This is a genomic window from Streptomyces sp. NPDC000134 (genome assembly GCF_042899225.1).
In the GTDB taxonomy this organism is placed as follows: domain Bacteria; phylum Actinomycetota; class Actinomycetes; order Streptomycetales; family Streptomycetaceae; genus Streptomyces.
Genome location: NZ_JBIAZN010000007.1, coordinates 162,926 through 351,318, shown reverse-complemented (window position 1 = coordinate 351,318; position 188,393 = coordinate 162,926). Strand labels below are relative to the sequence as shown.

100 protein-coding genes and 4 pseudogenes (1 of these 104 cut by a window edge) are annotated in these 188,393 nt (G+C 73.9%); 38 read left to right on the top strand and 66 right to left on the bottom strand.

Annotated features, from left to right (window positions below; genetic code table 11):
- The 7 genes from ACFY32_RS13400 to ACFY32_RS13370 all read right to left on the bottom strand — a co-directional run.
- Nucleotides 1-5,427: type I polyketide synthase (locus tag ACFY32_RS13400; protein WP_390674264.1), on the bottom strand; the 5,427-nt coding region annotated here is incomplete at its 3' end.
- 88 nt (nucleotides 5,428-5,515) lie between these two features.
- Nucleotides 5,516-26,158 carry an SDR family NAD(P)-dependent oxidoreductase gene (locus ACFY32_RS13395; RefSeq protein WP_390674249.1) on the bottom strand — a complete coding sequence of 6,881 codons (20,643 nt, stop codon included), beginning with the start codon at nucleotides 26,156-26,158 and terminating at the stop codon, nucleotides 5,516-5,518.
- A gap of 9 nt (nucleotides 26,159-26,167) precedes the next feature.
- On the bottom strand, nucleotides 26,168-45,754 hold the full coding sequence (locus ACFY32_RS13390; protein ID WP_390674248.1) for a type I polyketide synthase: 19,587 nt from the start codon (nucleotides 45,752-45,754) through the stop codon (nucleotides 26,168-26,170).
- 52 nt (nucleotides 45,755-45,806) lie between these two features.
- Nucleotides 45,807-65,030 (bottom strand): type I polyketide synthase, encoded by a 19,224-nt coding sequence (locus ACFY32_RS13385; protein ID WP_390674247.1) that lies wholly within the window; start codon nucleotides 65,028-65,030, stop codon nucleotides 45,807-45,809.
- 53 nt (nucleotides 65,031-65,083) lie between these two features.
- A complete protein-coding gene (locus ACFY32_RS13380) occupies nucleotides 65,084-77,224 on the bottom strand; it encodes a type I polyketide synthase (RefSeq protein WP_390674246.1) in 12,141 nt (4,046 codons plus the stop codon).
- A 1,378-nt stretch (nucleotides 77,225-78,602) separates the two neighbouring features.
- On the bottom strand, nucleotides 78,603-79,049 hold the full coding sequence (locus tag ACFY32_RS13375; protein WP_390674245.1) for a DUF4383 domain-containing protein: 447 nt from the start codon (nucleotides 79,047-79,049) through the stop codon (nucleotides 78,603-78,605).
- Nucleotides 79,050-79,077: 28 nt separating this feature from the next.
- Complete coding sequence (locus ACFY32_RS13370; RefSeq protein ID WP_390674244.1) at nucleotides 79,078-81,156, bottom strand: MMPL family transporter; 2,079 nt, start codon at nucleotides 81,154-81,156, stop codon at nucleotides 79,078-79,080.
- Between the two features lie 326 nt (nucleotides 81,157-81,482).
- On the opposite strand from ACFY32_RS13370, the pseudogene ACFY32_RS13365 reads away from it, so the two are divergent.
- Nucleotides 81,483-82,567: pseudogene (locus ACFY32_RS13365) on the top strand (sensor histidine kinase).
- Between the two features lie 52 nt (nucleotides 82,568-82,619).
- Here the strand turns inward: ACFY32_RS13365 and ACFY32_RS13360 are convergent.
- A pseudogene (locus ACFY32_RS13360) lies at nucleotides 82,620-83,147 on the bottom strand (sensor histidine kinase); the annotation flags it as partial.
- Nucleotides 83,148-83,151: 4 nt separating this feature from the next.
- A pseudogene (locus tag ACFY32_RS13355) lies at nucleotides 83,152-83,970 on the bottom strand (universal stress protein); the annotation flags it as partial.
- Nucleotides 83,971-84,096: 126 nt separating this feature from the next.
- Here ACFY32_RS13355 and ACFY32_RS13350 point away from each other — a divergent pair.
- Nucleotides 84,097-84,507, top strand: a complete 411-nt coding sequence (locus tag ACFY32_RS13350) for an STAS domain-containing protein (protein WP_390674243.1) — start codon at nucleotides 84,097-84,099, stop codon at nucleotides 84,505-84,507.
- A gap of 15 nt (nucleotides 84,508-84,522) precedes the next feature.
- On the opposite strand, the gene ACFY32_RS13345 is transcribed toward ACFY32_RS13350, so the two are convergent.
- Entirely contained in the window at nucleotides 84,523-85,638 is a 1,116-nt protein-coding gene (locus ACFY32_RS13345; protein ID WP_390674242.1) for a serine hydrolase domain-containing protein, read from the bottom strand.
- Nucleotides 85,639-85,946: 308 nt separating this feature from the next.
- On the opposite strand from ACFY32_RS13345, the gene ACFY32_RS13340 reads away from it, so the two are divergent.
- Complete coding sequence (locus ACFY32_RS13340; protein ID WP_390674263.1) at nucleotides 85,947-86,759, top strand: class I SAM-dependent methyltransferase; 813 nt, start codon at nucleotides 85,947-85,949, stop codon at nucleotides 86,757-86,759.
- A gap of 35 nt (nucleotides 86,760-86,794) precedes the next feature.
- On the opposite strand, the gene ACFY32_RS13335 is transcribed toward ACFY32_RS13340, so the two are convergent.
- A complete protein-coding gene (locus ACFY32_RS13335; RefSeq protein ID WP_390674241.1) occupies nucleotides 86,795-88,201 on the bottom strand; it encodes an FAD-dependent oxidoreductase in 1,407 nt (468 codons plus the stop codon).
- A gap of 572 nt (nucleotides 88,202-88,773) precedes the next feature.
- Here ACFY32_RS13335 and ACFY32_RS13330 point away from each other — a divergent pair.
- The 6 genes from ACFY32_RS13330 to ACFY32_RS13305 all read left to right on the top strand — a co-directional run bounded on the left by ACFY32_RS13330 (nucleotide 88,774) and on the right by ACFY32_RS13305 (nucleotide 95,832).
- Nucleotides 88,774-89,235 carry a hypothetical protein gene (locus ACFY32_RS13330; RefSeq protein WP_390674240.1) on the top strand — a complete coding sequence of 154 codons (462 nt, stop codon included), beginning with the start codon at nucleotides 88,774-88,776 and terminating at the stop codon, nucleotides 89,233-89,235.
- A gap of 753 nt (nucleotides 89,236-89,988) precedes the next feature.
- On the top strand, nucleotides 89,989-91,191 hold the full coding sequence (locus tag ACFY32_RS13325) for an IS110 family transposase (RefSeq protein WP_390674239.1): 1,203 nt from the start codon (nucleotides 89,989-89,991) through the stop codon (nucleotides 91,189-91,191).
- 201 nt (nucleotides 91,192-91,392) lie between these two features.
- Complete coding sequence (locus ACFY32_RS13320; protein WP_390674238.1) at nucleotides 91,393-92,844, top strand: mannitol dehydrogenase family protein; 1,452 nt, start codon at nucleotides 91,393-91,395, stop codon at nucleotides 92,842-92,844.
- A 32-nt stretch (nucleotides 92,845-92,876) separates the two neighbouring features.
- A complete protein-coding gene (locus ACFY32_RS13315) occupies nucleotides 92,877-93,626 on the top strand; it encodes an HAD family hydrolase (protein ID WP_390674237.1) in 750 nt (249 codons plus the stop codon).
- Complete coding sequence (locus tag ACFY32_RS13310; protein ID WP_390674236.1) at nucleotides 93,623-94,951, top strand: hypothetical protein; 1,329 nt, start codon at nucleotides 93,623-93,625, stop codon at nucleotides 94,949-94,951. The genes ACFY32_RS13315 and ACFY32_RS13310 overlap by 4 nt, the downstream gene beginning before the upstream one ends.
- Nucleotides 94,948-95,832, top strand: coding sequence for an inositol monophosphatase family protein (locus tag ACFY32_RS13305; protein ID WP_390674235.1), 885 nt, complete (start codon nucleotides 94,948-94,950; stop codon nucleotides 95,830-95,832). The genes ACFY32_RS13310 and ACFY32_RS13305 overlap by 4 nt, the downstream gene beginning before the upstream one ends.
- Before the next feature lie 53 nt (nucleotides 95,833-95,885).
- On the opposite strand, the gene ACFY32_RS13300 is transcribed toward ACFY32_RS13305, so the two are convergent.
- The 5 genes and pseudogenes from ACFY32_RS13300 to ACFY32_RS13280 all read right to left on the bottom strand — a co-directional run bounded on the left by ACFY32_RS13300 (nucleotide 95,886) and on the right by ACFY32_RS13280 (nucleotide 100,173).
- Entirely contained in the window at nucleotides 95,886-96,374 is a 489-nt protein-coding gene (locus ACFY32_RS13300) for a GNAT family N-acetyltransferase (protein WP_390674234.1), read from the bottom strand.
- 129 nt (nucleotides 96,375-96,503) lie between these two features.
- Nucleotides 96,504-96,782 (bottom strand): annotated as a pseudogene (locus ACFY32_RS13295) (family 1 glycosylhydrolase); the annotation flags it as partial.
- Nucleotides 96,783-96,843: 61 nt separating this feature from the next.
- Entirely contained in the window at nucleotides 96,844-97,770 is a 927-nt protein-coding gene (locus tag ACFY32_RS13290) for a carbohydrate ABC transporter permease (protein ID WP_390674233.1), read from the bottom strand.
- 12 nt (nucleotides 97,771-97,782) lie between these two features.
- Nucleotides 97,783-98,781, bottom strand: a complete 999-nt coding sequence (locus tag ACFY32_RS13285; RefSeq protein WP_390674232.1) for a carbohydrate ABC transporter permease — start codon at nucleotides 98,779-98,781, stop codon at nucleotides 97,783-97,785.
- A gap of 87 nt (nucleotides 98,782-98,868) precedes the next feature.
- Nucleotides 98,869-100,173, bottom strand: coding sequence for an ABC transporter substrate-binding protein (locus ACFY32_RS13280; RefSeq protein ID WP_390674231.1), 1,305 nt, complete (start codon nucleotides 100,171-100,173; stop codon nucleotides 98,869-98,871).
- A 299-nt stretch (nucleotides 100,174-100,472) separates the two neighbouring features.
- On the opposite strand from ACFY32_RS13280, the gene ACFY32_RS13275 reads away from it, so the two are divergent.
- Nucleotides 100,473-101,486 carry a LacI family DNA-binding transcriptional regulator gene (locus tag ACFY32_RS13275; protein ID WP_390674230.1) on the top strand — a complete coding sequence of 338 codons (1,014 nt, stop codon included), beginning with the start codon at nucleotides 100,473-100,475 and terminating at the stop codon, nucleotides 101,484-101,486.
- 291 nt (nucleotides 101,487-101,777) lie between these two features.
- The gene (locus tag ACFY32_RS13270; RefSeq protein ID WP_390674229.1) at nucleotides 101,778-102,353 is read left to right on the top strand and encodes a hypothetical protein; all 576 of its coding nucleotides are present in this window, start codon (nucleotides 101,778-101,780) and stop codon (nucleotides 102,351-102,353) included.
- Between the two features lie 156 nt (nucleotides 102,354-102,509).
- Here ACFY32_RS13270 and ACFY32_RS13265 read toward each other — a convergent pair whose 3' ends face one another.
- Nucleotides 102,510-103,103, bottom strand: coding sequence for a sigma-70 family RNA polymerase sigma factor (locus ACFY32_RS13265; protein ID WP_390674228.1), 594 nt, complete (start codon nucleotides 103,101-103,103; stop codon nucleotides 102,510-102,512).
- 387 nt (nucleotides 103,104-103,490) lie between these two features.
- On the opposite strand from ACFY32_RS13265, the gene ACFY32_RS13260 reads away from it, so the two are divergent.
- Nucleotides 103,491-106,412: a BTAD domain-containing putative transcriptional regulator gene (locus ACFY32_RS13260; protein WP_390674227.1), complete on the top strand. Its 2,922-nt coding sequence runs from the start codon at nucleotides 103,491-103,493 to the stop codon at nucleotides 106,410-106,412.
- Between the two features lie 9 nt (nucleotides 106,413-106,421).
- Here the strand turns inward: ACFY32_RS13260 and ACFY32_RS13255 are convergent, their stop codons facing one another.
- Nucleotides 106,422-107,018: a hypothetical protein gene (locus ACFY32_RS13255; RefSeq protein WP_390674226.1), complete on the bottom strand. Its 597-nt coding sequence runs from the start codon at nucleotides 107,016-107,018 to the stop codon at nucleotides 106,422-106,424.
- 54 nt (nucleotides 107,019-107,072) lie between these two features.
- Complete coding sequence (locus tag ACFY32_RS13250) at nucleotides 107,073-107,513, bottom strand: nuclear transport factor 2 family protein (RefSeq protein WP_390674225.1); 441 nt, start codon at nucleotides 107,511-107,513, stop codon at nucleotides 107,073-107,075.
- A 223-nt stretch (nucleotides 107,514-107,736) separates the two neighbouring features.
- Here ACFY32_RS13250 and ACFY32_RS13245 point away from each other — a divergent pair, with 223 nt between their 5' ends.
- The 3 genes from ACFY32_RS13245 (at nucleotide 107,737) to ACFY32_RS13235 (ending at nucleotide 110,181) form a co-directional block, all read left to right on the top strand.
- Nucleotides 107,737-108,468 carry a 3-keto-5-aminohexanoate cleavage protein gene (locus ACFY32_RS13245; RefSeq protein WP_390674224.1) on the top strand — a complete coding sequence of 244 codons (732 nt, stop codon included), beginning with the start codon at nucleotides 107,737-107,739 and terminating at the stop codon, nucleotides 108,466-108,468.
- Nucleotides 108,469-108,557: 89 nt separating this feature from the next.
- Entirely contained in the window at nucleotides 108,558-109,154 is a 597-nt protein-coding gene (locus tag ACFY32_RS13240; RefSeq protein WP_390674223.1) for a helix-turn-helix domain-containing protein, read from the top strand.
- Between the two features lie 121 nt (nucleotides 109,155-109,275).
- Nucleotides 109,276-110,181, top strand: coding sequence for a class I SAM-dependent methyltransferase (locus ACFY32_RS13235; protein ID WP_390674222.1), 906 nt, complete (start codon nucleotides 109,276-109,278; stop codon nucleotides 110,179-110,181).
- Between the two features lie 164 nt (nucleotides 110,182-110,345).
- Here ACFY32_RS13235 and ACFY32_RS13230 read toward each other — a convergent pair whose 3' ends face one another.
- The 3 genes from ACFY32_RS13230 to ACFY32_RS13220 form a co-directional block, all read right to left on the bottom strand.
- A complete protein-coding gene (locus ACFY32_RS13230) occupies nucleotides 110,346-111,683 on the bottom strand; it encodes a vanadium-dependent haloperoxidase (protein ID WP_390674221.1) in 1,338 nt (445 codons plus the stop codon).
- Nucleotides 111,684-111,917: 234 nt separating this feature from the next.
- Nucleotides 111,918-112,616, bottom strand: a complete 699-nt coding sequence (locus ACFY32_RS13225; RefSeq protein WP_390674220.1) for a B3/4 domain-containing protein — start codon at nucleotides 112,614-112,616, stop codon at nucleotides 111,918-111,920.
- A gap of 238 nt (nucleotides 112,617-112,854) precedes the next feature.
- Nucleotides 112,855-113,691 carry an EamA family transporter gene (locus ACFY32_RS13220; RefSeq protein ID WP_390674219.1) on the bottom strand — a complete coding sequence of 279 codons (837 nt, stop codon included), beginning with the start codon at nucleotides 113,689-113,691 and terminating at the stop codon, nucleotides 112,855-112,857.
- Between the two features lie 148 nt (nucleotides 113,692-113,839).
- Here ACFY32_RS13220 and ACFY32_RS13215 point away from each other — a divergent pair, with 148 nt between their 5' ends.
- A complete protein-coding gene (locus ACFY32_RS13215) occupies nucleotides 113,840-114,415 on the top strand; it encodes a helix-turn-helix domain-containing protein (protein ID WP_390674218.1) in 576 nt (191 codons plus the stop codon).
- Between the two features lie 42 nt (nucleotides 114,416-114,457).
- On the opposite strand, the gene ACFY32_RS13210 is transcribed toward ACFY32_RS13215, so the two are convergent.
- Nucleotides 114,458-115,330 (bottom strand): aldo/keto reductase family oxidoreductase, encoded by an 873-nt coding sequence (locus tag ACFY32_RS13210; RefSeq protein ID WP_390674217.1) that lies wholly within the window; start codon nucleotides 115,328-115,330, stop codon nucleotides 114,458-114,460.
- 132 nt (nucleotides 115,331-115,462) lie between these two features.
- On the opposite strand from ACFY32_RS13210, the gene ACFY32_RS13205 reads away from it, so the two are divergent.
- Nucleotides 115,463-115,900, top strand: coding sequence for a winged helix-turn-helix transcriptional regulator (locus ACFY32_RS13205; RefSeq protein WP_390674216.1), 438 nt, complete (start codon nucleotides 115,463-115,465; stop codon nucleotides 115,898-115,900).
- Between the two features lie 174 nt (nucleotides 115,901-116,074).
- On the opposite strand, the gene ACFY32_RS13200 is transcribed toward ACFY32_RS13205, so the two are convergent.
- The 5 genes from ACFY32_RS13200 to ACFY32_RS13180 all read right to left on the bottom strand — a co-directional run bounded on the left by ACFY32_RS13200 (nucleotide 116,075) and on the right by ACFY32_RS13180 (nucleotide 121,636).
- Nucleotides 116,075-116,812 carry a formylglycine-generating enzyme family protein gene (locus ACFY32_RS13200; protein WP_390674215.1) on the bottom strand — a complete coding sequence of 246 codons (738 nt, stop codon included), beginning with the start codon at nucleotides 116,810-116,812 and terminating at the stop codon, nucleotides 116,075-116,077.
- 178 nt (nucleotides 116,813-116,990) lie between these two features.
- Nucleotides 116,991-117,968, bottom strand: coding sequence for an NAD(P)H-dependent flavin oxidoreductase (locus tag ACFY32_RS13195; protein ID WP_390674214.1), 978 nt, complete (start codon nucleotides 117,966-117,968; stop codon nucleotides 116,991-116,993).
- A 9-nt stretch (nucleotides 117,969-117,977) separates the two neighbouring features.
- Complete coding sequence (locus tag ACFY32_RS13190) at nucleotides 117,978-119,120, bottom strand: acyl-CoA dehydrogenase family protein (protein WP_390674213.1); 1,143 nt, start codon at nucleotides 119,118-119,120, stop codon at nucleotides 117,978-117,980.
- 39 nt (nucleotides 119,121-119,159) lie between these two features.
- Nucleotides 119,160-119,780 (bottom strand): TetR/AcrR family transcriptional regulator, encoded by a 621-nt coding sequence (locus ACFY32_RS13185; protein ID WP_390674212.1) that lies wholly within the window; start codon nucleotides 119,778-119,780, stop codon nucleotides 119,160-119,162.
- 38 nt (nucleotides 119,781-119,818) lie between these two features.
- Entirely contained in the window at nucleotides 119,819-121,636 is a 1,818-nt protein-coding gene (locus tag ACFY32_RS13180) for an AMP-dependent synthetase/ligase (protein ID WP_390674211.1), read from the bottom strand.
- A 223-nt stretch (nucleotides 121,637-121,859) separates the two neighbouring features.
- On the opposite strand from ACFY32_RS13180, the gene ACFY32_RS13175 reads away from it, so the two are divergent.
- Both ACFY32_RS13175 and ACFY32_RS13170 read left to right on the top strand, forming a co-directional pair.
- Nucleotides 121,860-123,068 (top strand): acetyl-CoA C-acetyltransferase, encoded by a 1,209-nt coding sequence (locus tag ACFY32_RS13175; RefSeq protein WP_390674210.1) that lies wholly within the window; start codon nucleotides 121,860-121,862, stop codon nucleotides 123,066-123,068.
- Between the two features lie 49 nt (nucleotides 123,069-123,117).
- Complete coding sequence (locus tag ACFY32_RS13170; protein ID WP_390674209.1) at nucleotides 123,118-125,283, top strand: 3-hydroxyacyl-CoA dehydrogenase NAD-binding domain-containing protein; 2,166 nt, start codon at nucleotides 123,118-123,120, stop codon at nucleotides 125,281-125,283.
- Here ACFY32_RS13170 and ACFY32_RS13165 read toward each other — a convergent pair.
- Nucleotides 125,274-125,933 (bottom strand): TetR/AcrR family transcriptional regulator, encoded by a 660-nt coding sequence (locus ACFY32_RS13165; protein WP_390674208.1) that lies wholly within the window; start codon nucleotides 125,931-125,933, stop codon nucleotides 125,274-125,276. The genes ACFY32_RS13170 and ACFY32_RS13165 overlap by 10 nt on opposite strands.
- Before the next feature lie 162 nt (nucleotides 125,934-126,095).
- Between ACFY32_RS13165 and ACFY32_RS13160 the strand changes: the two genes are divergently transcribed.
- The 9 genes from ACFY32_RS13160 to ACFY32_RS13120 all read left to right on the top strand — a co-directional run bounded on the left by ACFY32_RS13160 (nucleotide 126,096) and on the right by ACFY32_RS13120 (nucleotide 139,085).
- Nucleotides 126,096-127,325, top strand: coding sequence for an oxygenase MpaB family protein (locus ACFY32_RS13160; protein ID WP_390674262.1), 1,230 nt, complete (start codon nucleotides 126,096-126,098; stop codon nucleotides 127,323-127,325).
- Between the two features lie 67 nt (nucleotides 127,326-127,392).
- Nucleotides 127,393-128,616, top strand: coding sequence for an oxygenase MpaB family protein (locus ACFY32_RS13155; RefSeq protein ID WP_390674207.1), 1,224 nt, complete (start codon nucleotides 127,393-127,395; stop codon nucleotides 128,614-128,616).
- Between the two features lie 71 nt (nucleotides 128,617-128,687).
- Nucleotides 128,688-131,024 carry a molybdopterin cofactor-binding domain-containing protein gene (locus ACFY32_RS13150; protein WP_390674206.1) on the top strand — a complete coding sequence of 779 codons (2,337 nt, stop codon included), beginning with the start codon at nucleotides 128,688-128,690 and terminating at the stop codon, nucleotides 131,022-131,024.
- Between the two features lie 26 nt (nucleotides 131,025-131,050).
- On the top strand, nucleotides 131,051-131,527 hold the full coding sequence (locus tag ACFY32_RS13145) for a (2Fe-2S)-binding protein (protein ID WP_390674205.1): 477 nt from the start codon (nucleotides 131,051-131,053) through the stop codon (nucleotides 131,525-131,527).
- A gap of 409 nt (nucleotides 131,528-131,936) precedes the next feature.
- A complete protein-coding gene (locus tag ACFY32_RS13140) occupies nucleotides 131,937-133,178 on the top strand; it encodes an SGNH/GDSL hydrolase family protein (protein WP_390674261.1) in 1,242 nt (413 codons plus the stop codon).
- A 56-nt stretch (nucleotides 133,179-133,234) separates the two neighbouring features.
- Nucleotides 133,235-136,474, top strand: coding sequence for a glycosyl hydrolase 115 family protein (locus ACFY32_RS13135; protein ID WP_390674204.1), 3,240 nt, complete (start codon nucleotides 133,235-133,237; stop codon nucleotides 136,472-136,474).
- 25 nt (nucleotides 136,475-136,499) lie between these two features.
- On the top strand, nucleotides 136,500-137,627 hold the full coding sequence (locus ACFY32_RS13130; protein ID WP_390674203.1) for an FAD-dependent oxidoreductase: 1,128 nt from the start codon (nucleotides 136,500-136,502) through the stop codon (nucleotides 137,625-137,627).
- Nucleotides 137,628-137,752: 125 nt separating this feature from the next.
- Nucleotides 137,753-138,409 (top strand): histidine phosphatase family protein, encoded by a 657-nt coding sequence (locus tag ACFY32_RS13125; RefSeq protein ID WP_390674202.1) that lies wholly within the window; start codon nucleotides 137,753-137,755, stop codon nucleotides 138,407-138,409.
- Between the two features lie 67 nt (nucleotides 138,410-138,476).
- Nucleotides 138,477-139,085, top strand: a complete 609-nt coding sequence (locus tag ACFY32_RS13120) for a dihydrofolate reductase family protein (protein ID WP_390674201.1) — start codon at nucleotides 138,477-138,479, stop codon at nucleotides 139,083-139,085.
- A gap of 109 nt (nucleotides 139,086-139,194) precedes the next feature.
- On the opposite strand, the gene ACFY32_RS13115 is transcribed toward ACFY32_RS13120, so the two are convergent.
- Nucleotides 139,195-139,512 carry a hypothetical protein gene (locus tag ACFY32_RS13115; protein ID WP_390674200.1) on the bottom strand — a complete coding sequence of 106 codons (318 nt, stop codon included), beginning with the start codon at nucleotides 139,510-139,512 and terminating at the stop codon, nucleotides 139,195-139,197.
- A 101-nt stretch (nucleotides 139,513-139,613) separates the two neighbouring features.
- Between ACFY32_RS13115 and ACFY32_RS13110 the strand changes: the two genes are divergently transcribed.
- The 3 genes from ACFY32_RS13110 to ACFY32_RS13100 all read left to right on the top strand — a co-directional run bounded on the left by ACFY32_RS13110 (nucleotide 139,614) and on the right by ACFY32_RS13100 (nucleotide 141,481).
- The gene (locus tag ACFY32_RS13110) at nucleotides 139,614-139,901 is read left to right on the top strand and encodes a hypothetical protein (RefSeq protein ID WP_390674199.1); all 288 of its coding nucleotides are present in this window, start codon (nucleotides 139,614-139,616) and stop codon (nucleotides 139,899-139,901) included.
- Complete coding sequence (locus ACFY32_RS13105; protein WP_390674198.1) at nucleotides 139,837-140,154, top strand: hypothetical protein; 318 nt, start codon at nucleotides 139,837-139,839, stop codon at nucleotides 140,152-140,154. Before ACFY32_RS13110 ends, ACFY32_RS13105 begins: the two co-directional genes overlap by 65 nt.
- Nucleotides 140,155-140,305: 151 nt before the next feature.
- Nucleotides 140,306-141,481 (top strand): right-handed parallel beta-helix repeat-containing protein, encoded by a 1,176-nt coding sequence (locus ACFY32_RS13100; RefSeq protein WP_390674197.1) that lies wholly within the window; start codon nucleotides 140,306-140,308, stop codon nucleotides 141,479-141,481.
- On the opposite strand, the gene ACFY32_RS13095 is transcribed toward ACFY32_RS13100, so the two are convergent.
- The 13 genes from ACFY32_RS13095 to ACFY32_RS13035 form a co-directional block, all read right to left on the bottom strand.
- Entirely contained in the window at nucleotides 141,471-142,781 is a 1,311-nt protein-coding gene (locus ACFY32_RS13095) for an MFS transporter (RefSeq protein WP_390674196.1), read from the bottom strand. The two genes, ACFY32_RS13100 and ACFY32_RS13095, sit on opposite strands and share 11 nt — an antisense overlap.
- Nucleotides 142,782-142,886: 105 nt before the next feature.
- Nucleotides 142,887-143,744 carry an ABC transporter permease gene (locus tag ACFY32_RS13090; RefSeq protein ID WP_390674195.1) on the bottom strand — a complete coding sequence of 286 codons (858 nt, stop codon included), beginning with the start codon at nucleotides 143,742-143,744 and terminating at the stop codon, nucleotides 142,887-142,889.
- 11 nt (nucleotides 143,745-143,755) lie between these two features.
- The gene (locus ACFY32_RS13085) at nucleotides 143,756-144,652 is read right to left on the bottom strand and encodes an ABC transporter ATP-binding protein (RefSeq protein ID WP_390674194.1); all 897 of its coding nucleotides are present in this window, start codon (nucleotides 144,650-144,652) and stop codon (nucleotides 143,756-143,758) included.
- A complete protein-coding gene (locus ACFY32_RS13080) occupies nucleotides 144,649-145,005 on the bottom strand; it encodes a transcriptional regulator (RefSeq protein WP_390674193.1) in 357 nt (118 codons plus the stop codon). Before ACFY32_RS13080 ends, ACFY32_RS13085 begins: the two co-directional genes overlap by 4 nt.
- Nucleotides 145,002-145,478: a hypothetical protein gene (locus tag ACFY32_RS13075; RefSeq protein WP_390674260.1), complete on the bottom strand. Its 477-nt coding sequence runs from the start codon at nucleotides 145,476-145,478 to the stop codon at nucleotides 145,002-145,004. The genes ACFY32_RS13080 and ACFY32_RS13075 overlap by 4 nt, the downstream gene beginning before the upstream one ends.
- 56 nt (nucleotides 145,479-145,534) lie before the next feature.
- A complete protein-coding gene (locus ACFY32_RS13070) occupies nucleotides 145,535-146,725 on the bottom strand; it encodes an FAD-dependent monooxygenase (protein WP_390674192.1) in 1,191 nt (396 codons plus the stop codon).
- Entirely contained in the window at nucleotides 146,722-148,119 is a 1,398-nt protein-coding gene (locus ACFY32_RS13065; protein ID WP_390674191.1) for an MFS transporter, read from the bottom strand. Before ACFY32_RS13065 ends, ACFY32_RS13070 begins: the two co-directional genes overlap by 4 nt.
- A 66-nt stretch (nucleotides 148,120-148,185) precedes the next feature.
- The gene (locus tag ACFY32_RS13060; protein ID WP_390674190.1) at nucleotides 148,186-150,747 is read right to left on the bottom strand and encodes an FtsX-like permease family protein; all 2,562 of its coding nucleotides are present in this window, start codon (nucleotides 150,745-150,747) and stop codon (nucleotides 148,186-148,188) included.
- Nucleotides 150,744-151,577, bottom strand: coding sequence for an ABC transporter ATP-binding protein (locus ACFY32_RS13055; protein WP_390674189.1), 834 nt, complete (start codon nucleotides 151,575-151,577; stop codon nucleotides 150,744-150,746). Before ACFY32_RS13055 ends, ACFY32_RS13060 begins: the two co-directional genes overlap by 4 nt.
- A gap of 118 nt (nucleotides 151,578-151,695) precedes the next feature.
- Nucleotides 151,696-152,370 (bottom strand): response regulator, encoded by a 675-nt coding sequence (locus ACFY32_RS13050; protein WP_390674188.1) that lies wholly within the window; start codon nucleotides 152,368-152,370, stop codon nucleotides 151,696-151,698.
- Complete coding sequence (locus ACFY32_RS13045) at nucleotides 152,367-153,593, bottom strand: sensor histidine kinase (RefSeq protein ID WP_390674187.1); 1,227 nt, start codon at nucleotides 153,591-153,593, stop codon at nucleotides 152,367-152,369. The genes ACFY32_RS13050 and ACFY32_RS13045 overlap by 4 nt, the downstream gene beginning before the upstream one ends.
- A gap of 105 nt (nucleotides 153,594-153,698) precedes the next feature.
- Nucleotides 153,699-154,931: an MFS transporter gene (locus ACFY32_RS13040; RefSeq protein WP_390674186.1), complete on the bottom strand. Its 1,233-nt coding sequence runs from the start codon at nucleotides 154,929-154,931 to the stop codon at nucleotides 153,699-153,701.
- A 5-nt stretch (nucleotides 154,932-154,936) separates the two neighbouring features.
- A complete protein-coding gene (locus tag ACFY32_RS13035; protein ID WP_390674185.1) occupies nucleotides 154,937-156,280 on the bottom strand; it encodes a peptide ligase PGM1-related protein in 1,344 nt (447 codons plus the stop codon).
- Between the two features lie 253 nt (nucleotides 156,281-156,533).
- On the opposite strand from ACFY32_RS13035, the gene ACFY32_RS13030 reads away from it, so the two are divergent.
- The 5 genes from ACFY32_RS13030 (at nucleotide 156,534) to ACFY32_RS13010 (ending at nucleotide 164,231) form a co-directional block, all read left to right on the top strand.
- Nucleotides 156,534-157,739, top strand: a complete 1,206-nt coding sequence (locus tag ACFY32_RS13030) for an NADP-dependent malic enzyme (protein WP_390674184.1) — start codon at nucleotides 156,534-156,536, stop codon at nucleotides 157,737-157,739.
- Nucleotides 157,740-157,798: 59 nt separating this feature from the next.
- On the top strand, nucleotides 157,799-158,971 hold the full coding sequence (locus ACFY32_RS13025; protein WP_390674183.1) for a 3-deoxy-7-phosphoheptulonate synthase: 1,173 nt from the start codon (nucleotides 157,799-157,801) through the stop codon (nucleotides 158,969-158,971).
- Nucleotides 158,972-159,009: 38 nt separating this feature from the next.
- The gene (locus ACFY32_RS13020) at nucleotides 159,010-159,678 is read left to right on the top strand and encodes an isochorismatase family protein (RefSeq protein ID WP_390674182.1); all 669 of its coding nucleotides are present in this window, start codon (nucleotides 159,010-159,012) and stop codon (nucleotides 159,676-159,678) included.
- Nucleotides 159,675-161,546, top strand: coding sequence for an anthranilate synthase family protein (locus ACFY32_RS13015; protein ID WP_390674181.1), 1,872 nt, complete (start codon nucleotides 159,675-159,677; stop codon nucleotides 161,544-161,546). Before ACFY32_RS13020 ends, ACFY32_RS13015 begins: the two co-directional genes overlap by 4 nt.
- Nucleotides 161,547-161,723: 177 nt before the next feature.
- Complete coding sequence (locus ACFY32_RS13010) at nucleotides 161,724-164,231, top strand: LuxR C-terminal-related transcriptional regulator (protein ID WP_390674180.1); 2,508 nt, start codon at nucleotides 161,724-161,726, stop codon at nucleotides 164,229-164,231.
- A gap of 37 nt (nucleotides 164,232-164,268) precedes the next feature.
- On the opposite strand, the gene ACFY32_RS13005 is transcribed toward ACFY32_RS13010, so the two are convergent.
- From ACFY32_RS13005 to ACFY32_RS12995, 3 genes are all read right to left on the bottom strand, one after another.
- Nucleotides 164,269-165,204: a LysR family transcriptional regulator gene (locus ACFY32_RS13005; protein WP_390674179.1), complete on the bottom strand. Its 936-nt coding sequence runs from the start codon at nucleotides 165,202-165,204 to the stop codon at nucleotides 164,269-164,271.
- 67 nt (nucleotides 165,205-165,271) lie between these two features.
- Nucleotides 165,272-166,636 (bottom strand): DEAD/DEAH box helicase, encoded by a 1,365-nt coding sequence (locus ACFY32_RS13000; RefSeq protein WP_390674178.1) that lies wholly within the window; start codon nucleotides 166,634-166,636, stop codon nucleotides 165,272-165,274.
- Between the two features lie 127 nt (nucleotides 166,637-166,763).
- Nucleotides 166,764-167,411, bottom strand: a complete 648-nt coding sequence (locus ACFY32_RS12995; protein ID WP_390674177.1) for a TetR/AcrR family transcriptional regulator — start codon at nucleotides 167,409-167,411, stop codon at nucleotides 166,764-166,766.
- 152 nt (nucleotides 167,412-167,563) lie between these two features.
- On the opposite strand from ACFY32_RS12995, the gene ACFY32_RS12990 reads away from it, so the two are divergent.
- Both ACFY32_RS12990 and ACFY32_RS12985 read left to right on the top strand, forming a co-directional pair.
- Nucleotides 167,564-169,060 (top strand): DHA2 family efflux MFS transporter permease subunit, encoded by a 1,497-nt coding sequence (locus ACFY32_RS12990; protein ID WP_390674176.1) that lies wholly within the window; start codon nucleotides 167,564-167,566, stop codon nucleotides 169,058-169,060.
- A 31-nt stretch (nucleotides 169,061-169,091) separates the two neighbouring features.
- A complete protein-coding gene (locus ACFY32_RS12985) occupies nucleotides 169,092-169,739 on the top strand; it encodes a helix-turn-helix domain-containing protein (RefSeq protein WP_390674175.1) in 648 nt (215 codons plus the stop codon).
- Between the two features lie 56 nt (nucleotides 169,740-169,795).
- On the opposite strand, the gene ACFY32_RS12980 is transcribed toward ACFY32_RS12985, so the two are convergent.
- The 20 genes from ACFY32_RS12980 to ACFY32_RS12885 form a co-directional block, all read right to left on the bottom strand.
- Entirely contained in the window at nucleotides 169,796-170,992 is a 1,197-nt protein-coding gene (locus ACFY32_RS12980; protein WP_390674174.1) for a cytochrome P450, read from the bottom strand.
- Nucleotides 170,989-172,239: an NAD(P)/FAD-dependent oxidoreductase gene (locus ACFY32_RS12975; protein ID WP_390674173.1), complete on the bottom strand. Its 1,251-nt coding sequence runs from the start codon at nucleotides 172,237-172,239 to the stop codon at nucleotides 170,989-170,991. The genes ACFY32_RS12980 and ACFY32_RS12975 overlap by 4 nt, the downstream gene beginning before the upstream one ends.
- Nucleotides 172,236-172,439, bottom strand: a complete 204-nt coding sequence (locus tag ACFY32_RS12970) for a ferredoxin (protein WP_390674259.1) — start codon at nucleotides 172,437-172,439, stop codon at nucleotides 172,236-172,238. The genes ACFY32_RS12975 and ACFY32_RS12970 overlap by 4 nt, the downstream gene beginning before the upstream one ends.
- Nucleotides 172,440-172,477: 38 nt before the next feature.
- Entirely contained in the window at nucleotides 172,478-173,368 is an 891-nt protein-coding gene (locus ACFY32_RS12965) for a TIGR03621 family F420-dependent LLM class oxidoreductase (protein ID WP_390674172.1), read from the bottom strand.
- A 36-nt stretch (nucleotides 173,369-173,404) separates the two neighbouring features.
- A complete protein-coding gene (locus ACFY32_RS12960) occupies nucleotides 173,405-174,016 on the bottom strand; it encodes an NADPH-dependent FMN reductase (protein ID WP_390674171.1) in 612 nt (203 codons plus the stop codon).
- On the bottom strand, nucleotides 174,013-175,221 hold the full coding sequence (locus ACFY32_RS12955) for an MFS transporter (protein WP_390674170.1): 1,209 nt from the start codon (nucleotides 175,219-175,221) through the stop codon (nucleotides 174,013-174,015). The genes ACFY32_RS12960 and ACFY32_RS12955 overlap by 4 nt, the downstream gene beginning before the upstream one ends.
- A complete protein-coding gene (locus ACFY32_RS12950; protein ID WP_390674169.1) occupies nucleotides 175,214-176,230 on the bottom strand; it encodes an LLM class flavin-dependent oxidoreductase in 1,017 nt (338 codons plus the stop codon). Before ACFY32_RS12950 ends, ACFY32_RS12955 begins: the two co-directional genes overlap by 8 nt.
- A 2-nt stretch (nucleotides 176,231-176,232) precedes the next feature.
- Nucleotides 176,233-176,394, bottom strand: a complete 162-nt coding sequence (locus tag ACFY32_RS12945) for a hypothetical protein (protein WP_390674168.1) — start codon at nucleotides 176,392-176,394, stop codon at nucleotides 176,233-176,235.
- A gap of 38 nt (nucleotides 176,395-176,432) precedes the next feature.
- Nucleotides 176,433-178,370 carry an SDR family oxidoreductase gene (locus ACFY32_RS12940; protein WP_390674167.1) on the bottom strand — a complete coding sequence of 646 codons (1,938 nt, stop codon included), beginning with the start codon at nucleotides 178,368-178,370 and terminating at the stop codon, nucleotides 176,433-176,435.
- Nucleotides 178,367-179,305, bottom strand: a complete 939-nt coding sequence (locus ACFY32_RS12935; RefSeq protein WP_390674166.1) for an aromatase/cyclase — start codon at nucleotides 179,303-179,305, stop codon at nucleotides 178,367-178,369. The genes ACFY32_RS12940 and ACFY32_RS12935 overlap by 4 nt, the downstream gene beginning before the upstream one ends.
- A 36-nt stretch (nucleotides 179,306-179,341) precedes the next feature.
- Nucleotides 179,342-180,124: a 3-oxoacyl-ACP reductase FabG gene (fabG, locus tag ACFY32_RS12930; protein WP_390674165.1), complete on the bottom strand. Its 783-nt coding sequence runs from the start codon at nucleotides 180,122-180,124 to the stop codon at nucleotides 179,342-179,344.
- 29 nt (nucleotides 180,125-180,153) lie between these two features.
- A complete protein-coding gene (locus tag ACFY32_RS12925) occupies nucleotides 180,154-180,429 on the bottom strand; it encodes an acyl carrier protein (protein ID WP_390674164.1) in 276 nt (91 codons plus the stop codon).
- 14 nt (nucleotides 180,430-180,443) lie between these two features.
- Complete coding sequence (locus tag ACFY32_RS12920) at nucleotides 180,444-181,667, bottom strand: ketosynthase chain-length factor (RefSeq protein WP_390674163.1); 1,224 nt, start codon at nucleotides 181,665-181,667, stop codon at nucleotides 180,444-180,446.
- A complete protein-coding gene (locus ACFY32_RS12915) occupies nucleotides 181,664-182,944 on the bottom strand; it encodes a beta-ketoacyl-[acyl-carrier-protein] synthase family protein (RefSeq protein ID WP_390674162.1) in 1,281 nt (426 codons plus the stop codon). The genes ACFY32_RS12920 and ACFY32_RS12915 overlap by 4 nt, the downstream gene beginning before the upstream one ends.
- Complete coding sequence (locus ACFY32_RS12910) at nucleotides 182,941-183,267, bottom strand: TcmI family type II polyketide cyclase (protein ID WP_390674161.1); 327 nt, start codon at nucleotides 183,265-183,267, stop codon at nucleotides 182,941-182,943. The genes ACFY32_RS12915 and ACFY32_RS12910 overlap by 4 nt, the downstream gene beginning before the upstream one ends.
- A 30-nt stretch (nucleotides 183,268-183,297) precedes the next feature.
- On the bottom strand, nucleotides 183,298-184,761 hold the full coding sequence (locus ACFY32_RS12905) for an FAD-dependent monooxygenase (RefSeq protein ID WP_390674160.1): 1,464 nt from the start codon (nucleotides 184,759-184,761) through the stop codon (nucleotides 183,298-183,300).
- A gap of 23 nt (nucleotides 184,762-184,784) precedes the next feature.
- Complete coding sequence (locus tag ACFY32_RS12900) at nucleotides 184,785-185,969, bottom strand: acyl-CoA dehydrogenase family protein (protein ID WP_390674159.1); 1,185 nt, start codon at nucleotides 185,967-185,969, stop codon at nucleotides 184,785-184,787.
- A 50-nt stretch (nucleotides 185,970-186,019) separates the two neighbouring features.
- Complete coding sequence (locus ACFY32_RS12895) at nucleotides 186,020-186,445, bottom strand: MarR family winged helix-turn-helix transcriptional regulator (RefSeq protein WP_390674158.1); 426 nt, start codon at nucleotides 186,443-186,445, stop codon at nucleotides 186,020-186,022.
- 11 nt (nucleotides 186,446-186,456) lie between these two features.
- Nucleotides 186,457-186,969: a nuclear transport factor 2 family protein gene (locus tag ACFY32_RS12890; protein ID WP_390674157.1), complete on the bottom strand. Its 513-nt coding sequence runs from the start codon at nucleotides 186,967-186,969 to the stop codon at nucleotides 186,457-186,459.
- A 213-nt stretch (nucleotides 186,970-187,182) separates the two neighbouring features.
- Nucleotides 187,183-188,393, bottom strand: partial view of a LuxR C-terminal-related transcriptional regulator gene (locus ACFY32_RS12885; protein WP_390674156.1) — the 3' portion only. Its footprint extends 64 nt past the window's final position; only the last 1,211 of its 1,275 coding nucleotides appear in the window; its start codon lies beyond the right edge, outside the window — the gene reads right to left on this strand; its stop codon occupies nucleotides 187,183-187,185.

Genomic DNA, 188,393 nt, shown 5'->3' with positions numbered 1-188,393 from the left:
CTCCGGCGAACCCACCCCACCCGGATACCGGCAACCCATCCCCACGATCGCGATCGGCTCATCCGACACCACCGCCGCCCGCACCCGCTCCCGCGCCCGGTCACCGCCGAGGAGGGTGGAGCGCAGGTGGTTCGCGAGGACCAGGGGTGTCGGGTAGTCGAAGACGAGGGTGGCCGGCAGGCGCAGGCCGGTGGCCGTGCCCAGCAGGTTGCGCAGTTCCACCGCCATCAGCGAGTCGAAGCCGAGTTCGTCGAAGGCGCGCTCGGGTTCGACCTGGGCGGCGGACGCGTGGCCGAGTACACCGGCGACGTGGGTGCGTACGAGGTCGAGCAGCAGCGGGAGGCGTTCGTCCTCCGGCAGCGCCGAGAGCCGTGCCGCCAGTCCGCCGTCGGTGGCCGGGGCCGCCTCGGGGCGTGCCGTGCGCACCAGGGAGCGCAGCAGCGCGGGGACGGTCTCGGGACGGGCTCGTAGCGGTGCCAGGTCCAGCCGCATGGGCACGGCCACGGCGAAGGGCAGCGTGACGGCGGCGTCGAACAGTCGCAGTCCCTCGTCGGCGGAGAGCGCGGCGGCACCGGAGCGCGTGAGGCGGTCCCGGTCGGTGCCGGCCAGTTCGTCGGTCATGCCGCTCGCGTCGGCCCACAGCCCCCATGCGAGGGAGGTCGCGGGCAGCCCGGCCGCCCGGCGGTGCTGGGCCAGCGCGTCCAGGAACGCGTTGGCCGCCGCGTAATTGCCCTGTCCGGGGTTGCCGAACGTGCCCGCCGCCGAGGAGAACAGCACGAACGCCGACAGGTCCAGGTCACGGGTCAGCTCGTGCAGGTTCCACGCCGCGTCCACCTTCGGCCGGAACACCGTATCGATCCGCTCCGGCGTCAGCGAACCGATCGTCCCGTCGTCCAGCACACCCGCCACATGGACGACGGCGGTGACGGGGTGCTCGGCCAGCAGCGCCGCCACGGCGTCCCGGTCACCCACATCGCAGGCGACGGTGGTGACCTCGGCTCCCAGTTCGGTCAACTCGTCGCGGACCGGCCCTGCTTCCCCGCGTCTGCTCGCCAGCACCAGGCGTCGTACCCCGTGCCGTTCCACCAGGTGGCGGGCCACCAGTCCGCCGAGCGTCCCGCTCGCGCCCGTCACCAGCACCGAGCCGTCCGGGCCGAACACCGGCTCCGTGCCGGCCTCCGGCCGCTGTTCCGCGGGACGCACCCGCACGAGCCTCGGTACGCGGATCTCGCCGGAGCGCAGGGCCAGTTGCGGTTCGCCGGTCGCGGCGGCGCCGGGCAGTACGTGGGCGGAGGCGGCCTCCCCGTCGGTGTCGATGAGCACGAACCGGTCGGGGTGTTCGGCCTGTGCCGCGCGGACGAGGCCCCACACCGGCGCGCCGGTCAGGTCGGGGACGTCCTCGCCGGGGCCCGCCGCCACCGCGCCGGTGGTGACCAGGGCCAGCCGGGCCGAGCCGAACCGGTCGTCGGCGAGCCAGGTCTGGAGCAGTGTCAGGGCCCAGTACGTGGCCTCGGCGGGGTTCGTGGCCGGGGGGACGGGGGCGAGGACGAGGTCGGGCACCTCGTCCTGGCCCAGGGCTGCCAGGTCGGGGTAGGTGCGGACCGGTCCGGAGGTGTCCGTCCGGCCGAGCCCGTCGCCCAGGACCGCCCAGCGGGCGGAGACGGAGGCGGCGGGGCGTACGCGGGTCCAGTCGACCCGGAACAGCGAGTCCGTCCGGTCGCCGCCCAGCCCGTCCGCCGGCAGCGTCCGCAGCGTCAGTGCCTCGACCGAGGCGACGGGGGCGCCCGTGCCGTCGGTCAGGTCGATGGCGACGCCCGAGGCGCCCGCCGGGGAGAGCCGGGCCCGCAGGGCGGAGGCGCCGCCGCGGTGCAGTCGTATCCCGCGCCAGGAGTACGGCAGGTGCAACTGTTCCGCGTCGGTGACGAAATCGCCCAGTCCGACGGCGTGCAGGGCGGAGTCGAGCAGCGCGGGGTGCAGGCCGAAGGAGCCCGCGGTGTCCCGGTCGGGGAGTTCCACCTCGGCGAACACCTCGTCGCCCCGGCGCCAGGCGGCGCGCAGGCCGCGGAAGGCGGGCCCGTAGCCGAGGCCCGAGGCGGCGAGGTCGTCGTAGCGGCCGTCGATGGCGAGCCGTTCGGCTCCCTCGGGCGGCCAGGCGGCCGTGGTGGAGGCGGGGGCCGGTTCGTCCGCGGTGAGGGTGCCGAAGGCGTGGCGTGTCCACGGCTGGTCGTCGGGCGCGTCGTCGGGCCGGGAGTAGGCGCCCAGCGTGCGGCGCCCCGACGCGTCCGGCGTGCCGACGGAGACCTGGAGCCACACCGCGCCGTCCTGCGGCAGGACCAGCGGTGCCGCCAGCGTCAGTTCCTCGACGTGGCCGAGTCCGACCTGGTCGCCCGCCCGGATCGCCAGTTCCACGAAGGCGGAGCCCGGGACGAGGACCACGCCGCCGACGGTGTGGTCGGCGAGCCAGGGGTGGGTGGTCAGGGAGAGCCTGCCGGTGAGCAGGGCGCCTTCTTCGGCGGCCAGGGTGACCGCGGCGCCCAGCAGCGGGTGGTCGGCGGCCCGCAGGCCGGCCGAGGTCACGTCCGTCACGTACGCCCCGGCGTCCAGCCAGAACCTGCTGCGCTGGAACGGGTACGTGGGCAGGTCGACGCGCCGTGCGCCGCGTCCCGCGAAGGCCGCCCGCCAGTCGAGGGCGACGCCCCGCACGTGCAGTGCCGCGACGGCCGAGGTGAGGGTGGCGCCCTCGCCCCGGTTCGCGCGGGCGGCGGGCACCAGCAGCGCGTCCTCGTCGACGCAGTCGCGGCCCATCGCGGTCAGCACCGCGTCGGGACCCAGTTCCAGGAAGTGTGTGACGCCCTGGTCGCGCAGGCACCGCACGCCGTCGAGGAAGCGGACCGCCTCGCGGGCGTGGCGTACCCAGTGCTCCGGGTCGCGGGCCTGCTCCGGGGAGAGGACGGCGCCGGTCAGGGTGGAGACGATCGGGATCGCGGGCGTGCCGTAGGAGACGGTGCGGGCGACGGCGCGGAAGTCGTCCAGTACGGCGTCCACGTGCGGGGAGTGGAAGGCGTGGCTGACCCGCAGGTACCGGGTCTTTCCGCCGCGCTCGCGCCAGGCGCCGTCGATGGCGGCCACCGCGTCGGCGTCGCCCGCGATGACCGTGGAGGCGGGGCCGTTGACCGCCGCGACGTCCACCGCGCCGCCGTGCTCGGCGATCAGGCGGCGGACGGTCTCCTCGTCGGCGCGCAGCGACAGCATCGCGCCGCCCTCGGGCAGCGCCCCCATCAGCGCGCCGCGGGCGGCGACCAGCGCGCACGCGTCGGCGAGGGAGAACACGCCCGACACGTGGGCGGCGGCCAGTTCACCGATGGAGTGGCCGGCCAGGAACTGCGGGGCCAGGCCCCAGGCCGTGACGAGGCGGAACAGCGCCACCTCGATCGCGAACAGCGCGGGCTGGGTGTAGGTGGTCAGGTCGAGCAGGGCGGCGGTCCCGGTGCCGGGCTCGGCGAAGAGCACCTCCCGCAGCGGCCGGTCCAGGTGCGGGTCCAGGGCGGCGCAGACCTCGTCCAGCGCGTCCGCGAACACGGGGAACTCCCGGTACAGTTCGCGGCCCGTGCCGGCCCGCTGGCTGCCCTGCCCGCTGAACAGGAACGCGAGCTTGCCGCGGCTGCCCACCGTGCCGCGGACCAGGTTCGGGGCCTCGTCGCCGGCGGCCAGGGCGCGCAGTCCGCTCAGCAGTTCCGCGCGGTCCGTGCCGACGACGGCGGCCCGGTGTTCCAGGGCGGTCCTGCTCACGGCGAGCGAGTAGCCGATGTCCACCGCCGGCGCGTTCTGGCCGTCCAGGTGGGACAGGAGGTCGGCGGCGCGCTCGCGCAGCGCGCCGGGGTCGTTGCCGGACAGCACCCACGGCACCGCGTCGGTCAGGACGGGGGCGGCGGCTTCGGGGGCACCGCCCTGTTCGCCGCCGCGTCCCTCCCGCTCGTCGGCGCTTGCGCCCTGCTCGGCGGTGCCTGCGCCCTGCTCGTCGGCGGTTGCGCCCTGCTCGGCGGCGGGGCCGTCCTGCCCGGCGGCGGGCTCGGCGTTCTCGGCCGGGGCCTGTTCGAGGACGACGTGGGCGTTGGTGCCGCTGATGCCGAACGACGACACCGCCGCCCTGCGAAGCTGCCCCGTCTCCGGCCAGGGCCGGGCCCTGGTCAGCAGTTCCACGGCGCCCGCCGACCAGTCGACGTGCCGGGAGGGCTCGCCGACGTGCAGGGTCGGCGGCAGCACGCCGTGCCGCATCGCCATCACCATCTTGATGACGCCCGCGACACCGGCCGCGCCCTGGGTGTGCCCGATGTTGGACTTCACCGAGCCCAGCCACAGCGGCTCCCCGACCCGCTCCTGGCCGTAGGTGGCCAGCAGCGCCTGGGCCTCGATCGGGTCGCCCAGCGTGGTGCCGGTGCCGTGCGCCTCGACCGCGTCGACCTGGGCCGCGGTGAGCCCGGCGCTGTCCAGGGCCTGCCGGATCACCCGCTGCTGCGAGGGACCGTTGGGTGCGGTCAGGCCGTTGGACGCGCCGTCCTGGTTCACCGCCGAGCCGCGCACGATGCCCAGCACGGGGTGGCCGTTGCGGCGGGCGTCGGACAGCTTCTCCAGCAGCAGCATGCCGACGCCCTCGCCCCAGCCGGTGCCGTCGGCGCTGTCGGAGAAGGACTTGCAGCGGCCGTCCGCGGCGAGGCCGCGCTGCTTGCTGAAGCCGATGAACGTGTTCGGGGTCGCCATGACGGTGACTCCGCCCGCGAGGGCGAGCCCGCACTCGCCCGTCCGCAGCGCCTGGGCCGCCAGGTGCAGGGTGACCAGGGAGGACGAGCAGGCGGTGTCCACCGTGACGGCGGGCCCCTCCAGCGCGAACGTGTAGGACACCCGGCCGGAGGCGACGCTGCCGAAGCCGCCGGTGCCGAGCAGGCCCTCCAGTTCCTCCGGCACCGACCGCAGCCGCGAGGTGTAGTCGTGGTACATCACGCCCGCGAAGACACCCGTCCGGCTGCCGCGCAGTGTCGACGCGTCGATGCCGGCCCGTTCGAACGCCTCCCAGGAGGTCTCCAGCAGCAGCCGCTGCTGGGGGTCCATCGCCAGCGCCTCGCGGGGCGAGATGCCGAACACGCCGGGGTCGAACTCGGCGGCGTCGTGCAGGAACCCGCCCTCGGTGCGGAACTCCCGGTCGGGGTCCTCGGGGTCGGACAGCGCGACCTCGCCCCAGCCCCGGTCGTCGGGGAACGCCGTCACTCCGTCGCGGCCGTTCGCGACCAGCTCCCACAGGTCCTCGGGGGAGCGCACGCCGCCGGGGTAGCGGCAGCCCATGCCGATGATCGCGATCGGTTCCTGCTCGCCCTCCTCGACCTCGCGCAGCTTACGACGGGTCTCACGCAGGTCGGCGGTGACCCGCTTCAGGTAGTACCGGAGCTTGTCCTCGTTGTCCATGCCGTCTCTACTCCAGGAAAAGGTCGAGCCAGTCGAGCAAGTGGGGTGGGCGGGCGGGTCAGGAGATGCCGAACTCCTTGCCGAGCATTTCGAACACCTCGTCGTCCGTCGCCTCGTCGAGGTCCTCGGTCGTCCGCGCGGTGGCGTCGGCCCGGCTGTCGCGCCACAGGGCCAGCAGCGCCGACAGCCGGGCGCCGACCCGGTCGTCCTCGTCGTCGCCGGGCTTGATCGAGGCGAGGCTCGCCTCGATGCGGCTCAGTTCGGCGAGCAGCGGTGCCACTGCGCCGGGTTCGTCGACGACGAGCGCTTCCGTGAGGTGGCCGACCATGTCGAGCGGGGTCGGGTAGTCGAATATCAAGGTGGCGGGCAGGCGCAGTCCGGTGGCGGTGTTCAGCCGGTTGCGCAGGTCGATGGCGGTCAGGGAGTCGAAGCCGAGTTCGGTGAAGGCACGCCGTTCGTCGACCGCCTCGGGGCCGGGCAGCTCCAGCACGGTCGCGATGTGCGTGCACACCAGGTCCACCAGGGCGGACGTCCGCTCGGTCGTCGGCAACCCGGCCAGCCTCTCCCGCAGCGCGGCGGCGGGGTCGGTCCCGGTCTCCGCGACCCTGCGGGCCGTCGTCCGCACCAGGCCGCTGAACACCGGCGGCACCACGGCCGCGCCGCGCACCGCCCGCAGGTCCAGCCGCATCGGTACGACGACGGGGTCCGGTCCTCCGACGGCGGCGTCGAACAGGTCGAGTCCTTCCTCGGCGGACAGGCCTGTGGCACCGGTCCCGGCCATCCGGGCACCCATGCCGTCCTCACCGGACCACAGGCCCCACGCCAGTGACGTGGCGGGCAGCCCGGCCGCCCGGCGGTGCTGGGCCAGCGCGTCCAGGAACGCGTTGGCCGCCGCGTAATTGCCCTGCCCAGGATTGCCGAACGTGCCCGCCGCCGAGGAGAACAGCACGAACGCCGACAGGTCCAGGTCACGGGTCAGCTCGTGCAGGTTCCACGCCGCGTCCACCTTCGGCCGGAACACCGTATCGATCCGCTCCGGCGTCAGCGAACCGATCGTCCCGTCGTCCAGCACACCCGCCACATGGACGACCGCCGACACCGGGTGCTCGGCCAGCAGCGCCGCCACCGCATCCCGGTCCGCCACATCACAGGCGACGACCGCGACCTCGGCGCCCAGACCGGTCAACTCCTCGTCCAGCGCGCCCACCTGGCCACGACGACTCGCCAGCACCAATCGCCGTACCCCGTGCCGCACCACCAAGTGGCGCGCCACCAGCCCGCCGAGCATCCCGCTCGCGCCCGTCACCAGCACCGCACCGTCCGCACCGAACACCGGCTCCGTGCCGGCCTCCGGCCGCAACCGGGCCAGCCGCGGCACGAACGTCTCACCGGCGCGCACGGCCAGTTCAGGTTCCGCGCCGGTGACGGCCGGTTTCCAGGCGTCCTCGTCGTCGATGTCGACCAGCACGAAGCGGTCGGGGTTCTCCGACCGGGCCGACCGCACCAGACCCCATACGGCGGCCGCCGTCGGGTCGGGCACGTCCTGCCCGGCGTCGACCGCCACCGCGCCACGGGTCACCAGCACCAGCCGCGAGGCGGCGCAGCGCTCGTCGGCCAGCCAGCCCTGGACCAGTTCCAGGGCGGTGTGCACCCGCCGGTGCGCCGCCCGCGCGTCCACGTCACCGGGGGCCGTGCAGCGCACCACCACGTTCTCGGGCAGCGGTTCTCCCGCGTCCAGCGCCGACCGGATCGCGGCCCAGTCCGCGTACTCCGCCGCCGGGTCCACGGCACCCGTCGGCGCGGGAGCGGGCACCCAGTCCAGTCGGAACAGCGATTCGAGCCCGCGCGCCGTGCCCAGCGCGTCCGGTGTCACCGCGCGCAGCACCAGGGAGTCCACGGTCGCCACCGGGGCCCCGGAGCCGTCGGCGACGGCCAGGGCCACCGCGTCCGGTCCGGCCGGGGTGAGCCGTACCCGCAGGGCCCTCGCTCCGGAGGCGTGCAGCTTCACACCGGACCACGCGAACGGCAGCCGTCCGTGCTCGACCGGGGGCAGCGCCCCGAACGCCACCGCGTGCAGCACCGCGTCCAGCAGCGCCGGGTGCAGGCCGAAGCCGTCGACGCCGGTCTCCTCCGGCAGCGCGACCTCGGCGAACACCTCGTCGCCCTGGCGCCATACCGCCCGCAGGCCCTGGAACACCGGCCCGTAGGCGAAGCCGCCGTCGGCCATGCCGTCGTAGAAGCCGGCCAGGTCCACGGCCCGCGCGCCCACGGGCGGCCAGGTGCCGAGACCGGCGGGAGCGTCGCCGTCGCCGTCGCCGGCCAGGACGCCGCCGGCGTGCCGGACCCACGGCAGGTCGCCGTCCTCGTCCCGCGCGTGGACCGTGAGGGGACGCCGGCCGGACTCGTCCGGCGCGCCGACCCGTACCTGGACCTGTACGCCGCCGTGTTCGGGCAGCACCAGCGGGGCCTCCAGCGTCAGCTCCTCCACCGAGGCACAGCCGACCTGGTCACCGGCGCGCACGGCCAGTTCGACGAAGGCCGTGCCGGGCAGCAGCGCCGAGCCCATGATCTCGTGCTCGGCGAGCCAGGGGTGGGTGCTCAGCGACAGCCGGCCCGTGAACAGGACGGTGTCCTCGTCCGCGAGCGGGACCGCCGCGCCCAGCAGCGGGTGGTCGGTGGAGCCGAGGCCGAGGCCGGTGGCGTCGGTGCCCGCGCGAAGGCTCGTGTCCGGCCAGAACCGCTGGTACTGGAACGCGTACGTGGGCAGGTCGACGTGCGCGCCGGGGCCGGGGAAGTAGGCGGCCCAGTCGACGGGCACGCCCCGGACGTGGAGTTCGGCGAGGGCGGTCATGACGGCGCCGTCCTCCGCCCGGTCGCCGCGCAGCAGCGGCACGAAGGCCGCGTCCGGCGCGGTCTGCGGGCCCAGGGCCGACAGCACCCCGCCGGGCCCGATCTCGACGAGGACGTCGGCGCCCGTCTCGGCCACGGCGTCCGCGAACCGCACGGGCTCCCGCACATGGCGCACCCAGTACTCCGGTGAGGCGAGTTCCCCGGCGGTCGCCGGCCGGCCGGTCAGCGTGGACACGATCGGGATGGCGGGTTCCGCGTACGACACGCCCTCCAGCACCCGGCGGAAGTCGTCGAGCATCGGGTCCATCAGCGGTGAGTGGAAGGCGTGGCTGACCCGCAGGCGGGTCACCTTCCGCCCGGCCGTGCGCCAGCGCTCCGCGACGGCGTCGACGTCGGCGGCGGCACCGGAGACGACCACCGACGCGGGGCCGTTCACCGCCGCGATGCCCACGGTGTCCGGCAGGCCGGGTGCGACCTCGGCCTCGGCGGCCGCGATCGCCACCATCGCGCCGCCCTCGGGCAGCGCCTGCATCAGGGTGGCGCGGGCCGTCACCACGGTGACGGCGTCGGCCAGTGACCAGACGCCCGCCACGTGCGCGGCGGCCAGTTCGCCGATCGAGTGGCCCGCCAGGACGTCGGGCCGCACGCCCCACGACTCCAGCAGGCGGAACAGGGCGACCTCGACCGCGAACAGCGCGGGCTGCGCCGTCCCCGTCCGGTTCAGGGCGTCGGCGTCGTCCCCCGACAGCACCTCGCGCACCCTCGGGTCGAACGCGCCCAGCACCTCCTCCAGCGCCTCGGCGAACACCGGGGACCAGCGGGCCAGTTCGCGGCCCATGCCGAGCCGCTGCGAGCCCTGGCCGGAGAACAGGTAGCCGGTCTTGCGCTGCTGGGCGACGCCCTGGACGACTCCGCTTCCCGGCCGGCCCTCGGCGGCGTCGGTGAGCCCGGCCAGCAGGTCGGCCCGGTCGCGTCCGACGACGGCGAGCCGGTGTTCGAAACCGGCCCGTGAGGTCGCGAGCGCGCGGGCGACGGCCGCCGGGTCGAGGTCGGGCCGGGCGGTCAGGACGTCCCGCAGCCGTGCCGTCTGCTCCCGCAGGGCACTCTCGGTGCGGCCGGACACCAGCCAGGGACCGGCCGGCGTGTCGGGGGTCCGCGGCGTGTCGGTGTCCGACGCGGACTCGATGATGACGTGCGCGTTGGTGCCGCTGAAGCCGAAGGACGACACGCCGGCCCGCCGGGGCCGGTCCGCGACCGGCCACTCTCGCGCCTCGGTCAGCAGCTCCACCGCGCCGGCCGACCAGTCGATGTGCGGCGAGGGCTCGCCGACGTGCAGCGTCTTCGGCAGCAGGCGGTGCCGCAGCGCCATGACCATCTTGATGACGCCGCCGACACCGGCGGCGGCCTGGGTGTGCCCGATGTTGGACTTCAGCGAGCCCAGCCACAGCGGGTCACCGGCACGGTCCTGGCCGTAGGTGGCCAGCAGCGCCTGCGCCTCGATCGGGTCGCCCAGCGTGGTGCCGGTGCCGTGCGCCTCGACCGCGTCCACGTCGGACGGCGCGAGTCCGGAACTGGCGAGCGCCTGCCGGATGACCCGCTGCTGCGACGGGCCGTTGGGCGCGGTCAGGCCGTTGGACGCGCCGTCCTGGTTGACCGCCGTGCCGCGGATCACCGCCAGCACCCGGTGGCCGTTGCGCTGGGCGTCGGACAGCTTCTCCAGTACGAGGATGCCGACGCCCTCGCCCCAGCCGGTGCCGTCGGCATCGGCGGAGAACGACTTGCACCGGCCGTCCGGGGCCAGGCCCTGCTGGCGGCTGAAGTCGATGAACGCGGCGGGCGTCGCCATGACGGTGGCGCCGCCCGCGAGCGCCAGCGAGCACTCGCCCGACCGCAGTGCCTGCGCCGCCAGGTGCAGGGCGACCAGCGACGACGAGCACGCCGTGTCCACGGTCATCGCGGGGCCCTCCAGTCCGAAGGTGTAGGACACCCGGCCGGAGGCGACGCTGCCCGCGTTGCCGGTGCCGAGGTAGCCCTCGACGTTCTTCGGGACACCGTGCAGCCGGGAGGCGTAGTCGTGGTACATCACGCCGGTGAACACGCCGGTCGCGCTGCCCCGCAGCGACCTGGGGTCGATGCCCGCCCGTTCGAACGCCTCCCAGGAGGTCTCCAGGAGCAGCCGGTGCTGCGGGTCCATGGCGAGTGCCTCGCGGGGCGGGATGCCGAAGAAGGCCGGGTCGAACAGGTCGGCGTCGTGCAGGAAGCCGCCCTCGCGGGTGTAGGAGCTGCCGGCCCGTTCGCCCGAGGGGTCGTAGAGGGCGTCCACGTCCCAGCCGCGCCCGTCGGGGAACGGCGTGATGCCTTCGGCGCCGTCGACGACCAGCCGCCACAGGTCCTCCGGCGAGCGGACGCCGCCGGGGTAGCGGCAGCTCATGCCGACGATCGCGATCGGCTCGTCGGCCACGGCGGCCACCGCGCGGGGGCTCGCCGCGACGGCCGGGGCGCCCGCGAGTTCGGTGCCGAGGAACGCGGCCACCGCCTCGGGGGACGGGTGGTCGAAGACCAGTGTCGCCGGCAGGCGCAGTCCGGTGGCGGTGTTCAGCCGGTTGCGCAGGTCGATCGCGGTCAGCGAGTCGAAGCCCAGCTCGGTGAACGCCTGGCCGGACGCGACCTCCTCGGGTCCGGCGTGGCCGAGTACGGCGGCGGCCTGGGTGCGGACGAGGTCCAGCAGGACCCGGCCGCGTTCCTCCGCGGCCATCCGCGTCAGCCGGTCCCGCAGCGCGGCGGCCGGATCGGTTCCGCCGCCCGCCGCCCGGCGGCCGGTGGTCCGTACCAGGCCGCTGAACACCGGCGGCAGCGCGTCCGCGGCACGCAGCGCCCGCAGGTCGAGCCGCATCGGTACGACGACCGGGTCGGTGCCGGAGGTCGCCGCGTCGAACAGTGCGACGCCTTCCGCCGCGGACAGCCCGGCGGTGGCGGCCCCGGCGACCCGCGCGCCCATGCCGTCGGCCCACAGGCCCCAGGCCAGGGAGGTCGCGGGCAGTCCGGCCGCCCTGCGGTGCCGGGCGAGCGCGTCCAGGAACGCGTTGGCCGCCGCGTAGTTGCCCTGTCCGGGGCCGCCGAGGGTGCCCGCCACGGAGGAGAACAGCACGAACGCCGTCAGATCCAGGTCGCGGGTGAGTTCGTGCAGGTTCCGGGCCGCGTCCACCTTCGGTCGGAACACCGTGTCGACCTGTTCGGCGGTCAGTGAGCCGATCGTGCCGTCGTCCAGGACGCCGGCGGTGTGTACGACGGCGGTGACGGGGTGTTCGGCGAGCAGCGCCGCCACCGCGTCCCGGTCGGCCACGTCACAGGCGACCACGGTGGTCTCGGCGCCGAGCGCGGTCAGCTCCGCGCGCAGCGCCTCGGCGCCCTCCGCCGCCATGCCCCGCCTGCTGGCCAGCACCAGCCGCCGCACCCCGTGCCGTTCGGCCAGGTGCCGGGCGGTCAGGCCGCCCAGCGCGCCGGACGCGCCGGTGACCAGCACCGAGCTGTCCGGTCCGAACACCGGCTCCGCGCCGGCCTCCGGTCGTACCCGGGCCAGCCGGGCCACGAAGGTCCGCCCGTCCCGTACGGCGAGCTGGGGCTCGCCGGTCGCGAGCGCCGGTGTCCAACCGTCCTCGGCATCGGTGTCCAGCAGCACCAGCCGGTCGGGGTGCTCCGACTGCGCCGAGCGCAGCAGGCCCCACACCGCGGCCGAGGCGGGCGCGGGCACGTCGTCCTCGGTGCCGACCGCCACCGCGCCACGGGTGACCAGCACCAGTGTCGACTCGGTGGTGCGCTCGTCGGCCAGCCAGCCCTGTACGAGTTCCAGCGCGGTCAGCACGTCCGGGCGCACCGCGCTCACGTCACCGGGGCCCGCGGCCCGCACCACGACGTGTTCCGGCAGCGTCTCCCCCGCGTCGAGGGCGGACCGCACCGAGGCCCAGTCCGCGAACTCCGCCACGGTCACCGCACCGGCGTTCGTGGCCGGGGCGGGCACCCAGTCCAGGCGGAACAGCGACTCCCAGCCCTTGCCGGGCAGCGTCGCCGACAGCGGGCGGAGCACCAGCGCGTCGACCGTGGCCACCGGGGCGCCCGCCCCGTCCGCCACGGCCAGCGCCACCGCGTCCGCCCCCGCGGGCGACAGCCTCACCCGCAGCACGGTCGCGCCGACGGCGTGCAGCCGCACTCCCGACCAGGTGAACGGCAACCCGCCGGGAGCGTCACCGCCGCCCATCAGTCCGACGCCGTGCAGTGCCGCGTCCAGCAGCGCCGGGTGCAGGCCGAAGCCGCCCGCGTCCACGTCCTCGGGCAGCGCGACCTCGGCGAACACCTCGTCGCCCTTGCGCCAGGCCGAGCGCAGCCCCTGGAACACCGGCCCGTAGCCGAAACCGCCGTCGGCCATCCGGTCGTACAGCCCGTCCAGGTCCACGGCCTCCGCCCCGGCGGGCGGCCACACCGCGAGGTCGGCCGCCGGCCCGTCGGGGCCGGTGGCGAGCACGCCGCTCGCGTGCCGTACCCACAGGTCGTCCTCGTCCGCGCGGGCGTGCACCGTCAGCGGGCGCCGCCCGGACCCGTCCGGCACCCCGACCCGCACCTGCACCCGCACGCCGCCGCGCTCGGGCACCGTCAGCGGCACCTCCAGCGTCAGCTCCTCGATCCGGTCGCAGCCGAGCTGGTCGCCCGCCCGGACCGCCAGTTCGACGAAGGCCGTGCCGGGCACCAGGACCGTGCCCTGGATCGCGTGATCGGCCAGCCAGGGGTGGGTCTCCAGGGACAGCTTGCCGGTGAGCAGCCGCCCGTCCGAGTCGGCGGTGTCGAGGACCGCGCCGAGCAGCGGGTGGTCCGCCGGGCCGAGGCCCGCCGCGTCCAGGTCGCCCGCCGACACACCGGCGTCCAGCCAGTAGCGCCGGTGCTGGAAGGCGTACGTCGGCAGGTCGACCCGCCGGGCGCCCCGGCCGGCGAAGAACGCCTCCCAGTCCACCGTCACGCCCCGCGCGCACATCCGTGCCACCGCCGAGACCGACGCGGACTCCTCCGGGCGGTCCCCGCGCAGCACCGGTACGAACGCGGCTTCGGGCGCGGTCTCCTGGCCCAGCGCGGACAGCGTGCCGCCCGGACCGACCTCGACGAACGTCACCACGTCCTGGTCCACGAGGGTGCGGACGGCGTCGGCGAACCGCACCGACTCCCGCACATGCCGCACCCAGTACTCGGGCGAGGTGAGCTGCTCCGCGCCGGCCGCCGCGCCGGTCAGCGTGGACACGATCGGCACCCTCGGCGTCTCGTAGGACACCTCTTCCAGGACGCGGCGGAAGTCGTCCAGCATCGGGTCCATCAGGGGCGAGTGGAACGCGTGGCTGACCTTGAGACGGGTCACCTTGCGGCCCGCCTCGCGCCACTTCCCGGCCACTGCCTCCACATCGGCGGCGGCACCGGAGACGACCACCGAGGTGGGGCCGTTGACCGCCGCGATGCCCACGGTGTCCGGCAGCTCCGGTGCGACCTCGGCCTCGGACGCCTGGATCGCCACCATGGCACCGCCGGTCGGCAGCGCCTGCATCAGCCTGCCGCGAGCGGAGACCACCTTCGCGGCGTCCGCCAGCGACCACACGCCCGCCACGTGCGCGGCGGCCAGCTCGCCGATTGAGTGCCCCGCCAGTACGTCGGGACGGATGCCCCAGGACTCAAGGAGACGGAACAGCGCCACCTCCACCGCGAACAACGCGGGCTGCGTCACGCCCGTTTCGTTCAGCGCGTCGGCGTCCTCGCCGAAGAGGGTCTCGCGCACCTGGGGGTCGAACGCGTTCAGCGCCTCGTCGAGAGCCTCGGCGAACACCGGGAAACGAGCCGCCAGTTCGCGGCCCATACCCAGCCGCTGCGAGCCCTGACCCGAGAACAGGAAGCCCACACCACCCGCGGCGACGGTGTCCGCGACCAGACCGGCGGACGTCCGCCCCTCGGCCAGCGCGGTCAGCCCGTCCAGCAGACCCGTGAGATCGTCGCCCACGACCACCGCCCGGTGGGCGAACGCCGACCGGGTCGTCGCCAGCGAGCAGGCGACGTCCGCCTCGGTGATACCCGGCGTCACCACGACGTGCTCGCGCAGCCGGAGTGCCTGGTCCCGCAGTGCCTCCGCGCTCCGCGCGGACAGCACCCACGGCACGACGCCGCCGGCCGGGACCGGAGGCTGTTCCTCGCTCGGGACCTGCTCGATGATGGTGTGCGCGTTGGTGCCGCTGACGCCGAACGACGACACGCCGGCCCGCCGCGGGCGACCGGTCTCCGGCCACGGCCGCGGCTCCGTCAGCAGCTCGACGTCACCGGCGGACCAGTCCACCTGGGTCGTGGGCTGCTCGGCGTGCAGGGTCGGCGGCAGCACTCCGTGCCGCATCGCCATGACCATCTTGATGACACCCGCGACACCGGCCGCCGCCTGCGTGTGGCCGATGTTGGACTTCAGCGACCCGAGCCACAGCGGGTCACCGGCGCGGTCCTGGCCGTAGGTGGCCAGCAGCGCCTGCGCCTCGATGGGGTCGCCGAGCGTGGTGCCGGTGCCGTGCGCCTCGACCGTGTCCACGTCGGACGGCGCGAGTCCCGCGCTCGCGAGCGCCTGGCGGATGACGCGCTGCTGGGACGGGCCGTTCGGGGCGGTGAGCCCGTTGGAGGCGCCGTCCTGGTTGATCGCCGAGCCGCGCACGACCGCCAGCACCTGGTGGCCGTTGCGGCGGGCGTCCGACAGCCGTTCCACCAGCAGCATCCCGACGCCCTCGCCCCAGCCCGTGCCGTCCGCGCCGTCGGCGAACGACTTGCACCGGCCGTCGGCGGCCAGGCCCCGCTGGCGGCTGAAGTCCACGAAGGTGCTCGCGGTGGCCATCACGGCGACACCGCCCGCCAGGGCCAGCTCGCACTCCCCGGACCGCAGCGCCTGCACCGCCATGTGCAGGGCGACCAGCGACGAGGAGCACGCCGTGTCGACCGTGACCGCGGGGCCCTCCAGCCCCAGTACGTAGGCGACGCGGCCGGAGGCGACGCTGCCGGACGCGCCGGTGCCGAGGTAGCCCTCCACGTCGTCCGGGACGGAACGCAGCCGCGCCGCGTAGTCGTGGTACATCAGGCCCGCGAACACCCCCGTCGCGCTGCCCCGCACCGACTCCGGCGCGATCCCGGCCCGCTCGAACGCCTCCCAGGAAGCCTCCAGCAGCAGCCGCTGCTGCGGGTCCATCGCCAGCGCCTCGCGGGGGCTGATGCCGAAGAACGCCGGGTCGAACTGGTCGGCGTCGTACAGGAAGCCGCCTTCGCGGGCGTACGAGGTGCCCGGGTGCTCCGGGTCCGGGTGGTAGAGCCGCTCCAGGTCCCATCCCCGGTTGCCGGGGAACTCGCCGATGGCGTCGACGCCGTTGAGCACCAGGCGCCACAGGTCCTCGGGCGAGTTCACCCCGCCGGGGTAGCGGCAGCTCATGCCGACGATGGCGATCGGCTCGTCGATCGCGGCGGCCACCGCGCGGGTGGTCGCCGTGGCGACCGGGGCACCCGCGAGTTCGGTGCCCAGGTAACCGGCCACCGCCTCCGGGGTCGGGTAGTCGAAGACCAGTGTCGCGGGCAGGCGCAGTTCGGTGACCGCGGTGAGCCGGTTGCGCAGCTCGACCGCGCTGAGCGAGTCGAAGCCCAGTTCCCTGAACGCCCGGTCGGGCGCGATGGCGTGCGCCGAGCTGTGGCCGAGCACCACGGCCACGTGGCCGAGCACGAGGTCCAGCAGCACCTTCTCGCGTTCCGGCTCGGTCAGTTCGACCAGCGTCCGGGCCAGCTCGGTGCCGGCGACGGCGGCGCGCTCGACGGTCCGGCGTGCCGTACCGCGTACCAGGCCGCGCAGGACGGGGGCCACGGGGTGGGAGCGCGCCTGCTGGTGCAGGGCGGGCAGGTCGAGGGGGACCGGTGCCAGGACGGCACGCCCGGTCGAGCCCGCCGCGTCGAACAGCGCCAGCCCCTCGGCCGTACGCAGGGGTATCAGGCCGCCCCGGCTCATCCGCTGCACGTCGGAGTCGTCGAGCGCTCCCGCCATGCCGCCGCCCGCGTCCGCCCACAGGCCCCAGGCCAGCGAGGTGGCGGGCAGGCCGCCGGCCCGGCGGTGCTGGGCGAGTGCGTCCAGGAAGGTGTTGGCCGCCGCGTAGTTGCCCTGCCCGGGACCGCCGAACACACCGGAGGCGGACGAGAACAGGACGAACGCCGACAGGTCCAGGTCGCGGGTGAGTTCGTGCAGGTGCCAGGCGGCGTCCACCTTCGGCCGGAACACCGTGTCGATGCGCTCCGGGGTCAGCGAGCCGATCGTCCCGTCGTCCAGGACGCCCGCGGTGTGGACGACGGCGGTGACGGGGTGTTCGGCGAGCAGCGCCGCCACCGCGTCCCGGTCCGCCACGTCACAGGCGGCGAACGTCACCTCGGCGCCCAGCGCGACGAGATCGCCGCGCAGCGCCTCGGCCCCCTCGGCCGCCGCACCGCGCCTGCTGACCAGCAGCAGGTTCCGTACGCCGCGCTCCGCGACGAGATGCCGGGCCATGAGCCCGCCCAGCGTGCCCGTCGCACCCGTGACCAGCACCGCGCCCGAACCGAAACCGGGGTCCTCCACCACGGAGTGCCGGGCCCTGACCAGTCGCGGCACGTAGAGGGCGCCGGACCGCAGCGCGAACTGCGGCTCGCCCGTCGCCAGCGCCGCGGGCAGGGCCTCCAGCGAGCCCGCCTCGTCGTCGAGGTCGACCAGCACGAACCGGTCCGGGTTCTCCGACTGCGCCGACCGCACCAGGCCCCACACCGCCGCCTGCGCCACGTCCCGCACGTCCTCGTCGGCCGCGGCGGCGACCGCGCCCCCGGTCACCACGACCAGGCGTGCCGTGCCGGACCGCTCGTCCGACAGCCAGGTCTGTACCGCGTTCAGCGCCCAGTGCGCCGCCTCGTGCGCCGCGAACACCGGGTCGGAGCCGGACGTGACCGGCCGGGTCAGGACGACGTGATCGGGCAGCTCCGCCGACGACGCCGACGTCTCCAGCGCGTCCAGGTCGGTCCACTCGACGGCCGGGGCATCACCCTCGGACAGGGACGCCGGCACCCAGTCCACGCCGAACAGCGCGTCGCCGAGGTCGTCCCCGGCCAACTGCTCCTGCGAGACCGGCCGCAGCACCAGGGAGTCGACCGTGGCCACCGGAGCACCCGCCCCGTCCGCGACGGTCAACGCCACCCGGTCCGCGCCCGAGGGCGTCAACCGCACCCGCAGCGTCTCGGCACCGGAGGCGTGCAGCCGCACCCCCGACCAGGCGAACGGCAGCCGCCCGACCCCGTCCGCGTCACCGGCCAGGCCGATCGCGTGCAGCGCCGCGTCCAGCAGCGCCGGATGCAGACCGAAACCGTCCGCGCCCACGCCCTCGGGCAGCGCGACCTCGGCGAACACCTCGTCCCCGAGCCGCCACGCCGCCCGCAGCCCCTGGAAGACCGGCCCGTAACCGAAACCGCCGTCGACCATGTGCTCGTAGAAGCCGTCCAGGTCCACGGTCTCCGCCCCGACGGGCGGCCACTCGGCCAAGGACACCCCGCCGGAACGCCCGGCGGCGCGGAGCACGCCGGTGGCGTTGCGGGTCCACGACACGCCGTCGTCGCCCGCGCTGGAGTGCAGGGTCAGCTCGCGCCGGCCCGACTCGTCCTCGACGCCGACCCACACCTGGACCTGCACCGCACCGTTCTGCGGCAGGATCAGCGGCGCTTCCAGGGTGAGTTCCTCCACCAGGTCGCACCTGACCTGGTCACCCGCGCGGATCGCCAGTTCCAGGAACGCCGTGCCGGGCAGCAGGATCGTGTCCAGTACGGCGTGATCGGCCAGCCACGGATGGGTCTGGGCGGACAGTCGCCCGGTGAGCAGCGCACCGTCCGTGCCGCCGAGGGTGACGGCCGCGCCCAGCAGCGGGTGATCGGCCGCGCCCAGTCCGGCGGCCGTCACATCGCCGACCGAGGGCACTACGTTGGGCCAGAAGCGCTCGCGCTGGAAGGCGTAGGTCGGCAGGTCGACCCGTCGGGCGCCGCTGCCGTCGAAGAACGCCGCCCACTCCACCGGAACACCTCGTACGTGCAGGTGCCCGGCGGCCAGGGTGGCGGCCACCGCTTCCGGCCGGTCCCCGCGCAGCACCGGCACGAACGCGGCTTCGGGCGCGGTCTCCTGGCCCAGCGCGGACAGCGTGCCGCCCGGACCGACCTCGACGAACGTGCTCACGCCCTCGGCCGTGAGCGTGTTGATGGCGTCGGCGAAACGGACCGCCTCGCGTACGTGCCGTACCCAGTACTCCGGGGAGGTCAGCTCCTCGGGGGTGGCGCGGACGCCGGTGAGCGTGGACACGATCGGGATCACGGGCGTCCCGTAGGACACCTCTCCCAGGACGCGGCGGAACTCGTCCAGCATCGGGTCCATCGAGGGTGAGTGGAAGGCGTGGCTGACCTTGAGGCGGGATACCTTCCGGCCCGCCTCGCGCCAGCGCTCCGCGACTGCTTCCACCTCGGCGGCGACGCCTGAAATGACGACCGACGACGGGCCGTTGACCGCCGCGATGCCCACGGTGTCCGGCAGCTCCGGTGCGACCTCGGCCTCGGACGCCTGGATGGCCACCATGGCGCCGCCGGTCGGCAGCGCCTGCATCAGCGTGCCGCGAGCGGCGACCACCTTCGCGGCATCGGCCAGTGACCACAGGCCCGCCACGTGCGCGGCGGCCAGTTCGCCGATCGAGTGCCCGGCCAGTACGTCGGGACGGATGCCCCAGGACTCAAGGAGACGGAACAGCGCCACCTCCACCGCGAACAACGCGGGCTGCGTCACCCCCGTCTCGTTCAGCGCGTCGGCGTCCTCACCGAACAGCGTCTCGCGCACCTTCGGATCGAACGCGGCCAGCACCTCGTCCAGGGCCTCGGCGAACACCGGGTAGCGGGCGGCCAGTTCGCGGCCCATGCCCAGCCGCTGGGAGCCCTGGCCCGAGAACAGGAAGCCCAGCGGACCGGCGTCGTTGACAGCCCCGATGACCACGGCGCCGGCCGGCCGGCCTTCGGCCATGGCTGTCAGGGCTTCGAGGAACTCGGACCGCTCGGTGGCGACGACCACCGCGCGGTGTTCCAGCGCCGCCCGGGAGGTCGCCAGCGAGTAGCCGATGTCGGCCGGGGACTGGTCGTCCACGAAGGACGCCAGCCGGGCGGCCTGTTCCCGCAACGCCTCGGGGCCGCGGGCCGACAGCACCCACGGCACCAGGCCGTCGCGTACCGGCTCGGGGGTCTCCTCCCGCTCCGTCGCGGGGGCCTGCTCGACGATGACGTGCGCGTTCGTGCCGCTCACGCCGAACGACGACACACCCGCCCGCCAGGGGCGGTCCACCTCCGGCCACGCACGCTGCTCGGTCAGCAGCTCCACCGCACCCGCCGACCAGTCCACGTGCGACGACGGCTCGGTCACGTGCAACGTCTGCGGCAGCACACCCTGCCGCAGCGCCATCACCATTTTGATCACACCCGCGACACCGGCCGCCGCCTGGGTGTGCCCGATGTTGGACTTGATCGAACCGAGCCACAGCGGTTCACCGGACCGGTCCCGGCCGTAGGTGGCGAGCAGCGCCTGGGCCTCGATCGGGTCGCCCAGCGTCGTCCCCGTGCCGTGCGCCTCCACGGCGTCCACGTCGGTCGGGGCCAGCCCCGCGCTCGCCAGGGCCTGGCGGATCACCCGCTGCTGCGACGGGCCGTTCGGCGCGGTCAGGCCGTTGGAGGCGCCGTCCTGGTTCACCGCCGAGCCACGGACCACCGCCAGCACCTGGTGGCCGTTGCGCTGCGCGTCCGACAGGCGCTCCACCAGCAGCACGCCGACGCCCTCGCCCCAGCCGGTGCCGTCCGCGCTGTCGGAGAACGCCTTGCAGCGGCCGTCCTCCGCGAGCCCGCGCTGGCGGCTGAAGTCGATGAACACACCCGGCGTGGACATCACCGTCACGCCGCCGACCAGCGCCAGCTCGCATTCACCCTGGCGCAGCGCCTGAGCGGCCCAGTGCAGCGCGACCAGCGACGAGGAGCACGCGGTGTCCACCGTGACGGCGGGGCCTTCGAGACCGAAGGTGTAGGACAGCCGGCCGGAGATGACACTGGCCGCGCTGCCCGTGCCGACGTACCCCTCCACCCCTTCCAGGCTGTCCGGGGCGGCCATCAGCAACGTCGGATAGTCCTGGCCGTTGGTGCCGACGAACACGCCCGACCGGCTGCCCCGCAAGGAGTCCGGGTCGATGCCCGCTCGCTCGAACGCCTCCCAGGAGGTTTCCAGGAGGAGCCGCTGCTGCGGGTCCATCGCCAGCGCCTCGCGCGGCGAGATCCCGAAGAACGCCGGGTCGAACTCCGCCACGCGGTCGAGGAACGCACCCATGCGGGTGTAGCTCGTCCCCCGCTGGTCGGGGTCGTCGTCGAACAGGGTGTTCAGGTCCCAGCCACGGTCGGCCGGGAACTCCACCACGGCGTCCTCGCCGCCGGCCAGCAGCTTCCAGAGGTCTTCCGGTGAGTCCACCCCGCCGGGGAAGCGGCAGCTCATGCCGACGATGGCGATCGGTTCGTCGGTGACGGCCGTGGTGCGGGCGGTCGCCGTCAGGACGGGTGCGCCCGCGAGTTCCGCACCGAGGAACGCCGCCAGCGCCGCGGGCGTCGGGTAGTCGAAGACCAGCGTCGCCGGCAGGCGCAGCTCGGTGACCGCGCCCAGCCGGTTGCGCAGTTCGACGGCGGTCAGCGAGTCGAAGCCGAGTTCCTTGAAGGCGCGGTCGGGCGCGACGGCCTGTGCCGAGTTGTGGCCGAGGACGACGGCCACGTGGCCGAGTACGAGGTCCAGCAGCACCTTGTCGCGCTCCGCGGCGGTCATGCCCGCCAGTGACTGCGCGAACGCGGACCCGACGACGGAGCCGGCTTCGGCGGTCCTGCGTACCGTGCCACGCACCAGGCCGCGCAGGATGGGGGCCACGGGGTGGGAGCGCGCCTGCTGGTGCAGGGCGGGCAGGTCCAGGGGTGCCGGCGCCAGGACGGCCTGCCCGGTCGTGCCCGCCGCGTCGAACAGCGCCAGCCCTTCGGCCGTACGGAGCGGGAGCAGGCCGCCCCGGCTCATGCGTCGCAGGTCGGCGTCGTCGAGCTGGCCGGTCATGCCGCTGGCCTCGGCCCACAGGCCCCAGGCCAGCGAGGTGGCGGGCAGTCCGGCGGCCCGGCGGTGCTGGGCGAGCGCGTCCAGGAAGGTGTTCGCCGCCGCGTAGTTCGCCTGGCCGGGGGCCCCGAGGACGCCGGCCACCGAGGAGAACAGCACGAACGCCGACAGGTCCAGGTCGCGGGTCAGCTCGTGCAGGTTCCAGGCCGCGTCCACCTTCGCCCGGAACACCGTGTCGATCCGCTCCGGCGTCAGCGAGCCGATCACACCGTCGTCCAGCACACCCGCCGTGTGCACGACGGCGGTCACGGGGTGTTCGGCGAGCAGCGCCGCCAGCGCGTCCCGGTCGGCCACGTCGCAGGCCGCCAGGACGGCCTCGGCGCCCAGCCCGACCAGTTCGTCACGCAGTTCCTCGGCACCTTCGGCCGCCGCGCCGCGCCGGCTGACCAGCAGCAGGTTCCGTACACCGCGCTCCGCGACCAGGTGCCGGGCCACGAGCCCGCCCAGCGTGCCCGTCGCACCGGTGACCAGCACCGCGCCCGAGCCGAACCCGGGGTCCTCCGCCACGGAGTGCCGGGCCCTGGCCAGTCGGGGCGCGTGCAGGGCGCCGGACCGCAGCGCGAACTGCGGCTCGCCGGTGGCCAGCGCGGCGGGCAGCGCGTCTCTCGACGCGGCGTCGTCGAGGTCGACCAGCACGAACCGGTCCGGGTTCTCCAACTGGGCCGACCGGATCAGGCCCCATACCGCCGCCTGTGCCACATCCCGTACCCGCTCGTCGGACGAGGCGGCGACCGCTCCGGTCGTCACCACGACCAGACGTGCCGCGTCGGACCGCTCCTCCGACAGCCACCGCTGCACCACGTCCAGCGCCCAGTGCGCCGCCTCGTGCGCGGCCGGCACCGGGTCGGAGCCGGACGTGACCGGGCACGGCACGACCACGTAATCGGACCGTGGGTCGCCCAGTGCCTCCAGGGTCGTCCAACCGGTCGTCGGAGCGTCGCCGTCGGCCGGCGCGACCGGCACCCAGTCGATGCCGAACAGCGCGTTGGCGTGGTCGTCGCCGGTGAACCGGTCCGGCGACACCGGGCGCAGCGCCAGCGAGTCCACGGTCGCGACCGGGGCGCCCGCCCCGTCCGCCACCACCAAGGACACCTCGTCCGGCCCCGTGGGCGCCAGGCGCACCCGCAGCACCGTCGCGCCCGAGGCGTGCAGCCGTACACCCGACCACGCGGCCGGGAGTCGGCCGGTCCCGTCGTCACCGGTCAGGCCGGCGGCGTGCAGTGCCGCGTCCAGCAGCGCGGGGTGCAGACCGAAGCCGTCCGCGTCGACGCCGTCCGGCAGCACGACCTCGGCGAACACCTCGTCTCCGCGCCGCCACGCCGCCCGCAGCCCCTGGAACACCGGCCCGTAGCCGAAGCCGGCGTCGGCCGCCCGGTCGTAGAACCCGTCGAGGTCCACGACCTTGGCGCTCGCGGGCGGCCATTCCGTCAGGGAGGTGCCGCCGGGTCGTCCGGCGGCGCGCAGCACACCGGTGGCGTGCCGCGTGTACGGCCGGTCGTCGTCGGTGTCGCCCGTGCTGGAGTAGAGGGTCAGCTCGCGTCTGCCCGACTCGTCCGGGGAGCCGACCCACACCTGTACCCGGACGCCACCGCGTTCGGGCACCAGCAGCGGCGTCTCCAGCGTCAGTTCCTCCACCAGGTCGCAGCCGACCTGGTCGCCCGCGCGGATCGCCAGCTCGACGAAGGCCGTGCCGGGCAGCAGGACCGCGCCCTGGACCGCGTAGTCGGCCAGCCACGGGTGGGTCTGGACCGACAGCCGGCCGGTGAGCAGTACGCCGTCCGTGCCGCCCACCGTGACGGCCGCGCCCAGCAGCGGGTGGTCGGCCGTGCCGAGTCCGGCAGCCGTCACATCGCCGATCGCGGGCAGCGCGTCCAGCCAGTAACGGTCGTGCTGGAACGGGTAGGTCGGCAGGTCGACCCGTCGGGCGCCGCGGCCGTCGAAGAACGCCGCCCACTCCACCGGGACACCTCGTACGTGCAGGTGCCCGGCGGCCAGGGTGGCGGCCACCGCTTCCGGCCGGTCCCCGCGCAGCACCGGCACGAAGGCCGCCTCGGGGGCCGACTCCTGGCCCAGCGCGGACAGCGTGCCGCCCGGACCGACCTCGACGAACGTCTCCACGTCCTCGCTCACGAGCGTGCGGACGGCGTCGGCGAACCGCACCGCCTCCCGCACGTGCCGCACCCAGTACTCCGGGGAGGCCAGTTCCTCGGCCGTGGCCCGGACGCCGGTCAGCGTCGACACGATCGGGATCACGGGCGCCGCGTACGCCACGTCCTCCAGCACCCGGCGGAAGTCGTCCAGCATCGGGTCCATCAAGGGTGAGTGGAACGCGTGGCTGACCTTGAGACGGGATACCTTCCGGCCCGCCTCGCGCCACTTCTCCGCGACCGCCTCGACATCGGCGGCGACGCCCGAGACCACCACCGACGACGGGCCGTTCACCGCCGCCACGCCCACGGTGTCCGTCAGATCCGGCGCGACCTCGGTCTCCGACGCCTGGATCGCGACCATGGCGCCGCCGGTCGGCAGCGCCTGCATCAGCGTGCCGCGTGCGGAGACCACCTTCGCCGCGTCGGCCAATGACCACACGCCGGCCACGTGCGCGGCGGCCAGCTCACCGATCGAGTGTCCCGCCAGTACGTCGGGGCGTACGCCCCACGACTCCAGCAGCCGGAACAGCGCCACCTCGACCGCGAACAGCGCCGGCTGCGTCACGCCGGTCTCGTTCAGCGCGTCGGCGTCCTCGCCGAACAGCGCCTCGCGCACCCGCGGATCGAACTCCGCCAGCGCCTCGTCCAGGGCCTGGGCGAACACCGGGAAGCGTGCCGCCAGTTCGCGGCCCATGCCCAGCCGCTGCGACCCCTGGCCCGAGAACAGGAAGCCCACCTGGCCGGGTTCGTCGGCGACACCCGTCACCACGGCACCGGCCGGCCGGCCGTCCGCCACCGCCGCCAGGGCGTCGAGGAACTCAGCTCGATCAGTGGCGACGACCACGGCACGGTGCTCCAGCGCCGCTCGGGAGGTCGCCAGCGAGTACCCCACGTCGACCGGGGACTGTCCGTCCACGAAGGACACCAGCCGGGCGGCCTGCTCCCGCAACGCCTCCGCGCCGCGCGCCGACAGCACCCACGGCACCAGACCCTCGCGTACCGGCTCGGAGGTCTCCTCCCGCTCCACCACGGGGGCCTGCTCGACGATCACGTGCGCGTTCGTCCCGCTCACACCGAACGACGACACACCCGCCCGCCACGGCCGGCCGACCTCCGGCCACGGCCGGGCCTCGGTCAGCAGTTCCACGGCGCCGGCCGACCAGTCCACGTGGGTCGACGGCCGGTCGACGTGCAGGGTCTTCGGCAGCTTTCCGTGCCGCATGGCCAGGATCATCTTCATCACACCCGCCACGCCGGAGACGGCCTGGGTGTGACCGATGTTCGACTTCAGTGCCCCCAGCCACAGCGGCCGGTCGGCGGGCCTGTTCTGGCCGTAGGTGGCCAGCAGGGCCTGCGCCTCGATCGGGTCGCCCAGCGTGGTGCCGGTGCCGTGCGCCTCCACCGCGTCCACGTCGGTCGGGGCGAGCCCGGAGGCGGTCAGGGCCTGGCGGATCACCCGCTGCTGCGACGGGCCGTTCGGTGCGGTCAGGCCGTTGGACGCGCCGTCCTGGTTGACGGCCGAGCCCCGTATCACCGCCAGTACCGGGTGGCCGTTGCGCTGTGCGTCCGACAGCTTCTCCAGGAGCAGCAGGCCGGCGCCCTCGCCCCAGCCGGTGCCGTCCGCGGCGTCGGCGAAGGGCTTGCAGCGGCCGTCCGTGGCCAGTCCGCGCTGGCGGCTGAACTCGATGAAGGTGTCCGGCGTCGACATCACGGTGACGCCGCCCGCGACGGCCAGCCCGCACTCGCTGTGCCGCAGCGCGTGCACCGCGAGGTGCAGGGCGACCAGGGACGACGAGCAGGCGGTGTCGATGGTCAGGGCGGGGCCTTCGAGGCCGAGCACGTAGGAGATGCGGCCGGAGACGACGCTCGCCGCGTTGCCGGTGAGGAAGTACCCCTCGTAGCCGTCGGGCACGCCGTTGGCCAGGCGGGCGAGGTAGCCCTGGCCGTTGGTGCCGATGAAGACGCCGGTTCTGCTGCCCCGTACCGAGTGCGGGTCGATGCCCGCCCGCTCGAAGGCCTCCCAGGACGTCTCCAGCAGCAGCCGCTGCTGCGGGTCCATCGCCGCGGCCTCGCGCGGGGAGATACCGAAGAACGCCGGGTCGAACTGGTCGGCGTCGTACAGGAAGCCGCCCTCGCGGGTGTAGCTGGTCCCCTGCTGGTCGGGGTCGTCGCTGTAGAGGGCCTCCAGGTCCCACCCGCGGTTGGTGGGGAACCCGGAGATGGCGTCCCGGCCCTCCGCGAGCAGTTCCCACAGGTCTTCCGGTGACCGTACGCCACCGGGGAACCGGCAGCTCATACCGACGATCGCGATGGGCTCGACCTCGCGCTCCTCGACCTCGCGCAGCTTGCCACGCGCCTCCTGGAGGTCAACCGTGGCTCGCCGGAGGTAGTCGAGGTACTTCTCCTCGTTGGACATCTGTTGCGACCTTTCAGGCGAGTTCATCGGCTCGGCTCAGGAGTTGCCGAGCTGCTGGTCGAGCAGGGCGAGCAGTTCGTCCGCCGACGCGGTGCGCGCGTCCGGTCCGGAGGCTGCGGGTTCGGTGCGGGTGTGCGCCTCGTCCCACCGGGACAGCAGCGCGCGGAGGCGGGCGCCGACGGCGGCGCTCTGCTGGTCGTCGCCCGGTGCCAGGGCGGACAGCGCGGCCTCCAGCCGGTCCAGTTCGGCGTCGATGGTCGGCGTTCCCATGCCCGGCATCCGGTCGAGCACGTGGGCGGCGAGCGCGGCCGGGGTGGGGTGGTCGAAGACGAGCGTGGAGGGCAGGCTCAGTCCGGTGGCCGTGTTGAACACGTTGCGGAACTCGACCGCGGTGAGCGAGTCGAAGCCCAGTTCCTTGAACGCCCGGCCGGGCTCCACCATCTTGGGGCTCTCGTAGCCGAGGACGGCGGCCACGTGCTCCCGTACCAGTTCGAGTACGGCGCGCTCGCGCTCCGGGGCGGGCAGTGCGGTGAGCCGGGCCGTCAGGTCCTGCGGTGCCGCCGCCTGTGCGGGTGCCGGGGCGCGGCGCGCGGCGGGCAGTTCCCGCAGCAGGGTGGCCGGCAGCGACGGCGCGTACACGTCCCAGTCGATGTCCGCGACGACCAGCACGGTCGGATCGTCCTCGCGGACGGCCCGGTCCAGTGCGGCGATGGCCAGTTCGGGGTCGAACGGTGCCGTGCCGCGGCTGCGCAGGATCTCGCCGAGCTGCTCCCCCACCATGCCGCCGCCGCCCCACGGTCCCCAGGCGACGGAGCCGGCCGGCAGGCCGGCCGCCACGCGCCGTTCGGCGAACGCGTCGAGGTAGGCGTTGGCGGCGGCGTAGCTGCCCTGGGCCAGCGCGCCGAACGTGCCGGAGATCGAGGAGAACATCACGAACGCCGACAGGTCCAGGTCGCGGGTCAGCTCGTCCAGGTTGACGGCGGCGTCGACCTTCGGCCGCAGCACGGCGGCGAGCCGGTCCGGGGTGAGCGCGCTCAGCACGCCGTCGTCCAGGACGCCGGCCGTGTGCATGATCGCGGTGAGCGGATACTCCTGCGGTACCGAGGCCAGCAGCTTGGCCACCGACTCCCGGTCGGCGACGTCGCAGGCGGCGATGGTGACCCGCGCGCCCAGTCCGGTCAGTTCCGCGCGCAGTTCGTCCGCGCCGTCGGCGTCGGGGCCGCGCCTGCTGGTCAGCAGCAGGTGGTCCGCGCCCTTGGCGGCCAGCCACCTGGCCACGTGGGCGCCGATCCCGCCGGTGCCGCCGGTGATCAGGACGGTGCCGGTGGGCTCCCAGTCGCCGGTCCGGCCCGAGGGGGCCCGCACCAGCCGGCGGGCGTACACGCCGCCGGTCCGCAGCGCGACCTGGTCCTCGTCCCCGGTGCCGGCGAGGATGCCCGCGAGGCGGGCGGCGGCGCGGTCGTCCAGGGTGTCGGGCAGGTCGACGAGGCCGCCCCAGCGTTCGGGCTGTTCCCGTCCGACGCACCGGGCGAGGCCCCACACCATCGCCTGTTCGGGGCGGACGGGGGTGTCGGAGCGGCCGACCGTGACCCCGCCCCGCGTCGCGTACCACAGCGGTGCGGTGAGACCGGTGTCGCCGAGTGCCTGGACGAGGGCGAGGGTGGCGTACACGCCGCCCGAGGGCAGTGCGGGGTCGAGCGCGAGCAGGGACAGCACGCCCGCGACGGGTTCGTCGACCGCCGTGAGCAGGGCGGTCAGCGCGTCCCGGTCCTGGGCCGCGTCGCCGGCCCGGACCGGCAGCACCCGCGCGCCGTACCGGGTCAGCGCGTCGGCGACGGATTCCTCGCCGGCGCCGTCCCGGCTGACCACGAGCCAGGTGCCGGTGAGGGCGGCGGTGGGTTCGGGCACCGGCAGCCAGGCGATGCGGTAACGCCAGCCGTCGATCTCGGAGTGGGCGTTCTGCGCCTGCCGCCACGACGAGAGCCGGGGCAGTACGGCGCCGATCGGGTCGTCGGGCGACACGTCCAGTTCGGCCGCCAGCTCGCCGAGGTCGCCGTCCGCCACGGCCGCCCAGAACTTGGCGTCGATGGAGCCGGTGGCGTCGGCCGCGGGGGCCGCGGCCATGCTGGGCCAGAACCGCTGGTGCTGGAAGGCGTAGGTGGGCAGGTCCACGTGCCGCGCCCCGGGCAGCATCTGACGCCAGTCGAAGGGCAGCCCCCGCACGTACGCCTCGGCGACCGAGAACAGGAACCGGTCCAGGTCCCCGTCGTCGCGGCGCAGCGTGCCGCCGACCACGGCCTCGGCGCCGGTGGCCTCCAGCGTCTCGCGCACGCCGATGGTCAGTACGGGGTGCGGGCTGCACTCGACGAACACGCCGACGCCCCGGTCGAGCAGGCCGCGCGTCGCCTCCTCGAACCGTACGGGCTGCCGCAGGTTGCGGTACCAGTACTCGGCGCCCACCTCGGTCCCGGTCAGCCACTCCCCGGTCACCGTCGACAGCATCGGCACCCGTGCCCGGGTCGGTTCCACTCCGGCCAGCGCGGTGGCCAGGGTCTCGCGGATGCGCTCGACGTGCGGCGAGTGCGAGGCGTAGTCCACCGGGACCCGGCGCGCCCGCACACCGTCGGTGGCGCAGGACTCCACCAGCTCGTCCAGCGCGTCGGCGTCACCCGCCACGACCACCGAGCCGGGACCGTTCACCGCGGCGACCGAGATCCGTCCCGCCCAGCGTTCGATCCGCTCCCGGGCCTGCTCGACCGGCACCGCCAGCGACACCATGCCGCCCTGGCCCGACAGTTCCACGATGGCCCGGCTCCGCAGTGTCACCACCTTCGCCGCGTCGGCCAGCGACAGGGCCCCCGCCACATGAGCGGCGGCGATCTCGCCCTGGCTGTGCCCCACCACCGCGTCCGGCTCCACGCCGTACGAGCGCCACAGCGCGGCCAGCGACACCATCACCGCGAACAGCGCGGGCTGCACCACGTCGACCCGTTCCAGCGCGTCGGCGTCGGCCAGCACGTCCCACAACGACCAGTCCACGTACGGGGCGAGGGCCTCGGCGCACGCCTCCAGCGAAGCCCGGAACACCGGCGACGACTCCGCCAGCGCGGCGCCCATGCCCAGCCACTGCGAGCCCTGGCCCGGGAAGACGAACGCCACCTTGCCGGCGGGCCGGGCCGTACCGGTCACCACCCGGGCCGACTCCACGCCCCGGGTCACCGCCGTCGGCCCCTCCGCGATCGCGGCCAGGCCCGCGAGCAGGCCGTCGCGGTCCCGGCCGACGACGACCGCCCGGCCGTCGAAGGCCGACCGCGCCACCGCGAGCGTGCCGGCGACATCGCGCGGTCGCAGCTCGGGGTGGGCCACCAGGTGGGCGCGCAGCCGCTGGGCCTGCGCCCGCAACGCGTCCTGGTCCTTGGCCGACAGCAGCAGCGGCAGCGGGGACTGTTCGGGCGCGGTCGTCGGCTCGGTGGCTGGTGCGTCTTCGCCGGATACCGGCCCGGTGGCCGGTGTCTGCTCGATGATGACGGGCTCGGTCGCCGGTGCCTGTTCGATGATGGCGTGCGCGTTGGTGCCGCTGAAGCCGAACGACGACACCCCGAAGCGGCGCGGTCGGCCGGTGTCCGGCCAGTCGCGGGCCTCGGTGAGGAGCGCCACGTCACCGGCCGACCAGTCGACCTGCGGGGTGGGCTCGGCGACGTGCAGCGTCTTCGGCAGTACGCCGTGCCGCATCGCCATGACCATCTTGATGATGCCGGCCACACCGGCCGCGCCCTGAGTGTGCCCGATGTTGGACTTCAGCGAGCCCAGCCACAGCGGCCGGCCGGCGGGCCGGTCCTGGCCGTAGGTGGCCAGCAGCGCCTGCGCCTCGATCGGGTCGCCCAGCTTCGTACCGGTACCGTGCGCCTCGACCGCGTCCACGTCGGACGGGGCGAGCCCGGCGGCGGCCAGCGCCTGCCGGATCACCCGCTGCTGCGACGGCCCGTTCGGCGCGGTCAGACCGTTGGACGCGCCGTCCTGGTTGATCGCGGAACCGCGCACCACCGCCAGCACCCGGTGACCGTTGCGCTCCGCGTCGGACAGCTTCTCCAGTACGACCATGCCGACGCCCTCGCCCCAGCCGGTGCCGTCCGCGTCCGACGAGAACGGCCGGCAGCGGCCGTCGGTGGACAGTCCGCGCTGGCGGCTGAACTCGATGAACGAGCCCGGCGTCGACATCACCGTCACACCGCCCGCCAGCGCGGTCGAGCAGTCACCCGCCCGCAGCGCCCGCACCGCCAGGTGCAGCGCCACCAGCGACGACGAGCACGCCGTGTCGACCGTCACCGCCGGGCCCTCCAGCCCGAACGCGTAGGCGACCCGGCCGGACACGACGCTCGCCGCGTTGCCCGTGCCGATGAACCCCTCGACGCTCTCCTCGCTCGCCGACAGCAGGGTGGTGTAGTCCTGCACGTTCGAGCCGGTGAAGACGCCGATGTCCTGTCCCCGCACCGAGTTCGGGTCGATCCCGGCCCGCTCGAACGCCTCCCAGGACGTCTCCAGCAGCAGCCGCTGCTGCGGGTCCATCGCCAGCGCCTCACGCGGCGAGATACCGAAGAACGTCGGATCGAACTGGTCGGCGTCGTACAGGAAACCGCCTTCACGGGCGTACGAGGTGCCCAGGTGCTCCGGGTCGGGGTCGTACAGGTTCGCCAGGTCCCACCCTCGGTTGCCGGGGAACTCCCCGATGGCGTCGACACCGTCCAGCACCAGGCGCCACAGGTCCTCGGGCGAGTTCACCCCGCCGGGGAAGCGGCAGCTCATGCCGACGATGGCGATCGGCTCGTCGGTGACGGCGGCGGTGGTGCGGGTGGTGGTCACGGCAGCGGGTGCGCCCGCGAGTTCCGCGCCGAGGTGGGCCGCGAGCGTCGCGGGGGTCGGGTAGTCGAAGACCAGCGTCGCGGGCAGGCGCAGTTCGGTGGCCGCGGTGAGCCGGTTGCGCAGTTCCACGGCGGTCAGTGAGTCGAAGCCCAGTTCCTTGAACGCGCGGTCGGGCGCGATGGTGTGTGCCGAGCCGTGGCCGAGTACCACGGCCACGTGGCCGAGCACGAGGTCCAGCAGCGCTTCCACCCGTTCGGTCTCGGTCAGTCCGGCCAGCGACCGGGCCAGCTCCGTACCGGCGACGGCGGCGCGCTCGACGCTCCGGCGTGCCGTACCGCGCACCAGCCCGCGCAGCATGTGCGGCACGGGGTGGGAGCGCGCCTGCCGGTGCAGGGCTGGCAAATCCAGGGACACCGGCGCCAGGACGGCACGCCCGGTCGAGCCCGCCGCGTCGAACAGTGCCAGCCCTTCGGCCGTACGCAGGGGTATCAGGCCGCCCCGGCTCAGCCGTTTCACGTCGGCGTCGTCGAGCCGGCCGGTCATGCCGCTGGCCTCGGCCCACAGGCCCCAGGCCAGCGAGGTGGCGGGCAGGCCGGCGGCCCGGCGGTGCTGGGCCAGCGCGTCCAGGAAGGTGTTGGCCGCCGCGTAGTTGCCCTGTCCGGGACCGCCGAGGGTGCCCGCCACGGAGGAGAACAGCACGAACGCCGTCAGATCCAGGTCGCGGGTGAGTTCGTGCAGGTGCCAGGCGGCGTCCACCTTCGGCCGGAACACCGTGTCGATGCGCTCGGGCGTCAGCGAGCCGATCGTCCCGTCGTCCAGGACACCGGCGGTGTGGACGACGGCGGTGACGGGGTGTTCGGCGAGCAGCGCCGCCACCGCGTCCCGGTCCGCCACGTCACAGGCGGCGAACGTCACCTCGGCGCCCAGCGCGACGAGATCGCCGCGCAGCGCCTCGGCGCCCTCGGCCGCCGCGCCGCGCCGACTGACCAGCAGCAGGCTCCGTACGCCCCGCTCCGCGACGAGATGCCGGGCCACGAGTCCGCCCAGCGTGCCCGTCGCACCCGTGACCAGCACCGCGCCCGAACCGAAACCGGGGTCCTCCGTCAGCGACTCCTCCACCCTGGCGAGGCGGGGCGCCCGTATCTCACCGGCGCGGACCACTAGTTGCGGTTCCCCGGTGGTCAGCGCGACGGGCAGCGCGTCCCTCGACGCGGCGTCGTCGTCGAGGTCGACCAGCACGAACCGGTCCGGGTTCTCCGACTGCGCCGACCGCACCAGGCCCCACACCGCCGCCTGCGCCACATCGAGGACGCCCTCATCGGCCGACGCGGCCAGTGCGCCCTGGGTCACCACGGCCAGCCGTGCCGTGCCGGACCGCTCGTCCGACAGCCAGGTCTGTACCGCGTTCAGCGCCCAGTGCGCCGCCTCGTGCGCGGCCGGCACCGGGTCGGAGCCGGACGTGACCGGGCAGGCCACGGCCACGAAGTCGGACCGCGAGTCGGCCACAGCGTCCAGCTCGGCCCACTCGACGGTCGGGACATCACCGTCGGTCGGCGGAACCGGCACCCAGTCCACGCCGAACAGCGACTTCCGGTCCTTGTGCGACGCCAGCGTCTCCGGCACCGGCCGCAGCACCAGGGAGTCGATCCCGGCGACCGGAGCACCGGTGCCGTCCGCGACGGTCAACGCCACCCGGTCCGGGCCCGAGGGCGTCAACCGCACCCGCAGCGTCTCGGCACCGGAGGCGTGCAGCCGCACCCCCGACCAGGCGAACGGCAGCCGCCCGACCCCGTCCGCGTCACCGGCCAGGCCGATCGCGTGCAGCGCCGCGTCCAGCAGCGCCGGATGCAGACCGAAACCGTCCGCACCCACGCCCTCGGGCAGCGCGACCTCGGCGAACACCTCGTCCCCGAGCCGCCACGCCGCCCGCAGGCCCTGGAAGACCGGCCCGTAACCGAAGCCCGCCCCAGCCGCTTCGTCGTAGAACCCGTCCAGGTCGACGGTGCCGGCCCCTGCCGGCGGCCACTCGGCGAGAGGGACCCCCTCACCGAGCCCGCCGGTACGGAGGGTGCCGGTCGCGTGTCGGGTCCACGACACGCCGTCGTCACCCGCGCTGGAGTGCAGGGTCAGCTCACGCCGGCCCGACTCGTCCTCGGCACCGGCCCACACCTGGACCTGCACCGAGCCGTTCTCGGGCAGGACGAGCGGCGCCTCCAAGGTCAGTTCCTCGACCACGTCGCAGCCGACCTGGTCGCCCGCGCGGATCGCCAGTTCCACGACCGCCGTCCCGGGCAGCAGCGTGGAGTCCTGGACCACGTAGTCCGCCAGCCACGGGTGGGTCCGGATCGACAGCCGGCCGGTGAGCAGCACGCCGTCCGTGCCGCCCACCGCCACGGCCGCACCGAGCAGCGGGTGTTCGGCCGCGCCGAGCCCGGCCGCCGTGACATCACCGGTCAGTGCCGCCATGTCGATCCAGTAGCGCTGGTGCTGGAAGGCGTACGTCGGCAGGTCGACCCGGCGGGCGCCGCTGCCGTCGAAGAACGCCGCCCACTCCACCGGGACACCGCGCACGTGCAGGTGCCCGGCAGCCAGGGTGGCGGCCACCGCTTCCGGCCGGTCCCCACGCAGCACCTGTACGAAGGCCGCCTCGGGCGCGGACTCCTGGCCCAGCGCGGACAGCGTGCCGCCCGGACCGACCTCGACGAACGTGCTCACGCCCTCGGCCGTGAGCGTGTTGATGGCGTCGGCGAAACGGACCGCCTCGCGTACGTGCCGTACCCAGTACTCCGGGGAGGTCAGCTCCTCGGCCGTGGCCCGGACGCCGGTCAGCGTCGACACGATCGGCACCGAAGGCGCCTCGTAGGACACGTCCTCCAACACCCGGCGGAAGTCGTCCAGCATCGGGTCCATCAGAGGCGAGTGGAACGCGTGGCTGACCTTGAGGCGGGACACCTTCCGGCCCGCCTCACGCCAGCGCTCCGCGACCGCCTCGACGTCGGTGGCGGCACCGGAGACGACCACCGAGGTGGGACCGTTCACCGCCGCTATGCCCACGGTGTCCGGCAGTTCCGTGGCGACTTCAGCCTCCGACGCCTGGATCGCGACCATGGCACCGCCCGACGGCAGCGCCTGCATCAGCGCACCCCGCGCCGACACCACCTTCACCGCGTCCGCCAGCGACCACACCCCCGCCACATGCGCGGCGGCCAGTTCGCCGATCGAGTGCCCGGCCAGTACGTCGGGACGGATGCCCCAGGACTCAAGGAGACGGAACAGCGCCACCTCGACCGCGAACAGCGCGGGCTGCGTCACCCCCGTCTCGTTCAGCGCATCGGCATCCTCACCGAACAGCGCCTCGCGCACCTTCGGATCGAACGCGGCCAGCGCCTCGTCCAGGGCTTCGGCGAACACCGGGTAGCGGGCGGCCAGTTCGCGGCCCATGCCCAGCCGCTGCGAGCCCTGGCCCGAGAACAGGAAACTCACCTGGCCGGGTTCGTCGGCGACACCCGTCACCACAGCACCGGCCGGCTGACCGTCCGCCACCGCCACCAGGGCGTCGAGGAACTCGGCTCGATCAGTGGCGACGACCACGGCACGGTGCTCCAGCGCCGCCCGCGACGTCGCCAGCGAGTACCCCACATCGACCGGGGACTGTCCGTCCACGAAGGACACCAGCCGGGCGGCCTGCTCCCGCAACGCCTCCGCGCTGCGCGCCGACAGCACCCACGGCACCAGACCCTCGCGTACCGGCTCGGAGATCTCCTCCCGCTCCACCACGGGGGCCTGCTCGACGATCACGTGCGCGTTCGTGCCGCTCACACCGAACGACGACACACCCGCCCGCCACGGCCGGCCGACCTCCGGCCACGCCCGCTGCTCGGTCAGCAGCTCCACCGCACCCGCCGACCAGTCCACGTGCGACGACGGCTCGGTCACGTGCAACGTCTGCGGCAGCACACCCTGCCGCAACGCCATCACCATCTTGATCACACCCGCGACACCGGCCGCCGCCTGCGTGTGCCCGATGTTCGACTTCACCGAACCCAGCAGCAGCGGCTCGCCGGTACGGCCCTGCCCGTACGTCGCCAGCAGCGCCTGCGCCTCGATCGGGTCGCCCAATGCCGTGCCCGTACCGTGCGCCTCCACCGCGTCCACCTCGGACGGAGCCAGCCCCGCGCTCGCCAGGGCCTGGCGGATCACCCGCTGCTGCGACGGACCGTTCGGCGCGGTCAGGCCGTTCGAGGCGCCGTCCTGGTTCACCGCCGAACCACGGACCACCGCCAGCACCTGGTGGCCGTTGCGCTGCGCGTCCGACAGGCGCTCCACCAGCAGCATGCCGACGCCCTCGCCCCAGCCCGTGCCGTCCGCGCTGTCGGAGAACGCCTTGCACCGGCCGTCCACCGCCAGCCCACGCTGACGGCTGAACTCGATAAAAGCGCCCGGCGTCGACATCACCGTCACACCGCCGACCAACGCCAGCTCGCACTCCCCCTGGCGCAGCGCCTGGGCGGCCAGGTGAAGGGCCACCAGCGACGACGAGCACGCCGTGTCCACCGTGACGGCGGGGCCTTCGAGACCGAACGTGTAGGACAGCCGGCCGGAGATCACGCTCGCCGCGCTGCCCGTGCCGGCATACCCCTCGACGTCCTCCGGCGCGGCCATCAGCAGTGCCGCGTAGTCCTGGCCGTTGGTGCCGACGAAGACACCGGAGCGGCTGCCGCGCACCGCGTGCGGGTCGATGCCGGCCCGCTCGAATGCCTCCCACGAGGTCTCCAGGAGGAGCCGCTGCTGCGGGTCCATCGCCAGCGCCTCGCGCGGCGAGATGCCGAAGAACGCCGGGTCGAACTCGGCCGCGCCGCGCAGGAACCCGCCCTCACGGGTGTAGCTCGTCCCCCGCTGGTCGGGGTCGTCGTCGAACAGCGCGTCCAGGTCCCAGCCCCGGTCGTCGGGGAAGCCGGTCAGCACGTCAGCGCCGGACCCGACGAGCCGCCACAGGTCCTCGGGCGAGTTCACCCCGCCGGGGAAGCGGCAGCTCATGCCGACGATGGCGATCGGCTCGTCGGTGACGGCCGTGGTGCGGACGGGCGTCGTCAGGACGGGTGCGCCCGCGAGTTCCGCACCGAGGAACGCCGCCAGCGCCGCGGGCGTCGGGTAGTCGAAGACCAGCGTCGCCGGCAGGCGCAGCTCGGTGACCGCGGTGAGCCGGTTGCGCAGCTCCACCGCGCTGAGCGAGTCGAAACCCAGCTCCTTGAACGGACGCCCAGGTGCCACGGCCTGTGCCGAGCTGTGCCCCAGCACCACGGCCACGTGGCCGAGTACGAGGTCCAGCAGCGCCTTTTCGCGCTCCGCGGCGGTCAGCCCCGCCAGCGACCGGGCCAGCGCCGACCCGGAGGCCGAGCCCGCCTCAGCCGTCCCACGCGCCGTACCGCGCACCAGTCCGCGCAGCATGTGCGGCACGGGCTGGGAGCGCGCCTGCCGGCGCAACGCGGGCAGGTCCAGGGGAACCGGCGCCAGGGCGGCACGCCCGGTCGTGCCCGCCGCGTCGAACAACGCCAGCCCCTCGGCCGTACGCAGGGGTATCAGGCCGCCCCGGCTCATGCGTCGCAGGTCGGCGTCGTCGAGCCGGCCGGTCATGCCGCTGGCCTCGGCCCACAGGCCCCAGGCCAGCGAGGTGGCGGGCAGTCCGGCGGCCCGGCGGTGCTGGGCGAGCGCGTCCAGGAAGGTGTTCGCCGCCGCGTAGTTCGCCTGGCCGGGGGCTCCGAGGACGCCGGCCACCGACGAGAACAGCACGAACGCCGACAGGTCCAGGTCGCGGGTCAGCTCGTGCAGGTTCCAGGCCGCGTCCACCTTCGGCCGGAACACCGTGTCGATGCGCTCGGGGTTCAGCGAGCCGATCACACCGTCGTCCAGCACACCCGCCGTGTGCACGACCGCGGAGACCTCGTGCTCGGCCAGCAAGGCCGCCAGCGCGTCCCGGTCGGCCACGTCGCACGCCGCGAACGTCACCTCGGCGCCCAGCGCGAGGAGGTCGCCGCGCAGTTCCTCGGCGCCCTCGGCCGCCGCGCCGCGCCGGCTGACCAGCAGCAGGTTCCGTACACCGCGCTCCGCGACCAGGTGCCGGGCCACGAGCCCGCCCAGCGTGCCCGTCGCACCGGTGACCAGCACCGCGCCCGAACCGAAGCCGGGGTCCTCCGTCAGGGACTGCTCCGCTCTGGACAGGCGGGGCGCCCGTACGTCACCGGAACGCACCGCGAGCTGCGGCTCCCCCGTCGTCACCGCCACGGGCAGCGCCTCCAGCGAGGCCGCCTCGCCATCGAGGTCGACCAGCACGAACCGGTCCGGATGCTCCGACTGCGCCGACCGCATCAGGCCCCATACCGCCGCCTGCGCCACATCCCGTACCCGCTCGTCGGACGAGGCAGCGACCGCTCCGGTCGTCACCACGACCAGACGCGCCGCGTCGGACCGCTCCTCCGACAGCCACCGCTGCACCACGTCCAGCGCCCAGTGCGCCGCCTCGTGCGCGGCCGGCACCGGGTCGGAGCCGGACGTGACCGGGCAGGCCACGGCCACGAAGTCGGACAGCGGACCCGCCGAAGCGTCCGGCTCGGCCCACTCGACGGTCGGGACATCACCATCGGCCGGCGCAACCGGCACCCAGTCCACGGCGAACAGCGCGTCGCCGTGTCCGTCACCACGGGCGAGCTGGTCCAGCGACACCGGGCGCAGCGCCAGCGAGTCCACGGTCGCGACCGGAGCGCCCGCCCCGTCCGCCACCACCAGCGAGACCTCGTCCGGCCCCGAGGGCGCCAGGCGCACCCGCAGCACCGTCGCACCCGAGGCGTGCAGCCGTACACCCGACCACGCGAACGGAAGCCGGTCCGAGTCGCCGGGCCGCTCCACCGCGTGCAGCGCCGCGTCCAGCAGCGCCGGGTGCAGGCCGAAACCGTCCGTGTCCACTCCCTCGGGCAGCGCGACCTCGGCGAACACCTCGTCCCCACGGCGCCACGCCGCCCGCAGCCCCTGGAAGGCCGGTCCGCGGCCGGTACCCCCCTCGGTCGCCTCGTCGTCGTAGAACCCGTCCAGGTCCACGGTCTCGGCCCCGGTGGGCGGCCACTGCGCCAGGGCGACCCCGGTGGCACGCGTGCCCGTGCGCAGCACAGCGGTGGCGTTACGGGTCCACGGCCGGTCGTCGTCGGTGTCACCCGCGCTGGAGAAGAACGTCAGCTCGCGTCCGCCGGCCCCGTCCTCGGCACCGATCCACGCCTGCACCCGGACGCCACCGTGCTCGGGCACCACCAGCGGTGCCTCCAGCGTCAGTTCCTCCACCAGGTCGCAGCCGACCTGGTCGCCCGCGCGGATCGCCAGCTCGACGAAGGCCGTGCCGGGCAGCAGGACCGCGCCCTGCACCACGTAGTCGGCCAGCCACGGGTGGGTCTGGACCGACAGCCGGCCCGTCAGCAGCACACCGTCCGTGTCGCCCAGTTCGATGGTCGCGCCCAGCAGCGGATGCTCGGTCGCGCCGAGTCCGACCGCCGTGACGTCACCCGTGTGCGGCCGTGCGTCGACCCAGTAGCGCCGGCGCTGGAAGGCGTAGGTCGGCAGGTCCACCCGCCGCGCCCCGCGACCGGCGAAGAACGCCTCCCAGTCCACCGTCACGCCCCGCGCGCACACCCGCGCCACCGCCGAGACCAACGCGGACTCCTCCGGGCGGCCACCACGCAGCACCGGTACGAAGGCCGCCTCCGGCGCGGACTCCTGTCCCGACGCGGACAGCGTGCCCCCGGGGCCGATCTCGACGAACGTGCTCACGCCCTCGCCCGCGAGCGTGCCGACGGCGTCGGCGAACCGCACCGACTCCCGCACATGCCGCACCCAGTACTCCGGAGAGGTCAGCTCCTGTGTCGTGGCCCGAACACCGGTCAGCGTCGACACGACCGGCAGCATCGGCGCCTCGTAGGACACCTCTTCCAGGACCTGGCGGAAGTCGTCCAGCATCGGGTCCATCAGGGGCGAGTGGAACGCGTGGCTGACCTTGAGACGGGACACCTTGCGGCCCGCCTCGCGCCACTTCTCCGCGACCGCCTGCACATCGGCCTCGACGCCCGAGATCACCACCGACGACGGGCCGTTCACCGCCGCCACGCCCACGGTGTCCGGCAGGTCCGGTACGACCTCGGCCTCCGACGCCTGGACGGCCACCATGGCGCCACCGGCCGGCAGCCCCTGCATCAGCGCACCCCGCGCCGACACCACCTTCACCGCGTCCGCCAGCGACCACACACCCGCCACATGGGCGGCGGCCAGCTCACCGATCGAATGCCCCGCCACCACATCTGGGCGGATGTCCCACGACTCAAGGAGACGGAACAGCGCCACCTCCACCGCGAACAACGCCGGCTGCGTCACCCCGGTCTCGTTCAACGCCTCGGCGTCCTGGCCGAACAGCGCCTCGCGCACCGCCGGGCCGAACGCGCCCAGCACCTCCTCCAGCGCCTCGGCGAACACCGGGAAGCGTGCCGCCAGTTCACGGCCCATGCCCAGCCGCTGCGACCCCTGGCCCGAGAACAGGAAACCCACTCGACCCGGCTCGTCGGCGACCCCGGTCACCACGGCACCGGCCGGCCGGCCGTCCGCCACCGCCGCCAGGGCGTCGAGGAACTCGGACCGGTCGGCGGCGACGATCACCGCGCGGTGGTCCAGCGCCGCCCGCGACGTCGCCAGCGAGTAACCGATGTCGACGGGAGCGTGTTCGTCCACGATCGCCGTCAGCCGCTCGGCCTGGCCGCGCAGGGCGTTCTCGTCGCGTGCCGACAGCACCCACGGCACCAGGCCGTCGCGTACCGGCTCGGGGGTCTCCTCGAGGGCCTCCTCCTGCTCCGTCGCGGGGGCCTGCTCGATGACCGCGTGCGCGTTGGTGCCGCTGAACCCGAACGACGAGACACCCGCCCTGCGCGGCCGGTCCACCGCGGGCCACTCGCGGTGGTCGGTGACCAGTTCCACGGTCCCCGCAGACCAGTCCACGTGCGGGGACGGTTCGGTCACGTGCAGGGTCTTCGGCAGTACGCCGTGCCGCATCGCCAGGACCATCTTGATCACCCCGGCCACACCGGCGGCGGCCTGCGTGTGCCCGATGTTCGACTTCACCGAACCCAGCAGCAGCGGCTCGCCGGTACGGTCCTGCCCGTAGGTGGCCAGCAGCGCCTGCGCCTCGATGGGGTCGCCCAGCGTCGTGCCCGTGCCGTGCGCCTCCACCGCGTCCACCTCGGACGGGGTCAGCCCGGCGCCGGCGAGCGCCTGGCGGATCACCCGCTGCTGCGACGGACCGTTCGGCGCGGTCAGACCATTGGACGCACCGTCCTGGTTCACCGCCGAGCCACGGACGACGGCCAGCACCGGATGCCCGTTGCGCCGGGCGTCCGACAGCTTCTCGACGAGCAGCATGCCGACGCCCTCGCCCCAGCCCGTGCCGTCCGCGCCGGCGGAGAACGCCTTGCACCGGCCGTCCTCCGCCAGCCCGCGCTGGCGGCTGAACTCGATGAACGAGCCCGGTGTCGACATCACCGTCACACCGCCGACCAGCGCCGTCGAGCACTCGCCCGAGCGCAGCGCCTGCACCGCCAGGTGCAGGGCGACCAGGGACGAGGAGCACGCGGTGTCCACGGTGACGGCGGGGCCTTCGAGACCGAAGGTGTAGGACAGCCGGCCGGAGACCACACTCGCCGCGCTGCCGGTCGCCGCGTACCCGCTCACGTCCTCGGCGGCGGTGCGCAGCAGCACGCTGTAGTCCTGCATGTTCGAGCCCACGAAGACGCCGACGGGCTCGCCGCGCAGCGCTTCGGGGTCGATGCCGGCCCGTTCGAACGTCTCCCAGGAGGTTTCGAGGAGCAGTCGCTGCTGGGGGTCCATCGCGAGCGCCTCGCGGGGCGATATCCCGAAGAAGTCCGCGTCGAACTCCCCCGCCTGTTCGAGGAAGGCGCCCATGCGGGTGTAGGAGGTGCCGGGAGCGGTGCCGGCGGGGTCGTACAACGCCTGGAGGTCCCAGCCACGGTCGGCCGGGAACTCCGTCACCGCGTCGCCGCCCGACATGAGCACCCGCCACAGGTCCTCGGGGCTCGACACTCCGCCGGGGTACCGGCACGCCATCGCGACGATCGCGATCTGCTCGTCGGTCGTCCCGGGCACGGCGTCCGGGGTGGGGAGGGCGGGGGCGGCGTCCTCGCCGAACAGCACGACACGCAGGTGCGCCGCCAGCGTGGCCGCGTTCGGGTAGTCGAAGACCAGGGTCGCGGGCAGGGCCGCACCGGTCACCTCGCCGAGCCGGGTGCGCAGCTCCATCGCGGTCAGCGAGTCGAAGCCCAGGTCCTTGAAGGCGCGGGTCGCGGAGAAGGCGTCACCGGAGACGTGACCGAGGACGGTGGCCGCCTCGTAGCGCACCAGTTCGGTCAGTTGCCGTTCCTGCTCGGCCGCGTCCAGGCCCGCCAAGCGCCGCGCGAGCGGCGAGGTGCCCCGTTCCGCCGGGGTGTCCTCGGTGGCCGTGCGCAGGTCGGGCAGTTCGTCCAGGAGCGGGCTCGGCCGGCGCATCGTGAAGGTGGCCGCGAACGGCTCCCAGCGGACGTCCGCCACCACCGTGCTCGCCAGGCCGGCGCCGATCGCGTCGGCGAGGGCGTCCACCGCGAGGTCGGGCGGCAGCACCACGAGTCCGCGCCGGGCGAGTTGCCGCTCGGCCTCGTCGCCGACCATGCCGCCACCGGCCCAGGGGCCCCATGCGACCGCCGTGGCGGGCAGGCCCGCCGCCCTGCGGTGCTCGGCCAGCGCGTCCAGACAGGCGTTCGCCGCCGCGTACGCGCCCTGTCCTCCGCTGCCCCACACACCGGCGATGGAGGAGAACAGCACGAACGCGTCCAGCGGTGTCCCGGCCAGCAGTTCGTGCAGGTGCCGGGCGCCGGCCGCCTTGACCGCCAGCACCTCCGCCAGCTCGTCCGCCCCGAGGTCGGTGAGAGCGGCCGACCGCTCGATGCCCGCCGCGTGCACCACCGCCGTCAGCGACGGGACGCTCTCCAGCAACGCGGCCACCGCGTCCCGGTCGGCCATGTCACAGGCGGCGAACGTCACCCGCGCCCCGAGCCCGGCCAGTTCGGCCTCCAGCTCCTGCGCTCCTCGCGCCGTCCGGCCGCGACGGCTCACCAGGACCACGTGCTCGGCTCCGCGCGCAGCCGCCCAGCGCGCCACGTGACCGCCCAGGGCACCGGTGCCGCCGGTCACCAGCACGGTCCCGCGCGGTGACCAGCCCTGCGCGTAGGCGCCGTTCAGGGGTGCGGGCGCCAGTCTGCGGGCCAGGACGCGGTCGCCCCGCAGGGCGATCTGGTCCTCGCCGGAGGTCCCGGCGAGGACGGAGGCGAGCAGGTCACCGGTCGCGTCGTCCGGCGCCTCGGGCAGGTCGACCAGGCCACCCCAGCGCTCAGGGTGCTCCAGTGCGGCCACCCGGCCCAGACCCCACACCACCGACTGCGCGTACCCGGTGACCGCGTCCTCCGCGACCGCCGACACCGCTCCCGTCGTCACACACCACAGCGGTGCTCGCACACCCGCGTCGCCGAGCGCCCGCAACAGGCCGACGGTGGCGGCGGCACCCGTGTCGGCGTCCGCCGCCGCCAGCAGTGAGACCACACCGCGCAGTTCGGGCAGTGCGGTCAGCGGCTCCGCCAGGTCGACCGCCTCCGGGTCGACGCCCAGCACCTGCGCCTCGGCACCGGCGCGGACCAAGGCCTCACGGACCCACTCGGCGCGGTCCTCACCGGCCGGCGCCACCACCAGCCAGGCCCCGTCCAGCGACCGGGGCCCCGCGGGCACCGGACGCCAGACGACCTGGTAGCGCCAGCCGTCCACCGTGGACCGTTCGCGCTGTACCCTGCGCCACGCGGACAGCCGGGGCAGCACCGCGCTCAGCGGGTCGTCCGCCGACACCCCCAGCGTGCCGGCGAGATCGGCGGCATCGCCTTCCTCCACGACCTCCCAGAACCGCGCCTCCACCGGCGACATCCGTCCGCCGTCCTCGGTGGCGGGCGGGGCGTCCAGCCAGTACCGCTCACGCTGGAAGGCGTACGTCGGCAGCTCCACCCGCCGCGCGCCCCGGCCCGCGAAGAACGCCTCCCAGTCCGCCGTCACGCCGCGGGCGTGCAGCGCGACGACCGTGGTGACGAGCGCCGTCTCCTCCGGCCTGTCACCCCGTAGGGCGGGCAGGAAGACCGCGTCGGAGACGCTGTCCCGGCCGAGGGCGGACAGCGTTCCGCCCGGACCGATCTCCAGGAACACGTCCACGCCCTGCTCGCGCAGCGCGACGACCGCGTCGTGGAAGCGCACGGACTCACGGACATGCCGCACCCAGTACTCCGGCGAGGCCAGCTCCTCGGCCGTCACCTGGGCACCGGTCAGCGTGGACACGATCGGCACCACGGGCTCGCCGAACTCGACCTCTTCCAGCACCGCGCGGAAGCCGTCCAGCATCGGGTTCATCAGCGGCGAGTGGAACGCGTGACTGACCTTCAGGCGCGACACCTTCCGGCCCGCCGCGCGCCACTTCTCCGCGACCGCCTCGACATCGGCCTCGACGCCCGAGACCACCACCGACGACGGGCCGTTCACCGCCGCCACGCCCACGGTGTCCGTCAGATCCGGTACGACCTCGGTCTCCGACGCCTGGATCGCGACCATGGCACCGCCCGACGGCAGCGCCTGCATCAGCGCACCCCGCGCCGACACCACCTTCACCGCGTCCGCCAGCGACCACACCCCCGCCACATGGGCGGCGGCCAGCTCACCGATCGAGTGCCCGGCGAGCATGTCCGGCCGGATGCCCCACGACTCCAGCAGCCGGAACAGCGCCACCTCGACCGCGAACAGCGCCGGCTGCGTCACGCCGGTCTCGTTCAGCGCATCGGCGTCCTCGCCGTACAGCACCTCCCGTACGCGCGGCTCGCACGCGTCCAGTACGGCATCCAGCGCCTCGCGGAACACCGGGTGGCGCGCGGCCAGTTCGCGGCCCATCCCGAGCCGCTGCGAGCCCTGGCCCGAGAACAGGAAGCCCAGCAGGTGCGGTGCCGTTTCGCCCACCACGGCGCCGGGTCCGTCCCGGCCCTCGGCGAGAGCGGCCAGCACCGACCGGAAGGTGGCGCTCTCCTCGGCGACGACCACGGCACGGTGCTCCAGCGCCGCCCGGGAGGTCGCCAGCGAGTACCCCACGTCGACCGGGGACTGTCCGTCCACGAAGGACACCAGCCGGGCGGCCTGCTCCCGCAACGCCTCCGCGCTGCGCGCCGACAGCACCCACGGCACCAGACCCTCGCGTACCGGCTCGGAGGTCTCCTCCCGCTCCGTCACGGGGGCCTGCTCGACGATGACGTGCGCGTTCGTGCCGCTCACGCCGAACGACGACACACCCGCCCGCCACGGCCGGCCGACCTCCGGCCAGGCCCGCTGCTCGGTCAGCAGCTCCACCGCACCCGCCGACCAGTCCACGTGCGACGACGGTTCGGTGACGTGCAGGGTCTTCGGCAGCTTCCCGTGCCGCATCGACATGACCATCTTGATCAAACCGGCCACGCCGGCGGCGGCCTGGGTGTGCCCGATGTTGGACTTCACCGAGCCCAGCAGCAGGGGTTCACCGGTTCGGCCCTGGCCGTAGGTGGCGAGCAGCGCCTGGGCCTCGATCGGGTCGCCCAGCGTGGTGCCCGTGCCGTGCGCCTCGACCACGTCCACGTCGGACGAGGTGAGCCCGGCGGCGGTCAGGGCCTGGCGGATCACCCGCTGCTGCGACGGGCCGTTCGGCGCGGTCAGGCCGTTCGAGGCGCCGTCCTGGTTCACCGCCGAACCACGGACCACCGCCAGCACCTGGTGGCCGTTGCGCTGCGCGTCCGACAGCTTCTCCACCAGCAGCAGGCCGACGCCCTCGCCCCAGCCGGTGCCGTCCGCGCTGTCGGAGAACGCCTTGCAGCGGCCGTCCTCCGCGAGCCCGCGCTGGCGGCTGAACTCGATGAAGGAGTTCGGGGTCGACATCACCGTCACGCCGCCGACCAGGGCCAGCTCGCATTCGCCCTGGCGCAGCGCCTGGGCGGCCAGGTGAAGGGCCACCAGCGACGACGAGCACGCCGTGTCCACCGTGACGGCGGGGCCTTCGAGGCCGAAGGTGTAGGACAGCCGGCCGGAGATGATGCTGGCCGCGTTGCCGGTGGCCAGGTGTCCGCCCAGGTCTTCGGCGGCGCCGTGCAGGGCCAGCAGCCCGTGGTCCTGGCCGTTGGTGCCGATGAACACGCCGGAGCGGCTGCCCCGTACCGCATGGGGGTCGATGCCCGCGCGTTCGAACAGCTCCCAGGAGGTTTCCAGGAGCAGGCGCTGCTGGGGGTCCATCGCCAGCGCCTCGCGCGGCGATATCCCGAAGAACGCCGGGTCGAACTCCGCGACGCGGTCGAGGAACGCTCCCATGCGGGTGTACGACGTGCCGGTGCTCGCGGGGTCCGGGTCGAACAGGGCCTTCAGGTCCCAACCGCGGTCCGTGGGGAATCCGGTGACGGCGTCCGCCTCGGATTCGAGGAGGTGCCACAGGTCTTCCGGCGAGTTGACTCCGCCGGGGAAGCGGCAGCTCATGCCGACGATCGCGATCGGCTCGCCGGCCTTCTCCTCGACCTCGCGGAGCCGTTGCCTGGTCTGCCGCAGGTCCGCGGTCAAGCGCTTCAAGTAGTCGAGGACCTTGTCGTCGTTCGACATGTGCTTGCTACCCCTCATTGATGAGCCATGGTGAAAGTCCGTACCTGCGGGATCAGGAGTTGCCGAGCTCTTCGTCGATGATGCTGAAGACGTCGTCCAGCGTCGCCGAGTCCAGGTCGTCCGCCGTGGCCTCGGGTTCCTTGTCGTCCCAGGTGGACAGAAGCGAGCGGAGCCTGAGCCGGATGTCGCCGACGAGGGCGTCGTCCGGATCGAGCCGGGAGATGGTGGCCGTGAGCCTGTTCAGCTCGCTGAGCACCGCGGCGGCGGGGGTGCCGTGCCCGGCGAGTACCGTCGTGCGCAGGTGGGCCGCGAGGGCCGCCGGGGTCGGGTGGTCGAACACCAGGGTGGCGGGCAGCTTGGTGCCGACCTCGGCGTCGAGCCGGTTGCGCAGTTCGACGGCGGTGAGCGAGTCGAAGCCGAGTTCCTTGAACGCCCGGTCCGCCGAGACGGCCTCCGGTCCGGTGAAGCCGAGCACGGCCGCGGTGTGGGTGCGGACGAGGTGGGCCAGCGCCCGGTCCTGCTCGCCCTCGGTGAGGCCGGCCAGCCGCTGGGTCAGCGGGACCGCGCCGTCGGAGCCGTTGTCCGCCGCCCGTGCGGTGCGTCGGGCGGGGGTGGGCACCAGGGCGCGCAGCAGGGGCCGTACCTGCTCGGGGTTGGCCCGCAGGATGGCGAGGTCCAGCGCGGCGGGCACCGCCGTCGTGGCGCCGGCCGCGCAGGCGGTGTCGAACAGGGCCATGCCGTCGTCGGAGGCGAGCGGGACCATGCCGCCCCGCGCCAGCCGTCGTACGTCGGCGTCGTCGAGGTGGCCGGTGATGCCGCTGGCCTCGGCCCACAGGCCCCAGGCCAGTGAGGTGGCGGGCAGTCCGGCGGCCCTGCGGTGCCGGGCGAGCGCGTCCAGGAAGGCGTTGGCGGCCGCGTAGTTGCCCTGGCCGGGGCCGCCGAAGACCCCGGCGGCGGCGGAGAACAGGACGAACGCGGTCAGGTCGTGCTCCCTGGTCAGCTCGTGCAGGTGGAGTGCGCCATCGGCCTTGGGCGCGAACACCGTGTCGAGGTGCTCCGGGGTCAGGGACTCGATGACGCTGTCGTCCAGGGCGCCGGCCGTGTGGACGATCGCGGTCACGGGGTGGGCGGCGAGGAGGGCGGCGACCGCGGCCCGGTCGCCGACGTCGCAGGCGGCGACGGTGACGCGGGCGCCCAGTGCGGTCAGTTCTTCGCGGAGTTCCTCGGCGCCCGGGGTGGCCGGGCCGCGCCTGCCGGTCAGGACGAGGTGCCGTACGCCGTGGCGGGTGACGAGGTGGCGTGCGGTGATGCCGCCGAGGACGCCGAGGCCGCCGGTGATCAGCACGGTGCTGTCGGGGGTGAAGGCCGGCTGTCCGGGGGCGTCGGCCGGGGTGGTGAGCCGCGCCAGTCGGGCCACCGTGGCGGTGCCGTTCCTGATGACCACCTGCGGTTCGCCGGTCGCCACGACGGCGGGCAGCATCCGCAGCGACTTCTCGTCGCCGTCCACGTCGGCCAGGACGAAGCGCCGCGGGTGTTCCGACTGCGCCGAGCGCACCAGGCCCCACGCGGGGGCGCGGACCAGGTCCGGTACGGCGTCGTCGGGTGCCCCGGCCACCGCGCCGGTGGTGACCAGGACGAGCCGTGACGCGGTGAACCGGTCGTCGGCGAGCCACTTCTGGAGCAGGTCCAGGGTGTGGTGCGTGGCCTCGCGGGGGGTCGTCGCGTGCTCCGCGGGTGTCATGGCGACCCACGTCGGTACGGGCAGGCCCGCGTCGACGGCGGCGATGAGCGCTTCCAGGTCGGTGTGCTCGTCCACCGGTTCGCCCGCGGCGGTGAGCGCGTGGGCCAGCGGGGCGGTGTCGCCGCCGATGACCGCCCAGGTGCCGGGTTCGGCGCCGGCGTCCGGCATCGGTGCCCAGGTGACCTCGTAGAGCGAGTCGCGGTGGGTGGAGCGCGCGGCGTCGAGCCGGTCGGCGGTCAGGGGGCGCAGGGTCAGCCCGTCGACGGCGGCGACCGGTTCTCCGGAGCCGTCGGCGGCGAGCACCGCCACGGCGTCCGTGCCGACCGGGGTCAGGCGGACGCGCAGCGATGTCGCCCCGGTCGCCAGGAGGCGCACCCCGGTCCAGGACAGCGGCAGCCCCTGCGGGCCCGTCCCGTCCCCGGTGAGGTGCAGCGCGGCGGCCAGGAGCGCCGGGTGCAGGCCGAAGCCCGGGTCGGCGAGGCCGTCCGGCAGGGTCACCTCGGCGAACACCTCGTCGCCCGTGCGCCAGGCGGCGCGCAGGCCCTGGAAGGCGGGGCCGTGGTCGAGGCCGGACGCGGCGGTGGCGGCGTGGTGGGCGTCCAGGTCGACCGGTTCGGCGCCGGTGGGCGGCCAGGCCACCAGGTCGTCGGTGACGGGGGCCGCCTGGGGGGTGAGGGTGCCGGTGGCGTGGCGGGTCCAGTCGCCGCCCTCGTCCCCGCGGGAGTCCACGGTGAACGCCCGCCCGCCCGAGGGGTCGGGTCCGTCGACGCTGAGCCGTATCTGGACGCCGTGGCGTTCGGGCAGCACCAGGGGCGCTTCGAGGACCAGGTCGTCCAGGAAGGCGCAGCCGACGTGGTCGCCGGCGCGCAGCGCGAGGTCCACGTAGGCCGTGCCGGGCAGGACGGGGGTGTCCAGGACGCGGTAGTCGGTGAGCCAGGGGTGGGTGCGCGCGGAGAGCCGGCCGCTGAACACCAGGCGTTCGGAGTCCGGGAGTTCGGTGACGGCGGCGAGCAGGGGGTGGTCCACCCGGTCCAGGCCGGCCGAGGTCACGTCGCCGGGGGTGGTGGGTGTGGTGGTGGGCCAGAAGCGTTGGCGCTGGAAGGGGTAGGTGGGGAGGTCGACGTGCCGGGCCGCGGGCAGCGGCCAGTCCACCCGGGCGCCGCGCACGAACAGCGCGCCCGCCGACTTCAGCAGCCGGTCCCGGCCGCCGTCGCCGCGCCGCAGCGATCCGACGACCAGTCCGTCGGCGCCGCTCAGCTCGCCGAGTCCGGCGGCCAGGACGGGGTGCGGGCTGACCTCGACGAAGGTGGTGAAGCCCTCCGCCACGAGGGTGGAGACGGAGTCGGCGAACTCCACCGTCCGCCGCAGGCTGCGGTACCAGTACGCGGCGTCCAGGTCGCGGGTGTCCAGCCAGTCGCCGGTCAGCGGTGAGTAGTACGGGATGTCGCCGGAGCGCGGTGTCACGTCGGCGAGCCCTTCGAGGAGGTCCGCCTCGACGCGTTCGACGTGGTGGGAGTGCGGGGCGTAGTCGGCCTTGACGCGTCGCGCCCACACGCCTTGTCCGGCGCAGACGTCCAGCAGTTCGTCCAGGGCGGCGTTGTCACCGGAGACGACGACCGAGGCGGGCCCGTTGACCACTCCGACGCCGAGTTGCCCGTCCCACCGGGTGAGGAGCTGCCGTACGTCGTCCACGCCGAGCGCGAGCGAGACCATGCCGCCCCGGCCGGCCAGCGCGGTCAGCGCCTTGCTCCGCAGGACGGCCAGCTTGGCGGCGTCCGGCAGGGACAGTGCGCCCGCGACGCACGCCGCGGCGATCTCGCCCTGGGAGTGTCCCAGTACGGCGGTCGGTTCGACGCCCCAGGCCCGCCAGGTGGCGGCCAGGGACACCATCACCGCGAAGAGGGCGGGCTGGACGATGTCGAGGCGTTCCATCAGGCCGGGGTCCTCGATCGCGTCGAGCAGCGACCAGTCGACGTACTCGCCCAGGGCTTCGGCGCACTCCTCCATCCGGGTGCGGAACTCCGGTGAGGAGTCCAGGAGTTCGAGGGCCATGCCGGCCCACTGGGTGCCGTGGCCGGGGAAGACGAACACCGTGCCGGTGCCGCGGTGGCCGGCCGTGCCGGTCACGACGTTCGGTGCCTCGCGGCCTTCGGCCAGGGCGGTGAGGCCGGTGCGGAAGTCAGCCCGGTCCAGGCCCACCACCACGGCCCGGTGGTCGAACAGCGCGCGGGAGCGCAGCGAGTGGGCGATGTCGGCGACGGTCGCGGCGGTGTCGTCGCGCTCGATGTCCTCGCGGAGGCGGGCCGCCTGTTCCCGCAGCGCGTCGGCGGACCGCGCGGAGAGCACCCACGGTACGGCACCCGGGGCGGTCGTCCCGCTGTCGGGGGACGCCGTCTCGGGGGCTTGCTCGATGATGGTGTGCGCGTTGGTGCCGCTGAAGCCGAACGACGACACCCCGGCCCGCCGGGGGCGGTCGACGGCGGGCCACGTCCGCTGGTCGGTGAGCAGTTCCACCGCTCCCGTGGACCAGTCGACGTGCGAGGACGGCTCCGTGACATGCAGGGTGCGCGGCAGTACGCCGTGCCGCATCGCCAGCACCATCTTGATCACGCCCGCCACACCGGCCGCCGCCTGGGTGTGCCCGATGTTGGACTTCACCGAGCCCAGCAGCAGGGGCCGTTCGGCGGGGCGGTCCTGGCCGTAGGTGGCGAGCAGGGCCTGGGCCTCGATCGGGTCGCCGAGGGTGGTGCCGGTGCCGTGCGCCTCGACGGCGTCCACGTCGGCCGGGGCGAGGCCCGCGCCGGCGAGTGCCTGGCGGATGACGCGCTGCTGGGAGGGCCCGTTGGGGGCGGTCAGGCCGTTGGAGGCGCCGTCCTGGTTGACGGCGGAGCCCCGTACGACCGCGAGGATCTGGTGGCCGTTGCGCCGGGCGTCCGACAGGCGCTCCACGAGCAGCATGCCGATGCCCTCGCCCCAGCCGGTGCCGTCGGCGCTGTCGGAGAACGCCTTGCAGCGGCCGTCCACGGACAGTCCGCGCTGGCGGCTGAACTCGATGAACGCGCCCGGCGTCGACATCACCGTCACCCCGCCGGTGAGGGCCATCTCGCACTCGCCCGAGCGCAGTGCCTGCACCGCCAGGTGCAGCGCGACCAGCGACGAGGAGCACGCGGTGTCCACGGTCACCGCCGGGCCTTCGAGGCCGAAGGTGTACGACAGGCGGCCGGACATGACGCTCGCCGCGCTGCCCGTGGCCACGTGACCGCCCACGTCCTCGCGGGCGCCGTCGAGGACCAGGCCGTAGTCCTGCACGTTGGAGCCGACGAACACGCCGACGCGCTCGCCGCGGACCGTGCCGGGGTCGATGCCGGCCCGTTCGAAGACCTCCCAGGAGGTTTCGAGGAGCAGCCGCTGCTGCGGGTCCATGGCCAGCGCCTCACGTGGTGAGGTGCCGAAGAAGGCCGCGTCGAAGTCCGCCACGTGGTCGAGGAAGGCTCCTCGGCGCGAGTACGTCGTGCCGATGCCCGCGGGGTCGGGGTCGTACAGGGCCTCGATGTCCCAGCCCCGGTCGGCCGGGAACTCGCTCACCGCGTCCCCGCCCGACATGAGCACCCGCCACAGGTCCTCGGGACTGGTCACGCCGCCGGGATACCGGCAGGCCATCGCGACGATCGCGATCGGCTCGTCGGCCACCGCCCCGGGGGCGGCGGCGGCCGGTGTCCGGGGGGTCTCGCCGCGCGGTGCCACGACGGCCGACAGCAGGTGGTCGGCGAGCGCCCCGGGGGTGGGGTAGTCGAAGACCACGGTCGCGGGCAGGGTCAGGCCGGTCTCGGCCGTCAGCGCGTTGCGCAGTTCCACGGCGGTCAGCGAGTCGAAGCCCAGGTCGCGGAAGGCCAGGTCGGCGTCGACGGCACCGGCCGTGGTGTGCCCGAGGACGGCGGCCGCCCGTGCCACCACCAGGTCACGCACCAGTTCGCCCCGTTCGGCCGCGTCGAGGCCGGTGAGCCGGTCGCGCAGTTCCGCCCCGTCCCTGCCGGGGCCGTCCGCCGCCGCGGGTCCGTCGGCGCCGGTGTTCCGGTCCGCGACGGCTTCCCGTGCCTCGGGCAGGTCGGCGAGGAGCGGGCTGGACCGGCCGATGGTGAACGCGGGCGCGAACCTGGTCCAGTCGACGTCCGCGACGACGGTGCTCGCCGTGCCGCCGCCGACCGCGCCGGCGAGGGCGCCCACCGCGACCTCGGGCGGCAGCGACCGGAGCCCGCGTCGGGAGAGCTGCCGCTGGGCCTCGTCGTCGGCCATCCCGCCGCCGCCCCAGGGGCCCCAGGCCACGGCTGTGCCGGGCAGGCCGTGGGCCGTGCGGTGCTCGGCGAGCGCGTCGAGGTAGGCGTTGGCCGCGCTGTAGCCGACCTGGCCGCCGCTGCCCCAGACGCCGGCGATGGAGGAGTAGACGAGGAAGGCGTCGAGCGGTGTGTCCGCGAGCAGTTCGTGCAGGTGCGCGGCGCCCGCGACCTTGGCGCCCACCACGTCCGCGAACCGGGCGAGGCCGGTGTCCGCCGCGGGGGCGCTGTCGTTGAGCCCGGCGGTGTGCACGACGGCACAGACCCGGTCCCCGGCGGCGGCCAGGCCGTCGAGAAGCGCGGCGAGCGCCTCCCGGTCGGCGATGTCGACGGCGGCGACGGTGACGCGGGCGCCCAGCCCGGCGAGTTCGGCCGCCAGCTCATCGGCGCCGTCGGCCGCGCTGCCCCGCCGGCTCACCAGCACGAGGTGTTCGGCGCCGTGCGCGGCGGACCAGCGCGCGGCCCTCGCGCCCAGGGCGCCGAGCCCGCCGGTCACCAGGACCGTGCCGCGCGGCGTCCAGTCGGCGCCGGGGGCGGTCCGGCCGGCCCGGCGGAGCCGGCGCGTGAACACACCGGTCCCGCGCACGGCGACCTGGTCCTCCGCCCCGCCGAGGACCCCGCACAGCCGGGCGGCCACCCGTTCGTCCACGGTGTCCGGCAGGTCGGCCAGGCCGCCCCACCTGTCGGGGTGTTCGAGCGCGGCGGCCCGGCCGAGCCCCCACACCATCGACTGCGCGAAGCCGTCGACCGGGTCGCCCGCGACCGCGGCCACCGCGCCCGAGGTGACGCACCACAGCGGCGCCCGCACCTCGGCGTCGCCGAGCGCCTGCACCAGCGCGAGGGTGGCCGCCGCCCCGTTCGGCACCGCCGGGTGGTCGGCGTGCGGCGACTGGTCGAACGCCAGCAGCGACAGGACTCCGCCGATCTCCTCACCCCGCGCGAGGACTTCCTCGACGGTCGTGCGCAGCGCGTCGGCGAGCTGTGCGCGGTCCGCCCGGCCGACCTCGACCACGGCGAGCGCCAGGCCGCCGCCGGCGAGCAGTTCGCCCAGCGCGCGGGCCCGCTCGTCCCCGGCGAACACCACGACCGGCCAGGTGCCCGCGGGAGGGGTCGTCGCCGGCACGCCGACGGGCTTCCAGCGCACGGTGTAACGCCACTGGTCCAGCGTGGACTTCTGGTGGCTGCGGCGCCGCCACGACGTCAGGAAGGGCAGGACGGCGCGGAGCGAGTCGGCCGCCCCGTCCTCGGTGATGCCCAGCGACGACGCGAGCGCGGTCGCCTCCTCGCTCTCCACCGCGGCCCAGAACCGGGCCTCGTCGGCGTTCGGCGCGGCCTCGCCGGTGGTGGCGGGCGGGGCGTCCATCCAGTAACGCCGGTGCTGGAAGGCGTACGTCGGCAGGTCGATCCGCCGGGCGCCGCTGCCCGCGAAGTACCCGGTCCAGTCGACCGGCACGCCCCGCGTGTGCAGGGCGGCCACGGTCGTGAGGAGGGCGGCCTCCTCGGGCCGGTCCGTGCGCAGCGCGGGCAGGAACACCGCGTCGGGCGCGCTGCCCAGTCCCAGCGCGGACAGCGTGCCCCCGGGTCCGACCTCGACGAACGTGCCCACGCCCTCGTCCGTGAGCGTGCCCACGGCGTCGGCGAAGCGGACGGACTCGCGGACGTGCCGCACCCAGTACTCCGGCGACGCCAACTCCTCGGCGGAGGCACGGGCGCCGGTCAGCGTCGACACGATCGGGATGGCGGGCGCCTCGTAGGACACCTCTCCCAACACCCGGCGGAAGTCGTCCAGCATCGGGTCCATCAGCGGTGAGTGGAACGCATGGCTGACCTTCAGCCGGGACACCTTCCGGCCCGCCGCACGCCACCGCTCCGCGACCGCCTCCACATCGGCGGCGACACCCGAAACCACCACCGACGACGGGCCGTTGACGGCGGCGACACCCACGGTCCCCGGCAGGTCCGGGGCGACCTCGGCCTCGGACGCCTGGACCGCCACCATCGCACCACCGGACGGCAGCGCCTGCATCAGCGCACCCCGCGCCGACACCACCTTCACCGCATCCGCCAGCGACCACACACCCGCCACATGCGCGGCGGCCAGCTCACCGATCGAATGCCCCGCCACCACATCTGGGCGGATGTCCCACGACTCAAGGAGACGGAACAGCGCCACCTCCACCGCGAACAACGCCGGCTGCGTCACCCCCGTCTCGTTCAACGCATCGGCATCCGCGCCATACAGCACCTCCCGTACGCGCGGCTCACACGCGTCCAGTACGGCATCCAGCGCCTCGCCGAACACCGGGTACACCGCGGCCAGTTCGCGGCCCATGCCCAGCCGCTGCGAACCCTGGCCCGAGAACAGGAAGCCGATCCGGCCGGGTTCGCCGGCGACCGAGCCGACCACGGCGCCGTCCGTCCGGCCGTCGGCCACCGCCCTGAGGGCCGCGAGGAACTCGGACCGGTCGGCGGCCACGATCACCGCGCGGTGGTCGAGCATCGTCCGTGAGGTGGCGAGCGAGTAGCCGACGTCGAGGGGCTCCTGCTCGGCCGCCAGGGGCAACAGGCGCTCGGCCTGGCCACGCAGGGCGTCCTCGTCGCCCGCCGACAGCACCCACGGCACCCAGCTTCCGCGCACCCGCTCCGCAGGTGCCTCCGGCTCCGTGGCGGGGGTGTCGGGGGCCTGCTCGATGATGGCGTGGGCGTTGGTGCCGCTGAAGCCGAACGACGACACACCGGCCCGCCACGGCCGGTCCGCCATCGGCCACTCACGCTCCCGCGTCAGCAACTCCACCGCACCCGCCGACCAGTCCACATGCGGGGACGGCTCATCGGCGTGCAGCGTGCGCGGCAGCACACCGTGCCGCATCGCCATGACCATCTTGATCACACCCGCCACACCGGCCGCCGCCTGCGTGTGCCCGATGTTCGACTTCACCGAACCCAGCAGCAACGGCCGATCGGCCGGACGGTCCTGACCATAGGTGGCCAGCAGCGCCTGCGCCTCGATCGGATCACCCAGCTTCGTACCCGTACCGTGCGCCTCCACCGCGTCCACATCGGCCGGGGTGAGGCCCGCCCCGGCGAGTGCCTGGCGGATGACGCGCTGCTGCGCGGGGCCGTTGGGCGCGGTCAGGCCGTTGGACGCGCCGTCCTGGTTCACGGCGGAACCCCGTACGACCGCGAGGACCTGGTGGCCGTTGCGCCGGGCGTCCGACAGGCGCTCCACGAGCAGCATGCCGACGCCCTCGCCCCAGCTCGTGCCGTCGGCGTCCGCTCCGAACGCCTTGCAGCGGCCGTCCTGCGACAGCCCGCGCTGGCGGCTGAACTCGATGAACGCGCCCGGCGTCGACATCACCGTCACACCACCGGCCAGCGCCATCTCGCACTCGCCCGAGCGCAGCGACTGCACCGCGAGGTGCAGGGCGACCAGGGACGACGAGCACGCCGTGTCGACGGTCACCGCCGGGCCCTCGAAACCGAAGGTGTACGACAGGCGGCCGGAGGCCACGCTGGCCGCGTTGCCGGTGGCCACGTGACCGCCCACGTCCTCGCGGGCGCCGCCGAGGACCAGGCTGTAGTCCTGGGCGTTCGAGCCGACGAACACGCCGACGCGCTCACCGCGCAGCGACGCCGAGTCGACCCCGGCGCGCTCCAGGAGTTCCCAGGAGGTCTCCAGGAGCAGGCGCTGCTGGGGGTCCATCGCCAGCGCCTCGCGCGGCGAGATCCCGAAGAATCCGGCGTCGAAGCCGCTGACGTCCGACAGGAACGCGCCGGACCGCAGGTAGGTGGTCCCCACCGAGTCCGGGTCGGGGTCGTACAGCGCCTCGATGTCCCAGCCGCGGTCGGCCGGGAACTCCGTGACCGCGTCCCCGCCGGCCTTGAGGAACTCCCACAGGTCCTCGGGTCCGGCGACGCCGCCGGGGAACCGGCAGGCCATCGCCACGATCGCGATCGGCTCGTCGGTCACGCCCCGCGGGGCGGCCGGTGCGGCGGGGGCGGGGGTGGCGTCCGCGCCGCCCAGTTCGACGCGCAGGTAGGCGGCCAGGGCGGCGGCCGTCGGGTAGTCGAAGACCAGGGTCGCGGGCAGGGCGATGCCGGTGGCCTCACGGAGCCTGGCGCGCAGTTCGACGGCGGTCAGGGAGTCGAAGCCGAGTTCCTTGAACGCGCGGGTCGCGGGGAGGGCGTCGGTGGAGGTGTGGCCGAGCACGGCGGCGGCCTCGGCGCGGACCAGTTCGGTCAGGTGCCGTTCCCGCGCGGCCTCGTCCAGTCCGGCCAGTTGCCGCGCGAGCGCCGACGTGCTGTCCTGCTCCGCCGGGTCGGCGTCGAACAGCTCGCGTACGCCGGGCAGTTCGCCGAGGAGGGCGCTCGGGCGCTGCGCCATGAACGTGCCCGCGAACCGGGGCCAGTCGACGTCGGCGACGACGACGGTGTCGTCACCGCGTTCCAGGGCCGTGGCGAGACCGGCGACCGCGGCGTCCGGGGCCATCGTCCCGAGGCCCCAGCGGCGCAACCGGGCGGCCTGCGCGTCGGTGGCGACCATGCCGCCACCGCCCCACGGCCCCCACGCGACGGCGGTGGCGGGCAGGTCCGCCGCCCGGCGGTGCTCGGCGAGGCCGTCCAGGTAGGCGTTGGCCGCCGCGTACGCGCCCTGCCCGCTGCTGCCCCAGACGCCGGCGATGGAGGAGAACAGGACGAACGCGTCCAGGGGCGTGCCGGCGAGCAGCTCGTGCAGGTTGCGCGCGCCGTCGACCTTGGCCCTCAGTACGTCGGCGAACTCGCCGAGGTCGTCCGGGTCGACGTCGGCGAGGACGGCCGAGCGTTCGATGCCGGCGGCGTGGACGACCGCGGTGAGCGGGAACTCGGCGGGCACGGCGGCGAGTACGCCGGCCAGGGCGTCGCGGTCGGCCGCGTCGCAGGCCGCGAGGGTGACCCGGGCGCCGAGCGCGGTCAGCTCCGCGCACAGCTCGTCCGCGCCCTCGGCCGCCGGCCCGCGCCTGCTGGTCAGCAGCAGATGACCGGCGCCCTTGCCGGCCAGCCAGCGTGCGACGTGCGCGCCCAGGGCTCCGGTGCCGCCGGTGACGAGGACCGTGCCGCGCGGTGTCCAGCCCGGCCCGGCCGCCGCGCCCGCCGGGGCGGGCACCAGTCTGCGGCCCAGCGCCCGGCCGCCGCGCAGTGCGACCTGGTCCTCGCCACCGGTTCCGGCGGCGAGGACGGCGGCCAGCAGATCACCGGCCGCGCGGTCCCAGGCCGCCCCGTCCGGGGCTTCCTGTGACTCGGGCAGGTCGATGAGACCGCCCCAGCGGGAGGGCTGCTCCAGGGCGGCCACCCGGCCCAGGCCCCACAGCATCGCCTGTTCGAACCCGGCGGCGGTGTCACCGTCGGCCGCCGACACCGCACCCGACGTCACGCACCACAGCGGTACGTCCGCCTCGCCGAGGGCCCGTCGCAGGGCGAGCGTGGCGGCGACGCCCGTGGGCACGGTCGAGGCGCCCGCGTCGGCGAGGCCCAGCAGCGAGACCACGCCGTCCAGCGCCGTCAGGTCGGTGACCCGACCGGTCCAGTCGCCCTCCCGCGGGTCCCCGTGCAGGACACGTACGTCCGCGCCGTTGCGGGTCAGCGCGTCCCCGACCCACTCGGCGCGGTCCTCACCGGTCGCCGCGACGACCAGCCAGGCACCGTCGAGCCGCCGGTCCGCGAGGGCCACCGGACGCCAGTCGACGCGGTAGCGCCAGCCGTCGGCCGTGGACCGGTCGCGCTGCTTCCTGCGCCACGCGGACAGGCTCGGGAGCACGGCACTGAGCGGATCATCGGCCGACACGCCCAGCGTACGGGCGAGGTCCGCGATGTCCCCCTCTTCCACGACCTCCCAGAACCGCGCCTCCACCGGCGGCGTGCGCTCGGTGTCCCGGGCGGCGGCCGGGGTGTCCAGCCAGAAACGCTCACGCTGGAAGGCGTAGGTCGGCAGGTCCACCCGCCGCGCGCCCCGACCGGCGAGGAACGCCTCCCAGTCCACGTCGACCCCGCGTACGTGCAGTCGGCCGACAGCTCCCGTGGCGGCCACCGCCTCGGGGCGCTCGCTCCGCAGCACCGGTACGAAGACGGCGTCCGGCGCGGTCTCCTGCCCCAGCGCGGACAGCGTGCCCCCGGGTCCGACCTCGACGAACGTGCCCACGCCCTCGTCCGTGAGCGTGCCGACGGCGTCGGCGAAGCGGACGGACTCGCGGACGTGCCGCACCCAGTACTCCGGCGACGCCAACTCCTCGGCGGTGGCACGGGCGCCGGTCAGCGTCGACACGATCGGGATGGCGGGCGCCTCGTAGGACACCTCTCCCAGGACCCGGCGGAAGTCGTCCAGCATCGGGTCCATCAGCGGTGAGTGGAACGCGTGGCTGACCTTCAGCCGGGACACCTTCCGGCCCGCCGCACGCCACCGCTCCGCGACCGCCTCCACATCGGCGGCGACACCCGAAACCACCACCGACGAGGGGCCGTTGACGGCGGCAAGCCCCACCGTCTCCGACAGATCCGCCACGATCTCGGCCTCGGACGCCTGCACCGCCACCATCGCCCCACCGGACGGCAGCGCCTGCATCAGCGCACCCCGCGCCGACACCACCTTCACCGCGTCCGCCAGCGACCACACACCCGCCACGTGCGCGGCGGCCAGCTCACCGATCGAATGCCCGGCCAGCACATCGGGCCGTACACCCCAGGACTCAAGGAGACGGAACAGCGCCACCTCGACCGCGAACAACGCCGGCTGCGTCACCCCCGTCTCGTTCAACGCATCGGCATCCTCGCCGTACAGCACCTCCCGTACGCGCGGCTCGCACGCGTCCAGTACAGCGTCCAGGGCGTCGGCGAACACCGGGTACACCGCGGCCAGTTCGCGGCCCATGCCCAGCCGCTGCGAACCCTGGCCCGAGAACAGGAAACCGAGCTTCCGCGGCGCGGCCTCGCCGGTCACGGTGCCGGGGGCGCCGCGTCCCTCGGCCAGCGCGGTCAGCGCCGACCGGAATTCGGCGGGTTCCGTGGCGACCACCACCGCGCGGTGCTCGAAGGCCGCCCGCGAGAACGCCAGCGTCCGGGCCGTGGCCGCGAGGTCCGGGTCCGGTGACCGGTCCATGAAGGACGCCAGTCGTGCGGCCTGCTCCCGCAGCGCCTCGGGGCTCCTGGCCGACAGGAGCCAGGGGACGGCCGTGCCGGCCGGCAGCGGCGACGGGGTCTCTTCCGGTTCGGTCCCGGGTTCCCGCGGGGCCTGCTCGATGATGGCGTGGGCGTTGGTGCCGCTGAAGCCGAACGACGACACACCGGCCCGCCACGGCCGGTCCGCCACCGGCCACTCCCGCTCCCGCGTCAGCAACTCCACCGCACCCGCCGACCAGTCCACATGCGGGGACGGCTCATCGGCGTGCAGCGTGCGCGGCAGCACACCGTGCCGCATCGCCATCACCATCTTGATCACACCCGCCACACCGGCCGCCGCCTGCGTGTGCCCGATGTTCGACTTCACCGAACCCAGCAGCAACGGCCGATCGGCCGGGCGGTCCTGGCCGTAGGTGGCCAGCAGCGCCTGCGCCTCGATCGGATCACCCAGCTTCGTACCCGTACCGTGCGCCTCCACCGCGTCCACATCGGCCGGGGTGAGGCCGGTGGCGTCCAGGGCGGCCCGGATGACGCGCTGCTGCGCGGGGCCGTTGGGCGCGGTCAGGCCGTTGGACGCGCCGTCCTGGTTCACGGCGGAACCCCGTACGACCGCCAGGACTTCGTGGCCGTTGCGCCGGGCGTCCGACAGGCGCTCCACGAGCAGCATGCCGACGCCCTCGCCCCAGCCCGTGCCGTCCGCCTCGGCCCCGAACGCCTTGCACCGGCCGTCGGCCGCCAGTCCGCGCTGGCGGCTGAACTCCACGAAGGCGGCGGGGGTGGACATCACCGTCACACCGCCGGCGAGGGCCAGTTCGCACTCGCCCTTGCGCAGGGCCTGGACGGCCAGGTGGAGGGCGACCAGCGACGACGAGCACGCCGTGTCCACGCTCACCGCCGGACCTTCGAGGCCGAACGTGTACGACAGCCGGCCGGAGATCACGCTCGCCGCGCTGCCGGTGCCGAAGTATCCGTCGACGCTGTCGGGCGCCGCCATCATCAGCGTGGTGTAGTCCTGGCCGTTGGTGCCGACGAACACGCCGGACCGGCTGCCGCGCAGTGAGGTCGGGTCGATGCCCGCGCGTTCGAACAGTTCCCAGGAGGTTTCCAGGAGCAGGCGCTGCTGGGGGTCCATCGCCAGCGCCTCGCGCGGCGAGATCCCGAAGAACGCCGGGTCGAAGTCGGCCACGCCGTCGAGGAAGGCGCCCCTGCGGGAGTACGTTGTGCCGACTCCCGCCGTCTCCGGGTCGGGGTGGTACAGCGCCTCGACGTCCCAGTCGCGGTCGGCCGGGAACTCCGTCACGGTGTCGCGGCCCGACAGCAGGACCTGCCACAGGTCCTCGGGGCTGGTGACGCCCCCGGGATAGCGGCAGGCCATCGCCACGATGGCGATCGGCTCGTCGGACACGGCGGAGGCGGTGCGCGCGCCGGGGGCGGCGGGCGCGGTGCCCGACAGCGCCACCCGCAGGTGGGCGGCGAGGTCGGCGGAGGTCGGGTAGTCGAAGACGACGGCCGCGGGCAGGGCGATGCCGGTGGCCTCGCTGAGCCGGGCGCGCAGTTCGACGGCGGTCAGGGAGTCGAAGCCGAGTTCCCGGAAGGCGCGGGTCGCGGGGAGGGCGTCGGCGGAGGCGTGGCCGAGCACGGCGGCGGCCTCGGCGCGGACCAGCTCGGTCAGGAGCCGTTCCTGCGCGCCCTGGTCCAGGTCGGCCAGTTGCCGCGCCAGCGCCGACGTGCCGCCCTGCTCCGCCGGGTCGGCGTCGAACAGCTCGCGTACGCCGGGCAGTTCGCCGAGGAGGGCGCTGGACCGCTGTGCCGTGAAGGTGCCGGCGAACCGGGGCCAGTCGACGTCGGCGACGGTGACCGTGGTGTCGCCGTGCGCGAGGGCGGAGCCGAGGCCCGCGAGCGCCGCGCCGGGGGCCATCGCGAGCAGGCCGAGGCGCTTGAGGTGCGCGGCCTGCCCGGAGTCCTCGACCATGCCGCCGCCGTCCCACGGCCCCCACGCGACGGCCGTGGCGGGCAGGCCCGCCGCCCGGCGGTGCTCGGCCAGCGCGTCCAGATAGGCGTTGGCGGCTCCGTAGGCGGCCTGGCCGCCGCTGCCCCAGACGCCGGCGATGGAGGAGAACAGGACGAACGCGTCCAGGGGCGTGCCGGCGAGCAGCTCGTGCAGGTTCCGCGCGCCGCCGGCCTTGGCGGCCAGTACGTCGGCGAAGTCGGTGAGGTCGTGCGGGTCGAGGTCGGCGAGGGCAGCGGGGCGTTCCACGCCCGCCGTGTGGAAGACGGCGGTGAGCTGCGGGAGGCCGGCCAGCAGCGCCGCGACGGCGTCCCGGTCGGCCACGTCGCAGGCGGTGAAGGTGACGCGTGCGCCGAGGCCGACGAGCTCCGCCTCCAGGTCCTCGGCGCCGTGCGCGTCCCGGCCGCGGCGGGCGGCCAGCACGATGTGCTCGGCTCCGTGCGCCGCGAGCCAGCGTGCCACGTGCCCGCCGAGGGCGCCGGTGCCGCCGGTGACCAGGACGGTGCCGTGCGGGGACCAGCCCTCCTCGGGGGCCTCGCCCAGCGGGGCGGGCAGCAGCCTGCGGCCGAGTACGGTGTCGCCGCGCAGGGCGAGCTGGTCCTCGCCGGGGGTGGCGACGGCGGCGGCGAGGAGGTCCCCGGTCCGTTCGTCGTACGCCCCGGGCAGGTCGATCAGGCCGCCCCAGCGGCCGGGGTGTTCCAGCGCGGCGGCCCGGCCCAGGCCCCACAGCATCGCCTGCTCGGGCCCGGTGACCGCGTCGTCGGCGCCGGTGGAGACGGCGCCGGAGGTGAGGCACCACAGGGGGGCGTCGAGGTCGTCGAGCGCCCGCAGCAGACCGATCGTGGCCGCGAGACGCGCGGGTACGGTCGCCTGCGCGGCGTCGGCGAGGCCCAGCAGCGAGACCACGCCGCTCAGCGGCGGCAGGCCCGTCAGCAGCTCCGCCCAGTCGGCCGTCTCCGGGTCCACGGGCAGGACGTGCGTGTCGTCCGCGCCGTTGCGCCGCAGCGCCGTTCGTGCCCACTCGGCCCGCTCGTCACCGGGCGGCGCCACGACCAGCCAGGCACCGGTGGGCCGGTGCGGCCCGGCGGGCACCGCACGCCAGTCGACCCGGTAGCGCCAGTTGTCGGCCGTCAGCCGGTCCCGCTGCTTCCTGCGCCACGCGGAGAGCCGGGGCAGCACCGCGCTCAACGGGTCCTCGGCCGACACCCCCAGCGTACGGGCGAGGTCGGCGGGGTCACCCTCTTCGACCGCCGCCCAGAACCGCGCCTCCTCCGGCGACGACGTCCGTCCGGTGCCCTCCTCGGCCGCCGGGGCGTCCAGCCAGTACCGCGCACGCTGGAAGGCGTACGTCGGCAGGTCGACCCGCCGGGCCCCGGTGCCGTCGAAGAGGGCGGCCAGGTCCACCGGGACGCCGTCGACGTGCAGTCGGCCGACGGCGGTGAGCAGAGCGGTCGGCTCGGGGCGGTCGCCGCGCAGGGCGGGTACGAAGGCGGCTTCCGGAGCGCCGAGCTGCCCCAGGCCCGAGAGCACACCGCCGGGGCCGACTTCCAGGAAGACGTCGGTGCCCTGTTCGCGCAGATGCGCGACCGCGTCGTGGAAGCGGACGGACTCGCGGACGTGCCGCACCCAGTACTCGGGTGAACCGAGTTCCTCGGCGGTGGCGCGGGCGCCGGTCAGCGTCGACACGATCGGGATGGCGGGCGCCTCGTAGGACACCTCTTCCAGGACCCGGCGGAAGTCGTCCAGCATCGGGTCCATCAGCGGTGAGTGGAACGCGTGACTGACCTTCAGCCGGAACACCTTCCGGCCCGCCGCACGCCACCGCTCCGCGACCGCCTCCACATCGGCGGCGACACCCGAAACCACCACCGACGAGGGGCCGTTGACGGCGGCAAGCCCCACCGTCTCCGACAGATCCGCCACGATCTCGGCCTCGGACGCCTGGACCGCCACCATCGCGCCACCGGACGGCAGTGCCTGCATCAGCGCACCCCGCGCCGACACCACCTTCACCGCGTCCGCCAGCGACCACACCCCCGCCACATGGGCGGCGGCCAGCTCACCGATCGAGTGCCCGGCGAGCACGTCCGGCCGGATGCCCCACGACTCCAGCAGCCGGAACAGCGCCACCTCGACCGCGAACAACGCCGGCTGCGTCACCCCCGTCTCGTTCAGCGCATCGGCATCCTCGCCGTACAGCACCTCCCGTACGCGCGGCTCGCACGCGTCCAGTACGGCATCCAGCGCCTCGCCGAACACCGGGTACACCGCGGCCAGTTCGCGGCCCATGCCCAGCCGCTGCGAACCCTGGCCCGAGAACAGGAAGCCCAGTCTGTGCGGCGTCGCCTCGCCCTGGACGAGTCCGGGGCCGCCGTGGCCCTCGGTGAGGGCGGTGAGCCGGTCGGTGGTGGTGTCGCGGTCCTCGGCGAGCACCACGGCACGGTGTTCGAAGAGGGAGCGGGTGGTGGCCAGCGAGAAGCCGACGCCCTCGGGGTCGTAGTCGGCGGAGGACGTCACGGTGGACAGCAGGCGGCCGGCCTGCGCGCGCAGTGCGTCGGGGGTCCGGGCGGACAGCACCCACGGGGTGACGGCGGGGGCCGGCCGGTCGGCGGTCCGCGCGGACGCCGGGGTGTCGTCGTCCGTCGTGGTGTCCGGGTCGGGCGCGGGTGCCTCTTCCAGGATGACGTGGGCGTTGGTGCCGCTCACGCCGAAGGAGGACACACCGGCGCGGCGGGGTTCGCCGGTCTCCGGCCACGGCCGGCCCTCGGTCAGCAGGGCCACGGTGCCCGCCGACCAGTCGACGTGGCTGCTGGGCTCGTCGACGTGCAGGGTCTTGGGCAGTGTGCCGTGGCGCATCGCCATGACCATCTTGATGATGCCGCCGGCTCCGGCCGCCGCCTGGGAGTGGCCGATGTTCGACTTCAGCGAGCCCAGCCACAGAGGGCGGTCCGGTGTCCGTTCCGCGCCGTAGGTGGCGATGAGGGCCTGGGCCTCGATGGGGTCGCCGAGGGTGGTGCCGGTGCCGTGCGCCTCGACCGCGTCGACCTGCGCGGGGGTGAGCCGCGCGCCGGCCAGGGCCTGGTTGATCACCGCCTGCTGCGCGGGACCGTTGGGCGCGGTCAGGCCGTGGGAGGCGCCGTCCTGGTTCACGGCGGAGCCGCGGATGACGGCGAGGACGGGGTGGCCGTTGCGCTGGGCGTCGGAGAGGCGCTCCACGAGGAGCATGCCGACGCCCTCGCCCCAGCCGGTGCCGTCGGCGCTGTCGGAGAACGCCTTGCAGCGGCCGTCCACCGACAGGGCGCGCTGCCTGCTGTACTCGACGAAGGTGCGCGGGGTCGCCATGAACGTGGCGCCGCCCGCGAGGGCGAGCGAGCACTCGTCGCGGCGCAGCGCCACCATCGCCAGGTGCAGGGCGACCAGGGAGGACGAGCACGCCGTGTCGACGGTGACGGCGGGGCCGACGAGGCCGAGCGTGTAGGCGATCCGGCCGGAGGCGATGCTGCCCGCGCTGCCGTTGGCGAGGAAGCCTTCGAAGCCCTCGGGGGCCTGCGGCAGCCGCGTGGCGTAGTCGTTGTACATGATGCCGGCGAACACGCCGGTCTTGGTGTCCCTGGCCTGCGCCGGGTCGATGCCCGCGCGTTCGAACGCCTCCCAGGACGTCTCCAGCAGCAGCCGCTGCTGGGGGTCCATGGCGAGTGCCTCGCGCGGGCTGATCCCGAAGAAGGCCGGGTCGAAGTCGGTGGCGTCCCGCAGGAAGCCGCCGTGCCGGGTGATCGAGGTGCCCGCGTGGTCCGGGTCGGGGTCGTAGAGGGATTCGACGTCCCAGCCTCGGTCGGAGGGGAACTCGACCACCGCGTCGCGGCCCTCGGTCACCAACTGCCAGAGGTCTTCCGGTGAGGTGACACCGCCGGGGTAGCGGCAGCTCATCCCGATGATGGCGATGGGCTCGTTCTCCCGCTCCTCGACCTCGCGCAGGCGCCGGCGTGCGGTGCGCAGATCGGTGGTGGCCCGCTTGAGGTAATCGCGGAGCTTGTCCTCGTTCTGCATCTGGCGCGTGCTCCTTACGGCGATGCGGGGCAGATCGTTGCGTTCCGTACCGGTCACGAGGTTTCGAGTTCGTTGTCGAGGTAGTCGAAGAGTTCGTCGTCGGTGGCCGCGGAGAGGTCGTCGGACCCGGGGTCCTCGTCGGCGGCGTCGGCCCGGGTGTCGGTCCACTTGGCGAGCAGGGCCCGCAGCCGCAGGTCGACCTTGGTGGCGGTGCCGTCGTCGGCGAGGGCGAACAGCGCGCTCTCCAGGCGGTCGAGCTGGTCCAGCACCCCGGCCCCGGGTTCGGTCTCGGTGCGCGGGAGCAGCGTGAGTACGTGCCGGGTGATCGCGGCGGCCGACGGGTGGTCGAAGACGAGCGTCGAGGGCAGCCGGATGCCGGTGGCCGCGGTGAGCCGGTTGCGCAGCTCCACCGAGGTCAGTGAGTCGAAGCCGAGGTCCTGCAGGGACCTGCCCGGGTCGATCTGGGTGCCGGCGGTGTGGCCGAGGACGGCGGCGACCTGGGCGCGGACCAGGTCCAGGACCGTCTGTTCGCGGTCCGCCGGGGACTGCCCGGCGAGGGTCTCGGTGAACGTCGGGCCCTCGGCGGGGGTTGCCGTCGCGGCACGGCGGACGGGGGCGCGGACCAGGCCGCGCAGCACCGGGGGCAGGGTGCCGTCCGCCGCCAGGCCGCGCAGCGTCGCGGTGTCGAGGCGGACCGGTACGAGGACGGCGTGGTCGTCCCGGGTGGCGGCGTCGAACAGCGCGAGGGCGTCCGGTGTGGGCAGTTCCAGGACGCCGGAGCGGCCGAGGCGGGCCCGGTCGTCGGCGTCGAGACCGGCCGTCATGCCGCTCGCCGCCGCCCACATCCCCCAGGCCAGGGAGGTGCCGGGCAGGCCGAGCGCGTGGCGGCGCCGCACCAGGGCGTCGAGCGCCGCGTTGGCGGCGGCGTACCCCGCCTGGCCGGCGCTGCCGAGGACGCCGGCCGCGGAGGAGAACACGACGAACGCGGAGAGGCCCAAGTCCCGGGTCAGTTCGTCCAGGTGGAGCAGGCCGTCGACCTTGGGTCCGAGGACGCGGTCGACCCGTTCGGGGGTCAGTGACTCGACCACGCCGTCGTCGACGACGCCCGCGGCGTGCACGACCGCGCCGAGCGGCCGGTCGAGGGAGGCGAGGAGCGCGGCCACCGCGTCCCGGTCGGCCACGTCGCACTCCGCCACGGTCACCTCGGCGCCCGATGCCGTGAGGTCGTCACGCAGTTCCGGGGCGCCCTCGGTGGCGAGGCCGTTGCGTCCGGCGAGGACGAGGCGGCGTACGCCCCGGTCGGTGACCAGGTGCCGGGCGACCAGCGCGCCGAGGGTGCCGAGGCCGCCGGTGACGAGCACCGGACGGTCGGGGTCGAACGGGGCGCAGGCGTCGGGGGCCTGGTGGCCGGCGGGCGCGGTGCGCGGGCCGTCGGCGCTGGCCCGGGTGAGCCGGGGCACGGTCAGCAGGCCGCCGCGTACCGCCGACTGGGGTTCGCCGCAGGCCAGCGCGGCCGGTACGGCGCGGGCGGACTCCTCGGTGTCGTCCAGGTCGAGCAGGACGAACCGCCCCGGGTTCTCGGTCTGGGCCGACCGTACGAATCCCCATACGGCGGCCTGCGCCGGGTCCGGCGCCGGGGTGTGGACCGCGCCACGGGTCACGAACACCAGGCGGGTGCCGGCGGTGCGCTCGTCGGCGAGCCAGTCCTGAGCCAGCGTCAGCGCCCAGGACACCGCCGCACGCACCGCCGCCTTCTCGTCCGGGACGTACGGCTCGGTCGCGGACGGTCGGGGGCAGGGCGCGAGCAGGTCGCTCACGCCGTCGAGGGCGTCGAACCCGGGCACGGCCGGCACGCCGAGGCCGAGGTCGTCGGCGCCGGTCCGGCCGGCGTCGAGCACGGCGAGTCCGGTCGCCGCCGTGCCCTCCGCCGCCAGGTCGAGGCCCGTCCACTCCAGGCGGAACAGGGCGTCGGTGGCGGGCGGCGCGGTCCTGTGCAGCTCGACCGGCCGCATGACCAGCGACTCGACGCTCGCGACGGGCCGGCCGGACGGGTCGGCGACGGCCAGTGACATCTGGTCCGGCCCGGTGGGCGACCAGCGCACCCGCAGCGTCGAGGCGCCGGCCGCGTGCAGCCGTACGCCGGAGAAGCTGAACGGCAGCCGGGGGCCGCCGCCGGTCTCCTCCAGGGCGCGCAGCACCGGGGCGTGCAGGGCGGCGTCGAGGAGGGCCGGGTGGACGCCGAAGCCCTCGCCGCCGGTCCCCTCGGGCAGGGACACCTCGACGTAGACGTCGGAGCCGAGGCGCCAGGCGGCGCGCAGGGCGCGGAAGACGGGGCCGTAGTCGTAGCCGAGTTCGGTGAGGCGGTCGTAGACGTCGTCGACGTCCATCGGTGCCGCGTCGCGCGGCGGCCACGCGGACAGTTCGGTCGCGGGGGCGTCGCCGGCGGTGAGCGTGCCGGTCGCGTGTTCGGTCCAGGGTGCGTCCCGGTCGGCGTCCTCGGCCCGCGAGTGCACCCGGATGCTGCGCCGGTCGTCGCTCTCGGCGCCGACGGTCACGCGCAGGGCGCGGCCGCCGCGCTCGGGCAGGACCAGGGGGGCGTGCAGGGTCAGCTCCTCGACGGTGTCGAGGCCGCAGTGGCCCGCGGCGTGCAGGGCGAGGTCGAGGAAGCCGGTGCCGGGGAACAGGACGCGGTCGCCGACGCCGTGGTCGGCGAGCCAGGGCTGGGCCCGGGTGGAGAGCCTGCCGGTGAGGACGACGCCCTCGGCGTCGGGCAGCGGGACCGCGGCGCGCAGCAGCGGGTGGTCGCCGGTGGTGAGGCCGAGGGCGGCGGTCGCGCCGTCGCCCGCGGGCGCCACCGCGGCGGTCAGCCAGTAGCGGTCGTGCTGGAAGGCGTAGGTGGGCAGGTCGACGCGGGTGCCGTGGCCGCCGAGCACGGCCGCCAGGTCGAGGTGCGCGCCCCGCACGTGCAGTCGCGCGGCGGCGAGGAGGGCGGCGTGCGGTTCGGGCCGGTCGGCACGGAGCGTCGGCACGAACACGGCGTCGGGGGCGTTGTCCGGGCCCATGGTGGTGAGGGCGCTGCCGGGTCCGACCTCCACCATGGTCGTCACGCCCTGGGCGGCCAGGCTCGTGACGCCGTCGGCGAACCGGACCGGCCTGCGCACGTGCTGGACCCAGTGGTCCGGCGACATCAGTTCCTCCGCGCCGACGGGTGCGCCGGTCAGGGTGGAGACGATCGGCAGCGTGGGCGGGTGGGCGGTGGCGCCCGCCACGACGCGGCGGAACGCGTCGAGCATCGGCTCCATCAGCGGCGAGTGGAAGGCGTGGCTGACCCGCAGCGCGGTGACCTTGCGGCCCTGTGCCTTGAGCCGGTCGGCGAGGCCGAGCACCTCGAGTTCGCTGCCGGACAGGACGAGCGAGTCGGGGCCGTTGATGGCGGCGATGCCGACGTTGTCGGAGCACTCCGGTGCGATCTCCTCCTCGGTGGCCCGTACGGCGACCATGACGCCGCCCTCGGGCAGGGCCTGCATGAGCGCGCCGCGGGCGGCGACGATCGCGCAGGCGTCGGCCAGCGAGAAGACGCCCGCGACGTGCGCGGCGGCCAGTTCACCGATCGAGTGGCCCGCGAGCGCGTCGGGCCGCAGCCCCCAGGACTCCCACAGGCGGTACAGGGCGACCTCGACGGCGAACAGCGCGGGCTGGGCGTACTCGGTGCGGTCCAGGACGCCCTGGTCGTCGCCGAAGGCCACCTCGCGCAGCGGCCGGTCCAGCAGCGGGTCGAAGTGGGCGCACGCCTCGTCGAAGGCGTCGGCGAACGCGGGGTGGGCGCGGTACAGGTCCCGGCCCATGCCGGCGCGCTGGGAGCCCTGGCCGGAGAAGAGCACGGCGAGCCGGCCGCCGTCGGGGGTGCCGCGGACCACGTCGGGGGCGTGGGCGTCCTGGGCCAGCGCGTCGAGTCCCGCGCGCAGTTCGGGCCTGCCGGTGCCGAGGACGACCGCGCGGTGGTCGAGCGCGGCCCGCCCGGTGGCGAGGGTGGCGGCGATGTCCAGCGGTCGCAGGTCCGGCCGGGTGTCCACGGTGGCCGCCAGGCGGGCGGCCTGCTCGCGCAGCGCGGCGGTGTCGCGGGCGGACAGCGCCCACGCCAGCGGGCGGCCGTCGGGCACGTCGGCCGGGGCGGGGGCCGCGGGGGCGGGGGCGGCCTGTTCGAGGATGACGTGGCCGTTGGTGCCGCTGACGCCGAACGCGGAGACGGCGGCGCGCCGGGGCCGGCCGGTCTCGGGCCACGGCCGCTGCTCGGGGAGCAGTTCCACGGTGCCCGTCGTCCAGTCCACGTGCCCGGACGGGCGGTCCAGGTGCAGGGTGCGGGGCAGTACGCCGTGCCGCATGGCCTGCACCATCTTGATGACGCCCGCGATGCCCGAGGCGGCCTGGGTGTGGCCGATGTTGGACTTCAGGGCGCCGAGGAGCAGCGGCCGGTCGGCGGGGCGGTCCTGGCCGTAGGTGGCGAGCAGGGCCTGGGCCTCGATGGGGTCGCCGAGCCGGGTGCCGGTGCCGTGGCCCTCGACGGCGTCCACGTCCGCGGCGGACAGGCCCGCGTTCGCGAGGGCCGCGCGGATGACCCGCTGCTGCGCGGGGCCGCTGGGCGCGGACAGGCCGTTGGAGGCGCCGTCCTGGTTGGTGGCGGACCCCCGGACGACGGCGAGGACCTCGTGGCCGTTGGCCTGGGCGTCGGAGAGCCGTTCGAGGAGGATCAGGCCCGCGCCCTCGCCCCAGCCGACGCCGTCGGCGGCGTCGGCGAAGGGCTTGCACCGGCCGTCGGGGGCCAGGCCGCCCTGGAGGCTGAACTCGGCGAAGGGCGTCGGCGTCACCATGATCGCCGTGCCGCCGGCCAGGGCCATCGAGCACTCCCCCGAGCGCAGCGCCTGTACCGCGAGGTGCAGGGCGACCAGCGAGGACGAGCAGGCGGTGTCCACGGTCACGGCGGGCCCGCGCAGGCCGAGGGTGTAGGCGATCCGGCCGGAGACCACGCTGAGCGCGTCGCCGGTGAGCCGGTAGCCGTCCATCTCGGGTGCGGCCTGCTCCAGGGTGCCCGCGTAGCTCTGCGGGGAGGCGCCGACGTACACGCCGGTGAGGCTGTCGCGGACGGAGGTCGGGTCGATGCCGGCCCGTTCGAAGAGCTCCCAGGCCAGTTCCAGCACCTGCCGCTGCTGGGGGTCCATCGCCAGGGCCTCGCGGGGGGCGATGCCGAAGAAGTCCGCGTCGAAGCCGCCCGCGTCGTCGACGAAGGCGCCCTCCAGGGTGCGGCTGCGGCCCTGCTCCGCGGCGCCGGCCGGGTAGAGCCGGTCGGTGTCCCAGCCCCGGTCGTCGGGGAACGGCCCGATGGCGTCGCGTCCGTCGAGGACGAGCGACCACAGGTCCTCGGGTCCCCGTACGCCGCCGGGGTAGCGGCAGCTCATGGCGACCACGGCGATCGGCTCGTCGGTGCCGCGGGGAGCGCTCTCGGCGGGCCCGGCGGTGCGCCGCTCGCCGAGCACCACGGTGTGCAGGTGGCGGGTGAGCGCCTCGGGCGTCGGGTGGTCGAAGACGACGGTGGCGGGCAGCTTGACGCCGGTGGCGGTGTTGAGCCGTTTGCGCAGCTCGATGGCGGTGAGGGAGTCGAAGCCCAGTTCACGGAAGGCCCGGTCGGCGGTGATGGAGCCGGGTCCGTCGTGGCCGAGGACCGCCGCCGCGTGGCCGCGTACCAGGTCGAGCAGGAGGCGGTGCTGGTCGGTGTCGTTGAGCCCGGTGAGCCGGTCGGCCAGGGCACCGCCCGCGGCCGGCTGCTCGGGCGCGTCCTGGGCGGCGAGCGCGACGACGTCGGGGATCTCGCTGATCAGCGGCCTGCTGCGGGCCGCCGTGAAGCCGGGCACGAAGCGGGGCCAGTCGATGTCCGCGACCGTCAGGGTCGTCTCGCCGGCCGCCAGCGCGGTGGCGAGCGCGGCGACCGCGAGGTCCGGGCGCATGGGGCGCAGGCCCCGGCGGCGCAGATGGTCGTCCAGGTCGTCGGTCACCATGCCGCCGCCCGCCCACATGCCCCAGGAGACCGAGGTGGCGGGCAGTCCGTCGGCCCGGCGGCGCTGCGCGAGGGCGTCGAGGAAGGCGTTGGCCGCGCCGTACGCGCCCAGTTCGCCGCTGCCCCACACGGCGGACCCGGAGGAGAACAGTACGAAGGCGTCCAGGTCGCGGCCGGCGCACAGCTCGTCCAGGTGGGCCGCGCCGGCGGCCTTGGCGGCCAGGGCGTACGCGAGGTCGGAGGTGCCGGTCTCGGCCAGCGGCAGGGTGGGGACGGTGCCCGCCGCGTGGAAGACAGAGCGGACCGGGGTGCCCTCGGCGTCGAGCCGGTCGAACAGGTCTGCGAGGGCGGTGCGGTCGGCGGCGTCGCAGGCGGCGACGGTGACGCGGACGCCGAGTCCGCTCAGCTCGTCGCGCAGTTCGGCCGCGCCGGGCGCGTCCGGGCCGCGGCGGCTGGTCAGCACGATGTGCTCGGCTCCGTTGCCGGCCAGCCAGCGGGCGACGTGGCCGCCGATGGCGCCGGTGCCGCCGGTGATCAGTACGGTGCCGGCGGCGCGCCAGGCGGGCACTCCGGCCGGTGCCGGGGCGGGCGTCATCCGGCGTACGCAGACGCCGGAGGCGCGGACGGCGAGCTGGTCCTCGTCCGTCCGCCCGGCGAGGACGGCGGCGAGGCGGGTGGCGGTCCTCGGGTCGGGGACCACGGGCAGGTCGACGAGGCCGCCCCAGCGCTCGGGGTGCTCCAGGCCGACGGCCAGGCCGAGGCCCCAGGTCTGGCTCTGTACCGGGTGCGTCGGCGGATCGGACCGGCCCACGGAGACCGCGCCGGTCGTCGCCAGCCACAGCGGGGCGCCGATCCCGGCCTCGCCGAGTGCCCGCACCAGGGCCAGGGTGGCGGCCAGGCCCCGGGGCACGCCGGGCGCGCCGGGTTCGGGGCGTTCGTCGAGGGCGAGCAGGGACAGTACGCCGCTGGGTACGACGCCGGTGTCGCGCAGGTAGCCGGCCGAGCCGTCGGTCTCCAGGACGTCGGCGCCGTGGGCGCGCAGCGCGTCGACGGCCGCCGCCCGCCAGGGGTGGTCCGCCTGGGCCGCCGAGCGCACCACGAGCCAGGTGCCGTGCAGGGCGGGCGGGGCGGTGGCGCCGAGGGGGCGCCAGGTGATCCGGTGGCGCCAGGAGTCGACGGCGGTCCGCTCGCCGCTGCGGCGCCGCCAGTCGGCCAGGCTGGTCAGGACGTCGGTGAGCGGCGCGTCGGCGGGCACGTCCAGGGTGGTGGCGAGGTCGCCGCGCTCCACCGCGGCCCAGAACTCCTCGAAGGCGGGGTCGGCGGCCGCGGCCGGGCGGGCGGTGCCGTCGAGCCAGAACCGCCGGCGCTGGAAGGGGTAGGTGGGCAGGTCGACGGGCCGCCCGGGGGGCACCACGCGGCGCCAGTCGAACGGCAGGCCCTCCACGTACGCCTCGGCGGCGGAGAGCAGGAACCGGTCCAGGTCCCCGTCGGTGCGGCGCAGCGTGCCGACCACGACGGCCTCGCGCTCGGCGGCTTCCACCGTCTCGCGCACGCCGATGGTGAGCACGGGGTGCGGGCTGCACTCCACGAACACGCCGATGCCGTGGTCGAGCAGTCCGCGGGTCGCCTCCTCGAACCGCACGGTGTTGCGCAGGTTGCGGTACCAGTACTCCGCGCCGACCTCGGTCCCGGTCAGCCACTCCCCCGTGACCGTGGACAGCATCGGCACGTCGGCGGGCCGTGGCGCGATGCCGGCCAGTGCCCCGGCCAGCGCCTCCTGGATGTGCTCCACGTGCGGCGAGTGCGAGGCGTAGTCCACCGGCACCCGCCGGGCGCGCACCCCGTCGGCCGCGCAGGACTGCATCAGCTCGTCCAGGGCGTCGGCGTCACCCGCCACGACCACCGAGCCGGGGCCGTTGACGGCGGCGACGGAGATCCGTCCGTCCCAGCGCGTCAGCAGCTCGCGGGCCTGGTCGACGGTGACGGCCAGCGACACCATGCCGCCCCGGCCGGACAGCGCCAGGATGGCCTTGCTGCGCAGCGCGACGACGCGGGCGGCGTCCTCCAGGGAGAGTGCTCCCGCGACGCAGGCGGCGGCGATCTCGCCCTGACTGTGGCCCACCACCGCGTCCGGTTCGACGCCGTGGGAACGCCACAGCGCGGCCAGCGACACCATCACCGCGAACAGGGCGGGCTGGACGACGTCCACCCGTTCCAGCTCGGCGGCGTCGGCGAGCGCCTCGTGCAGGGACCAGTCGACATACGGGGCCAGCGCCTCGGCGCAGGCGTCGAGGGAGGCGCGGAAGACCGGTGAGGACCGCGCCAGTTCCGCCCCCATGCCCAGCCACTGCGAGCCCTGGCCGGGGAAGACGAACGCCACCTGGCCCGCCGGACGCGCCACGCCCACCGCCACGCGCGCCGACTCGGTGCCGGCGGCCACCGCCGACAGCGCGTGCGCGCCGCCGGCCACCACCACGGCCCGGTGCTCGAACACCGTCCGCGTCAGCAGGGCGTCCGCCATGTCGGCGGGCGCGGTCCGCTCCGCGGCGGTGGCGAGCCGGGCGGCGTGGGCGCGCAGCGCCTCTTCCGTCCGCGCGGAGAACACCAGCGGCACCGGCCCCGAGGGCACGGGCGGCTCGGCCGGGCTCTCCTCGGGTGCCTGTTCGAGGATGGCGTGGGCGTTGGTGCCGCTGATGCCGAAGGAGGACACGCCGGCCCGGCGGGGGCGCCCGGTCTCGGGCCACGGCGTGGTCTCGGTGACGAGCGCCACCGCGCCGGACGTCCAGTCCACGTGCGGGGTGGGTTCCGTGATGTGCAGGCTCGGGGGCAGTACGCCGTGCCGCAGCGCGAGCACCATCTTGATCAGACCGGCGACGCCGGAGGCCGCCTGGGTGTGGCCGATGTTGGACTTCACCGAGCCCAGCAGCAGCGGCCGGTCGGCGGGGTGTTCGCGGCCGTAGGTGGCGAGGAGGGCGTCCGCCTCGATCGGGTCACCGAGGCGGGTGCCGGTGCCGTGCGCCTCGACGGCGTCGACCTCGGCGGCCGGGACGCCCGCGTCGGCGAGCGCCTGCCGGATCACCTTGCGCTGGGCGGGGCCGCTGGGCGCGGTGAGGCCGTTGGACGCGCCGTCCTGGTTGATGGCGGTGCCCTTGATCAGGGCGAGGACGGGGTGGCCGTTGCGGCGCGCGTCGGACAGTCGTTCGAGGAGCACCATGGTGGCGCCCTCGGCGAGGCCGAAGCCGTCGGCGCTCGCCGAGAACGCCTTGCAGCGTCCGTCGGGGGCGAGCGCGCGCTGCCTGCTGAACTCGACGAACATGCCCTGCGACGGCATGACGGTGACGCCGCCCGCGAGCGCGAGCGGGCACTCGCCGCGCCGCAGCGACCGCACGGCCAGGTGCAGGGCGGCCAGCGAGGAGGAGCACGCCGTGTCGAGGGTGACGGCGGGTCCGGCGAAGCCGAACGAGTACGAGAGCCTGCCGGAGGCGACGCTCGCGGTGTTGCCGGTGAGCAGGTGGCCCTCCAGCTCCGCGGGCGCCTCGTACAGCCGTGGCCCGTAGTCCATCGTCATGGCGCCGACGAACACGCCCGTCGAGCTGCCGCGCAGGTCGGCGGGGTCGATGCCGGCGCGTTCGACGGCCTCCCAGCCGATCTCCAGGAGCAGTCGCTGCTGCGGGTCCATCGCCAGTGCCTCGCGGGGCGATATCCCGAAGAACTCGGGGTCGAACTGGCCGGCGTCGTGCAGGAACCCGGCTTCGCGCTGGTAGTAGCGGCCGGGCCGCTCGGCGTCCTCGTCGTAGCGTCCCTCCAGGTCCCAGCCCCGGTCGGTGGGGAAGGCGGTGACGCCGTCGCCGCCCGTGGAGAGCAGCTCCCACAGGTCCTCGGGGCTGTGCACGCCGCCGGGCAGCCGGCAGCTCATCGCCACGATCGCGATCGGCTCGTCGTCGCCGCCGGCCGCCCCGGTCACGGGTTCGTCGTCCTCGGCGGGGACGCCGAGCAGGACCCGGTCGAGGTGCCGGGCGAGACCGTGGCAGGTCGGGTGGTCGAAGATCGCCGAGACGGGCAGCTTCAGGCCGGTGGCCGCGTTCAGGAGGTTGCGCAGGCGCACCGCGCCCGCCGAGTCGACGCCGAGTTCGAGCAGCGGCGCGTCCGGGTCGGCCGCGTCCACGACGTCCTGGGCGCTGTCGGTGACGGCGGCCACCTGCGCACGGACCAGGTCGAGCAGGTACGCCGTGCGGTCGGGGACGTCGGCGAGCCGGTCGGCGAGGGTCGGGGCGGGGACGGTCCCGGGTGCCAGGTGCAGCGGGTAGGGGGGCAGCGGCACCGGGCGCGCGTCGCGGCCGGCGAACACCGCCCGCCAGTCGGGGAGCACACCGCCGGCGTGCAGTTCGCCGAGGGCGGCGGTCACCTCGTCGGCGCCGCCCCGGCCCCGGCGCAGCGTGCCGACGACCGCGGCCTCCACGGCGGCTTCCTCGGCGGTCTCCTGCACGGCCCTGGTCAGTACGGGGTGCGGGCTCGGTTCCAGCAGCAGCCGGTGTCCCGCCGCCAGGGCGGCGCGCGTGGCGCTCTGGAAGTCGGCGGTGTGGCGCACGTTGCGGCACCAGTGGTCCGCGGTGAGCGTGCGCGGGTCGACGCGCCCGCCCGTGGTGGCCGTGTAGACCGGCACCTCCGTCGGGCGGGGCGTGATCGGGGCGAGGCCCTCGCGCACCATGCCGAGCACCGAGTCGACCTGGCGGCCGTGGGCGGCGACGCGGATCGCGATGCCCTTGGCCCGGACACCGTCGGCGGTCAGTTCGGCGAGGAACGCGTCGGCCTGGTCCTCGGTTCCCGAGACGAGCACCGAGGTGGGGGCGTGTACGGCGGCCAGGTCGAGCCCGTCGTAGCGGGTCAGCCGCTCGCGCACCTCGTCGGCCGGCGCCAGGACGGAGAGCATCACGCCCTGTTCGAGGAGGTGCACCTGGGCCTGGCTGAACAGGGCCACGGCACGGGCGCCGTCCTCGACGGTCAGCGCGCCCGCGACGGTCGCCGCCGGGATCTCGCCGACGCTGGAGCCGACCACGGCAGCGGGCGGCACGCCCCAGGACCGCCACAGCGCGGACAGGGACACCATCATCGCCCAGAGCGCGGGCTGCCCCACGTCCGGCCGGTCCAGGGAGTACGCGTCCGTCGTGCCGCGCAGCACGTCGAGCACGGGCCACTCCACGTACGGGGTGAGGGCATCGGCGCAGGCGTGCAGTTGCTCGGCGAACACCGGTGAGGCGTCGAGGAGTTCACCGGCCATGCCCGGCCACTGCGGTCCGTGGCCGGGGAACACGAAGGCGACGCCGTCCGCCGCGGGTCTGCCGTCCGCTCGCACCGGCAGGCGCCCCTCGCTGAGGGCGAGCAGTTCCTCGCTGAGCTGTGCGCGGTCCCGGCCGACCAGCACGGCGCGCCGGGAGAGGGCGGGCCGGGTCGTGGCGAGGGAGAAGGCGAGGTCGACGAGCGGCAGGGCGGGCTCGGCCGTCAGCATCGCGCGCAGGTCGGCGGCCCGTGCCCGCAGCGCCTCCTCGCTGTGCGCCGACAGGACGACCGGGACGGCGGGCCCGTCCGCCGCGTCGCGGCCCGGCGCGGGGCGTCCCGCGGCGAGCGCGGCCTCGACCAGCGCGGGGACGTCGTCGGGCCGCGCCTGGTCGGTGTCGAGGCGGTAGGCGAAGGTCTCGGCCCGTGCGTCGTCCTGACGGGTGAGCACGGCGAAGGCACCGTCCGTGCCGACGAGCGCCAGGCGGCACTCGCCGGAGAGTACGGCGGCGGTGGCATCAGCGAGGGGGTCCCGCCCGGCCCGGCAGGGCCCGCCCAGCCCGAGCACGCGGGCCAACTCAGCCGCCCTGACCGGGAGTTCAGCCGGATCATCCGCTTCCGTCCCGGGCCCGGCACCCGCTTCGGTCCCGGCGGACAGATAGACTCCGGCACCCGCCCGGTCGTCCGTGCCGAGGCCGGCGTCCTCGCAGGCCGTCCACGCCGACTCCAGTTCGCCCGTCCGGTCCGCGGGCAGCGGCACACCGGTCAGCTCGGCCAGTGCACCGTGGTCGCGCCGCGCCCGCACCGGTACCGCGGACGCGACCCCGATGACGGCGACAGTGCCGGTGTGCACCCCTTGTGATAAGCGCATGGCAGCCTCTGCCTTCGTCAGTCATCCACTGGGAACCGGATACGCGCATGGCTGGCCGGAATCGCCTCGTTGCTTTCTCGGCCACTTCCACGACGGCAATCGCCAGTCAAAACTAGCTATCCAGGAATTGTCAACCGTGAACTATTTTCGGTCCCCAGCAGGCGGAAAACGATCGCGAGACGCGCATAAACACAGGTCAGCGTCGCTCCAACCCGCACGATTAACCGCACGGACTTCCATGATTAACCTGAGCCATTGGCGCGAACATGAGGAGAACAAGCCGACCCACCGCCCCGCCCCGGCAGCCCTTGCTCGATCGCGCAGCCATTCCTGCCCCATCGTGCAGCGCCTTCTGCCCGATCGCGCAGCCGGGGCACGCAGCCCATAGCGGGTATGCAGGCGATGCCCATAGGGCGCCCGTCGGCCACGATCCGACACGTTCCGGCCACGCGGGTTCGGATTCCAGCCATACGAATTCCGTCAACCATTCGCCTCGTACGCATGGCCATTCCGCAACATGGAATTAACAGTGGGCTGGAAGCGGTTCGCCGGCCGCGCGGCTCTGGTACGAAGGCGGCGGGCCAGAAGGTACGGGGGGGCGCTCGGCCCAGGCAGCCCGCCGGGAGCGGCGCCGGTCCCCGGCCCGAGGGCGCGTCGCACGAACAGCGAGGTACGGCGACGAGAGGCCGGCGCGGATACCGCCGACAGGGCGCGCGGAAAGGCGCCTCGCGCCCGACCCGTTCACCACGCGAGGCCGACAGGGATCGCCTATCGCAAGGGCCGGATTTCGTGACGCGTCGGCTAACGGATTGCCGGAGAGCGAAACAAGCCGTTCAGGAGTACGGCGACTCACGTTCGATACGGAGACAGCTTGGTCCGTTCTCCATACCGCAGCCGACGCTTACCCGTCCCCTACATATCCCCAAGCGGACAACGGGCTCTATACGGGGGGCCTGGCTCGCCTCGGGCCCAACAGTATCGGAACGGGAGCAGCCCGCGCCAGACGCCTTTCCTGTGGTTCACACAGCGGAAACACACATTCCCCACCGCTCCCCCGACCGCGTCATCCGGCGCCGAGAACACGCTCTCCCCTATGCCGCCGTAAATACCTGAAGCCCCCGCCACCTGCCATCGCGGCCGGCAATTCGCGACCGCGACATCTGACCCTTGAGTAACCGGTACCCGGCGGTCCGCGTCGGGGGCGCGCACACCACAGGACGGTCGTGCCCGTTCGGCCCCGTGCGCGCTCCGTTTCCTGCCCGTTCCGGGCCCGCGGGCGGAGGCTGTGGCTCACCTCACACGGAAAAGGCCGTCCGCCGGTCAGCCGTGACTGACCAGGCGGGCGGCCCGGAAGACCACCGCACGCGAACCGCTGTGCTCAGCGCGAGGCGGCGGGGGCGGTGCGGCGGGTGAGGAGGACGCCGAGGGCGATCATGCCGACGCCGAGGAGGAAGTGGAGCCAGTTGTCGGCGGTGTTGACGGGGACGAAGTTGGCGGCGCTGTCGTGGTCGATGATCAGGCCGTAGATCCACAGGACCAGGTAGATGACGCCGCCGCCGATGAGGTAGTTGCGGGCGGCGGGGGCGGTGCGGGCCATCAGGACGCCGGCGATGCCGAACAGCAGGTGGACGATGTTGTGCAGGATCGACACCTGGAAGACGCCCAGCAGTTGGGCGTCGGAGTGGTGGGCGGCGAACTCCATGGTGTCGTAGTCGGTGGTGACGCCGGGGATGAACCCGAGGACGCCGACCAGCAGGAACACGGCGCCGACGGCGAGGGCGGCCTGCTGGACGCTGCTGCGGGCGGTACGGGCGGGGGTGGTCATGGTCGTCGGTCCTCTTTTCCGGAGAGCTTCAGGGTCGGATGGTGCGGTCGGGCCACCACACGGTGGGGCCGATGTGGCGGACGAGGGCGGGGACGAGCAGGGAGCGCACCACGAGGGTGTCGAGCAGGACGCCGAAGGCGACGATGAAGGCGATCTGCGCCATGAAGGCCAGCGGGATGACGACCAGGGCGGCGAAGGTGGCGGCCAGCACGACGCCGGCGGAGGTGATGACACCGCCGGTCGCGGTGAGCCCGGTCATGACGCCGGCCCGGTTGCCGTCGCGGCGGGCCTCCTCGCGGACCCGGGTCATGAGGAAGATGTTGTAGTCCACGCCGAGCGCGACGAGGAAGACGAACCCGTACAGCGGCACGGAGGCGTCGGTGCCGGAGAAGCCGAAGCCGTGGGTGAAGACCAGGGCGGTCACCCCGAGGGTGGCGAGGTAGTTCAGGGCGACGGTGGCGACCAGCAGCACCGGCAGGAGCAGGCTGCGCAGCAGGGCGATCAGGATGAGCAGGATGATGGCCAGCACGATGGGGATGATCAGGGTGCGGTCATGGGCGGAGGTCTGCTGGGTGTCGTACTGCTCGGCGGTGTAGCCGCCCACGTGCGCGTCGGCGCCGTCCACGGCGTGCACGGCCTCGCGCAGGCGCGGGATCGTCCGCTTGGCCGCGTCGCTGTCCGCCGCCGCGGTGAGCGTGGCGTCGATCCGTACCAGGCCGTCGACGACGGCCGGGTCGCCCGGGTCGGGCCGGCCGCCTTCGCCGACCGGAACGGCCTGGGCGACGCCGTCGACCCGGCCGGCGGCGTCGATCACCTGCTGCGTACGGTCGGCGCGGGCGATGACGACCGCCGGGTTGCCGGCACCGGCGGGGAAGTGCGCGGTCAGTGCCTCCTGTCCGGCGACGGAGCGGGCGTCGTTGATGAAGATCTCGTTCAGCGGCACGCCGCTCGCCTTGAGCAAGGGGGAGAACGCGGCGCACGCCGCCAGCGCGAGGAGGGTGGCGGCCCAGATGCGGCGCGGACGCTGGTCGACCAGGGCGGCGACGCGCTCCCACAGCCCCCGGCGCCCCGGCCGGCCGCGAACGGCGGTCGGTCCGGGGCGGGCGGGCCAGTAGGCGGCGCGGCCCAGCAGTACCAGCACCGCGGGAAGGAAGGTGAGGGTGGCGACCACGGCGCAGACCACACCGATGGCGCCGACCGGGCCGAGGGCGCGGTTGTTGGTCAGGTCGCTGACGAGCAGGGCGAGCAGCCCGAGCGCGACGGTGGCGGCGCTGGCGGTGACCGCTCCGACCGACCGCCGCCACGCCACCCTCATCGCCGCCCACCGCTCATGGCCCGCGCCGAGTTCCTCGCGGAAGCGGGCGGTCAGCAGCAGCGCGTAGTCGGTGGCCGCGCCGATGACCAGGATGAACAGGATGCCCTGCACCTGGCCGTCGACCCGGACGACGTCCCGGTCGGCGAGGGCGTAGACGACGGCGGAGGCCAGCGCCAGCGCGAAGACGGCCGTCACGATCACGATCAGCGGCAGCAGCACACTGCGGTACACCACCAGCAGGATCACCAGTACGACGCTCAGCGCCACGGCGAGCAGGACCCCGTCGATCCCCGCGAACGCCTCCGACAGATCCGCCTGCGTCGCGGCCGGCCCGGTGACGTGCGCGCGGGTGCCCGGCACCTGCCCGGCGGCCGCACGGATGGCGTCGACCGCCGGACCCACCTCGTCGTCCAGGTCGGCGCGCAGAGGCACCACGGCCTGCAGGGCCCGCCCGTCCGCGGAGCCGACAGGAGGACTGCCCGGCCCCGCCACCCCCTCGACCCGTCCCGCCGCCCGCACGGCCTCGGCCGCCCGCTCCCGCTGCCCGGCGGTGATCTTCCCGGAATCGGCGACCCACACGAGAATCGCGGGAACGGTCTCGTCCTTCTGGAACGCCCGCCGCAACTCGTTCACCCGGGTGGACTCGGCCGTCTCCGGGAGGAAGGCGGCCTGGTCGTTGCTGGCGACCTGGCCCAGCTTCCCCGCGAACGGCCCCATCGCCCCACCGGCCAGCAGCCATACCACCACGGCCAACGCGGGGAACAGCCAGCGCCACCGACCAGGTCTCGACATCCCGAAGTCCTCCATCCCCGCGAACAGGCCAGCATCGCGTACCCCGCCCCCGCGAACCCAAAGCCCACGACACCCATAGGCAGTAGCGCCGTCGGCTCGGCACGGCCGGCGCCTCGCCTCAGGAAGGCGTTCGGCGCCGAGTCGGGGTCCTGCGATCTGTCCGGCCGGCCTGCTCGGTGGACCAAAGGACGTACGCGGTTGTCGATACGCCGACGACATGTACCGGCTCGTAGTCTCGGTACATGTGTGTGCTGATTCCCGGGGACGGGCCGTGTCCGGCCGAGGCGGTCCCCGGCGACCGTCACCCGGGCCCGGGGGCAGTGGCGGTGGAGAGACGGTCCGGCCTGAGCGTGCGCCTCAAGCTCACCCTGAGCTACGCCGGATTCCTCATGCTCACGGGTGCCCTGCTGCTCGTCGCCGTGGGCGTGTTCCTGCTGCGGCAGGGGTGGTGGCAGACCAACGAATCAGGGGCGGTGAGACTGACCCCGGGCACCCTCTTCGTGCGCAGTTTCGCCCCGACGGCAGGTGTGGTGATGGTGTTCCTCCTGGTGTTCGGCCTGCTGGGGGGTGGGTCCTCGCCGGACGCATGCTCGCCCCGCTGGACCGCATCACCCACGCCACCCGCATGGCCGCGGCCGGATCGCTGTCCCACCGGATCGGGCTGCCGGGCCGCAAGGACGAGTTCCGCGAACTCGCCGACGCCTTCGACATGATGCTCGCGCGGCTCGAAGCGCACATCGCGGAGCAGCGGAGGTTCGCCGCCAACGCCTCCCACGAACTGCGCACCCCGCTGGCCGTCTCCAAGGCGCTCCTCGACGTGGCCCGCGCCGATCCGCAGCACGACACCCGGGAACTCGTCGACCGGCTGCACACCGTCAACACCCGGGCCATCGGCCTCACCGAGGCACTGCTGCTGCTCAGCCGCGCCGAACAGCGGTCCTTCACCCGCGAGCAGGTCGACCTGTCCCTCGTCGCGGAGGAAGCGGCGGAGACGCTCCACCCGCTCGCGGAGGCGCACGGCATCACCCTGGAGACCAGCGGCGACCTCGCTCCCGCGCACGGTTCGCCCGCGCTTCTGCTGCAACTCACCATGAACCTGGTGCACAACGCGATCGTGCACAACGTCCCGGAACAGGGCACCGTCCGGGTCCGCACCGGCGTCCACGCCGGGACCGCGGTACTCGCCGTCGAGAACACCGGCGAGCGGCTCGCCCCCCACCTGGTCGCGACCCTCACCGAACCCTTCCAGCGCGGCACCGAGCGCGTCCACACCGGGCAGGCGGGCGTCGGCCTCGGCCTGGCCATCGTCAGGACGATCACCGAGGCACACGACGGCACCCTCACGCTCATCCCCCGCCCGGCCGGCGGACTCCGCGTCACCGTGGAACTGCCCGCGGCACCACAAGGGTGACCCGTCCCGCTGAAGGACGGTCATCGCGCCCCGGCTCTGGCCCTGTCGCGCCTCAGCCCTGACCCTGTCCGACCGGGACCTGCCACACCACCCGCGTTCCGCCGCCCTCCACGGTCCCTGTCTCCAGGTCGCCGCCGAGCTTGCGGGCCCGTGCCGCCATGTTCTCCAGTCCGCTGCGGCGGCCCCCCGGCGGGATGCCGACGCCGTTGTCCGTGACCGTCAGGCGCAGCCTCCTGCCGTCGGTCTCCAGCACCACGTCGGCACGGTCCGCACGGGCGTGCCGGGCGACATTGGTGAGGGACTCGGTCAGGACCGCCATCACATGATCGGCGGTCTCCCTCGGCACATGCGTGTCGAGCAGCCCCTCCATCCGGACGCCGGGCGCGAAGCCCAGGACCGGCGCCGCCTCGCCGACCGCCCGCACCGCGCGGGCCCGCAGCCCGGATGCCGTCTCGTCGTCCCGGCTGCGCAGCCCGAAGATCGTCGAACGGATGATCTTGATGGTTTCGTCCAGGTCGCCCACCGCGCAGCAGCGCCTGGACCACCGGCCCGATGTGCGCGCCCAACGCCGACCTGCGGACCCGCCGGCCCACGACCACCAGCGCCGCGTCGCGGGAGGCGTCGACCAGGTGGCGGCCCGCGCCGCCGATCGTGGCCTGGGCGTCGACCCGCACGGCGGGGTGCTTCTCCTGCCACGGCCGCAGTACGTCGGTGAGTTCGCGCCGCACCTGTGTGACCGTCTCGTCGTTCGGCTCGGGCATGAGCGCGCCGTCGTAGTAGTACGGCGGCGGAGTCCAGCCGTGGACGACCCGCAGTCGCGCCGCGCGCCGCGAAGCCGCGTCGAACGCGAAGTCGAGCACCGCGCCGCTGGGCTCGTGCAGGTCGAGACCCAGTACGACATCACGGTGGCCGGCGGCGGGCAGTACGGCCGCCGGGCTCTGCGGCACCGGCTCCCGGACGCCCCGCTCGACGGACCGCACGAGGACCACCGGGCGTTCGCACGAGGCGACGACGGCGAGGGAGACGGAACCGACGAGGAACCCGGCGACCTTGCCCAGCCCCCGGGAGCCCAGGACCAGCAGTTCGGCGTCCTCGGATGCCTTCAGCAGGGCCGGCACGGTGAGCCCCGAGATGGTGTCCGCGTCGATCCGCAGCCCGGGGCGGTCGCGGGTGACCCGGACCCATGCCTCGTCCAGGAGGCGTTGGGCCGTCGCGCGCTGGAGGTCGCTCGGCGGCACCGGCACAGCGAGTCCGGTGGCCGGCGCGTAGGCGGGCGGCTGCCACTCCCAGGCGTTCACCAGCCGCAGGGGCAGGTCCCGGAGCCGCGCCTCGTGCGCGGCCCAGTCGGCGGCGGCCAGGCTCTCCGGCGAGCCGTCCAGTCCGACGGTGATGGTGCGGGTCATGGGGAACCTCCTTCAGGCTGCGTCCAGTCTTCGTCCCGCACGGCCGGTACCGGCAGGGCCCGCTGGTCCCGGCGCAAGGGCCGTCGGGCCCTACTGTCCGCCGCGCGCCCGGTCTTGGCTGTCCGTATGACACATGAGCACGTAGGCACCGGTCCTGTCCGCGCTCAGTTCAGCGTCGACGGCACGACCGTTCTGGTACTGCGCGGAGACATCGACATCGCCACGGCACCGCTCGTCACGGCCTGCCTGGACGCCCTCACCGCCGTCCCGCACCCCGATCTGGTGGTGGACCTGTCCCCGGTGTCCTTCCTGGACTGTTCGGGCCTGAACGTGCTGTGCAGGGCACGCCGGCGGACCCGTGAGCGGCACGGCAGGCTGCGCCTGGTCTCCGGCGGCGAGCGGCTGCGCGTCGTCCTGCGCCACACGGGTCTGGCGGACGCCTTCGAGATCCACCCGTCCCTGCCGGACGCCCTGCGCCCCGCGTGTCCCACGCCCCGCACCGACGGCTTCGTACCCGCGGCGGCACCTTCCTCGTGATCCGCCGGGTGGGCCTCAGTCGCACAACGCCTTGTCCACGAGCGCGTCGACGGTGTCGTCGGGGTCACCGCGGAAGTCGGGCGTGAGCGCGATGGTGACCTGGCGGCGCCGGTCCTCCGTGGTGAACGACCAGGACTGATAGGCCAGCGCGTCACCGTCGTTGCCGTATCCGCGCACCCCGCACGAGGTGTCCCGCCACCGCAGCCCCAGCCCGTACGTCCCGTTCTCGACACCCGGTGTCTTCATCGCGTCGAGCAGGCGGTCCGGCAGGAGGCGCCCGCCGAGCAGGGCGGCCATGAAGCGGTCGAGATCCCTCGTCGTGGAGATCATCTCGCCGCTCGCGCCCATCACCGACGGATTCATCTCGGTGAAGTCCACCAGCCGCGTCCCGGAGTCCTGCCGCACCGGTACGTATCCGTGCGGGTGCGGCCCCTGGATGCGCGGGGACGTCCCCGGCAGCGAGGTGCCGCGCAACCCCAGGGGCCGGATGATCCGGCGCTCGATCTCCTCGCCGTACGACCGGCCGGTCACCTTCTCGACGATCTGGCCGAGCAGGGCGTACCCGGTGTTGGAGTACGCGTACTCGGAACCCGGCGGTTCGAACGTGGGCGGGCCGGCCACCGCCCGCCGCGTGAGTTCGGCCGCCGTCCAGGTCCGCAGGCGGTCGGCCAGGAACTCCTGCGTCGGCGGCATCGGCAGCGTGCGACGGTAGTCGGGCACTCCGCTCGTGTGGTTGAGCAGATGCCGTACGGTCGTCCGGTGGCCGCCGGGGACGGCACCGGGCAGCCACGTCTCCACCGTGTCGTCGAGCTTCAGCCTGCCGTCGGCCACGAGTTGCAGGGCGACGGTGGCGACGAACGTCTTGGTGATGCTGCCCATCCGGAACCGGTCGTGCGCCGACACCTTCCGCGTGGTGCCCAGTTCGGCGACCCCGCTGGTGCCCCGCCACACACCGTCCTCGTCACGCACCTCCATCAGTGCCCCCACGGCGCTCGTGGCCGTGAGGTCGTCCAGTCCTTCCTGCAGTCCGGCGCGCTGCGCTCGCTCCGGCGCGGCGAGCGCGGCGGTCGGCGCGGCGAGCAGGGTCAACGCGGTCGTCACCGTCACCAGCACCCGGTGTACGCGCTTCATCCCGACCTCCCGATACGTCGTTCGGCCGACTCGCATCCGTCCCCCGCAACCAGGTCCGCAGTACAGTCCGCCCCGTTGGCACAGAGCTTGCCGGAGCGGCCGGTCGACCACGATGGGGCCAGCACCGCATCCGGCCGGGGGGTATCCCCACCGACCGGCGGCGCTTCCGGCGCGTGAAAGCGCTCGGCGACTCCTGGCCTTTGCCTGATGCCGGCTCCGGTGGCCGCAGCGGCTCGGTGCGTGCCTGACCGGTCGGCCGTTAGGCTGGTCTCGTGACTGGTGGGCGGGAGTGGGTGCGGCCGTCGGGGGTGTGGGCCACGGCGGTGGGTGTGGCCCGGGTGCGGGCGCTGGAGTCCGAGCGGGAGGACGCGCTGTTCCGCGACCCGCTGGCGCATGCCTTCGCCGCCGCCGGTGGCCTGTGGCCGTCCTCGCCGCCGCCCGACGGCGAAGCCGCGCGACGCCGTCGGCTCGCGGTGTCGCACTCGATCGTCATCAGGACGAAGTTCCTCGACGACCTGCTGCGCGAGGCCGCCGCGTCCGGTGTACGGCAGGTCGTGCTGCTCGGCGCGGGCATGGACAGCCGGGCCTTCCGCATGGACTGGCCCGAGGGCACCCGGCTGTTCGAGGTCGACACCGCCGAACCACTGGACTTCAAGGCGTCGGTGCTGTGCCGGGAGCGGGCCGTCGCACGCTGCGAGCGGATCACCGTCGCGGTGGATCTGCGGGAGGACTGGCCGGGCGCGCTGGCCGCCGCGGGGCACGACCCGGCGGCGCCGACCGTGTGGATCGCCGAAGGGCTGCTGATCTATCTGCCCGAGGACGCGGTGGACCTGCTGCTGGCCCGGATCGGCGCGCGGTCGGCGGCGGGCAGCTTGCTGGGGCTGACGCTGGGTTCGCGCGGTGTGATCGAGCGCTTCGGCGCGGACGCCGCGCCGGGATCGGCGGCGTCCATGTGGGTCTCCGAGATGCCCGACGACCCGGTCGGCTGGCTGGCCGGGCACGGCTGGGAGGCCACCGGTCACACCCTGCGCCGACGCGCCGCCGCCTACGGCCGTCCCTTCAGCACCTCGCCGCGGCACGAGGAGCGGGCGGGCGGACTGATCTCGGCGGTCCGCCGGTGAAGCGTCTTTCCGGCCCGTCCGGTCGGTACGCGTGATCACCGCCCCAGTCGGGCGATCGTGCGTTCCGTGTCGGTGAGCGGTGGTTCCCGAAGGTGCTGCCGTCTCGGACCGAGGAGCATCGGGACGAGCATGTCGGGTGAGAACAGCCGCGTGGCAGGCTTCTCCAGGCTCATGACGTCCAGCAGCGCCTCCAGTGCGCGGGGGTTGCGGGCCCCGGTGGCCACCGCGTGGTCGACGAACCGGGCCAGGAGGCGCTCCACCACGGTGGGCGGCGTGTCGGTGGCGCCGGGATAGTGGGCGTCCTGGCCGACAGCGAGGTCCCAGGCGGCCGCGACCGGGCGGGCGGCGGCGCGCTGGAGGCGGCGCGCCGTGCCAGGTGGTGTGAGGCCGGTCGAGCGAAGGACGTGCCGTATCGCGAGGGCGCACTGGGCGGCGACCGTCAGACCGTGCCCGTAGACGGGGTTGTACCCGGCTGTGGCGTCGCCGAGCACGGTGAAACCGTCCGGCCAGTTCCTCATCTTCTCGTAGTAGCGGCGGTGGTTCCTGGTGCCGCGGGTGGTGGTGACCCCGCCCAGCGGTTCGGCGCCGCGCAGCAGTTCTCCGATGACGGGGTGGCCGAGTCCGAGGGCGAAGTCCACGAAGGCGTCCGGATCGCCCGTCGGTTCGCCGCCCCGGGTGCCGGCGAGCGTGACGATCCAGCGGCCGTCCTCTATGGGCAGGACGATGCCGCCCCGGCCCGGCGCCTTGGCGGGGTTGGCCTGGACGTTGACCACGGGGAAGCCGGCCGTCGTGGTGCTGTCGGGGGCGCGGTAGAGGCGGGTGGCGTAGGTGACTCCGGCGTCGACTGCTCGCTCGGTGACCTCGGGCAGGCCCAGGCCGGTCAGCCACCGCGGTGCGCGGGAGCCCCGGCCGGAGGCGTCGACGACGAGATCGGCGGTCAAGGCGGCCTCGCCCTCGTCTGTGCGGACCCGTACGCCGGTGACCCGTTCGGCGTCTCCTTCCAGACGGACGGCCGTCGTGGCCTGTGCGACCGTGACCCGTTCGTCGGCGAGGACCCGGTCGCGCAGTACGGAGTCGAGCAGATCGCGTGAGCAGACGAGGTTGCGGTGCCGGGTGGTCGTGAAGCGCCGGAACCAGACCTCGTTGGGGGCCCGGGAGACCATGTCGCCCATGATGTGGACGAGACGGCCGCCCCTGGCCACGATGTCGTCGACCACACCGGGGAGCAGCTCACCGAAGGCGGCGACGCCTCCGCTCCACACGAGGTGGGCGTGGCGGGCCTGCGGGACCCCGCGCCGGGGCCCGGCACCCTCCGGAAGGGTGTCGCGTTCGATGATCGTGACGTCGGCGAACTCGGTGAGCGCGGCCGCGGCGAAGAGCCCTGCCGCGCTCGCACCGATCACGACGGCAGTGGGCCGGCCGGCGCCGACATGGTCGGACATGTGCGTCCACGCTTCCTGTACGGGTCACCCGCTGCCGAAGGCCGACGGCGGTCCGGGGGCGCATGATCCCCGGAAAGGCGTCGAGATGGTACGACGCCATAGCCGGCCCGGGGTACCCCGCCGTTCACCGCCCGTAAGCGCCATGACGGTTTTCCGGGCGTCCTGACGTGGCCTGCAATTGCACTCCCGCACGTATGGACAGTCCGTGAATACCCGAATACATTGCGTCCAGGGCCTGCGGGAGCAGGAAGCGACAAGGGGGCGGAAGCGTGAATTACGGTTACGTCGCTGCCGGAGCCTTACGGAATATCAGGCTCCTCGCGGCCTGAAGCCGAGCCCTGGTCCGGCAGTTGCCGTACGGTCCTGACCTGAGCACTGAACTGGTCGGTTCCGTCCTGCCGCGCCTGCGAGGAATCGTCGGCTCAGTATGCGGCGTCGAAGTATTGTCACGCCGCGGCGTGCTTTTATCGCGGTGTGCGGAGAGGTCTCATCCGTTAATTCGTGAACCGAAAAGAGGGAATGGTCTCATGCCGTTATCGGCAACTGATCTCGCGAAGACCGGCGATACACCGGTGACGATCCGTTCGACATTCTTCGAGAACATCTACCTGCGCCTGGACGGCACCGGAGTGACGGCCCCCGCCGACAAGGGGTCCGGAAAGGTCAACTGCCAGTACGGCACCGGTACCTGGACGACGTTCAAGATCCGGCCCCAGTCCGACGGTTCGTACGCCTTCGAGTCGGCGGCCTTCCCGAACGTGTTCCTGCGCATGGACGGCACCGGTGTGCCCTCCACCATGGCCGGCGGGGGGACGGTCAACTGCCAGGTCGGCATCGGTCCGTACGAGAAGTTCCACGCCCGGCCCCAGTCCGACGGCTCCTTCTCCTTCGAGTCGGCGACCTTCCCGGACACCTATCTGCGTCTGGTCACCGACAGCGGGGTCACCGCCGCCACCGGTCCCGGGGGCACGGTGAACTGCCAGCTCAAGGCCAACGGCGGCGAGCACGAGAAGTTCTTCGTCGAACGCGCCTGAACACCGTCCCCGCGCCGCGGGCCCCGGAGACGTCTCCGGGGCCCGCTCAGGCTGTGCCACACCCCCGGACCGCCGGCGGTTGACGGCCTCGCGGATGCGTGCCGCGCGGTGCAGCGCGGCATCGAGCAGGCCGTGCCCGTGCTGGACCATGTGGCGCCGCCGGCCGTCGAGGTCCGTGTTCCACCTCCAGGGCGACCGGGTCTCCTCCGAGGTGCTGAAGCAGCGCGAGGACCTGCTCGGCACCACCAGCTCGTCCTCCCTCGTGTACGCCACTCTGCTCGATGGCACCGCCCATCTTGTGGACGCTGGTGACCACGAGGTCCGCGTCGGCGTCCATGCCCCAGGCGGGCAGGTCGGGATGGAAGGGCAGGTGGGCCCCCAGGCTTCGTCCACGATCAGCGGGACGTCGTGGTGTCCTCCTTCAGAGCCGTCCCGGCGGTGGGCGGCTCAGCCGGCCGGGCGAAGGGCGGAAGGTGCGGTCGGCGGCCACCCCCGTTATCTTCTTCGCGGTCCTGCAAGAGGGCCGCTGGCCTCCGGGCCCGGCATGGCTGGTCCCCCCTGTCGAACCGATGACCTGGGGGGTGGTGCCACCGGGCCCGCGAGGCGCCGTTGGAGACGCTGATGAGAGGTCCGACTACCGCCCGGCCTGGTGTAACGCCCGGCCGCTCGCGGGCGGCAGGTCTGCATAACGTGGATGCGCGCACGACGCCAACGCCCAGGCCAGCACACCCGACATGCGTCCGGGAGGACAGCGTGACCGACAGCGACGAGACAGGCGTCTTCCTCGGACTGGACGTCGGCAAGAGCGCCCACCACGGCCACGGCCTCACCCCGGCCGGCAAGAAGGTCTTCGACAAGCATCTGCCCAATACCGAGCCGAAGCTGCGGGATGTCTTCGAGAAGCTGAAGACCAAGTTCGGCACCGTGCTGGTGATCGTGGACCAGCCCGCCTCGATCGGCGCCCTCCCGCTGACGGTGGCCCGGGACGCCGGCTGCAAGGTCGCCTATCTGCCCGGCCTGTCGATGCGGCGGATCGCCGACCTCTACCCAGGTGAGGCGAAAACCGACGCCCGCGACGCGGCCGTCATCGCCGACGCGGCCCGCACCATGCCGCACACCCTGCGCTCGCTGGAACTCACCGACGAGATCACCGCTGAGCTGACCGTGCTGGTGGGCTTCGACCAGGATCTCGCGGCCGAGGCCACCCGCACCTCCAACCGGATCCGCGGCCTGCTCACCCAGTTCCACCCCAGCCTCGAGCGGGTCCTGGGCCCGCGCCTGGACCACCAGGCCGTGACCTGGCTGCTGGAACGCTACGGATCCCCGGCCGCGCTGCGGAAGGCCGGACGCCGCAGGCTGGTCGAGGCAGTCCGCCCAAGAGCCCCACGCATGGCGACACGGCTGATCGATGACGTCTTCGATGCACTCGATGAGCAGACCGTCGTGGTCCCGGGCACCGGCACCCTCGACATCGTGATCCCCTCCCTGGCCCGCTCGCTCGGCGCCGTCCACGAACAACGCCGGGCCACAGAAGCCCAGATCAGCGCCCTGCTGGACGCACACCCTCTTTCCAAGGTCCTGACCTCGATGCCGGGGATCGCGGTCAGGACCGCCGCCACACTGCTGGTCACCGTCGGCGACGGCACCAGCTTCCCCACCGCCGCCCACCTCGCCTCCTACGCCGGTCTCGCCCCCGCCACGAAGTCCTCCGGGACCTCGATCCACGGCGAACACGCGCCCAGAGGCGGCAACCGGCAACTCAAGCGCGCGATGTTCCTCTCCGCGTTCGCCGCCCTGCACGACCCCGCCTCCCGCACCTACTACGACCGATGCCGAGCCCGCGGCAAGACCCACACACAAGCCCTCCTCCGCCTGGCCCGACAACGGATCAACGTCCTGTTCGCGATGCTCCGCGACGGCACCTTCTACGAACCCAGAACCCCACGCCTCGCTTGACGAAAGACATAGAGGCACCCCCCCTTGCGCACAATTCGGACAAGCATCGTCGTTTCGGACGTGCATGGGGGCGGTACTCCGACAGCAACGACCGCCGCTCTTCCTCTCACGGCGTGACCTGTTCCCCGCCCGGCCTTCGGCAGACCCGTTGCGCCGGCCCGCCGGAATGCCGGCGTACGCACCATTCCACCGAGGCTCTCCATGCCAGATTCACCCCCGCCCGTTCCCGCCCTGAACAACCGCACTGTCGACGCCTCGACCGGCGGCCAGTTGGAGACACCCGGTTACGACCGGTCACGGATCGAACCGGCCGTCGTGCATTTCGGTGTCGGCGGCTTCCACCGGGCACACCAGGAGGTCTACTTCGACCACCTGGCGGAGCTGGGCTTCACCGGCTGGGGAGTGATCGGTGTCGGGATGCGGCGGCCGGAGATGGGCGAGGTCCTGGACGCGCAGGACAACCTCTTCACGGTCGTCCAGCGCGACGGCGACGACAGTACGGCCAAGGTCATCGGGAGCATGGTCGAGTACCTCCTGCTGGCCGAGGACAGGGCGGAGGTGGAGCGGCGCCTGGCCGACCCCCGCATCCGCCTGGTGACACTGACGATCACCGCCGACGGCTACGTCCTCCCCGACGATCCGGAGACGGACACCGACTCGGTGTTCGCCGTGCTCGCCGACGCCCTGGACCGGCGCCGGCGCGCCCACCTGGCCCCGTTCACGCTGCTGTCCTGCGACAACCTGCCGGACAGCGCCGCCGCCACCCGCGAAGCGATCACCGCCCTGGCCGCGCGCCGCGACCCCGCGCTGGTCCGGTGGATCGAGGAACGGGTCTCCTTCCCCGGCAGCATGGTCGACCGCATCACGCCGGCGACCTCCCCCGGCGATCGCGACGAGGTCGAGGAGGACTTCCACGTCGGCGACCGCTGGCCGGTGATCACCGAGCCGTTCACCCAATGGGTCATCGAGGACGACTTCTGCAACGACCGGCCGCCGCTGGACCGCGTCGGAGCCCTCTTCGTGGACGATGTCGCACCGTACAAACTCATCAAGAGCCGGCTCCTCAACGGTGCGCACTGCGCCCTGGGCTACGTCGGCTGCCTGGCCGGTCACCGCACGACCGACCGGGCCATGGCCGACCCGGCCGTGGCCCGGTTCGTCGAGCGGCTGATGCGCGAGGAGATCGCCCCGCTGCTGCCCGCCGACGTGCCGGGCATGGATGTGCCCGCCTACTGCGACACGGTGCTGGAACGCCTGCGCAACCCCAGCATCGGGGACCGGCTGGCGCGGTTGTGCCGCCGCGGCTCGACCAAGATGCCGGACTACCTGCTGCCCTCCCTGCACGCCGCGCACGCCCGGGGCCGGCCGCGCGCCCGGCTCGCCCTCGCCGTCGCCGCGTGGATGCGCTACCTGCGCGGGACCGACCTCGACGGCGCCGCCATCGACGTACAGGACGCCCGTGCCGCGGAGCTGCGGGAAGCCGCGCTGCGCGGGGGTGACGACCCGGGGCCGCTGCTCGCGATGCGGGACGTCTTCGGCGATCTGGCCGACGACGCCGACGCCGTGGCCGTCATCCGCGAGGCCCTGGCCGGGGCGTTCGGCAGCGGCGGGAGCCTGCGCACCGCACTGGCCTCGCCGGACCGACTCGCCTAGCGCGCCCCTCAGCCCTCGATCGTAGGAGCCCCATGAGCATCCCCGACCTGACCGGCGTCACCACCCTGCTGCTCGACGCGGACGGCACCCTGTTCCCCTCCGAGGAACCCGCGTTCGTCGCCTCGGCGGCCGTCACCCAGGACTTCGCCGACCGCTACGGGCTCACCGGGGACTTCTCCCCCGAGCATCTGCGGCTCACCACCACGGGCAGGAACTTCCGCACCACGGCCCAGCACCTCGCCGACCGCCAGGGCGTCCACCTGGACCCCGCCGAACTGGAGGCGTGGGTGGAGCGCGAGAAGCAGGAGGTGACGGCGTACCTGGGGCAGGCGCTGACGGTCCAGCCGGACGTGGTGGCCGCCGTGTCGGCGCTGCGCCGCCGCTACCGGCTGGCCGTGGTGAGTTCCAGCGCCCTCGCGCGCCTCGCCGCGTGCTTCACCGCGAGCGGCCTGGAGGGGCTGCTGCCGGCGGAGAGCCGCTTCAGCGCCGAGGACAGCCTGCCGGAACCGACCAGCAAACCGGACCCGGCCGTCTACCGGCACGCGCTGGCGGGGCTCGGGATCGCCCCGCGGCAGGCGCTCGCCGTCGAGGACTCCGCCACCGGAGCGGCGTCCGCGGTGGCCGCGGGCATCGCCACCGCCGGGCTGGTGCAGTTCGTCCCCGAAGCGGAGCAGCCCGGCCGGACCGAGCAGTTGCGCGCGGCCGGGGCCGCCTGGGTGCGGTCCGCCTGGGGCGAGCTGGCCCTGGACCTCACCGGTGACACGGTGCGGGTCGCCACGTGAGCGGCGTGGAGCGGACGGACGGCTTCACGGTGTCCACCTCGGCCTTCCGGGCACCGCCGGCCGTCGGCGACCAGCGGGACGGAGACGGGCACCGCCCCATCACGGCGCGGCCGGCCGCGTCCCGGCCCCGCTCGATGCCGGGGTACCTGGTGATGCCCCGGCCCAAGGACGCCGTCAAGGGACTGCTGATGCCGTTCACGTTCCTGCTGGCCGTGGCCGCGGGCGCGGATGTGACGTGGCGGACGGTGGTACGGGCGCTGATCGTCTGGGGGGTTCTGGAACTGCTCGTCTATCCCGCCCGCTACCAGTGGAACGACATCCGCGGGTTCGTCGCCGACCAGAGCCATCCCGGGCACGACCGCGGACGCCTGCCGGGGCCGCTCGAACGCGTCCGGGACCGGGTCACCGCGAGCTGCGCGGTCGCGCTGGCGAAGCTGGCGGCCGTGGCGGCCCTGGCCCTGGCCCTGCCGTCGCTGTCCGGGGTGCTGTGGGCGGTGACCGGGGCGGTGTTCGGCGTGGCCGTCGTCTACGAAGGGCTGCGCGCCCGGGGCACGGGCCGGACCGCGACGGTCCCGCCGCCCGCCCGCCCGGCCGTCGTCGCCCTGTGGATCGTGGTGGGCGCGGGCTACGTCGTCCGCGGGACGGCCGGACTGGCCCTCGCGGTCGACCTGGGCCGCCGCCCGGCGCTCGCGGTGTCCGCGGCCGTGGCGCTGTGGGCGTTCGGGATCGCGTTCGTCACCAGTCGGTGGGCCCTGGAGAGCCTTGCCTTCGCCACCGCCGACCACGGCCGGCTGACCTGGACGGCGCGGGCCGAGCAGGCCCGTGAGCACCTGCTGGCGCTGGTGCGCTGGCTGCCGCCCGGTATCGACGCCGACCCGGCCGACTGGGTGCCGCTGCGCCGTCGTACCCCGTGGGCCGCCCCGTGGAATCTGGCGCTGCTGGTCGCGGGCACGGCGGCCGCGGTGACGGGCTCCCTGCTGGTGACGCCCTCGTCGCCGGGGCACTCCCTCGTCGCCGCGCTGCTGGGCGCGGCGACGACCGCGGCGGTGATCCGCCTCCCGGGACGGCGTCCTGCGGTGGTGCTCGCGGGCGCCGTCCTGCAACTGCTGGTTCTGGTCCTCACCGGGCAGCCGCGCCCCCTGGCGGCCCTGCTGCCGTGGCTGGCCGTCATGGCCGCCCATCTCGTCTTCAGCGGCCGCTCGCTCCGTACGACGGGCCGCCCGTCCGGCCGTCTGCGTTCCCTGGCGGCGGTCCCCTGCGCCGCTCTCGCCAGGGCGGTGGTCGGACCGGCCACCTGGGAGGCCCTGCGGAAGGAGCCCCGGTGAACCGCGCTGAGCCGGCCGCCCCGGACGATCTGCTGGAGGTCGCCCGCGAGGCCGCTCGGGCGGGCGCCCGTACCGCCGCCGCCTGGCGCGGCAGCGCCCGCGAGCTGCTGATCGAGGAGAAGGCGGGCCCCGACGATCTGGTCAGCCAGGCCGACCGGGACACCGAGCGTGCCGTCCGGGCCGTGCTGACCGAGCACCGGCCGTACGACACGGTGCTGGGCGAGGAAGAGGGGACCACCGCGGGCCGCAGCGGGGTGCGGTGGATCATCGATCCGATCGACGGGACGACCAACTATCTCTACGGACGACCCGACTGGGCGGTCAGCGTGGCCGCGAGCGACGCGGACAGCGGCCGGTTGCTCGCCGGCGTGGTCGCCGAGCCTGCCGTCGGTCTGCTGACCGAGGCCCGGACGGGCGCCCGTACGACCGTCGACGGTGCGCCGGTCGCCCCGCTGCGCCGGCACGACCTCTCCCGTGCCCTGGTGGAACTCAACTTCGGCCGGCCCGAGCAGCGCCACCTGGCCGGCCCGGCGGTCGGCGCTCTCCTGCCCCGGGTACGCGACCTGCGCCGAGGGGGCAGCGCGGCGGCCGCGCTCGCCCAGGTCGCCACCGGCCGCGCGGACGCCCTGTGGGCGCCCGGACTGCACCCGTGGGACTGCGCGGCGGGAGCCCTGCTGGTGCACCAGGCCGACGGCACGGTCGGTGCCCTGACCGGCCCCACCCCCGGCACCTGGCCCCGCGACGGCGATGTCCTGGCAGCCTCACCGGCCCTCTGGACGCAACTGCGGGCCCTGCTCGTCCAGGTCTACCCGGCGGCCGGAGCGGGCGGGAGTCCCGCACCGGACGACGCGGACGGGACGGGACCGGCGCGAGGGCGGTGACGTCCCGGCGACCGGCGTCGCCGTGCCCACGCGGCCCCCGGTTCCCGCGTACGTCATTCCGACGGGATACGGAATTCCAGTTCGGGGCGGTCCCAGGGCACGGCGGGCGGGTTCGCGGGCACGGTGCCGGTCCGCACCGCACCGGCGCGGTGGTAGAAGTCCTCGGCGGAAGGATGCGACACGACCTTGACACGGTCCAGCCCGGCGGCGCGGGCCTCGGCCCGCATGTGGGCGACGAGCAGCCGCCCGATGCCCCGCCGCTGCGCTTCGTCGGCGACGAACAGCAGGTCCAGCTCCGGTGGGTCGAGGACGAGCGAGTAGAACCCGAGCACCCGGCCGCCGTCCTCCCCGGCGCCGACGGCCACGAAAACGCGGTGGGCCTCCAGGTAGTCCGGCCCCACCCGGTAGCCCGCGACCGCGGCCGCGTACTTCCCCCGGTAGGCACCTGAGCCGCGCACGAGCCGCGTGAGCCGCTTGGCGTCCCCCGCGACGGCCCTCCGTATGGTGATCGGCTGGCTGCCCGGGGACCTGCGTGAACTCATCCGGAGAGTATGCCGCACCGGCAGGCGCCCCTCGTACCGCGGGTGCGCCGCACCGGAAGCCACCGGCCTGGACCGATGCGAGCCCCTCCCCGTCCCCGGCCCGGGTGGGGCCGGGGACGGGCCGGGTCAGGCGAGGGAGAAGCGGTAGGCGCCCAGGCCGAGCCCGGCCGTCAGGGCGACGTCCTCGCGCCAGCGGTGGTAGTGGCCGGTGGCGATGTCACCGGTGTCGCCGTTGCGGACCCGGCCCGGGGTGCGGGCGCAGGTGTCCCAGACGGACGGCCCACGACCGTCCTCGGCGGCGGCTCCCTCGATCTGGTACGAGGCGGTCGCTGAGCCCCAGAGGAAGCCCTCGGGAAAGACGCGGGCGCCGTCCGGGCGGGGCCCGCTCCGCTGTGCTGCGGTGACCACATGAGTCCTTTCGGAGAGGGAGCGGTGGGCCGTACGACCGTCTCCGGGTGGCGGCGGTGGCTCAGCCCTTGACCGCGCCGGCCATGATCCCGCTGACGATCTGGCGGCCGAAGACGACGAACATCGCCAGCAGTGGCAGCGTGCCGAGCAGCGCGCCCGCCATGATCAGCGACTGGTCCCGGACATAGCCGGCGCTGAGCTGGGTGAGGGCGACGGGAACGGTCGGGTTGGTCATGTCGAGGACCACGAACGGCCAGAAGAAGTCGTTCCACGCGTGCACGAACGTGATCATGAACAGCACGGCCATCGCGGGCCGGGCGATGGGCAGCACGATGCTCCAGAAGATCCGCAGCGAGTGCGCGCCGTCCACGCGTCCGGCCTCGACGAGTTCGTCCGGCAGCGCCTCGGCCAGGTACTGCCGCATGAAGAACACCCCGACCGCGCTCACCAGGGTGGGGAAGATGACGGCGGGCAGTTGCTGTGCCAGGCCCAGCTCCGACATCATCATGAACAGCGGTACGACGCCCAACTGGGGCGGCACCATCATGGTGCCGATCACCAGCATGAGCAGGACGTTGCGTCCCTTGAACCGCAGTTTGGCGAAGGCGAACCCGGCCAGCGTCGCGAACATCACCGTGGACAGGGCGATCACCCCGGCCACGATCAGGCTGTTGACCATGGCCTTGCCCATGGCCGCCTCGTCCCAGGCGCGGGCGAGGTTGCTGAACAGGTTCGGGCCGGGCACGAACGGCGGCGGGGTCTGGCTGATGCGGCTGTTGTCGGTGGAGGCCGCCACCATCGTCCAGTACAGCGGGAAGATCGACAGCACCGCCATGACGACGAGCAGGACGTAGGCGAGCGGGCCGGCGTGGTGCTGGCGGCCGGCGCCCGGGTGCAGCAGCTTGCGGCGTCGGGCCGGGCCGGCCGGCCCGGCCGCGGGGGTCCGGACCGGGGTGTCCGTCCGGACCGGGAGGCTGTTGGTGGTCATGTCGACTCCAGGTCAGGACGGACGCGAGCGCAGGCGCTTGACCAGGCGCTGCGCGGCGAAGGCGAGCACGAGCAGCAGGAACATCGCCCAGGCGACGGTCGCCGAGCGGCCCATCTGGTAGTTCTTCCAGCCCTCCTCGTACAGCAGCAGGCCCAGCGTCTGGTACTGGTTGTCCGCGCCGCCGGTGACTCCGTTGGGTCCCTGGCCGAAGATCAGCGGCTCACCGAAGAGCTGGGTGGCGCCGATCGTGGAGAGCACGATGGTGAAGACGATGGTGGAGCGGATTCCGGGCACGGTGACATGGGTGAACTGCTTCCACCGCGAGGCGCCGTCGATGGCGGCCGCCTCGTACCGCTCGGCCGGGACGGCCTGCATGGCGGCCAGGTAGAGCAGCGCGTTGTAGCCGGTCCAGCGCCAGATGACGATGGTGGAGATCGCCACCTGCGCGGGCCACTTGTCGGCTTCCCAGTCCACCGGGTCGACACCGACCGAGCCCAGCGCCCAGTTGATCATGCCGAAGTCGCGCTCGAAGATCATGGTGAAGACCAGCGCGGCGGCGGCGACCGAGGTGGCGTACGGAACCAGCGAGGCCACGCGGAAGAACAGCGAGGCCCGCATGCGGTAGTTGAGCAGGTGCGCCAGGCCGAGGGCCATCAGCAACTGCGGCACCGTGGAGATGACGCCGATGGTGATGGTGTTGGACAGCGCGTTCCAGAAGCGTGAGTCGCCCCAGAGTTCGACGTAGTTGTCGAACGCCACCCATTCCATGACGTCGAGGGTGGCGAGTTCGACGCGGTGCAGGGAGATCCAGGAGGTGTAGACGAGGGGGTAGAAGCTGAAGGCGGCGAAGACGACGAAGAACGGCGCGACGAACGCGTACGGTGCGCCCTTGAGGTCCAGCCGGTGCAGCAGAGCACTTCGCCGCCGCCGGCCGGGGCTCCCGCTGCCCGTGTCCGAAGACGGGCCTGGGCGCTCCTCGCCGGCCAAGGCGTTCGAGGTGGAGGTGGCCACCGGAAAATCCTTCCTACAGCGGATGTCCGAGCCGGGCCCCGGGCGCGCCCGCACGGGGCGGGCCCGGGGCGGCGGAAGCTACGACGGTCAGCCGACGGCCTTCTCGATCCGCTCCATCGTGGTGTCCCAGGCCTTGTCACGCGCGGTGCCCTCCGCGACCAGTGCGAGCCCCTGGGAGAAGGTGTCCTTGATCGTGCCGTCCTTGCGGCCGAGGACCTGCTTGTCCGGGATCTCCTGCGCGGCGGCACCGAAGATCTGGCCGATCGGCGCGTCGCTGAAGTAGTCCGAGGTGACCTGCTTGGCCTCCTTGGTCTCCAGCGCCTCGCGCGAGGAGGGGAAGTTGCCGATCTTCTCGAAGATGTACGCCTGCTGCTCCGGGGCGGTCAGCCAGGCGACGAGTTCCTTCGCCTCCTTCTTCACCGGGCTCTTGTCGATCACGCCGAGGAAGGAACCGCCCCAGTTGGCGCCCTTGGGGGCCCTGGCGACGTCCCACTTGCCCTTGTTCTTCGGGCCGGCCGACTCACTGATGTTGCTCAGCATCCACGCCGGGCAGACGGCGGTGGCGAAGGTGCCGTTGGCCAGTCCCGGGTCCCAACCCGGCTGGAACTGGCGGAGCTTGGCCGTCAGCCCCTCCTCGGCGGCGTCGGAGGCGAGGTCCCATGCCTGCTGGACGGCCGGGTTCTTGTCGTAGATGAGTTCGCCGTCTTCGTCGTAGTACTGCTGGGGGTAGCCGTAGACCATGGCGTTGAACAGGCCGCTGGCCGAGTCCATGTAGGCGACCTCGTCGCCCTTGAAACCCTCCTTGAAGGTGCGGCCGACCTCGACGTACTTCTGCCAGTCGCCCTCCCACAGCTTGCCGACCTCGTCGCGGTCGGTGGGCAGGCCGGCCTTCTCGAAATAGTCCCTGCGGTAGCAGACGGCCATGGGACCGCTGTCGGTGCCCAGGCCCAGCACCTCGCCGTCCTTGGTGGTGATCTGGGACTGCTTCCAGGGCAGGAAGTGATCGGTGCCCGCCACGTCGGAGAAGTCCGCGAACTTGTCCGACTGGGTCTCGGTGATCTCCTTGGCCCGGCCGATCTCGATGCCCTGGACGTCCTTCAGGCCCTTGCCCGCGGCGAGGTGGGTCTGCAGGGCGGTGTAGTACGTCTGCTCGTCACCGGCCACCTCGGCCTCGATGTCGATGTCGGGGTGTTCCTTCTCGTACCGCTCCAGCAGGCCCGTCTCCTTCATCCCCATCACGCCGAACAGGCCCATGGTGATGACGGTCTTGCCGTTCTTCTTCCCGCCGTCGGTGACCGAGTCGTTGCTGCTGCAGCCGACGACGAGTGACAGTGCGGCGGCGGTCGCGCCCGCCGCCACCACCTTCGTGCGAAATGAACCGGGAGTGCCCACGAATCTCCTCCTAGCGGCGTCGCTGACACATCAGGAGTGATCAGATCTGCAATGACTACAGCGGCTCTGATGATCGGTGGTAACGTGCCCACCGGGTGGTGGGAACGTTCCCACCAATGCATGGAAGACTCACCGCAGCGGAGTGCCATGTCAATGACGTGAACGCGATATCTGTTCGGTTCAATCGCCGCCGAAGTCATATCCCCAGATGAGCGGCTACTTTCCGAAAACTTTACCTGCAATAATTGTTACCGGTCGCCCTCGCGGCCGCGCCGTCGCGGCCGCCGGGAAGGGAGCACATGAGCGGCAGCCGACACCCCACGATCAAGACGGTCGCCGCCCTCGCCGGCGTGGGCCGCACCACGGTCTCCCGCGTGGTCAACGACTCCGGACCGGTCAGTGCCGACGCCCGCGCGAGGGTGCTGGCGGCGATCAAGGAACTGAACTACGTCCCCAACTCGGTCGCCCGCGGCCTGGTGACCAACCGGACCAACGCCGTGGCCCTGGTGATCCCGGAGTCGGAGAGCCGCCTGGGCTCCGAGCCCTTCTTCGCCGCGCTGATCCGGGGGGTCAGCGGAGCCCTCGCCGAGACGCAGACCCAGTTGCAGCTCATGCTCGTCCGCGACCGGGCCGAACGCGACCATCTGACCGAGTCGGTGGCGACGCGCCGCGTGGACGGGGTCCTGCTGGTCTCCGTGCACGCCGAGGACCGCCTGCCGGGCATGCTGGAGGAGATGGGCCTGCCCACCGTGCTGGCCGGCCGCCGTGGCGCGGGCGAGCGGCTGAGTTACGTGAACGCCGACAACGTCGGGGGTGCCGCCGCGGCGGTCCGGCACCTGCTGGACCGCGGCCGGACCCGGATCGCCACGATCACCGGCCCCCTGGACATGGACGTCGGCCGCAACCGGCTGGCCGGCTGGCGCACCGCGCACGAGGCGGCCGGTGTGCCCGTGGACGAACTCCTGGTCGGGACCGGCGACTTCACGGAGGAAGGCGCTGTCCGCGCCATGCGTTCACTTCTCGAACGCGCCCCGGACCTGGACGCCGTGTTCGCCGCCTCCGACCTCATGGCGGTCGGCGCGCTGGCCGAACTGCGCCGTCAGAAACGACGGACACCCGGTGAGGTCGCGGTCGTGGGCTTCGAGGACTCCATCCTCGCCCGCCACACCAATCCGCCGCTGACGACGGTGCGCCAGCCGGTGGAGGAGATAGGCCGCACCATGGTCCGCATCCTCACCGCCATCACCCAGCACGGCGCGGCCCGGCAGCAGGTGACGCTGCCCACGGAACTGGTGGTGCGCGAGTCGTCGTAGCCGGGGCGGGTCCGGACGGACCGCCACGCGCCACGCGCGTCTGCCGGCCCGTCGAACGGGCGATGAACCGTTTCCCGCCGCCGGACGTCACTCAAGTGACGGCAACCACCCCCGCCCCCGGTGCCGCCCTCGCGGTCGGCCCTCCGGTGATCCGGTGGAACCACGCCGCGGTGAGCCGGCGACGGGTCCAGGGGTGGCGCCTCGCACATCGACATGTCCACGGGAAGGCCGCGGAGAACAGTGCCACACAGAAGCCGTACCAGGACCGCCGGTCGGAGCACCGGAGTCGCGTTGGCAGCAGTGCTGACCGCTCTCGCCGGATGCTCGGACGACGGGGGGTCCGCCACCAGCAAGCCGACCGGGCGCGCGTCCGACGCGGCCGGGTCGCCGAAGGCGGGTGAGTCCGCGGCGGCCGCCTCCCCGTCGCCGGCCGGTGCCCGGTCCACCCCCGAAGAGGCGGTCGGCACCCTGGTCACCGCGGTCATCGAAGGGGACACGGAGCAGGCGTGCCTGATCATGGGGCCGTCGGTCACCGGATCGGCACCCTCCACGGCGGACGCCGAGTCGGCGTGTGCCGACGGCTCCCCCGCCTCGAAACAGGTGAAGACCGTCACCGACAGGCTGCGTACGGCCTTCACGCCCCAGCAGGCCGGCGGTCACCCGGCCGTCGAGGTGAAGCAGGTCCCGGCGACGGGGGGCAAGGCCGAGGTCCCGGCCGATCGGATCAGCGTCGACGGGCAGACGCTGGAGGAGGTCGTACTGTCCAACTCCACGGGTCTGGAGCCCGGGGATCTGGACATCGCGTTCGAGGCCACCGAGACCGGCGGCCGCTGGTACGTGACCGACATGGACATGAACATCGGGTGAGCCGAGCCCACCGGGCTCATGGGCGGCCGGCTCCGAGCAGACCCCCGTGCCGGCAGGCGCCGGCCGCTGATCCGGGCCGGGCCGCCGGCCGCTCACCCGAGGCTGTCGGCGGCTTCCGGGCCGAGGGCGCTCGACCCCCGTGCTCCCGGCGGCGGTTCACGCCGCTGACGCGGACGCGTACGACCAGTCCGGTCTCCCGACGACCTCCTGGTCGGCGCGCTCGACGACCCCCAGGGCGAGGCGCAGGGCCCGCACCGCGTGGTGCACCCGTGACTTGACGGTCCCCGGCGGGACCCCGAGCACCAGGCCGGCCTCGCGCATCGACCGGCCCGCGTAGTACGTCTCGTACAGCGCCTCCCGGTGCTTGGGCGACAACTGCTGGAACGCCTTCTCGAGGACCACGGCGGACAGCAGCGTGTCCACACCGGCGGACGTGGCCGGCAGGTCCTCCAGCCAGACGTTGCCGTCGACTTCCCGCGGCCGGGTGGTGCGCAGGCGGTACTCGTCCACGACGAGGTTCCGGGCCACCGTGAACAGCCAGGCCCGTACCGGTCCGCCGTCGTCGATGTCCTGTGTACGCCAGCAGCGCAGCAGCGTCTCCTGCACGACGTCCTCGGCCTTGTGCCGGTCACCTCCCAGGAGTCTGACGACGTAGGCGTACAGCCCGCCCACCTCTTCGTCGTAGAGCGCCCGTATCGCGCGTTCGCGTGGGCTGGGCACGCCGCAGGAACCCATCACGACCCAGTTCACGTCATCTCCCCTTGGCTGCGTGACGCCGTGGCCGACCGTCGTCGAGGCGGCCCGGACCCACGGCCCCGTTCCGCCGGAAGTCTTGCGAGTGGCGCTCTACGTCACGTTGACGATCGATTGACGGCGGCGGGATGCCCCCAGCAGGCGGGGTGCGGCAGACCCGGGACACCTCCGGCTCCTCAGGACGCCACCGGTCAGTCACGTGTCCGGGCCCGGGACGGTTCACTCGCTCGCTCCGACGCGGCCCGCGCGTCCGCACCGTCGCGCGGCAGAGCGAGGCGGCTCTCCGCGACCTGCCGGTCACTGACAGCACGTCACCATCCACGGCATCGGCGCTACCGACGAGTACACCGCACCTTCCGGGACGCATCGCCTAGGGTGCCAAGAGTGGACGGAGTTCATGACACGCCCTTGCGATTCGCCGTGTTGGGACCGGTCCGGGCCTGGCGCGGGGACGAGGAACTGGACCTTGGCTCTCCCCAGCAGCGAGCGGTGCTGGCGGCGCTGCTGCTGCGGCGCGGCCGTCTTGTCACAGTGGGTGAGCTGGCCGATGCCGTATGGGGTGAGGCGCCACCGGCGACCGCGGTGCCCGTGCTGCGCACCTATGTGTCGCGGTTGCGCAAGGCTCTGGAGCCGGAACGGCGGGCCGGCCGGACCCCCGGGGTGATCGCCTCGCTCGCGGACGGGTACGTGGCCCATGTCGCCGACGTCGCCGTGGACGTGGGCGTGTTCGAGGAGCGGGTCGCGGAGGCGAGGGAGCGGCGGGCGGCCGGCGAGTGGTCCGCCGCGGCCGAGTCGCTGCGGGCAGCGCTCGACGACTGGGGAGGGACACCGCTGGCCGGGCTCCCGGGTCCCTTCGCGGAGGTGGAACGCACCCGGCTCACCGAGAAGTGGCGGAGCACACAGGAGGCGCGGTGGGAGATCGACATCCGGCTCGGCCGGCACGAGACCGCGATCGGCCGGCTGACGTCGCTGGCCGGCGAGTACCCGCTGCGGGAACGGCTGTGTCTGCTGCTGATGCAGGCCCTGGCCCGGTCCGGGCAGCGGGCCGAAGCCCTGGCGTGCTACCGCAGGACACGGCGTCTCCTGGTCGACGAGCTGGGAATCGAACCGGGGGCGGAGCTGCGGGAGTTGCACCACCGCATCCTGGCGGGCGAGGTGCCGGTGGACCCCGCCCCGTTCGCGGAGCCCGCGCACGCGCCGACCGACGCGGCCCCGCCGGCCTCGGGGCACGGCTCCGGACATACCTCCGGGCCTGACGTCAGGCCCGCGCAACTCCCCGCCGACCTTCCCCTGTTCACCGGCAGGGAGGCGGAACTCAAGCAGGTACGCGCCCTGCTGCCCGAGTACGGAAGCCGTCCGGCCGCGGTGGTGATCTCTGTCGGCAAGACCGCTCTGGCGGTGCACTGGGCCCATGAGATCGCCGAACGCTTCCCCGACGGACAGCTCTTCCTCAACCTGCGGGGGTTCGATCCGTCCGGTTCCGCCATGCCGCCCGCGGAAGCGATCCGTGTCTTCCTCGACGCGCTCGGGGTCCCCGCGCAGCGCGTTCCCGCGCAACTCGACGCCCAGGCCGCGCTGTACCGCAGCCTGCTCGCGCACCGGCGGATGCTGATCGTGCTCGACAACGCCCGCGACACCGACCAGGTGCGTCCGCTGCTGCCCGGCTCGCCCGGCTGCCTGGTCATCGTCACCAGCCGCGACCAGCTCACCGGCCTCATCGCCGGCCACGCGGCGCAGCCGCTGACCCTGCACCAGTTGACACCGTCCGAGGCCCGGGAGTTCCTCGTCCGGCGCCTCGGTGCCGAACGCCTCGCCGCGCAGTCGTCCGCCGTGGACGACATCATCGCGCGCTGCGGCCGCCTGCCGCTGGCACTGGCCGTCGTCGCCGCCCGCGCGGTGACCCGGCCCGACTTCCCGCTCAGCGCCATCGCCGACGAGCTGAGCGACAGCCACGACAGCCTGGACGCCTTCGGGAGCGGCGAGCTGGGCATGGACGTGCGGCCCGTCTTCTCCTGGTCCTACACGGCCCTGTCGGCGTCGGCGGCACGGCTGTTCCGTCTGCTGGGTCTGCATCCGGGCACCGACGACTTCTCCGCTCCCGCGACAGCGGCTCTGGCCGGGCTTCCCCTGCGGGAGACCCAGAGCCTGCTGGCCGAACTGCTCCGCGCCCATCTGCTCACCGAGCCCAGGCCCGGCCGTTACGCGCTGCACGACCTGCTGCGGGTGTACGCCGCCGAGCAGGTGCTGGCCGAGGAGTCGCCGAGCGGGCGGGACGGCGCGCTGGAGCGCTTGCTGTCCTGGTATCTGCACACCGCGGACGCCACCTGCCCGTTCCTCACCCCGGGCCGGACACGCGTCCCTCTCGACCCGCCGCCACCGGGGTGCCGGCCCCTGGAGTTCGCGGGCCACGACGAGGCCCTGGAGTGGTGCGAGACCGAACGGGCCAACCTCGTCTCGGCGGTTCACCGGGCCGCCGAGGCCGGACGTACCGGCATCGCCTGGCGGCTCCCGGCGGCCCTGTGGGGGTTCTTCTACCTCCGCAGCCACCTGCACGACTGGCTGGACGCGGTACGGACGGGGATCACGGCCGCAGGCGGTGTCCAGGACCGCCGGGGCCTGGCCCGGCTGACCCAGGAACGGGCCAACGTGCTGGGGCTGCTGGGCCGGTACGAGGAGGCCATCGCCGACCTCCGGGAGGCCGTGGTCCTCTACCGCGAACTCGGGGACGCGGTCGGGAGGTCGCAGGCGGTGGGCAACCTGGGCAACACCCTTCTGCAGTCCGGACGGCCCGACGAGGCCGTCGTCCACGTGCGCCGAGCCCTGGCCGTGGACCGGCGTCTGGGCCGTCCGTGGGGTGTGGGCATCTCGCTGGCCAATCTGGGCGACGCCTACCAGCGACTCGGCCGGTTCGACGAGGCCACGGCGTGTCTGGAGGAGGCGCTGGGCGTCCTTCGCGCGAGCGGCAATCGCTGGGTGGAGGGGGTGGCGCTGGACCTCCTGGGCACGGTCGGCCACCGGCTGCACCGTCTGGACGACGCGCTGGACCACTACCGCCAAGCCCTGGCCGTGCACCGGGAGATCGGCAACAGGGAGGGAGAGGGCCGTACCCTGGGGCATCTCGGTGATGTGTACGCGGACGCCGGTGACCGGGAGGCGGCCCGGACCAGTTGGCGCAAGGCACTGGCGGTCTTCGACGAGGTCGGGCATCAGAACGCCGGGGAGATCCGGGAGAAGCTGCGCCGTCTCGAACAGGGCGCCCCCGGCACCGCGCGGCTCACCTCACCTGGGCCGCCGTCCCCGTCATGACCGGCCGGCTCACTCGGCGACCACGGTCTGCGGCATCTGCGGCGGCTCCTTGCCCCTGACTTCGAACACTCGCGCCCCGTACTCTTCCTTGACCCTCTCGACAGCTTCCCGGAACTCCTTGAAGCGCAGCCGCATGTCCCAGTCGCCGCGAGCCGTGGACGTGTCGAAGCTGAAATCCCTGCGCAGTCTCTGAAGCCTGCACGATTGCTCATGATGCAGCAAGTACAGTTTCTGATCATGGCTGGCCATCTGCACGAACACGCAAAGGCCCTGGATGGTGCTCAAGGCGACGTAGGCCCACTTGGGCGCGTCCAGCGCCACGGCAGGAGGCAAGGCCAGCGCCGCGAAACCGGCCGTGAAGAGCACTGTCCGATGACGCAGCATGCGACTCCGGGCTTCCGAGACCAGCCACTGGACGTAGCCGTCCAGCCAGGCCAGATACTCCTTCTCTCTCTTCAGCAGGGAGGGCGGCGGAGCAACCCGGGGATACATGCTGGGCGTAGGTCTCGCCTCCTCCAGCGCAAGAGTACGGAATAACAGTGCCGCCCCCGCGAGGATCATCGGAGAGGGCATGAGCAGCGCGGCCAAGCGGTTCCGGAGCGTCATGCGCCGAGCCTACGACGCGGTGCGACTTGATCACTGGTGGATCGGGCACGGCTCTTACGGAGTGCAGGCTTCGGCTATCGACAGGCTGTTCTCGTAGAGCCGGTGCCCGGTGATCCTGCCGCCCTCGACGGTGAGGTGCAGTGCGAACGGGCCCTCGAAGGACTTCCCCGTCGCGCGTACGGTCCCCGACACGTGCCCCGTCAGGACGGCGTCGGTGCCGTCGACGAGGAAGGTGTCGACGCAGGCCCGAGCGTCCTCGGGCACGGTGTGTTCCATCAGCTCCGTGAACTGGGCGGCGCACTCGGCGGCGGTGGAACGCGGGCGTATCCACGGCACGGCGGGGTTCTCGGCGAGCTGCCAGTCGACCTCGTCCGCGAAGACCGCGGTGAGCCGTTCGGTGTCCCCGGCCAGTCGCGCGGCGAGGAACTCCCGCACGACCGCCCGGGTGGCCTCGGACGTGGAAGGTGCGGCGGTGGCGCTGGACTCGGCGGTCATGACACTCCTCGTGACTGCGGTGGGCCCCCGGCGGGATTCCGTCGATGTGCCAGATCCTGCCGGTGGGAGGGGAATCGGTCGATGACTTCCGAGGTAATGGGCGAGCGGTGGGGAGGAGGGGCGCGCCTCCTCCCCCGCCGCTGGCCCGCGCGGTGGCCACCTTTCCCCTCGGGTCCCCTCACCCACCGGCTCCCCCAGGGGCGCGACCTGCGAGGATGGCGTCATGCTGCAGGTCTGTCCCAACGGTGCGCGAAGCCGCGCCGAGTGCGCCCATCTGCCGGTGACCGCCGACGAGTTGGCGTCGGCGGCCCTCGCGGCCGTCGCCGCCGGCGCCGAGGACGTCCATCTGCACCCCAAGGACCGCGACGGACACGACACCCTGGAGGCCGCCGCCGTCGCCGCCGCGGTCGGCGCGGTACGGGCCGCGGTCCCGGGTGTGCCCGTCGGGGTCACCACCGGTGCCTGGGCCACGCCGGACCCCGAGGTCCGGGCCGCGCAGGTGCGGGCCTGGACCGTGCTGCCCGACCACGCCTCCGTCAACTGGCACGAGGAGGGCGCCGCCCAGGTCGCCGCCGCTCTGCTGGAGAGGGGCGTCGGCATCGAGGCCGGGGTGTACTCCGGCACTCCCGCGGCACGGCGGTTCCTGGACTGGCCCGCGTCCCACCGGGTCCTGCGCGTCCTGGCCGAGGTCACCGAGACCGACCCGCAGGACGCCGTCCACGCCGCGACCCGCCTGCTGGACGCGCTCCGGCCGGCCGCCACGCCGATCCTCCTGCACGGCGAGGACGACGCCGCCTGGCCGGTGCTGCGGCTGGCGGCCTCCCGCGGCCTGGACACGCGGATCGGCCTGGAGGACGTACTCCACCTGCCCTGCGGCACCCCCGCACCGAGCAACGCCGCCCTCGTGCGCGCGGCACGCGGGATCATCCGGGGCACACCACCGGTGACGCCGTAACGCCTGGTGACGGCGTTGGGACCGTCGTGGTTACGGCGGTCGGGTCGCGGCGACCGAGGGGATTGCACGGCAGGCATACGATGTTGCTCATGACGCAAGATGACGGCGACCTGGACAGCCTCGTACGCAAACGGGTCCGCGCCCTGCGAGTGGCGCAGGGCTGGTCTCTGGAGGAACTGGCCACCCGGGCCCACCTCAGCCAGTCCTCACTGAGCCGCATCGAGAACGGTCAGCGCCGCCTCGCGCTGGATCAACTGGTCACGCTCGCCCGCGCCTTGGACACCACGCTCGACCAGCTCGTGGAGACCGCCGACGACGACGTGATCACCAGCCCGGTGATCGACGGCGCCCATGGCGCGATGCGCTGGCTGGTGAAGGGCGACCCCGGGATGAGCGTGGTGCGCCGGCGCATGACCGAACCACCGCCTGAGAACCTGGCCCGCATGCGCGCCCACCCGGGCCGCGAATGGCTCGTCGTCCTGTCCGGCACCGCGATCCTCATGCTCGGCCACCGCCGCTACCGCGTCGAGACCAACCAGGCCGCCGAGTTCCCGACGATGATGCCGCACGCGATCGGGGCCGACGGCGGGCCGTGCGAGATCCTGGGCATCTTCGACCGCGACGCGCGCCGCGGACACCAGCGCGAGGGCAACGACGGCGGCGGCACGCAGGACGCCGGTGACTGACGGCCGGGGTGAGAGCGGCGCGGCGGCGGTCCTTTGCGCGTCGGGCAACACGCACGCCCATCTTCTTGCGTAGACCGGGAGCCGCCATGCTGCTCACGCATGTCGGCCCTACCGTGGAAGCATGCCCCCAACCCAGCCGCACAGCCCGCACCACACCGACAGCCACAGCCACGGACACAGCCACAGCCACAGCCACGGACACAGTCACCAAGAGCAGGACCCCGAAGGTCTGGCCGAGATCCTCGACCTGGACGCCGAGGTGCTCGCCGAGCACATCGCCTCCATCACCGCGCGGCTGCCCCTGCGGACCGCCCCGCGCCAGATCGTGGACCTGGGCTGCGGCACGGGCACCGGCACCTTCGCCCTCCTCGACCGCTTCCCCGAAGCGCATGTCACCGCCGTCGACACATCCGCCGGACACCTCGCGCACCTGCGCACGAAGGCCTGCGCCCGGGGTCTTGAACAGCGCGTACGCACCGTGCGGGCCGACCTGGACGACCCCGTCTGGCCCGACCTCGGCGCACCCGACCTGGTGTGGGCGTCGGCCTCGATGCACCACATGGCCGACCCCGACCGCGCGTTGCGCGCCGTCCGTGACGTGCTCGCGCCCGGTGGTCTGTTCGCCGTCGTGGAGCTGGCCGGCCAGCCCCGCTTCCTGCCCGAGGACGCTCCCGGGGACCGGCCCGGCCTGGAGGAGCGCGTCCACGCCGCGGCCGACCGCCTCCAGGCCGGGCACCTGCCCCACCGCGGCGCCGACTGGGGCCCGATGCTGACCGCCGCCGGCTTCACCGTCGAGGACGAGCACACCGTCGCCGTGCGCATCGAGGGCGCACGCGACGAAGCGATCGGGCGCTACGCCCTCGGCGTCCTGCGACGCGTCCGCGGCGCCGTCGCCGACGGTCTGGCCCCCGAGGACCTCGGCGCCCTCGACCGGCTCCTCGACACCGACGGCCCGCACAGCGTCCTGCGCCGCGACGACCTGACCGTACGTACCGAACGCACCGTCTGGGCCGCCCGCCGCGTCTGATCCGACCGGGCCCCCGCGTTCCGGCCGGGACGCGCCCGGGTCGGGCCCCGGCGGGCTTTCGCCCTGGTCGAGGCCCGGCCCGGTCGGCCGCGTGAGTCACACCGCCGGCTCCGTCACCCGGTCCCGGGCGCGGGGCGCGTGCGGTGGCTCAGCACGTCACGGTCTCAGAGCGGCCGCAGCTCGTTCTGTACGACGTACGTTCCGACGTTGCGCCCGAGTTGGAGCCCGTCGACGGCGTCCCAGCGGTAGTGCACGCCGAGCCAGAGGCGGCTGTTGGCGTCCTCCTCGGCGGCCTGCCTGAAGCTGCTGAACGCGCGGTTCTTGACCGGCGACTTGGGGTCGTCGGTGGACGCGGTGAACGGGATCTGACCCGTGTCGAAGACGTCCGTCAGCACCGCCTCCCAGGCACCGGCGAAGGTCGCGTGGCCGGACGCCCAGGCGGGGAAGCACGGTGTGCTGCCCAGGGGCTGCCAGGCCGGGTCGTTCAGGCCCACCTGGACGGCCGAGACCGGGCGCCACAGGTCGATCGGCGTCTCGTACTTCACGTCCCACTCGGCGATGGCCCCGTCCGCCATCGCCAGCGAGACGAGCGCGAACAGCCGGGCGGTCGGGTACTCGTCGAGGTTCCGCTGGGTGGCGATGGTCCGGGTCATGTCGAGGATCTGTCCCGGGGGCTTGTAGGTGCCGTCCGCGTCGTTGGCCCAGAACCAGGCCGCCGCGGTCTGGTCGGTGGTGCGTTCGGTGGAGTTCACCGATCCGAGCCTGCGCACCTCGTCGACCTGGGCCCGGTAGGCGGGGCTCGCCAGCAGGGCTTCGTACGTGCCGTAGGTCTCCGGCGTCGAGGGCCGGAACTGCGTGGCGGAGGTGAGGGAGAAGGGGCGTACCAGTCCCCACTTCGGGTCGACGGCGTCACCGTCGGCCGTGCAACCGGCACCGCCGGTGGGCCGCCAGGCGCCGGGCTTGTTCTCCGAGGTGTACGACCCGCCCTCGTTCGAGCGGTCGGAGTACCGGTTGTTCCACATCCGCTCGGCGATCGGCTCGGCCACCAGCGGTTTCAGGATGTCGAAGTCGGTCCACTCGTGGCCGAACCGCTCCTTGAAGCGGGTGTTGATGAGCGTCTGCTGGCCGGGGAAGAGCCGTACCAGGAGGTTGCGCGCGGTGTGCCCGATGACCCGCTCTTCCTCCTGGGGCCCTTCCAGCAGGGGCGCGCCGGAGTACTTCGGCGCCTCCAGGTACGGCTCGTACTGCAGGGTGTGCCAGGTGCGCTGGTAGGCGCTCTCCGCGTCGTAGATCGCGGCGTTCATCATCGCGGCGGCTCGGGCGAGCGGGCCCGGACCCACCCTCACCTGCCGTTTGAAGACGTCCATCAGCACCGCGTTCCAGTACTGCACGGGACGGCCGTCGAAGGTGTCGGCCCGCGCGGCCGAGGCCGCGGCGGCGGCGGCGGAGGGGGCGGTCACGGACAGCGGGGCGAGGAGCGCGGCCAGCACGACGGACAGCACCAGCCCCGATCTTCGGCTCCGGCGCCTTCCTCTTCCTCGTAACGCTTTCCAGGTTCCCACAGACATGCGTCACCCCTTGGTGTCAGGTCCGGCACGGAGTGTGCGGGACGGCCCCAAAGTATGTGGGGCTCCGGGCCCCGGCGACCTACGGAAAGCGGACTTCTCGGTAAACCCCTGCGGTACGCGGAGGTTGTACTGCAACTTGCGCGGTACCGCTGTTGCCGCCGGGTGGCGTCAGGCAGGAGTGCCGGGGCCGAGGTGACGCACGGCGGTGTCGTCGGCGTGCGGGGCGAGCAGGTCCCGCAGTTCGGCCGCCGCGGTCCGCAGGAGCCGGCCGTCGCGGGCGGCGTGGAGGGTCTCCAGGACGAAGGCGACGTGGGTGGAGTCCTCGGTGACGCGGGTGCGGTGGGCGTCGCGGTGGTTCCAGTGCCGGGTCAGCACGTCGGTGGTGTCGACGTAGACGACCTCGCCGGGCTTCGGGTGTTCGACGGTGTCGGGTTCGCCGAGCGGGGTGAAGGTCTCGCCGCCGTCGGCGTACCGGATCTCCACGTCACCGGTGACCCGGTCGAGGTCGAAGGCGCCGGCGGGCAGGCCGTGGCGGACGGAGACGCAGTTGTACGAGTCCACGGCCGGGTTGATGCGGGGCAGCGTGCCCTTCTTGGCGAGGCGGCGGCCGAGGGCGTCGACGCTGGGCCGGGTGCGGCGCGGGTTGGTGCCGAAGGACCGGTAGGCGGTGTGCCACGCCTCGATGCGCGGGTCGTTCTCGTCGGCGGGCTGCCAGGTGCCGTCGGCGAGTCGCCGTTCCAGGTCCTCCAAGGCGGCGGCGGTGGCGGGCCAGGGTTCGCGGCCACGCAGACCGGTGGCGGTGACGACGGCGATGAGGGTGCCGGGGAAGGCGTCGGCGACGGCGGGGCCGATACGGAAGGTGGTCATCGGGGAGGGTCCGTTCCGGGTGGGTCGAGCGGGGCGGGTGGGGCAGGCGGGAGGGCGGGGTCGGGTCAGGGCTTCCAGGGGCCGGGGCGGGATGCGGGACGGGGTGCGGGGCGGGCGCGGGGGCGGACGGCGATCGCGGGGGCGTCCTCGCCTGTCGGCGCGGGCGTCGAGGCCGACGGCGTCACCGCGGTGTCCGGACCACGAGGGGAGGGCGAGCAGGCCGGCGGCGTCCACGTCGTCAGGTGACGGCGAGGAGGCCGACGGCGACCGCGGCGGTGCCCAGGCCGATGAGCTGGCCGCGGGCGACGCGTTCGGCGAGGACGCCGCGGGCGAGCAGGACGGTGCCCGCCGGGTACAGGGCGGTGATGACGGCGACGACGGCCAGGTCACCGCTGCGGGCGGCGAGCAGGAACAGCAGGTTGGCCACCGAGTCCAGCACACCGGCCGCCGCCGACACCGCGTACGCGGGCCGCTCCGGGCCCAGCCTCCGGTACATCAGGCCGGCCGCGGCCAGCGTGACCGCCGAGGAGACGGCACGGCCGATGATCAGCGGGCCGACGCCGCTGTCGGCGGGCGCCTGGTGCAGGAAGACCAGTTGCAGGGCGATGGCGGCCCCGGCGCCGAGGGCCAGCAGCAGCGCGGTGCGCGACGGGCGGGCGCCGCCGGCGCCGTGTCCGGCGCTGACCAGCACCACGGCGACCAGGGCCAGCGGCAGGCCGATCGTCCCGGTCAGGCCCAGGTGCTCGCCCTGCAGCAGCCCGACGGCGACCGGCAGCATCGCCGAGACGAGCGCGGTGACCGGGGAGAGGACGTTCATCGGGCCGATCGCGAGCGTGCGGTAGAGCAGGGCGAACGCGGCGGCCGAGGCGACGCCCGAGGCGGCGCCCCAGCCGAGCGTGGCGGGGGCGAAGGAGGCGCCGAGGACGGGCCACAGCAGCAGCTCGACGGTGAGCGAGGCCGGGGCGGCGACCAGGACGGTCCGCAGGACATGGGCCCGGCGGGCGCCCAGACCGCCGAGGAAGTCGGCGCAGCCGTAGGCCAGTGAGCTGCCCAGGGCCAGCAGCAGAGCGATCACGGGGTCATCCCTTACGTTCAATGGAACGACCACACCGTACAACGCATCGACCGAAGGACGTCAACCGAACGACCGCGCGGTGCAGTGCGGTGACTCAATGCGTGAAACGGTGTGGTGCGGTGACCCATTGCGTGAAGAGGTGACAGCGATGACCGGGACCGAGGCGGCGCTGCGGACGCTCGCCCACAACGTCCGCTCGGCCCGGACCCGCGCCGGGCTGTCCCTGGACGAACTCGGCCGCCGCGCCGGGGTCAGCAAGGGCGCCCTCGTGGGACTGGAGAAGGCCCAGGGCAACCCGAACTTCGCCACCCTGGTCCGCCTCGCCGACACCCTCGGCGTCTCCGTCTCCGCCCTGCTGGAAGGCCGCCCCGAGGAACGCGTCCGGGTGGTGAGCGCCGACGCCGTGCTGCCGCTGTGGAAGGGAAAGCGCGGCAGCGAGGCCCGGCTGATGCTGACCACCAGCGGGCCCGCCGCCACCGAGGTCTGGCGCTGGACGCTGGAGCCGGGCGAGGAGTACCCCAGCCACCCCCACCAGGCCGGGGTGACCGAGACCGTCAGCGTCACCGCCGGACGGATGGTGCTCGTCGTCGACGGCACCGAGTACCCGCTGGAGGCCGGGCAGACGGCCACCTTCGACGGCGACACCTCCCACACCTACCGGGGCTCGGGCACCGGGACCTGCCACCTCATCATGACCGTCCATCTGCCGCCGGGGCCCGCGTAAGGGCGCCGGGCGGCGCGGAGCCGGTCCTTCCCCGCTCGTCGTTCAGCGGCCGATGCCGTCCAGTTCGGCCACGTCCTCCTCGGAGAGGGCGAGCCCGGCGCCCGCGATGTTCTCGCGCAGGTGGGCGACGGACGACGTACCGGGGATGAGCAGGATGTTCGGTGAACGCCGCAGCAGCCAGGCCAGCGCGACCGACATCGGCGTCGCCTCCAGCCTCTCCGCGACCCGCGAGAGGGCCGCCGACTGCAGCGGCGTGAAGCCGCCCAGGGGGAAGAACGGGACGTAGGCGATGCCGTCGGCGGCGAGCCGGTCCACGAGGTCGTCGTCGTGGCGGTGGGCCAGGTTGTACAAGTTCTGCACGCACACGACCGGGGCGACGGCGCGCGCCTCGGCGACCTGCTCCTCGGTGACGTTGCTGACGCCGAGGTGCCGGATCAGGCCCTCGCGCCGGAGGCCGGCGAGCGTCTCGAACGCCTCGGCGATCGAGCCGGGCCGGGGGCCCTGGGCGTCACCCATGCGCATGTTGACCAGGTCGAGGGTCTCGACGCCGAGGGATTCGAGGTTCTCGTGCACCTGCTTGCGCAGGTCTTCCGGGCGCCGGGCCGTGGGCCAGTTGCCCTGCGCGTCGCGGGTGGCGCCGACCTTGGTGGCGATGAACAGCGACTCCGGGTAGGGGTGCAGCGCCTCGCGGATCAGCTCGTTCGTGATCCGCGGTCCGTAGGCGTCGCTGGTGTCGATGTGGGTGATCCCGCGGTCGACCGCCTCCCGCAGCACGGCCAGGGCGCCGTCGCGGTCGGCGGGCGGTCCCATCACCCACGGGCCCGCGAGCTGCATCGCGCCGTAGCCGAACCGGGTGACCGTCGAGTCGCCCAGCGTCCAGGTGCCGCCGGGAAGAGGCGTGGAGGACGTGCTCATCACAGTGCCTTTCACTTCTTTTCGGGGGGTGGTGTCTCCGCCCCCCACGCACCAGTGTTGGTGGCTTACTCTCTATCGGGAAGTAGGCACTCTGAAGTGCGTAACGAACCCGGAGAGCGAGAGGCGTGATCCATGGCGACGACGGCGAAGGCCGACGAGAAGGCGCGGGCCAAGGCGGAGTACGACGCGTTCCTCGCGATGTGCCCCAGCCGCCAGCTCCTCGACCGGGTCTCGAACAAGTGGGTCGTCCTGATCCTGTGCGCGCTGGGCGGGGACGCGTCCGCGCAGCCCGGCGCCTCCCCCGCCCCGAGGGCGATGCGGTACTCCGAACTCGCCCGGCTGCTGTCCGGCGTCAGCCAGAAGATGCTGACCCAGACCCTGCGCGCCCTGGAACGCGACGGCCTGCTCACCCGCACGGTGACTCCCACCGTCCCGGTCACCGTCACCTACGAACCGACCGACCTGGGCCTCTCGCTGTACCACCTGACACGCGGGCTCAGGCAGTGGGCGCAGACCCACATGGACGAGGTCCTCGCCCACCGCGAGACGCACGACGCGCGGGCTTCCTGAGAGGGAGAAGTCCGTTCCGCGGTCATTGCGATCACCGGCGTGATGGCGGCGGGCAACTCCACCGTGGCCGGACTGCCGGCCGGACCGGACGGTCGCGGCCATCCTCGACGCCCTCCCCGCCGCCCGCGCAGGGGAGGACTGCCCCGGGCCCGCTCCGGGAGACGGTGTCCGGTGCTACGCGGCCGGTGCCGCCAGGCGGAAGCCCACGCCGATCGCTGACAGGTCCCGCTCGTACGCCCCGTGCCGGCGGGCGCACCGGGCCAGGTCGCGGTCGTGGCGGAACGCGCCGCCGCGGGTGATGTGCCGGTCGAAGGCCCAGTCCTCGGCGGCCGGCACCTCGGCGGGCGCGCCCGGGTAGGGGGCGTAGAGGGTAGCGGTCCACTCGTCGGCGTTGCCCGCCATGTCGAGCACCCCGAACGGGCTGGCGCCCCCGGGGAAGGAGCCGACCGGCGTGGTGGTGCCGATGCCGAGGTCGACCAGGTTGGCCAGGCCGGTGCGGTACTCGTCGCCCCACGGGAACTCCCGGTCGTCGTCGCCCCGCGCCGCGCGCTCCCACTCGTCCTCCGTGGGCAGCCGGACCTCGACACCGCCGAGCCGCTCGCCGAGCCATCGGCAGTAGCCGGTCGCCGCCTCCCAGGTGACCCCGGTGACCGGGTGGTCCGCCGGTGCCTGCGGGGCCTGCCGTCCGGTGGCGGCCGCGAAGCGGGCCCACTGGCCGGCCGTGACCGGGGTACGGGCGATCCGGAACGCCGGGACGTGCACTTCCGTACGCGGCGCTTCCTTCAGGTACCACTCCACCGGCACGCCGGTGTCCGCGTAGCGGCGGGCCACCTCGGCCACCTCCTCGACCGGCGTCCCCCGACGCAGCGTCCCGGCCGGGATCTCCACCCAGTCCACCTGCTCCACCACCATCGACTCCTCCTCGGTTCGTGCGGACGAGTCGAATGATCACCACTGCGGGCGGCCCTCGCATCGGTCCAGGGACCCGTCTCCACAGCGACCTTGGAACCAGGACGCCGGATCACGGTGCGGCTGTGGCCGGGTGGGGCGAGCGGTATGCGCCGATGGGCGCCCGGGGTGCGGCGCCGTGTCACTCACGCCGGCAGGCCGGAAGCAGGTGTTCGGTGATCAGGGTTTCGGCCTGGGTGACGACGCGCTGGACGACCTCGTGGACGGTCGGGATGTCGTCGATGAGGCCCTGGGCCATGCCGACGCTCCAGATGCCGGCGTCCAGGTCGCCGTCCTCGAACACCTTCCGTCCCCGTCTGCCTGCGACCAGTTCGCGGACGTCGGTGAAGTCGCCTCCGTCGGCGAGGACGCCGACGACCTCGCGGCTGACGGAGTTGCTCGCCACCCGGGCGGTGTTGCGCAGCGGGCGGAAGATCAGCTCGGTGTCGAGTTCGGTGTGGGCGACGATGCGTTCCTTGACGCGCCGGTGCACGGGGGCTTCCTCGGTGCACAGGAAGCGGGTGCCCATGCTGATGCCGTCGGCGCCCAGCGCGAGGGCGGCGACCAGGCCGCGGCCGTCGGTGAAGCCGCCGGAGGCGATCACCGGGACGGACAGCCGCCGGGTGGTCGCGGGGATGAGGACCAGGCCGGGGATGTCGTCCTCGCCGGGGTGGCCGGCGCATTCGAAGCCGTCGATGCTCACCGCGTCCACGCCGATCCTCTCGGCCTTCACCGCGTGCCGGACGCTGGTGCACTTGTGCAGCACCTTCACGCCGTGCGCGCGGAATTCAGGCAGGTGCTCCTCGGGGTCGGAGCCGGCCGTCTCGACGATTCCCACGCCGGACTCGATGATCGCCCGCCGGTACTCGTCGTACGGGGGCGGGGTGATCGACGGGAGGATGGTCAGGTTGACGCCGAAGGGGCGGTCGGTCATCTCCCGGCAGCGGGCGATCTCCTTGACCAGTGCTTCGGGGGTCGGCTGGGTGAGGGCCGTCAGGAAGCCGAGGGCGCCCGCCTCGGCGACGGCGGAGACGAGTTCGGCCCGGCCCACCCACTGCATGCCGCCCTGGACGATGGGGTGGCGCACGCCGAACGTCTCGCAGAACCGTGTGGTGGGCATCGCGCCGCCCTACAGTCCGTAGGTCTTGCCGATGATCTCCCGCTGGATCTCGCTGGTGCCGCCGTACACCGTGGAGACGACGGTCGAGCGGAGCAGTGCCTCCATGCCGTACTCGGTGGCGTACCCGTAGCCGCCCATCATCTGCATGCCCTCCAGGGTGATGTGCTTGGCGAGTTCGGTGCACTTGAGCTTGGCCATGGACGCCTCTCGGGCGAACACCCGGCCGGGCTCGGCGTCGATCGCGGCGGCCACGTCGTCCAGCAGCAGTCCGGCGCAGGCGAGTTCGGTGGCCATGTCCGCGATCCGGTGCTTGAGGGCCTGGAAGGAGCCGATGGGCCGCCCGAACTGCTCGCGCTGGCGTACATAGGCCACGGTGTCGTCGAACGCCCGCCGGGCCACGCCCAGCATCAGCCCGGCGAGGATCATGCGTTCCAGGTTCAGTCCGGCCATGAGCTGCGTCCAGCCCTGCCCCGGGGTGCCGACGACCGCGGAGTCGGGGACGAAGCAGTCGGTGAAGTAGAGGTCGTTGACGTCCTTGCCGCCCATGGTGTCGATGCCCCGGATGCGCAGGCCGTCGGCGTCCGTCGGCAGCATGAACTGGGTGAGGCCGTCGTGCTTGGACTCCCCCCGCCCCGTACGGGCGGTGAGCAGGATGTGGTCGGCGAAGTGCGCGTTGGAGCACCAGGTCTTCTGTCCGTTGACGAGGTAGCCGCCGTCCACGCGCTCCGCCCGGCAGGTGAGGGCGCCCACGTCGGAGCCGGCGCCCGGCTCCGACATGGAGACGGCCTCGACCCGGCCGGCCGTCACGCCTTGCAGCACCTCGCGTTTCTGCTCCTCGGTGCCGAACCTCTCGTACGCGGCGGCCGCGATGACGGTGGTGCCGAAGCCGCTGATGGGGGCCAGGCCGTAGGAGGTCTCCCGGAGGAACAGGCAGAGGTCCGTCATGCCCCGGCCCGCGCCGCCGTACTCCTCGGGGACGGCGATGCCGAGCCAGCCCAGGCCCGCCATCTTCTCGTACAGCTTCTGGTTGTGCTGTTCCTGGCCGTCGGCGGTCAGCTTGTCGCGCTGCTCCTTGGTTCCGCACTCGCGGCGGCAGAAGTCCGCGATCGCCTTGACCAGGTCGCGGCGTTCGTCCGACAGGGCTCGGGGCATGGCGTTCTCTCTCCTCGGCGAAGGCCGTGCGCGGCGCTCTCAGTCGTCGCGCAGGGCGGGGAAGACACTGTGCACCAGGTGGAGCACGGTGCGGGTCAGCATCACGTGCAGGTCGCTCCGGCTGAGGGTGCCGCGCACCAGCCATTCGCGGGAGGCCGCCTTCAGCATGCCGCCGTGCGCGCGGATCACCGCCCGGAGCTTCTGCCGGCCCTCGGTGACGTCGGTCATCATCACCGCTTCGAGGACGCGGTCGGTGGCGATCTCGTCGGCCTCCAGCATGATCCGGTCGATCTCCGGGTCGTTGCCCAGAGCCTCCAGGCCGATCGCGGAGAGCCACATCTCCCGGTTGCGTTCGACGACTTCCAGCCACCGGTCGACGCAGATCGACACCCGCTCCTCGGCGGTGGTCGGGGGCAGCCGGGCGGAGACGGAGGCCGGGACGACCATCATCTGCCGGACCACTTCCAGGTAGAGCTGCCGCTTGCTGCCGAAGTAGTGGCTGACGAGGGCGCGGGCCACGCCGGCCTCGGCGGCGATGTCCGACAGGGAGACGGTGGTGTAGCCGTCGGCTCCGAAGAGCCTGCGGGCGACGCCGAGGATCTCGGCCCGCCGGGCGTCGGGCTCCATCCGGCGTCGCTGGACCTGGCGTCGAGCGCCCATGCGGTGGTCTTCCTTTCCGTGGCGGCGATGTGCGGAACCTACGCGTACATCGACTCGATCGTGTCGGCGTGCAGGGTGTGCACGGCTCGGCGGCGCACGCTCAGCTTGGGGGTCAGCTCTCCGGACTCCGGGGTCCAGGGGCCGGCCAGGACGCGGTACTTCTTCACCTGTTCCGCGCGGGAGAGCACCGCGTTGGCCTCGGCGACGCACTGTCCCAGGGCCTCGGTCACCGCCGGGTGCCGGGCCAGCGCGTCGAGGCCGGCCCCGGTGATGCCGTGGGCCCTGGCCCAGAGCGGGGCCGTCTCCTCGTCGAGCACCAGCAGCGCGGTGACATAGCGCCGCCGGTCGCCGATGGCCACGGCGTGCGCGACCAGGGGGTGGGCCCGGAGCAGGGACTCGATGCGGGTGGGGGCGATGTTCTTGCCCCCGTCGGTGATGATGATCTCCTTCTTGCGGTCGGTGATGGTGACGAGTCCCCGCGCGTCCACCGTTCCGACGTCACCGGTGGGCAGCCAGCCCTCGGCGTCGGTGGCGGGCTCGACGCGGCCGTCGGCCTGGAGGTAGCCGGCGAGGACGACCGGGCCCCGGACGAGGAGTTCGCCGTCGGCGGCCTCCTTCACCTCGATGCCCGGACCGGGCCGGCCCACCGAGCCGAGCGCGAACGCCTCGGGGGTGCTGACGGTCGCCGCGCCGGTGGTCTCGCTCAGTCCCCACACCTCGTACACCGGCAGTCCCAGGCTCGCCCAGAACTCCAGGACGGCGGTGGGGATCGGGGCCGCGCCGCTGAAGGCCCTGCGGCAGTCGTCCAGTCCGATGGCCGCGCGCAGGGGGCGCAGCACCTCCGCGTCCGACTCCGCCAGTGGGCCGGTGAGTTCCGCGGGGAGGTCCTTGCCCGCGGAGCGCAGGCGGTACGCCTCCAGGGCCGTCTCGCGGGCCCGCGCCACCGCCTCGGCCCGCTCGGGCGGGAGGGCCGCGAGGTGCGCCTGGAGTCCGGCCGCGAGTTTCTCCCAGACCCGGGGTACGCCGAAGAAGCCGTGCGGGCGCACCGAGAGCAGGGTGGGCAGCAGGCGGTCGGGCGACGGGCAGATGGTGACGTGGCCGGCGTGGCAGATCGGCAGGTAGATCCCGAGCACCCGCTCGGCGATGTGCGCCAGCGGCAGGTACGCCACCGACCTCGGGTGGTCGGGGACCGGCACGAGGTGGTCCTGCATCAGGGACTCGTGGACGACGTTGCGGTGGGAGAGGACGACCCCCTTGGGGTCGCCGGTCGTGCCGGACGTGTAGACGAGGGCCAGCGGCTGGTCGGGGGTGGCGCTGTCAGTGAGCGCCTCGAAGGCGGCGTCGTCGGGCGGCGCGGCGCCGCGCACGGCGGAGTAGCTCACGAAGCGCGGGTCGTCGGCCGGGGCGGCGTCCCAGTCGAGGACGACGACGGCACGCAGCGCCGGCAGGTCCCGCAGCACCGGCTGCCAGCGCCGCATCTGTTCCGCGCCCTCCAGGACGAGGACGGTGGCCGCGCTGTGCCGGGCGACGGCCGCGATCTGGTCGGTGCTGAGGGTGTCGTAGGTGCTGCACGGCAGGGCGCCGACGTGGAGGGCGGCCAGGTCGGCGATCCAGTGTTCGGCCCGCTTGGACATCGCGATCAGCATGCGGTCGCCCCGGCGCAGGCCGAGCACGGTGAGGCCGCGGGTGAGGGCGGCGACCTCGGCGCGCAGTTGGGACCACGTCAGGGTGCCGGCGTCCGGTCCGATGCCGGTGGTCAGCGCGGGGCGCTCGGCGAACCGCCGGGCGTTGCGCCGCAGCAGGGCGGTGATCGTCTGTCCCTCGACGGACTGGTGCAGTTGCTCTGCTGTGGCCACGGCGGGCTCCCTCCATCGCGAACCGTGAGCGGGTTGCTGGGCGGTCCCACAGTGGGCCCGTTCTTGGCGGTCAGTCAATAGCTGGTGCAGAAGGAAGCCCGAGTATCGCCGTACAGCCTTATGCGGCAAGGCAATTGATGTTTGAGCAACCCTATTGACGCTGGGCCAATAGCGGTTCTTACTTGTCCCCACCGGAAACCGGCGGAGAGGACGTGCGAGGACAGTGGCCGAAGCATTCATCTACGACGCGATCCGCACCCCGCGCGGCCGGGGCCGGCGCGGTTCCCTGTACCACGTCAAACCGGTCTCCCTGGTGACGGGCCTGATCCGTGAGCTGCTCGGCCGCCACCCGGGCCTGGACCCCGCGCGACTGGACGACTTGCTGCTCGGTGTCGTCACCCCGGTCGGCGACCAGGGCATGAACATCGCCAAGACGGCGGCGCTGGCGGCGGGGCTGCCGGACCAGGTGGCCGGCGTCCAGCTCAACCGCTTCTGCGCCTCGGGGCTCGAAGCGGTCAACCTGGCCGCGCAGAAGGTCCGTTCCGGCTGGGAGCACCTGGTGCTCGCCGGTGGGGTCGAGTCCATGTCGCGGGTGCCGATGGGCAGCGACGGCGGCCCGATGGCCGCGGACCCGGAGACCGCCCTCGGTACGTACTTCGTGCCGCAGGGCATCGGCGCCGACCTGATCGCGACCGTCGAGGGCTTCACCCGCGAGGACGTGGACGCCTACGCGGTCCGTTCGCAGCGGCGGGCCGCGCGAGCGTGGTCCGGCGGTCACTTCGCGAAGTCCGTGGTCCCGGTCAGGGACCGCAACGGGGTCGTCGTGCTCGACCGGGACGAACACCTGCGCCCGGAGACCACGGCCGGGGCGCTGGGCGCGCTGAAGCCCTCGTTCGCCGACCTCGGCACCGCGGCCGGCTTCGACGCGGTGGCGCTGCAGAAGTACCACTGGGTGGAGCGCGTCGAGCACGTGCACACCGCGGGGAACTCCTCCGGCGTCGTGGACGGTTCGGCGCTGGTGCTGGTCGGTACGGAGCGGGCCGGGGCGCGGTGCGGGCTGGTGCCCCGGGCGCGCGTGGTGGCGGCCGCGGTCAGCGGCGCCGATCCGACGATCATGCTCACCGGGCCCGCCCCGGCCACCCGCAAGGCCCTGGACCTGGCCGGGCTGACGGTCGACGACATCGATCTGTTCGAGATCAACGAGGCGTTCGCGGCGGTCGTCCTGCGGTACGTCAGGGATCTCGGGCTGCCCTGGGAGAAGGTCAACGTCAACGGCGGCGCGATCGCCCTGGGGCATCCGCTCGGGGCCACCGGCGCGATGCTCGTGGGCACCGTCGTGGACGAACTGGAACGCCGGTCCGCGCGGCGGGCCGTGGTCAGTCTCTGCGCCGGCGGCGGCATGGGCATCGCCACCGTCGTCGAGCGGCTGTGACGCCCCCCCCTTCGGCCGAGCGACTCCCCCGGAAAGGAACGCGGTGACGATGCCGGAGCAGAACATGATCCGCTGGGAGCGGGGGTCCGACGGTGTCGTCCTGCTGACCATGGACGACCCGGACCACCCGGTCAACACGATGAACCAGACGTACGTGGACGCGATGCAGGCCACCGTCGCCCGACTGGAGGCGGAGCGGGAGCACATCAGCGGTGTCGTCCTCGCCTCCGCCAAGAAGAGCTTCTTCGCCGGTGGGGACATCGGGCTCATGAGCGCGGCGCGGCCGGAGGACGCCGCGGAGCTGACCGGGCTGTGCACGGTTCTGAAGTCCCAGTTGCGCCGCCTGGAGACGCTGGGCAGGCCGGTGGCGGCGGCCCTGAACGGCACGGCGCTGGGCGGCGGGTTCGAGATCGCGCTCGCCTGCCACCGGCGGATCGCCCTGGACGACCCCGACAGCCGCTTCGGCCTGCCCGAGGTGACGCTCGGGCTGCTGCCGGGCGCCGGCGGGGTCAGCCGTACCGTCCGTCTCCTGGGCCTCCAGGGCGCGCTGGCCGACGTCCTCCTCACGGGGCAGCGGTACACGCCCCGGCAGGCGCTGGCCAAGGGGCTGGTCCACGAGGTCGCCCGGACGGCCGAGGACACGCTCGCCCGCGCCAGGCAGTGGGTCCTCGCCCACCCCGGCGCCGCCCAGCCCTGGGACACCGAGGGCTTCCGCCTCCCCGGCGGCGATCCCTGCCACCCGGAGGTCGCCGCGCTGCTGCCGGCCCTCTCGGCCCGTCTGCGCGAGCGGCTCAAGGGCGCGGACCTGCCGGCCCCCCGCAACATCCTGGCCGCCGCCGTCGAGAGCGCGCAGGTCGGCATCGAGGCCGGGCAGCGGATCGAGACCGGCTACCTCGTGGAGCTGATGACGGGCCAGATCTCGGCCAACATGATGCGGGCGTTCTTCTCCGACCTGCGGCACGTCGCCTCCGGCGGCGGCCGGCCGCGCGGCTACCCGCGCCACACCGCGCACCGGGTGGGTGTGCTGGGCGCGGGCACGACGGGCGCCGGGATCGCGTACTGCTGCGCCCGCGCCGGCCTGACGGTGGTGCTGGAGGACGTCTCCCCCGGCACGGCGAGGAAGGGCAAGGACCGCTCGGGCAAGCTGCTGGCCGAGGCGGTGGCGGGTGGCCGGCTCTCCCGGGAGGAGGCCGAAGAGATCCTCGCGCGCATCCTGCCGACCGCCGATCCCGCCGACCTCGGCGGCTGCGACCTGGTGATCGAGGCGGTCTCCGAGGACCCCGGCCTGAAGCGGCGGGTGTTCGGCGAGATCGAGGACGCCGTGGCACCGGACGCCGTCCTGGGGTCGAACACCTCCAGCCTGCCGATCACCGGTCTGGCGCGGGGTGTCCGGCGCCCGGAGGACTTCGTCGGGCTGCACTTCTTCTCCCCCGTCGACAGGATGCCGCTGCTGGAGATCGTCGCCGGGGAGAAGACGAGCGAGCACACGGTGGCGAAGGCCGTGGACATCGCCCGGCAGCTCGGCAAGACGCCCGTCGTCGTGGGCGACGGCCGGGGCTTCTTCACCAGCCGGGTGATCTCCCGGTTCACCGACGAGGCCGTGGCGATGATCGGCGAGGGCCTGCCCGCCGCGTCGGTGGAGCAGGCGGGCTCCCAGGCCGGTTATCCCGTGCCGCCCCTGCGGCTGCTGGACGAACTGACCCTGACCCTGCCGCGCCGGATTCGCGAGGAGGCCAGGGCGGCGGCGTTGGCCGAGGGCGGGCGGTGGGTCCCGCACGGTTCGGAACCGGTCGTCGACCGCATGATCGACGAGTTCGGCCGGGGCGGACGCGCCGCGGGCGCCGGGTTCTACGCGTACACCGGGGGCCGGCGGACCGGCCTGTGGCGCGGGCTGCGCGAGCACTTCGCCGTGCCGGGGCGGACGATCCCCTTCGCGGACATGAAGGAACGGATGCTGTTCGCCGAGGCGTTGGAGGCGGTCCGGTGCCTGGACGACCAAGTGCTGCGCTCGGTGCCGGACGCCAACGTCGGCTCGCTGCTGGGCATCGGCTTCCCCGCCTGGACCGGCGGCGTCCTGCAGTACGTCAACGGCTACCCCGGCGGGCTGCGGGGCTTCGTGGCACGGGCCGGGGAGCTGGCCGGGCGGTACGGGGACCGGTTCGCGCCTCCCCCGTCCCTGGTGGAGCGGGCGGAGAGGGGCGAGCCCTACGCGTGAGGCGGGTGCGCCGGCGTGAGCATCGGCACGAGGAACCGGCGGGCCAGGGCACGCACCTGCTCGTCGTCGTCGAGGTCGATCACATGGCTGGGAATGACCAGGAACGACGCCGAGACACGGACCATCATCTCGGCGACCAGGTCCACCTCCACGTCGTCGGCGATGTTGCCCGCGCGCTGCTCCTGGGCGAGCCGCGAGGCGACGAACTGCCGGACCACGGCCAGGGTGCGCCCGCCGTCACTGGTCATGGACGGTACGACCGCGTCCGGCTCGACGGCCATCAGACCGCCGATCAGACGGTTGTGCCGGATGGCCCTGAGCGAACTGGCGAAGCCCACGACCACCCGGTCGGCCACGGTCTCGGCCTCCTGGACGTCCACGATGAACCGGTCGAAGTACCGCCGGAACTCCCGCCGTACGACCTGCTCGACCAACTGGTCCTTGGTGGCGAAGCGGCGGTAGACGGTGATCCGGGAGACACCGGCCAGCCTCGCCACGTCCGCCATGGTCGAGCGTTTGATGCCCATGCGGCAGAACTGCTCGTAGGCGGCGTCGAGCAGCTTGGCCGACGTCTCGTCCGCCAGATCCGCGCCCTCGACGGCCTCGGCGAACGCGCTCTCCAGCACGGACGGGGCTCCGGGCGACCTCATGAGCGACGACAGGACAGGTTCCACGACTGCCTCCGGGATTCGGTGAAGCCCCTGGCGTTCACGGCGCGCATGTGCTCCCCTGATGAAACAACGAAGCACGATGTGTTTCATCGTACCAACCCCTACGGCAGTCCCGGAGAACTCAAGGAGGAGTTCGTGGCGATGGACGGACCCAGCAGGCGCAAGATGTTGCTCGCGAGCGGGGCCCTGGGGGCCTTCGGGGCGCTGAGCCTGGCCTCGCCGGCCCGCGCACGGTCCCTGTGGACGTGGGCACCGAGCGGTTCGGTGGCCGGTCAGGGCGCGGGGATCGACCCGGAGTGGGTCTGGGACGAGGAGGCCGACCGGCTGGCCGCCGCCGTGATCGACCGCGGTGACGTGCCCGGGGTCAACGCGGCGCTGCGCACCTGGACGCGCAACGACCAGGCCCTGCCCGCCGGCCTCCCCGCCGATCTGCGCGACTTCATGGAGAGGGCGCGCGAGCTGCCCTCCTGGGCGGACCGGGACAAGCTGGAGGCCGCGGCCCGGTTCAACAAGTCGAGGGGCCTGTACCTCAACCTGCTCAACGGTGTGGGCGGCGGCATGCTGAGCACCGCCATTCCCCGGGAGGCACGCGCCGTCTACTACTCCAAGGGCGGCGCCGACATGGAGGACCGGGTCGCCAAGACGAGCCTGCTGGGCTTCGCCGTCGGGGACCTGAACGCGTACCGGCCCGACGGCGATGTCATCGTGCAGGCCGTCAAGACCCGGCTCGTGCACGCGGCCGTACGGCACCTGCTGCCGCAGTCGCCGGGCTGGTCCCGCACCAGCGGCGGCCAGACGATCCCCATCAGCCAGCAGGACATGCTGGTCACCTGGCACAGCCTGCCCACGTACGCCATGCGGAAGATGCTCGAATGGAAGGTGCCGGTGCCGGCCGCCGACGCGACGGCCTATCTGCACCTGTGGCAGGTCACCGCGCACCTGCTCGGCATCCGGGACGAGTACATCCCCGCCACCTGGGACGCGGCCAACGCCCAGTCGGAGCAGGTGCTCGACCCGATCCTGGCCCCCACCCGCGAGGGCGTCGAGCTGACCGACATCCTGCTGCGCCAGCTCGCCGAGCAGACCAGCCCCGGCGGCATCGACCGCCCCCTCGTCGACGCGCTGGCCCGCTACCTGGTGGGCGATCAGGTGGCCGACTGGGACGGCATCCCGCGCGAGCCGTTCTGGGAGAAGGCGATCGCGACCGCCTGGCCGAAGCTGGTCGCCTTCCGCGAGAAGCTCATCCCGCTGCCCCTGGTGCCGCCGCTGGCGTGGACGATCGAGGAGGCGGCCCGCCAGTACATCCTCTTCTACCTCACCAAGGGGCGGGGGACGCACATCGAGATCCCCGACACCAACCGTCCCGTCTGAAGGGCGACCGGCCCCGGACGGACCGTGCGGGGTACCGGCGTCCGAACTCAAGGAGGAGTTCAGAGCCATGGAAGATGTCAGCAGGCGCAAGATGCTGGTCATGGGAGGCGCCCTCGGAGCGCTCGGGGCGCTGGGAGCCGCGTCGCCGGCCGGCGCGCGGTCCCTGTGGACCTGGGCGCCCGGCGGCTCGGTGGCGGGCCGGGGCGCGGGCGTCGACCCCGACTGGGTCTGGGACGAGGAGGCCGATCCCGTGCTCGCCGCCGTGATCGAGCGCGGCGACGTGGCCAAGGCCAACGAGGCGCTGCGCAAGTGGACCCGCAACGACCAGCCCTTACCGGCCGGTCTCCCCTCGGACCTGCGCGACTTCATGGAGCACGCGCGCAAGCTGCCGTCCTGGGCGGACCCGGACAAGCTCGCGGCCGCGGCCAGGTTCACCACGAGGAAGGGCATCTACACCGGGGCGCTGTACGGCCTGGGCAGCGGCCTCATGAGCACCGCCATCCCCAGGGAGGCGCGGGCCGTCTACTACTCCAAGGGCGGCGCGGACATGAAAGACCGCATCGCCAAGACGGCCAGGCTCGGCTACGACGTCGGCGACCTGGACGCCTACCAGCCGCGGGGCGGGATGATCGTGACCGCCGTGAAGACCCGGCTGGTGCACGCCGCCGTACGGCACCTGCTGCCGCAGTCGCCGGGCTGGTCCCGTACCAGCGGCGGCCAGACGATCCCCATCAGCCAGGCCGACGTCATGGTCACCTGGCACAGCCTGGCCACGTTTGTCATGCGCAAGCTAAAAGACTGGCGGGTCCCGGTCACCACCGCCGAGTCGGACGGCTATCTGCACGTGTGGCAGGTCACCGCGCACCTGCTCGGTGTCCTGGACGAGTACATCCCCGCCACCTGGGACGCGGCCAACGCCCAGTCCCGGCAGGTCCTCGACCCGATCCTGGCCGCCACGCCCGAGGGCGAGGAACTGACCGACGTGCTCCTCGACATCGTCGCGGAACTCGACGCGGGTCTCACCCGGCCCCTCATCAACGCCTTCGCCCGGTACACGCTGGGCGACCGCACCGGCGACCTGATCGGGCTGGACAGGGAACCGTTCTGGCAGCCGCTGATCAGCGCCGCCTGGCCGCTGCTGGTAGCTTTCCGCGAAGGGCTCATCCCCCTGCCGCTGATCCCCGAGGCGGCCTGGACGGTGGAGGAGGCCCTGCGCAAGTTCGTCCTGCTCTTCCTCTCCGAGGGCCGGGGCATCCACCTGGAGATCCCGGACGCCAACCGCCCCTCCTGAGCCGGTGCGGGGGCGCGCCCACCGGCGGCGTGCCCCCGCGCACCCTCCTGCCGACGACCCGAGTGGGAACGATGACGACTTCGCACAGCAGCGGCACCGACGGCCCGGAGCCGCGGGACCCCGTGTCCCGGCCCTTCGCCAGACGCCGGTTCCTGGGATACGTCCTGGCCGCCCCGGTGCTGACGACCGCGGCCCAGCTCGCCCCCGCGTCCGGGGCGCGGGCCGACGCCGCGTCACCCGGCCTCCCCTCCCCCGACCTCACCGAACTGATCGACCTCAACGACGTGATGACGGCGGCGGCCCTGCCGACGTCCGGCCTGATCACGGTCGAGGTGAACACGGACGGCACCGTCTCCTTCGCGCTGCCGCGGACCGAGGTGGGGCAGGGCATCACCACGTCGACCGCCATGCTGATCGCGGAGGAACTCGGCGTGCCCCTCGCGCGGGTGCGCGTCACGTTGGCCGACGCGCGGCCGGAGCTGCTGTTCAACCAGCTCACCGGCGGATCGAACACGACGTTCGCCACCTACACCCCGATCCGGGTGGCCGCCGCCCTCGCCCGTGAGCGGCTGCTCCGGGCGGCGGCCGCGCGGTGGGACACCCCGGTCACCGCGGTGACCATGAAGGCGGGCGTCGTCACCGGCCCCGGCGGCCGGAGCGCCGGCCTCGGGGAACTCTCCCGGCAGGCGGCGGGCGTACGGACCGAGCGGGCCTCCGTCACGCTCAAGCCGCGCGAGACGTTCACCGTCATCGGCACCCCGCGGGGCCGCGTCGACGCCCTCGCGGCGGTCACCGGACGCAAGCGGTTCACCATGGACCTGGACGTCCCGGACGCCCTGCCGACCATGGTGTGCCGGCCCCCGACGATCAACGGCGAGGTCGGCTCGGTGGCCAACCTGGCCGAGGTCCGCGCCCTGCCCGGGGTCACCGACGTGGTGGTGATCCCGACCGGGGTGGCGGTACGGGCGACCACCTTCGGCCGGTGCGTCGACGCGGTCCGCGCGCTGCGGGTGACCTGGCGGCCCGGCACCGCGGAGGGCAAGTCCGACGCCTCCGTGCTGAGGGAACTGCGCGCCGCCCGACTGCCGCTCGGCCCGCCGCCTCTCACGCCCAGCGTGGAGGAGGAGTTCACCTTCCACTTCCGCGGCAACAGCGCGCTGGAACCCAACTGCGCCATCGCAGACGTACGCGCCGACCGGGCCGAGGTCTGGTCGAGCCTGAAGGCACCGATCGTCGCGCAGCAGGCGATCGCCGCCTCACTCGGCCTGCCCCCGCACGCGGTGACCGTGCATGTCACCGAGGGCGGCGGCTCCTTCGGGCGCAAGCTGTTCTTCGACGCCGCGCTGGAGGCCGTCGAGGTCTCCCGGCGCATCGGCAAGCCGGTGAAGCTCATGTGGCACCGCGCGGACGACGTACGCCAGGGGCGCACCCACCCGATGGCGATCTCCCGGATGCGCATCGCCTACCTGGGCGGCACCGTCCTCGGCTACCAGCAGCGGCACACCAGCGTCGCCACCGACTACGGCCACGGGCTCGGGGAGATCCTCACCGCCATGGCCGCGAGGCTGCCCGTGGGCGACATCGGCTTCTCGGAGACCTTCTTCCAGCTCTCCCAGTCGATGCCCTACGACTTCGGCGTGGGAAGCCGTCTGCTGAGCGAGACCGACAAGGGCTTCAACACCGGCAGCATGCGCAATGTGTACTCCCCCGACGTCACCTGCGCCCGGGAACTCCTCGTCGACCGGCTCGCCGCCAGGATGGGCAAGGACCCCCGCCGCTTCCGGCACGACTTCCTGCGCGACGACCGCTTCCGGGCCGTGCTGGACCGGGCCGCCGAGGCCGGTGACTGGGGCCGGACCATGCCGGCCGGCACCGCGCAGGGCATCGCCTTCCACTCCGAGTACCACTCGGCCTGCGCGGTGCTGGTCGAGCTGGACTGCCGCCCCGAGACGGTCGGCCGCCCCGTCCGCGACGGGGTCGCCGGCCCCCGGGTCACCAAGGCGGTCGTCGCCGTGGACGTCGGCCTCGCCGTCAACCCGCGCGGTGTCGAGGCGCAGATGACGGGCTGTCTGATGGACGGCATCGCCCTCACCCTGACCTCCAGCCTGCACCTGCGCGACGGGTACTTCCTGGAGGCCAGTTGGGACAACTACTTCTACACCCGGCAGTGGAACACCCCGCCCGAGCTGGAGATCATCGTCATGCCGCCCACCACCGGCCGGCCCGGCGGTGCCGGGGAGCTGGGCGTCGCCGCCTCGGCCGCGGCGGTCGCCTGCGCGTACGGCCGGGCCACCGGCACCATGCCCACGGTCTTCCCCGTCAACCACGGCACCCTGTCCTTCGAACCCAAGCCCACCGTGCCGCCGGTCCCCGCCTCCCCCACCGACGGCCTGGACCACGTCCGCTGAAGTCCGCCCGAACCACAGGAGTTACCGTGCCCGAGCACACGTTCCGCCTCAACGGCGAACAGGTCACCGTCGACGCCCCGGACGACGAGCGGCTGCTGTGGGTCCTGCGCGACCTCCTCGGCGTCACCGGGCCGAAGTACGGCTGCGGCATCAACGTCTGCAAGGCGTGTACGAGCCACCTCAACGGCAGGGCCGCCAACCCGTGCGCCATCCCGGTGAAGGACCTGCGCCCGACCGACGAGGTCACCACCATCGAGGGGCTCCCGGCCACCGTGGGCGCCGACCTGCACCCGATGCAGGAGGCGTGGCTCGACCAGGACGTGGCCCAGTGCGGCTACTGCCAGCCCGGCCAGATCATGGCCGCCGTCGCCCTGGTCCGCCGCGTCCGCGAGGAGGGCCGCACCATCACCGAGGCCGACCTGGACGGCATCCGCAACATCTGCCGCTGCGGCACGTATCCCCGCATCCGCGAGGCGATCAAGGCGGGCGCCCGGAACATGTGATCAGGGCAGGGCGGACCCCGTGTCCGCCCGCCGCCCCTCTCACCGGCCCCTCTTACCGCCGCTTCGAAACATTCGAAGCCAACTTCGAAACACCTGGCGCTGACGGAACCTAACGGCCCGTCGGCTTCGGGTCAATACCCTTAGGCCCGGCGGCTGTCTCAGCCGTCGGGCTTTCGGAATGTTTCGGAGTCCGACGCCTTGACGTGTCGAAAGTCGGCTGCCTAACGTCGTCGTCGTTTCGTGAGAGCCCCGTGTGAACGCGCCTTTTCGGAATGCCTCGTCGTCGTGCCCGGCTGTGCGGTTCGCGGAGCTGCCCCGCTGACGGTCGGCGCCATGAAGGGACGGCACCACCGTGCGAAGAACGTCATGGATCAGCACCCCCGCCGCCGTGGGACTCCTCGTGGTCACGCTGCTGACCGCCGCCTCCACCGGCGGCGCGTCGAGCCTGCCGGGAACGGCCCCCGCGGGGCGGCACTGGGTGAACACCTGGGCGGCGATGCCGCAGTCGACGGAGCCCGGCAACATGCCGCCGGCGCCGTTCACGCAGGACAAGGCCGTCCTGGTGGACAGCACCCTGCGCCAGACCGTGCGGGTCACGGTCGGCGGGGAGCGGATCAGGCTGCGCTTCTCCAACGCCTTCGGCGGCGCTCCCCTGCCGCTCACCTCGGTGTCGGTGGCCCGCCCGGCCGGCGGACGGGCCGGGACCGCCGCCATCGAGCCCGGTTCGGCCCGTCCGGTCACCTTCCAGGGCTCCGGATCGACGATCGTGCCGGCGGGCGCGCAGGCGGTGTCCGACCCCCTGCCGTTCCGCGTGCCGGCGGGCAGCAACCTGACGGTGACGACGTATCTGGCCGAGGGCCAGGCGTCGCTCGACATCACCTCGCACCCCGGGTCGCGGACCACGTCCCACCTCCTGGCCGGCCGGCACGTCGACGCCGCGGACCTGCCCGGGGCGACACCCACCGACCACTGGTACTTCCTCAGCGGGATCGAGACCTGGGCACCGGCGCGTACGGACGCGGTCGCGGTCGTCGGTGACTCGCTGACCGACGGGCGGGGCTCGACCACCAACGGCAACGACCGGTGGCCCGACCAGTTCTTCGACCGGCTGCTGTCCCGGCCCGGCGGCGCGGCGGACACCGCCGTCCTCAACCAGGCCGCGGGCGGCAACCGGGTGCTGAACGACGGACTCGGCCCCAATCTGCTGGCCCGCCTCGACCGCGACGTCCTGGCGCAGAGCGGTGTGCGGTGGCTCGTCGTCCTGGAGGGGGTCAACGACATCGGCACGGCACCGGCCACGCCCGCCGCGCAGAAGGAGGTCGCGGCCCGGCTGATCGCCGCGTACGAGCAGATCGTCGTCCGCGCGCACGCCCAGGGCATCAAGGTGTACGGGGCGACCCTGCTGCCGTTCGGCGGCAACGAGATGTACGACGACCCGGCCGGTCTGCGGGAGGAGTCCCGGCGGACGGTGAACGCGTGGGTCCGGGCCGCCGGCCACTTCGACGCGGTGATCGACTTCGACGCCGCGGTGCGGGCCCCCGACGCTCCGGAACGCCTGCTGCCCGCCGCCGACGTGGGCGACCACCTGCACCTGAACCCGTACGGCTACCGGCTGCTGGCCGGCGCGGTGCCCGTCCGGCTGTTCCGGTGACCCCCGCGCCCGCTCCCCCGTCCCGATCGTCCCGCTCCGCTCCGGAGGTCGAGTCCATGAGCAGGTCTTCCGAAGGCGGCACCCCCGCCGCCCCGTCCCCCCGCCGGCGTACGGTGCTGGCGGCGGCCGTGGCCACCGCGGTGACCGCCGGTGCCGTCGCCTCCCCCGCGGCGGCCGCCGTCCCGGCCTCGCCGTTCGGGCCGGGCGCCGCCGGGAGAGCGGGGGCCGCCTCCGGCCCGTACCGCCGGTTCGTGTCCTTCGTCCCCGGCAAGGGCGCCTTCCCGCTGGTGGCGGGCGGACGCGCGGCGCCGCTCGTGGTCGACGGGGGCGACCACCCGGGGGTGCTGCGGGTCGTCGGGGATCTGCGCACCGACATCGGCCGGGTGACCGGCACCGAGCCCGCCGTGGCGCACGGCCCGCGCGAGACGGGGGCGAGGGACCTGGTGCTGGTCGGCACGCTGGGCCGCAGCCCGCTGATCGACGCTCTGGTCGAGGCCGGGAAACTCGACGTGTCCGGTGTCGCGGGGAAGTGGGAGACCTCGCTCCAGCAGGTGGTGCCCGATCCGCTGCCCGGTGTGCGGCGCGCCCTCGTCGTCGCGGGCAGCGACCAGCGCGGGACGATCTACGGGGTGTACGAGGTGTCCCGGCAGATCGGGGTGTCGCCCTGGCACTTCTGGGACGACGTGCCGCCGCACCGCCATGACGAGCTGTACGTGCTGCCCGGCCGCCACACCCAGGGCACCCCGGCGGTGAAGTACCGCGGCTTCTTCGTCAACGACGAGAACCCGGCGCTCGGCACCTGGGCCCCGGCGTACTTCGGTCCCGGCCTCGCGCCCGGCTTCCCGAACGGCTTCAACCGCAAGTTCTGGGAGAAGGTCTTCGAGGTGATGCTGCGGCTGAAGGCCAACTACCTGTGGCCCGCCGTGTGGGGCCGCGCCTTCGCCGAGGACGACCCGGAGAACCACGCCACCGCCAAGCGCTACGGCGTGGTCATGGGCACCTCCCACGAGGCCCCGATGATGCGGGGCATCGAGGAGTGGAACCGCCACGCCGTCGCCGCGCAGCGCGACGCCGCCGGCGACATCACCGTCCCGGGCCACGACCCGTACGGCGGCACCGGCGAGTGGAGCTACCGCCGCAACCGCGCCGCCATCGAGGCGTACTGGCGCGACGGGGTCCGCCGCATGGTGGAGGAGGACTTCGAGGGCGTCGTCACCCTCGGCATGCGCGGCAACGGCGACGTCAGCCTGCCCGACGGCGACGGCATCGAGCTGATGGAGTCCATCCTCGCCGCCCAGCGCCGCATCCTCGCCGAGGAGGCCGGGGCCGACCGGCTCACCGGGATACCGCAGGTGCAGACGCTCTACAAGGAGGTCCAGCGGTACTGGGCCGAGGGCCTGCGCCCGCCCGAGGACGTCACGGTGATCTTCTGCGACGACAACTGGGGCAACCTGCGCAAGCTCCCGGACCGGTCGGCCGAGCCGCGTGCGGGCGGCTACGGGATCTACTACCACTTCGACTACGTCGGCGGCGGCCGCAACTACAAGTGGGTCGACACCGTCAACCTCGTCTCCACCTGGGAACAGCTCCACCTCGCGTACACCTACGGCGTGGACCGGCTGTGGGTGGTCAACGTCGGCGACATGAAGAACCACGAGCTGCCCCTGCAGTTCTTCCTCGACTACGCCTGGGACCCCGACCGCTGGCCGCTGGAACGCCTGCGAGAGTGGGAACGGGCGTACGCGGAGGAGAACTTCGGCCCCCGGTACGCCGCCGCCATCGCCGACGTGCTGCACACGTACGGGGCGCTCCAGGCCCGCCGCAAGCCCGAACTGCTGAACCGCCGGATCACCCTGGACCCGGCGAAGGACCCGGCCACCGACTCCTCCGCGGTGGTCTACGACGACCGGCGCAGCCCGTACCACCTCAACCACTACCGTGAGCTGGAGCGCGTCACCGACGAATGGCGGCGGCTCGCGACGCGCGCCGAGCGGATCGGGGCGAAGCTGCCGGCCGAGCGGCGGGACGCGTACTTCCAGCTCGTGCGCTACCAGGTCGAGGCGACGGCGAACCTGTACGCGCTGCGCGAGGCGGAGTTCACCAACCTCCACTACGCGGCGCAGGGCCGGGCCGGGACGAACGCGCTGGCGGACGCCACCGACGCGCGTTTCGCCGACGACCAGGCACTGTCGGACCACTACAACAACGAGCTGGCCGGGGGGAAGTGGAAGGGCTTCCAGACCCAGCCGAAGATCGGTTACGGGGACGTGGCGCGCTACGGCCCGGACGCGCCCTGGCAGCAGCCGCAGACGCCGAACCATGTGGCGCTGCCCGACGAGGTGTTCCCGGCGGTGCGGCGCGTCGAGGTGCCGGCCGGGGCGGAGATGGGCGTCGGCATCGACGGCTCCGACGCGTGGTGGCCCGCCTCGGACGCCCCGGCGGTGCTGCCCGCGCTGAGCCCGTACCGGACCGCTCCCGACCCGTACGTCGAGGTGTTCAACCGGGGCCGGGAGGCGTTCGCGTACCGGATCGAGTCACCGGTGCCCTGGCTGACGGTCCGGCCCGCGCGGGGCCGGGTGACGGACCAGGTCCGCGCGACGGTACGGGCGGACTGGCGCCGGGCGCCGCACGGGACGACCGAGGTGCCGCTGACGGTGCACGGGCCGGGCGGCGCCACGGTACGGGTGACCGCCCGGGTCGAGAACCCGCGGCTCGGGGTGCGCGAGGGGCGCCGGGGCTTCGTGGAGGCGTCGGGATACCTGGCGCTGGAGGCGGCCCACGCCACCCGGGCGGTGGAGACCGGCGGGGTCACCTGGCGGGAGCTGCCGGACATCGGACGGACGGGGTCCGGGATGACGCCGTGGCCGGTGACGGCGCCGAGCCGCACCCCGGGCGGGAACGGCCCGCGCCTGGAGTACGAGGTGACGCTGACGACCGACCCGGGGACGGTGCGGGTGCTGGTGTACCTGTCGCCGCGCAACAACGTGCTGCCGACGGAGGGCCTGCGGTACGCGGTGTCGTTCGACGACGCGACGCCCCGGACGGTGAACGTCACCCGGGCGACGGGCGCCGACGACACGTCGATGAACAAGCAGTGGGAGCGGAACACCTCGGACAACACCAACCTGACCGTCACCGAGCACCCCCTGTCCGGTCCCGGCACCCACACCCTGAAGTTCTGGATGGTCGACCCGACGGTGATCGTGCAGCGGATCGTGCTCGACACCGGCGGTCTGGAACCGAGCTACCTGGGCCCGCCGGAGAGCCACCGGGCCGGCCGGACGACGCCGTCATGACGCCCGGGACCGTAGGTTGGGGGCCATGAGTCCCCGTATCGCTGTGGTCGGCGGTGGCCCCGCCGGCCTCACCTTCGCCCGGGTCATGCACCGCCACGGTCGTCCCGTCACCGTCCTGGAACGCGATCCCGCCCCCGACGCGCGTCCCCCGGGCGGCACGCTGGACCTGCATGAAGGAATGGGCCAACTTGCTCTGAAAAAGGCGGGGTTGCTGACGGAGTTCGCGGCGCTGTCCCGGCCCGAGGGGCAGGCCATGCGCGTCCTGGACACGGACGGGACCGTGCTGCGCGACTGGCGGCCCCGCCCGGACGACCGGGCCAATCCCGAGATCGACCGCGGGCAGCTCCGCGACCTGCTGCTCGGGCCGCTGGACGTCCGCTGGGGGCGGTCCGTGACGGAGGTGGTGCCGGACAGCGGCCGGGACGGCGTGGCGGTGTGCTTCGCGGACGGGCGGCGGGAGAGGTTCGACCTCGTGGTCGGCGCGGACGGTGCCTGGTCCCGGGTCCGCCGGGCACTCTCGCCGGCGACCCCGCGGTACACCGGCGTCACCCTGGTCGAGACCTCCCTGGACGACGTCGACACCCGCCACCCCGGCCTGGCCCGACTGGTCGGCGACGGTTCCCTGGCGGTGTACGGCGTCAACCGCTCGCTGGTCGCCCAGCGCAACAGCGGCGGCCACGTCAAGGTGTACGCCCAGGCCCGCGTGGAGCCCGACCGGCAGCCGGGCCTCGACCCGGCCGACACCGAGGCCGTGCGGGCCCACCTGCTCGCCCTGTTCGACGGCTGGGCCGCCCCCCTCCTCGACCTCCTGCGCCACGGCACTGCCTTCGCCCACCGCCCCCTGCACGCCCTTCCCGCGCCCCACACCTGGCCGCACGTCCCCGGGGTGACGCTGCTGGGCGACGCCGCTCACCTGATGCCGCCGCTGGGCGTGGGCGCGAACCTCGCGATGCTGGAGGGCGCCGAGCTCGCCGAGTCCCTCGCCGCCGCCTCCGGTCCCGGCGGCCCGGACGAGGCCGTCCGCGTCTTCGAGGAACGGATGTGGGAGCGGGCCGGCCGGTGGGCGGAGATGACGCTGGCCGGCCTGGACCGCCTCGTCGGCCCGGACCCCGCCCAGGCCCTCGCCCTCTGGGACGAGGTCCAGCCCTCCTGACCGACGGTCCTCGCCCGTGCCGGCGGGCTGTGCCGGCGGGACCGAGGGGGCGGCCCGCCGTACGCCGCGCGGGGCCGTGGCAGAGTGGGGGTTCCGCACCAACGTACCTGGAGACCGACTCTCACATGCGCTTGCTGCTCATTCGCCATGGCCAGACGCCCTCCAACGTCAAGCACCTGCTGGACACCGCCGTGCCGGGCCCCGGACTGACCCCGCTGGGAGAGGAACAGGCGGAGGCGCTTCCTCAGGCGCTGGCGCGGGAGGACATCGGCGCGCTGTACGTCTCGACCCTGCTGCGCACCCGGCTCACCGCCGCGCCGCTGGCCGCCCGGACGGGTCATGAGGTCCTCGTGCGGGACGGGCTGCGGGAGATCTCCGCCGGTGACCTGGAGATGCGGGGCGACGAGCAGGCCGTCGACGTCTACCTCACCACCTCCTTCGCCTGGGCGGCGGGCGATCCGGAGCGCCGGATGCCGGGCGGGGAGGACGGTACGGAGTTCCTGTCGCGTTTCGACGCCGTCGTCGCCGAGGCCGCGGGCACCGGGGCGGGGACGGTCGCCATGGTCAGCCACGGCGCCGCGATCCGTACCTGGGTGGCGGCCCGCGCGGCCAACGTCGACGTCGGGTTCGCCTCCACCCACGAACTGCGCAACACGGGCGTCGTCATCCTGTCCGGCACACCCGACGAGGGCTGGCGGGTGCTCACCTGGGAGGGACGCTCGCTGGGCCCCGACAGCGGTGCCGCCGGCGCGAGCGGGCCCGCGGGCGAGACCGTCGGCTGAGCCGCCCGCTGTTGCGCGGTGCCCGGCTGCCGTACTGTCGAGGCCCGTTCCCGAGGAGGGCTGCTCGATGCGCAGCGTGACCTGTTCGATGAGCGTCTCGCTCGACGGCTACATCGTCGGACCCGACGGCGGTTTCGACTGGACGGCGCCCGATGAGGAGGTCTTCCGCTTCGCCACCGAGGAGGTGCGGGGCGCCGGCGTCCACCTGCTGGGGCGGAAGCTGTACGAGACGATGCTGTACTGGGAGACCGGCGACCACGACCCGTCGCTCGGCTTCCCCACGCACGAGTTCGCCACGCTCTGGCGGGCGCTGCCCAAGGTGGTGTTCTCCACCACGCTGCGGGAGGTGCGGGGCGACGCCCGCCTGGCCTCCGGCACCCTGGCGGAGGAGATCGAGAAGCTGCGGGCCGAGCCGGGCGGGGGCGACATCGCGATCGGCGGCGCGACCCTCGCCGCCGAGGCCGCCGCGTCGGGGCTGATCGACGAGTACCGGGTGCGGGTCCACCCGGTCCTCGTCGGCGGCGGCGTTCCGTTCTTCCCCCGGGACGAGCGCCGGGTGGACCTCGAACTCGTCGAGACCCGCACCTTCGGCGCGGCGATCGTCCACCTCCGCTACCGCGTGGCGCGCCGGCCCGGGGTCGTGCCCGGTCCGGGATCGGGCACGCGCGGACGATGACCGGACCACCGTGACCGACTGCGGACGACCACGGTTGTGATGGAAACGCGGATGCCTGTCCGCCGGTGCGACGCAGGCGTGCCGGGGACGGTACGTCGCCCTCGGCCGGTCACAGATCGGTGATGTGCTCGGTCTTCCCGCGTACGGAGTCGAGGACGTTCATCACCGCGTTGTGCCGTCCCTCGCGTGCCGCCCGGTCCGCCGGTACCAGTCGCGCGGCGGTCCGCTCGGCGTAGGTGTCCGGGTCGCCGAAGGCGGTGCGCGGGTGCTCTCCCGTCTGCGCGCAGTGAGCCGTGACCTCCTCGACCGCCTGGAGGACGATCGCCCGGTCCACGCCCGGCCGCATGGCCAGCCGTACCTGGAAGCGCGCCATCCACTTCTCGCGGTCCTTTCCCGCCGCGTCCGTCGTGCGGTCCTTCTTCGCCACGTGCTCTCCCGGGTGATCGGCGTCCGTCCGTCGTGTGGGGGGACGCCGGTACGCCGAGCGGGGTTCCGTGGGCGCACATGCGGGAAGGGAGGAGTACCGCCGTGCACGGCCGCGTCGCCGACGAGCTGAACGGCGCCGAGCCGCTCGACGCGGTCGTGCACAACGCCGGCGTGTGGAGCGGACCGGCGGTGATGCCGGTCGACATCGTCGCCCCTTACCTGCTCACGGCCCTGCTGCGCGGGCCGCGCCGCCTGGTGTACGTGAGCAGCGGCCCGCACCTCGACGGCGCCCCTCGCCGCCCGCGGGAACCGCACCGCGCGGTCCGTGACACGGCGTTCCGGGACCGTCTCGTGGAGACCCTCGCGGAGGAGACCGGCGCCGCGCTCTGAGGCGGGGGCACCTTCGCGGCGGGGGCCGTCCTGGTGGTCATGCCTGGAGAAGTTCGAGCTGATCGCCTCCGGGCACGGCATCGCGCTGCTCCCGCTGAGTGTCGCGCGGGCCTACTCCCGCCCCGGCCTCGCGCACGTTCCGGTCACGGACGCCCCCGGCGCCGAGACCTGTCCGGCCGTTCTCGCGGACCGGCGGGACAGGCTGCTGCACGACTGCCTGGAGGTCGCCGCCTCGGCCCTGCGCGAGGCGTGAACGGTCACCGGCGAAACCCCCGGGGGGCGTTCATGCTGGTGAACAGAAATCAGATACCCGGTTATTGACGTGCTCACGGCAGGGCTCCTAGGGTCCCATGGGAAAGCGCTTTCTCCAGTTCTTCCCCCACACACTCCCCCCTGGAGACACGATGCGAACAAGGCCCATCCTGGCGTGCGTCGGACTGCTGAGCGGCGCGCTCGTCGGACTGTCCGGCACCACCGCGCAGGGCGCGTCCGCCGCGACCGTGCTGTACGTCGCGCCGAACGGCACCGACAGCGCGTCCGGGACGCAGTCCAGCCCCACGACCCTCACCTCGGCGATCTCCCGGATCGCTCCCGGCGGGACCATCTACGTGCGCGGCGGCACCTACCGCTACGCGCAGACCGTCACCCTCCCCACGGGCTCCGGCGGCACCTCCGGCGACCGCACCGAGCTGTCCGCCTACCCGGGCGAGACTCCCGTGCTCGACTTCTCGGCGCAGTCGGAGAGTTCCTCGAACCGCGGGCTCGCGGTGAACGGATCGTACTGGCACGTCAAGGGGCTCGTCGTCGAGCGCGCCGGGGACAACGGCATCTTCGTCGGCGGCAGCAACAACGTCATCGAACGCACGGTGACCCGCTACAACCGCGACACCGGGCTGCAGCTCTCCCGGACCACCTCCGACACCCCCCGCGCCCAGTGGCCGTCCAACAACCTGATCCTCAGCGCGGAGTCGCACGACAACGCCGACTCCGACGGTGAGGACGCCGACGGCTTCGCCGCCAAGCTCACCGTCGGCTCCGGCAACGTCTTCCGCTACGCCGTGTCCCACAACAACATCGACGACGGCTGGGACCTCTACACCAAGACCGACACCGGCCCCATCGGCCCGGTCACCATCGAGGACTCCCTCGCCTACGAGAACGGCACCCTGTCCGACGGCACCCAGAACTCCAGCGGGGACCGCAACGGCTACAAGCTCGGCGGCGAGGACATCAAGGTCAACCATGTCGTCCGCCGCAGCATCGCCTACGACAACGGCAAGCACGGGTTCACCTACAACCGGAACCCGGGCACCATGACGATCTCCGGCAACGTCAGCATCGACAACGCCCAGCGCAACTTCTCCTTCGACTCCGGTACGTCGGTGTTCCGGGACAACGTCTCGTGCCGCCGCGACGACGGGTCGAACGACAAGACGGTGGGCAACGTGGACGGCTCCAACCAGTTCTGGACCGGCACCAACGGCTCCCGCTGCTCCGCCTACACCGGTGCCCTCGGCTGGTCCTTCGCCTCGGACGGCCGCCTGGTGGTGACCTTCGGCGGCAACCGGGTCACGCCGTAACCCGGCGCGGGGCCGGCTCCCGGCAGGCCGGGAGGGTGCGCCCCAGGCGGGCCAGGGGTGACAGGGCCATCACCGCCGGGGACAGCAGCATGCCCCCGGCCGTGATCAGCAGGCTGGTGCGCGGCCCCCACTGCTGGGCGAGGAATCCGCCGAGCAGGGAGCCGAGCGGGGTCAGCCCCATGCCGACGAAGGTGATCGTCGCGGCCGCGCGGCCCTGCATCCCGTCCGGGGTGGCGGCCTGCCGGACGGCCATGACCGTGACGTTCACCAACTGCCCGCCGGCCCCGAACACGAAGCTCACCGCCACGAGCACGGCGACGGTCGCCGCGGAGGGGCCGTGCAGGGCGGGCACGCACAGGAAGACGCCGTCGCCGAGGACGGCGGCGGTCACCAGGACCGGGCCGTGCCCGAACCGGCCGGGCAGCCGGGCGGCCAGCAGCGCGCCGGCCAGCGCGCCCGGTCCCACCGCCGCGAGAACCAGCCCGACGACCGTGCCGGACAGGTGAAGTTCCCGTGGCAGGAACAGCAGATGGGCGGTCATCGTCGCCGCGACGGAGAGCTGGAAGGCGGCCGAGGCCAGGCACACCGCGCGCAGCACGGGGTCACCGGCGACGAAGCGCAGGCCCTCGTGGATGCGCCGCCACACCCGAGGGGGCCGTGCCGAGCGTTCCGGGAGTGTCTCGCGGCGGCGGATGCGCCGGATCGACAGGAACGACAGCGCGAAGAGCACGGCGCCGACGGTCATCGCGGCCGGCGCCGGCAGCAGGGAGACCAGCGCGCCGCCGAGCGCGGGGCCGCCGATCTGTGCCGCGGACCGGCTGCCCTCCAGGGCGCTGTTGCACCGCACCAGGTCCTCGCGGCGCACCAGCCGTACGGCGGACGCCTGGTAGGCCACGTCGAAGAACACCGACAGGGCCCCGACGGCGAAGGCCAGCACGAACAGACCGGGCATGCCCAGGTGGCCGAAGAGACAGGCCACGGCGGCGGCACCCAGCGCCACGGCCCGGCCGGCGTCCGTGAGCACCATCGTCGTACGGGTCCGCCACCGGTCCACCCACGCCCCGGCGAACAGGGAGAGCAGCAGGATCGGCGCCTGTCCCACCGCGCGGAGCACACCCGTCCGACCGGCGGTGGCGTGCAGTGTCAGGACGGCGAGGAGGGGCAGCACCACCAGGCTCGCCTGCTCGCCGAGCTGGGAGACGGTCTGCCCGGTCCAGAGCCGGCGGAAGTCGGGGTCGCGCCACAGACCCGGCGCGGCGGGGCGACCGGCATCGGACCCGGCGGAGGAAGCGGACGGCACGGAAACCCCTGTTCCTCTCGGATCGCTCACCGGACCCGCACGCTATCCCCCGGCCACCGACGGTGAAAGCGATTAAACGGCGTCCGCTCCCCCGCCGCCGGGCCGTCAACTCCGCGCGGGCATCGCCCCGTCCGCCGCCGCCCGGCGCTGGCGGGCGGTCAGGCGGGAACCGGACTCGCGGCGGGCGGCGCGGCGCAGCAGGGGCACCGCGAGCAGGAAGCCGGCGACGGCCCAGGCGGTGAGGACCGCGGCGACCAGGGGCAGTTCCCAGGAGCCGGCCGGCTCGGCGGCGCGGGCGCCGTCCGGCAGCAGCGCCGAACGCAGGCCCTGGGCCGTCCACTTGAGCGGGAAGAACGAGGACACCTGCTGGACCGGACCCGGCAGCGAGGTGATCGGGAACATCACGCCGGACGTGATCAGCAGGCCCATCGTGGGCAGCATGATCAGCGCCAGGGCCTCGCGCGGGTTGGGCAGCACGGCGCCGATGGCCGCGCCCAGCGGGACGACGGCGAGGAGTCCGAGGGCGGTGACCCACAGCAGGGTCAGCCAGTCGGCCGGCCCGTGCGGCAGCGGCCCGTCCACCAGCAGCGCACCGGCCGCCAGGAGCAGGACCAGGGTGCCGGCCGCGGTGGCGACGATCAGCAGGCACTTGGCGATGAGGTAGGCCGGTATCCCGCCGGGGGTCGCGCGCAGCCGCAGCAGGGCGCCCTCCTCCCGCTCGGTCACCAGCATCTGCGGGAGGTTGACCAAGCCGATCTGGAACAGCAGATAGGCGGCGAAGCCCGCGAGCACCAGGTGGGCCATCGGGGTCCGGGTGCCGGGTACCTCGTCGCCGATGTAGCCGGCGATCACCAGGGCGATGACCACGTTGGAGAGATGGCCGCTCAGTTCCTTGGGGTTGTGCAGGAGATGCCCCAGCTCGATGAGGCCGCGCCGGACGCCGGCCCGCCGGTAGCCCGTCATGTGTGGTCCCTTCATACGACCGGTGCCTCCGCGTCCGCGTCCTCGTCCCGCCGGTGCAGCATGTGCAGGTAGGTGTCCTCCAGGGTCGGGCGGCGGACCTCCAGGCCGGCGATCGGGCCGGTGGCGTCCCGGTGCAGTTCCCACACCAGTCGGGAGGGGTCATCGGTGCGTCGGCGGCGGGGTGTGCCGTCGTCGGCGGTCCAGCGGACCTCGGCCCGCGCGGCGGCCCGCCGGGCCAGTTCGGCGGGGGTGCCGTGGGCCCGGATGCGTCCGCCGACCAGGATCGCGATGCGGTCCGCGAGCCGCTCGGCCTCCCCCAGGTCGTGCGTGGTGAGCAGGACGGTGACGCCTTCGTCCTCGGCCAGGCGTTCGATCAGGAGGTGGAACTCGTGCCGGGCCTCGGGGTCGAAGCCGGTGGTCGGCTCGTCCAGGAAGAGCAGCTCGGGGCGGCCGACGATGCCGAGCGCGACGTCCAGCTTCCGGCGCTGGCCGCCGGAGAGCCGGTCCACCTGCCGGCCGGCCTGGTCGGTGAGTCCGACCAGGGCCAGCAGTTCGGCCGGGTCGCGGGCGTCGGCGTAGTACGCGGCGAAGTGCGTCAGGAGTTCGGCGACCCGCCAGCGGCGGTGGTCGCGCCAGGACTGCAGGACCAGGCCGATGCGGGCGCGCCAGGCGTCGCCGCCCCGCTCCGGGTCCGTGCCGAGGACGCGGACGTCGCCGGCGGAGCGGCGCCGGAAGCCCTCCAGGATCTCGACGGTGGTGGTCTTGCCGGCGCCGTTGGGCCCGAGCAGGGCGAGGACCTCGCCGCGGTGCAGGTCCAGGTCGACGCCGTGCAGGACGTCGATGTCGCCGTACGACATGGTCAGGCCGCGGGCCCGGACCACGGGCTCGGCCGGGGGTCGCGCCGTCATCGGGCCGCCGCCCCGGGCCGCGCCTGGGGCGGCTGCGCCGGGTCGGTCGGTGCCGGGGTGCCCGCGCCCTCGACGATCGCCCGGAGCGCCGCCACATGTCCCTCGAAGGCGTCGCGGCCGCGGTCCGTCAGCCGTACCCGGGTACGCCGCTTGCGGCCGCCGCCCTCCTTGTGGATCTCCACGTACGCGGCCTCCTCCAGGGTGTGCAGTTGCTTGGAGAGCGCGGAGTCGCTGAGCGAGAGGCTGTCGCGGACGAACGCGAACTCCGCCCACTCGGTGGCGGCGAGCAGGGCGACCACCGACAGGCGGGTGGCGGGGTGGATCAGCTCGTCGAAGCCGGTGGGGATGCTCATCGGCCCGCCTCCGCCCGGGTGCGCAGCGAGCCGGTCGCCCAGCGGTTCGCCGGTAGGAGGAACAGCACGAACACGGCCGCCGACACGGTCGCCCGGATCAGGCTGCCGGGCACCGGGTCCAAGGGCTCGACCAGACGGCCGGTCAGCAGGACCGTGCCGCCCGTCACCAGCGCCCCCGCGAAGAACGTGACGGACGACCGCCAGTCGTAGCGGGAACGGTGCAGCCGCATCCGGCGTCGGCGGTTGCCGAGCACGGCCAGCCAGGCCAGCAGCGCGACATAGCCGGCGGTGGCCGTCACCACGCCCCAGCGGGGCGGTTCCAGGCCGAGCCCGGCCAGGAAGACCCACATGACCGCCGCCGTCGCCCAGGTGGCGCCGGGGCCGCCGGGACCGGAGCGCTCCACCTCGTCGTACACCCGCTCCTGCGGCACGCGGATGCGCTGCAGGTCCTGCCACGCCTGCTCGGCGTCCATCGGTGCGCTCACGGCCACCGCCCTCCCCGGTCAGCTTCACTTTCCCACCAGGAAAGTTACTCTTGGCTTTCCCGGTGGGCAAGCAGCCTGTCCGCGACGAGCCGGCGCAGCCTGTCGTCGCGCTGTTCAAGGGCCTGGGCGGTGGTCGGGAAGAGGGTGGCGCCGCCCCGGCCGGCCAGGTCCTGGGTGCCGGTCACCGACTCCCGCAGGGCGTGTTCGTAGGCGGCGAAGGCCGTGGTGTGGTCCCGGCCGCCGGCCAGGGCGGCGGCGAGCCGGTGCGCGCCGGCGAGCGCGAGGCTGGTGCCCTGTCCGGTGAGGAACGAGGGCGCGTACGCGGCGTCGCCCACCAGCGCGACCCGGCCGCTGGACCAGCGGGGCAGCCGGATCTGGCCGGCCCGGTCGAAGAACAGGTCGTCCGCGTCGCGCAGGGCGGCCAGCATGCCCGGGACCTGCCAACCGGCGTCGGCGAACGCCGAGGCGACCAGGGCCCGTCGGGCCTCGGGGTCCCGGAGCGCGGCCATCGGAGGTTCGGGACGGGCGAAGGTGAGGAACGCGTGCACGTCCTCGCCGTCCCCCACGGCGTAGAGCGCCGCGGCCCGGCCGGGGGTGTTCCACATCACGGTCTCGTGGGAGAGCCCGAGGGTGTTGCGCATGGTGAACACGGCGAAGCAGTACCCGAGGTAGCGGTGGAACCTCTCCTCGGGCCCGAACAGCCTCTCCCGGGTGCGCGAGTGCGTGCCGTCCGCGCCGATCACCAGGTCGTACGTGCGCTGCGCGCCCCCGTGGAAGGTGACGTCGACGCCGTGGCCGGACCGGTCGAGGGCGGCGATGGAGTCGCCGAACACGAACTCCACGTCGTCGCGGACCGCCGTGTGCAGCGCGTCGGTCAGGTCCCCGCGCCGCACCTCCAGGTCCTGGCCCGGGACACCGCCGGTGACGGCGTGCGGGTGGAGGGAGGCCACCTCGGCGCCGTCCCGGTCCAGGAAGGTCAGCCGGCGCAGGTCGACGTGCGCCTCCCGCAGCGCGGGCAGCAGGCCCATCTCCCGGACGACGTCCAGCGCGGCGCCCCGGACGTCGACGGGGTAACCGCCGCCGCGCACGGCGGCCGACTTCTCCACCACCGTGACGGCGTGGCCGTGGCGGTTCAGCCAGTAGGCGAGGGCGGTGCCCGCGATCCCGGCCCCGGAGACCAGGACCTCGCGCCTCGGCGTGCTGCGGGGGCGGGTGAGCTGTTCGGTGCGGGTCATTCCTTGACTCCTTTGCCGAGGGTGCGGACGACGAGCAGGGCCGGCACCGTGACGGCGCCGGCGACGAGGAAGCCGGTGACGAAGGCCGGTTCGGCCGGGACGTCCGATCCGGCGGGGGTCCATGCGGTGAGGAGCGCGCCGCCGAGCTGCGCGCCCACGGCGTAGCCGAGCACGCGGGTCACCAGGACCAGGCTGGTGGCGATGCCGGTGTCGTGCCGGTCGACGGAGGTGGCGATGCCGGTCACCAGGGCCGTCACGCACAGGCCGTTGGCGAGGGCGATCAGTGCCTTGCCGACGACGAGGTGCCAGATTTCGCTGTGGACGGCCGACAGGGCGAGCAGGGCGGCGGCCGTCAGGAGGACGCCGGCGGCGACCACGGCCCGGGAACCGAAGCGCCGCGCACCCGTACCGCCGGCCGGTCCGGCCAGGGTCGCGGCCACGGCGCCGGGCAGCAGGTAGAAGCCGATCGCGGTGGCTCCGGCGCCGAAACCGTAGGTGTCGCCGGAGACCGCGAGGAGTTGCGGGACCAGGTAGACGGCCATCGAGGTGCCGAGGCAGATCACGAACGTCAGCACGCACGACTTCCACATCACCGGCCGTGCCAGCATGCGCAGGTCGACCATCGGCGAGGCCGCCCGGCGTTCCACGGCCGCCCATCCGGTCGCGAAGGCGGCGAGCAGGGCGACGAGGGCGCCGAGCAGCAGGGGTTGCGAGGCGATGTCGGGGGCCAGTGCGAGGACGAGCATCAGCGTGACCAGCGTCGCGCTGAGGAGCAGCAGGCCGGGCAGGTCGACCCGGCCCGCGTCCGGCCGGGGCGGCGGGTCGCGCGGCATCAGCCGGTCGACGAGGACGGTGGCGCCGATCACCGCCAGGGTGGGCAGCGCGAACATCCAGTGCCGGGAGAGGTGCTCCGCCACCGGCCCGGCGGCCAGCGTGCCGGCCATCCCTCCGCCGACGAACAGCCCGCTGACCACCCCGATGGCCACCTTCGACTCTCCCGGGGGGAGGTGGGTGCGCACGAGGATGAACGACAGGGGCAGCGCGCCCACCATCGCCCCTTGCAGGATCTGGCCGAGCAGCAGCACGGGCAGGTTCGGCGCCAGGGCGGAGACCAGGCCGCCGGCCGAGACCACCGCCATCAGCCGGATCATGACGCGCTTCCCGCCGTGGCGGTCGCCGAGCTTGCCCGCGATCGGGGTGACGAGCGCGCCGGTGATCAGCAGCACGATGCTGAGCAGCGCGCCCTCGGCCGGACTCAGATCCAGTTCGCGTTGCAGGAGGGGGAGGGTCGGTGTCACCACCGACTCCAGGGCGCCGGTGGCGACCGCCAGCAGGCCGAGGGCCCGGACGGCGGGCTTCCCGAGGCGCGCGGGGGGAGCCAGGGTCGTGGTCATGACGTCCTTTCAGCGGGTGGGAAAGGGGAGCCGGCGGGAGGCCGGCTCCCGGGCGGTGTACGGGGGTTACGACCGGCGGCGCAGCGCCGCGCGGGCCGGCATTGTGACCGCGAGCAGGGCCAGGGCGGCGGCGGTTGCCGCGAAGGCGCCGTACAGCAGCGGGGGCACGTACGGCCCCTCGCCGGTGAGGCCGCGCATCATCGGGATCAGCGTGGCGGCGGCGATCGCGGAGCCGAGGACCAGGCCCACGACGGCGACCAGCAGCGCCTCCCACCGGAGCATGGCCAGCACCTGGCGGCGGGTGGCGCCGACCAGGCACAGCGCGCCCAGTTCGCGGCGGCGGTCGAGGACCGTCATCACCAGGGTGTTGACTGCGGCGACGGCCGCGAAGCCGCCCAGGACCGCGGCCATGGTGTGGTTGGACCAGGCGCCGATCTTCGCGTCGAGGTTCCGTTCGGTGGCGTAGCCGGCGGCGTCGGTGACCCGGCCCAGCGCGGTGAGCGAGGTCCGCGAGCCGCCCCGTACCAGCAGGGTGCTGTCGAAGGGTGAGGTGACGTGTCCGGCCAGGGACGCCCGGTCCATGGTCACCGGGGCCAGGCCGATGCCCCGGCCGTAGACGGCGACGACCTCGGGGCGGGCCCCGGTGCCGTCGGGAAGGTACAGCGGGAGCCGGTCGCCGACGCCGGCGCCCGCCGAGGCCGCCAGGGTCCTGTCGATGGCGATACGGTCCCTGCCGAGCCGCTGGAGGCTGCCTTCGCGTACGTCCAGGTCCTGCACCCTCGCCAGGTGCGCGGCGGAGCCGGTGACGGCCTGGACCGCCGCCCCGTCCAGGGACGCGAACTCGCCGGAGCCGGTCGGGACCAGCACCTCGGTGGTCAGCAGGCCGACGGCCGCCGTCACGCCCGGGGCGCGGGCGGCGCGGGCCACCGCGTCGGGCGGGAGCCCGGCCGGGTCGGTGACCACGTGGTCCGCGGTGAGGCCCGCCCGCAGTTGCTCGTCGGCGACGCGGGCCTCGCTCGTCTGCATGAAGACGAGGGTCGAGGCGAACGCCATGGCCAGCGCGATCGGGGTGATCGCGGAGGCGAGACGGCGGGCGTTGGCACGGGAGTTGGCGGCGGCCAGCCCGGCGGCCGGGCCCGCGCCGCGCAGCGGGAGGCCGAACAGGCCCGCGCACAGCTTCGCCGCCAGCGGGCCGAGCAGCGCGACGGCGAGCATGAAGAGCATGACGACACCGAGAGCGGCGCCCGCCGCGTCGTCTCCCGTCGAGGAGGCGGACACACCGGTGAGGAACCCGCCGCCGACGAGGGCGGCGACGCCCAGACCGGTACGGATCACCCCGGGCCGCAGCTTCTCCACCGAGGCGTCGGTCAGCGCCTGTCCCGGCTTGGTCCTCGCGGGGCGGCGCCCGGCCGTCCAGCCCGCGACGAGCGCGGTGAGCAGGCCGACGCCCACGGCGGCGAGCAGGGGAAGGACGGAGACGTGCATCCGCACCGCCTCCGGGATCGCGCCGCGCTCCCGCAACTCCCCGAACCACCAGTGCGCGAGCCCGATGCCGGGCAGGCAGCCGGCGATCCCGGCGAGCGGGGCGACCAGCAGTGCCTCCCCGGCGACCGCTCGGCGGATCTGCCGGGGAGTGGCGCCGACGGCCCGCAGCAGCGCGAACTCGCGGGCCCGCTGGGCCACCGACAGGGCCACGGTCCCGGCTGCGGTGAATATCGCGACGAGGGTGGCGATGCCGCCGAACGAGCCGCCGATCCCGGTCAGCGTCTCCTGGGCGTGGCCGAGGCCGGGCTCCTCGACGGCGCCCCGGTCGCCGCCGAGGCGCACCCGGGCGTCCGAACCGGCCAGCGCCTCGCGCACCGAGCCGGCCAGGTCGCCCGGGTCGGTGCCGGGCCGCGCCAGCACCACGATGGCGTCCACCTTGCCGGGGTGGCCGGCGAGCGTGGCGGCCTGGGCGTCGGCGAACCAGACGAGGGCCCCGGCGGCACCGGTGTCCCGTACCGGCTCCCCCGCCCCGGCCCCGGCAGCACCGGCGTTCCGTACCGTGTCCCCCGCCCCCGCCTCGGCGACCCCGGCGACGCGGAAGTCCCGGCGTCCGGCGGCGGTCCGCAGTGCGACCGTGTCGCCGACGGCGGCCTTCGCGGCGCGAGCGGTACCCGCGTCGAGCACGACCTCGCCCGCGCGGGGCGCGGAACCGCCGGTCAGCGAGGTGCCGGTGAAGACGTGCGAGCCCCAGCCGTGCCCGGTCAGCACACCACCGGGGGCGAGCGGTCCGGGGTCCGCGCGCACCGGGAAGGTGACGTCCGGGACGGCCTCGGCCGCGCCCGGCGCTCGGGCGGCCCGCGCGGCCAGCCCGGTGTCCAGGCGTGCCGTGTCCGGCAGCGGGACGTGTTCCTCCTCGCGGTCCTCGCCACTGCCGGTGACCAGGGGCACGTACGGGGCCGCCGCCGCGACGACGGGTGCCTTCGCGTACCGCTGCGGCGGCACCGACGCGCGCAGGCCGGTCTCCAGCAGGATGCCGCAGGCCGAGACGATCAGCGCGGACATCAGCAGCACCAGGAAGGTCCCGGCGAAGGAGGCGGGTGCGAAGCGGACGGCCTCGCGGGCCAGTCCGTCGGGGCGCCTCATGCCACCGCCCCCGCCATCGCGTCCGCGCCGGAGGTACGGGCGGTGAGCGCCGCCATCCGCGCCGCGATCCGGTCCGCCGGCCCGCCCTCCAGGCCGCCGGCGAGGGCGCCGTCGGCGAGGAACAGCACGCGGTCGGCCCAGGCGGCGGCGACCGGGTCGTGGGTGACCATGACGACGGTGGCGCCGAGGGTGTCCACCGCGTGCCGGAGCAGGCCGAGGACCTCGGCGGCGGTGCCGGTGTCGAGGGCGCCGGTGGGTTCGTCGGCGAACACCACGTCCGGGCGGGTGATCAGCGCGCGGGCGACGGCCACGCGCTGCTGCTGGCCGCCGGACAGCTCGGCGGGCCGGCGGCGGGCCTGGCCGGCGAGCCCGACCCGGGCGAGCGCCTCTGCCGCTCGGCGGTGGTCCCGGCGCTGTCCGGCCAGCCGCATGGGCAGCAGGACGTTCTGCTCCACGGTGAGCGACGGCAGCAGGTTGAACGCCTGGAAGACGAAGCCGACGCGGCCGCGGCGCAGTTCGGTCAGCTCGTTCTCGCTCATGCCGGTGATCTCCGTACCGCCCAGGCGCACCGAGCCCGCGGTCGGCCGGTCGAGTCCGGCGGCGCACTGCAGGAAGGTGGACTTGCCGGAGCCCGAGGGACCCATGACGGCGGTGAACGTGCCGCTCGGGAGGGTCAGGTCGACACCGGCCAGGGCGTGCACCGAGCCCGCGCCGCGACCGTACTGCCGCCGGACACCGCGCAGTTCGACGGCGGCACCGGGGGTGGCGGCGGGCGCCTCCCGTACCTGGTCCGCCTGCTGTCGCCGGGTGCTGCGTAGCCGTAGCCTCATGTTCCGCCCTTTCGCGATCTCCTCGTGACGGGGAGGAGTGTGCGAGGGCGGCCGTGTACCGGGCGTCATACCCGGGAGCCAAGTCGGAGGTGCTACCCCGGTAGGGGGTGGCGGGGCCCTACTCCCCCGGGGTCACCAGCCCCGACTCGTACGCGAAGACCACCGCCTGGGCGCGGTCGCGCAGGTCGAGCTTGGTGAGGACGCGGCTCACGTGCGTCTTCACCGTCTGCTCGGCCAGCACCAGCGTCTGGGCGATCTCGGTGTTGGACCGGCCGCGGGCCACCAGGGTGAGGACCTCGGTCTCGCGCTGGGTGAGGGCCTTGAGGCGGAGCGCGGGCTTGCCCCGGGCGGCGGGGCGCTGCCGGGCGAAGTCCGCGATCAGGCGGCGGGTCACGGAGGGGGCGAGCAGCGCGTCGCCGGAGGCCACGACCCGTACCGCCGCGATCAGGTCGGCCGGCGGCGCGTCCTTCAGCAGGAAGCCGCTGGCGCCCGCGCGCAGCGCCTCGTAGACGTAGTCGTCGACGTCGAAGGTGGTGAGCATCAGCACGCGCGGCCGGTGCGTCACCCCCGGCGGGGGCGCGAGGATGCGGCGTGCGGCCTCCAGGCCGTCCATCTCGGGCATCCGGACGTCCATCAGTACGACGTCGGGGTGGACCCGCCGGCTCAGCTCGACGCCCTGGGCGCCGTCGGGGGCCTCGCCCACCACGTCGATGTCGCTCTGGGCGGCCAGCAGCGCGGCGAAGCCCGCCCGCACCATGGCCTGGTCGTCGACGATGATGACGCGCGTCGTCACGTGAGGTCCTTTCCGGTCAGGGGGAGTTGTGCGGCGATCCGGAAGCCGCCGTCCGGCAGGGGGCCGGCGTCGAGGGTGCCGTCGGCGAGCCGCACCCGCTCGCGCATGCCGACGAGGCCGTGCCCGGTGCCGGTCGACTCCAGCGGCGCGGTGGGCGGCTCGGGCGGCGGCCCGTTGACGACGAGGACGGTGAGCCGCGACCCGTCCCGCGCGGCCGTCACCGACACCCGGGCCGGGGCGCCCGGCGCGTGCCGTACGACGTTGGCGAGGGCCTCCTGGACGATGCGGTACGCGGAGAGGCCCACCGCCTCGGGCACGTCGGCGTCGCAGGGGGTGAACTCCACCGGCACGCCCGCCCGCACCGTCGCCTCCACCAGTTGCCCGATCCGCGACAGGCCCGGCTGGGGCGCCAGTTCGCCGTGCGCGTCCTCGTTGCGCAGGACGCCGAGGAGCCGGCGCATCTCGCCGAGCGACTCGCGGGCGGCCGCCGCGATGGACGTGAACTCCTCCCGTGCCTCGGGCGTCAGCCGGTCGAGGCGGTAGGCGGCGGTGTCCGCCTGCACCGTGATGACGGACATGTGGTGCGCCACCACGTCGTGCAGCTCACGGGCGATACGGGCGCGTTCCTCCAGGAGGGTCCGCCGGCCGCGCTCGGCCTCGCTGATCGTCTTCTGCTCGGCCAGTCTGCGCTGTGCCTCGTGCCGCTCGCGCAGCGCGCCGGTGAGCAGCAGGGTGACGCCGCCGAGGATGGTCAGCAGGGCGGTCATGCCGTTGGCGCCGTGCGGGGCGACGGTCATCAGGCCGGCGTTGACGGCCGCCGTCGCCAGCCACACCAGGATCAGCGTCCGGCCACGCTCGCGCAGGCCGAGGGCGACGCAGAGGCCGATGTATCCGACGATCTGCATGGGCGGGAACGGCCACAGCAGCCGTGCCTCGAAGTCGGCGGTGAGCAGCACGAGCGCCCCGGCCACGTCCGCGACGAAGATCACGTACCAGGCGCGCAGCGGGCGGACGACCGCGAACAGCAGCGGTGCCGCCTGCGGGATGGCCAGCGCGCTCGCGACACCGGCGTTCAGCCCGTAGTCGGCGCTGAGCACCTTGATGGTGGTGGGCAGCAGGGCGGAGCACAGCACGAACGCCAGGCCCCATGGCAGCAGCCGCACCCACCACCGCGACGCCCCCGACAGCGGCGCGCCCGGGGGCTTCCCCTCCACCGAGATCATGCCCCTCAGCCTAAGCGCGCCGCGGGGCCGGGACGGCGGGCGCCGGCCGGCCCGGGGACGAACCGCCCGGCCACCCCGCGCGGGGGCGGCCGGGCGACGGGCGGGTCAGGTGCACTGGTCGGCGTCGGCGAAGGTGGGCGGATCGGCGGTGGTGAGCGGCTTGGGGCCGCGTTCGGCGAAGGCGCTGACGGCGGTGATGACCAGGGTGACGGCGACGCCGCCGAGGATCGCCACCGAGGGGGTCGCCAGGTCCAGGGCCACCGCGGAGAGGGACGCGGTGGCGCTGTAGCCCACGCCCTGGACGGCGTACATCACCGAGTACGCGGCGGCGTGGGCGTGTTCGGGCAGGCGTTCCCGGAGGCTGAGGTTGCGGGTGACCATGACGCCGGACTGGAAGACACCCGCGAGGAGCAGCGCCGCGGCGATGCCCCCGAGACCCGGCAGCAGGGTGATCAGGCAGACGCAGGCGGCGGTGACGACGAGCAGGACCAGGCTCTGCACCCGGACCGAGCCGGGCCAGGTCCGCAGGCCGTAGCAGAGCGCGCCGGCCGCGCTGGCCAGGGCGAACCCGGCCAGCAGCGGGCCCGACCAGCCGACGGTGATGTGCCGGTCCTCCAGGAGCGCGGGCAGGACGAGTTCGGCGGTGGCCAGCATCGCCATGGCCGCCGCGCTGGTGAGGTAGACGGGCCAGCCGGACAGCAGGGTCCGGGTCATCGGCGCGGCGGTGCGCCCGGCGGGGCCGGTGGGTTCGGACACCCGCGGTTCCGGCAGGCGGAGCAGCAGGAGGGAGGCGGTGGCCGCGAGCAGCGCGCCCAGCAGCAGCGGGGCGCCGGGGTGGACCTGGAGGGCCAGCAGGACGACCAGGCCGGGTGCCGCGGCCCAGACGCACTGGGTGAGGGTGGCCTCGGCGCTCAGCGCCCGGGGCACCAGGTCGTCGCCCACCAGCCTGGTCAGCGAGGCCCGCAGGCCGCCGGGACAGGCGGCCGGGGCCCCGCCGGCCAGGAAGGCGAGGGCCAGCAGGACGGGCGCCGGGGCGGAGTGCGCGAACGGCAGGGCGCCGAAGGCCAGCGCGCCCGCCAGCAGCCCGGCGGACAGCTCCCGGCGCATCCGGCCCCGGCTCAGCCGGGTCCCGAGCAGGGGGGCGCCGACCACCTCACCGAGGACGTAGGCGGAGGCCAGGCTCGCGCCCAGGGTGTAGCCCCCCGGGCCCTCCCGGCTGAGGAAGACCAGGGCCAGCGGGGCCATGGCGACCGGGGCCTTGCTGGCCAGGGAGATCAGTGCCCACAGCAGGAGTTCACGGGTCATCAGCTCCCGGTAGCGGGGTCGTGCGGAGGTCAACGCGATCAGCCCTTCGCGCACAGCGGGGTGAGCACGTCGGCGACGGCCTGCTCGAGTTCCCGTGCCTGCTCGGCGTCCCGGGCCACCACGCAGTACTCGCCGAAGCCGCCCGACGGGCTGTTGTCGTCGACGGTGATCAGCACGCCGGTACGGGCGGCCGGGTCGTAGGCCAGGCCGCGGCCGGCCAGGGCCTCGACGGCGGTGGCGAACGGCGGGAAGGTGCAGCGGCGCAGCTCGACCAGGACGCGCTCCTCGAAGTAGTCGTCGCCGACGACGCGTTCGCCGATCCGGTGGATGTGGGTGGAGCCGCCGGTACGGCAGTTGAACTCGTTGATGAGGATGTTCCGGTCGGGCGTGACGATCGCGTCGATGCTGACGATGCCGCGGTAGCCCATCGCGTGGATCGGCCGGCACAGCTTGCGTACCGCGTCCAGGAAGCCGGGGAAGGCGGGCAGTTCGGCCGACGGGGCGGGCACGATGAGGCCGTTGAGGACGGGCTTCATCCGCATCTCGCCGTGCCCGGTGAACTCCACGCCGTGTTCCTCGACGCGGACCTCGGCGTAGATGGGGGCGGACTCCGGTACGTACTGCTCGATCACCACCCGGTTGCGTCCGCCGTCGGTGAGCCAGGGCCAGCGTTCGCTCAGATACGTGTCGAGGTCGGCGCGGCTCGCGGTCACCACCGCGCGCTGGGCGCCGAGCGGGTCGACACCGGGGACGGGGCTGACGATCTCGTTGCCGAAGCCGGCGACGTGGAAGTCCTGCTTGAGGATGGCGGGCTGGCCCTGGGACAGCAGCCGTTCCCACAGGTACGCCCCGGCTTCCTCGCGGGAGGAGAACACCCCGCCGGGCGGGACTGGCGCGCCGGTGCCGCCGGCCAGGGCGCGGAAGGTGGCCTTGCTGTTCAGCAGCCGGCCGCCGCCCTGGTCGAGGAAGCCGAAGCCGCCGGTCGCCTTGTCCAGGCCGAGCGTACGGGTCAGTTCGGCGACGGAGCTGTCGAAGTGGAAGGGCAGGACCCGGTCGACGCCGTGGGTCTGCACGGCCTCCCGCAGCGTGGCGAGGAACCCCTCGTCGGTGAGCCGGTCCTGGGACAGCACGCCCTCGCCCAGGCGGCCGGGCGGCGGCACCAGCACCTTCACCGAGTCCCGGGCGATGCCCAGGGCGGCGGTGACATAGCGCAGGAATTCCTCGCTCACGGCGATGGGCAGGACCAGGACGTCACCGTCCCGCAGGCACCAGGCCATGCGCTGGGCCTGATTCCCCACGTACAGCCGGTATTCCGGGTCCAGCAGTTCGAGGTCACCCACCATTTCCTCGGTGCGCTGATTACTGATGATGAGTGTCGGCATTCGGCGCTCGCTTTCTGTGCGGCTTCTCGGCGGCTCTCGTCGTATTCGAAGGTGTGCCGGAAAGTTGTGTCGGAAGAGGCACTCGAAGGTGCCTTGGAAGGGTGTTTGACCATTGTGTTTCCTCCTCGTACCGGAGGCCACTACCCAGGTGGGTAGTTCGGTCCGGGCACGCGGATTACCCGGTCGAGTAGTGCGCCCGAACATCACGTTCGACTAGCGTCCTGGTGACCTGCCCAAGAGAAGGGGTTTCACCATGACCGCAGTCGGGGTGAACAACCCGGTGACGGACGCCGAGGTGTTCGCTGCTCATGAAGGCGGAAAACTGAGCGTGGGAGTCACCACCGCGTTCCACGATTCCCGGGCGCTGTCCATCGCGTACACCCCGGGCGTGGCCTCGGTCAGCAAGGCGATAGCGCGGGACCCGGAGCTCGCGGAGCGGTACACCTGGGCCGGCCGGCTGGTCGCCGTGGTCACCGACGGCACCGCGGTGCTCGGTCTCGGCGACGTCGGACCGGCCGCGGCCCTGCCCGTGATGGAGGGCAAGGCCGCGCTGCTCAAGCAGTTCGGCGGACTGGACGCGATCCCGCTGGTGCTGGACACCACGGACGTGGACGAGATCGTCGACACATTGGTGCGGCTGCGCCCGTCGTTCGGCGCGGTGAGTCTGGAGGACGTCGCCGCGCCCCGCTGTTTCGAACTGGAGGAACGGCTGGTCCGGACGCTGGACTGTCCGGTGATGCACGACGACCAGCACGGCACGGCCATCGCGGTGCTGGCGGCGCTGCGCGGCGCGAGCACGGTGGTCGGCCGCCCTCTGACCCGGCAGCGGGTCGTCGTCTCCGGGGCCGGCGCGGCCGGTGTGGCCTGCGCCCGGATCCTGCTGGCGGCGGGCCTCACCGACGTCACCGTGCTCGACTCGCGGGGCATCCTCGCCCCGGACCGTGCCGGTATGAACCCGGCGAAGGCCGCGCTGGCCGGACGGACCAATCCGCGCGGGCTGCGCGGCGGGCTCGCCGAGGCGCTGCGGGACGCCGACGTGTTCGTCGGGGTGTCCAGCGCGACGGTGCCGGAGGAACTGATCGCCGCGATGGCCCCGGACGCGATCGTCCTCGCGCTCTCCAATCCCGTACCGGAGATCCACCCCCGGACCGCCGCGCGGTACGCCGCGGTGGTGGGCACCGGGGGCAGCGACTTCCCCAACCAGGTCATCAACACCCTGGCCTCGCCGGGAATCTACCGCGGTGCGCTGGACGCGGGCGCCCGGCGGATCACCGACGGCATGAAGCTCGCCGCCGCCGAGGCGATCGCCGAGGTCGCCGCCGCCGACCTGGCCGCGGACCGGATCGTGCCGCACTCGCTGGACCCGAGGGTGATGCCCGCGGTCGCCTCCGCCGTGGCCCGGACGGCCCTGGAGGACGGCGCGCTCGACGGCGCCGGGGACTGTCCCGGCCGCGCCTGACCGGGCGACCCCGACGACAAGCCCCATCCCCCCACACTTTCGGACGGAGCCGTCACGGCATGGCCGTATCAACGGAATCGCTCGCGTTACTGCCCGCACTGCAACAGCCCGACTGGGACGATCCCGAGGGCGTCGAACACGTACGGAAAAGACTGCGCTCCGCGCCTCCGCTGGTCACCTACGAGGACGTCACGGAGTTGCGCGCCCACCTCGCGGAGGCCGCGGCGGGGACCCTGCAGGTCGTCCAGTGCGGCGACTGCGCGGAGGACTGGGACGAGTGCACCCCGGAGGACATCGCCCGCAAGGCGGGCCTGCTGGACGTCCTCGCGGGCACCATGGCCATGACCGCGCACCGGCCGGTGCTGCGCGTGGGGCGGCTGGCCGGCCAGTTCGCCAAGCCGCGCTCCCGGCCCACCGAGACCGTGGGCGGCGTCGAACTGCCCGTCTACCGCGGCCACATGGTCAACTCCCCGGAGCCCGACGCGGAGCTGCGCCGCCCCGACCCGTCCCGGCTGCTGACCGGATACCTGGCCGCCGGGACCGTCATGGAACTGCTCGGATGGCCCGCCGGACGCGGCCGGGCCCGGCCCGGGGCACCGGTGTGGACCAGCCACGAGGCCCTGCTCCTCGACTACGAACTGCCGCTGGTGCGACGCCAGCCGGACGGCCGGTCGCTGCTCACCTCCACCCACTGGCCGTGGATCGGCGAGCGCACCCGGCAGCTCGACGGCGCCCATGTCGCCCTGCTCTCCTCGGTGGTCAACCCGGTGGCCTGCAAGGTCGGCCCCGGCATGACCCCGGACGAACTGGTGGCGCTGTGCGAACGGCTGGACCCCGGACGCGAGCCGGGGCGGCTCACCCTGATCGCCCGGATGGGCGCCGAGGCCGTGGGCGACCGGCTGCCGCCGCTGGTGAGCGCCGTACGCGCGGCGGGCCATCCCGTGGTGTGGCTGACCGATCCGATGCACGGCAACACCGTGACCGGCCCCGGCGGTCTCAAGACCCGGCTGGTGCGGACCGTCGTGCAGGAGGTCGAGGAGTTCCACACCGCGGTGGCCGTCGCGGGCGGCGTCACGGGCGGGCTGCACCTGGAGACCACCCCGGACGAGGTGACCGAATGCGTGGCCGGCCAGGACGACCTCCAGGACACCGCCACCAAGTACACGAGCCTGTGCGACCCCCGCCTCAACCCGCGCCAGGCGATCGCCGTCGCCTCGGCCTGGCGCGGCTGACCCGGCGGACCGGAAACGGAAGGAACGCGAGAGAACCGATGGCAGGGATTCCCCCCACCGTGCCGTACCCGATGCCCACGCAGGGCGAGCTGCCCCCGAACACCGCCGACTGGGCGGTGGACCCCGGGCGCGCGGTCCTGCTGATCCACGACATGCAGCGCTTCTTCCTGCGGTCGTTCCCGGCGGGCCAGGCCCCCGGTGACGACCTGGTGCGCAACGCGGCACTGCTCCGCGACCGCTGTGCCGCCCTGGGCATACCGGTCGCCTACACCGCCCAGCCCGGCGGGATGACGCCCGAACAGCGCGGTCTGCTCAAGGACTTCTGGGGTCCGGGCATGACTCCCGCCCCCGAGGACCGGGAGGTCGTCCCGGAGCTGGCCCCGGCGGCGGACGACTGGCTGCTGACCAAGTGGCGCTACAGCGCCTTCTTCAGGACCGACCTGCTGGACCGGATGCGCCGGCACCGCCGCGACCAGCTCGTCGTCTGCGGGGTGTACGCCCATGTCGGGGTGCTGATGACCGCCGTGGAGGCGTTCACCCACGACATCCGGACGTTCCTGGTGGCCGACGCGGTCGCCGACTTCTCCGAGGAGTACCACCGGATGGCGCTGGAGTACGCGGCCGGGCGCTGCGCCCAGGTCACCACGGCCAAGTCCCTGCTGTCCGGGCTGGACGCGGCCGGACCGGACGCGGGGAGCCGGCGATGACCGGGGGACTGCTGACCCGGGTGCTGCGGGAACCGCCGCCCGCGTACGCGCTGCTGCACCGCCCCGAACGCGCCGGCGACACCCTGGAGGTGCTGCTCGGCGAGATGTCCGCGGTGGACACGCTCGCGGAGATCCCCCTGCCGGAACCGGCGGCCGGGGCCGGGCACGAGGTGCTGGCGATCGTCCCCTACCGGCAGGTCCGCGAGCGCGGGTTCGCCGCCCCCGACGACGGCGCGCCGCTGCTGACCATGACCGTCGCCGCCCAGGAGCGCCTGCCGCTCGCCGAGGCGCTGCGCCGGCTCCCCGACCGGCCCGTCGCCCTGTCCGGTGAGCGCTTCGAACCGGACGACGAGCGCTACGCCGGCCTGGTGCGCACGGTCATCGACGAGGAGATCGGCCGGGGCGAGGGCGCCAACTTCGTCCTCAGGCGGTCCTTCGTCGCCGACATCACCGGGTACGGCCCGCACAGCGCCCTGTCGTTCTTCAAACGGCTGCTGGAGCGCGAGTCCGGCGCGTACTGGACGTATCTGGTGCACACCGGCGGCCGTACGTTCGTCGGGGCCAGCCCGGAGCGGCACATCAGCCTGGCGGGCGGCACCGCGGTGATGAACCCGATCAGCGGCACGTACCGCTATCCGGCCTCCGGCCCGGCGCTGCCCGGGGTGATGGAGTTCCTCGCCGACCGCAAGGAGTCGGACGAGCTGTACATGGTGGTGGACGAGGAACTGAAGATGATGGCCCGGATCTGCGACCCGGGCGTGCGGGTGGTCGGGCCGTATCTGAAGGAGATGGCCCGGCTGGCGCACACCGAGTACTTCATCGAGGGCCGCACCGGCCGCGATGTGCGCGAGATCCTGCGCGAGACGCTGCTGGCGCCCACGGTGACCGGCAGCCCGCTGGAGAGCGCCACCAAGGTGATATCGCGTTACGAACCGCGGGGGCGGGGCTACTACAGCGGCGTGCTGGCCCTCATCGGCCGGGACGAGCACGGTGGCCGCACGCTCGACTCCACCATCCTCATCCGCACCGCCGACATCGACGCCGCCGGCCGGGTCCGGATCGGGGTGGGCGCCACCCTGGTGCGCCACTCCGACCCCGGCGCGGAGGTCGCCGAGACCCGGGCGAAGGCGGCCGGACTGCTCTCCGCGCTGAAGTCCCGGGGACCGGACCGCTTCGCCGACCATCCGCGGGTGCGCGAGGCGCTGGCCCGGCGCAACGAGACCATCGCCGGGTTCTGGCTGGGAACCGGCGACGGACCGGAGCGCGCGGTGCCGGTGCTGGCCGGGCGCAGGGTGCTGGTGGTCGACGCCGAGGACACCTTCACCTCGATGATCGACCACCAACTGCGGGCGATGGGACCCGAGGTGACCGTGCGGCGCTACGACGAGCCGTACCGCTTCGACGGCTACGACCTGGTCGTCATGGGTCCCGGTCCCGGTGATCCCCGCGACACTGACGATCCGAAGATCGCCCATCTGCGGTCGGCGCTCGGCACGCTGCTGCGGCGGCGGCGTCCGTTCCTGGCCATCTGCCTCAGTCATCAGGTGCTGAGCACCGTGCTGGGTCTGGAGATCGTCCGGCGTCCCGTGCCGAACCAGGGGGTGCAGCAGGAGATCGACCTGTTCGGGCGCCGCGAGCGCGTCGGGTTCTACAACACCTTCGCCGCCCGCGGCGACGAGGACGAGATCGACCGTCCGGGGGTGGGTGCGGTGCGGGCCAGCAGGGACGCGGAGACCGGCGAGATCCACGCGCTGCGCGGGCAGGGCTTCGCCTCCTTGCAGTTCCATCCCGAGTCGGTGCTGACGGAGGACGGGCCGCGTATCGTCGGCGGACTGCTGACGGAGGTGCTGGGCGCCGCCGTGGGCTGACCGCGCGGCCGGCTCCCACTACCCCGGGCACCATAGCGAAACAAGACAATCGGGCGCGATTGTGAGGGCCGTCACCGCATTCGGCCGTCGTATGGGGAAGGTTGATTCTCGGTACGGCGGCTCGGGCGACCCCCGGGCCGGCGGTTCCTGGTCCTGGACGTCGTCACGGGGGTTCACATGCCCGAAGTCAGGCTGCACGGGCGCGACGAGGAGCAGCGGCGCATCGCCGGCCTTCTCGACCTGGCGGAACACGACGTGCCGCGGGTGCTGGTCGTCAGCGGCCAGACCGGCGTCGGCAAGACCAGACTGCTGAGCGAGGCCGCCCGGCACGCGCGCCGGCGCGGGCTGACCGTGCGCCACCCGCGCACGGCGGACCTCAGGGCGCTCATGGCGGCGGGCCCGGGGCACCGACCGCGTTCCTCCGGCGACCGCGAGCTGCTGGTGCTGGACGACGTGGCCGCCCTGACCGCCGGTGAGCTGCGCACTCTGCTGCATACGCTGCGGCAGGACCCCGCGCCGTCGCCGACGCTGTTGCTCGCCCGTGCCGCCACGGCGCAGGTCACGCCCTGCCCGGCCGCCGAGGCCCGGGTGGACCTGCTGGAGCTGTCGCCGCTGACCGGCGGGGCGGTGCACGGCCTGGTCCGTGACCTCATCGGCGTCCCGCCGCGGGCCGGGCTGCTGGACGTGGTGAACTGCGCGCACGGCAACCCCCGGCTGATCGTGGAGCTGGTCGCGGGGCTGGCCGAGGAGGGCCGCATCGGACCCGGGGGCGAGCTGATCCGGCTCACTCCGCGACAGCTTCCGGCGCGGGTGCGGGCCGCGGTCGACGAGCATCTGCGGCAGTTGTCCAAGGAGTCGGTGCAACTGCTGCGGGTGGGCACCATCCTGGGCCGCACCTTCCCGCTGTCGCAGGCCGCGGCCATGCTGGGCACCGGTACCGCCGCGCTGCTGCCCGCTCTCGACGAGACCGTGGCCGCCGGGCTGCTCACCTTCGCCGACGACGGGGTGAGCTTCCAGCAGCCGCTGGTGTGGCGTTCCGTGTACGAGTCGATCCCGGCGACCGTGCGGGCCGCCCTGCACAAGGAGGCGCGGCGCTGCGCGGCCCGGCCCGGCGTGCCCGTCGACGACCTGGCCGAGCTGGGCCTGGCCGAACTCGGGCGCCGGGAGGGCACGCGGGAGCGGGAACGGGACGGGACGGTGGCACCGGGGGGCGCGGGCACGACGGGCGCGATCCGGACACTGCTGCGGACCGGGCACACCGAGTCGGTCGTCCTGCTCGTCCGCAGCGCGCTCAGCCGGCGGCTCCCGGCGGCGGAGAAGCTGGTCCTGCGGTGCCTGATGGCCGACTTCGTGCTGGCGGGCGGGCTCGCGGGCGCGGCGTTCGCGGCGGACCGGACCGGCCCGGCGGCCGGTTCCGGCCCGCTCGCCGACGCCTGGGCCGATGCCGTGATCGACCAGTTGGCGGGGGCCGGGCCGGAGGCCGCGCGGACGGCCGCGGTGGTCCTGTCCGGTCTGGAGTGGGCCGAGGGGCGTACGGCGGAGGCCGTCCGCTGGGGCCGCCGGGCCGTCGACCAGCCCCTGCCGCCCGTACCGCCGGCCGGCGGCGCCTACCCCCGACTGGCGCTGGCGGCCAAGCTCGTCGCGCTGGGGGACCTCGACGCGGCGGAGGAGCTTCTCGGCCAGGTGCCGACCGAGGAGGAGGACCTCGTGTTCGGGCTCGCCGCGGACCTCGTACGGACGGCGGCACATCTGCGGACGGGGGATGCCGACGCCGCCCGGCGGCGGGCGCGGGGCGTGCGGTCGGCCGCGTCGGACGGCGGGCTGCCGGGGCTCGCGGCCTGGGCGTCGGCCGCGCTGTGCCGCGCCGAACTGCTCGCGGGCGACACCGGGTCGGCCGCCGGGCACCTCGCCGACTGCCGGGAGGACCGGGCCGCCCTGGAGGCGTGGCCGCTTCTGGCCCTGCGCTGCCACTGGCTGGACGTACTGCTGCACGGCGCGCGCAACGAGGTCCGCGAGACGGCCGGCCTGCTCGCCGCCGCCCCCGTCCCGCTGCCGTCCTCCCGGCCGCTGCTGCTGGCGGAGCCGGGCGCGGCGGCCTGGTTCGTCCGCTTCTCCCGCCGCGCCGAGGACCCCGCGCTCGCCGATACGGCCCTGAGGACCGTGGAGAAGCTGGCGGCGGACAACCCCGACGCCCCCGCCGTCCAGTTGGCCGCCCTGCACGCCCGCTCGCTGTACGAGTGCGACCCGGACGGCATCGCGCGGGTCGCGGCGGAACACCGGGACGCCTGGACCCGGGCGTGCGCGGCCGAGGACCTGAGGGCCCTGCTGGACGAACGGCGGGTGCCCGCCGACACCGTGCCTCAGCCGCCGCCCCGGCACGGTCGGTGGACCACCCGGGACCACGTGGGCCGGATGACCCTCGTCGACGCCGCGTCCCACCAGCGGCAGCCCGCCGCGCCCCGCACCGCGCAGGCGCTGACGGACATGGAGCACACCATCGCCGGCCTGGTCGCCCGGGGCCTGACCAACCGCCAGGTCGCCCAGCGCGTCCACCTCTCCCCGCACACCGTCAACTACCACCTGCGCCGCATCTACGGAAAACTCAACATCCGCTCCCGGGTTGCCCTGGCCCGCTACATCCACGACCACACCCTCGAACCGGGCGCGGCTCTCAGGGGCCGGTGACACCCGGAACGCGGCGTCCGGGGCGGCGTGGCGGGCTTCACCGGGGCGGGGCCCAGTCCGGTGTCCAGGTCGTCCCGGGGGTCTCATCGGCCGGAGTGGTGGTGAGGTGGGTGCGGAGGGTGGCCAGGGCGGGGTGGGGGTTGTCGTGGTGCCAGAGGAGGGAGTGGGGGTAGACGGGGGTCGGGTCGGTCACCGGGATGCGGCGCAGGCCGTGTCCGGCGGGCCAGACCAGGCGGCTCCGTCCGCCCATGAAGGTGGCCAGGGCGGGGGTGTCGGCGATGGTGTCGAGGAGCGCGTCGGAGCCGAAGTTGGGGCCGGTCGCCTCGATGGTGAGGCCGAACTCGGCGGCCAGGTCGTCGTAGTAGGCGGCCCACTCGGTGCCGGGGACGACACCCGGCATCCAGATCCGGTGCCCGGCCAGTTCGGCGAGGGGCACCGAGCGGGCGCCGGCCAGCGCGTGGCCGGGGCCGGTGAGGAGGTCGAGCGGCTCGTCCAGGACCCGGACGGAGGCGATGTCCTCGGGGAGGGGCCGGCCGGGCGCGGCGACGGCGCGGAAGGACGCGTCGATCGTGCCGGAGCGGATCGCGGTGACGGCCGTGTCGATGTCGAACAGCATCACCACGTCGAGGTCGACCCCGGGGTGCGCGCGGTGGAAGTCGCGCAGCAGTCCCGCCTGGGCGCTGCGGGAGGCGATCACGTCGACGCGCAGCGGACGGCTGCCGGTGCGGACGGAGGCGACCGCGCGGTCGGCGACGCGGAGCAGTTCACGCGCGTGGGGCAGGAACGCCTGCCCGTCGATGGTCAGCCGGGCGCCGCGCGGCGTCCGGGTGAACAGCCGTACGCCGAGGTCCCGTTCGAGCGCGGAGATGCGCTTGGAGACGGCCTGCTGGGTGACGGCCAGTTCGGCGGCGGCCTCCCGGAACTGGCCCGCGTCGACGGCGACGACGAAGGTCCGTACGGTGTCGAGGTCCATGCCGACACCCTAGGGGCCGGGCCGGATGCGCCGCCCCCGAGGGGCGCGTGCGGCGCCGGTCGCTGCCTCAGCGGCCCTTGCGTACCCGTGCCGCCGCCCGCGCCTCCGCGGTCCGGCGGGCCTCGGCGGTCCGGCGGGACTCCTTGGCCGGGCGGCCGGTGCGGGCGCCCAGGCCGCGGAAGGGCGCGTTGCCCCCGCTGTTCCCGCCGCCGGCCGGCGGGCGCTTCGCCCCCGTGATGGCGGTCAGCCGCTGCTCCCCGGAGCGCACATGGGTGACCGTCGGGCGGACCCCGGCGGCGGACGTCACCCGGTTCGCGTCGCGCCGCTGATCGGGGGTGACCAGGGTGACCACCTTGCCGGACTGCCCGGCGCGGGCGGTGCGTCCGCCGCGGTGCAGGTAGTCCTTGGCGTCGGCGGGCGGGTCGACGTTGACCACGAGGTCGAGGTCGTCGATGTGGATGCCGCGGGCCGCGACGTCGGTGGCGACCAGCACGGTGGTCGCGCCCTCCTTGAACCGGGCCAGCGTGTGCGTGCGCTGCGGCTGGGACTTGCCGCTGTGCAGCGCGCCGGCGGAGATCCCCGCGTCCCGCAGGTGCCGGGTGAACCGGTCGACGCCGGCCTTGGTGTCCAGGAACATCAGCACCCGGCCGTCCCGCGCGGCGATCTCGATCGCGGTGGTGTACTTGTCGGCGGGATGCACGACCAGTACGTGGTGCTCCATGGTGGTCACCGCGCTCTCCGCCGGGTCGACGGTGGCGAGGACCGGGTCGTGCAGGTGGTCGCGTACCAACTGGTCGACGTCGCGGTCGAGGGTGGCGGAGAACAGCAGCCGCTGCCCGTCGGGGCGGACCTGGCCGAGGATCTCGGAGACCTGCGGCAGGAAGCCGAGGTCGCACATCCGGTCCGCCTCGTCGAGCACCGTGACGCGTACCTGGTTCAGGTGGCAATCCCGGCGGGAGACCAGGTCGGCCAGTCGTCCGGGGGTCGCGACGACGACCTCCGCGCCCTCGCGCAGCAGCGCCGACTGCCGGTTGACGGACAGGCCGCCGACCACGGTGGCGAGCCGCAGGCCCAGCGTCCGGGCGTACGGTTCCAGCGCGTCGGTGACCTGCTGGGCGAGTTCCCGGGTGGGGACCAGGACCAGGGCCAGCGGACGCTTCGACTCGGCCCGCAGGCCCGCGGTACGGGTGAGCAGGGCCAGCCCGAAGGCCAGCGTCTTGCCCGAGCCGGTCCGGGCGCGGCCCAGGACGTCGCGGCCGGCCAGCGCCGCGGGCAGGGTCGCCGCCTGGATCGGGAAGGGCTCGGTGACGCCGAGGCCGGTCATCGCCGTCACCAGGGCCGCGGGGAGTCCGAGCGCGTCGAAGGTGACGGCCGTCGGCCACTGCTCGTCGGCTGCGGGGGAGGTGGTGGTGGGCGGCGTCTTCGCGTCCATGGGCAGACCTTCCTGAGGGGGCGCCCGGAACGCGCCGGGGTCCGTGCCTGCTGGCACGGACCCCGGCGGTGTCGAAGCGTGCCCCCAGTTTACCAGCGCGTCCGCGCGGCGGTCCGGGACGCGGAGGTCACCGCGGATCGGTGGCGTAGGCGCGCAGGAAGGTGTCGACGGCCGCTTCGGCCAGGGCGCGCATCTCCGCGCCGGTCGGCTTGCGGGTGCCGAGCCGGGAGCGGGTCTCCAGCGGGCCGGTGATCAGGGCGAGCAACTGCTCGGCGGCCACCGCCGGATCGCAGGGGCGCAGCCGGCCGGCGAGGGTGAGTCGGGCGAGCCGGTCCGCCATCGCCTCGGCGATGCGGACCGACGTACAGCCCTGGACGATCTCGATGAGGTCGGGGAAGCGGGCCACCTGGGCGTAGGTGAGCCAGCGCAGGGAGCGGGAGCGGCGGTCGCAGCAGGAGCGCACCAACTGGTACGCCACCTCGTTCAGCGCGGCGCGCAGGTCGTCGCCGGGCGAGCGCATCCGGTCGAGGGTGGCGATGTTGCCGTCCATCACCGTGTGCGCGGCGGCGGTGAGCGTGGCCCGGAACAGGGTCTCCTTGTCGGTGAAGTGGTTGTAGACCGTCGGCTTGGCGACGCCCGCCCGCTCGGCGATCTCCTGTACCAGCGCCTGCGCGTAACCGCGTTCGGCGAAGACGTCGAAGGCCGCGTCGAGGATCGCCTGCCGTTTGTCGATGCGGCCGCGCGGGGCCGTCCGTACTGCCGCTGCCGATGCCATGCCTCCAGGGTAGCCGCCGACCGCCCGAACTGAACCGACGGAACCAGTCTTCCGAACCGGACTGTATCTATCCTCGCAGGATTGCTAAATTGAACCCGCTGGTTCATATTGAACCGGCGGGTTCAGTAGATGCGACTGTGCGGGAGACGACGATGACCACCCCATCCACCCCCTTGGACCGAGGGCTCGACCCGGCCTTACGGCGCATGATCGGCGTGATCCTGGTCGGCGGGATCATGGGCATCCTCGACGGGTCCATGACCGCCGTCGCCGTGGACACCCTCTCGCACCGCTTCGACGCCTCGCTGAGCACCACCGGCTGGGTCTCGACCGGCTATCTGCTGGCCCTGACCGTGACCATCCCGGTCACCGCGTGGGCGGTGGAGCGGGTGGGCGGCCGGCGGCTGTGGCTGTTCGGCCTGGTGCTGTTCCTGGCCGGATCGGTCGCCTCGGGACTGTCCTGGAACATCGGCAGCCTCATCGTGTTCCGCGTGGTCCAGGGCGTCGGCGCCGGCATCCTCGACCCGCTGATGCTCACCCTGCTGGCCCGCGCGGCCGGTCCCACGCAGGTCGGCCGGGTGATGGGCGTGATGGGCATCGTCGGCTCCACCGGGCCGGTGCTCGGCCCGATCGTCGGCGGTCTGATCCTCCAGGGCCTGGACTGGCGCTGGATGTTCTTCGTGAACGTGCCCATCGTCGTCGTCGCCTTCGTGCTGGCCCGGCGGACCCTGCCCGTCGATCCGCCCGGGGCGGGCGCGACGGCGGGGAGGCTGGACGTCCTGGGCGTCGCGCTGATCGGCCCCGGTGTGGCGTCCGGTGTGCTCGCCCTGTCGGAGGTGGCGCAGCGCGGCTCGTTCACCACCTGGCAGGTGCTGCTGCCGCTGGCCGTCGCCGTCGTCCTGCTCGCCGGATACGCCGCGCACGCGCTGCGGAAGAGCGGGAAGGCGCCGCTGATCGACCTCAGGCTGTTCACCCGGCGCAGCTTCACCGCGAGTGTCGTCGCGGCGGCCGTGCTGGGCCTGGCCACCTTCGCGAGCATCTTCGTGATCCCGCTGTACTACCAGCAGGTGCGCGGCTACGGCGTGTTCGAGTCCGGGCTGCGGCTGGCCCCGTTCGGGGTGGGCTCGGCCCTGGTGATGCCGCTCGCCGGACGGCTGTCCGACCGGTGGGGCTCGCGCAACCTGGCCCTGGCCGGCGCGGCGGTGGCGCTGCTCAGCTCGCTGGCCTTCAGCCGGTTCGACGCGGAGACCGCGCAACTGTGGCCGCTGCTGGCCGCCTTCACCCTCGGGATCGGCACCGGTTCGGCGGGTGCGCCGGTGATCGGGTCCGTCTACCGGACCCTGCCGCCGCGGCTGGTGCCGCAGGGCAGTTCCGTGCTCTACATGCTCAACCAGTTGGGCGCGTCCATCGGTATCGCGGTGGTGGCGCTGCTCATGCAGAACGCGGGCCCCGACGATCCGCGGTCCGGTTTCCGGCACGCGTACCTGGCCGTGGTGGTGGCGCTGGGCGTCATGGTCGTCGCGAGCCTGTTCATCCCGGGGCGCGCGGACGCGGTGCCGCCGGCCGGGGACGGCCCCGCGCAGGACGGCCCCGCGCAGGACGCCGAGCCGACCGCACCGCCGGTCGGTTCGCACCGCACCGGCGAGTGACCGCCGGGCAGACGCAGGAGGAGGAGCAGAGGTGACGACCTCGACCGAGCGGACGGTCGCGCCCGAACGGACGGTCACGCCCGAACGGACAGCTTCGGCCGGGCGGGCGGTCCTGTCCGAACAGGCGATCCCGTGCGGGCGGACGGTCCTGCCCGAGCAGGCGATCGCGCCCAAGCGGGCGGTCCCGCCCGCGCGGGCGGTTCTGCCCCAGCGGGCGACCCCGTCCACGCGGACCGTCCTGTCCGAGCAGGCGGCCTGGCCCGAGCGCGCGAGCTTGCCCGCGGCGGCAACCCTGCCCGAGCAGGCGGTCCTGTCCGACCAGGCGGTCCTGTCCGAGCGGTGGATCGACATCCTGCTCGCGCCCGACCGGGAGCGGCTGACCGTGGCCGAGGTCTGTCGCCGGCACGGCATCTCCCGCAAGACGTTCTACGTCTACCTCGCCCGCTACCGCTCCGAGGGCCCGGCCGGTCTCGCCCCCCGCTCGCGCCGGCCCAGGAACTCCCCCGCCCGCACCGCCGGTGAGATCGAGGCGCTGGTGGTGCGAATCCGCGACGAGCGGCCCCGGTGGGGCGCCCGCCGCATCCACAACGAGCTGGTGCGGCGCGGCGTGGCCGGGGTGCCGGCCGTCTCCACCGTGCACGCCATCCTGCGCCGCACCGGGCGGCTGGCCGGGGCGTGAGCGGAACGCGCCGGGCGGGGTGTCCCCACGGACACCCCGCCCGGCGCTGCCGTGCGCTACCAGGCCACCGGCAGTCGGGCCACGCCGAAGACCAGCGCGTCGTCGCGGTACCGCACCGCGTCGGCGTCCCCGGCGAGGCGCAGTCCGGGCAGGCGGCGCAGCAGGGCCGGCAGGGCGATCCGCAGTTCCAGGCGGGCCAGTTGCTGCCCGATGCACTGGTGGGCGCCGTAGCCGAAGGCCAGGTGGGGCACCGGCGCGCGCCGTACGTCGAGCCGGTCCGGCGCGTCGGCCACCAGCCCGGTGCCGTGGTGGGCGGCGAGCGTGGAGAGCAGCACCCGCTCCCCCGCCTTGACCGGCCGTCCGCCCAGGTCGAGGTCGGTGGCGGCCTGGCGGACCAGGGGCGGGGCGACCGCGAGCAGCCGCAGCAGTTCCTCGACGGCCGAGGGCGCGGCCTCCTCGTCGTCCCGGACGACGGCGAGCTGTTCGGGTTCGCCCAGCAGGGCCAGGGTGCTGAGGCCGATCATGGCGGTGACGGTCTCGTGGCCGGCGACCAGGATGCTGTTGCCCATGCCGATGAGTTCGTCGTCGCTCAGCTCGTCGCCGTGCCTGCGGATCAGGTCGCCGAGGATGTCGTCGCCGGGCTCGGCCCGCTGGCGGCGTACCAGCTCGCCCATGTAGGCGGCCATCGCGGCGAAGTTCTCCAACTGGGTCTCCAGCGAGCCCGCCGCGTCGGTGCCGGTGGCGCTGCGGCGCTGGATGCCGTCGCGGTCCTCGGCCGGGATGCCGAGCAGTTCGCAGATGACCAGCAGGGGCACCGGGCCGGCGAACGTCTCGATCAGGTCGGCGCCGGGGCCGGCCTGCTCCAGCGCGTCCAGCCGCTCGTCGACCACGCGCCGGATCGCGGGGGCCAGCGAGCGCACCCGCTTCACGGTGAACGCGCCGGAGAGCATCCGCCGGTAGCGGGTGTGCTCGGCGCCGTCGTAGTTGAGGAGGATGCCGGGCTGGTTCATCACCGTGCGCGGGCCGGTGCGGTCGAAGGCGAACCCGGCCTCGTAGCGCGGGTCGGCGAGCGCCTGGCGCACCTCTTCGTACCGGGTCACCAGTACGGCGTCGAACTCGCCCAGTTGGGGGTTGGAGGTGCGCACCCGGGGCAGGTCCGGCTCCTCGTCGCGCAGGCGTTCGAGTTCCGGGTCGGGGCGGAACGGGCAGCGGTCGGGGCGGCGGTTGTGCGGCATGGGCACGGCGGCGGTCATGGGTCTCCTGTCAGCGTCGTCGTAGAGGTCGTCGTGGTCGTCGTGGTCGGGGAAGCCGTCGTGGTCGGGGAAGGGGCGGGCGCGGCGGTGGCGGCCGTGAGCAGGGCCCGCGCGGTGCGCAGCCGGCCGGGGCTGTTCCAGCCGACGACGCCCACCAGGCGTCCGCCGGCCTCGGCGTGGGCGACGAACCGCCGCTCGCGCACCGACCCCTCGGCGATCCGGACCGTGGCGTCGGCGGGCACGGTTCCGTGGACCTGTATCCGGGTGCCGAACTGGTCGGTCCAGACGTACGGCACGGGCCGGTAGGGGCCCGGGGCGGCGCCGAGGAGTTCGGCGGCCACGTACAGGCCCTGCTCGGTGGCGTTCGTCCGGTTCTCCAGGCGGACCCCGCGCGTGCCGGGCCCGGCGCCGAAGCGGGCGACGTCGCCGACCGCGTACACGTCGGGCGCCGCGCGGCAGCGGTCGTCGCAGACCACGCCGTCGTCGAGGGTGAGGCCGCTGTCCGCCAGCCAGTCGGTGGCGGGCCGGCCGCCGACGGCGACCACGACGGCGTCGGCGGGCAGCACCACCCCGGACGCCGTACGCACCCCGGTGACCCGGCCCGCCTCGCCGGTCAGTCCGGCCGCCGGGGTGGAGGTGAGCAGGCGTACGCCGTGCTCGGCGTGGAGCGCGGCCAGTTCGGCGCCGAGCGCGGGGCCGAGGAGGCCGGGCAGCGGCCGGGCGGCCGGTTCCACGACGGTGACCTCCCGGCCCAGGCCGCGGGCGGTCGCCGCGATCTCGCAGCCGAGGACGCCGGCGCCGACGACCACGACCCGGCGGGCGGCGAGCAGGCCGGCCCGCAGCCGCACACTGTCGCCGAGGGTCCGCAGGGTGTGCGCCCCGGCGACCGGCGTCCGGCCCGGCAGACGGCGGGCGTGCAGGCCGGTGGCGAGGACCAGCCTGCGGTAGCCGAGGACCGTGCCGTCGCGCAGGGTGACACGGTGGCCCGGCACGTCGAGCGCGGCGGCCTCCGCGCCGAGCCGCAGCTCGGCGCCGAGGGCCTCCAGTTCGGCCCGGGTGCGCAGCCGGGCGCGCTCGGGCGGCCAGCGGCCGTCGAGCACCTGCTTGGACAACGGCGGCCGGTCGTAGGGCGGTTCCCGTTCGCCGTCGAGCAGTGTGATCGTCCCGGTGAAGCCGTGCCGGCGCAGTCCCTCGGCCACCGCGAGGCCGCCCGCCGAGGCTCCGACGACCAGGACGTCGACGGTCACGACGGGGCCCGCAGTACGCGGATGACCGCGGCGGGGCAGAGCAGCGCGGCCTCCCGGACGGTTTCCAGGGCCGTGGCGGGCGGCCGGGGGTCGAGGAGGACGACGACGCCGTCCTCCTCGCGCTGGTCGAAGATGTCCGGGGCGGCGACGACGCAGTGCCCGGCGGCCACGCACCGGTCCTCCTCCACGGCGATCTCCAGCGTCGTGCTCTGCTGGGACGCGCTCTCCTGGGACGCGCTCACCGCAGTTCCTCGATGACCTCGGCGAACGCCGCCATCTCCGGTTCGAGGACGCTGAAGTAGCTCAGGCCGTACTTCTGCCGCCGCTCCAGCAGTTGCTCCGCCCGGTCCTTGGGCGAGCCGACCAGGACGGACGGCAGTTCGGCCAGTCGGCCGGGGTCCAGGTCGAGGTCGTTCTGCCAGACGTCGGTGACGGTGCCGGCGGCCGGCGGCGAGGGCAGGACCCGGTGGATGGGGACGTTCAGCTCCACGTGCGGGGCGCGGTCGCCGAGCAGGGCGTGGACGTCCTGGATACGTCCGGTGATCTCCTCCGGGCCGCCCAGGCGCAGCCCCTCGCCGTCGCGGACGGGGGCGGTGGCGGTGAAGCCGACGATGTCGGCGTGCTCGGCGGCCAGCTTCAGCACCCGCGGGCCCCGGCCGGCGATCAGGATCGGGGGGCCCTGGGGCCGGACGGGGGGCGGGACGGTGTCCGGGGAGGCGAAGGTGTCGCGCAGGGCGCGCACGGTGCGTTCGAGGTGGTCGACGCGTTCCCCGGCCGGTATCCAGGGCAGTCCGGCCCGGTCGAACTGGGCCTTGTCGTAACCGGCGCCGAGGCCGACCTCCAGCCTGCCGCCGGTGTGGTGGTCGAGGGTCGCGATCTCGCGGGCCAGGACCGTCGGCCGGTAGAAGACGGTGTTCAGGACGAGGGTGCCGATCCGGACCCGCTCGGTGGCCTCGGCCAGCAGGGCGGCGGTCGCCAGCGGCGCGGGCATGCCGAGGTGGTCGGAGACGGAGACGACGTCGTAGCCGAGCCGCTCCGCCTCACGTGCCTTGGCCACCCAGTCGGCCCGGGTGGCGGGGGTGAACAGGACGAGGCCGAAGCGCAGGGGCCGGTCGTAGGGGCTGGTCACGGGTGAACCCTTCTGTCGGATGCCGCGGGCCGCGGGTCAGCGCTGGTAGGGACGGGCGGCGCGGGCGGCGCGCAGGGCCTCGCCCCACCACACCAGGCGGTCCAGGAGGGTCTTGGCCGCCACCTCGCTGTCCTCGGCGTCCCGCGGGGCGTCGCCGTCGAACCGGTTCCACACCTGGTGGAAGATCAACTGTTCGCGCAGCGGTACGGCGTGCAGTTCGGTGAAGACGTGCCGCAGGTGGGAGACGGCCCACAGGCCGCCGCTCATCCCGCCGTAGGAGACGAAGCCGACCGGCTTGGCCGCCCATTCGTCGAAGATCCAGTCGATGGCGTTCTTCAGCGCCGCGGGGAGGGTGTTGTTGTACTCGGGGGTGACGACCACGAACGCGTCGGCGCGGCCCAGGCGTTCGGCCAGTCGCCCGCGCAGGTCGGCGGTCGCCTCGTCGGGCGGGTCGCCGGGGGTGGCCTTCTCCAGCGGCAGGGGGTAGTCGATGAGGTCGACCAGGTCGACGGTGACGTCCTCGCGCTGTCCGGCCTGGCCGGCGAACCAGCGGGCGACGGTCGGGCCGAACCGTCCGGGGCGGATGCTGCCGATGATGACGGCGACGTGCAGCGGGGGTGCGACGAGGGGGGTGGGTCGCTCGGTCATGAGGGGGCTCCCTTGGGGGTGCGGCCGCGCAGGCCGGTGAGCGAGACGGCCACGCCGGCCGCCTGGACGAGCACGAGGGCGAGCAGCGCCGGCCGGTGGCCGGAGCCGTGGGTGAGCAGGGCGGCGGCCAGCGGCAGCGTCACCACGCCGCCCACCTGCACACCGGTCTGGTACACCGGTACGGCCGCGCCGCGGGCCCCGGCCGGCAGGCCCCGGGTGGCCTGGAGGTTCAGCGCGGCGAAGGACAGCACGAACGCCAGGCCCACCAGCAGCAGCGTCGGCAGCAGCCCCGTGGCGTACGAGGCCGGCTCGGGGCGCAGCAGGAGCAGCAGGTGTCCGGCGAGGGCGGCCGCGGCCCCGGCGGCGATGGGGCCGGCGGTGCCGAAGCGGGCGGTGAGCCGGCCGGCGAACGGCACGGACACCGCGAGCGGGACGCAGGCGGGCAGCAGCGCGAGGGCGAGCTGCCAGGGCCGCCAGCCGAAGCGGTCGGCCGCGTGGAAGGTGACCAGGAGCAGCAGGGCGGCGTAGGTGCCGTTGAGCGTGGCGGCGCCGAGCGTGGAGCGGAGCAAGCCGGCGTCGCGCAGCACCGCCGGCCGGAGCCGGGGCGGTTCGCGGCGTCCGGTGCGCGGGACGACGCGCAGGCCCCAGGCGAGCAGGGCGAGGGCGACGGGGGCGGGGAAGAGGAAGGTCCAGTGCCAGCTCACGGGGGTGAGCAGGCCGGACAGCAGCAGGCCGAGGGTGAACCCGGCGGCGCCGAACAGGGAGTACACGGAGACCGCCCGGCGCAGCGCGGGTCCGTCCGGGTAGGTGGCGGCGATGAGCGCGAGCCCGGCGGGGGCGGTGAGCGCGGCGCAGCCCCCCTTGATCACCCGGGCGGTGATCAGGAGCCACAGGGTGTCGCTGACTCCGCCCGCCACCGAGGCGGCGGCGAAGACGAGGAGCGCGGCGAGGTAGCAGCGCCGCAGTCCCCAGCGGGCGGTGAGGCGGGGACCGAGCAGCAGCACGGCGGCGAAGCCGAGGGCGAAGCCGGTCATCAGCCACTGCACGGCCCACACCGACAGGCCGAGGTCGGCGGCGATCGACGGCAGGGCGACGAGCACCACGGACACCTCGATGGCGTCCAGGACCATGTTGCCGGAGAGCACGAACAGCAGGCGCCGGTCGCCGGCGGCCGTGGCGGCGGGGGCGACGCGGGCCTCAGCCACGGGTGGGCACCCGGGCGGTCGCGGCGTCGGCGGCGGCGCGCTCGGCGAGCAGGGCGGGCAGCCGTTCGCTGATCAGCTCGATGTTGCGGACGACCAGGTCGTCCGGCATGCCCGCGACGCTCGCCCAGAAGATCAGGTGCCGCACCGGCAGCCCCCGGACGCGCTCGTATATGCGGGTGGCGGCGTCCTCGGGGGTGAGGATCTCCAGCAGCGACCAGGAGCCGTCGGCGGCGGGCGCCTGCGGGAAGTCCCCGGCCTTCAGCAGCGGCGGCCGGGGCAGGTCGGTGCCTTCCACGGAGCCCTGCTGGTAGGTGTTCATCTGGTGGGCCAGGTGCGGGGCGACCCGGGGCCAGGCGGCCTCGGGATCGTCGGCGAGGATGACCGGCAGCAGGTCCGACACCCGGGCGGTGTCCGGGTCGTGGCCGCCCTCGGCGAGGCCCTCCCGGTAGGGGACGTACGTCCGGTGGTTGATGTGCAGCAGTCCGACGCCGAGCCGGCCGGCCAGGCGGGCGCCGCGCGGGCCGTAGAAGCCGCCCCACAGCGGGACGGGGGACTGCAGCGGGCCGGGGGTGACGCCGCCCTCCTCCCACAGCCTGCGCACCTCGCGGATGTTGGCCTCCACCTGGCGGAAGCGCCGGTCGAAGTCGGCGCCGAACAGCCGGTACTCGGGGACCCGGTAGCCGGCGCCGAAGCCGATCTCCAGCCGGCCGCCGCTGATCAGGTCGACGAGGGCGGCGTCCTCGGCCAACTGGGCCGGCTTGTGCAGGTTGGGCAGGACCACGGCGGTGCCGATGCGGACCCGGCGGGTGCGGGCCGCCGCGGCGGCGGCGAAGGTCAGGGGCTGCGGCAGATAGCCGTCCTCGAAGAGGTGGTGCTCGGTGAACCACACACCGCCCGCGCCGCGCCGGTCGGCCTCCTCGACGTACTCCAGGGAGCGGGCGTAGTGGTCGGCCCACGGGCGGTGCCAGGCCGCGGGGTTGCGCAGGTCGAAGAGCAGTCCGACGTCCATCGTCAGGTTTCCGTTCGCAGCAGGGGCGGGCGGGGGGCGGGTGCGGGGCGGCGCAGCGGGGTGGTGAACACCCGGGCGACCAGGGCCCGCAGGTCGCCGGGCTCACCGAGGTCGCCGGGGTCCTCCGGACGGTCCTCGAAGCGGGGGCAGGGCACGGTGGTCATCGGTCGTCGGGTCCTTCCTCCTCGGACGGGCCGGGCGGTCAGCCGAGCAGCGTGCCGCCGGTGGCGTCGATGAAGGCGCCGGTGACCCAGCGGGCCTCGTCGGAAGCGAGGAAGGTCACCACGTCGGCGACGTCGACCGCCTCGCCGACCCGCTTGAACGCGGACAACTGGGCCATCTGCTCCACCGCTTCGGGGATGTCGAACAGGGCGCTGCCGTTGTTGGTGATGCCGGGCGCGACGCTGTTGACGGTGATGCCGCGCGGCGCGAGGTGCCGGGCGAGGTGCAGCGAGAGCTGTTCGACGGCGCCCTTGGTCATGGCGTAGGCGACCTGGTCGGGGCTGGCGAAGCGGGTGAGGCCGGAGGAGATGTTGATGATCCGGCCGCCGTCGCGCAGCAGCGGCAGCGCCCGCTGGACGATGAAGAACGGCGCCTTGGCGTTGACGGCGAAGAGACGGTCGAACTCCTCGGGGGTGACGTCCTCCGGCTGCACCCCGGCCGGGGTGGTGACGCCCGCGTTGTTGACGACGATGTCCAGCGCCGCCTCGCCGGTGCGTTCCTTCAGCCCCTGTTCGACGCCGAGGAACAGTTCGTGGGCGTCGCCGGGGGCGCCGAGTTCGGCGCGGACCGCGAAGGCCCGGCCGCCGTCGCTCTCGATCGACTCCACCGTCTCGCGGGCCGCGTCCTCGCCGGTGGCGTAGTGGACGGCGACGAGCGCGCCCTCCTCGGCGAGCCGCCGGGCGACGGCCCGGCCGATGCCCCGGCTGGAACCGGTCACCAGCGCGGTCTTGTGGGTCAGCCTGCCCATGGGGGAACTCCTCTTCTTCGTCGGTGCCGTCCCGGCCGCGGGTGCCGGGTCCGGGGGCGGGGCGAGCCCGCTGATACGGCGTGCCAGGTGACGGCGTACGGGCCGCAGGTCGAGCAGCTCGGCGAAGAGCCGGCGCACGGGGTCCACCTCCGGCCCGCCCAGCAGCAGGTACGACTGGGCCTGGATGTCGGTCAGGGTGCGGGTGCCGACCGGGCGGCGGTCCCGGTCGTAGGCGTCGAGGTCGGGGTCGGGTGCGGTGAGGCGGGTGCCGAGGGCGGCCGCGTCCTGGAGGCCGAGGTTGAGCGCCTGGCCGCCGACGGGCATCTGGACGTGGGCGGCGTCGCCGGCCAGGGCCACCCGGCCCCGGGCGTAGCGGGTGGCCTGGCGGCGGGTGTCGTCGAAGGCGTTCCGCCACAGCGGCCGGCCGTGGCGGATGTCCTCGCCGGTCACCTCGGCCCAGGCGGCGGCGATCTCCGCGTAGGACGGGGGTGCGGTGCGTTCGGCGGGGGCGGTGCCGAAGACGTGCACCATGACGCGGGTGCTGCCGTCCGGCCAGCGGTGCGCGGTGGCCAGGCCGCGCGGGTGGCGTTCGAAGCGCCGGTCGGGGACGTCGATCCCGGCGACGTCCGCGCGGAGCATCTCGCGCCGGGCGTCCCGGCCGGCGAAACCGAAGCCCGCCAGGCGGCGGACGGTGCTGTCCTCGCCGTCGCAGCCGACCAGGTAGGCGCAGCTCAGGTGGTCGCGGTCGCCGTCGGGGCCGGCCGTCTCCACCTCGACATGGGTGCCCCGGTCGCGCAGGGCGACCAGGCGCCGGCCGCGTCTGAGGTCGGCGCCCAGTTCCACCGCGCGTTCGGCCAGTACCGCTTCGAGCCGGGTCTGCGGGCACTTCCACTGGCCGGCGTGGCGGTGTCCGGGGTCGGCGGCGGTGAGGTCCAGGCGCAGGCCGCCGAAGTGGCCGGGGCCGCCGTCCGGCAGGGGTCCCAGCCGGTCGAGGACGCCGCGTTCTTCGAGCAGTTCCATGGTGCGGGTGTGCAGGGTGGACGCCCGGGACTCGGTCATCGGCTCGGTGCGCTGCTCCAGTACCACCGTGGGCACGCCCCGCGCCCGCAGGTCGCCGGCGAGGAGCAGGCCGACGGGGCCCGCTCCGACGACGGCCACGGTGGGGGTCAACGCCGCTCTTCCGCGTAGCGCTTGGCGTGTTCGAGGGTGGCGCGGCTGTTGGCGCCGAGCGCGTTGCGGACGAAGGTGCGGGCCTCCGGTATCCCGGCGTCGGGTCCGAGGACGGTGGTGATGGTGTCGGGGTTGAGCACGACGGTGTGCTGGGAGGTGGCGGTGACGGTGCCGTCGGGGTCGGTGCGGAAGTCCCACCGGCCGGTGTGCAGGGTCATCAGGGCGGGCAGCGTGGTCTGCTTGTAGGCGATGCGGTGGTGCGGGAAGCAGACGCGTACCGACTCGGTGGTGTGGGTGGAGCCGTCCACCGCGCGGGTGTCCATCCGCAGGACCTGGAGGCCGGGGGTGTCCTCGGTGAGGGTGACGGTGCTGACGTGCGGGAGCCGTTCGGTCCAGCGGTCGGCCTCGTTGACGAAGTCGTAGAGGTCCTTGGCGGAGCCGTCGACGTGGACGGAGTCCTCGAAGGAGAGGGTCAGTTCGGTGGTGCGGGAGGTCTCCTCCAGGCCGGCCTTGACGCCGGGCAGTTCCTCGCGGCTGTTGCGGTCGACGGCCTGGTCGATCCAGGCGAGGCCCTCGGGGTCGTCGTCCACCGCCCGGTAGGTGTGCAGCAGCCGCAGGTACGTCTCCCGCTCGCCGCGCGGTTCGGCGATCCAGGTGCCGCTCATCTCGGCCACGGGCGGGGCGGAGACCTCCTGGCGGAAGGTGATGCGCAGGCCCTCGGGGTCCAGGTCGCGGCGGGAGGTCCAGTTCTTGGCCTCGCCGTTGGCGGTGGCCCAGATGCGGATGCGCTCCTTGTTCCCCTCCCGCTCCAGGTACTCGACGTACACCGAGGGCGGGAAGAGGCGCGGCCAGTTCTCCACCTCGGCGAGCAGCCGGTAGACCTCGGCGGCCGGGGCGTGCACGGTGATCGCGTGCTCGACCTCGCGGACGGTCATCGTGAACTCTCCTTCATGGCGGGGGCGTCGGGTCGGTCAGAAGTTGCCGAGGCCGCCGCAGACGTTGAGGGCCTGCGCGGTGATCGAGGCGGCGGTGTCGGAGGCCAGGTAGCCGACGAGTCCGGCGACCTCCTCGGGCGTGGAGTACCGGCCGAGGGGGATCTTGGCCTGGAACTTCTCCAGGATGGCGTCCTCGGTGGTGTCGTAGGCGGCGGCGTATCCGGCGCGCACCCGCTGGGCCATGGGGGTCTCGACGTAGCCGGGGCAGACCGCGTTGACGGTGATGCCGGTGGGGGCGAGTTCGTTGCCGAGGGCCTTGGTGAAGCCGACCACGCCGTGCTTGGAGGCCGAGTAGGGGGCGCCGAGGACGACGCCCTGCTTCCCGGCGGTGGAGGCGATGTTGATGATCCGGCCGCGCTCCTTGTGCCGCATCCCGCCGGTGGTGAGGACTTCCCGGGTCACCAGGAAGACGCTGGTGAGGTTGGTGGCCAGGACGTCGTCCCACAGGTCGTCGGGGAGGTCGGCGGTGACGCCGCCGCCGCTGCGGCCCGCGTTGTTGACCAGCACGTCGATCGGGCCGTACCGGGCGACGGCCGCCCGCACCACGGCGGTGATCTGCTGCCGGTCGCGGACGTCGCCGGTGGTGCCGTCGGCGTCGAGGCCCTCGTTCTGCAGGGTCTTGACGGTGTCGGCGACCGCTGTCGCGTCCCGGGCGCAGAGGAAGACCCGGTGTCCCTGCTGGGCCAGCAGCCTGGCGGTGGCCAGGCCGATGCCGCTGGTGGCGCCCGTGACCAGGGCGACCTTGGCGTTGTCGGTCATGTGTGCGTGTCCTTTCGCGGCGGCCGGTGTCACGGCCGGACGGTGCCGGCGGCCGACAGATGGGTGTTGACGAGGTCGACGAGGGCGCGCGGGGTGTCGGCGGCGGCGAAGGCGTCCTCGTCGAGGCTGATGCCGTAGGTCCGCTCGATCTGCCCGGCGGTCTCCAGCAGGGCCAGCGACTCGTAGCCGAGGTCCTCGAAGCGGAGGTCGCCGATGTCGCCTTCGAGGGCGGCGGCGTCGTCGGTGCCGGCGGCCTGGAGCAGGACGTTCCTGAGGTCGGTGAGGGTGAATTCGGTGGCAGCCATGAACGGCCCTTCTTTCAGGGGGTGTCGGCGGCCCGCACGACGAGGGCGGAGTTGAAGCCGCCGTGGCCGCGGGCGAGGACGAGGGCGGCGCGGACCGGGGCCGGGCGGGGGGCGCCGGTCACCAGGTCGATGTCGTAGGCGGGCGAGGGCAGGGAGTTGGCGGTCGGCGGGATCACGGCGTCGCGGATCGACAGCAGCGCCGCGGCCACGTCGAGGGGGGCGGCGCCGGAGTAGAGCCGGCCCGTGGTGGTCTTCGGCGCGGTCACCGGCACGCCCCGGACGCCGAACACCTTGGTGATGGCCTCGGCCTCGGCCCGGTCGAGGTCCGGGACGGCGGCGGCGTCCGCGAAGACCACGTCGATGTCGGTGGCGTCCGCTCCGGCGTCGGCGAGGGCGAGTTCGATGGCGTGCTGGAGGGTCGGGGCGCGGTCGCTGCCGGGGCGCGGGTCCACGGTGGAGGCGTGCCCGACGATCTCCCCGTAGACCCGGGGCGCGCCGCGCTCGCGGGCGTGCTCGGCGTCCTCCAGGACCAGCAGGGCCCCGCCCTCGCCGGGGACATGGCCGGCGGCGCGTTCGTCGAAGGGCAGGTAGGCCCGCTCGGGGTCGTCGGCGGTGCTGAGCCGGCCGCTGGTCAACTGGGCCACCCAGCCCCACGGGCAGATCGAGGCGTCGACCGCCCCGGCGATCACCGCGGCAGTGCCCTTGCGGATCTGCCGGCGGGCCTGGGCGAGGGCGTCGAGGCCGCCCGCCTGGTCGCTGACGACCACGCTGCTCGGTCCGCGCAGCCCGCCGCGGATGGAGATCTGGCCGCTGTTGACGGCGTAGAACCAGGCGAACGACTGGTAGGCGCTGACGTGCTGGCCGCCCTTGCTCCACAGGGCGCGCAGTTCGTTCTGGCCGAACTCGAAGCCGCCGGAGTGGCTGGCGGTGATGACACCGACGTCGTACTCGGGCAGTTCGGAGGGGACCAGGCCGGCGTCGGCGAACGCCCAGTCGGCGGCGACCAGCGCCAGCCGGGTCATGCGGTCGGTCTGCGGCAGCAGCCGGCCGGGCAGGTGGTCGGCGGCGTCGAAACCGCTGATCTCACCGGCGAGGCGGGACGGGTAGGGCGTGGGGTCGAAGCGGGTGACCCGGCGGATCGCGCCGCGTCCGGCGAGCGTGGCCGCCCAGTACTCGTCCACGCCCAGGCCGGTCGGCGCGGTCACGCCGAGGCCGGTGACCAGGGTGCGCCGGGTCATCGGGGCCTCCGTTCGGGGTCGGCGAGCACGATGGCGCTCTGGAATCCGCCGAATCCGCTGCCCACCGACAGCACGGCGTCCGTGAGCTGGTCCCGGGCGGTCAGCGGCACGTAGTCCAGGTCGCACTCGGGGTCGGGGGTGTGCAGGTTGGCGGTGGGCGGGACGACGTCGTTGGCGATGGCGAGCACGGAGGCGGCGATCTCGATGGAGCCGATCGCCCCCAGCGAGTGCCCGATCATCGACTTGATGGAGCTGACCGGGGTGCGGTAGGCGTGTTCGCCGAGGCTGCGCTTGAACGCGGCGGTCTCGTGCCGGTCGTTCTGCTTGGTGCCGGAGCCGTGGGCGTTGACGTAGTCGATGTCCTCGGGGTTGAGCCGGGCCTCGTCCAGGGCGACCCGGATCGCCTCCGCCATCTCCTTGCCGTCGGGGCGCAGCCCGGTCATGTGGAAGGCGTTGGAGCGGGTGGCGAACCCGGCGACCTCGGCGTAGATCCGGGCGCCGCGGGCCCGTGCGTGCCCGAGTTCCTCCAGGACGAACACCGCGGAGCCCTCGCCGAGGACGAAGCCGTTGCGGCTGGCGTCGAACGGCCGGGAGGCGTGCTCGGGGTCGTCGTTGCGCGGGGTCGTGGCCTTGATGGCGTCGAAGCAGGCGACGGTGATGGGCGAGATGGGGGCGTCGGTGGCGCCCGCGACCATCACGTCGGCGGTGCCCTCGCGGACCAGGTCGGCGGCGTGGCCGACGGCGTCCAGGCCGGAGGTGCAGCCGGTGGACACGACGGTGGCCGGGCCCTCGGCGCCGACCGCCCAGGCGACCTCGGTGGCGAAGGAGCTGGGCACCATGTAGTGGTACAGGTGCGGTACGGCGTAGGTGTGGTCGACCAGTTCGAGGCGGCCGCCGTCGGAGACGGTGCGGTACTCCTGGTCCAGGCCCATGGTGGCGCCGACCGCGCTGCCGATGGTGACGCCGGTGCGGCGCGGGTCGACGGTCTCGAAGGCCAGTCCGCTGTCGGCGACGGCCTCGCGGGCGGTGACGACGGCGAACTGCGCGGCCCGGTCCATCCGCCGGACCTCCTGCGGGGAGAGCCCGGAGAGCACGGGGTCGAAGTCGACCTCGGCGGCCACCTGCGAGCGGAACGGCGCGGGGTCGAACAGGGAGATGCGCCGGGTGGCGGTGCGGCCGTCGGTGAGCAGGTTCCAGAATGCCTTGGCGCCCGGTCCGCCGGGGGCGGTGACGCCGAGGCCGGTGATGACCACGCGCCGCAGGGACGGTGCGCTCATCGGGCGCTCCACTCGTAGAAGCGGCGGGCCATGGCGTCCGCGGGCGAGCGCCAGGTCGCCGGGTCGTACGCCTCGATGTACGGCTTGAGGTCCTCGCTGATGGCGACGAACCGCGGGTCGGTCTTGGCCTCCTCGATCCGGCCGGCGCCGTCGTCGCTGTCGAAGTCCTGGAGGTGGAAGTAGAGCCCGCGGTAGCTGAACAGTTGCCGGCGCCGGGTGCCCATCCGGCCGGGCATCTCGGTGCGGTCGAAGGCGTCGAAGAGACCGGCGACGTGCTCCGCCGAGTCCGGTGCCATCCGGGCGACGATCAGGGTGCTGTGCATGGTTCTCCTTCTGCTTCCTGTGGGGCCGGCTCAGCGGGCCGGGCCGAACCAGCGCTCCAGCGCCGTCGGCAGGTCGTGGTGGCTGCCGGGGGCGGCCCAGGCGACGTGGCCGTCGGGCCGTACCAGGGCCGCCGTGGTGCGGTGCAGGGGGCTGTCGTCGGGGACCTCGCGCGGGGTGGCGGTGACGATGTCGACGCGGTCCGTCCAGTCCCGGGCGCGGCGGCGCAGGGTGGGGTTGTCGGCGAGGTCGAGCAGCAGGCCGCGGCCGGTGCGCAGCAGTTCGGTGCTGGTACGGCGGCGGGTGCCGTGGTCGAGGGCGAGCCGGGGCAGCCGGGCGCCGAGCAGGGGGTGCGGGCCGCCGCCGACGTCGTAGCGGATGTCGAGGCCGCTGACCCGGGCGGCGAGGTGGCGGGCGACCTCGGTGTGGCCGAGGAGTTCGGTGAGGATCTCGCGGACCGGGGTCACGTCTTCGCCGCCGAGGATGAGCAGGCTCTGCGCGCGGGTGCTGGCCAGCAGGGTGCGGCCGACGGGGTGGCGTTCGCCGTGGTAGGTGTCGAGCAGGCTGTCGGGGGTGGTGCCCTTGACCACGGCGGCCAGTTTCCAGCCGAGGTTGACGGAGTCCTGGACGGAGGTGTTCATGCCCTGGCCGCCGGCCGGGAGGTGGACGTGGGCGGCGTCGCCCGCGATCAGGGTCCGGCCGCGGCGGTACTGGGTGACCTGGCGGGCGGCGTCGGTGAAGGCGCTGACCCAGACGGGTTCGGCGGCCGAGATGTCGGTTCCGGTGAGCCGTTTGAAGACGTCGGCGACCTCGCTGAACTCCGGTGGTCCGGTGCGCCGGACGGGCGGGGTGCCGCGTTCGCCGGCGATGATGCGGGTGATGCCGCCGGGCAGCGGGGCGATCATGACCAGGCCGCCCGCGGAGGGGTCGGCGGTCATCTTGGGCGGCAGGTCGACGCCGCGGACGTCGGCGAGGTACAGCTCGGTGGTGGCGGGGGTGCCGGGGAAGTCGAAGCCGGCCAGGCGGCGGACGGTGCTGCGGCCGCCGTCGCAGCCGACGACGTACCGGGCCCGCAGCGCGGTGGCGCTGCCCTCGACTCCGACGCTGACCCCGTGGGCGTCCTCGGTGAGGGCGGTGACCTGGTGGCCGCGCCGGATGTCGGCGCCCAGTTCGCGGGCCCAGGCTTCCAGGACGGTCTCGGTGCGGGACTGCGGGACGGTGCGGGCGGCGCCGTGCGCGGCGCCGAGGACGGTCAGGTCCAGGGGCAGTCCGCCGAAGTGGCCGGCGGTGCTGGTCTCGAAGTCGCCGAAGCGGGGCAGCAGGCCGCGCTGGTCGAAGACCTCCATGGTGCGGACGGTGAAGCCGATGCCGCGGGACTCGCCGGTGCGTTCCGGCAGGCGTTCCAGCACCAGGACGTCGACGCCGGCCAGGCGCAGTTCCCCGGCCAGCATCAGTCCGGCGGGTCCGGCGCCCACGACGATGACGGAGGCGTCCATACGGGTCTCCCCTCGCTGCTCGTTCACAGGTAGGCCGTGTTGGGTTCGAGGCCGGTCAGGGACCTGCCGTACAGCTCGACGTTGACGCCGGGCGTGATCATGGCGTGCAGGGAGGCGGCGTGCAGGTCGCGCTGGATGCGGGTGACCGGCACGTCCCGGTGGATGGAGGAGCCGCCGCTGGCGGCGGCGAGGATGTCGACGGCGGCCTTGGACTGCCGGGCGATCCAGCCGATCTGCACCCGGGCGCGGACCCGTTCCTCGGTGCTCCACGGCTCGCCGCGGGCGACCTTGCCGGCGATGAGGTCGGCGAAGCGGTGGGCGCGGGCCTCGGCGTCCTCGATGAGCAGCGCCGCCTCGCCGACCTGGAGGTGGGTGAGGGGTGCCTCGCGCTGGGAGGCGTAGTCGGTGTAGGTGAGGGGGCGGCCGGGGAGCCGTTCGAGGAAGCTGGCGAGGGCGTACTTGGCGGCGCCGACGAACTGGCCGCTCTGGATGGCGTTGGTGGTGACCAGGACGGGGACGCGGTAGTGCGGTTTGCGGGCGTTGACCTGTGAGCGGGAGACGTTCTGGTAGAAGTCGGCGCCGGTGATCACGCGGTGTTCGGGGACGAAGACGTCCTCGGCGACGGTGGTGACGCTGCCGGAGCCCTGGAGGCCGATGGTGTGCCAGTCGTCCTCGATGCGCAGGTCGGCGACCGGGGTGAGGCAGAACAGGGGGACGGGGGGTCCGTCGCCCGGGTCCTCGGGGAGGGCCACGCTGATCTTCCACTGGCTGTGCAGGACACCGCTGTTGAAGCGCCAGGTGCCGTTGAGGACGTAGCCGCCCCGGGTGCGGCGGGCGGTGCCGGTGGCCGCGGTGGTGCCGCTGACCCGGACGTGCGGGTCGGCGAACACCTCGTCGAGCGCCTCGTCGGGCCACAGGGCGGTCATCCAGCCGAGCGTGGCGTACACGGAGAGGCAGAAGGCGGCGGAGCTGTTGCCCTTGGCTATCTCGGCGAGCACGTCCACGAAGGTCCGGGCGTCGGACTCGTGCCCGCCGTACTGGGCGGGGATCTGCATGCGCAGCAGGCCGGAGTCCTCGATGGCGGTGACGACGTCCTGCGGCAGCCGCCGGTGCTCGTCGATCCACAGGGACCGGGCGCGCAGCAGGGGCACCAGTTTGGCGGCGGCGGCGACGAGTTCGTCGCGGGTCGGTGCGGTGGGGTGCGGCATCAGGGCCTCCGGCGGTGGCGGCTTGGGGTGGGGGTCATGGCGCTTCCCCGCTATTCGCTTTCGAGATTCGCCGCGATGCGGGCCAGGACGTCGTTGGCGGCGAGGAACTCCTCCTGCGATATGCCGGTGAGGGAGCGGGCGGCATGGGCGTTGACGAGTTTCTCCGCGCGTTCGTGGGCCGCGTTCCCGGCTTCGGTGAGGACCACGTTCTTCCCGTTGACGGTCACCCATCCCCGGTTCACGAAATCATCGATGACCGGCTGATAGGAGGAGGCCCGGTCCACCGCGAGGAAGGGGGCGAACGCGGAATCTATCCGGGCCACTTCGTCGACGCCGATGCTGATGGCGTGCAGCACCTGCCATTGCCGTCGGTCGAGCTGCTCGCCGGCCAGGGCGCGTCCGGTCGCCTCGTCGAAAAGGCGGTGCAGATGCAGCAGCCAGTATCCGAGGCGCTTGGTCGTGTTCTTCTGCAGCACGGTATTGTCCCTCAGCCTTTCACCGACGGCGCTTTGCGGACGAGTCCCTCGTGGTGCGGGAGGACCCAGTACAGGTCGAGTTCGATACGGGAGAACAGCCAGCGGCCGTCCTCGCGGACGTAGGTGTCGTGGAACCGGCCGGCCACCATCGCGCTCTCGTCGTCGAAGACGACCCGTTCCTCGAAGAAGGACACCCCGGTGGCACCGTCGCCGGAGACCTCCACGTCGTGGCCGTGCACGAACTGCTTGACGAGCAGGGCCGAGCCCGGCTTGTCCTGCTGGATGCGGCCGGGCAGGGCGGCGAAGTACTCGGTGATCGCGGGCCGTCCGGCGGCCTGGCCGAGGTGCGCGTAGTCGAGGTGCGCGGTGCGGGAGAAGAGTTCTCCGACCCGGTCCCACTGCCCGTTGTTGATGCGGCGCGGCAATTCGGCGCGCAGTCGGTTCAGTTCCCGTACGTCTTCGAGTTCTCGTACGCGTTCGGCGAGCGATTTCACGAGATCCGCGAGTTCCGTCTGCTCGGGCATGGGCGGGGAAACCCTTTCCGTCAGGGGTTCGTGCGTGGCCTGATGTCATCGACCTTCGCACCTGGCATGTTCCGGATTCAAGGGTTGCCGGTGGAATCTACGGTCGGACCACAGGGTCCGCTGCGGTGCCGTCCTGCGGGAAACGCGAACGCCTGCGGGAAACGCGAACGCGCCGCCCTCCGGAAAGGAGGACGGCGCGTCGTGGAACGGCGGTCAGGACGGTGGCGGACCCAGCGCGGATTGCAGGCCGCGGCGGCCGGAGACACCGAGTTTCCGGTACACGCTCGACAGGTGGAACTCGACCGTGCGTACGGCCAGGAAGAGGGTTTCCGCGATCTGCCGGTTGCTGTAGCCGGCACGGGCCAGTTCGCTGATGCGAAGTTCCTGGCCGGTCAGTTCGGGGTGGTCGCGCTGGTTCAGCGCGGCCTCCAGGCGGGGTGGCCACAGCCCGTTGCGGCTCTCCCGGGCGACCGCGTACGCCGTTTCCAGCCTGGCCCGCGCCGCGGTGGGGTCGCCGCGTTCGGTCTGCAGCTCGGCCAGGTCGTGCAGGGCGTGCACGAGTTCGGCGCGGGCGTGCGCGAGGTCGAGGAGTTCGACCGCCTCCTCCAGGAGCGCCACCGCGCACTCGTCCCGGCCGATGACGGCCACGGCGTGCAGGGCGAGGCCGATGCCGCGCGGCGCGCCCCAGGTCCGGGCGGCGGTCAGGTCGTCGGCGGCGAGGGCGAGCGCCAGGTCGCGGCGGCGGGTGGCGAGGGCGGCGAAGGCGGCCCGTGACCGCCACGGTACGACGGCGGGGTTGGCCACGTTCTGCGCGGTCAGTACCCGCCCGCAGGCGATCAGGTCGTCCAGCGCGTGCTGGAACCGTCCCGTCGCCATGTGCAGTGCTCCCCGGGCGGCCAGGACGTGGGCGGCGTCGGGCAGTGCGGGGTCGAGCCGGCCCGCCAGGTCGTGGGCGAGGAGCACCCGGTGGGCGGCCTCCGGGTCACCGGCGAGGACGTGGGACTCCACCAGCCAGGCGGCGGCCAGGCCGGTCAGGGCGGTGGGCAGGCCCCGGGCGAGCGCGTCACCGAGCAGCGCGGCCGACTTGACGCCGTCGCCGGCCAGCAGGCTGATCCGGGCCCGCATCAGGGTCAGCAGGTCCTGGTGCCCCGGGGAGCCCAGCCAGCGCGGGTCCGTGGCCAGTTGGCGGACCTCGGAGTGGGCGTGGACGAGGTCTCCGGTGTAGAGCAGGGTCAGGACGGCCAGCCACATGCAGTACGGGTGGCCGCGCTTGTCGGGGGTGCCGAGGACGGTGCGCACCTGTTCGTGGACGAGGGCGCGGCGCACTCCGAGGTTCGCCAGTTCGAGGCTGTGCAGGGAGAGGCAGACTTCATCCGGTGGCACCGGTTCCTCGGTGTCGAGGCGTCCGGGGATGTAGACGGGGG

Coding starts and splice junctions, on each gene's coding strand:
- ACFY32_RS13395 (WP_390674249.1), bottom strand. CDS start 26,158: ATGAACTCGCCTGAAAGGTCGCAACAGATGTCCAACGAGGAGAAGTAC.
- ACFY32_RS13390 (WP_390674248.1), bottom strand. CDS start 45,754: ATGTCGAACGACGACAAGGTCCTCGACTACTTGAAGCGCTTGACCGCG.
- ACFY32_RS13385 (WP_390674247.1), bottom strand. CDS start 65,030: ATGCAGAACGAGGACAAGCTCCGCGATTACCTCAAGCGGGCCACCACC.
- ACFY32_RS13380 (WP_390674246.1), bottom strand. CDS start 77,224: ATGCGCTTATCACAAGGGGTGCACACCGGCACTGTCGCCGTCATCGGG.
- ACFY32_RS13375 (WP_390674245.1), bottom strand. CDS start 79,049: ATGACCACCCCCGCCCGTACCGCCCGCAGCAGCGTCCAGCAGGCCGCC.
- ACFY32_RS13370 (WP_390674244.1), bottom strand. CDS start 81,156: ATGTCGAGACCTGGTCGGTGGCGCTGGCTGTTCCCCGCGTTGGCCGTG.
- ACFY32_RS13350 (WP_390674243.1), top strand. CDS start 84,097: ATGACACATGAGCACGTAGGCACCGGTCCTGTCCGCGCTCAGTTCAGC.
- ACFY32_RS13345 (WP_390674242.1), bottom strand. CDS start 85,638: ATGAAGCGCGTACACCGGGTGCTGGTGACGGTGACGACCGCGTTGACC.
- ACFY32_RS13335 (WP_390674241.1), bottom strand. CDS start 88,201: ATGTCCGACCATGTCGGCGCCGGCCGGCCCACTGCCGTCGTGATCGGT.
- ACFY32_RS13320 (WP_390674238.1), top strand. CDS start 91,393: ATGCCAGATTCACCCCCGCCCGTTCCCGCCCTGAACAACCGCACTGTC.
- ACFY32_RS13315 (WP_390674237.1), top strand. CDS start 92,877: ATGAGCATCCCCGACCTGACCGGCGTCACCACCCTGCTGCTCGACGCG.
- ACFY32_RS13300 (WP_390674234.1), bottom strand. CDS start 96,374: ATGAGTTCACGCAGGTCCCCGGGCAGCCAGCCGATCACCATACGGAGG.
- ACFY32_RS13290 (WP_390674233.1), bottom strand. CDS start 97,770: ATGACCACCAACAGCCTCCCGGTCCGGACGGACACCCCGGTCCGGACC.
- ACFY32_RS13275 (WP_390674230.1), top strand. CDS start 100,473: ATGAGCGGCAGCCGACACCCCACGATCAAGACGGTCGCCGCCCTCGCC.
- ACFY32_RS13255 (WP_390674226.1), bottom strand. CDS start 107,018: ATGACGCTCCGGAACCGCTTGGCCGCGCTGCTCATGCCCTCTCCGATG.
- ACFY32_RS13250 (WP_390674225.1), bottom strand. CDS start 107,513: ATGACCGCCGAGTCCAGCGCCACCGCCGCACCTTCCACGTCCGAGGCC.
- ACFY32_RS13245 (WP_390674224.1), top strand. CDS start 107,737: ATGCTGCAGGTCTGTCCCAACGGTGCGCGAAGCCGCGCCGAGTGCGCC.
- ACFY32_RS13240 (WP_390674223.1), top strand. CDS start 108,558: ATGACGCAAGATGACGGCGACCTGGACAGCCTCGTACGCAAACGGGTC.
- ACFY32_RS13235 (WP_390674222.1), top strand. CDS start 109,276: ATGCCCCCAACCCAGCCGCACAGCCCGCACCACACCGACAGCCACAGC.
- ACFY32_RS13225 (WP_390674220.1), bottom strand. CDS start 112,616: ATGACCACCTTCCGTATCGGCCCCGCCGTCGCCGACGCCTTCCCCGGC.
- ACFY32_RS13215 (WP_390674218.1), top strand. CDS start 113,840: ATGACCGGGACCGAGGCGGCGCTGCGGACGCTCGCCCACAACGTCCGC.
- ACFY32_RS13210 (WP_390674217.1), bottom strand. CDS start 115,330: ATGAGCACGTCCTCCACGCCTCTTCCCGGCGGCACCTGGACGCTGGGC.
- ACFY32_RS13205 (WP_390674216.1), top strand. CDS start 115,463: ATGGCGACGACGGCGAAGGCCGACGAGAAGGCGCGGGCCAAGGCGGAG.
- ACFY32_RS13200 (WP_390674215.1), bottom strand. CDS start 116,812: ATGGTGGTGGAGCAGGTGGACTGGGTGGAGATCCCGGCCGGGACGCTG.
- ACFY32_RS13195 (WP_390674214.1), bottom strand. CDS start 117,968: ATGCCCACCACACGGTTCTGCGAGACGTTCGGCGTGCGCCACCCCATC.
- ACFY32_RS13190 (WP_390674213.1), bottom strand. CDS start 119,120: ATGCCCCGAGCCCTGTCGGACGAACGCCGCGACCTGGTCAAGGCGATC.
- ACFY32_RS13185 (WP_390674212.1), bottom strand. CDS start 119,780: ATGGGCGCTCGACGCCAGGTCCAGCGACGCCGGATGGAGCCCGACGCC.
- ACFY32_RS13170 (WP_390674209.1), top strand. CDS start 123,118: ATGCCGGAGCAGAACATGATCCGCTGGGAGCGGGGGTCCGACGGTGTC.
- ACFY32_RS13165 (WP_390674208.1), bottom strand. CDS start 125,933: ATGAGGTCGCCCGGAGCCCCGTCCGTGCTGGAGAGCGCGTTCGCCGAG.
- ACFY32_RS13160 (WP_390674262.1), top strand. CDS start 126,096: ATGGACGGACCCAGCAGGCGCAAGATGTTGCTCGCGAGCGGGGCCCTG.
- ACFY32_RS13155 (WP_390674207.1), top strand. CDS start 127,393: ATGGAAGATGTCAGCAGGCGCAAGATGCTGGTCATGGGAGGCGCCCTC.
- ACFY32_RS13150 (WP_390674206.1), top strand. CDS start 128,688: ATGACGACTTCGCACAGCAGCGGCACCGACGGCCCGGAGCCGCGGGAC.
- ACFY32_RS13135 (WP_390674204.1), top strand. CDS start 133,235: ATGAGCAGGTCTTCCGAAGGCGGCACCCCCGCCGCCCCGTCCCCCCGC.
- ACFY32_RS13130 (WP_390674203.1), top strand. CDS start 136,500: ATGAGTCCCCGTATCGCTGTGGTCGGCGGTGGCCCCGCCGGCCTCACC.
- ACFY32_RS13125 (WP_390674202.1), top strand. CDS start 137,753: ATGCGCTTGCTGCTCATTCGCCATGGCCAGACGCCCTCCAACGTCAAG.
- ACFY32_RS13120 (WP_390674201.1), top strand. CDS start 138,477: ATGCGCAGCGTGACCTGTTCGATGAGCGTCTCGCTCGACGGCTACATC.
- ACFY32_RS13100 (WP_390674197.1), top strand. CDS start 140,306: ATGCGAACAAGGCCCATCCTGGCGTGCGTCGGACTGCTGAGCGGCGCG.
- ACFY32_RS13090 (WP_390674195.1), bottom strand. CDS start 143,744: ATGACGGGCTACCGGCGGGCCGGCGTCCGGCGCGGCCTCATCGAGCTG.
- ACFY32_RS13085 (WP_390674194.1), bottom strand. CDS start 144,652: ATGACGGCGCGACCCCCGGCCGAGCCCGTGGTCCGGGCCCGCGGCCTG.
- ACFY32_RS13080 (WP_390674193.1), bottom strand. CDS start 145,005: ATGAGCATCCCCACCGGCTTCGACGAGCTGATCCACCCCGCCACCCGC.
- ACFY32_RS13075 (WP_390674260.1), bottom strand. CDS start 145,478: ATGGACGCCGAGCAGGCGTGGCAGGACCTGCAGCGCATCCGCGTGCCG.
- ACFY32_RS13070 (WP_390674192.1), bottom strand. CDS start 146,725: ATGACCCGCACCGAACAGCTCACCCGCCCCCGCAGCACGCCGAGGCGC.
- ACFY32_RS13065 (WP_390674191.1), bottom strand. CDS start 148,119: ATGACCACGACCCTGGCTCCCCCCGCGCGCCTCGGGAAGCCCGCCGTC.
- ACFY32_RS13060 (WP_390674190.1), bottom strand. CDS start 150,747: ATGAGGCGCCCCGACGGACTGGCCCGCGAGGCCGTCCGCTTCGCACCC.
- ACFY32_RS13055 (WP_390674189.1), bottom strand. CDS start 151,577: ATGAGGCTACGGCTACGCAGCACCCGGCGACAGCAGGCGGACCAGGTA.
- ACFY32_RS13045 (WP_390674187.1), bottom strand. CDS start 153,593: ATGATCTCGGTGGAGGGGAAGCCCCCGGGCGCGCCGCTGTCGGGGGCG.
- ACFY32_RS13035 (WP_390674185.1), bottom strand. CDS start 156,280: ATGCCGACACTCATCATCAGTAATCAGCGCACCGAGGAAATGGTGGGT.
- ACFY32_RS13030 (WP_390674184.1), top strand. CDS start 156,534: ATGACCGCAGTCGGGGTGAACAACCCGGTGACGGACGCCGAGGTGTTC.
- ACFY32_RS13025 (WP_390674183.1), top strand. CDS start 157,799: ATGGCCGTATCAACGGAATCGCTCGCGTTACTGCCCGCACTGCAACAG.
- ACFY32_RS13020 (WP_390674182.1), top strand. CDS start 159,010: ATGGCAGGGATTCCCCCCACCGTGCCGTACCCGATGCCCACGCAGGGC.
- ACFY32_RS13015 (WP_390674181.1), top strand. CDS start 159,675: ATGACCGGGGGACTGCTGACCCGGGTGCTGCGGGAACCGCCGCCCGCG.
- ACFY32_RS13010 (WP_390674180.1), top strand. CDS start 161,724: ATGCCCGAAGTCAGGCTGCACGGGCGCGACGAGGAGCAGCGGCGCATC.
- ACFY32_RS13005 (WP_390674179.1), bottom strand. CDS start 165,204: ATGGACCTCGACACCGTACGGACCTTCGTCGTCGCCGTCGACGCGGGC.
- ACFY32_RS13000 (WP_390674178.1), bottom strand. CDS start 166,636: ATGGACGCGAAGACGCCGCCCACCACCACCTCCCCCGCAGCCGACGAG.
- ACFY32_RS12995 (WP_390674177.1), bottom strand. CDS start 167,411: ATGGCATCGGCAGCGGCAGTACGGACGGCCCCGCGCGGCCGCATCGAC.
- ACFY32_RS12990 (WP_390674176.1), top strand. CDS start 167,564: ATGACCACCCCATCCACCCCCTTGGACCGAGGGCTCGACCCGGCCTTA.
- ACFY32_RS12980 (WP_390674174.1), bottom strand. CDS start 170,992: ATGACCGCCGCCGTGCCCATGCCGCACAACCGCCGCCCCGACCGCTGC.
- ACFY32_RS12960 (WP_390674171.1), bottom strand. CDS start 174,016: ATGACCGAGCGACCCACCCCCCTCGTCGCACCCCCGCTGCACGTCGCC.
- ACFY32_RS12950 (WP_390674169.1), bottom strand. CDS start 176,230: ATGGACGTCGGACTGCTCTTCGACCTGCGCAACCCCGCGGCCTGGCAC.
- ACFY32_RS12945 (WP_390674168.1), bottom strand. CDS start 176,394: ATGACCACCGTGCCCTGCCCCCGCTTCGAGGACCGTCCGGAGGACCCC.
- ACFY32_RS12935 (WP_390674166.1), bottom strand. CDS start 179,305: ATGACCGTCCGCGAGGTCGAGCACGCGATCACCGTGCACGCCCCGGCC.
- fabG (WP_390674165.1), bottom strand. CDS start 180,124: ATGACCGACAACGCCAAGGTCGCCCTGGTCACGGGCGCCACCAGCGGC.
- ACFY32_RS12925 (WP_390674164.1), bottom strand. CDS start 180,429: ATGGCTGCCACCGAATTCACCCTCACCGACCTCAGGAACGTCCTGCTC.
- ACFY32_RS12920 (WP_390674163.1), bottom strand. CDS start 181,667: ATGACCCGGCGCACCCTGGTCACCGGCCTCGGCGTGACCGCGCCGACC.
- ACFY32_RS12915 (WP_390674162.1), bottom strand. CDS start 182,944: ATGAGCGCACCGTCCCTGCGGCGCGTGGTCATCACCGGCCTCGGCGTC.
- ACFY32_RS12910 (WP_390674161.1), bottom strand. CDS start 183,267: ATGCACAGCACCCTGATCGTCGCCCGGATGGCACCGGACTCGGCGGAG.
- ACFY32_RS12905 (WP_390674160.1), bottom strand. CDS start 184,761: ATGGACGCCTCCGTCATCGTCGTGGGCGCCGGACCCGCCGGACTGATG.
- ACFY32_RS12900 (WP_390674159.1), bottom strand. CDS start 185,969: ATGCCGCACCCCACCGCACCGACCCGCGACGAACTCGTCGCCGCCGCC.
- ACFY32_RS12890 (WP_390674157.1), bottom strand. CDS start 186,969: ATGCCCGAGCAGACGGAACTCGCGGATCTCGTGAAATCGCTCGCCGAA.